General features: G+C 34.3%; 193 protein-coding genes, 5 tRNA genes and 1 pseudogene (2 of these 199 only partly in view). 76 read left to right on the forward strand and 123 right to left on the reverse strand.

Annotated features, from left to right (window positions below):
• The 3 genes in view from WBG07_RS08175 to WBG07_RS08185 are tightly spaced (at most 11 nt apart) and all read left to right on the forward strand, a layout consistent with a single transcriptional unit that may run on beyond the window.
• Window positions 1-48, forward strand: the 3' portion of a protein-coding gene (locus WBG07_RS08175; RefSeq protein ID WP_340200243.1) for a 2TM domain-containing protein. It extends 336 nt beyond the left edge of the window; 48 of the gene's 384 nt are visible here — the last part of the coding sequence; its start codon lies off the left edge, out of view; it ends in the stop codon at window positions 46-48.
• The gene (locus tag WBG07_RS08180) at window positions 49-534 is read left to right on the forward strand and encodes a dihydrofolate reductase (RefSeq protein ID WP_340200245.1); all 486 of its coding nucleotides are present in this window, start codon (window positions 49-51) and stop codon (window positions 532-534) included.
• Window positions 535-545: 11 nt separating this feature from the next.
• Complete coding sequence (locus WBG07_RS08185; protein ID WP_340200247.1) at window positions 546-1,397, forward strand: fructosamine kinase family protein; 852 nt, start codon at window positions 546-548, stop codon at window positions 1,395-1,397.
• Here WBG07_RS08185 and murI read toward each other — a convergent pair whose 3' ends face one another.
• Entirely contained in the window at window positions 1,398-2,189 is a 792-nt protein-coding gene (murI, locus tag WBG07_RS08190) for a glutamate racemase (protein WP_340200249.1), read from the reverse strand.
• Between the two features lie 108 nt (window positions 2,190-2,297).
• Here murI and WBG07_RS19460 point away from each other — a divergent pair, with 108 nt between their 5' ends.
• The 11 genes and pseudogenes from WBG07_RS19460 to WBG07_RS08240 all read left to right on the forward strand — a co-directional run bounded on the left by WBG07_RS19460 (window position 2,298) and on the right by WBG07_RS08240 (window position 14,857).
• Window positions 2,298-2,543, forward strand: a complete 246-nt coding sequence (locus WBG07_RS19460) for a hypothetical protein (protein WP_413788816.1) — start codon at window positions 2,298-2,300, stop codon at window positions 2,541-2,543.
• 97 nt (window positions 2,544-2,640) lie between these two features.
• The gene (locus tag WBG07_RS08195) at window positions 2,641-3,861 is read left to right on the forward strand and encodes a lanthionine synthetase C family protein (protein ID WP_340200251.1); all 1,221 of its coding nucleotides are present in this window, start codon (window positions 2,641-2,643) and stop codon (window positions 3,859-3,861) included.
• A 66-nt stretch (window positions 3,862-3,927) separates the two neighbouring features.
• Window positions 3,928-6,207: a lantibiotic dehydratase family protein gene (locus WBG07_RS08200; protein ID WP_340200252.1), complete on the forward strand. Its 2,280-nt coding sequence runs from the start codon at window positions 3,928-3,930 to the stop codon at window positions 6,205-6,207.
• Complete coding sequence (locus WBG07_RS08205; RefSeq protein WP_340200253.1) at window positions 6,197-7,096, forward strand: thiopeptide-type bacteriocin biosynthesis protein; 900 nt, start codon at window positions 6,197-6,199, stop codon at window positions 7,094-7,096. Before WBG07_RS08200 ends, WBG07_RS08205 begins: the two co-directional genes overlap by 11 nt.
• 4 nt (window positions 7,097-7,100) lie before the next feature.
• Window positions 7,101-7,436 (forward strand): LytR/AlgR family response regulator transcription factor, encoded by a 336-nt coding sequence (locus WBG07_RS08210; protein WP_340200254.1) that lies wholly within the window; start codon window positions 7,101-7,103, stop codon window positions 7,434-7,436.
• Between the two features lie 145 nt (window positions 7,437-7,581).
• Entirely contained in the window at window positions 7,582-7,773 is a 192-nt protein-coding gene (locus WBG07_RS08215) for a hypothetical protein (RefSeq protein ID WP_340200255.1), read from the forward strand.
• A 524-nt stretch (window positions 7,774-8,297) separates the two neighbouring features.
• Window positions 8,298-8,483 (forward strand): hypothetical protein, encoded by a 186-nt coding sequence (locus WBG07_RS08220; protein ID WP_340200256.1) that lies wholly within the window; start codon window positions 8,298-8,300, stop codon window positions 8,481-8,483.
• 514 nt (window positions 8,484-8,997) lie between these two features.
• The gene (locus WBG07_RS08225; RefSeq protein ID WP_340200257.1) at window positions 8,998-9,219 is read left to right on the forward strand and encodes a hypothetical protein; all 222 of its coding nucleotides are present in this window, start codon (window positions 8,998-9,000) and stop codon (window positions 9,217-9,219) included.
• Window positions 9,220-9,557: 338 nt separating this feature from the next.
• Window positions 9,558-9,794 (forward strand): annotated as a pseudogene (locus WBG07_RS08230) (transposase); the annotation flags it as partial.
• A gap of 1,968 nt (window positions 9,795-11,762) precedes the next feature.
• Window positions 11,763-12,803 (forward strand): hypothetical protein, encoded by a 1,041-nt coding sequence (locus WBG07_RS08235; protein WP_340200260.1) that lies wholly within the window; start codon window positions 11,763-11,765, stop codon window positions 12,801-12,803.
• Window positions 12,804-13,114: 311 nt separating this feature from the next.
• Window positions 13,115-14,857 carry a hypothetical protein gene (locus WBG07_RS08240; protein ID WP_340200262.1) on the forward strand — a complete coding sequence of 581 codons (1,743 nt, stop codon included), beginning with the start codon at window positions 13,115-13,117 and terminating at the stop codon, window positions 14,855-14,857.
• Between the two features lie 117 nt (window positions 14,858-14,974).
• Here the strand turns inward: WBG07_RS08240 and WBG07_RS08245 are convergent, their stop codons facing one another.
• The 9 genes from WBG07_RS08245 to WBG07_RS08285 form a co-directional block, all read right to left on the reverse strand.
• On the reverse strand, window positions 14,975-16,318 hold the full coding sequence (locus WBG07_RS08245) for an HlyD family secretion protein (RefSeq protein ID WP_340200263.1): 1,344 nt from the start codon (window positions 16,316-16,318) through the stop codon (window positions 14,975-14,977).
• Window positions 16,319-18,523 (reverse strand): peptidase domain-containing ABC transporter, encoded by a 2,205-nt coding sequence (locus WBG07_RS08250; RefSeq protein ID WP_340200265.1) that lies wholly within the window; start codon window positions 18,521-18,523, stop codon window positions 16,319-16,321.
• A 156-nt stretch (window positions 18,524-18,679) separates the two neighbouring features.
• Window positions 18,680-19,189 carry an OmpH/Skp family outer membrane protein gene (locus WBG07_RS08255; RefSeq protein ID WP_340200266.1) on the reverse strand — a complete coding sequence of 170 codons (510 nt, stop codon included), beginning with the start codon at window positions 19,187-19,189 and terminating at the stop codon, window positions 18,680-18,682.
• Between the two features lie 28 nt (window positions 19,190-19,217).
• The gene (locus tag WBG07_RS08260) at window positions 19,218-20,048 is read right to left on the reverse strand and encodes an OmpH/Skp family outer membrane protein (protein ID WP_340200267.1); all 831 of its coding nucleotides are present in this window, start codon (window positions 20,046-20,048) and stop codon (window positions 19,218-19,220) included.
• Between the two features lie 38 nt (window positions 20,049-20,086).
• Complete coding sequence (bamA, locus tag WBG07_RS08265) at window positions 20,087-22,696, reverse strand: outer membrane protein assembly factor BamA (RefSeq protein WP_413788817.1); 2,610 nt, start codon at window positions 22,694-22,696, stop codon at window positions 20,087-20,089.
• Window positions 22,668-23,408, reverse strand: coding sequence for an isoprenyl transferase (locus WBG07_RS08270; RefSeq protein ID WP_340200269.1), 741 nt, complete (start codon window positions 23,406-23,408; stop codon window positions 22,668-22,670). Before WBG07_RS08270 ends, bamA begins: the two co-directional genes overlap by 29 nt.
• Window positions 23,409-23,417: 9 nt before the next feature.
• A complete protein-coding gene (porG, locus tag WBG07_RS08275) occupies window positions 23,418-24,101 on the reverse strand; it encodes a type IX secretion system protein PorG (protein WP_340200271.1) in 684 nt (227 codons plus the stop codon).
• Between the two features lie 98 nt (window positions 24,102-24,199).
• The gene (locus WBG07_RS08280) at window positions 24,200-25,087 is read right to left on the reverse strand and encodes an NAD kinase (RefSeq protein ID WP_340200273.1); all 888 of its coding nucleotides are present in this window, start codon (window positions 25,085-25,087) and stop codon (window positions 24,200-24,202) included.
• Between the two features lie 9 nt (window positions 25,088-25,096).
• A complete protein-coding gene (locus tag WBG07_RS08285) occupies window positions 25,097-25,756 on the reverse strand; it encodes a CBS domain-containing protein (protein WP_340200274.1) in 660 nt (219 codons plus the stop codon).
• Between the two features lie 95 nt (window positions 25,757-25,851).
• Between WBG07_RS08285 and WBG07_RS08290 the strand changes: the two genes are divergently transcribed.
• The 6 genes from WBG07_RS08290 (at window position 25,852) to clpX (ending at window position 31,187) form a co-directional block, all read left to right on the forward strand.
• On the forward strand, window positions 25,852-26,565 hold the full coding sequence (locus WBG07_RS08290) for a pyridoxine 5'-phosphate synthase (RefSeq protein WP_340200276.1): 714 nt from the start codon (window positions 25,852-25,854) through the stop codon (window positions 26,563-26,565).
• Window positions 26,565-27,338 carry an alpha/beta fold hydrolase gene (locus WBG07_RS08295; RefSeq protein ID WP_340200277.1) on the forward strand — a complete coding sequence of 258 codons (774 nt, stop codon included), beginning with the start codon at window positions 26,565-26,567 and terminating at the stop codon, window positions 27,336-27,338. Before WBG07_RS08290 ends, WBG07_RS08295 begins: the two co-directional genes overlap by 1 nt.
• Before the next feature lie 51 nt (window positions 27,339-27,389).
• Window positions 27,390-27,740 (forward strand): phage holin family protein, encoded by a 351-nt coding sequence (locus tag WBG07_RS08300; RefSeq protein WP_340200278.1) that lies wholly within the window; start codon window positions 27,390-27,392, stop codon window positions 27,738-27,740.
• A gap of 104 nt (window positions 27,741-27,844) precedes the next feature.
• Window positions 27,845-29,170: a trigger factor gene (gene tig, locus WBG07_RS08305; protein ID WP_340200281.1), complete on the forward strand. Its 1,326-nt coding sequence runs from the start codon at window positions 27,845-27,847 to the stop codon at window positions 29,168-29,170.
• Window positions 29,171-29,256: 86 nt separating this feature from the next.
• Complete coding sequence (gene clpP / locus WBG07_RS08310) at window positions 29,257-29,931, forward strand: ATP-dependent Clp endopeptidase proteolytic subunit ClpP (protein WP_340200283.1); 675 nt, start codon at window positions 29,257-29,259, stop codon at window positions 29,929-29,931.
• Window positions 29,932-29,957: 26 nt separating this feature from the next.
• The gene (clpX, locus tag WBG07_RS08315; RefSeq protein ID WP_340200285.1) at window positions 29,958-31,187 is read left to right on the forward strand and encodes an ATP-dependent Clp protease ATP-binding subunit ClpX; all 1,230 of its coding nucleotides are present in this window, start codon (window positions 29,958-29,960) and stop codon (window positions 31,185-31,187) included.
• Between the two features lie 28 nt (window positions 31,188-31,215).
• On the opposite strand, the gene WBG07_RS08320 is transcribed toward clpX, so the two are convergent.
• The gene (locus tag WBG07_RS08320; RefSeq protein ID WP_340200962.1) at window positions 31,216-32,730 is read right to left on the reverse strand and encodes a GH3 auxin-responsive promoter family protein; all 1,515 of its coding nucleotides are present in this window, start codon (window positions 32,728-32,730) and stop codon (window positions 31,216-31,218) included.
• Window positions 32,731-32,773: 43 nt separating this feature from the next.
• Here WBG07_RS08320 and WBG07_RS08325 point away from each other — a divergent pair, with 43 nt between their 5' ends.
• Complete coding sequence (locus WBG07_RS08325; protein WP_340200287.1) at window positions 32,774-33,568, forward strand: DUF2797 domain-containing protein; 795 nt, start codon at window positions 32,774-32,776, stop codon at window positions 33,566-33,568.
• A gap of 338 nt (window positions 33,569-33,906) precedes the next feature.
• On the opposite strand, the gene rpsU is transcribed toward WBG07_RS08325, so the two are convergent.
• The 6 genes from rpsU to sppA all read right to left on the reverse strand — a co-directional run bounded on the left by rpsU (window position 33,907) and on the right by sppA (window position 40,971).
• Window positions 33,907-34,101 carry a 30S ribosomal protein S21 gene (gene rpsU, locus WBG07_RS08330; protein WP_340200289.1) on the reverse strand — a complete coding sequence of 65 codons (195 nt, stop codon included), beginning with the start codon at window positions 34,099-34,101 and terminating at the stop codon, window positions 33,907-33,909.
• A gap of 58 nt (window positions 34,102-34,159) precedes the next feature.
• Window positions 34,160-35,023 carry a sigma-70 family RNA polymerase sigma factor gene (locus tag WBG07_RS08335; protein ID WP_340200291.1) on the reverse strand — a complete coding sequence of 288 codons (864 nt, stop codon included), beginning with the start codon at window positions 35,021-35,023 and terminating at the stop codon, window positions 34,160-34,162.
• A gap of 98 nt (window positions 35,024-35,121) precedes the next feature.
• Window positions 35,122-35,748: a LysE family transporter gene (locus WBG07_RS08340; protein ID WP_340200293.1), complete on the reverse strand. Its 627-nt coding sequence runs from the start codon at window positions 35,746-35,748 to the stop codon at window positions 35,122-35,124.
• A gap of 35 nt (window positions 35,749-35,783) precedes the next feature.
• Window positions 35,784-38,423 carry an AsmA-like C-terminal region-containing protein gene (locus WBG07_RS08345; protein ID WP_340200294.1) on the reverse strand — a complete coding sequence of 880 codons (2,640 nt, stop codon included), beginning with the start codon at window positions 38,421-38,423 and terminating at the stop codon, window positions 35,784-35,786.
• Window positions 38,424-38,490: 67 nt separating this feature from the next.
• Window positions 38,491-39,198, reverse strand: coding sequence for a queuosine precursor transporter (locus WBG07_RS08350; protein WP_340200295.1), 708 nt, complete (start codon window positions 39,196-39,198; stop codon window positions 38,491-38,493).
• 3 nt (window positions 39,199-39,201) lie between these two features.
• Window positions 39,202-40,971 (reverse strand): signal peptide peptidase SppA, encoded by a 1,770-nt coding sequence (gene sppA / locus WBG07_RS08355; RefSeq protein ID WP_340200296.1) that lies wholly within the window; start codon window positions 40,969-40,971, stop codon window positions 39,202-39,204.
• 75 nt (window positions 40,972-41,046) lie between these two features.
• Between sppA and folK the strand changes: the two genes are divergently transcribed.
• Entirely contained in the window at window positions 41,047-42,177 is a 1,131-nt protein-coding gene (gene folK / locus WBG07_RS08360) for a 2-amino-4-hydroxy-6-hydroxymethyldihydropteridine diphosphokinase (protein ID WP_340200297.1), read from the forward strand.
• Window positions 42,178-42,359: 182 nt separating this feature from the next.
• Here folK and WBG07_RS08365 read toward each other — a convergent pair whose 3' ends face one another.
• A complete protein-coding gene (locus tag WBG07_RS08365; RefSeq protein WP_340200298.1) occupies window positions 42,360-42,902 on the reverse strand; it encodes an RNA methyltransferase in 543 nt (180 codons plus the stop codon).
• 143 nt (window positions 42,903-43,045) lie between these two features.
• Here WBG07_RS08365 and mutS point away from each other — a divergent pair, with 143 nt between their 5' ends.
• The 4 genes from mutS to WBG07_RS08385 all read left to right on the forward strand — a co-directional run bounded on the left by mutS (window position 43,046) and on the right by WBG07_RS08385 (window position 47,627).
• Window positions 43,046-45,649, forward strand: coding sequence for a DNA mismatch repair protein MutS (gene mutS / locus WBG07_RS08370; RefSeq protein WP_340200300.1), 2,604 nt, complete (start codon window positions 43,046-43,048; stop codon window positions 45,647-45,649).
• 224 nt (window positions 45,650-45,873) lie between these two features.
• A tRNA-Gly gene (locus WBG07_RS08375) sits at window positions 45,874-45,946 on the forward strand.
• Between the two features lie 95 nt (window positions 45,947-46,041).
• Window positions 46,042-46,127, forward strand: a tRNA-Leu gene (locus WBG07_RS08380).
• Between the two features lie 1,158 nt (window positions 46,128-47,285).
• Complete coding sequence (locus WBG07_RS08385) at window positions 47,286-47,627, forward strand: hypothetical protein (protein WP_340200301.1); 342 nt, start codon at window positions 47,286-47,288, stop codon at window positions 47,625-47,627.
• Window positions 47,628-47,654: 27 nt separating this feature from the next.
• Here WBG07_RS08385 and WBG07_RS08390 read toward each other — a convergent pair whose 3' ends face one another.
• The 4 genes from WBG07_RS08390 to WBG07_RS08405 all read right to left on the reverse strand — a co-directional run bounded on the left by WBG07_RS08390 (window position 47,655) and on the right by WBG07_RS08405 (window position 51,467).
• Window positions 47,655-48,554, reverse strand: a complete 900-nt coding sequence (locus WBG07_RS08390) for a GNAT family N-acetyltransferase (RefSeq protein ID WP_340200302.1) — start codon at window positions 48,552-48,554, stop codon at window positions 47,655-47,657.
• Window positions 48,555-48,860: 306 nt separating this feature from the next.
• Window positions 48,861-49,796 carry a fatty acid desaturase family protein gene (locus WBG07_RS08395; protein ID WP_340200303.1) on the reverse strand — a complete coding sequence of 312 codons (936 nt, stop codon included), beginning with the start codon at window positions 49,794-49,796 and terminating at the stop codon, window positions 48,861-48,863.
• On the reverse strand, window positions 49,765-50,508 hold the full coding sequence (locus WBG07_RS08400) for a lysophospholipid acyltransferase family protein (protein WP_340200305.1): 744 nt from the start codon (window positions 50,506-50,508) through the stop codon (window positions 49,765-49,767). Before WBG07_RS08400 ends, WBG07_RS08395 begins: the two co-directional genes overlap by 32 nt.
• The gene (locus tag WBG07_RS08405; protein WP_340200307.1) at window positions 50,493-51,467 is read right to left on the reverse strand and encodes a class I SAM-dependent methyltransferase; all 975 of its coding nucleotides are present in this window, start codon (window positions 51,465-51,467) and stop codon (window positions 50,493-50,495) included. Before WBG07_RS08405 ends, WBG07_RS08400 begins: the two co-directional genes overlap by 16 nt.
• Window positions 51,468-51,658: 191 nt before the next feature.
• Here WBG07_RS08405 and WBG07_RS08410 point away from each other — a divergent pair, with 191 nt between their 5' ends.
• Window positions 51,659-52,798 carry a hypothetical protein gene (locus tag WBG07_RS08410; protein ID WP_340200309.1) on the forward strand — a complete coding sequence of 380 codons (1,140 nt, stop codon included), beginning with the start codon at window positions 51,659-51,661 and terminating at the stop codon, window positions 52,796-52,798.
• A 124-nt stretch (window positions 52,799-52,922) separates the two neighbouring features.
• Here WBG07_RS08410 and WBG07_RS08415 read toward each other — a convergent pair whose 3' ends face one another.
• The 3 genes from WBG07_RS08415 to WBG07_RS08425 are packed head-to-tail and all read right to left on the reverse strand — an operon-like array spanning window position 52,923 to window position 56,261.
• Entirely contained in the window at window positions 52,923-53,666 is a 744-nt protein-coding gene (locus WBG07_RS08415; RefSeq protein ID WP_340200311.1) for a succinate dehydrogenase/fumarate reductase iron-sulfur subunit, read from the reverse strand.
• Window positions 53,667-53,672: 6 nt separating this feature from the next.
• Window positions 53,673-55,583, reverse strand: coding sequence for a fumarate reductase/succinate dehydrogenase flavoprotein subunit (locus tag WBG07_RS08420; RefSeq protein WP_340200313.1), 1,911 nt, complete (start codon window positions 55,581-55,583; stop codon window positions 53,673-53,675).
• A gap of 9 nt (window positions 55,584-55,592) precedes the next feature.
• The gene (locus WBG07_RS08425) at window positions 55,593-56,261 is read right to left on the reverse strand and encodes a succinate dehydrogenase cytochrome b subunit (protein ID WP_340200315.1); all 669 of its coding nucleotides are present in this window, start codon (window positions 56,259-56,261) and stop codon (window positions 55,593-55,595) included.
• A gap of 243 nt (window positions 56,262-56,504) precedes the next feature.
• On the opposite strand from WBG07_RS08425, the gene WBG07_RS08430 reads away from it, so the two are divergent.
• The 6 genes from WBG07_RS08430 (at window position 56,505) to WBG07_RS08455 (ending at window position 59,887) form a co-directional block, all read left to right on the forward strand.
• Complete coding sequence (locus WBG07_RS08430) at window positions 56,505-56,927, forward strand: hypothetical protein (protein WP_340200317.1); 423 nt, start codon at window positions 56,505-56,507, stop codon at window positions 56,925-56,927.
• A 102-nt stretch (window positions 56,928-57,029) separates the two neighbouring features.
• A complete protein-coding gene (locus WBG07_RS08435; protein WP_340200319.1) occupies window positions 57,030-57,803 on the forward strand; it encodes a TerC family protein in 774 nt (257 codons plus the stop codon).
• Window positions 57,800-57,967, forward strand: a complete 168-nt coding sequence (locus WBG07_RS08440) for a hypothetical protein (protein WP_340200320.1) — start codon at window positions 57,800-57,802, stop codon at window positions 57,965-57,967. Before WBG07_RS08435 ends, WBG07_RS08440 begins: the two co-directional genes overlap by 4 nt.
• Window positions 57,968-57,999: 32 nt before the next feature.
• Entirely contained in the window at window positions 58,000-58,536 is a 537-nt protein-coding gene (locus WBG07_RS08445; protein WP_340200322.1) for an inorganic diphosphatase, read from the forward strand.
• 422 nt (window positions 58,537-58,958) lie between these two features.
• Window positions 58,959-59,405, forward strand: a complete 447-nt coding sequence (gene mscL, locus WBG07_RS08450) for a large conductance mechanosensitive channel protein MscL (RefSeq protein ID WP_340200323.1) — start codon at window positions 58,959-58,961, stop codon at window positions 59,403-59,405.
• A 56-nt stretch (window positions 59,406-59,461) separates the two neighbouring features.
• Entirely contained in the window at window positions 59,462-59,887 is a 426-nt protein-coding gene (locus tag WBG07_RS08455; protein ID WP_340200324.1) for a DUF4174 domain-containing protein, read from the forward strand.
• Window positions 59,888-59,896: 9 nt separating this feature from the next.
• On the opposite strand, the gene WBG07_RS08460 is transcribed toward WBG07_RS08455, so the two are convergent.
• Window positions 59,897-61,435, reverse strand: a complete 1,539-nt coding sequence (locus WBG07_RS08460; RefSeq protein WP_340200325.1) for a TlpA family protein disulfide reductase — start codon at window positions 61,433-61,435, stop codon at window positions 59,897-59,899.
• A gap of 66 nt (window positions 61,436-61,501) precedes the next feature.
• Complete coding sequence (locus WBG07_RS08465; RefSeq protein ID WP_340200326.1) at window positions 61,502-61,744, reverse strand: hypothetical protein; 243 nt, start codon at window positions 61,742-61,744, stop codon at window positions 61,502-61,504.
• Between the two features lie 426 nt (window positions 61,745-62,170).
• Between WBG07_RS08465 and WBG07_RS08470 the strand changes: the two genes are divergently transcribed.
• From WBG07_RS08470 to WBG07_RS08485, 4 genes are all read left to right on the forward strand, one after another.
• Window positions 62,171-63,940, forward strand: coding sequence for a Na/Pi cotransporter family protein (locus tag WBG07_RS08470; RefSeq protein ID WP_340200327.1), 1,770 nt, complete (start codon window positions 62,171-62,173; stop codon window positions 63,938-63,940).
• A 123-nt stretch (window positions 63,941-64,063) separates the two neighbouring features.
• Entirely contained in the window at window positions 64,064-65,956 is a 1,893-nt protein-coding gene (locus tag WBG07_RS08475) for a M61 family metallopeptidase (protein ID WP_340200328.1), read from the forward strand.
• A gap of 80 nt (window positions 65,957-66,036) precedes the next feature.
• Window positions 66,037-66,504, forward strand: a complete 468-nt coding sequence (locus WBG07_RS08480; RefSeq protein ID WP_340200329.1) for a hypothetical protein — start codon at window positions 66,037-66,039, stop codon at window positions 66,502-66,504.
• Window positions 66,505-66,574: 70 nt separating this feature from the next.
• Window positions 66,575-66,901, forward strand: coding sequence for a cupin domain-containing protein (locus WBG07_RS08485; RefSeq protein WP_340200330.1), 327 nt, complete (start codon window positions 66,575-66,577; stop codon window positions 66,899-66,901).
• 143 nt (window positions 66,902-67,044) lie between these two features.
• Here the strand turns inward: WBG07_RS08485 and WBG07_RS08490 are convergent, their stop codons facing one another.
• The 4 genes from WBG07_RS08490 to WBG07_RS08505 all read right to left on the reverse strand — a co-directional run bounded on the left by WBG07_RS08490 (window position 67,045) and on the right by WBG07_RS08505 (window position 70,485).
• The gene (locus tag WBG07_RS08490; protein WP_340200331.1) at window positions 67,045-67,602 is read right to left on the reverse strand and encodes a PsbP-related protein; all 558 of its coding nucleotides are present in this window, start codon (window positions 67,600-67,602) and stop codon (window positions 67,045-67,047) included.
• A gap of 295 nt (window positions 67,603-67,897) precedes the next feature.
• Entirely contained in the window at window positions 67,898-68,476 is a 579-nt protein-coding gene (locus tag WBG07_RS08495; protein WP_340200332.1) for a hypothetical protein, read from the reverse strand.
• A gap of 116 nt (window positions 68,477-68,592) precedes the next feature.
• Entirely contained in the window at window positions 68,593-68,721 is a 129-nt protein-coding gene (locus tag WBG07_RS08500) for a hypothetical protein (protein WP_340200334.1), read from the reverse strand.
• Window positions 68,722-68,970: 249 nt separating this feature from the next.
• Window positions 68,971-70,485, reverse strand: coding sequence for a family 20 glycosylhydrolase (locus tag WBG07_RS08505; RefSeq protein ID WP_340200335.1), 1,515 nt, complete (start codon window positions 70,483-70,485; stop codon window positions 68,971-68,973).
• Between the two features lie 358 nt (window positions 70,486-70,843).
• Between WBG07_RS08505 and WBG07_RS08510 the strand changes: the two genes are divergently transcribed.
• Window positions 70,844-71,977, forward strand: a complete 1,134-nt coding sequence (locus WBG07_RS08510; RefSeq protein ID WP_340200337.1) for a GAF domain-containing protein — start codon at window positions 70,844-70,846, stop codon at window positions 71,975-71,977.
• Window positions 71,978-72,036: 59 nt separating this feature from the next.
• Here WBG07_RS08510 and WBG07_RS08515 read toward each other — a convergent pair whose 3' ends face one another.
• Window positions 72,037-72,915: a Brp/Blh family beta-carotene 15,15'-dioxygenase gene (locus WBG07_RS08515; RefSeq protein WP_340200339.1), complete on the reverse strand. Its 879-nt coding sequence runs from the start codon at window positions 72,913-72,915 to the stop codon at window positions 72,037-72,039.
• A gap of 103 nt (window positions 72,916-73,018) precedes the next feature.
• On the opposite strand from WBG07_RS08515, the gene WBG07_RS08520 reads away from it, so the two are divergent.
• On the forward strand, window positions 73,019-73,753 hold the full coding sequence (locus tag WBG07_RS08520; RefSeq protein ID WP_340200341.1) for a bacteriorhodopsin-like: 735 nt from the start codon (window positions 73,019-73,021) through the stop codon (window positions 73,751-73,753).
• A gap of 493 nt (window positions 73,754-74,246) precedes the next feature.
• On the opposite strand, the gene fabD is transcribed toward WBG07_RS08520, so the two are convergent.
• From fabD to WBG07_RS08540, 4 genes are read right to left on the reverse strand one after another with little or no spacing between them, the layout of a single operon-like run.
• Window positions 74,247-75,128: an ACP S-malonyltransferase gene (gene fabD, locus WBG07_RS08525; RefSeq protein WP_340200344.1), complete on the reverse strand. Its 882-nt coding sequence runs from the start codon at window positions 75,126-75,128 to the stop codon at window positions 74,247-74,249.
• Between the two features lie 43 nt (window positions 75,129-75,171).
• Window positions 75,172-75,690, reverse strand: a complete 519-nt coding sequence (locus tag WBG07_RS08530) for a gamma carbonic anhydrase family protein (RefSeq protein ID WP_340200346.1) — start codon at window positions 75,688-75,690, stop codon at window positions 75,172-75,174.
• A 42-nt stretch (window positions 75,691-75,732) separates the two neighbouring features.
• Window positions 75,733-76,458 (reverse strand): LytR/AlgR family response regulator transcription factor, encoded by a 726-nt coding sequence (locus WBG07_RS08535; RefSeq protein ID WP_340200348.1) that lies wholly within the window; start codon window positions 76,456-76,458, stop codon window positions 75,733-75,735.
• A 12-nt stretch (window positions 76,459-76,470) separates the two neighbouring features.
• A complete protein-coding gene (locus WBG07_RS08540; protein ID WP_340200349.1) occupies window positions 76,471-78,672 on the reverse strand; it encodes a histidine kinase in 2,202 nt (733 codons plus the stop codon).
• Between the two features lie 222 nt (window positions 78,673-78,894).
• Between WBG07_RS08540 and WBG07_RS08545 the strand changes: the two genes are divergently transcribed.
• Entirely contained in the window at window positions 78,895-80,061 is a 1,167-nt protein-coding gene (locus WBG07_RS08545) for a vWA domain-containing protein (protein ID WP_340200351.1), read from the forward strand.
• 72 nt (window positions 80,062-80,133) lie between these two features.
• Here WBG07_RS08545 and WBG07_RS08550 read toward each other — a convergent pair whose 3' ends face one another.
• Together WBG07_RS08550 and WBG07_RS08555 are read right to left on the reverse strand one after the other, a co-directional pair.
• A complete protein-coding gene (locus tag WBG07_RS08550) occupies window positions 80,134-81,126 on the reverse strand; it encodes a PorP/SprF family type IX secretion system membrane protein (protein WP_340200353.1) in 993 nt (330 codons plus the stop codon).
• A gap of 2 nt (window positions 81,127-81,128) precedes the next feature.
• Window positions 81,129-83,495 carry a choice-of-anchor L domain-containing protein gene (locus tag WBG07_RS08555; protein ID WP_340200355.1) on the reverse strand — a complete coding sequence of 789 codons (2,367 nt, stop codon included), beginning with the start codon at window positions 83,493-83,495 and terminating at the stop codon, window positions 81,129-81,131.
• A 78-nt stretch (window positions 83,496-83,573) separates the two neighbouring features.
• On the opposite strand from WBG07_RS08555, the gene WBG07_RS08560 reads away from it, so the two are divergent.
• A complete protein-coding gene (locus WBG07_RS08560; RefSeq protein WP_340200357.1) occupies window positions 83,574-84,500 on the forward strand; it encodes a NifU family protein in 927 nt (308 codons plus the stop codon).
• Window positions 84,501-84,533: 33 nt separating this feature from the next.
• Here WBG07_RS08560 and WBG07_RS08565 read toward each other — a convergent pair whose 3' ends face one another.
• Window positions 84,534-86,783, reverse strand: a complete 2,250-nt coding sequence (locus WBG07_RS08565; RefSeq protein ID WP_340200359.1) for an inorganic phosphate transporter — start codon at window positions 86,781-86,783, stop codon at window positions 84,534-84,536.
• 203 nt (window positions 86,784-86,986) lie between these two features.
• On the opposite strand from WBG07_RS08565, the gene WBG07_RS08570 reads away from it, so the two are divergent.
• Genes WBG07_RS08570 through WBG07_RS08580 form a run of 3 tightly spaced genes read left to right on the forward strand, consistent with a single transcriptional unit; the run spans window position 86,987 to window position 90,130 of the window.
• Complete coding sequence (locus WBG07_RS08570; RefSeq protein WP_340200361.1) at window positions 86,987-87,187, forward strand: dodecin family protein; 201 nt, start codon at window positions 86,987-86,989, stop codon at window positions 87,185-87,187.
• Between the two features lie 49 nt (window positions 87,188-87,236).
• Window positions 87,237-89,282, forward strand: coding sequence for a thioredoxin domain-containing protein (locus tag WBG07_RS08575; protein WP_340200363.1), 2,046 nt, complete (start codon window positions 87,237-87,239; stop codon window positions 89,280-89,282).
• Window positions 89,283-89,323: 41 nt separating this feature from the next.
• Complete coding sequence (locus tag WBG07_RS08580) at window positions 89,324-90,130, forward strand: mechanosensitive ion channel family protein (protein ID WP_340200365.1); 807 nt, start codon at window positions 89,324-89,326, stop codon at window positions 90,128-90,130.
• Window positions 90,131-90,135: 5 nt separating this feature from the next.
• Here WBG07_RS08580 and tsaB read toward each other — a convergent pair whose 3' ends face one another.
• From tsaB to WBG07_RS08715, 27 genes are all read right to left on the reverse strand, one after another.
• Entirely contained in the window at window positions 90,136-90,810 is a 675-nt protein-coding gene (gene tsaB / locus WBG07_RS08585) for a tRNA (adenosine(37)-N6)-threonylcarbamoyltransferase complex dimerization subunit type 1 TsaB (RefSeq protein WP_340200367.1), read from the reverse strand.
• A 15-nt stretch (window positions 90,811-90,825) separates the two neighbouring features.
• The gene (locus tag WBG07_RS08590) at window positions 90,826-92,148 is read right to left on the reverse strand and encodes a TolC family protein (protein ID WP_340200369.1); all 1,323 of its coding nucleotides are present in this window, start codon (window positions 92,146-92,148) and stop codon (window positions 90,826-90,828) included.
• A 35-nt stretch (window positions 92,149-92,183) separates the two neighbouring features.
• On the reverse strand, window positions 92,184-93,305 hold the full coding sequence (locus WBG07_RS08595; RefSeq protein WP_340200370.1) for an efflux RND transporter periplasmic adaptor subunit: 1,122 nt from the start codon (window positions 93,303-93,305) through the stop codon (window positions 92,184-92,186).
• Window positions 93,306-93,339: 34 nt separating this feature from the next.
• Window positions 93,340-94,605, reverse strand: coding sequence for an ABC transporter permease (locus WBG07_RS08600; RefSeq protein WP_340200372.1), 1,266 nt, complete (start codon window positions 94,603-94,605; stop codon window positions 93,340-93,342).
• Between the two features lie 11 nt (window positions 94,606-94,616).
• Window positions 94,617-95,846, reverse strand: coding sequence for an ABC transporter permease (locus tag WBG07_RS08605; RefSeq protein WP_340200373.1), 1,230 nt, complete (start codon window positions 95,844-95,846; stop codon window positions 94,617-94,619).
• Window positions 95,836-96,540: an ABC transporter ATP-binding protein gene (locus WBG07_RS08610; RefSeq protein WP_340200374.1), complete on the reverse strand. Its 705-nt coding sequence runs from the start codon at window positions 96,538-96,540 to the stop codon at window positions 95,836-95,838. Before WBG07_RS08610 ends, WBG07_RS08605 begins: the two co-directional genes overlap by 11 nt.
• Window positions 96,541-96,696: 156 nt before the next feature.
• Complete coding sequence (locus WBG07_RS08615) at window positions 96,697-97,809, reverse strand: efflux RND transporter periplasmic adaptor subunit (RefSeq protein WP_340200375.1); 1,113 nt, start codon at window positions 97,807-97,809, stop codon at window positions 96,697-96,699.
• A 42-nt stretch (window positions 97,810-97,851) separates the two neighbouring features.
• Entirely contained in the window at window positions 97,852-99,108 is a 1,257-nt protein-coding gene (locus WBG07_RS08620) for an ABC transporter permease (RefSeq protein ID WP_340200376.1), read from the reverse strand.
• A 17-nt stretch (window positions 99,109-99,125) separates the two neighbouring features.
• The gene (locus WBG07_RS08625) at window positions 99,126-100,370 is read right to left on the reverse strand and encodes an ABC transporter permease (protein WP_340200378.1); all 1,245 of its coding nucleotides are present in this window, start codon (window positions 100,368-100,370) and stop codon (window positions 99,126-99,128) included.
• A 111-nt stretch (window positions 100,371-100,481) separates the two neighbouring features.
• Window positions 100,482-100,712, reverse strand: coding sequence for a hypothetical protein (locus WBG07_RS08630; protein ID WP_340200380.1), 231 nt, complete (start codon window positions 100,710-100,712; stop codon window positions 100,482-100,484).
• Window positions 100,713-100,719: 7 nt separating this feature from the next.
• Complete coding sequence (locus WBG07_RS08635; RefSeq protein ID WP_340200382.1) at window positions 100,720-101,268, reverse strand: DUF420 domain-containing protein; 549 nt, start codon at window positions 101,266-101,268, stop codon at window positions 100,720-100,722.
• A gap of 1 nt (window position 101,269) precedes the next feature.
• Window positions 101,270-101,896, reverse strand: a complete 627-nt coding sequence (locus tag WBG07_RS08640; RefSeq protein WP_340200384.1) for an SCO family protein — start codon at window positions 101,894-101,896, stop codon at window positions 101,270-101,272.
• A gap of 2 nt (window positions 101,897-101,898) precedes the next feature.
• Window positions 101,899-102,537, reverse strand: a complete 639-nt coding sequence (locus tag WBG07_RS08645; RefSeq protein WP_340200386.1) for a hypothetical protein — start codon at window positions 102,535-102,537, stop codon at window positions 101,899-101,901.
• A gap of 65 nt (window positions 102,538-102,602) precedes the next feature.
• Complete coding sequence (locus tag WBG07_RS08650; protein ID WP_340200387.1) at window positions 102,603-102,986, reverse strand: cytochrome C oxidase subunit IV family protein; 384 nt, start codon at window positions 102,984-102,986, stop codon at window positions 102,603-102,605.
• A 10-nt stretch (window positions 102,987-102,996) separates the two neighbouring features.
• On the reverse strand, window positions 102,997-103,974 hold the full coding sequence (locus WBG07_RS08655; protein ID WP_340200389.1) for a cytochrome c oxidase subunit 3: 978 nt from the start codon (window positions 103,972-103,974) through the stop codon (window positions 102,997-102,999).
• 46 nt (window positions 103,975-104,020) lie between these two features.
• Window positions 104,021-104,602: a cytochrome c oxidase subunit 3 gene (locus WBG07_RS08660; RefSeq protein WP_340200391.1), complete on the reverse strand. Its 582-nt coding sequence runs from the start codon at window positions 104,600-104,602 to the stop codon at window positions 104,021-104,023.
• A complete protein-coding gene (gene cyoE, locus WBG07_RS08665) occupies window positions 104,602-105,510 on the reverse strand; it encodes a heme o synthase (RefSeq protein WP_340200393.1) in 909 nt (302 codons plus the stop codon). The genes WBG07_RS08660 and cyoE overlap by 1 nt, the downstream gene beginning before the upstream one ends.
• A 170-nt stretch (window positions 105,511-105,680) precedes the next feature.
• Window positions 105,681-107,783 carry a gliding motility protein RemB gene (locus WBG07_RS08670; protein WP_340200395.1) on the reverse strand — a complete coding sequence of 701 codons (2,103 nt, stop codon included), beginning with the start codon at window positions 107,781-107,783 and terminating at the stop codon, window positions 105,681-105,683.
• A gap of 111 nt (window positions 107,784-107,894) precedes the next feature.
• A complete protein-coding gene (locus WBG07_RS08675; protein WP_340200396.1) occupies window positions 107,895-108,698 on the reverse strand; it encodes an energy transducer TonB in 804 nt (267 codons plus the stop codon).
• A gap of 105 nt (window positions 108,699-108,803) precedes the next feature.
• Complete coding sequence (locus WBG07_RS08680) at window positions 108,804-109,511, reverse strand: energy transducer TonB (protein ID WP_340200398.1); 708 nt, start codon at window positions 109,509-109,511, stop codon at window positions 108,804-108,806.
• A 52-nt stretch (window positions 109,512-109,563) separates the two neighbouring features.
• Window positions 109,564-109,962 carry a VanZ family protein gene (locus tag WBG07_RS08685; RefSeq protein ID WP_340200401.1) on the reverse strand — a complete coding sequence of 133 codons (399 nt, stop codon included), beginning with the start codon at window positions 109,960-109,962 and terminating at the stop codon, window positions 109,564-109,566.
• Entirely contained in the window at window positions 109,955-110,335 is a 381-nt protein-coding gene (gene gcvH, locus WBG07_RS08690; protein WP_340200404.1) for a glycine cleavage system protein GcvH, read from the reverse strand. Before gcvH ends, WBG07_RS08685 begins: the two co-directional genes overlap by 8 nt.
• 69 nt (window positions 110,336-110,404) lie before the next feature.
• Window positions 110,405-117,562, reverse strand: a complete 7,158-nt coding sequence (gene sov, locus WBG07_RS08695; RefSeq protein WP_413788818.1) for a T9SS outer membrane translocon Sov/SprA — start codon at window positions 117,560-117,562, stop codon at window positions 110,405-110,407.
• Window positions 117,563-117,567: 5 nt separating this feature from the next.
• Window positions 117,568-118,149, reverse strand: a complete 582-nt coding sequence (ruvA, locus tag WBG07_RS08700; RefSeq protein ID WP_340200406.1) for a Holliday junction branch migration protein RuvA — start codon at window positions 118,147-118,149, stop codon at window positions 117,568-117,570.
• Between the two features lie 84 nt (window positions 118,150-118,233).
• Window positions 118,234-120,522: an NADP-dependent malic enzyme gene (locus tag WBG07_RS08705; protein ID WP_340200409.1), complete on the reverse strand. Its 2,289-nt coding sequence runs from the start codon at window positions 120,520-120,522 to the stop codon at window positions 118,234-118,236.
• Window positions 120,523-120,592: 70 nt separating this feature from the next.
• Window positions 120,593-122,455, reverse strand: a complete 1,863-nt coding sequence (locus WBG07_RS08710; RefSeq protein WP_340200411.1) for a trehalase family glycosidase — start codon at window positions 122,453-122,455, stop codon at window positions 120,593-120,595.
• A 288-nt stretch (window positions 122,456-122,743) separates the two neighbouring features.
• Window positions 122,744-124,462 carry a sodium:solute symporter gene (locus WBG07_RS08715; protein WP_340200413.1) on the reverse strand — a complete coding sequence of 573 codons (1,719 nt, stop codon included), beginning with the start codon at window positions 124,460-124,462 and terminating at the stop codon, window positions 122,744-122,746.
• A 231-nt stretch (window positions 124,463-124,693) separates the two neighbouring features.
• Between WBG07_RS08715 and WBG07_RS08720 the strand changes: the two genes are divergently transcribed.
• Complete coding sequence (locus tag WBG07_RS08720; RefSeq protein ID WP_340200415.1) at window positions 124,694-125,719, forward strand: LacI family DNA-binding transcriptional regulator; 1,026 nt, start codon at window positions 124,694-124,696, stop codon at window positions 125,717-125,719.
• Here WBG07_RS08720 and queG read toward each other — a convergent pair whose 3' ends face one another.
• The 10 genes from queG to WBG07_RS08770 form a co-directional block, all read right to left on the reverse strand.
• Window positions 125,720-126,625 (reverse strand): tRNA epoxyqueuosine(34) reductase QueG, encoded by a 906-nt coding sequence (gene queG / locus WBG07_RS08725; protein ID WP_340200417.1) that lies wholly within the window; start codon window positions 126,623-126,625, stop codon window positions 125,720-125,722.
• A gap of 33 nt (window positions 126,626-126,658) precedes the next feature.
• Complete coding sequence (ruvB, locus tag WBG07_RS08730; RefSeq protein WP_340200419.1) at window positions 126,659-127,681, reverse strand: Holliday junction branch migration DNA helicase RuvB; 1,023 nt, start codon at window positions 127,679-127,681, stop codon at window positions 126,659-126,661.
• 120 nt (window positions 127,682-127,801) lie between these two features.
• Entirely contained in the window at window positions 127,802-129,628 is a 1,827-nt protein-coding gene (locus WBG07_RS08735; protein WP_340200422.1) for a cytochrome c oxidase subunit I, read from the reverse strand.
• A gap of 45 nt (window positions 129,629-129,673) precedes the next feature.
• Window positions 129,674-130,753 carry a cytochrome c oxidase subunit II gene (locus tag WBG07_RS08740; protein WP_340200424.1) on the reverse strand — a complete coding sequence of 360 codons (1,080 nt, stop codon included), beginning with the start codon at window positions 130,751-130,753 and terminating at the stop codon, window positions 129,674-129,676.
• A gap of 33 nt (window positions 130,754-130,786) precedes the next feature.
• Window positions 130,787-132,106 carry a quinol:cytochrome C oxidoreductase gene (locus tag WBG07_RS08745; RefSeq protein ID WP_340200425.1) on the reverse strand — a complete coding sequence of 440 codons (1,320 nt, stop codon included), beginning with the start codon at window positions 132,104-132,106 and terminating at the stop codon, window positions 130,787-130,789.
• A gap of 21 nt (window positions 132,107-132,127) precedes the next feature.
• Window positions 132,128-132,685, reverse strand: a complete 558-nt coding sequence (locus WBG07_RS08750; protein ID WP_340200426.1) for a c-type cytochrome — start codon at window positions 132,683-132,685, stop codon at window positions 132,128-132,130.
• Between the two features lie 8 nt (window positions 132,686-132,693).
• Window positions 132,694-133,218, reverse strand: a complete 525-nt coding sequence (locus WBG07_RS08755) for a DUF3341 domain-containing protein (protein WP_340200428.1) — start codon at window positions 133,216-133,218, stop codon at window positions 132,694-132,696.
• Between the two features lie 9 nt (window positions 133,219-133,227).
• Window positions 133,228-134,955, reverse strand: a complete 1,728-nt coding sequence (gene nrfD, locus WBG07_RS08760; protein WP_340200430.1) for an NrfD/PsrC family molybdoenzyme membrane anchor subunit — start codon at window positions 134,953-134,955, stop codon at window positions 133,228-133,230.
• A 31-nt stretch (window positions 134,956-134,986) separates the two neighbouring features.
• Window positions 134,987-138,115: a TAT-variant-translocated molybdopterin oxidoreductase gene (locus tag WBG07_RS08765; protein WP_340200432.1), complete on the reverse strand. Its 3,129-nt coding sequence runs from the start codon at window positions 138,113-138,115 to the stop codon at window positions 134,987-134,989.
• 32 nt (window positions 138,116-138,147) lie between these two features.
• Window positions 138,148-139,482, reverse strand: a complete 1,335-nt coding sequence (locus WBG07_RS08770) for a c-type cytochrome (RefSeq protein ID WP_340200965.1) — start codon at window positions 139,480-139,482, stop codon at window positions 138,148-138,150.
• 218 nt (window positions 139,483-139,700) lie between these two features.
• Between WBG07_RS08770 and WBG07_RS08775 the strand changes: the two genes are divergently transcribed.
• Window positions 139,701-140,081, forward strand: a complete 381-nt coding sequence (locus WBG07_RS08775) for an SPOR domain-containing protein (protein ID WP_340200434.1) — start codon at window positions 139,701-139,703, stop codon at window positions 140,079-140,081.
• Between the two features lie 74 nt (window positions 140,082-140,155).
• On the opposite strand, the gene infB is transcribed toward WBG07_RS08775, so the two are convergent.
• The 3 genes from infB to rimP are packed head-to-tail and all read right to left on the reverse strand — an operon-like array spanning window position 140,156 to window position 144,703.
• Complete coding sequence (gene infB, locus WBG07_RS08780) at window positions 140,156-142,969, reverse strand: translation initiation factor IF-2 (RefSeq protein ID WP_340200437.1); 2,814 nt, start codon at window positions 142,967-142,969, stop codon at window positions 140,156-140,158.
• A 21-nt stretch (window positions 142,970-142,990) separates the two neighbouring features.
• Entirely contained in the window at window positions 142,991-144,223 is a 1,233-nt protein-coding gene (gene nusA, locus WBG07_RS08785) for a transcription termination factor NusA (RefSeq protein WP_340200440.1), read from the reverse strand.
• Window positions 144,224-144,232: 9 nt separating this feature from the next.
• On the reverse strand, window positions 144,233-144,703 hold the full coding sequence (gene rimP / locus WBG07_RS08790; protein ID WP_340200441.1) for a ribosome assembly cofactor RimP: 471 nt from the start codon (window positions 144,701-144,703) through the stop codon (window positions 144,233-144,235).
• Between the two features lie 150 nt (window positions 144,704-144,853).
• Between rimP and WBG07_RS08795 the strand changes: the two genes are divergently transcribed.
• Window positions 144,854-145,681: a universal stress protein gene (locus tag WBG07_RS08795; protein ID WP_340200443.1), complete on the forward strand. Its 828-nt coding sequence runs from the start codon at window positions 144,854-144,856 to the stop codon at window positions 145,679-145,681.
• A 58-nt stretch (window positions 145,682-145,739) separates the two neighbouring features.
• Here WBG07_RS08795 and WBG07_RS08800 read toward each other — a convergent pair.
• Window positions 145,740-145,810: transfer RNA gene (locus WBG07_RS08800), tRNA-Gln, on the reverse strand.
• Between the two features lie 164 nt (window positions 145,811-145,974).
• On the opposite strand from WBG07_RS08800, the gene WBG07_RS08805 reads away from it, so the two are divergent.
• Window positions 145,975-149,223, forward strand: a complete 3,249-nt coding sequence (locus WBG07_RS08805; RefSeq protein WP_340200445.1) for a glycosyltransferase family 117 protein — start codon at window positions 145,975-145,977, stop codon at window positions 149,221-149,223.
• A gap of 17 nt (window positions 149,224-149,240) precedes the next feature.
• On the forward strand, window positions 149,241-149,870 hold the full coding sequence (locus WBG07_RS08810) for a polysaccharide deacetylase family protein (protein WP_340200447.1): 630 nt from the start codon (window positions 149,241-149,243) through the stop codon (window positions 149,868-149,870).
• Window positions 149,871-149,885: 15 nt separating this feature from the next.
• On the opposite strand, the gene WBG07_RS08815 is transcribed toward WBG07_RS08810, so the two are convergent.
• The 3 genes from WBG07_RS08815 to WBG07_RS08825 all read right to left on the reverse strand — a co-directional run bounded on the left by WBG07_RS08815 (window position 149,886) and on the right by WBG07_RS08825 (window position 152,615).
• Complete coding sequence (locus WBG07_RS08815; protein WP_340200448.1) at window positions 149,886-150,182, reverse strand: thioredoxin family protein; 297 nt, start codon at window positions 150,180-150,182, stop codon at window positions 149,886-149,888.
• 83 nt (window positions 150,183-150,265) lie between these two features.
• Window positions 150,266-151,030, reverse strand: a complete 765-nt coding sequence (locus tag WBG07_RS08820; protein WP_340200449.1) for a hypothetical protein — start codon at window positions 151,028-151,030, stop codon at window positions 150,266-150,268.
• Window positions 151,031-151,844: 814 nt separating this feature from the next.
• Complete coding sequence (locus tag WBG07_RS08825) at window positions 151,845-152,615, reverse strand: hypothetical protein (RefSeq protein ID WP_340200451.1); 771 nt, start codon at window positions 152,613-152,615, stop codon at window positions 151,845-151,847.
• A 986-nt stretch (window positions 152,616-153,601) separates the two neighbouring features.
• Here WBG07_RS08825 and WBG07_RS08830 point away from each other — a divergent pair.
• Entirely contained in the window at window positions 153,602-154,669 is a 1,068-nt protein-coding gene (locus WBG07_RS08830) for a 3-oxoacyl-[acyl-carrier-protein] synthase III C-terminal domain-containing protein (protein WP_340200453.1), read from the forward strand.
• 190 nt (window positions 154,670-154,859) lie between these two features.
• Here WBG07_RS08830 and WBG07_RS08835 read toward each other — a convergent pair whose 3' ends face one another.
• Window positions 154,860-156,362 carry an autotransporter outer membrane beta-barrel domain-containing protein gene (locus WBG07_RS08835; RefSeq protein WP_340200455.1) on the reverse strand — a complete coding sequence of 501 codons (1,503 nt, stop codon included), beginning with the start codon at window positions 156,360-156,362 and terminating at the stop codon, window positions 154,860-154,862.
• Between the two features lie 117 nt (window positions 156,363-156,479).
• Window positions 156,480-157,703 (reverse strand): metallophosphoesterase, encoded by a 1,224-nt coding sequence (locus tag WBG07_RS08840; RefSeq protein WP_340200456.1) that lies wholly within the window; start codon window positions 157,701-157,703, stop codon window positions 156,480-156,482.
• Window positions 157,704-157,926: 223 nt separating this feature from the next.
• On the opposite strand from WBG07_RS08840, the gene polA reads away from it, so the two are divergent.
• From polA to asnS, 10 genes are all read left to right on the forward strand, one after another.
• Entirely contained in the window at window positions 157,927-160,746 is a 2,820-nt protein-coding gene (gene polA / locus WBG07_RS08845; protein WP_340200457.1) for a DNA polymerase I, read from the forward strand.
• Between the two features lie 379 nt (window positions 160,747-161,125).
• Window positions 161,126-161,581 carry a 50S ribosomal protein L13 gene (gene rplM / locus WBG07_RS08850; protein ID WP_340200459.1) on the forward strand — a complete coding sequence of 152 codons (456 nt, stop codon included), beginning with the start codon at window positions 161,126-161,128 and terminating at the stop codon, window positions 161,579-161,581.
• Entirely contained in the window at window positions 161,582-161,968 is a 387-nt protein-coding gene (gene rpsI, locus WBG07_RS08855; RefSeq protein WP_340200461.1) for a 30S ribosomal protein S9, read from the forward strand.
• Between the two features lie 167 nt (window positions 161,969-162,135).
• Window positions 162,136-162,990, forward strand: coding sequence for a 30S ribosomal protein S2 (rpsB, locus tag WBG07_RS08860; RefSeq protein WP_340200463.1), 855 nt, complete (start codon window positions 162,136-162,138; stop codon window positions 162,988-162,990).
• 81 nt (window positions 162,991-163,071) lie between these two features.
• The gene (gene tsf / locus WBG07_RS08865) at window positions 163,072-163,896 is read left to right on the forward strand and encodes a translation elongation factor Ts (protein ID WP_340200465.1); all 825 of its coding nucleotides are present in this window, start codon (window positions 163,072-163,074) and stop codon (window positions 163,894-163,896) included.
• 183 nt (window positions 163,897-164,079) lie between these two features.
• Window positions 164,080-164,787 carry a UMP kinase gene (gene pyrH, locus WBG07_RS08870; RefSeq protein ID WP_340200468.1) on the forward strand — a complete coding sequence of 236 codons (708 nt, stop codon included), beginning with the start codon at window positions 164,080-164,082 and terminating at the stop codon, window positions 164,785-164,787.
• Window positions 164,788-164,853: 66 nt separating this feature from the next.
• Complete coding sequence (frr, locus tag WBG07_RS08875) at window positions 164,854-165,408, forward strand: ribosome recycling factor (protein ID WP_340200470.1); 555 nt, start codon at window positions 164,854-164,856, stop codon at window positions 165,406-165,408.
• 87 nt (window positions 165,409-165,495) lie between these two features.
• On the forward strand, window positions 165,496-168,018 hold the full coding sequence (locus WBG07_RS08880; RefSeq protein WP_340200472.1) for a DUF5686 family protein: 2,523 nt from the start codon (window positions 165,496-165,498) through the stop codon (window positions 168,016-168,018).
• Window positions 168,019-168,062: 44 nt separating this feature from the next.
• Entirely contained in the window at window positions 168,063-170,453 is a 2,391-nt protein-coding gene (locus WBG07_RS08885; RefSeq protein ID WP_340200474.1) for an efflux RND transporter permease subunit, read from the forward strand.
• Window positions 170,454-170,741: 288 nt separating this feature from the next.
• Window positions 170,742-172,175 carry an asparagine--tRNA ligase gene (gene asnS, locus WBG07_RS08890; protein WP_340200476.1) on the forward strand — a complete coding sequence of 478 codons (1,434 nt, stop codon included), beginning with the start codon at window positions 170,742-170,744 and terminating at the stop codon, window positions 172,173-172,175.
• Between the two features lie 119 nt (window positions 172,176-172,294).
• On the opposite strand, the gene WBG07_RS08895 is transcribed toward asnS, so the two are convergent.
• Window positions 172,295-172,465 (reverse strand): hypothetical protein, encoded by a 171-nt coding sequence (locus tag WBG07_RS08895; RefSeq protein WP_340200478.1) that lies wholly within the window; start codon window positions 172,463-172,465, stop codon window positions 172,295-172,297.
• 24 nt (window positions 172,466-172,489) lie between these two features.
• On the reverse strand, window positions 172,490-174,145 hold the full coding sequence (locus WBG07_RS08900) for a helix-turn-helix domain-containing protein (RefSeq protein WP_340200480.1): 1,656 nt from the start codon (window positions 174,143-174,145) through the stop codon (window positions 172,490-172,492).
• Window positions 174,146-174,543: 398 nt separating this feature from the next.
• Between WBG07_RS08900 and rpoN the strand changes: the two genes are divergently transcribed.
• Window positions 174,544-176,001: an RNA polymerase factor sigma-54 gene (rpoN, locus tag WBG07_RS08905; RefSeq protein ID WP_340200481.1), complete on the forward strand. Its 1,458-nt coding sequence runs from the start codon at window positions 174,544-174,546 to the stop codon at window positions 175,999-176,001.
• Window positions 176,001-176,606 (forward strand): hypothetical protein, encoded by a 606-nt coding sequence (locus WBG07_RS08910; RefSeq protein ID WP_340200482.1) that lies wholly within the window; start codon window positions 176,001-176,003, stop codon window positions 176,604-176,606. Before rpoN ends, WBG07_RS08910 begins: the two co-directional genes overlap by 1 nt.
• On the opposite strand, the gene WBG07_RS08915 is transcribed toward WBG07_RS08910, so the two are convergent.
• From WBG07_RS08915 to WBG07_RS08955, 9 genes are all read right to left on the reverse strand, one after another.
• On the reverse strand, window positions 176,601-177,254 hold the full coding sequence (locus WBG07_RS08915) for a porin family protein (protein ID WP_340200483.1): 654 nt from the start codon (window positions 177,252-177,254) through the stop codon (window positions 176,601-176,603). The two genes, WBG07_RS08910 and WBG07_RS08915, sit on opposite strands and share 6 nt — an antisense overlap.
• A 132-nt stretch (window positions 177,255-177,386) precedes the next feature.
• Window positions 177,387-177,869, reverse strand: coding sequence for an ExbD/TolR family protein (locus tag WBG07_RS08920; RefSeq protein WP_340200484.1), 483 nt, complete (start codon window positions 177,867-177,869; stop codon window positions 177,387-177,389).
• Window positions 177,870-177,880: 11 nt separating this feature from the next.
• Window positions 177,881-178,495, reverse strand: a complete 615-nt coding sequence (locus WBG07_RS08925; RefSeq protein ID WP_340200485.1) for an ExbD/TolR family protein — start codon at window positions 178,493-178,495, stop codon at window positions 177,881-177,883.
• A 12-nt stretch (window positions 178,496-178,507) separates the two neighbouring features.
• Window positions 178,508-178,951, reverse strand: coding sequence for a hypothetical protein (locus WBG07_RS08930; RefSeq protein WP_340200486.1), 444 nt, complete (start codon window positions 178,949-178,951; stop codon window positions 178,508-178,510).
• Window positions 178,952-178,972: 21 nt separating this feature from the next.
• Complete coding sequence (locus tag WBG07_RS08935) at window positions 178,973-179,773, reverse strand: MotA/TolQ/ExbB proton channel family protein (RefSeq protein ID WP_340200488.1); 801 nt, start codon at window positions 179,771-179,773, stop codon at window positions 178,973-178,975.
• A gap of 77 nt (window positions 179,774-179,850) precedes the next feature.
• A tRNA-Ser gene (locus tag WBG07_RS08940) sits at window positions 179,851-179,938 on the reverse strand.
• A 69-nt stretch (window positions 179,939-180,007) separates the two neighbouring features.
• Window positions 180,008-181,036 (reverse strand): asparaginase, encoded by a 1,029-nt coding sequence (locus WBG07_RS08945; protein WP_340200490.1) that lies wholly within the window; start codon window positions 181,034-181,036, stop codon window positions 180,008-180,010.
• Window positions 181,029-182,159 carry a 1-acyl-sn-glycerol-3-phosphate acyltransferase gene (locus tag WBG07_RS08950; RefSeq protein ID WP_340200492.1) on the reverse strand — a complete coding sequence of 377 codons (1,131 nt, stop codon included), beginning with the start codon at window positions 182,157-182,159 and terminating at the stop codon, window positions 181,029-181,031. Before WBG07_RS08950 ends, WBG07_RS08945 begins: the two co-directional genes overlap by 8 nt.
• 65 nt (window positions 182,160-182,224) lie before the next feature.
• Window positions 182,225-182,992: a TatD family hydrolase gene (locus WBG07_RS08955; RefSeq protein WP_340200494.1), complete on the reverse strand. Its 768-nt coding sequence runs from the start codon at window positions 182,990-182,992 to the stop codon at window positions 182,225-182,227.
• Window positions 182,993-183,039: 47 nt separating this feature from the next.
• Between WBG07_RS08955 and WBG07_RS08960 the strand changes: the two genes are divergently transcribed.
• Entirely contained in the window at window positions 183,040-183,477 is a 438-nt protein-coding gene (locus tag WBG07_RS08960) for a retropepsin-like aspartic protease family protein (RefSeq protein WP_340200495.1), read from the forward strand.
• Window positions 183,478-185,095: 1,618 nt separating this feature from the next.
• Here the strand turns inward: WBG07_RS08960 and odhB are convergent.
• The 6 genes from odhB to WBG07_RS08990 form a co-directional block, all read right to left on the reverse strand.
• A complete protein-coding gene (gene odhB, locus WBG07_RS08965; RefSeq protein WP_340200496.1) occupies window positions 185,096-186,346 on the reverse strand; it encodes a 2-oxoglutarate dehydrogenase complex dihydrolipoyllysine-residue succinyltransferase in 1,251 nt (416 codons plus the stop codon).
• A 48-nt stretch (window positions 186,347-186,394) separates the two neighbouring features.
• Window positions 186,395-189,178, reverse strand: coding sequence for a 2-oxoglutarate dehydrogenase E1 component (locus WBG07_RS08970; RefSeq protein ID WP_340200497.1), 2,784 nt, complete (start codon window positions 189,176-189,178; stop codon window positions 186,395-186,397).
• A gap of 145 nt (window positions 189,179-189,323) precedes the next feature.
• Window positions 189,324-189,677: a hypothetical protein gene (locus tag WBG07_RS08975; protein WP_340200499.1), complete on the reverse strand. Its 354-nt coding sequence runs from the start codon at window positions 189,675-189,677 to the stop codon at window positions 189,324-189,326.
• A gap of 29 nt (window positions 189,678-189,706) precedes the next feature.
• Window positions 189,707-190,987, reverse strand: a complete 1,281-nt coding sequence (locus WBG07_RS08980) for a metal-dependent hydrolase family protein (protein ID WP_340200501.1) — start codon at window positions 190,985-190,987, stop codon at window positions 189,707-189,709.
• 15 nt (window positions 190,988-191,002) lie between these two features.
• Complete coding sequence (galE, locus tag WBG07_RS08985; protein ID WP_340200502.1) at window positions 191,003-192,022, reverse strand: UDP-glucose 4-epimerase GalE; 1,020 nt, start codon at window positions 192,020-192,022, stop codon at window positions 191,003-191,005.
• Complete coding sequence (locus WBG07_RS08990; RefSeq protein ID WP_340200504.1) at window positions 192,019-193,176, reverse strand: DegT/DnrJ/EryC1/StrS family aminotransferase; 1,158 nt, start codon at window positions 193,174-193,176, stop codon at window positions 192,019-192,021. Before WBG07_RS08990 ends, galE begins: the two co-directional genes overlap by 4 nt.
• A gap of 133 nt (window positions 193,177-193,309) precedes the next feature.
• On the opposite strand from WBG07_RS08990, the gene WBG07_RS08995 reads away from it, so the two are divergent.
• From WBG07_RS08995 to WBG07_RS09015, 5 genes are all read left to right on the forward strand, one after another.
• Window positions 193,310-194,533, forward strand: coding sequence for a 3-deoxy-D-manno-octulosonic acid transferase (locus WBG07_RS08995; RefSeq protein ID WP_340200506.1), 1,224 nt, complete (start codon window positions 193,310-193,312; stop codon window positions 194,531-194,533).
• A 2-nt stretch (window positions 194,534-194,535) separates the two neighbouring features.
• Complete coding sequence (locus tag WBG07_RS09000; protein WP_340200507.1) at window positions 194,536-194,877, forward strand: hypothetical protein; 342 nt, start codon at window positions 194,536-194,538, stop codon at window positions 194,875-194,877.
• A gap of 223 nt (window positions 194,878-195,100) precedes the next feature.
• Window positions 195,101-195,550: a hypothetical protein gene (locus WBG07_RS09005; protein ID WP_340200509.1), complete on the forward strand. Its 450-nt coding sequence runs from the start codon at window positions 195,101-195,103 to the stop codon at window positions 195,548-195,550.
• Between the two features lie 188 nt (window positions 195,551-195,738).
• Window positions 195,739-198,600: a sensor histidine kinase gene (locus WBG07_RS09010; protein ID WP_340200511.1), complete on the forward strand. Its 2,862-nt coding sequence runs from the start codon at window positions 195,739-195,741 to the stop codon at window positions 198,598-198,600.
• A gap of 7 nt (window positions 198,601-198,607) precedes the next feature.
• On the forward strand, window positions 198,608-199,237 hold the full coding sequence (locus WBG07_RS09015; RefSeq protein WP_340200513.1) for a response regulator transcription factor: 630 nt from the start codon (window positions 198,608-198,610) through the stop codon (window positions 199,235-199,237).
• A 34-nt stretch (window positions 199,238-199,271) separates the two neighbouring features.
• On the opposite strand, the gene WBG07_RS09020 is transcribed toward WBG07_RS09015, so the two are convergent.
• The 5 genes from WBG07_RS09020 to WBG07_RS09040 all read right to left on the reverse strand — a co-directional run bounded on the left by WBG07_RS09020 (window position 199,272) and on the right by WBG07_RS09040 (window position 202,492).
• Entirely contained in the window at window positions 199,272-199,469 is a 198-nt protein-coding gene (locus WBG07_RS09020; protein ID WP_340200514.1) for a class I lanthipeptide, read from the reverse strand.
• A 269-nt stretch (window positions 199,470-199,738) separates the two neighbouring features.
• Window positions 199,739-200,131, reverse strand: a complete 393-nt coding sequence (locus WBG07_RS09025) for a DUF2752 domain-containing protein (protein ID WP_340200515.1) — start codon at window positions 200,129-200,131, stop codon at window positions 199,739-199,741.
• Window positions 200,121-200,594 carry a CD225/dispanin family protein gene (locus WBG07_RS09030; RefSeq protein ID WP_340200516.1) on the reverse strand — a complete coding sequence of 158 codons (474 nt, stop codon included), beginning with the start codon at window positions 200,592-200,594 and terminating at the stop codon, window positions 200,121-200,123. The genes WBG07_RS09025 and WBG07_RS09030 overlap by 11 nt, the downstream gene beginning before the upstream one ends.
• Before the next feature lie 393 nt (window positions 200,595-200,987).
• Window positions 200,988-201,851 carry a sterol desaturase family protein gene (locus WBG07_RS09035; RefSeq protein ID WP_340200517.1) on the reverse strand — a complete coding sequence of 288 codons (864 nt, stop codon included), beginning with the start codon at window positions 201,849-201,851 and terminating at the stop codon, window positions 200,988-200,990.
• A 47-nt stretch (window positions 201,852-201,898) separates the two neighbouring features.
• On the reverse strand, window positions 201,899-202,492 hold the full coding sequence (locus WBG07_RS09040; RefSeq protein WP_340200518.1) for a class I SAM-dependent methyltransferase: 594 nt from the start codon (window positions 202,490-202,492) through the stop codon (window positions 201,899-201,901).
• Window positions 202,493-202,919: 427 nt separating this feature from the next.
• Here WBG07_RS09040 and WBG07_RS09045 point away from each other — a divergent pair, with 427 nt between their 5' ends.
• The gene (locus WBG07_RS09045) at window positions 202,920-203,480 is read left to right on the forward strand and encodes a hypothetical protein (protein WP_340200520.1); all 561 of its coding nucleotides are present in this window, start codon (window positions 202,920-202,922) and stop codon (window positions 203,478-203,480) included.
• A gap of 349 nt (window positions 203,481-203,829) precedes the next feature.
• Here WBG07_RS09045 and WBG07_RS09050 read toward each other — a convergent pair.
• Window positions 203,830-203,911, reverse strand: a tRNA-Leu gene (locus WBG07_RS09050).
• A 164-nt stretch (window positions 203,912-204,075) separates the two neighbouring features.
• Between WBG07_RS09050 and WBG07_RS09055 the strand changes: the two genes are divergently transcribed.
• The 3 genes from WBG07_RS09055 to WBG07_RS09065 are packed head-to-tail and all read left to right on the forward strand — an operon-like array spanning window position 204,076 to window position 207,260.
• Complete coding sequence (locus WBG07_RS09055; RefSeq protein WP_340200521.1) at window positions 204,076-205,464, forward strand: dipeptidase; 1,389 nt, start codon at window positions 204,076-204,078, stop codon at window positions 205,462-205,464.
• A gap of 15 nt (window positions 205,465-205,479) precedes the next feature.
• Window positions 205,480-206,106 (forward strand): DUF3267 domain-containing protein, encoded by a 627-nt coding sequence (locus tag WBG07_RS09060; protein WP_340200523.1) that lies wholly within the window; start codon window positions 205,480-205,482, stop codon window positions 206,104-206,106.
• Between the two features lie 53 nt (window positions 206,107-206,159).
• Complete coding sequence (locus tag WBG07_RS09065) at window positions 206,160-207,260, forward strand: DUF4407 domain-containing protein (RefSeq protein ID WP_340200525.1); 1,101 nt, start codon at window positions 206,160-206,162, stop codon at window positions 207,258-207,260.
• Window positions 207,261-207,465: 205 nt separating this feature from the next.
• On the opposite strand, the gene WBG07_RS09070 is transcribed toward WBG07_RS09065, so the two are convergent.
• The 3 genes from WBG07_RS09070 to WBG07_RS09080 all read right to left on the reverse strand — a co-directional run bounded on the left by WBG07_RS09070 (window position 207,466) and on the right by WBG07_RS09080 (window position 210,105).
• Window positions 207,466-207,693, reverse strand: coding sequence for a hypothetical protein (locus tag WBG07_RS09070; RefSeq protein ID WP_340200528.1), 228 nt, complete (start codon window positions 207,691-207,693; stop codon window positions 207,466-207,468).
• A gap of 636 nt (window positions 207,694-208,329) precedes the next feature.
• Window positions 208,330-209,142 carry a glycosyltransferase gene (locus WBG07_RS09075; protein WP_340200530.1) on the reverse strand — a complete coding sequence of 271 codons (813 nt, stop codon included), beginning with the start codon at window positions 209,140-209,142 and terminating at the stop codon, window positions 208,330-208,332.
• Window positions 209,143-209,322: 180 nt separating this feature from the next.
• On the reverse strand, window positions 209,323-210,105 hold the full coding sequence (locus WBG07_RS09080) for a glycosyltransferase (RefSeq protein ID WP_340200532.1): 783 nt from the start codon (window positions 210,103-210,105) through the stop codon (window positions 209,323-209,325).
• Window positions 210,106-210,233: 128 nt separating this feature from the next.
• Here WBG07_RS09080 and WBG07_RS09085 point away from each other — a divergent pair, with 128 nt between their 5' ends.
• The 3 genes from WBG07_RS09085 to WBG07_RS09095 are packed head-to-tail and all read left to right on the forward strand — an operon-like array spanning window position 210,234 to window position 216,102.
• Window positions 210,234-213,326: a hypothetical protein gene (locus tag WBG07_RS09085; protein ID WP_340200534.1), complete on the forward strand. Its 3,093-nt coding sequence runs from the start codon at window positions 210,234-210,236 to the stop codon at window positions 213,324-213,326.
• Between the two features lie 5 nt (window positions 213,327-213,331).
• A complete protein-coding gene (locus tag WBG07_RS09090; RefSeq protein WP_340200537.1) occupies window positions 213,332-214,555 on the forward strand; it encodes a hypothetical protein in 1,224 nt (407 codons plus the stop codon).
• Window positions 214,552-216,102 (forward strand): glycoside hydrolase family 2 TIM barrel-domain containing protein, encoded by a 1,551-nt coding sequence (locus WBG07_RS09095; RefSeq protein WP_340200539.1) that lies wholly within the window; start codon window positions 214,552-214,554, stop codon window positions 216,100-216,102. Before WBG07_RS09090 ends, WBG07_RS09095 begins: the two co-directional genes overlap by 4 nt.
• Before the next feature lie 5 nt (window positions 216,103-216,107).
• On the opposite strand, the gene WBG07_RS09100 is transcribed toward WBG07_RS09095, so the two are convergent.
• Complete coding sequence (locus WBG07_RS09100; RefSeq protein ID WP_340200542.1) at window positions 216,108-217,313, reverse strand: glycosyltransferase; 1,206 nt, start codon at window positions 217,311-217,313, stop codon at window positions 216,108-216,110.
• A gap of 109 nt (window positions 217,314-217,422) precedes the next feature.
• Window positions 217,423-218,685, reverse strand: coding sequence for an oligosaccharide flippase family protein (locus WBG07_RS09105; protein WP_340200545.1), 1,263 nt, complete (start codon window positions 218,683-218,685; stop codon window positions 217,423-217,425).
• Between the two features lie 143 nt (window positions 218,686-218,828).
• Here WBG07_RS09105 and WBG07_RS09110 point away from each other — a divergent pair, with 143 nt between their 5' ends.
• Entirely contained in the window at window positions 218,829-220,895 is a 2,067-nt protein-coding gene (locus WBG07_RS09110) for a tetratricopeptide repeat protein (RefSeq protein ID WP_340200547.1), read from the forward strand.
• Window positions 220,896-221,045: 150 nt separating this feature from the next.
• Here WBG07_RS09110 and WBG07_RS09115 read toward each other — a convergent pair whose 3' ends face one another.
• From WBG07_RS09115 to WBG07_RS09160, 10 genes are all read right to left on the reverse strand, one after another.
• Entirely contained in the window at window positions 221,046-221,219 is a 174-nt protein-coding gene (locus WBG07_RS09115; protein WP_340200549.1) for a hypothetical protein, read from the reverse strand.
• A gap of 70 nt (window positions 221,220-221,289) precedes the next feature.
• A complete protein-coding gene (locus WBG07_RS09120; protein ID WP_340200550.1) occupies window positions 221,290-223,722 on the reverse strand; it encodes a DUF4114 domain-containing protein in 2,433 nt (810 codons plus the stop codon).
• Window positions 223,723-223,827: 105 nt separating this feature from the next.
• Complete coding sequence (locus WBG07_RS09125) at window positions 223,828-224,538, reverse strand: LytR/AlgR family response regulator transcription factor (RefSeq protein ID WP_340200552.1); 711 nt, start codon at window positions 224,536-224,538, stop codon at window positions 223,828-223,830.
• 10 nt (window positions 224,539-224,548) lie between these two features.
• A complete protein-coding gene (locus tag WBG07_RS09130; RefSeq protein WP_340200553.1) occupies window positions 224,549-224,875 on the reverse strand; it encodes an Hpt domain-containing protein in 327 nt (108 codons plus the stop codon).
• Complete coding sequence (locus tag WBG07_RS09135) at window positions 224,872-226,041, reverse strand: GAF domain-containing sensor histidine kinase (RefSeq protein ID WP_340200555.1); 1,170 nt, start codon at window positions 226,039-226,041, stop codon at window positions 224,872-224,874. Before WBG07_RS09135 ends, WBG07_RS09130 begins: the two co-directional genes overlap by 4 nt.
• Window positions 226,038-227,141 (reverse strand): FIST signal transduction protein, encoded by a 1,104-nt coding sequence (locus WBG07_RS09140; protein WP_340200556.1) that lies wholly within the window; start codon window positions 227,139-227,141, stop codon window positions 226,038-226,040. Before WBG07_RS09140 ends, WBG07_RS09135 begins: the two co-directional genes overlap by 4 nt.
• 11 nt (window positions 227,142-227,152) lie before the next feature.
• Window positions 227,153-229,246, reverse strand: a complete 2,094-nt coding sequence (locus WBG07_RS09145; protein ID WP_340200558.1) for a PAS domain S-box protein — start codon at window positions 229,244-229,246, stop codon at window positions 227,153-227,155.
• A complete protein-coding gene (locus tag WBG07_RS09150) occupies window positions 229,239-229,781 on the reverse strand; it encodes a heme NO-binding domain-containing protein (protein ID WP_340200560.1) in 543 nt (180 codons plus the stop codon). The genes WBG07_RS09145 and WBG07_RS09150 overlap by 8 nt, the downstream gene beginning before the upstream one ends.
• An 82-nt stretch (window positions 229,782-229,863) precedes the next feature.
• Window positions 229,864-230,271 (reverse strand): response regulator, encoded by a 408-nt coding sequence (locus WBG07_RS09155; protein WP_340200561.1) that lies wholly within the window; start codon window positions 230,269-230,271, stop codon window positions 229,864-229,866.
• A gap of 148 nt (window positions 230,272-230,419) precedes the next feature.
• Window positions 230,420-230,686, reverse strand: the 3' portion of a protein-coding gene (locus WBG07_RS09160) for an NAD(P)/FAD-dependent oxidoreductase (protein ID WP_340200562.1). Its footprint extends 981 nt past the window's final position; 267 of the gene's 1,248 nt are visible here — the last part of the coding sequence; its start codon lies beyond the right edge, outside the window; the stop codon is at window positions 230,420-230,422.

The following is a 230,686-nucleotide window of genomic DNA, read 5'->3' on the forward strand; positions in this document are numbered from 1 at the left end:
GAAATTGAAAAACAAAGAGCCGAGAAACCTTCAAAAGACACTTTATAAATGATTACACTTATAGCGGCAGCAGCAGAGAATGAAGTATTAGGAAAAGATAATGATCTTGTATGGCATCTTCCAGATGACTTTAAAAGATTTAAAACACTAACCACTGGACACCATATCATCATGGGAAGAAAAACATTTGAAACTTTCCCTAAACCATTACCTAACAGAGTTCATGTTATTATCAGTCGTCAAGTTAACTATCAAACCAATGATGGCATTGTAGTAGATTCAATAGAAAAAGCACTTGAAATAGCAAAAGATGATCCTCAACCATTCATAATAGGCGGAGGAGAAATCTATGCATTAGGATTACCTTATGCCCATAAAATAGAACTTACTCGTGTACATAATGATTTTGAAGGCGATGCTTTTTTTCCTGAAATCGATGAGGAGCTCTGGGATTTGGTAGAAAAATCTTTTCATCCAAAAGATGACCGACATAAACATTCTTTTACCTACCTAACCTATATCCGAAAAAAGTAAAATGTGTTTTTTTGTTAGCCAAGACCTTAAATACAAAAATCTCTCAGTCTATTGATGAAGACATCAAAGAAACCTCTTTACTAACCGGAGGTGACATCAACAAAGTTTACAAAATTCAAACATTTGGAAAAAAAACATATGTCTTAAAGCTAAATGATCATTCAAATAGTCTTAAAATATTTGAATCAGAAAAAGAAGGCTTATTAACATTAGGCAACACTAAAACTTTTAAAACTCCAAAAATAATATCCTTGGGAAGGGATAAAGAAACTTCTTTTTTGCTTATGGAGTATATTGAAGAAGGTACTGAATATCCTAGCCATGATGAAGAATTTGGAAGAAATCTGGCAACACTACATCAAGTAACTCAAAATGCATTCGGATTTAAACAAAACAATTTTATAGGAAACTTACCCCAATACAATGAAGCCAGATTAACTGCTTCCAGTTTTTATATTGAAATGAGATTAGAACCACAATTGAGAATGGCCGCGGAACAAGGTTTTAAACTTAAAGTAGAGAAGCCCTTTAGCAATATATCAGACATAATTCCCAAAGAACCTCCTGCCCTTGTTCATGGAGATTTATGGCAAGGCAACACCATAACTGCAAGTAATGGCTTTATTTATATTATTGATCCAGCGGTTCACTATGGGCACAGGGAAACAGATATTGCAATGATGCTGTTATTTGGCGGTTTCTCTATGCAACTATTTGAAAGTTACCACGAGTTATATCCTTTAACTCATTCCTGGAAAGATCGTTTAGACATATGGCAGTTGTATTACCTTTTAGTGCATTTAAATCTATTTGGTAGTTCTTATTATGCCAGAGTTAAGCAAATTATAGACAAATATAAATAACTAGAAATCTTTAAAGCTCACCTCTATATCCAATTCTACATCTTTCAAAAAACTCTTTAGGACAAACGCATCTTTATTAGTATAGAATACATGCTTTGGAGCAATATTCTTTACGTTTTCCAAGCTAAATTTTTCTAAAATAGTCTTAGTTTGCTTTGCCACAGCGGCACCAGAATCTATAATTTTTATGTGATCTGGCAGTATTTTTTTTAGTACTGGTATCAAATAAGGGTAATGTGTACATCCAAGTACCAGATAATCTATCTTACCATCTATCATAGGTTTCATATATTGTGCTAATAAATTGTGCATTATTTTTGAATGCACCTTCCCTTCCTCTATAAGCGGAACCAAACCATCTCCCACTTTTTCAATTATTTTTACTCCATTAGTGTAACGACTCATGGTTTCGTGAAATAAACTACTGCTTAATGTACCACGTGTAGCTAACACCCCTATAACACCAGCAGAAGATTGCAGTGCAGCAGGTTTAATGGCAGGTTCAATACCAATAAATGGAATTTGATATTTAGTACGAAGAAAATCAATAGCATTGGTAGTTGCCGTATTACAAGCCACCACAATAAGTTTGCAATTATTTGCGAGTAACAACTCAGTGTTTTTAATAGATAAATCTATGATTTCCTTTTTAGAACGGGAGCCATAAGGTGCATTCTTACTATCTGCTAGATAGATAGTAGACTCATAGGGCATTAGTTCCTGTACTTCTTTCCAGATTGAAATGCCCCCAACTCCTGAATCAAAAAAACCAATGGAACCTTCTAATTGCATAAACCAAAAATATAAAAATTATCTATTAGAGACACTTTAAAATTGTAAGATTAAACTTATATAAAAATTAATCTTTATCTTCAATCTCTAATAGTAACACTTAGTATTATGAAAAAAAGAAAACTACAGAATTCCTTAAGATTAAACAAGGAACGAATTTCAACATTAAACTCTACTGGTATTAAAGGAGGGTACCTAACTTATTTTTGCCAAACTAACAATTGCGAAACTGATAATTGTAACACCAATGCTTGCGGGACTACTAATTGTGGAACAGGTAATTGTCCTACAGCAGGTCACCCTTTAAGTGATCCGCTTCATTGCAGAACTTGCATGGTAACTTGCTACCAGTAAAATTCAAAAAACTATTTTTCCTACATTGTAAAAAAAGAGCTATATTCATAGCTCTTTTTATTTATATAAATCACAAAAATAATTTTCTACATATAGTATGAATACCAAAAAAATTCTTGAAGAAAAGTTAAAGGAAATTAGCGTTATTCTTAATAAAGAGGCTGCTAATAATCAACAAATTGGAGTGCTTGCTGGTATCTCTGGAATTGCACTTTTTAATTTTTATTATTCCAAATATCTGGATGTTGACACTTATGCAGACAAGGGTGTAGAATTATTAAACGAGTCTGTAAATAGAATTAATGATGGATATCAGTTTCCTACATACTGCACGGGTATAGCTGGTGCTGCTTGGGTATTTGATCATTTGGCGGAAGAAGATTTTATGGAAGCAGAGAATGATGATTTGCTCTCTGAATTAGATGAGTTTTTGTACGCCGTAATGGAAAACGATATGAAAACTGGAAATTATGATTTCCTGCATGCTGCGGTAGGATATGCCTTTTATTTTATTAAACGATTAAGAAACACCAATAGTGAAGACCTTAAAAAACGTTATGAATCTTATTTGCTCAATATGTTGCAGATGTTGGAAGGTGGCGCTACCAAAGATAAAAACGGACTTAAATGGGAATCTACCTTGGATATTGAAACCGGCTTGCGCGGTTATAATTTAAGTTTATCGCACGGTATGTCAAGTATCATTATATTTTTATCAAAACTCATGCATTATGACGTCTTCAAAGAAAAAGCAAAACCTCTATTAGATAACGCCATATCCTTCATGCTTAGTAAAGAAATAATAGAAGACGATAAGAAAGTATTTTTTCCAAGTTGGGTTATGATGGAGGAAGAGAAAAAAAGAGAAAATGGAAGCAGATTAGCATGGTGCTATGGAGATTTAGGACCAGGATTGGCTCTTTTACATGCTTCTTCTGCAACAGAAGACAAAAAACTTAGAGAAAAAGCACTCCAAATATTGAGATACTCTGCTAAAAGAACCACATCAGAAGATACAGGTGTACGTGATGCTGGAGTTTGCCACGGGTCTTATGGTAATGCACAAATATTCAATAGAATATACAAAGAAACTGGAGAAGTACTATTCAAAAATGCAGCAGCTTTTTGGATTGATCATGGTATAAAAAATGCAATTCATGAAGATGGTTATGCTGGGTATATGCAATGGCGTGGAAAGGATCAAGAATGGCTTCCGGAAACTAATTTGTTGGAAGGAGTTGCGGGTATTGGTTTGGCTATTATTGATCATCTTGCAGAATTTGACACAAAATGGGATGAATGCCTTATGATTAGCTGAAGATAAATTGCAACAATAAATTGACCATATTCAAAAGTGAAATTTTGAATTTCTAAGAAAAAATTCATGAAAAAAAATACGAATCCGTACGAAAGCTTTGATCATTTCGTATTGAGAACACCACTTCTTCCACTCAACTTTTTCCAATCACTAACGGCAGACGATACCGTAAGTCAAGATCAAATTAAAAAAGTTTTTAATGATTCTATTGTTAGAGAAGCTATTTTTTTAGCCTCTCCATCATTGTACTTTGAGGCAGTAAAATGGGCAGAAGATCCTGAAAAAAATGATGAAAAGCTGGCCTATTCTATTCTTAAATATATCTCCAGAATGTCATCCCGTTGTACTCCTTTTGGTCTTTTTGCAGGCTGTGCTTTAGGAAGTTTTATAAAAGATGAAGAAAATAATTGTCATGAGTTGACTCTAAAAGCTCCAAAAGAAAACAAAAGGCATACCAGACTTGACATGAATTATCTTGTTGCCTTGTCTCAAGATCTTATTAAGTCTGAAAACATCAGAAAACAACTACTCTTTTATCCCAATTCTAGTATTTACAGAACTGGAGATCAATTGCGATATGTAGAATATAAGTATATCAACTCAAAACGACATCATCATATTGTGGCTGTTGATCACACTGATTATTTGCAGGTAATTCTAGATAAAAGTAAAAATGGAGCGTATTTACATGAACTGGTTGAGACATTAGTGAATGACGAAATTACTGCAGAAGAAGCAAGTGAGTTTATAAACGAATTAGTACTCAGCCAATTACTGATTAGTGAACTGGAGCCTTCCGTATCAGGCCCTGAATTTCTGCAACAAATATTGAAAGTTTTAAAAAAACTAAAAGGGACAGAAGATATCATAAAATTTTTAGAAAAAGCAGATCAAAAGATTGCCACTATTGATCAGAAAATTGGAAACAAGGCGGAAGCATATCTTGAACTAAGTGAAGATCTTAAAAAATTGCAAACCACTTTTGAACTTAAATTTCTTTTCCAGACCGATATGGAATTGAGTCCCCAAAAAGCGGTACTCAACACAAAAGTTATTGACTCCATAAAAAAAGGAATTTCTTTTTTGAATCAGATAAGCATCCCCTCCAAAGAAACCACATTGTCTAAATTCAAAGATGCTTTTTATGAGCGCTATGAAGAAAGGGAAGTCTTGCTTGCCAATGCTTTAGATATTGAAATAGGTGTTGGCTACAGACAAAATCAGGGAAGTGGTGATGTGAATCCACTTGTAGATGACATTATGATTCCTCCCAGACCTAATGAGAGTGGTGTTAGTGTACAGGAAATTAAATGGAATTCTGTTCAGGCTGTAATTCAAAAAAAGCTTATTCAAGCTTTCCGAGATGATGCCTACATTATTAAATTGACTTCCGAAGATTTTAAGAATTTTACGCAGGGTTGGGACGACCTTCCAGACACCATCTCAACTATGATTGAGATTGTCAATGAAAACGGAGAAGAAAAACTAAAATTCTCAGGAGCTGGAGGATCTAGTGCAGCAAATCTCTTAGGTAGGTTCTGTCATGGAGATGAAGCACTTAATGCATACACACAAAAAATAGTACATACAGAAGCAAAAATTAACAAGGATAAACTACTTGCAGAAATTGTACATCTACCAGAATCAAGAGTAGGTAATATATTAATGAGACCCGCTTTTAGAAAATATGAAATCCCATATCTGGCAAAATCGATTTTAAAAGATGAAAATCAACTTACGCTAGACGATTTAATGATCTCTGTCAAACAAAACAGACACATCTATCTAAGGTCAAAAAAGTATGATAAAGAAGTGATACCTCACCTCACCAATGCCCATAATTTTTCTTTCAATTCGTTACCAATCTATCATTTTTTGTGTGATTTACAAACTCAAAATATCAGATCTGGCATTGGATTTAATGCAGGGCCTTTTGAGGGAGATTACGAATTTGTTCCTCGTTTTGAATTTGAAAATTTAATACTTTCTGATGCCACCTGGAACATTCGCAAAAAAAGTATCGAGCCACTTATAAAGGTTATAAAGGAGGACCTAAAATTAAAAGAACTTATAAAAGAATTTACCTCCTCCAGAAAGATCCCTCAGTATGTGATGCTAGCAGATGGCGATAATGAATTGCTAATAAATTTTGGAAATCTTACCTCAGTAAGAATGTTACTTGATACCGTAAAAAAGAGAGAATCCTTCAAAATAACCGAGTTTTTATTTAATGAAGAGAGTGTTGTAAAAAATGAAAACGATTATTACACCAATCAAATCGTTCTTTCATTCTACAATCAAAACAAACTCAACTCACAAAATACCGAGAATACAAATGGAAAATAATACGCAAAGAAGTTTTATTCTGGGAGACCAATGGCTTTACTACAAAATCTATACAGGCCCCAAGACATCAGATAATGTGCTCACGGAAATCATCAAACCCGTTACAGAAAAACTTATAGAAAACAACACTATTGAATCTTGGTTTTTTATTAGATATGCAGATCCAAAACATCATATTAGAGTTCGTTTTAAATATAATAACCCAAACAATATTGGTAGTATTATTAATGAATTATACCCGGGTCTAAAAACCTATATCGCAGAAGATTTGATATGGAAAATTCAAATTGATACGTATCAACGTGAGTTGGAAAGATATGGCACCAATACAATGGAACTTGCAGAATCTTTATTTTATCTAGACAGCAAGATGATGGTAGATTTTTTGAGTATGATAGAAGGAGATGAAGGTGAAGAAATAAGATGGCTTTTTGGATTAAGAGCAATTGATTCTCTTTTGACTGCATTTGACTACGATGACACTCAAAAACTGGAAATTATGGAGGGTTTAAAAACTGGTTTTGGAAATGAATTCGGAATGTCTAGACCTTTAAAAAAACAATTAGACGATAAATACCGAAGAGAACGCGAAAAGATTGATGATTTTATGGTTTTTACGGCAGTAGAGAATCCTGACTATGAACCCGTTCTGGATGTTCTTCAAGAATCTGCTCAAAATACAGTTTCCATTGCCCAAGAAATACTTAAACACAAAACTCATAACACGCTTGCAATGCCATTAAATAATTTAATGAGTAGTTACATCCATATGTTGATGAACAGGCTTTTTAAATCTAATAATAGAATGCATGAAATGGTTTGTTATGATTTTCTTTATAGATATTATCGCTCTATGAATGCGAGAAAGAAAAAAAGAGTAAAAGTTTAATTTTATGATTCGTGATCAAGATAAAGTACTTATACGGACAAAAAAAGGAATCTATGTAAGACCCATGCAGCATATCATGTACATTCTTGCAGAAGGTAGTTATTCTGAGGTACATTTTGAAAACGAAACCACCATGATGATGAGTAAGAACCTATCCCAGGTGAAATTACCAGATAATCGCTTTTATAGAATACATTCTTCTGTTGTGGTTAATATTACTTATATAAAGAGACTTCTCAAAGATAGTGTGATACTAACGAATGATAAAATCTTCCCTATTTCTCAAAGAAGGAGAAAAGAATTTGTAGCATTACTTAACCAATACTTTCATAATTTATAATAAAATTCTTTTACCTATAGAATCATTTATGCTTCAAAATAGTACGTTTAACTCCTAGTATATTGCAATCGTAAAGAAAAAACGTACATCATCAAGAATTAACACATTCGCACTTAATTTTGGTTAAAAATTAAAACGAAGTGTTATGAAAAAGAAAAATTTAAGTACTACGCTCAAGTTAAAAAAGAAAACCATTTCCAATCTTGCTAAAATAGAAGCTATTGGTGGAAGCAGAGGTTGTTCTCAAACCATGTGCGGAAGTTGTTCCTGCCCGGAAGCATGTTTTCCTGGTCCTGCTCCTACAAAAGACGACGCCTCTGCATGTATTTGCTTATAAAAATGTTATGAAAAAGAAAAATCTAAGCACTACGCTCAAGCAAAAAAGAAAACTATTTCTAACCTTGCCAAGGTAGAAGCTATTGGTGGAAGTAGAGGTTGTTCTCAAACCATGTGTGGAAGTTGTTCCTGCCCGGAAGCATGTCTTGGACCCGCTCCATCAGAACATCAAGGCACTCAATGTAAATGTATGTAAGTTAATACAACTCATAAAAAGCCAATCCTAAAGCTGACTTTAATTAGTCAGCTTTTTTATTCCTTTCTTCCAGTAGTTTGCAAGTTATTTCTGGATTGAATATTATTAAAAGTATTACAAAAATTATCTAATTATCCGCTAGTATTTGTTAAAATGAAATAACCTTTTATTTTTTATCTATTGTGAGTTTTTTCTTATATTTAAATAACTTACTTTGGCGTACCTATAGAGAAACTATCCTTTATAAGGAATAAATAAAATGCAAAAAATTATTTCCGACACTTGTAGTTTTTTATCAATTCATGTTTAACCATTAAATTATAACTAAGATGAAAAAAAAGAATCTTAAAAATCTGACGCTTAGAAAGACAATCATTTCAGCGTATAATTCAAAACAAAAAGTAAACGGTGGCGGAAGACCTTCAAGACCAACGGTACAAACACTAGAACTTTCTTATTGCGGTCCAATTGGCACCATTCCTCCTACCTGTTACTCGGTAGATCCGTGTGCATAAATAAAGAACGCATTTTATTTATCTCTAATTATGAATTCTTACTTATTAAAAAGAAAAATTTTAAAATCACTCTTACGCTTAAGAAGTAAGTTATTTCTAATCTTATATAAATGAAGTCTGTTGATGGTAGTCGCGGTACTGGTTTTACAAACATCTGCTCATGCCCATAAGCATGAACAGATGAGGAATTTTCAAAGCATAACATGGCATTCGTATGCGTTTGTCTCCAATTTAGAGAATAATAAAAGAATACAAGAGCCCGTTGTGCATTTTAAATAATATTAGTTTTATAACTCTATAGAAAAGTAAAAAAAATTGTTTTTAGTAGATAAGAAAATTTAAATACATGCTACTAAGAATAGCAGTATATGCATAACTTTTTAAGATTGTTTAGACAACTATTTTTGAAGTTAGGATTCCCTACTATTGGTTAAAAAATTCTCGTTAGAAGAGACACAAGCTGTGAGTGTCTTAAAATGTTCACGGATAAATCAATTTTTAAATTTTTATTATCATGCTAAAAAATCTTTTAAAATCAAATGGAGTTCAAGAATTAAATAGAAACGAACAAAAGAAAGTTTCTGGTGGTCGCATAGGTGTCCCTTGTGGAATTGATGAAAGTACATGCCAAGCTAATTGTTCAGGTGATTGTGTTGAGTTTGCTTGTGGTTCCGGCACTGGTGGTCCTTTTATTGGAGCAACAAGTTTTGTTTGTGTAAATATTGGAGTACAATAGGGATTATAAAGAAGAGGCTGTCTAAATAGGCAGCTTCTTTTTGTTGAATTCGATCAAAAGGAACATAACTTTAACTATGAGCCGAAAAGTAATCTATAAGAAAAATGATCAAGACTAGTTGAGTCTTCTCCCACCCAGTTATGACGATATGGTTCCCAGGAACCATCCTGTGCGTATTGTGAATTCAATTTTAGAGCGAGTAGATTTAGTTAATTGGAAAAAACTTGTAAAGAAGGCGGAACTTCTAGTTACCGTCCCAAATTGCTTCTCAAGATTTTAATTTATGTATACTGCGTAATTTGTATTCTTCTCGTAAGATAACGTAAGCTTTAGAGGATACCCTTTATTTTATGTGGTTTGCAGCAGGCTCACAGTCAGATCACAACACAATCCGTAACTTTCGTTTCAGAAAATTGAAAGGACATTTTAAGAAAATCTTCAATCAAGTAGTCGCGCTGTTGGCTGACCAAGGCTTTTTAAGTTTAAAGGATATTTATTTAGATGGCACCAAGATAGAAGCCAATGGGAACCGCTACCCCTGTTGTTTGGGCAAAGGGCATAAGCACCTTTCCTAAGCGTATCGAGAAACAAAGAACTCTGGAGTTATGTAGAGAAAGTATACCAAGATCAAGAACAGCGCCTTAATATCGCAGACTTTGAAGCGATAGACCCTGAGAAGATATCCCAGACTATGTACCAGATCAACCAAGCTTTAAAAGGTAGGTCGATAAATAAAAAGATAAAATAAAAATTATGCTATACAAAAAAGAACTAGCCCAAGAACTTAGAGAAGTACAAGGAGCAAGGCCAGCAAATGGGTGAAAGGAATAGCATCAGTAAGACCAATCCTGATGCTATATTATGCGCATGAAAGGATACCACATTCAAAACTGTCAACTGAAATCAGGGTATAACCTACAGAAGACTACCAATAAACAGTTCATTGTCAATTATACCTTGGCATAAGCCACAGCCACCGCGGACACCTCCACACACCCATAAATCATGTATATCAAATTATTTTAGTAAAAACTAAAGTTAAAGGCGGAACAGGATTCACAAGAGAAGGATCTTGGTGTATTTGTTTATAACGAACAAAAAGCCAATCCTAAAGCTGACTTTAATTAGTCTGTTTTAGGATTTTTTTCTTCATCTATCTCATAAACCATGTACCGAATGCGTAATAATAAAAGTATTTTACGAAATTTTTTATATGAAAAAAATAAAACTAAAGCCACTTTTATTTAGAAAAACCAAAATTACCAACCTAACGACTTTAGATTTTGTTAAAGGAGGTTTAAATACATTGATAGTTAATTGTTCGCCTGCTACTGAATATTGTTATTATCTAACACAAGTAATTATTACTGGTGTCGCCCAAGGCCCTTGCTATACTGGAAATTATGAGTCTGCGTGTCCATAAATATATAAGTAAAATATTACTTATTATTAAATCTTACTAAAATAAAAAAAAAGAAGGTTACAATACTAAAATTTAGACAAAACTAAAATTGTATCACTAAAAATTGAGCAAACTGTTAAAGGTGGAAGTTATGTTAATACCTGCGCTTTTAACGTCTTTCTTTCATAAGTAGCTAACCCCTATGATTGGAGGTACTGCCCAAGTGAAGGTTATACGCTTTGTGGTGGTTGTTAAAATAAGTCAACCTCTTAAATCACCAAAAAAACAAAGATTAATCCAGATACAATTAAAAAAATATTTTATCAAAATTATCTGTCACCAGAATTAATGGAGGAAAATAGATCTTAACTAAATAACCTTGTATTATTAAAAGAACTCCTGATGGATGTATTATTGTGACGCCTGTAACACCAATGGAGGTGCTGGTGAGCGGTGGTGGAAGACATTTAAGACCAACCCAGCAAACACTAGAACTTTTTTATTTCGCCTCAATTAGCGCTATTGCTTCTAACTGCTATTGGGTTGATTCTTGTGCTTAAACATCGTGAATATTTAATCTTTCATAAAATGGAATTCAATATTGGAATACAAAATAGTTAATTCCCACTTTAAAAAATGGACGAGGAAAAAGTTTCAAATTATTAAATTCGGAAAATTTTACTTAGTTTAGTGCTATATCAAAACTAAACATTATGAATAATTCCATTTTAAAGAAAAAATCACAACTAAGCAAAAAAGTTATTTCTAGATCAATGTCAGAAAGCCTAAGAGGAGGCAGACCATTGTGGGTTCTTAAAATTAAGAAATCAAAATATTAACTATTTGCAGGTAACGTTATAACAAACGAAATCCTATTCCAGAGCTGACTTTAATTAGTCAGCTTTTTTAATTAATTACAGTCACATCCTGAAAATGAGGAAGGTATTCTTCTGCCATGTCCAAAATTTCTATTAACTATATAAGATACGCGGTACAAAAGAAAACTATTGAATGTAACCTCGTTTATTACTATATTTATTATTTAAATATTTTTTATTTAAAATAGATTCAAATATCAAAACAGACTCCTATCAAATAAGTGTTTTGGGGTTTTTATATGTTTTATTAAAATAAAGCACTTATGGAAAACACAAATTTTAATGAGGTACAAAGAAGAGGTATTGAGCAGTTTGGCCTCACTAGAACTCAGGTACAGACACGTAACTTTGGAAGACATACCCTTGAAGCAATTGATCACTTACAATATAGCAATCCTAGTTTAAAGGGTCAAGAAGCTTTTACTCTGGTAGGAGGTTTAAATCGTAATCAAACAGACGGCTTAGTAAACTACGGCTTAACCAGAGAAAAGGTACAAAGACCTTATTATACTGAAAATATGCTTAATTTACTTGACAGTTTAATGCAATCTGACCGAAGTAGATTTTCAAACCCAAGTTTAACTTTTGATGGACCTATTTTCACGAGTATTCGGCTTCTTAATCAATCCAATCCAGAAATAGGAAATCAATCCTTATTTGATATAGTAACGAATCAATTACTTGAACATCAGTCTCGTGGACTTAATCTTGGCTTATTGCCAGAGCAACTTGGCTTTAGTATTCAAGAGAATCAATTGATTCAAATAGATGATGACAATATGGCTTCAGGAAGAGCAGTTGATGTGATTGTCTCTTTAATGCGAACAGAGCAAATGAATGCACAACAAGCTTTTAACGTAGTACAATCTTTAAGTATTGATCAAACCTCAGGAATAACAGATTTTGGCCTAAGCTTAGACCAAGTACAACACCCTTCATTTGATAGGAATGAAATTATCCAAGAAATAGCTAATGCAATTGATAATGATGAAGAACTTGGTGAGCTAGAAATGCCTTTAAATGAAGTACAACAACAATTTGCAAGACAACTCATGGATGAGAAAATAGCATCTGCTCAACAACAGCAGGAGTTATCTGAGCAAGAAGTAGCTTATCCTTCGGTTGCTGCTATGCCTAGCTCCAGTGAAAACAACAGCTCGTCTGATGAGGAAAGAGACTTAAGTGCCCTTACTACCGCCATGCAGATCAAAGAGGGAATAAGCAAACAATCTTCTTCTAAAAACGAAGTTAAGGCAGACAAAAATAGTAGCAAAAAAAAGGGACCCAGACCATCAGGAAATTAATAGGAAAAAGTACTAAAATTACCCCTTCCCAAACGCAATAGAGTATTAATGAGTATTTTCCGTGTATTTACAGAGCATTAAAAAGTCAAGACTGGCTTTTCTATGACGATTTTTTTATCATTCCGCCCTATCAAAAATTTCTCTTAACTGGTAGAATATTCGTTGTAGCACGGTTAACTCCTCCACAACTATTTCTGCGGTTCCTTACATTTCTTGTTTAAAATAGATTCAAATATTAAACAGGTTTTTTTCAAATAAGGGTCTTAGGGGATTTTATATATTCTTCATACTTGTATTAAATAAAGAATATTATGCAAGACATAAATCTAAATGAAATACAAAGAAGAGGTATTGAACAGTTTGAACTCACTTTACCACAAGTACAGACACCTAACTTTGGAGTACACACGCTCAATGCTATTGGCATCCTTAGACAAAATAACCCAGAACAATATTCAAACAATCAAGCAGCTTTTAATGAAGTTCAAGGCTTGAATAGAATTCAAACAGAAGGATTAATAGAATACGACCTCACCCGCCAACAAGTAGAAACAGCTAACTTTGGAGCACATACACTAGAAGCTATTGATACTTTACAAAATAGAAATGAGGATCTTAGCATACAAGAGGCTTTTAATCAAGTACAAAACTTGAATAGAATTCAAATAGATGGGTTATTGCATTATGGACTGAACAGATGGCAGGTAGAAACCCCTAATTTTGGAAGACATTCCCTTAACACTCTTGATCGTTTAAGACAGGCAAATCCTGCCTTATTCATATCTAATGAAAGAACCTTTGATACTATAGCGGGTTTAAATGAACCTCAAATAGATGGTATATTTTATTATAATCTAAGCCGGCAACAGGTAGAAACCCCGAACTTTGGAAGGGATACACTAGATACTATTGATGGTTTAATGCAAACTAATCGAGCTAGGTTTCCAAATCCTCAAGTAGCTTTTAATGAGGTGAATGGTTTGAATGCTATCCAAATTGAAGGAATTACAGATTACGGTCTCACACGTACACAGGTAACAACTCCTAATTTTGGTGAACATACACTCAATGCAATGAACCATTTGATCCCAAACCGAGAAAATGCTCCTCAAAACATAGCTCCTCAAGATGCTCTCAATGCAATACGTGGTTTAAATAACATTCAAATGATAGGAGGACTTCCCAATTTTGAACAAGTTGATTTGCAAATGGGAGATATCCCAATAGCGAGACTACAGCGGGCAGCCTTTAATGTAGTGCGTGGTTTAAATGCCATTCAAACAGAAGGTCTTGTTAACTTTAGACTTAATGCACGCCAAGTACTCGACACCAGACTTAATGAAGCTACTCTCACAAATATTCAGCTTCTTAAACAGCACTATCCAGAGATAAAAAACCGAGACTTATGTGATATCGTAATGAACGAATTACTAGAACATCAAGTACGTGGTCTCATTCTTGGTATATTACCAGAGCAACTTGGCTTTAGTCTCCAAGAGAATCAGTTGATTCATATAGATAGTGATAACATCGCTTCAGGAAGATCAGTTGATGTAATTGCTACTCTAATGCAAACGGAGCAAATGCCTGTACAACAAGCTTTTCAGCTAGTACAATCTTTGAGTAATGATCAAACTTCAGGAATAACAGATATTGGTCTGCGTTTAGACCAAGTACAAAACCCTTTATTTGATAGGAATGAAATTATTGAAGAAATAGCTAATGCAATTGATAATAATGAAGAACTTGGTGAGCTAGAAATGCCTTTAAATAAAGTACAACAACAATATGCAAGAGAACTCATGGATAAGAAAATAGCCTCTGCACTACAACAAGAAGAGTTGGCTAACCAAAAAGTTGCTTATCCTGCGGTAGCTGCTATGCCTAGCTCCAGTGAAAACAACAGTTCGTCTGATGAGGAAAGAGACTTAAGTGCCCTTACTACCGCCATGCAGATCAAAGAGGGAGTAAGCAAACAATCTTCTTCTAAAAAAGAAGTTAAGGCAGACAAAAATAGTAGCAAAAAAAAGGGACCCAGACCATCAGGAAATTAATAGGAAAAAGTACTAAAATTACCCCTTCCCAAACGCAATAGAGTATTAATGAGTATTTTCCGTGTATTTACAGAGCATTAAAAAGTCAAGACTGGCTTTTCTATGACGATTTTTTTATCATTCCGCCCTATCAAAAATTTCTCTTAACTGGTAGAATATTCGTTGTAGCACGGTTAACTCCTCTACAACTATTTCTGCGGTTCCTTGCATTTCCTGCTTAAAATCTATCTCTTTATTATAAGAAGTGGTTAATCCTCCGATATCTACATAAATAGAATAATAAGGCTCCTGTTGTACTTGTTGCTTTGGCACATCCGATATATTCGTAATTGTACCTACTAAACTTCCCCACTCTTGGTTGGGATAATTATCTAATTTGATAATTACCTTTTGGCCTAGCTTTACCTTTCCTGAATTTTGAATTGGCATTGCTACTTTACCTATGAGTTTTTTGTAATCTTGAGGTACAATCGTAAAAAGTACTTCTCCTACATTCACACTTTGGTATTTATTCCATACATCAAAAATGGTGATTTTTCCATCTATTGGACTCTTTAAAATGTATAACTGTTCCCAATTTCGCATTTCATTAATCAAGTTCTGATGGGCCTTTTCCAATTGCTGCCTGTAATTATTAGTAAACTCTTCTCCCTGAATATCGTTTTGGGTAAGCAAATTATTATTACTTGCAATTGAAATTTCAGTATTAGAGATACTTGTTTTCAAGTTCTCAAATCTTTGCCGGTCTGATAAGTAACTGCGGGAAGCAGTTTCAAATTCAGATTTAGATAAAACACCTCTATCATACAGCGTACGATTTCTTTCATAATCATTTTTTGAAAACTCCAACTCTTCACCAAATAAAGAAAGTTGTTCTTTCTGCTTGCTTAATAAATCTCGTTGTTCGCTAATTTGTCTTGCAATAACTACAGATTCCTTCTTATTAGGTTTTAATGAATTGAAAAGAATGTAATTTTGATATTCGGTAATAAAACTTCCATAAGCCAGTTGTATAGGACCTAGCTTTAAAAAGGAAGGATATACTTGTCTTAAAGAATCAGTATTAATTATAGCTGGTTGAAACTCTTCAATTTTTGTCTTTAAATAATATACATCGTTAAAATCGGCTGTGTTTTCAATTTCGGCAAGCACTTCTTCTTCTTTTACGAGTTGATCTGCCTCTACAAAAATATTGGTAAGCCTGCCGCTAGTTTTTGCCTCCAGATAGACTGGTGGATTCTCGCTAGTAATTACAATACGTGCGGGAATAATATCATTATAACTAATGAGCGCTGCTCCCACCAGTAATACAATTACAATAATAAATACAACCGTAATCCCCCATTGAATTACCCAATTTGGAGTTTTACCCAATATCTCTTTAACCTGATCTGATCTTTCATCAAGATCATCAAGCTTATTTCTTTTTTTTACTGCTTCTTCTGCTACTTCCTCTGCCATTTAGTTTCCTAATTCAAGTTGATTCTTTACCAGAGTATAATACGCTCCTCTTAGACTGGTAAGTTCTTTATGCGTCCCTCTTTCTATAATTTTACCTTGGTCTAAAACTATTATTTGATCTGCATTTTTAACCGTACTAAGACGGTGAGCAACCACTACTACCGTTTTTCCTTTATAAAATTCCTGAAGATTTTCCATAATTACCTTCTCATTGTTAGCATCTAGTGCACTAGTAGCTTCATCAAAGAAAATATACTTAGGATTTTTATAAACAGATCGGGCAATTAATACTCGTTGTTTTTGTCCGCCACTTATATTTACTCCACTACCCCCTATCTTAGTATTAAAACCAGATGGAAGTTCTTCAATAAAATTATCAATATTTGCCACATTTACCGCGTGCTCTAATCTAACTTTATCGGTGATTCCTTCAGAGTCTGATTCAGTTATATTTCGCGCAATTGTATCACCAAAGAGAAAACCATCTTGCATTACAGAACCACAAGATTTTCTCCAAGTACCAGTACTTATGTTTACTAATTTAGTTTGACCTATTAAAATATTCCCCTCTGTAGGATCATAAAACTTTAATAATAACTTGATTAAGGTGGTTTTACCGCTTCCGCTGGCTCCTACAATAGCGGTAACTTTTCCTTGAGGAATTGAAAAATCTAAATTTTCAAGCACCCATGGCGAAGAAGCACCGCCATATCTAAAACTTAAATCTTTAATATTAATGGTTTTATCTTCTGGCAACTCCTTTATAAAATCTTCATTTCTATCTTCTTCATCATCTTTTAAATGAATTTCTGCTAACCTTTCTAAACTAATCTTAGCGTCTTGACCTGTTTGAATAAAAGAAATAAAATTATTGATAGGTAAATTTAGCTGTCCAATAATATATTGAATAGAAAGCATCATACCCAAAGTAAGCTCTCCATCAATTACTGCCTTTGCTGCCACAAAGGTGATGAGTATGTTTTTTAATTCATTTAAAAACTGACCTCCAGTATTCTGTGTTTGAGATAATGCGAGTCCCTTTATAGATATTTTAAAAAGTCTTACTTGAATGGCTTCCCATTCCCAACGGCGTCTTCTTTCAGATCCGTTTAACTTTATTTCCTGCATTCCTGAAATAAGCTGGTACAAACTACTCTGATTGTCTGAAGACTGATCAAACCTTTTATAATCTAATTCCGCCCGCTTTTTAAGAAATAGCAATGTCCAACCTACATAAACCACTGAACCCACAAAAAACAAAGTGAAAATGGTTAGATTATAATATGCCAGTACCGCTCCAAAAATCACAAAATTAAATGCGGAAAATAGGGTGTTAAGTGTTGTGGAAGATAGAAAGTTTTGAATTCTGTTATGATCATAGATACGTTGTATGATATCTCCTGTATTTTTTGAATCAAAAAAAGCAATTGGTAATCGCATTAACTTAATAAGGAAATCAGAAATTAAATTGATATTAATTCTACTAGTCATATGAAGTAAAATCCAACCCCGTATAAGTTCTACTGTAGTTTGTGATACAAATAAGGTGAGCTGGGCGATCAATATTAAGTATACAAAATTGATATTTTGGTAGTTAATACCATAATCTACTACTGCCTGTGTTAAGAAAGGAAAAATAAGTTGAAGTAAACTTCCCACCAACAACCCTAACATTAGCTGAAGGATATACTTTTTAAAAGGCCTGAAATACCAGAATAAAAATTTAAAACCGTATTCTTTCTTTTCGTCCGGATCTGCATTAAAAAACTCTGGAGTTGGCTCTAGTAATAGCAAATACCCCTCAGCTTCATCAGGATCGGCATTTTTACCAATCCATCCTTTAATAAAATCAGCTTTACTATACTTAACCAATCCATGCGCAGGATCTGCTACGTAAACAATATCTTTTTTAATTGCATAAACCACCACAAAGTGACGTTGTCTCCAATGTGCAATACAAGGCAGTGGCACTTCGTCTTCTAGAGTTTTAAAATCTATACTTACAGCAAGGGTATGGAGACCCACATCTTCAGCAGCTTCTGCAATACCTCCTAAAGAAACTCCTTCCCTAGTAATATTTGATTTTCTTCTGAGTACATCAATAGGAATTGACCTCCCAAAATGTTTAGCTACCATTCTTAAACAGGTAGGACCACAATCCATCTGATCCAACTGCTTATAAAATGGGAACTTTCTTAACTTCATAGGTTTAATTTAGCTATAAAAATATTACAATTATTTGGAATTTCTAAAATAACACAGATTAATATACAACTCATAAATCAGATCATTTTAGAATACTCCTTAAAATAAAAAATGCCCGCAAATAATGCAGGCATTTATTTATGAATATGGGCAATTTTAGAAACCTAATTCTTTCTTTACATCGGCCATTAAATCTTTGCCATCTGCAAAAATCACACCTTGACCTGCACTTGCATCTAATACATAGTTAAATCCTTGTGCTTTTGCAATTTTTTGAATGGCATCATTCGCTTTTTTGAAAATAGGCTCTAGCAATTCAACCTGTTTTTTCTGAAGTTCCTGACCCGCCATTTGCTCTGCCTGACGAATGTTTACTTCTCTCTGGCGTACATCTTCTGCTCTTTTTTCGTTTTCTTCTTTCGTTTTAGTAGTTGCTTCATTTTGATACTGTGTATACAAGTTTTGCAACTCTTTAGCTGAAGTTTCTAAATCTGCGCGATACGTCTGCTCCAACTTTTTAATCTCAGCTTGTGCTGCCTTTGTTTCAGGCATTTCATTTACAAGCTGCTGAACATTGATATGCGCAATTTTACTTTGTGCATTAGCATAACTTGATGCTCCTAATACAAGTGCTATTGCAATTACAAACGTTTTTAACTGTTTCATGGTACTACTAATTGTTTAAGTGTTATTTTTAATTATTTTCATTTTCATCAGACTCCTCTTCTTTATCCTGATCTTGTTTCTTTTTATCCTTAGCTTCTTGTGCTGCCTTTTTGCGGGCTTCCCGTTCCTCCAGTAATTTTTTACGACGCTCTTCGTACGCTTTTTTAAGCTCTTCCCTTTCTTTCAAACGTTGTAAGCGCTTTTCTTCCTGAGCTTTTGCACGTTCTGCCCTTTGTGCTTCTACCGCTTGCTTTCTTGCTTCTACCTCTGGGTTAGGCGGCGTATCTTCAAATTTTTCCTTTTCACTTTTTTTGCTTCTGTTGTTACGTTCATTTTTCTTTTTTGAACGATTAAGAGATCTCAAAACAAGGTCGCTAATATCGTAACTTTTGTTTGAATAGAGCATTACTACATCAGCAGATTTATCAAAAATAAAATCATATTTACGTTTAGAAGCTATTTCCTGCACCGCATTAAATACTTGATCTTGTACTGGCTGAACTAATAAGCGTTTTTGAATCACCAAATCTCCCTGAGGGCCAAATCTTGCCTGCTGATATTCCAACATCTCCTTTTCCAGTATTTGGATTTCTTCTTCTCGCTCTTCAATTAATTCCTTAGTTAAAAGTACTTTTTCTGCATTTAAGTCTTTCTTCATTTGAGCTACAACATTTTTCTGTTGCTCAACTTCTACTTTCCACTTCTGAACCTTGGCACTCAACTGTGTATTTGCCTCTTTGTATTCATCTACATTTTCCAGTATATATTCCATATCTATATACCCTATCCTAACACCCCGTTGTGCATTCATCATTAGGGTAAAAGTTGCTAATAAAAGAAAAAGAACTTTTGTTTTCATAAGCTTATGTTGTTTGTATAGAAAATATCGTGCCAAAATTAAAATTGTTGACCAATTATGAAGTGAGTTTCCCATCCATTAGCTCCTGTAGAACCCGGAACGTTATCAAATCCATATCCAAAATCAATTCCTAAAAGACCAAAAGCAGGCATAAAAATACGCAATCCAAAACCAGCAGATCTTTTTAAATCAAACGGATCATAGTCTTTAAAATTGTCAAATGCGGAACCCGCTTCTAGAAATGATAGTCCGTAAATGGTTGCAGATGGGTTAAAAGTTATAGGGTATCTAAGCTCAAGAGAGAATTTATTATAGATAGTAGAGCCATCATTATTGGGGATTCCCGTACGTTCATTAATAGTTCTAATGGATTGGTTTGGATACCCTCTAAGTGCAATATTTTCCCTGCCATCCAAGGTAAAATTCCCTAAACCATCACCTCCAAGAAAAAATCTTTCAAACGGAACAATACCACGGTCATTATTATAGGCACCCAGAAAACCAAATTCTCCTTGTGTTTTTAAAATAAGTTGATCTACGATTCTAGTATACCAAGCACCACTAAATTTTACTTTATAAAATTCTAACCATCTAAAACGTTCCTGATCTATTTCTTGTATGGTAATCTGGTCATTATCTTCTAACGCTTGCTCTCTTCGCTCTCTAAGATCTTTGTAATCTGTATTATCAAATAATGAATATGGTAGTGTTAATTTAGCGGTAAGGCTAAATTGAGAACCACCTACTGGAAAGATAGGATTGTTAAAGGTGTTATTTCTACTTAGACCAATGGTATAAGAAACATTATTAGAAAAACCGTCTCCAAAAGTAAACAGCCCTGTATTATAATTTTTCAAATCATAATGCTGAAAAGCCAATGCATGAGAAAGGGTAAAAAAGTTATCGGGCACTTCTAACCTTTTAGCCAGACCAAAAGTAACCCCTGTTATCAAGAAGCGGCGATCACGATCTACTTCTATACGACCACTGGTAGCGAATCTATCGAACAAATATTGCACTGTATGCGATAAAGATGCTGAAAACTGAACTGGTTTCTCTCCTCCTAGCCATGGTTCTACAAAAGAAAAACTATAGGTCTGAAAAGATCTACTGGCCTGAAGACGTAAAGATAAGCTTTGCCCATCACCCATTGGTATAGGCTTGTAAGCATCTTTTTTAAAAATATCCCTAATAGAAAAATTACTAAACGAAAGTCCCAAAGTTCCTATAAAACCTCCGCCTCCAAAACCACCTTGTAATTCAATTTGGCTAGAACCTCTTTCCACTACTTTATACTGAACATCAACTGTTCCGTCATTTGGGTTTGGGTTTTGGATATCTGGAACTACTTGTTCTGGATCAAAAAATCGCAACTGCCCTAATTCACGAATGGTTCTGATAACATTACTTTTACTGTAAAGTTGTCCTGGTCTTATTCTTAACTCCCTGTAGATAACATGGTCATTAGTCTTATCATTTCCAACTACTCTTACATTATTAATGTAAGCGGGTTTTCCTTCAATAATTCGTATTTCAAAATTAATAGTATCATTCTCAGCAGAAACCTCCACAGGATTAATTCTTGAAAAAAGATATCCGTTATTTTGATAAAGATTGGTAATATCTTCTGCATCTGGCTTTGAATTGTCTGCAATTCTTTCCTTTAACAAAACACCATTATAGGTATCACCTTTTTCAATTCCTAATACAGCAGATAACCCTTGATCTGTATAAGCTGTATTTCCAACAAAATCTATCTCACCAAAATAATACTTATTTCCTTCTTCAACATTTACAGTAATATCTAGTGTATTCTTTTTATCATTAAAAACTACGGTATCTGAAATTACTCTGGCATCCCTGTATCCTTTTTCTTTATAAGAATCTACGATGGCACTAAGATCTTCTTTATAATCTGCTTCAATAAATTTAGATTTCTTCCAGAATCTTAAAGGCATTTTCTTTTTGGTATTAGACATTGCCTTTCTGAGCTTCTTATCTTTAAGCTTTTCGTTACCTACAAAATCAATTGAACCAATCTTTACTTTGTCCCCTTTATCAATATCCACTAAAACCTTCAAAGAATTTGTCTGAGTAGTATCGGGCTTAGTCAAAATATTGACCTTTGCATTTAGAAAGCCTTGTTTTTTATACTTATTGAGAATGTAATTTTTAGTATTAGTAAGGAAGCTTTCGGTTACTTTTTTTCCCTTTTTAAGTTCCGTATCATTTACAATATTTTCTGCTTTCTTTTTCTTTATACCAGTAATCTTAGCTTCTGAAAGCGTTGGGAGTTCTTGAATATTTAATTCTAAATAAACGGTTTCTCCTTCTATATTGGTTATATAAATACTTATATCGCTAAAGAGTTCTAGCTTCCAGAGCTTATTTAAAACCTTACTAATTTCTTCTCCTGGAATTGTAATTACCTGTCCGGTCCTTAAACCAGTATATGTAAGAACCGTTTGTTCATTATAGCTTTTAATTCCAGTTACCTCAACGCCACCTAGAATATATTTCTTTCCCTTGTCAAATGGTATTTCTTGAGCACTTGTATATTGTGAGCAAAAAATCAGCATCAATACTAATACACCAAAATATCTTATCCCGTTGATATTCCTATTTAAGTTGTTCACTTGTTTTTCCAAATCTGCGTTCTCTATTTTGATAGTTTAATATGGCTTCATACAAATTTTCCTTGGTAAAATCCGGCCAAAGAACATCTGTGAAATACAACTCAGCATATGCAATTTGCCAAAGCAAAAAATTGCTAATGCGATGTTCTCCACTTGTTCGTATTAACAGGTCTACATCTGGTAAATCATGCGTGTAAAGATGTGCATTTATAATTGATTCATCAATACTTTCTACTGAAATTATGTTATTTTTAACTTTGGAACACAGTGATTTCACAGCATTTTTGATTTCTTCTCTTGAACCATAACTAAGTGCTAAAGTAAGTGTCATGTGATCATTATCCTGTGTTCTCTTTATAACATCTAAAAGTTCTTTTCTAGCTGTTTTTGGGAGCGTTTCAATATTGCCAATACTTGTAAGTTTGATGTTATTTTTTGTGAGAGATTCTAATTCTTTCCTAAGAGAAGTAACTAAAAGTTTCATCAGTGTTTGAACTTCTAATTTTGGTCTATTCCAATTTTCGGTTGAAAAAGCGTATAAAGTTAGGTGTTTCACGCCTAGTTCTGCACAGGCTTCTACTACCTGCTTTACAGATTTACTTCCATTTTCATGACCAAAAACACGTAACTTTCCTTTAAGCTTTGCCCATCGCCCGTTACCATCCATGATAATTGCAATATGCCCCGGTAGGTTATTTTTATTAATTAAGTCTTTTTGGTTCATTTTAATTTTCTACTCAAAACAGTAATAACAGGGCCTCCTTCCAAAGGTATAAGTCAAGGTAATCCCTGAAAAAACATACCAATCATCACTGTAAATATTTCCAAAACTCAAACTGCCATTTGCATTGTTAGGGTTACTGCCGTCCAGATTATCTGTAAAAGTGTATCTAGCACCAATCTCTGCCCCAAGTACAAGATGCTCTCCAATTTTGCCCTTAACTCCAAGGGTCATTGGGATTGCAAATGTATTACGATTTCCATTATCTACCACTAATCCTCCGTTAAAATTAAGTTTTGAATGGCTAAAATAAGATAATCCACCATATATATAGGGGGTCACAGGCTTACTAAAATCATGAAGATTAAATGGAAGAAAGTTAAACTCCATACCAATTGAAAGTTCACGAATGGAATTTTCGAAACTAAAATCTCTCTGTATTCTAGAGTTGATGTCTGCATTTGCGTCATCACCAGAAAGTTTTGTAAATATAAGACTCGCTCGGTAAGAATACCTACTGCTTTTATTCCACTTGTAGATGAAACCAAAAGCGGCTTGATTAGGATTAATATAGTTGGTAGAACCAATATCTCCTATATAATTACTACCTCCTCCAAATATACCAATTTCATGTATTTGTGAAGTGGCTGAATACATTCCTGATAACAGAAAAAACAAAAGCACAATTATCCTCATAAATCTAAAGTTTGCAAATATAACAATTAAGATTACTCAGGGGCAATAAGTAATAGAAACGATACGATTGTTAAACAGGTTTTGAGCTCATTTATTGTCTAATTTCGCTTATCCTCTCCCCATAATAGCTTTTTTCTTAATGTTTTAAGAAAGCTTTCCGAAGCAAGTTCTACCATATTAATATGAAAAGGGGCTTTGTTTATAATAATTTCCGTTTTATTATCTACAGTAGCAATACGAGAATCTAATGAAACTAAATAGCTATTTTCTCTTCCAGAAATCTCTAAACGAATTTTTTTATGATCTGGAATCACCAAAGGTCTTGCGTTTAAATTATGAGGAGCAATAGGGGTGAAAATAAATGCATTTGTATCTGGTGTAATAACAGGACCTCCACAGCTCAAAGAATACCCTGTTGAACCAGTAGGTGTAGAAACAATTAAACCATCTGCCCAATATGAGGTAAGATATTCATCATCTATATAGGTAGCTACCGTAATCATTGATGTAGTATTCTTGCGGCTTACCGCGATTTCATTTAAAGCAAAGTTAATTTCTGCTAAATCATCAACTGCAGGATTGGTTGTGATTTCCAAGAGACTCCTTTTCTCTACATTGTAATTACCTTTAAACAACTCACCAATGGCTGTAATAATATCTTCTTTTTGCAATGTGGCTAAAAACCCAAGTCGTCCAGTATTGATTCCAACTACAGGAATATTGTGATCACGTACTAGGAGAATTGCTCTTAGAATAGTTCCATCACCTCCTACACTAAAGAAAAGATCAAATGAATCATCCAAATCATCATAAGATGAAAAAGTTTGATATGAATGGGTTAATCCTAGAGCTTGTTCTTTAAGTATTTTTAAATAGCCAGATTCTATAAAGACTTCTGCTCCGCGTATATGCAATTCATCTAAAAGACTTTTGACACAACTACCAGAGCCTTCATGATAAAACTGCCCATACACCCCTACTTTCATAATTAGCAATTAAATATTAAGAAATTTCTTGAGATAATTTGACCTTTCTTTAAGACCCTCCATGTACATATCATCTTCATTACCAACAATAATGTTGTAATTATAACGTCTTAATGTTTGAAGAATAGAATTAAGCCCCGTATTCCCTACTTTAAGTGTAATTTGGATTATATCATCTTTAGAATCAGATATAAAAGCACCAAGTAGTTTTCCTTCATTACTTTCCACAATTTGTGAAATTTCACTAAAAGAATAGTCTTTCATTCCTTTTTCAACAATAACGACTCCTCCCGGCTCGTATAAAAACGGCGTGTCGTTAAAAATAGTGATGATATCTATTAACTCATAATATCCAGCATATTCATTTGCATCATCTAAAACAGGAACCAAATTGGCATTATGACGCGCAAACGTCTCTAATACATCCAGCCAATTTGTCTCTTTTCTAACGAAAAAGGTATCTAAAGCATACCGGTAATCACCTACTTTTTTTGAACTGTCAAACGCCTGAATATCATCTTCAGAAATATTGCCGATTAAAAAGTTATTTTCAACTACCGGCAGATGTGTACAGGTAGTGCTGGCAAACTTGATCATAACATCGGCTATTGAAGTCTCTGGGGTGAGTGCCTCAATATCAAAACGTATGTAAGAATTAATCTTAATCATTGCTTTACTAATAAATGGCAAATTAATTAAAATCTATGATAAAAAGCGTGCCCTACTTTGTATTTTTGCCAAATAATAACTTTGACACGTATTTTATGACTAAACTCAGTGTTAATATTAATAAAATAGCCACCTTAAGAAATGCCAGAGGTGGTAACGTCCCGAATCTGCTTAAAGTAGCTAGAGATATTGAAGAATTTGGCGGACAAGGGATCACCATTCATCCAAGACCAGATGAACGCCATATAAAATATGCCGATGCAAGGGCATTGAAAGAACTGGTGACTTCTGAATATAATATAGAAGGGAATCCAATAAAAAAATTCGTAGATCTGGTTTTAGAAGTAAGACCTACACAAGTAACACTGGTTCCAGATGCGGTTGATGCTATTACCTCCAATGCAGGTTGGGACACTGTAAAACACAAAAGTTTTTTACAAGAAGTTATTCAGGAATTTAAAAGAAATCAAATAAGAACTTCCATATTTGTTGATCCTGTTGAAAAAATGATAGAAGGAGCAGCAGAAACTGGGACAGACCGCATTGAGCTCTATACAGAAGCATACGCCGAAGCCTATGAGAAAGGGGATTTATCAGGAATTGAGCCTTACAGTAACGCAGCTCTATTGGCTTCCAAATTACACCTTGGCATCAATGCAGGACACGATTTAAGCCTTGATAACATCAAATTCTTTAAAGAAAATGTTCCAGATTTACTTGAAGTTTCTATAGGCCATGCACTTATTTGTGAATCTCTTTATTTAGGACTAGAGAATGTAATTAATCTTTATTTGCATAAACTTCAATAATGTCTTTACTCCATTCAAAAATTATAGGTAAAGGAAAACCGTTGATTATTCTTCATGGCTTTTTAGGCATGTCTGATAATTGGAAAACCCTTGGTAACTTTTATGCCGAAAGTGGATTTGAAGTACATCTTGTTGATCAAAGAAATCACGGTAGAAGTTTTCACGCAGAATCCTTTTCATATGAACTTATGAGTGCTGATTTGTTGTATTATTTACAATATCATAAAATTGAGCGCTCACAAATCATAGGGCATTCCATGGGAGGAAAAACAGCGATGTTTTTTGCACTTCATAATCCAGAAAATGTCCATAAACTTATTATTGCTGATATTGCTCCAAAATATTATTCGGTGCATCATCAAGAAATTCTGGAAGGACTTCACAGTGTAAATCTTAATGAAATAAGCTCTCGTAAAGAGGCAGAGGAGCAACTTGGACTTTACATTAAAGATTTTGGAATCAGACAATTTTTACTTAAAAATCTTTATCGTAAAACAAGAGATTCTTTTGATTGGCGAATGAATTTACCAGTGCTTTCAGCGCATGTAGAGGAAGTAGGGGCGTCTACGCCAGAAGATAAAGAATTCAAAGGCGAAACTCTTTTTCTTAAAGGGGGTAAATCTAACTATTTAACTATGGATGATATACCTCTAATTACAAAACTATTTCCTAATACTACGATAGAATCTATTGAAAATGCCGGACATTGGCTTCATGCAGAAAATCCAAAGCAATTTATTGAGTTTTCCATGAATTTTTTAGACCCTTCCTAAACATACTACTAACAATTGATTAAATTTAACTTCTAAAACAATTATGAAATCATGAAATTCATATTCAAAATACTTTTATCTGCGCTGGCGGTAATCTTATTAGCAAAGTTGTTACCAGGAGTAGCTGTTGACAGTTATGTAACTGCAATTGTAGTGGCTATTGTACTTAGTTTACTAAAATTTATTGTAAAACCTATTTTAGTTATTTTAACACTACCTATAACTGTTGTCACCCTAGGTCTTTTTTTACTTATTATTAATGCTGTGATTATAATTCTAGCGGATAAACTCGTAGATGGATTTACAGTTAGTGGTTTATGGTGGGCACTGTTATTTAGCCTCTTACTTTCTTTTTTCCAATCAGTTTTGTTCTCATTAATAAAAGAAGATAAGAAAGATTAACATATCCTTTGAACTTCAAGCCCTTAAAAACTTTGTTAGCTAGCAAAAAAATCATAATTTTGCAAGCCGTTTTAGGCGGTTGATTTTAAATTTTATTAGACGTAATGGATATTACCAGAGAGCAAATTGATGATTTAAATGCAATTGTTACAGTTGCAATTTCAAAAGAAGATTACAGTGATAAGGTAAACGAAATCTTAAATGATTATCGTAAAAAAGCAAACATTCCTGGTTTCCGGAAAGGCCATGTTCCTATGGGGCTTGTAAAAAAGCAATATGGAAGAGCTGTTTTGGTAGATGAAGTTAACAAGTTATTGCAAGATTCTCTGAACAAGTATCTTACCGAAGAAAAATTGGATGTATTGGGAAATCCTTTGCCAAAACCAAAAGATGATTTTGATTGGGATTCAGAAAATTTCTCGTTTGAATTTGAATTAGGTCTAACCCCTATTTTTGAAGTAGATCTTAAAGGAAAAAAAGCTATTACGCACTACAAGATTACTGCCGATAAAAAAATGATCGATAGTCAAATTGAAAGCTTTCGTAAACAATATGGCAAACTAATATCAAAGGATACTGTAGAAGAAAATGATGAACTTACTGGTACATTTTCTAATACAGAAGCGGAAATAGATAATAAAACTACTTTTCCCCTCACTAAAGTAAAAGGTAAAAATAACCTTAAGCAACTGAAAGGCGCTAGCAAAGGTGATGTTATAATGTTACCAACCAAAGGTTTATTTGAAGATGATCAAGATCTTATTAAGTTTTTGGGAATTAATCATGATCAAGTTAATGATCTTGATGTTGAAGTAGCTTTTGAATTAGATGAGATCAACACAAGAGAACTTGCCGAAGTTAATCAGGAATTTTTGGATAAGCTTTTTGGCAAAGACGTAGTTGCTTCAGAAAAAGAAATGGCAGACAAGATAAAAGAAGATGCAGAGAAACAATTCCTACAGCAGTCTGACCAAAAATTATTAAATGATGTAACCGAATATTTGGTAGAAAACACCAAATTTGATCTTCCAGCTGCCTTCCTTAAAAAATGGATTCAAGCTACTGGCGAAAAGCCATTAAGTGAAGATGAAGCGAGCGAAGAATATGAAAAGTCTGAAAAAGGACTTCGTTACCAATTGATAGAAGGAAAGCTTATTCAAGAACAAAACCTTCAGGTTACCTTTGAAGAAATTAAAGATTTTGCCAGAAGTTTTATAAAAACACAAATGGCACAATTCGGACAATTAAATCCGTCTGATGAGGATGTAGAAGGCATTGTAGGAAGAGTCTTGTCTAACCAAGATGAGGTTAAGAGAATGTCTGAACAACTTATGAGTCAGAAACTTGTAACTTTTTACAAGGAAAATGCAAATCTCAAAGAGAAAAAAATCACCTATGAAGACTTCGTGAAGGAAGTTTATGGTGCCTAAATTGTAAAAATAATTTTACTTATATTTAAGCGTTAATAAATTAAATGTTAACGCTTTTTTTATAAAAATTAACCGTTTTAGAATATATGGATTACGGAAAAGAATTTGAAAAGTACGCAGTAGGTCATCATGGCATAAGCAGTACTTACTACAATAAAATAGTAAGCAGAGTTACCCCAGTAGGTTTAACTCCAAACATTATTGAAGAGCGCCAGTTAAATGCAGTTGCAATGGATGTTTTTTCAAGATTAATGATGGATAGAATTATTTTTCTGGGAACTGGTATAGATGATCAGGTTGCCAATATTGTACAAGCACAGTTACTTTTTTTAGAAAGTACAGATGCAACAAAAGACATTCAAATTTACATTAATTCTCCTGGAGGAAGTGTATATGCAGGTCTTGGGATTTATGATACAATGCAGTTTATAAAACCTGATGTTGCCACCATATGCACTGGAATGGCAGCTTCTATGGGGGCAGTACTTTTATGTGCCGGAGAAAAAGGTAAAAGAAGTGGTCTTACTCATTCTAGAGTAATGATACATCAGCCCTTAGGCGGAGCTCAAGGTCAAGCGAGTGATATTGAAATTACTGCACGTGAGATCCTTAAGCTAAAAGATGAATTATATCAAATTATAGCTAAACATTCTGAGCAGTCTTTTGAGAAAGTAAGTGAAGATAGCGACAGAGATTACTGGATGAAAGCAGAACAGGCTAAAGCCTATGGGATGATTGATGAAATTCTCGTAAGGGAATAAGTAGGCTTAAACAAAAAGAGAGTATTATGGCAAAAGAAGAACTAGAATGTTCATTTTGCGGTAGAAAAAAACCGGAAACTAACTTGCTTATCGCAGGACTAGATGCACATATTTGTGATAGATGTATTGAACAAGCGCATGGTATCGTAATAGAAGAATCAAGGCAGTCAAAAAATAGTGAATTATCTTCAGAGCTTATTCTTAAAAAACCAAAGGAGATTAAGGATTTTTTAGATCAGTTTATTATTGGGCAGGAAGCTACCAAAAAAGTGATGTCTGTTGCGGTATATAACCATTACAAAAGACTCCTACAACCAGGTGGAGATGATACTGAAATTCAAAAAAGTAACATCATTATGGCGGGTCAAACTGGTACTGGCAAAACACTGATCGCAAAAACAGTGGCGAAAATGCTGAATGTTCCACTTGCTATTGTAGATGCTACGGTTTTAACGGAAGCAGGATATGTAGGTGAAGATGTAGAAAGTATTCTAACCCGTCTTTTACAAGCTGCCGATTACAATTTGGAAAAAGCACAACGCGGAATTGTATTTATAGATGAAATAGATAAAATTGCACGAAAAAGCGATAATCCTTCTATAACCAGAGATGTTTCAGGAGAAGGTGTTCAGCAGGCATTATTAAAATTATTGGAAGGAACGGTTGTAAATGTTCCACCCAAAGGAGGTCGTAAACATCCCGATCAAAAATTTATCGAGGTTAATACAGAAAATATTCTATTTATCGCCGGGGGTGCTTTTGATGGTATTGAAAAGATTATCACTAGAAGAATTAATATGAAAGCGGTTGGTTATAGCGCCTCTATAAAAGAAGATACCGTAGATAAAGAAAATCTACTTCAATATATTATACCAAAAGATCTTAAAGACTTTGGCTTAATTCCTGAAATTATTGGCAGGCTTCCCGTGCTTACACACATGAATCCTCTAGATGCAAATACATTAAGAGCTATTCTTACAGAGCCTAAAAATGCAATCATAAAGCAATATACCAAACTATTTGAAATGGATGAGGTTGAATTCTCCATAGATAATGAAGCATTAAATTATATTGTTGAGAAAGCCATTGAATATAAACTGGGAGCTCGTGGTTTAAGGTCACTCTGCGAAGCAATCCTTACTGATGCTATGTTTGAGCTTCCAAGTTCTGAAGAAAAACAATTACATATTACAAGACCTTATGCAATTGAAAAACTTTCAAAAGCAACGTTCAAGAAACTAAAAGCTGTTTCATAAAAAAGCGGAATCAAAAGATTCCGCTTTTTTATGAATTCATTTTAATCAGCTCTTCCAAATAATCTCTTTTATTAGACAACCTTGGTATTTTATGCTGCCCGCCCAACTTATCTTTCATTTTTAACCAATCATGAAACAAAGAATTGCGGGCTACATGCAGGATGGGCTTTTTAAGCGCCATATTGTTATATCTTTTTGCTTCGTAGTCTGAGTTCAATGTTTTTAGAGCATTGTCTAACAATTCGGAAAAATAGTCTAAATCTTCAGGTTCCTTTCTAAATTCAATTAACCATTCATGTGCGCCCTTCTCTTTACCTTCCATAAAAACAGGTGCTGCCGTATAATCCACTATTTCACTTCCAGTTTTGGCACAGGCATTCTTTAGTGCCTCCTCCGCATTTTCTATTATTAACTCTTCCCCAAAAACATTTATATGGTGTTTAGTTCTTCCAGACACTTTAATGCGGTAAGGTCTAACCGATGTAAAACGTACGGTATCCCCAATTAAATACCTCCATAAACCCGCGTTGGTAGTAATTACCATTGCGTAATTTTTACCAACTTCCACTTCCCATATTGGAAGTACTTTCTCCAAAGGTGTACTATAAACGTCCATAGGAATAAACTCATAAAAAATACCATAATCAAGCATTAGTAATAATTCATCTGAATCATTACGATCCTGTATAGCAAAAAAACCCTCAGAAGCATTATAAATTTCGTAATATTTAAAACCTGAGCTTGGGAGCAATTTTTTATATTGATCTTTATAAGGATTAAAACTTACCCCACCATGAAAATAAACCTCCAGATTTTTCCAAACCTCAAATAAATGTTCTTTGCCCGTAGTTTCAAGCACCTTATTTAGCAACACAAGCATCCAGGAAGGAACACCTGCCATACTTGTAACATTTTCTTGGATCGTTTGCGCCACAATTGCTTCTAATTTTGACTCCCATTCGCTCATTAAAGAAACCTTATTACTTGGAGTACTACTCATTTCGGCCCAAAAAGGGAGGTTTTCAATAATAATAGCTGATAAATCCCCAAAAAAAGTATTATTATCTTGATAAACTTCAGAACTACCGCCTAAGCGTAAGTTTTTACCAGTTAACAAACGAGAACCCTCATTATTGTTGTAATACAAGCAAAGCATATCTTTCCCAGCCTTAATATGGCAATCCTCTAAAGCTTCCGTGCTTACCGGAATAAATTTGCTTTTAGCGTTGGTGGTGCCACTACTTTTAGCAAACCATTTAATAGGTGAAGGCCAAAAAATATTTTGCTCTCCTTTTCGTGTTCTTTCAATAAAGGGTTCTATCTGCTCATACCTATTAATAGGAATACGCTCTTTAAACGTATCATAATTTTTAACAGATATAAAATCGTATAACTTTCCAAATTCTGTGTTCTGAGCATTCGCTAGTAATTGACTGAGTAATTCTACCTGTACCTCTTCTGGATATTTCAAAAAAAGTTCTATTTGATGAATCCGCTTTTTAAGCAACCATGAAGCAATAGAATTGAATAAGGGAATTGGCATATTTGCATTATCTTTAGGCTCTAAAAATAACAAAACTTTTAGCATGTTTGAAGGAGTGTTAACAAAAATGAGTACGGAATACACAGAACCTATTGAATATTATCTGCTTCTTAAAGATGACTTTATAAATGTTAACCAATTACTAGATCATCGTATCAAATTATATTTTATAAAGTATGAGTGTTTAAACTGCCATTTAGACAAGCCCATTTATAGACAGGGATACTGCAAAAGTTGTTTTTTTGAAATTCCACAGGCAGCAGATTGGATTATGCGTCCAGAATTAAGCAAAGCCCATTTGAATGAAGAAGACAGAGATCTTGACTATGAGAAAAAGGTGCAGCTACAACCTCATATTGTGTATCTAGCCAATTCCAGTAACATAAAAGTTGGGGTCACCCGAAAAAATCAGGTTCCCACCCGTTGGATTGATCAAGGTGCGCATGAAGCTATTGAAATTGCAGAAGTTCCAAACAGATATCTTGCAGGAATTACAGAAGTTGCCTTAAAAGGGCATGTAGGCGATAAAACCAACTGGCGTAAAATGTTAAAAAATGATATTGTAGATGAAGACTTAACAGCTTATAGAGAGCAACTAAAGCAATACATTCCCGAAGAAGTGGCACCTTACTTTATTGAAACTAATAAAGAAACCGCACTTACATTTCCAGTATTGCAATATCCAGAAAAACCTAATAGCCTGAATTTACAAAAAACTCCTTCTTACGAAGGGGTCCTTAAAGGCATAAAAGGACAATATCTAATCTTTGAAGACAACACTGTTTTTAACGTTCGTGGTAGTGAAGGCTATTATATTGGCATTGATGTTTTGTCTTAAGCGATACGCATAAACTTTTAATTCTAGAATGATGTCTTCATTTTCCAACTTTGATTTTTCAAAATAATCATCAAAATTTCTACCAAAGTTATAAGTTAGGCTGAGTATTAAATTAGTAGTTCTGTTATTAATTTTGATAAATTGATCAAAAAACACTTCCTTTTGCTCTATAGATATTAATAGTCCCCAAATGTGGTTCGCCTACATTTATTGTGACATATTTATTTGATTATCAACCTAATAGTTGAAATCTATAAAAAAACTACTTAAAATTTAATCAAAAAACGCTACCTTAAAAAGATAGCGTTTTTAATAAAAGTAGATAAGTTCTGAGATATTTATACCTCTTCTTCACTTCTTAGCCTTTGGATGTAAGAAGCCTTTTGTATTTGTTTTCTGCGTTTTACAGATTTTTTTGTGAAATGTTGATTTTCTCTAAGATTCTGTAAAACTTTAGTATCCCTATATTTACGCTTTAATCTTTTAAGAGCTCTATCTATTTTTTCTCCTTCTTTAACGTTAATGATCAGCATATAAATTATTTCTGTTTATGTTATTTCTAAAAATGGAAAGCAAAGATATTAATTTAATTTAGCCTAAGTAAGTTTTAAGTACTTTATTTCTTGAACTTACTCTAAGTCTTCTAATTGCTTTTTCTCTAATTTGCCTTACACGCTCTCTGGTAAGATCAAATGTATGTCCAATTTCTTCTAAACTCATAGGTTGGTGATCACCAATACCAAAATACAATCTTACTACATCACCTTCTCTAGCGGTAAGGGTATCTAAAGCTCTATTAATTTCCATGTTAAGGGAATCGTTCAATAATTCTCTATCAGGTGTTGGAGACTCTCCAGACTTGATTACATCTAGTAAACTTGATGTTTCTCCTTCTTTCAATGGAGCATCCATAGATAAATGTCTACCTGAATTCTTAAGCGATTGCTTTACTTCTGAGATAGTCATATCTAATTCTCTTGCAATTTCTTCTGCAGAAGGCGGTCTTTGATGCGCCTGTTCAAGGTGAGAAATAGCCTTTTTAATCTTATTTATAGATCCTATTTTATTCAATGGTAGTCTAACAATACGAGACTGCTCTGCCAATGCTTGCAAAATTGCCTGCCTAATCCACCATACCGCATAGGAAATAAATTTAAATCCACGTGTCTCATCAAATCTCTTGGCTGCTTTCACCAATCCTACATTTCCTTCATTGATTAGATCAGGTAGGGAAAGTCCTTGATTTTGATATTGTTTTGCCACAGATACTACAAAACGTAAATTTGCAGTTGTTAATTTTTCGAGGGCAATTTGGTCACCTTTCTTTATTCTTTGTGCCAGTTCTACTTCCTCGTCTGCCGTTATCAGGCTTACTTTGCTAATGTCTTGAAGGTATTTGTCTAGGGATTTGGATTCGCGGTTGGTTACCTGCTTGGTAATTTTAAGTTGCCTCATTAAAAGTATTTACGGTTTATATTTACACAATAGTAACCCCATTATAACCTTTTTTTCGAGACTACCAAAAAAGTAACAAAACTTTCACATTTTAATTCTTAGAGAATCAATAATTTAAAAAATTGAATCAAACTAATTACTACTAAAACAATCCCTATAAACTTATTTACATACTTTGTTGCTACAGAAAGTCTAGTCTTTATTAGCATACTAATACTACTATAAAAAAATAAAGAGCCCACTTTTCCTAAGTAAACTCCTATCAAGAATAACGCTAATAATACCAATGAATTTATCATTGCCAAATGTATATCATATTGACTAAGAAACCCTGTGATAAACACCCAATATACTAATACTGGCGGGTTTAGTAGTCCTAAAAGAAACCCATTTAAATATCTGCCATTTTCATTTCCAACAGTTGTATTTGATACAGTAGATTGTTTTTTTAGCAGCAGTAAACACCCCACAGCTAACAATGCAAAACCTACTAAAAACTGAATCCAAATATGGTTTTCAATAAATTTGACTACCATCATACCAAAATTAAGTGTAATTACTGCTAATATAATTTCAGCAACACCGGCACCATAAGCTATTCTCATAGCTTTATTGGTATTTTGTTTGATAGTAGTATTAATTACAGATAGGTTAACGGTTCCTAGCGGTAAGGCTCCTATAAATGTAACCACAAATCCAATGATAAAATAAAATAGAAGTGTCATACCTTTTTGGTCGTTCTATTTGTATATGCATTACATTAATTAGTAACCGAGTCTTTTTTCTTGTTCTTTTTACCAAATAAGCCTTTAATTAAAGTCCCAGCAGTATCTTTTACAGGATCCTTTTTGGTAACAGAATCGTTGGGTATGGTATCTTTCTCAGACCCCAAAAAATCGCCAAGTGCATCTTTAACAGCATCTTTCCCTTTATTTACTAATTGATTTTTTTGTTTTGCGGCTAACTCTTTGGTTAAATTAGTCACTGCTTGTTTTAAATCGGTATTTACTTTAGGATCAGAAAAACTTCCTTTAATGCTTGCGGCTACAGGAACTTTTAATGTCTCTGTGTCTTCATTCTTTAAACTAGCAATTAAAGAAGCAGCTTCTTTTCCAAGGTATTTTGCAGGCACGTCAAATGTAATTCCATAATCCATTGAAGCATCAAAACCATGACCTCCCTCTACTGTTATTCCTATATCTTGATAATTGAATTTAAATGGTTTCACTTTTACCTTCCCGTTTTCAAACACAAGAGAAGTTTTCAGGCTATCTAGGTTTAAATTAGAAAAGTCAATAAAATTTAATTGGTTAGTAACTAACGATAGTACTTTAGAGTTTTCAGGGTTAATCTTTGTCGATAAAAATTCAGCAAGTGTGTTACCGCTAACCGATGCTAAATTAGGTGTGAAATCGTCATTTAAGTTTCCCGAAAGTGACAAAGCAGCATTTAGTTTTCCTTGCATCGCATTTGCTATTGGCGCCAGTGCTTTAAACAATTCCAATTCTTTGAATGAGCTGGCTATATTGAATGCATCAATATTTAAATTCATATCAAATAAAGGGGTTTCTGTTTTTGTTGAAACGCTTCCATTAAGTGCTAAACGCCCATCAAATAGTGAGGATTTTAAATTTACTAAAGTTGCCTTTTCATCAGCTATCAATAAAGTTCCATCCACATCTTTCAAAGTAATATTATCATAAAACACAGTACCTGCTTTTGCATTTATTGTGCAATCAAGAAAAGATGGTATTTTGATTTTTGTGGGTATTTCATTTTGTTTAGTCTGTTGCTTTTCACGAGAATTAGTTTTCTCCTCAACTTCTTTAACCATAAAATCATTTACCGCAAAAACATTGGATGACATATTAAATTGCCCTTTGACATCTTCATTATTAAACAAATATCCTAGCAAATTGGTCATACTACCATTTGCCTGAATATCTGTCTGACCTGTCTTCGCATTCAACGAATTTAGGGTCACCTTTTTCGGGTTAAAAGTTAAAGCAGCTTTATCTATTTTGAATGGCTTTGCCAGTTCTTCAGACTCGTAATTAAATCCACTAAGTACCAGTGTACCTGTATTATGTGTTTTTTCATAGCTTCCATTTTCTACTGTTCTCATATCAAAAGCCGTAGTAACATTTGCGTCTAAAACACCTGAAAGCGGTGTGTTGGTTGTAAGAGGATATGCATTACTCAAATTCTTTAAGTTAAGTCTCCCGTCAATATGAGCATTGATATATGGATTTTCTATAAGATTACTGAATTTGGCATTTGCGTTAAACACATCCTCATCAATTCTAAAAGACAATTGTTGTATCTCTATATAGGTGTCTTTTACCAAACCGGTTTTATTTACTACAAAGGTTTTAATGCTAATATTTTCAACCGCTTTAGGTAGGTTAGGGTATTGAAACATAGCATCATCTGATTGCAAGGAAATGTTGAGTTTTGGAATATGTGTCTCATCTACTACACCTTCAATAAGCCCCTTAATCTCAAAATTACCGGAGGTACGCACATTTTCAATATTTTTGACATACACTTCTGGTAGTACGGCAAGAAAATTTTTAAAGTCTGATGAGGGAGTTTCAAATGATATTTTTACCTCCTGATTGTCTTCATTGATTTTTACAAAACCATCAAAAACTAAGGGTAATTGATTTATCACACCCTCATTTTTTAAAAGGCTATAAGTACTCTCTTTGAGGTCTATCCCTAGAAGTGCTTCAAGTTTTACTGGATTTTTATTGAGGTAATTAACGCTATCCATAGAAAAGGAAATCAACGCATCGGTTTTGGTGCTTAACTTAGAATTCTCCAAAGAAAGATCTCCCTTTCCTGAATGATTAATTTCATTTACTTCAAGAGCTATTCCAGTACTCTCATCCAAATAATGCATATTTGAGTTTGTAATCTCGTAGCTATCTACTGAAAATTCGAAATTAGCCTTAGGTGCATTTTCAGATAAATTGGCACTATTTTTCTCTTTTGTAATATCATAATTGGCTTGTGCTTCTTTATTAATCAGAATATTTAAATGAGCCTTATCTACCTTAAAATTTTTGATGCTAACGGTTTCCGATGCATCTTTAAATAATTCTCCAATTCCTATTTTTAGTACAATTTCATCTGCACTGAATAAAGTATCATTTGCAAATGGTTTACTTGTAATAACAGTTGTACCATTTAACACAACAGTTGCACTAGGAAATCCTCTGAAAATACTCAAATCTGCTTCTTTAAAATCTACTGTTGCATTTAGACTATTATTGAGATTTTGTTTTATGAGTTCTACAATTTTACCTTTAAAAACAAATGGAAATGCCACTAGTATCCCGATAAAAAGGAATATCACAAATGCTGATATCTTCAGCACTTTTTTATATTTTTTCATAATCATTGCTTTTTGAAATAAGTTTACAGAAATTACCTCTAACTTCTTAACTCTTACAGTAAAAATATTAATCCAGTTGTATTTCCTGATTCACACTCAATTTGAAACGTTTCCGCATGAGGTAAACAAATAAGTATAGAAAAGGTGTGTCTATAGCCGCAATAAAGACCTTAAAAAGAAAACCGCTAATTAGAAGGCCAGAGAACATAGACCATGGCAAAACCTTAAATACGCATAGCAACCCAACCACTGTAAAGGTATCTACTAATTGCGAACTAAACGTAGAAAAGTTATTTCTAAGCCAAAGATACTTACCTTTGGTGAGCTTCTTCCAAAAGTGATAAATGGTAATATCAATGTATTGTGCAAATAAGTAGGCCAGCATAGATGCTAATACTGCTATTGGTGACAATGCAAATACGCTGGAAAACGTTTCATTGTCTACTGGAGAATTGGGTAATGCCGGAACTATGTCTGCCATTAAAACAATACCCATGGAAAAAAAGGAAGCAAAAATACCCGCTGTCACAATTTGATTGGCTTTTTTTCTTCCATAGATTTCTGAAATAAGATCGGTAATTAAAAAGGTTATTGGATATGGCAGAATCCCTACAGATACTTCAAAAAGTTTAGCTCCAAAAATTTCAAAGTCTCCAAAAGGATACCAATAAAAGAATTTTTGAAAAATAAGATTAGAAACCACCAATGAAGTGATAAACAAAGCTCCTAAATACAAATAAATTTTATAGGCTAGTTTTTGGTCTTTACCAGACATTCGTTAGCGTATTTTGAATTCAAATGGCATTCTAGCTTGTATACCTTTTTGCTGTGATAATTCTTTGATTCTTTGTAATAATTCGTATGCCTCCGCTCCTATCTCTTCTTTTATCATCGCTTTTCTGCTTTTCACCCCAGGAAGTAAACTAAATTGTTCAAAGATCTCCTCTAGGTCTGTCTTATATTCAGGAAAGGAAACCATACTATATACTTCTATCTCTGCTATTTCTGCTGCAGCTGCGATAGCTTCATCTAATCCGCCTAACTCATCTACCAATCCTATTTCCTTTGCTTCTATTCCGCTCCATACCCTTCCTTGAGCAATACTATCAACCTGAGCTACTGTAAGACCTCTATTGTCTGCTACACGCTTTAAAAAGGTTGCATAAATCTCTTCTATACCTTCTTCTATTTCATGGTATACTTCCTCAGATAAAGGTTCAAAGACAGAGTATCCTGATGCTTGTTTATTGGTGCCTACCTGCTCTGCGTTAATCCCAATACGCCCTGCTAATTCTTGCATATTTGGCAATAATCCAAAAACGCCAATAGAACCTGTAATAGTGGTAGGCTCTGCAAATATTTTTTGCCCTCCCATAGCAATATAATACCCTCCAGAAGCTGCAAGGTCACCCATGGAAACCACTACTGGTTTTACTGCGCGGGTAATTTCAACCTCTCTCCAGATAATCTCAGAAGCCAATGCACTCCCACCGGGGGAATCAACACGTAAAACAACTGCCTTTATAGATTCATCTTCTCTGGCCTCTTTTAAGGCTTTCATCATTATACCCTGTCCAATACTTGTATCTGTCCCTTCGCCATAAATAATTTCGCCTTGTGCAAAAACAACTGCAATTTTTGGTTTTTCAGATGTTACTTTCTTCTTTTTATGGGCATACTCCGCATAGCGCTCCATTTTAATATATTTAAAATCATCAATAGAATCTACTCCTGCCGCAGCTGCAATTCGTTCCCGATATTGGTCATCATAAATAACTCCATCTATTAACTTATTCTCAAGTGCTTTTTCTATGTTGTTTCCTCCTAATTCATCTGCAACTGAGTTTAATTGTGCTACGGAGAGTTTTCTGCTTTCACCAATATCTTTTAGCATTTGATCCCAAATTGAATGCAATAAATCTGAAATTTGCAAGCGATTTGCGTCGCTCATTTCATTTTCCAAATAAGGCTCAACAGCACTTTTAAATTTGCCATGGCGAACCACTTCCATTTTTAAACCTGATTTTTCCTGAAAATCTTTATAAAATAGCAATTCTGCAGCAAGCCCTCTAAAATTAATATTTCCCACAGGATTTAAATAAACAGAGTCTGCAACCGAAGCCAAGTAATAATCTTTCTGAGGATAAAAATCAGCGTATGCATAAACAAATTTACCAGATTCTTTAAAATCTTTTAAGGCATCTCGTATGGCTTTCAACTGTCCCATTCCGGCAATTATCATACCCGTATGTATACTTATTCCATCTATTTTATCATCACTTTTAGCCGTCTTGATAGCATTGACAATATGGTTAAGCCCGTTATAATTAACATAACTATAATCAAATTCTTTAAAGGAATAAGTTCCACCAAAATCTTGAATTGGCTCATCAAAACGCAATTCAATTACAGAATGTTTTTTTACAGGCACCTTAGTTTTTCCACCAGAGCTAGCAATTGCAATAAAAAATAAAAAAAATAAAAAAATAATCATCATAGCCAGAAATACGCCTATGATTGTAGAAAGTACATTTCTTAAAAAATTCATAATAAAAATTTATCAACAATAACATTCAAAGATAATTGTTTGTAAAATTGTTTTAGTTACTTTGTTCCGCTAATTATGAAAAATTTAAGAAGGGCGTACATATCTCTGGGGAGCAATCAGGGGGATAAATGGCATTATTTACGCGAAGCTGCATTCCTTATTGATAAGGATGCAGGTTTAGTGAAAACTACTTCGGCGGTATATGAATCAACTGCCTGGGGTTTTGAAGGCGACGATTTTTTAAATGCCTGTATCGGCATAGACACCATGTATTCACCAGAAATCCTTCTTAGAATATTATTTAAAATAGAGCGTCAATTGGGTCGTATAAGAGATCACTCCAAGGAATATAGGTCTCGCACTATTGATATTGATCTTTTATTTTATGATAATCATATTCAGGAATCAGCTAGTCTTGTGTTACCTCATCCACATATTGAAAAAAGGCGCTTCGTGTTGGCTCCTTTAGCCGACATAGCTCCAGGGAAGGTACATCCACTTTTAAAAAAATCAATTACTCAATTACTTAATGAATGCAAGGATGAAAGTCTTTTAAAAAAAACAGATTATAAGTTTTACTTACATAAAAATGACTTCTCCAGGCTTAATTTTATGGCAATTGAAGGGAATATTGGAGCTGGTAAAACTACGCTGGCTAAAAAGATTGCTGAAGATTTTAGCGGAAAACTTATTTTAGAACGGTTTGCAGACAATCCGTTTCTACCAAAGTTCTATGAAGATAAGAACAGATATGCCTTTCCTTTGGAAATGTCTTTTTTAGCAGATAGATACCAACAATTTACAGACGACACCTCACAACCAGATTTATTTACTGATTTTATGGTTAGTGATTATGATGTTTACAAATCCTTAATTTTTGCAAACGTAACCTTGCAGGAGGAAGAATTTCGCCTTTATCGTAAATTGTTTCATTTGATGTACAAAGATGTGGTAAAGCCAGACCTATATGTATATCTCTATCAAAATACAGGAAGACTGCTAGAAAACATTAAGAAAAGAGGTCGCGATTATGAGCAAAGTATTCCGCCAGATTATCTAGACCGGATTAATCATGGTTATTTTGAATATATGAAAACGCAAGATGACCTCAGAATTTTAGTAATTGATATTTCCGATAAGGATTTTGTTAAAAATAGCGGTGATTACGAGGAAATAATAGACACTATTCACACTTTCATCAATTAACCTTATCCTTTAAAAGTCAAAATACTTCACCTTTTTCCTTTTGGCTTTTTGGGAATTCCATAAAATTAAACTTACCGTAAAAACAAAACCCTTAATAATAGCAGGGTCTTATAGTGGGTGAGCTAAAAATAAGATGGTTAACTTAAAATGGTGTTGAAATTCAAAGTTTTATTTTACCGAGACTATATTGAACGGAAGGTACTTAATTTTGAAAATATATCCCAAATTGCTACACCTGCACTTACTGAGATATTTAGAGAGTGTTTCGTGCCAAATTGTGGGATTTCTATAACCGTATCCGCAGAAGAAACAACTTCCTGGCTTACGCCTTTCACTTCATTACCCAATACCAATGCATACCGTTTTCCAGCCATAGGTTGGTAATTTTGTAACTCTGTAGCGCCAATCGCTTGTTCTAGTGCGAGAATAATTACACCTTCTACTTTTAGACTCTCAACTAATAACTTCGTGTCTTTTGCATACCCCCATGCTACACTATCTGTAGCACCCAATGCTGTTTTGTGAATGTCTTTATGTGGAGGTGTGGCCGTAATGCCACAAAGCCAGATTTTTTCAATAAGAAAAGCATCGGCTGTTCTAAATACAGATCCTATATTATTAAGACTTCTTATATTATCTAAAACGATAATTATTGGGGTTTTGGCGGCTTCTTTAAATGCCTCAGGACTTAGTCTATTTAATTCACTATTTTTTATTTTCCTCATGGATAATGGTAATAAGCAGATGATTATTATAGTAAAAGGCCTGTTTTTATTAAGATTTACTAACAGCTTCTTTTTGATCGATCAAAAAAAAGTAAATTCGCAAGATATACGTTTTTACAAAAATAACTTAATACCAAATATCATTGGCTGCCAAAAGTAAGAAAGAAACACCATTAATGAAGCAATACAACCAGATCAAACATAAGTATCCGGATGCTTTATTGCTTTTTAGAGTGGGCGATTTCTATGAAACCTTTGGTGAAGATGCCGTAAAAGCAGCTGGAATTCTTGGAATTGTTCTCACACATCGTAACAATGGTGGTGACCGTACAGAGTTAGCTGGTTTCCCTCATCATTCTTTAAATACCTATTTGCCAAAATTAGTTCGTGCGGGAGAACGTGTTGCTATCTGCGATCAATTGGAAGATCCAAAACTGACTAAAAAAATTGTAAAACGAGGAGTCACAGAATTAGTTACCCCAGGAGTTGCCTTAAATGATGATATTTTACACGCAAAAAACAACAACTTTTTATGTGCAGTTCATTTTGGCAAAAGAGAACTGGGAATTGCTTTCTTAGATATTTCCACTGGAGAGTTCCTTACTGCTCAAGGTTCTACAGAATATATTGATAAACTTTTACAAAACTTTAATCCTAGTGAAGTTTTGGTTCCAAAAAACTGTAAAAAGCAATTTACAGAAACCTTTCATAAAGATTATCATACTTTTTTTCTGGATGATTGGGTCTTTAAAGAAGATTACGCTTTAGAAACGTTAACTGGGCATTTTCAAACAAATACGCTAAAAGGCTTTGGAGTAGATCATCTTCAGGAAGGCATTATTGCAGCTGGTGCTGCTTTGTATTATTTATCCGAAACCCGCCATACAAGACTAAGCCATATTGCTTCTATCTCTCGGATTACCGAAGAAGATTATGTTTGGATGGATCGTTTCACCATTCGTAATCTTGAATTGTATCAAAGTACGGCAGCAAATGCGGTAACCTTAATTGATGTAATAGACAAGACCATCTCGCCTATGGGAGGCCGTTTACTAAAACGTTGGTTAGCATTGCCTCTTAAAAACCTAGCCCGAATTAATGAGCGGCACGAAGTGGTTGATTATTTTTTAAAAGACACCGCATTATTTGAAAAGATTCAGCACCAAATCAAACAAATAGGCGATATTGAACGATTAATTAGTAAAGTAGCTACTGAAAAAATCAATCCTAGAGAGGTTATTCAATTGAAAAACTCTTTAGAAGCCATTATTCCTATTAAAGCCATGGCAGGAGCTCAGAAAAACAACTCTCTAAAAGCCATTGCAGACAAATTAAATTCATGTGAATTACTTCGCAACAGAATTAAAGAAATGTTATATGAAGAGGCGCCTGTAAATATCTCTAAAGGAAATACTATTGCTTCTGGATATTCTGAAGAATTGGATGAATTGAGAGCGTTGTCTTCCTCTGGAAAGTCTTATCTGGATGCCATGTTGCAACGGGAAACCAAAGCAACAGGCATTAGCTCACTTAAAATTGCATTTAATAATGTATTTGGCTATTACATTGAGGTAAGAAATACCCATAAAGATAAAGTACCGGAATCCTGGACGCGGAAACAAACATTAGTAAACGCAGAAAGGTACATCACAGAAGAACTCAAAGAGTATGAAGCCAAAATCTTAGGTGCCGAAGAAAAAATTGCGCTACTAGAACAAAGATACTATGCAGAATTGGTAAACTGGATGGGAGCGTATATCATTCCGGTTCAACTAAATGCTGCTTTAATTGCTCAATTAGACTGCTTGTGTGGTTTTACCCAATTAGCCAAAGAATATCAATATACCAGACCAGAAATAAATGATTCTTTTGAACTTCACATTAAAGGCGGCAGACATCCCGTAATAGAAAAGCAATTACCTCTAGGTGAGTCTTATATTGCCAATGATGTGCTTTTACAACCAGATACGCAACAGATTATTATGATTACGGGGCCTAACATGAGTGGGAAGTCGGCCATCTTAAGACAAACAGCCCTCATAGTGTTATTGGCTCAAATGGGAAGCTTTGTTCCCGCTGAAGCAGCTTCTATTGGATTAGTAGACAAGATTTTCACGCGTGTTGGCGCTAGTGACAATATTTCCATGGGAGAATCTACGTTTATGGTAGAAATGAATGAAACTGCCTCCATTCTGAATAATATTTCGAAACGTAGTCTGGTACTTTTAGATGAGATTGGCAGGGGAACCAGCACGTATGATGGCATCTCTATTGCCTGGGCAATATCAGAGTATTTGCATGAGCATCCCTCCCATCCTAAAACCCTATTTGCTACCCATTATCACGAGCTTAATGAAATGACGGAAACCTTTACACGCATTAAAAATTTCAATGTGGCCGTAAAAGAACTTAAAGATAATGTCTTGTTTTTGCGTAAGCTGGTTCCTGGTGGCAGTGAACATAGCTTTGGTATTCATGTCGCCCGAATGGCAGGAATGCCTCAACAAGTGCTAAACAGAGCGAATAAAATTCTTAAAAAACTTGAAAAATCACATTCAGGAGAAGAACTTACCAATACCCTTACATCTTCTAAAGATGATTTGCAACTAAGCTTTTTCAACCTTGACGACCCTTTGTTAGAAGAGATTAAAGATGAAATTCTACATATAGATATAGATACGTTAACACCGGTTGAAGCCCTTATGAAACTCAACGAAATCAAGCGTATGCTCGTACGTCAAAAGTAAGCCCTGCTGTAAATGAGAAGGTTACTTATTTTTTATTGGTTTTTATTAAAAAAGCCTTTGCTATTTATAGAAAAATATTAAATTTGCATCCGCAATAATCATATTGCACGTTCTTTAAAAACTTGTTTAGAAAATAGCTTCCCGAAGTATCGTCCCGAAGTATCGGGAGTAGGCGCAAAAATTAACATCAAGTTAATTATACGTTTGGAAGCGGTTTTCAGAATGCGAAAATAGCTCAGTTGGTAGAGCGCAACCTTGCCAAGGTTGAGGTCGCGGGTTCGAATCCCGTTTTTCGCTCATAAATTACTGATCTTTGTATCAGTTTTTTATATCAGTTCAGGCTCGAGTGGTGGCCCCGAAGTATCGGGAGGTAGACACAAAAGAGTAAAAATGCTCGAGTGGTGGAATTGGTAGACACGCTGGACTTAAAATCCAGTGGACAGTAATGTCCGTGCGGGTTCAAGTCCCGCCTCGAGTACGTAGTACGAGAAAGCCTTTGCGAAAGCAAGGGCTTTTTTTATGGAGTGAAACGAAATAAAAATGGCGGGACCCAGTGTTTACTCCCGACACCTCGGGGCCCGCCTCGAGTACGTAGTACGAGAAAGCCTTTGCGAAAGCAAGGGCTTTTTTTATGGAGTGAAACGAAATAAAAATGGCGGGACCCAGTGTTTACTCCCGACACCTCGGGGCCCGCCTCGAGTACGTAGTACGAGAAAGCCTTTGCGAAAGCAAGGGCTTTTTTTATGGAGTGAAACGAAATAAAAATGGCGGGACCCAGTGTTTACTCCCGACACCTCGGGGCCCGCCTCGAGTACGTAGTACGAGAAAGCCTTTGCGAAAGCAAGGGCTTTTTTTATGGAGTGAAACGAAATAAAAATGGCGGGACCCAGTGTTTACTACCGATACTTCGGTACCCGCCTCGAGTATGAAAAGACCGAATTTTACACCTTAAATCTTTTATTTCAGGTACAACATAGGTACAATAAAATGGATTAAAGCAAAAATTGTAGGATTTAATATTTAGACCTAAACACAAAAAGTTATGGATTAATCGTACTAAAACTAGCAACCCATAATACCCTATGAATTTGCTCGTCTAGCGATAGTAACAATAGTAATTAAATTACCATTAATTATGGTTAAGTTGTTTATGAACTCAAATCCCATTTTATAATTCCTCGTTTTTATCGCTTCTTTCTCTTTACATTTTCTTTCTATTATTTCCTTTAGATAATAATTTACCTACATGATAGCTAAAAATATTCATAATATGGTTGTCCTATTCTAATTAGTTGTAACTATTATTATATCTTTCTTAATGTATAAAAATCCAAACAAAGAAATCGCTAAGTATTAAAGCAGCAGCATCTAACCATTTTCTCGTTATGAAACCACCGTATATAATATTATTTATTTTTTCGGCTCTACTTTTACGGAAAAACCACCATCTACTTTCAATAAACCGTTCATCTTTTTGACTTACGGATTGCCATAACTTAAACTGAAAATTCTTGTTATTTTTAAAGTTAGATAAATCAAACAGGATGGATGCCCCCACAGCTTATATTTAAAACATTAATATCTAAACATCACTTTTATGAAATCTATGATCAAGAAATCCTTTTTAACCCTCTGCATGAGCATTTTTCTTTTAACCACAGGCTGTCAATCAGATACTACTGATTTAACCAATAATGACCCACAAGTAACCACACAATCCATCGATGATCAAATTAACAAGGCCATTGCATCCCTTGATAAAAGCAATGTGGTTTTAATCAACCTTACGGGAGTGAGTGTTAATACAGTGATAAAAGACGGTTTTGAATACGGCTTTACTATGGCAGCACCTGGCGATATTGTATGCCGTGGGAGCGGGCTTTCTTTTGCAAAATATGTACGTAATTCGCTTGACGGGGGTATAATGCTGCTTCTTTATGTAGCAGATAATGGCGATTATGTTGCTGCCGAAGCTTAATATTTTTAATTCTAAAATTGATCACTTCTATGCATGTGATAAAATAGGAAACCTTAATTTTTTAGTATCAAACAAACTCCATTTATCATCAAGGATAAAAAGGGTATCACCTTCCTGCTCTAAAACGGTCTCATTAAATGAGGTGGTGTCTTTAGGCATAAAGCCTAAAACAACCTCTTTTATTTCCTTAGTTAATAAATAAGAAATTAGATTATCCATAGGGACATTTTTTTCGCAAAAAATATCGTTTATATGCAAAATATCACTACTGAATTCTGCTATAACAATAGCGTCTAACTTTTTAATATAATACACACTTTTATTCATAAACAATGTGCAATAAAAAAGAATGAGTGACGCATTATCTTTCATTGAAACCTCAGAAAAATGGTATGAGTGATTGACTTTATTAACAAGAAAATCTTTATTTTTTTTATCCAACATATTCAGGTTTATAAAATCAGGGTTAAAGTGTTTTAAGTTTACTTTTTTGGAATATTTGTACTCTTTTGCAGTCTTAAAGCCAAATTTTGGATAAAAATCAAGTACCGTATCATTGGCAAATAGATATATTAAATCGCATTTGCCTCGCCATTCTTCTAACACTTTCTCCATAAGAATTCTGTTTAAGCCTTGGTTTCTATACTCCATATCGGTCATAACGGTACCAATTTGTAGGTATGTCCTTTTTTTTCCGCTCACTAAAAAATCAATAATGCTTACAGATATATTAGAAACAATGTTATTTCCATCAGCTAATGAATAAGGGATATAATTATCGCTCCAATATCCATTTTGATACCAGTCATCAAAGTCAAATCCATAGGTTTTTCTTGTCAAACTATTAAAACTGTTCCTAAGGTTATCGTCATTCTTATAATTGACGATGCACCTATACAGTTTACCATTGATTTTTACATTTTCCATTATCAACAATCCCTTTTTGTAAAACTACTCAACTGCTCCATAAATGTCAACATTCTTCTTGCCCCCAAAGTGCGTTTTTTGTCAACGTTTTCAATATCCTTATATTAAAACTATTTTATTGTAAAAGACATCTGACTCTAATAAGTAATCAAATGTTCTGCGATCATCCGCTTATTTGTAACAAAACTAAAATAACGTAGTCCAAGCGTTATTTTTATTTTCAATGCTTTTAATTTTTGCTTCCCGACGCTTCCCTTAGGTTTGTACTTTATAAAAGTACGATGACCATGAAAATAATCATTTCTATCATAGCATTTTATTTGTTTTTTTGGTGGTGCTAAAAACAAAATTCTCTCCAGACAATAACTTTGCCTTGCATATAAATGTCCAAAAATTTCTTGTATTCTTTTCTTCACATTGCATCTCTGGGAGATAATACGAAGGAACACCTGGGTATGCATGATGTTTCTCATGCATGTTAAAATTAAAAAGCACCCAATTTTCAAAGACGCTGCCAACCCGTATACTCCTGCTATACTTTACTTGATAAGCATGTTTTAATGGCTTTACATCTTTACCATTAGAAACCGGAATATCTATATGAGAGTGTTGACTTAATATGATTAAATCAGACATCATGAGCCCTATCAAAAAGGCAGGTAATACATAGCTCACATAAAAATCTGTAAACAAAATAATCAACAGCGTCCATATAAGGATAATAATCAGCAAATTAAATAAAACCCTTTTACGGTTTGTTTTTGGAGCAAAAGTTTTAATCTTTCTTAGGTTCCAATAATTATCAATTCGATACCCTATGGTAAAAAGAGGAAGAAATAAAAACCAGCTAATATTCACCACTGATTTTAGTACAAATCCATGTTTTGGATTTACCGTACCCACAGTTGTGGGGTCTTTATCTCGCCAGCCTGTCCATTTATGATGTAGATTATGCATATCTACCCAACTTATAAATGGAATGAAACTAATAAAACCAAATAAGTGCCCAAATAGTTTATTTATCTTTTTACTTTTAAATAACGAATAATGCCCAGTTTCATGCAGTAAAATAAAAGCTTGAAAAAAACCAACCCCTAGCATAATTTGACCAATCCACCAATTAAAATAAAGGCTCAAAACAAATCCTGAAGCAGTAAAAAGAAGCCATACCATTATATAAACAATGGCTTTCTTATTATTTTGGGAATGCTTATTCTTTAGTGAGCTCATTTCTTTTTTCATATTCTTTTAAAAAAATTTCTCTAACAGCATTTTTATTTTCTTCTAAATCTTCCAATTTCCAAGATAGTGTACTCACTTCTTTTAGCAAATAAACTTCTATTTTTCCCGATTTAAAATCAAAGCCTTCTAAAGAGTTGGTTTCCTTTGGAATGTGCAAGTATACTGGTTGAATGGGTAGGTGACAATTGGTAGCCAAATGATATACTCCATTGTTAAATGGTGCAATACCGTGCTGGAATAAATGAACCCCTTCTGATGAAACAAAAATGGAATGCTTTCCTTTACGTAATTCTGCTTCCATTCGTTTAAAAAATTTCAATCTTCTTTTTGCATCAGACTTTACAGGGATATAACAAACCCCAATAGCCATTGCTGAAATAGTTAGTGGTAAATATTTCCAAGTATTTTCAGATAAAAAAAATCTGGAGTTAGGAACCGCCATAGCGGTGACAATTAAGATATCTAAATAAGAGTTATGATTAAACGTATACATTAACTGCTTGGCAGGATATTCTTTTACATCTGGTAATTGAAAGCGAACCCCAATAAGTCTCAGTATAAATTTTGAGGTGGGAGCCACAAGGTACTTCCTACCAAAGTTAGTGCTCCTGCCAAAGGTTATCCATTTTAGCAGTAAGGCTATTGAACCGGTAATAAACATCAGCGTAAGCCCTATAACAATTCTGTATACTCCAACTAAAATTTTTTGCATACTACAGTTTGCATTGATAAATTGAGAGATTTATAAAACCATAAGACCGGCGTGAGTAATAATTGACCTAAAAAATAGGGAAAAATAGTATTATTCAAATTCAGACCTTTTCCAAAGAGTTTAAAATACGTTCCTGTAAATAGGTAAAAATAATCTGGGAAAGCTCCATAAGGCAGATACGCTTCTATTTCAAATCCGTTTTGTTGTAGCAAACGAATAAGTGATTTTTTGTCGTACATAGCTGTATGCTGCGGCGCTTGAACTCCAGGCCATTTATTCTTGAATAGCTTAAAAGTAAATGAATCCAACCTAGGTACTTCAATAATAAGTCTTCCATCTTTTTCAAGTACTTTATGCGCTTTTTGTAATGACAGATTTGGATCGTAACAATGTTCCAAAAAATGCCACATCGTGATGAGATCAAAAGAATTCCCTTTAAAATCCTGATCATAGAACAGTCCTTCATGAAAATCTATTTTTTCAAAATCAGGGAAATCAAATCCCCCTTTAAAATCAACACCAGAGATAGCGCACCCATATTCTTTATGAATATGCAATAAAAAGGTGCCTACAGCACATCCTACGTCTAAGGTGTTGGTTTTTGAACTAAGAGGAACAAACTTTTTAACTATTTTACTTTTATCCCTATCATGCTTATTCATAGCCCATTCATACAACGGTGTTAATAAACCCCAATCCTTTTTCTTTCTATGGGCTATATATTCACCATCATAATACTCTTTGATTCCATCAATACCAATTCTTGGATTCTGGTATACCAGACTACAATCTTGACATTTAACATATAGAAATTCCCCTTCTTTTCCTGTTAAATCTTCTTCACCAATTAGAAACTCATCATATTTATGACTGCCACAAACATAACATCTTACTTGTTCAAATCTTAAATGAGCAGGATTATTGAGTTTTTTTATTTTCTCTAAGGAATTATAAGGCATTTATTGTGAATCTAAAATGTAATTCTATATAGACTATTTTCTCTACGGAATTAAACCAGTAAGCAACTAAAAGTACACAAATATTTTATTTCTGGGTTATGTTTTGATTTATAATAGATTTAAAAAAGTCTTTGAAGATTCTTATGGGGGAAATGATGCATTATTTACACTCCTATTTAAAAGTATTCATAATGGAAAATGATAATAACCCCAACCAAGAGGAGAATGCCAACCAAGGTGAAAATGCGAGGCAAGTAAATGCTAATGCTGAACAAGCAGCAAACGCAAACCAAGGTGCAGCGGCCAATCAAAATAACAACGCACCTCAACCGCCAAATCAGAATCTCGGTGTTCCACCACAACCTCAAGCAAACCAAATCCCGGTTGTAAACCAAAATGTAAACGCAAATCAAGTAGCCGCAGTCAACAGAATAGATGAAAGAGTAGTTAATCAAATTCATAATGCTCCGCAATTCCCAGACCTACCTAATCAAAATGATGGTGAAAGGCGTGTAAGACCAAGACTTGCACCAAGAGAAGGATCGGCTGTTGCTGCCTTATTTAGACGTCGTGGCGTACCTCCCCAACAACAAGCAAACCAAATCCCAGTTGCAAACCAAAATGTAAACGCTAATCAAGTAGCCGCAGTCAACAGAATAGACGCAAGAGTAGTTAATCAAATTCATAATGCTCCGCAATTTCCAGAACTACCTAATCAAAATGATGGTGAAAGGCGTGTAAGACCAAGACTTGCACCAAGAGAAGGATCGGCTGTTGCTGCCTTATTTAGACGTCGTGGCGTACCTCCCCAACAACAAGCAAACCAAATCTTAGTTGCAAACCAAAATGCAAACATAAATCAAGGTATTCCATCAAACCAAATTCAAAACCTTAATCAAAATAACAACATTGGAGGTGGAAGAGCGCTGAATCAAAATAATATCGCACCTCAACTACCAGACTTACCCAATCAACTACCTAATCAGAATAACAATCAAAGACTCATTAGTGTGAGACTTCCCCAAAGAATACAACCTCCTGCTGCATTGTCTTTGAGAGATTTTAGTATTCCCTCCCAAGCTCAGGTAGCGAGACGAGATCTTGCGGTAAATGAGAACGCGAGTGCAAATCAGGGCGAAGCAACAAACCAAAGAAATCCAGATCCAATAGCCAATGCGGCGCAACCTGCAGCGGCACAACCCAACGCAGCAGCACAAAGACCAACAAACCAAAATGAGGGCACAGTACAAAGAAGAAGCGCAGAAAGCAGTACTGAGGGCAATACAAGACGAAGAGAAAAAGGGACAAAAAGAAAAAGTCCTGGTAGGTAAAGGTTAGCTATTGGAGATTCAATGATCCAATATTACGTATGATGAATTATGGTGCACTAACCCTTTCTGTATTTTGAGTAAACTTGGTCTATGAGATTACAAGATACACAACAGTTTGTAATACTTAATCCATAATCTTAGCCTTAATAACTCTTGCATTCATTTCGGCGATATTCACAATAGAAATCGCTTCTGGGCATTCTACCTCACAGGCACCAGTGAAGGTACAGCTTCCAAAACCTTCTGCCTCCATTTGAAAGGTCATTTCTTTAACACGCTTGTGCTGTTCTGCTTTTCCTTGTGGTAAACTATTTAAGTGATTTATTTTGGCAGAAGTAAATAAGGCCGCTGATGAATTTTTACAAGTGGCCACACAAGCACCACAACCAATACAGGCAGCAGCATCCATAGCACGGTCTGAAACTTCCTTTGGAATGGGAATTGCGTTTGCTTCTGGTGCAGTTCCGGTTTTAGCACTTATAAAAGCTCCTTTTTCAATGATACGATCAAATGCAGAACGGTCTACAATAAGGTCTTTGATGACAGGGAAAGACGTTGCTCTCCAAGGTTCTACCACAATAGTATCTCCATCTTTAAAACTACGCATATGTAATTGGCAGGTAGTAAGGTGATCATGCGGTCCGTGAGCTCTGCCGTTGATAAAGACTCCGCATTGTCCGCAAATACCTTCTCTACAATCATATTCATAAGCAATTACCTTTTCACCTTTTAGTACCAATAACTCATTAAGATGATCTAGTGCTTCCAGAAAAGACATGTCTTCGGTTAGCCCGTCAACCTCATAATCTTTAATAGTGCCTTTTTTTGTAGAGTCTTCCTGCCTCCATATTTTAAATGTTACTTTCATTTTATCTCATTTATAACTTCTAACCGATGGTTGTACATATTCAAATTCTAATACTTCCTTATGCAATTCAAAATTGCCTTTATCATATTCCCAGGCAGATACATAGGAATAATTTTCATCTACCCGTACAGCTTCTCCCTCTTTAGTTTGATACTCTTCTCTAAAATGTGCTCCGCATGATTCTTCCCGTTGTAGGGCATCGGTGCACATTAAAACACCCAATTCTATAAAATCTGCAAGGCGCAGTGCTTTTTCGAGCTCGGTATTTAACTCATTGCTTTCTCCTGTAACCTTTACATCCTTCCAGAAATCATCTCTAATTTGCTTAATTTGTTCAATCGCATTTTCCAATCCCTTTTTATTTCTACTCATGGCGCACTCTTGCCACATCACTTTGCCTAATTCTCTATGAAAATGGTCTACGGTTCTGGTTCCGTTAATTTTTAGAATCTTATCTATATGTTCTGCTACTTCCTTTTCGGCTTCCTCAAAAGCTGGATGATCTGCAGTAGGGTGATCTTCCCTAAGTGCTCCTGCTAAATAATTGTTAATGGTGTTGGGTAAAACAAAATAGCCATCTATACTTGCCTGCAATAAAGAATTTGCTCCAAGCCTATTAGCACCGTGATCTGAAAAATTGCATTCCCCTATTGCATAAAGTCCTGGAATGGTAGTCATTAATTCATAGTCTACCCATAAGCCACCCATGGAGAAATGGGCTGCTGGTGAAATTTGCATGGGTTCCTTGTAAGCATCAATTCCGGTAATCTTTTTATACATGGTAAACAAATTACCGTATCTGTCTTCTATAGTCTTTAGTCCAAACTGCTTAATTGCATGTTTAAAATCAAGGTAAACTGCGTTTTTGAGTCTACCAACTCCGTAACCTGCATCTATTCTTTCTTTAGCCGCTCTTGACGCTATATCGCGAGGTGCTAAATTTCCAAAACTTGGATATCTCCGTTCTAAATAATAATCGCGTTCTGCTTCCGGTATATCATTCGCTTTTCTAGCATCTTCCTTTTGTTTTGGCACCCAAATACGACCATCATTCCGCAGAGATTCAGACATGAGCGTGAGTTTTGATTGGGCTTCACTAGATTGAGGTAAAGCAGTTGGGTGTATTTGTGTAAAACTAGGAGCACCAAACAGAGCTCCTTTTTTGTGCGCTTTCCAAATCGCACTTCCATTACAACCAATCGCGAGGGTAGACAGTCTAAAAACTCTGGAATAACCACCCGTAGCTAGCACCACAGCATCAGCTGCATATCTTTTTAGTTTTCCAGTGACCAAATCTCTAACAATTATTCCTTTGGCTTTTCCATCAATTAAAACTACATCCAACATTTCGCTTCTTGGAAACATTTGTACTTTTTTTGCCTTTACCATTTTATACAACTGAGCGTAAGCAGCTAACAGTAATTGTTGCCCTGTCTGCCCTCGTGCATAGAAAGTACGCTGAACTTGAACACCCCCAAAACTTCGGTTTACCAGTGTTCCTCCATACTCTCTTGCAAAAGGGACTCCTTGTTGAACATAATGATCTATAAGGGGTGCAGAAAGTTCTGCTAGCCTATAAGTATTAGCTTCCCTAGACCTAAAATCACCTCCTTTAAGGGTATCATAAAACATGCGCCACACGCTATCACCATCGTGTTGATAGTTTTTTGCCGCATTAATACCTCCTTGAGCGGCTACTGAATGCGCACGCCTTGCAGAATCTTGATAACAAAAACACTTTACATCATATCCTAATTCTGCAAGTGTCGCAGCGGCACCAGAACCTGCCAGTCCAGAACCAACAACAATCACATTTAATTTTTTCTTATTCGCAGGATTAACCAATTGTGATTTTACCTGATAATTACGCCATTTATCTTCTAGTTTTCCATCTGGAATTTTTGCATCTAGTCTCATCTTGCTTCCTTATTTAAAATAGACAATAAAAGGTATCACCCCAAAACCAACACCCATAATAACCGCATATATTAATGCTACTTTTGCCAACAAACGAAGTCCTTTTTTATGATAGAATCCTAATGTTTTAAAGGCACTTTTTAAACCGTGATGCAAGTGAAATGCTAGCGGAACTGCCAATACCGTATAAAAAATCACATAGTATATATTGTGAAAAAGGCTGCTGGTTACTTCGTAGACATCTAAGTTACCCTCTATATCCAGTCTCACAGCTTCTCCCATTCCTAACTTTATTCTAGCCCAAAAATTTGCCAGATGTACAACAATAAATAATAATATCAATGTGCCTAACAACCCCATGTTCTGGGACGTCCAGCTACTGTTTTCTTGAAAATGGTTCACTGTATATTTTTGTGGTTTGGCTTTTCTATTATTTATGGTAATAATAAGCGCATAAATTACATGTAGTAATATGGATGCATACAATGCGTAAGCTACTATTTTTATTAACGGACTTTCTCTAAGGGTAGTGGAATACGAATTGTAGAGCGAGCGTGCAGTTTCTTCTGGAAGTAAAAGAATACAGTTGGCAGACAAGTGTACCACTAAAAAAGTACAAAGGAATAATCCGGTGCCTGCGACTATCACTTTTCGAAAAAATAATTGATTTATGGCCATAGCCCTTACTATTTAAGTATTGTAAATTAGTTGGTCTATTGAAACAAAACTCTTCGTGGAATTTTTTATATATTCAATAAATTCATTTAAAATTTTAAGATACTAATTTATATAAAGTAATTACTTTAAAAGTGACTTATATCATAGTTGAAAAACTTTTTAGTTGAAAAAGATAGGCTACAAACTATAAAAAGTAGCACGCAACCTTACTTGAAATAAAGTATCTTATAGAAAAGCAAACCAATGAAAATAACCAAATTAATACTGTTTATTATGATTGTTGGCATTTTAGCGTGTAGTAATGATGATGGTAACTTTAATGGCTGTGATGATGGTGTGATTATTAGCGCTCAGAAATTCGTCAATGCACCTGATGATCAACTCACGATCTCAAATCTTAAAATTACCGAAAACTGTTTGGCAATTACTTTCAATGCAAGCGGGTGCAATGGCGAAAGCTGGAGTCTCAAATTGATTGATGCTGCAGAAGTTTTAGAATCTGCTCCTCCCCAACGAAATGTAAGGCTTTCTTTAAAAAATGAAGAACTTTGCGACGCAATCATTACAAAAACCCTAAGCTTTGATCTAACAAAGTTACAATTAGAAGGAAATGAGGTGATACTAAGAATTGCTAATAATTCATCACAAATAAGTTATACATATTAGTTTTATCATGATTCATTAGAGCTAATTTGGATTTTCTTGTGAAACAAAGCCATTTTCAAACCACTATTTTAAATATCTTCGTGCTGCTAAAATAAATAACAGATGGAAGGTATTTTTACATTAGATAATTTAATTACGCTAGTTCTTCTCACGCTATTACAAGCCGTATTGGGGCTGGATAACCTTTTATATATATCTTTAGAATCTAAAAGAGCTCCAGAAGAAAAGCAAGCCAGAGTAAGAGGTATTGGTATAGGACTCGCCATTATTTTAAGAATTGTGCTGCTGTTTGTGCTCATCAATGTAATTTCTTATTTTCAAAGTCCGTGGTTTAGTATTAAATGGACTAAAATTTTTGAAGGAAATTTTAATCTTCATAGTCTAATTGTTTTAGGTGGTGGAGCATTTATTATGTACACTGCTGTAAAAGAAATATGGCATATGATGCAACTGGAAGATGAATTAAATAAAGAAACCAAACCTAAATCTTTGAACGGTATTATATTTTCAATTGTTTTAATGAATTTGGTATTTTCTTTTGACTCTATTTTAAGTGCCATCGCATTAACCGATGTATTTCCAGTAATGGCAACGGCTATTATTATAGGAGGTGTATTAATGATATGGCTTTCTGGAAGAGTTACTGCCTTTTTAAAGAAAAACAGAATGTATGAAGTATTGGGGCTTTTTATTCTGCTAATTGTAGGTATTATGCTCCTTTCTGAAGGAGGACATTTGGCACATCTTACCCTTTTTGATAATCCGGTTACCCCCATGAGTAAAACTACTTTTTACTTTGTAATTACCGTATTGGTTATTGTAGATGTAATACAATCACGTTATCAAAAGAATCTTTCTGCTACAAAGAATAGATGAAAACTAAAATATGCCACACCTGTAAAAAGACTAAAGAAGTACTTTATCGCATTCAAATTGCAAAAGGTAAAGTTTGGATTTTTGTTTGTGATAATTGTATTGTAGAACATCAATCCAAACCTGCATACAGGTATGGAGGGACCTGGAAAGGAAAAAGACATTAAAAAACATTCTAAAATTACTAAAATTAGCTATTATGAATATTCACCCTTGGCACGATGTAAGTATTGGAACCAACAGCCCAGAAATGGTAACAGGTATTATAGAAATTCCTAAAAATTGCAGAGCTAAATACGAATTAGATAAAGATTCAGGAATGTTAATTTTAGATAGAGTATTGTATTCTTCTATTAACTATCCTGCAAACTATGGTTTTATTCCTCAAACTTACTGTGATGATGGAGATCCTCTTGACATTCTTGTCTTATCACAAATTGAAATTGTTCCCATGTGTCTTGTTGAGGCAAAGGTAATTGGTGTAATGCGAATGCTTGATGGTGGTGAGATGGATGATAAAATTATTGCAATCGCTGCTAATGATATGAGTGTGAATCATATCAATGATATTTCTGAATTACCTAAGCATTCCATTAAAGAACTTCGCAGCTTTTTTGAAGACTATAAAAAATTGGAAAACAAATCTGTAGTAGTAGAAGACTTTCAAGGTAGAAAAATAGCCCATGAGGTTGTAAATCAAAGTATATTAGACTATCATAAAAAATTTAAAAAGTAAAAAAACAGGGGTTTCGTAAAAGTTCATAATTTAATGATATATCTTTTTTCTAGATATGAAGATAACACAACTCTGCTACATAAAATTTTCATAAGGTGATGAAAATATATATATCTGCCATTAAAATAAAAAACCGAAAACAAGAGTCTCCGGTTTTATTTTGTTCGACTAAAAACAAATTTTATCAAATGTATATCCATTGAAGCAAAATGGATAACACACTAATAAGGACTAATTAACACCAATTAAATATACTAAATAAGTAAGAATATTCCTTACGAAAATTATTAATTAACAGTTTTTCAAATACTTAAAACACTAAAAAAAATGATTATCATCACCAAAACCCCAATAAACATAGTACTTTAGAGCTATTAGTATTTGAAGTAAATTTGTAATAATAATTAGTATGTTGTTTTGTTATGAAAAAATTTTGGGAAGAGTTTAAAGAATTTGCCGTTAAAGGTAATATGATAGATATAGCTGTAGGGGTTATTATTGGCGCCTCTTTTAATAATGTGGTAAATGTGTTGGTGAAAGAGGTATTTCTTCCTCCTTTGTCTTATTTAACAGATGGTGTAAGTTGGGCAAACAAAAAAATTATTCTCAGAGAAGCCATTGTAAAAGATGGAGTTACCAGTTCCGAGGAAATAGCTCTTGGATATGGAAAACTTTTTGAGTCTGGTTTTGATTTCCTTATTATTGGTCTTGTTGTATTTATTATTATTAAATTAATGAACAAACTTAAAAACCAATCAGAAGATACCAATGACACTAAAGTAAAGACTCCCAAAGATATTGAGTTACTCACTAAAATGACGACACTGTTGGAAGAGCAGAATCAATTACTCAATAAAAAAGAAGAATAACCTTTACGTATAAAATCAATTTGTTTTATATCTTACTTTAATTAAGAATATAGCTAATGAAACGCTACTATTTGTGTATTATTCTTTTTGTATGTGGTATTACTAAAAACGCCTACACGCAGGAGCTTTCTAAACACCGCTGGAACAACAGACTTGTACTCTTAGTAGTTCAAGATAGCTCAAATCAACTACTACAAAGACAACTTGAAGAGTTTGAAAAGCATAAAAAAGGACTTGAAGAACGGAAAATCTTAGTGTATATGATTGCTCCCAATGGTTTTAAAAAAGAAGATGAGTCATGGAACTATTCCGAAGCACTTTTTAAAAAATATAACCAAAATAAAACTCCTTTTGAGGTGATCCTTCTTGGACTTGACGGAGGCATTAAAGCCAGAAAAAAAGAAATTTTCTATTGCAGAGATCTTTTTGCCATTGTGGATGCGATGCCTATGAGACAAAATGAAATTAGAAAGCAACATTAAATCACTCCCTTACTTTGTTGCTATTAAATCTTCTTTCAAAGCTTTTTCAAAAAGCGCTCGTATCTGTTTGCTTTCAGGACCAGGAGCATTACTATGCATCAATTTACCATTCCTATCATAAATAAGATAACGTGGAATTGTATTTAGACGGAGTGCTTCGTAAAAATTCGCAAAGGGATAGTTAACAGCTAATAAATTCTCATCATACAAGGATAAACCTTCCTTTTGCATCGCTTTTTTCCATCGGCGTATATCTTTATCAATAGAGATATAAACAAAAACTACATCCTTATATTCTTTTTGAAGTTTTTTAGAATCTTTCATTACAGCCCTACAGGGTTTACACCAACTAGCCCAAAAGTCAATATATACTAATTTACCCTTATGCTTATTTAAAACTTCTTTAAAAACACTCTTGTTTTTATTAGGTGTAATTAAATGAACCTCTTCCTGTTCTTGTTTTAATTCTAAAAAGTCTATTAAGTAATTATCTGTGATCTCTTTTTTGAGAATTTCATTATCAACCGTATCAAAATATAATTGTGTGTATTTCTTAACATCGGATTCCGAGAAATAATGAATAATTTCTTTTAGATAATGTGTTAACGCATAAGCTTTAGTTTTGCCATGCAACTGCTCATTTGCTATAAGCGCATCAAAAGCTTTAGGTGCATCCGGCACACTTCCTCCAGAAACATTTATAAGCTTGATTTTCTCAAGCTTTTCTATGCTTTTCTGAACCAGTTCTTGGTAAAAATTAAAACCTACTAAATGATCATTTTCTTTAAAATAGCGCAGAAGTAATTTCAGATCAATATCTTCATATTCAATACGATACATCCATTGGTACGCAGTTAATTGATTTAGATAATAAAGATAAACTTCCTGAGAAAGTTCTTGCTTCTCTAACAACTTTTTGAGGTATGCTTTTTGCAGTTCAGTTTCCTGTAACATTTGCAACCCCACATTTTTTTTGAACTCATTAAACTTTAATGTATACTCTTCCTTTGACATTCCGGGTATGAAGGGAACAAAAGGTAAAGGATATAAAAATTGAATCGTAGACGAATAATTATGATTAGATGGAATTTTTCTAAGATCTCTTGAGATTATAAGATCTCTTGAAGCTATTTGCCTATCATTAAGCAATTCAAATTTTGGAACCTCCTCTTTATAACGAATATAAAGTGTATCTCCATTTTTGAGCAATAAGTTCATTCGTTGATAAGAATCATCATCCAAATTAATTTCTAAATAAGCTTGCTGAGTTTCAATGGTTAGGGTATCTAAAGAGCTGTTTTTTTGGACATTTGAGATGTTTCTCTTGTATACATCATCTGTGTACATTACTAAATCCTTGTAAAATTCAGAAGCTCCATAGATAGGCCCAGGTTTTAATCTTGGTATAGGCGCATTTTCTATAATTAAAGTAATGCTTCCCGCTATTTCTGATACTGGATTTATAGTTGCTACTTTTTCAGAAGTTTTTACATTACAACCTTTGCTTAAAACAAAAAAGCTCAAAAAGATACTTAAAAGGTAGCCCATTTTTTGCATAACTATATTTCTTTAAAAAAGCCAAAACAGTATGGTTACTGTTTTGGCTTAATATTTCTATTCTAAGGTCAATAAATATTGTTTATGATCATCGTTTAACCATGTTGCGCTCCCACAACTATCACAGCACCAATGTCCGCCGGTTGCTGCTGCTCCAGCCTGCGCCTGCGCCATAGAAACTCCAGAGATTCCGGCATAACCGTTTCCTCCCTGAAATGCACATGTTCCACCTCCCAAAATATTTCTTTGTTCCGCTTTACTCAAAATTTGAGTTCCTTTTAAATTTTTAATAGTAATCATAATTAAATTAAAGTTTGGTTTACTAATTCCAGTCACTATTTAAAGACATGCCGGGTTCTGTCTTTTCCTTGCAAGAAATTTTAAATGTTTTAATATTATAGGGGGACATTAACCTTGTAAAAATGTGTTATATGCAAGAATAAATACTGCCTTAACAAACCAAAATAAAGAATCAAAATAATTCCAAATCTGTTTTGAAGCTATTAAAAATGAATGGAATATGCCAGAATTATTTAATTCAAGTATCATTTTTATGGCTAAACCACAAGTATTCAACAGGATTTAAGTATTTATTTGAAAAAACTGCTAATTCCCTCATTTATTTCTAGTTACAAAAACAGCATAATCAGATTGATTCATTTCACTATATTTAATCATATTTTTTTTGTGTCATTTTGGTTAACATTGAATTAGCGACTGCTTTTTATGTATAAAAAATACCTTTTTTTTGTTATTCTCATACTTTTAGGCTGGACATTCCTCATTAATCCTGTAATAAAGGAAGTGGCCGCAGGTATTGCGATCTTACTTTTTGGTATGATTATGCTAGAAGAAGGATTTAATGCCTTTGTAAAGGGTGCACTTCAAAAATTATTAAAGAAGGCTACCAATAAACTTTATAAAAGCCTTGGTCTTGGTTTTTTAACCACTGCCCTTCTTCAATCCAGCTCACTGATAAGCGTGATAACTATTTCGTTTTTAAGTGCAGGACTCATTACACTTACCGCTGGTGTAGGCATCATATTTGGTGCGAATCTAGGCACTACAGCTACGGCTTGGCTAGTAGCTGTTTTTGGGCTTAAAATACAAGTATCTGCACTCGCAATGCCAATGATTGCTTTTGGAATACTATTTGTACTTCAAAAAACCAAAAGTTTTAAAGGTTTTGGATACATTCTTGCCGGTCTTGGTTTTTTCTTTTTGGGAATACACTTTATGAAAAATGGTTTTGATATCTATAAGGATCATATTGATCTTGCAGCCTATGCAATGGAAGGCTTCTGGGGGGTTATAGTATTTAGTATTATTGGAATTTTAATTACGGTGATTTTACAATCCAGTAGTGCGGCAATGACGCTTATTCTTACCGCATTGGCTGTAGGACAAATTACCTACGATAACTCATTAGCGCTTGCCATTGGAGCTAATGTAGGCACCACTATAACTGCTGTTTTAGGTTCATTGAGTGCCAATATATCTGGGAAACGTCTGGCAGGAGCTCACTTTATCTTTAACGTACTTACAGGGATTATCTCCTTAGCTTTTATTAGTAAGCTTGGCCATTTAGTTACTTATATTTCTAACTATTTGGGAATAGCGGCTACTAACTACACCTTTAAACTTGCCATATTTCACACCGTATTTAACCTATTGGGAGTCTTGTTAATGTTACCGTTTATTAAAACTATGGTCAAACTATTACACCGTATTTTCAAAAAAGCTCCAGACAAAAGTATTGAACAACCAGTGTACCTCAACCCTAGCATCCTTTCGTATCCGCAAACAGCATTACTAGCACTTTACAATGAAAGTAAACGTCTGTTTGAAAATGCCGCATTTGAAATTGTAGCACATGGTCTCAATTTACACAGAAATGATATTACCGGACCTGAAAAACTTAAGAAAGTAGTTAAAAAATCTAAAGACGATTTAGTAATAGATGTAGATGAGCTTTACTACCAAAAAGTAAAAACTATATATAGCAAGATCATTGAATATGCAACGCTGGCACAGAGCAAGTTCTCTTTACCCTCAGAACAAATGAGCGCTTTTACCCGAATCAAGATCGCCAATAGAAATATAGTGGCTGCGATTAAAGATATTCGCGGACTCCGAAAAAATGTAAGGGCATATCAATTTTCTGATAACGAAGACATCCAAAGAGAATATGATAAACTTAGACATAGAGTTTCCAAAATACTTAGAGAGATTTATTTAATGAGAAACTCATCTAAACCAGAAGCTCATTTACAATCATTAGAAGATCTTAAAGAAAAAGTGGCACAAAGAGATATATTAACGGATGGCACTCTAGATAAACTAATTCGTAAAAATAAAATTACACCAGAAATGGCTACTTCTCTAGCAAATGATAGCAGCAAGGTTGCCAGCATTGCCAGAAAGCTAATTGATACCGCAGAATTATTATATATAAATAGTGATACCTTATTACATGAAGATTTTGCTAAGATTTGATAAATACATGAAATTGACATAAATTTTAAGCCGTTATTGGTATGATTTAACAATTATTTAAGCTTACAGGAGGTAACACATGAGTAGCTTTGTGGACATATAACTAATTTTAAACCATAAATAATGAAGCACAATTTGCTAATAATAGGAATGAGTATCCTATTGGTGGGTTGCGGAGCAGGAAAATCAAAAATAGATGATACTGCCAAAAACAATCCAATTATTACTTCTATAGATTTGATAAATGTTACAGAAGATAAAGTTCCTGTGACTATTAATCCGGGGCGTTTCACTAAAGATACCGTTATTTATAGACTCCCAAGAGTTATTCAAGGCACCTATTCAGTGAGTGATTTTGGAAAATATATAGACAACTTAGAGGCAATTGATTATCAAGGTAATAAACTAGAAGTGATCAAAGAAGATGTAAATACCTGGTCTATTGCCAATGCTAGACAGTTAGACAAGATAGCATACTATGTAAATGACACCTATGATATGGAAACAGAAGGTGGAATTGGAAAAGACACTCCCTTTTCTCCTGCAGGAACCAATATAGAATCTACTAATTTTGTATTAAATCTACACGGCTTTATTGGATATTTTGATTCATTAAAGAACAATCAATACAGTTTATCTGTTACCGCGCCTGCAGATTTCAAACGCTCCTCAGCTCTGGAAGATAAAGGTATGACCATATCAGAAGATGGTAAGGTAGCCACAAGCAACTATTTTGCTCAACGTTATTTTGAGATTACCGATAATCCAATGATGTACGGTGCATTAGATGTTGAGGAATTTATGGTGGGTGATATTAAAATTGTTTTAAGCGTTTATTCACCAAACAAAAAACACAGTGCAGCCAGCCTTAAAGAAACTACTTTTAAGATGATGGAGGCTCAAAAAGCTTATCTAGGTGCTATTAACAGCACTCCTCGCTATGATATTTACTTATATTTATCAGATAGCTCTGATGGGGCTCCTAAAGGATTTGGTGCATTGGAACATCATACCTCTACCGTAGTAGTATTGCCAGAAGACAATTCTCCTGAAGAATTAGCAGAATCTATTATTGATGTGGTGGCACATGAATTTTTCCATATTTTAACCCCTTTATCTGTGCACTCAGAAGATGTTCATTATTTTGATTACCATGAGCCCACTTTTTCAAAACATTTGTGGATGTATGAAGGCGTTACAGAATACTTCGCACAACATTTTCAAGTGAACCAAGGCTTGGTGGAACCAGCCTCTTTCTATAAAGAAATACAAGATAAGATACGGTTTTCAAGAACTTACTACAATGACACTTTGAGTTTCACACAAATGAGTGAAAAAGTATTAGACCAACCTTACGCCAATAATTATGCAAATGTTTATCAAAAAGGAGCATTAATTGGGATGTGTATAGACATCTTAATGCGTAAAGAAAGTAATGGAACCAGAAGCATGCTGTCTCTTATAAAGGAACTTTCCGCTAAGTATGGAAAAAACAAACCTTTTACAGATGATGAGCTGATAAAAGAAATTACAGAAATAACGTATCCAAGTATAGGAGAGTTTCTAAATACTCATGTAGTTGGCAATACACCCATTAATTATGATAAATTTTTCACTATGACCGGACTCACTAAAAATTATATCAAAGCAAGAGCTACTTACGGTCAGGCAGGAGGAATATTCATTTTTGGTGGAAATAGAGAAACTGGGCAAATCTTTTTTACAGATAAAGCCTTAAATAATACATTCTGGGCAGCACAAGGTGTTCAAGCAAACGATGTGATTAAGTCAGTTGATGGTCAGGAAGTAACCATGGCCACCGCACAACAGGTTCTAGGGAAAATGTTTCAATGGCAAGAAGGACAAGATATTGAAGTAGAACTGCTACGTGATGGAGTTCTTATTCCTATCAAAACCAAAACAACACAACCTTACAGTGATATGGAATATCTTGTGGAAGATGAAAATGCTACCGAAACTCAAAAAGTATTAAGAAACGCTTGGTTAAAAGGGTGAAAAAATTTATCAAATAGTAGGGCTAGTGCTCTATTATTTTTTTTAGTAACTTCATTAAATTTATATTTAAGTATACAACTATGAAATTAAAATGGTATAGTAGACCTTCAAGAATTTTAGTAATTCTTGTATTCCTACTGTCTTCCAGTTGTGCGCTAAAGCCTATTACATCTTCGTATGATTTTGTGCCGATGCCGCCAGAAATAATAGATCTTGAAAATCTTGGTAACGGAATAGTGCTCATCCATAATGGTGCCAATATATTGCATAAAGCAGACAATACTGCGCGTCTAAATGTATGGATTAATGATAAGCCTATGGGGCAGTTAAGAGCTAGTGAATATGTAGTACTTAAACTAGACAAAGGTACTTACTCCATCCGGTTACTACATATAGATCTAGTCAATATGAGAAGTACCCATGAAGTGGCTGTAGATGAAAATACCAAAGTAATTAGAGTTAAACCTACTATCACATCAAATAAGCTTACCCAACCTAATGAACTGCCTAAAAACTTTGAGAAGTTTAGTTATGCTAAAAAAAGGTAAAGGGGAGCGTAAAGACTAAATGAAGGGCTTGCGAAGTTCCTGATTGAATTATAATAAAATTATTTCAAAAATGACCGATCTAAAAAACATAGCTCCTAAAGAAATTATTAAAGGTTTTCACGGGCGCTTTGTACATACCGCTAATAATACATTGGCATGGTGGGAAGTTAAAAAGGGAGCTGTATTGCCTCGGCATTCCCATGTTCATGAGCAAGTAACGCAGGTGTTGGAAGGAAGTTTTCAGCTTACTGTAGAAGATCAAACCTATATTTGTGGACCTGGTAAAATACTTGTTATCCCACCAGATGTAACGCATGAAGGCATTGCACTTACCGATTGCAAAATATTTGACCTATTTGCTCCTTCCAGACCAGAATACACTAACAATAAAGATTGATTTTACTTACCCAAAAAGTACAAGATACAGAAACATCACTCATATTTATAAAACTAACGCTTTACAATTGGGTAAATGCGAAGCATAAATAACCTTTAACATTCATACCATTAAAGAAAGGCATGTCAAACTGTGAACAAGAACTATTCTTTCACTATAGGTGTAAAAGTATTCAACACTGCCTTAATAGTAGCTTCTTGAGAAGATTCTTTTTTATCCAAATAAGTAGCTGTTATTGCATACGCTTGATTACCTATTACCCAATACCTTTGTTCAAATTTGAGATTACCTTCACCTTGATTGATTAAATAAATAAGACGTTGCATATGGTAGCTGCCTACTTTTTTACGTTCATTTACGAGTATTTTTATTGTGGGTATCCGTTTTTTTAATTGCTTTAAAGACGCATCTGTATACCCTTTCAAATCCAGATTAAATCCAGTTATATCCTGTATAAGGATACTGATATTACTATTAAATCTAGTATTTCCCTTGGTTGAGGGTATCCTTAGAAGTAGCTCTATACCATTGTCACCACTGTCATCTGCTATCCAATTATTTGGATAACTTATGGTATACCGTGCTTTTTTGAGTGTCGTAATTTCTAGTTTATCTTCCACAGCTTGTGCATAAGAAAACTTAAATAGAAGTAAAAAGCCCAAAAAAAAGAATCCTGAATTTTTAAAAGTAAATAAACGCATGGAACTAATGGTTTGATTCTTATTATTATGAGGAAGTAAGATACTACTTTTTAAGAAATTGTTTGGTACTGACAACTATTTTTTACCTCATTTTGAGGTCTGGCACCATCTAATTGTAGTTATTTAACAACTTAAATTCCGTACAATATTTCCAAGCATCAAAAACTATTCAAAAGGTTTCGCTTTCACCCTAAAATATATCTCCAAAATTCTGAGTACTCCCCACAAAAAAACATTCACACTTACCTAATTTTCTTATACCAAACTCACATGAATAAAAAAATCCTTGATGAAGCTATTCTGGTATTATAGGTGTAAAAGTATTCAACACATTAACAATCATGGGTTCTTGCGCAGCTGCGTTAGTTTCCAGATAAGTAGCCGTTAGCACGTAAGCCTCTTTACCTATTACCCAATACCGTTGTTCAAACTTAAGATCATACCCCTTTTGTTTTGCCGTAAAAATAAGTTGTTGTACATCATAATCGCCTATTTTCTTACGCTCATTGGAGAGCATTTTTACCTCAGGAAGCATACTCTTTAATTGATTTAAAGACAAATCAGTGAATCCTTGTAAATCCAGCTCATACCCTGTTAAATCCTGAATCAATAAATTAATATTATCTTTAAACGCACCCCCAACCGTAGGGTCTGAAGGTACAAACAAGAGCAGTGCTGTGCCCCTAGCACCACTTTCATCTGCTTTCCAACTTTCTGGATAACTAATAGTAAAACGTTCGTTTTCAAGTGTCCTAAAATTCGCTTCAATAACCGTATTACCTTCTTCTTCTACAGATTGCGCAGTAGAGAAGTTAAGCGAAAGTAAAACGCTTATTAAAAGGAGCCTTGGATTTTTAAAAGTAAATATACACATGATGCTAGATGTTTGATTTTTATTTTTTTGAGGAAGAAATATACTGCTTTTTAAGAAAGTGTATGGTATTTAACCTTGTTTTCTATTATGAAGAAGCCTGTCTTGAGAGGTTTATCTCAATATAATTTATCTTTATTGTCTCTTAACTGACTTTCAAAATCTTTTTTCCGGTCATCCAGAACAAAGTCTAATCCTTTAGAAATATTATAGCTAACAAGATTGGAAGCGGAAGGAACTCCAATCAAAATAATAAAGTTTTAATTAGTTTTTGAGGGAGATACTCAAAAATAAGAAGTTTATAGGAACTTCTATGATTAATTATATGGTATAATAGGTCACAAAATGAGTTGATGGTATTTATAATTAACAAACTTTTGAAGATACCGCCCTATTACTTTTGATGTAATATTCAGCAGAGAGCAGATGTGATGATAAATTAAACTGCTTTAATAAGCTATAGTAAATTACTCATAAAACATTGATCTTTTGATAAGTTAGTAATTCCAGTCTATTAAAGGAGAGCTGTAAAAATTCACCTTTTTACGTTTCAGGAAACGTGCTTGGCGTGCAAGTCGCTCCCTATAATTTTCCCAGTTACGAAGTTCTGGGCGTGTCCAACCTAATTCTGCATACCCTAAAATACGAGGGAAAGCAAGGTATTCTAACTCTTTCAAATTACTAATGGTTTCAGACCATAAAGGGGCTTCTATACCTAAAATATTTTCTAATGGAATGCCTGCATAGGTTTCTGGTTGCCAGATATAAGCGGTATCTATGGGGATATAGCCCGCCCATGTAAGTCCGTATTGAGAATTTTTATCATACTTCATATCTAGATAGGCTTTTTTACCGGGTGAAAGAATTACCTTCATTCCCTTTTCTACTGCTTTCTTTGCATTAACCTCATTATTCCAGAATTGTGCAATAGTAGAAGAATCTACCGCCACACTGGCAACCTCATCCCAGCCAATCATTTGTTTACCATGCTTCTTAACTAGCTGCTCTACCTTACGAACAAAATAACGATAGTCTTTCTCTTTGGTAACATGGCTTTCATCTCCACCAATATGAAAATAGGATCCTGGAGTTATTGCAGAAATCTCTTTAATAACCGTCTCTATAAAATCATATACTGTGTCTTTACGGGTATCAAAGGTGCTAAAGCCTACCTTCATACCTGTATAGGGTTTTACTTTTTTTGCGTTGCCATTCAAAAACGGATAAGCAACAGAAGCAGCATTGGTATGCCCAGGCATATCTACTTCTGGAATAATAGTAATAAAGTGCTTTGTAGCAAATGCAACTATTTCTTGATAGTCTGCTTTGGTATAATAACCACCTTCTCCTCCACCTACTTCGGTTTTACCTCCTATTTCAGAAAGTTTAGGAAAAGTGTCAATAGCAATGCGCCAACCTTGATCATCTGTGAGATGTAAATGTAATTTATTGATTTTATAGGCTGCCAGCAGCCTAATGTATTGCTTAACCTCTACTACGGTAAAAAAATGTCTAGCTACATCTAACATAGCTCCCCGCCATGCAAAGACAGGTGCATCTTTAATAGTACCTAACGGTAACAAAATTGTTTTAATTGAATCTCTTTGTATACTATCTTTGGCTTCAGGTATAAGTTGTAACAGTGTTTGCACACCTCTAAAAATTCCTTCTGGCGAACCTGCAGTAAGGGTTAGTGTATCTGGCGTAATATGTAATTGATATGCTTCCAGAGCATTATTAAGCGTGTCTTTGTTCAACTTTATATGAATGGAATTAGATAGTAACGATGTATTTTTACGAATGGCTGGAAAGTTAATACTTGTTTTAGCATTGATTTCTCTGGTAAGATAATCGGTTATAAAGAACAGTTCTTTATCTAATCCAATATTGGACATACCTGTAGAAGAACTAAGTGCAAAACTTCCCGAATCTGTAACTATTTCAGCTGGCATTGGAATAAAAGGAGCTTCTTCCAAACTAAAAGGTGCAGGCGGGCTTGGTTTGGCTTTCATTGTTGTTGTTTTTAGAGTACAAGAATAGATGCCTATAGTAAGACATACAATTAAAAACCATATACGGCGAAAAAAAGAAGTCATATAAAAATCATAATTTCTCAAGGGAATTACGGCTTTTATTTGGGAAAATGCAAATAAAAATAAGACCTACTTATTTGGTTAATTGCAAAATTAAAATTCCTGATATTATAAACAAATATGAGTACTTAAGGACAAAAAATAAATTAAGAATTTTCCTTATAAAGTGTAACGTATTTATTGAAATTTGTTCAATCTAATATTATACGGTTAAACCACAAATCTTTTTTTTTGAAATTATGTACATTCGTTGAATACATAATTATTGAAAGCCTCAATGACAATACTAGAAAAAACAAATATTAATCCTTTACAAATGGATCGCTTGCAAGAACTTAAAAGTTACCGTATTCTTGATACTCCCGAGGAACAAGAACTGGATGAGCTTACGCAAATCGCATCGTATTTGTTTGAGACCCCTATATCTTTAATTACTTTTATTGATGACAAAAGACAATGGTTTAAATCTAAAGTTGGGGTTGATATTGCTGAGACTCCTAAGCAGATTTCTTTTTGCCAGCATGCATTAAATAGTCCGCATGAAGTCTTAGTAGTTGATGATCCTTTGCATGACGAACGTTTTAAAGACAATCCTTTTGTCATAGATGAACCTTCCATTAGATTTTATGCTGGTGCGCCTTTAACCACTTCTAAAGGAAATGTATTGGGAACTTTATGTGTAATGGATAATAAACCTCGTCAATTTGCCGATTCTAAAATAAAAGCATTAAAGCTATTAGCCAAAAAGGTGATGGGTTATCTTGAAATGCGCAAGCTTTTAATGAGTCAAAGTGACACGATTGCGTTGAGTGCTTCAAGATTAAAAAAACTATCAGATCAAGTACCTGGAGCTATTTACCAAATGGAAATTAGCCCTAAAGGAAAGTTGCATTTTTCTTTTGTTAGTGAGGGACTTACAAACATACATACTAATCTTGATCCAGACGTTCTAAAAAACGCGCCCGAGAAAATTTTAGAAATTATTCATCCAGATGACTTACCGGCAGTAAAGGAAAGCATCCAAGTTTCTTTTGAAAACCTCTCTAACTGGAATGAAGAATACCGCGTAATACAAAATGATGGAAAAATATCTTGGCATGCTAGTAAAGCAAAACCCGAAAGACTGGAGAATGGCAATGTAATCTGGTATGGTACTTTTCAAGATATTACGCAGCGCAAAGAATATATAAGAGTTTTGGAAAAGATATTATTTGATATTTCTCATGTATTACGAAAGCCCGTAGCTACTTTGCTAGGCTTAACTGATGCTATTGAAGAAGATAATTTAGATCAAGCATCTCTCAAAGAATATATTGGGCATATTAAAACAGTCTCTGAAGAAATGGATGCACATATTATTAATTTAAATAAAGCATACTACGAGATTCAGAAAAAAATAAAAATAAACTAGCCAAATAGTGGATAAAAGTTTTTAAACCTATCCTTTTTGTAAATGGACTTTAGAATAATCTACTTTCTTAATTTGCTCATCACTAACACATGTGGAAAAGTAATGGCCGCTAGAAAAGAAAAGAAAACAGATAAAAAAAGCTTTTCTTCACTATTAAATATTAGATAAAGTATCCCTAGTCCTACCAAAGATATTATCCATGTAAAGAGAGAAGACTTTAAATACATCCATATACTTTTTTTGTTAAAGCTTCCGTATAAATAAATTATCTGGTCTATTAATGAAGGTAAAGAATGCCACAGAATAAAATAAATGGAGAACGCCCAAAGTAATGAAGCCGTTTTAAATACTACAAAGAAAACAACAATATAAAAAACCTCTTTAATAAAGATTTTATAATTTTCTTTAACAGATATAAGCGCAAATGAGCAACCACTAAAAATAAGCAAGCAAACCGCAAAACTGTACTCATATACTGTGGCATTCAAATAAATGCCTGTCATATCTTTAATAATTAATGATACTTCATCAGGATTAGCCAAAAATAATAGAAAAAGAATGAGCATTCCATAACTCAAAAAAGCCGAGCCTCGTAAAGGTGATCTTTTTTTAAATATCTTTTCCAAATGCTGTTCTCCAAAATGATACCCACTAAACAAAATAAATACTGCCAAACCAAATACTGGTATAAAATAGAATAAAATTACCCCCACACCTACTATCAGTATATAATAGATTGCGGTTTTAAAAAAACTAATAGATTTTCTTCCTCCGTGCAAACTTTGAACGAGCTTTAGATCATTAGCACCGTGCAGTATTCCAAATGAAAAAATAAGCATATACGCTAAAAAATCCTCTGTTTGTTGCTCAAAAGAAACAGCTAACCAAAGGGCGAAAAAGGTAGTTACAATTGTAAAATTCTTATAATTTGAAGGCATGAACCTTAAATTTTTGTGAAATTAATAAAAAAATATACATAAAATTAGAATTTTATGTTTAAGTTTTCGTAAATTTACTTAAACAAAACTAAATTCATTCATTATGATATCACAATTTTTAACTAACTCAATTTTATTGGTTTCAAAGCTAGCTCCCGACGATTATGTTGGCTTTACCTTCTTTGTAGGTTGTATGGCTATGATGGCCGCTTCTGTATTCTTCTTTTTATCAATGAACGGTTTTGATAAAAAATGGAGAACTTCAATCTTAGTATCAGGATTAATTACTTTTATTGCTGCTGTACATTATTGGTATATGCGAGATTACTGGGCGAGCTTTGGAGAGTCACCTACATTTTTTAGATATGTAGACTGGATATTAACAGTGCCGCTAATGTGCGTTGAATTTTACCTTATCTTAAAAGTAGCTGGTGCGAAGAAGTCTTTAATGTGGCGACTAATCTTCCTATCTGTAGTAATGCTTGTAACTGGCTATCTTGGAGAAGCAGTTTACAGAGATGCTGCTTGGATATGGGGACTTATTTCTGGTATTGCATACTTTATTATTGTATACGATATTTGGATTGGTCAAGCCAAAAAATTGGCAGAATCTGCCGGAGGAGCAGTATTGAAAGCTCACAAAACCTTATGTTGGTTTGTATTAGTAGGGTGGGCTATTTATCCTATAGGATATATGGCTGGAACACCAGGTTGGTATGAAGGTATTTTTGGAGGTTTAGATCTTGATGTGATTTATAATATTGGAGACGCCATTAATAAAATAGGATTTGGATTGGTAGTTTACAGTCTTGCTGCATCTGCTTCTTCAGACAAATAATATTTTTTTTTAAAATTTAATAGTTAACAACTATAGTTTAAGGCTGCCTTTTCAGGCAGCCTTTTTCTTTACTCATACTTTAAAAGTATCTAATTTAAATCAGGAAGATAACAAATGCTATAAGCGCTTATCTAATTCTTAACATATCTACTTAACGTGCGTTCGATATAACCTCCATATAATACAGTTTCAAAATTTTTACACTATTTTAATCTAACATTCTTATTTTTAGATTATTACTTTCATTTTCTTTGGTCGCACAGGGGTGAAAATAAAGAAAACAGCTAGTAGCTGTTTTTAGTGAAGCAGCCAGGCGGCGTGGGGAAAAGAAAAAAATCCATAGAAAAAGTAGTTCTTTTTACATCGAACTTAGGTTTATTAGTTAGAGTGAATTGTTTTAAAGAATCCCGTTTACTCACATAAAAAGCTGTAAACAGAAAAAATCCCCCTTAATAAGAGGGATTTAGTCTGTAGTTATATAATGTGGAATAATTTAAACGGTCGCCATAGCAACTTCTATTTCTGAATCAATTTTCTTTACAAGACCCTGTAATACTGCTCCTGGGCCTATCTCTGTAAAACTTGTTGCCCCGTCAGCTATCATTTGTTGTACACTTTGCATCCATTTTACTGGAGCTGTTAATTGCTGCATTAAATTCTTTTGAATTTCTTTAGGATCTGTTACTGCTGTAGTAGTGACATTCTGATAGATAGGACAGCTAGGTTTTCTGAACTCTACATTTTGAATGGCTACTGCTAATTCTTCTCTTGCAGGTTCCATTAATGAAGAATGAAACGCACCACCTACTTTTAATAACATGGCACGACGCGCTCCTGCCTCTTTTAAAGATTCACAGGCTGTATTCACTGCTTTTAGTTCTCCAGAAATCACTAATTGTCCTGGACAATTATAATTTGCCGGAGTAACCACACCTGGTGTGCTAGCACAAATTTCTTCAACTGTTTTATAAGGCAATCCTAAAACGGCCGCCATAGCTCCGGGATTCATCTCACAGGCTTTTTGCATGGCGCTAGCTCGTTTAGAAACCAACTCTAACCCGTCTTTAAAACTGAGGGTGTCGTTGGCAACTAAGGCTGAAATTTCACCTAAGGAATGACCAGCCACCATATCTGCCTGAAATTTTTTTCCCATCACGGTTCCAAATACTACCGAATGCAAAAAGACTGCAGGTTGGGTTACGCTTGTTTTCTGCAAATCTTCTGCAGTGCCATTAAACATAATATCCGTTATTGAAAATCCAAGAATTTCATTTGCCCGATCAAAAAGTTCTTTTGCGTGAGAATCTTGCTTATAAAGGTCTGCTCCCATGCCTGCAAATTGTGCACCCTGTCCGGGAAATACATATGCTTTCATTAATAAAGAGTTTAATTTCCGGCAAAAGTAAGCATTAATTATTTTATGGTTTTTCTTGAAACCAAGAAGCGTACTTTATGTAATTATCAGCAATTCTGTTTATCTCTCCCAAAACAAGCTCTGGGCTTATATCCTTTACTTTTTTAGCTGGCACACCGGCATAAACCGACCCTGAAGCAACTTTTGTACCTTTGATTACTACTGCACCTGCTGCAATAATACTATTGCTCTCAATAATACAATCATCCATTACAATACTTCCCATACCAATCAAAACATTGTCATGTATGGTGCAACCATGCACAATGGCATTATGACCAATACTTACATTGTTTCCAATGTTAGTAGGAGACTTTTGATAGGTACAATGTATAATAGCCCCATCTTGTACATTCACCTTATTACCTATCTTAATATAATGTACATCACCCCTTAGTACAGCATGAAACCAAATACTGCAATCATTACCAGTAACTACATCCCCTACTACTACCGATGTTTCTGCAAGGAAGCAATTATCTCCAAACACTGGTGTTTTACCATTCACTTCTTTAATAATCATAAATAAAATTGAATTGATTATATATTATTTTGTTTTGATAAATCAAAAAAAGGAAAGTAATTCCTGTTTTCTTGAAGCCGAAACTAACAGTTCCTTGCCATTATTTAATAAAACACTACCACCTTTACCCTTTTTATATTTTACAATACTTCCCACATTTACCAAATAGGATTTATGAATGCGGGCAAACGGAAAATCAGAAAGTGCTTCTTCAAAATATTTTAATGTTTTACTTACCAGAATTTTTTTATTCTCTAAATGTATTTCTGTATAATTATCGTCTGCTTTACAGTACTGAATATTGGCTATTTCAATTACCTCAAAGCCGTCTAACTGTGGGATGGTTATTTTACCATTAATAGTTCTTGTGGAAGTGAGTATTTTATCAGAGAGGCTATCTTCCTTTCTTCTGGTCTCTAATACATAATCTGTTGCTTTAATAAGCTCATCAATTGAAATAGGTTTAGTGAGATAATACGAGGCGTGATGGTTTAATGCATCTTTTGCATAATGGTCATAGGCGGTCACAAAAATAATGTCAAAATCTCGAGTGCCAATTTTTTCTAAAAGATCAAAGGCGTTTCCAAAAGGCATTTCTACATCCAAAAACACTAATTCTGGTTGGTTTTTTTTAATAAGGATCAATGCATCTTCTATGTTTGCTGCTTCACCTGTCACCTCAATACCTGGGCAATATTTTTGAATATAATTACCTAAAATTTCTCTACTGTTGGCTTCATCTTCAACTATAATTGCTTTTAATTGCATAGTTTAGTCTTTTTAATCTTTTTTAAGTGTTAGAATTACACGTGTTCCAAAAGCTTTACTGCTTAAATCTTCAATAGATACATCTATTTTATCCTTATACATATCATTAAGAATGGCAATACGTTTTTTAATATTACCCATTCCTTTTGATTTTTGTTTTTTCTGGTTTTCTGTCTTTAGCTCCTGAGATTTTCTCCTACCAATACCATTATCTTCTATACTTATTTGTACGGTTTCTATATCAGGCTGAACAACGTTTATTTTTAAATGTCCTTTCTCTTTTTTATATCTTAATCCATGCCAAATGGCATTTTCAATGTAAGGTTGTAACAGCATGGGCGGAATCTGAAAATCCGCTACTTTTACTTTAGTATCAATGTTAATTTCATAATCAAACTTTTCTTCAAAACGGGAATGTTCAAGCTTGGTATATAGTTTTAACAATTCAATTTCTTTAGATAACGGAATAAAATCTTCTTCAGAGTTTTCAAGAACTGCTCTCATTAAAGCAGAAAAATCAGTAAGGTATCTATTTGCACTTCGTTCATCACTCCTAGCAATAAATGTATTTACCGAATTCAAAGCATTAAAAATAAAGTGCGGATTCATTTGAGACCGTAAAGATTTTAATGCAAGCAAATTGTTACTAAGCTTTTGTTGTTGGTTGGTTCTGTAGGAAAGAATGGCTACCAAAGCAAGTAAAAACATTCCGAAGATAAGAGAGTAAATAATTATCTTTTGTCGTTTGTTGCTTTCCTTAATGAGTTGTTGGTCTTTTATGGCAAGTTCAAACTTACTTACACTAAGTTCTCGGTCTTTTTCTAGACTACTTATTCTATTTTGTTTGTTAGCTACATCTCTGCTAAAACGACTCGCTCTTGAAATTTCTTGTTCCTTCTTTACGTAGAGGCTGTCTACCAACTTTACATAATTTTGATAGCTCTCTAAAGCTTTGTAATAGTCTCCTACCGTTCTATACACCTCAGATAATCTTCTCGTAGCATCTTTTTGCACAATTAAATCATCTTCTTCATCTGCCTCTGCAATACTTTCTTCCAGATAAGGAATGGCTTCATCATATTTGTCTTGAGCTATAAATGCATTAGCAATTTTGTAATTTATTTTTTGTGTGGTAATACTATCTTCTTCTACAGATGCTTTTTGAGTAGCAGGAGCAGTAGCAGCTCTTTTGAGCTTCCGAGCACTCTCTAAGGTTTCCTTTCGAAGTTTAATCTCCTTATCATATAAATTCTTTTCGTTATAAAAATCTGCTACCCTTTCCTGCTCTTGCAAAGACCTTTTTGGATTTTCCTTTTTAGCAAGTTCTAATGAATTACTATAAAAACCCTCTGCCTCGGCCACATCATTACTAACTGAATAGACCTTTGCAATCTTAGAATTAAGATCTGTAATTTTAGGCTTTATTAGGTTTTTATTTGCTAATCCAAGTCCTTTTTGATAATTTTCAATGGCTGCATTTAGGTTTTTCTTAGTGCGGTATACGTCTCCCAATCCTTCATAGACAACAACCTTTTGGAAGGCAGAAAGCTCAGCTGATTTAATAAGTCCATTGAACTCAGAAAGTGCTGCCTCTGTTTCTGAATTTAACAATAAGTTTTTTGCTAATTGAATACGGGCATCTAGTGTGTTAAAAAGATTTAGAGATGTTTTGTAATTACTTATAGCTAAATCATATTGTTTATAATAGCTATAAATATCGCCAAGTGTCTTAAATGAGAGTGCGCTCTTCTCGTCATCTCCTCTTTTCCCCAAAGATTGTAAAGATTTTTCAATAAATCCAATACTCTTATCAATGTCTTTTCTTTTAAAATAAACAGCAGAGTCTACCCATTTCTTATGAAAATCCTGTCTTGATCTACTTTTGGATTCTTTTTGTACTGAAGAAAACTGATAGCCTTTTACTAATACATCTATATCTTCTTTATTTTTTATGGTGTAGCGTACAGTCTTAAACTCAGGGCTACTAATTACAAGTATATCATTTACATGAACTTTAATAGTGAACTCTCCTAGATAGTTAGTACGGGTTTGTGCTCCTCCCAAAACGTATACATCTACACCACTAATAGGTTCGTAATTATTTTGTCCTTTTACGGAACCTTTGATTTGAAAATATGGCCCCATAGCATTGGGCTGTGCATAAACGCAGAGGGTGCACAACAAGAATACCAATATGCTAATGTAAAAACGCATCTCTTCAGTAATTAGAAGTTAAACTTACATACTTTATATCATAAAATAAAATACGCTTGTTCCCTAAAAGACTCTAAATAGAAAAAAACAAAGTTGCATTTGCTACCTCACTCATTCAAAGGGGGCGTTCACGTATTGATATACCTTTTTGCCTTATTCCTACTTTTAATACAAAAAAGACCTCCATACTTTTATATCATACAAAAGCGAAAAAACAAGACAATGAAAACAGCATTTAAAACCCTCGTATTATTATTGATTGCAGGCGGTACTTTGCAAACGTATGCATGTAAGCACAACAAAGAAAACGGCACTACCCTTATAGCAGAAGCTGTTACTCCAAAACCAGATAAAAAAACAATTCAGGTAGCTTTGTTGTTAGATACTAGCAATAGTATGGATGGGCTTATTAATCAAGCAAAAGCACAATTGTGGGATATTGTAAATGAACTTTCTTATGCAAGATGTGAACATATAGCCCCTGAGTTAGAAATTGCCATATACGAGTATGGTAATGATAGACTTTCTTCTGAAGAAGGATACATTAAACAGGTAATAGGCTTTACAAATGATTTAGATGATATTTCTGAGAAGCTCTTTTCTTTAACTACTAATGGAGGAGAAGAATTTTGCGGACAGGTTATTCAGACCGCTTTAAAACAATTGTCTTGGGGTAAAAACAAAGATGCACTGAGAATGTTGTTTATTGCAGGTAATGAACCTTTTACACAAGGACAAGTTAACTATGCAGATGCAACTACCAATGCTATAGAAAAAGATGTAATTGTAAATACTATTTTTTGTGGCAATTACGAACAGGGAATTCAAGGCAAATGGAAAGATGGTGCTATCCGTACTAAGGGGGAATATATGGCTATTGACCATAATCGTAAAATTGTTCAAATAATCACCCCTTATGACGACGAAATTCTAATTCTTAATAGAAAACTTAACAAAACCTATGTGCCTTATGGTAAAAGGGGAAGTTCTAAAATGAGTATGCAAGCAGAACAAGATGCAAATGCAGCTTCTATAAATCAAGAAGTAAAATTAAAAAGAGCGGTTAGCAAAAGCTCTAGACTCTATAAAAATAGTAGTTGGGATTTAGTGGATGCTGCGGAGAACGAAGACTTTGAAGTTTCTGAATTGAAGGAAGAAGAACTCCCTGCCACCTTGCAAGGGAAAAGTGATGCAGAAATAAAAAGCTATATAAAAACAAAAACAAATGAACGCAAAACAGTACAGACAAGAATACAAGAATTAAGTAAAAAGCGTACAAGTTATATTGCAAATAAAAGTAAAGAAACTGGAAAAAGCGGTCTTGAAAATGCTATGATTAGAGCCATTAAAAAACAAGCAGCCCTTAAAAATTATAATTGGAAAAAATAAAAAAGGTGTTAAAACAGTAGTATTTTAAAAAGTGTAGATAGAAAAAAAGCGTGTAGTACGCTTTTTTTCTATCTAATAATTTACAGCTGGGCACACGCAATCATATGGTTTTTCATCTGAACCTAAGAAATTATATCCTAAGGTAATTTGATGAAAACCTCCACTGTCTATACGTATATCGCCGGTTTGATATGAATATGTATAGGCAAACATGAATTTTTTGTAATTAACTCCTAAAATGGGTGTTATTAGTTGAAGTTTTTGTTCTGATAAACCCCCAACCTCATTAAATGCTGCTCCGTCAAAGCTTGTTCTATAAGATAATCCAGCCCATACTTTACCAAAGGGTACGTCTTTATATACTTTAGCGTTGAAATCTATTGTTTTTTCTTCGGTAAACTCTGTGGCCTGAAATAAAAAGGAGGGTTCAAATTGCCAATCACTTTTTCCAAATACATACCCAGCAGAAAGTAAATATCTTCTTAGGTTATCAAATTCTTGAGCGGTGTATAAATCTCTTCCCGTTCCTAATGCATTTTGAACTGTGAAATGAGCATAGAATTCCAGAAAATTATAAGACATCCCTATGTCTACATTAAAATAGCTTACACTATTATCTGTGCCATTAATTATAGGATCTGGAAAAAAAGAAGCGAATTCTGTTTCATCAAGATTACTTTGAACCAAACCAACGCTCATCCCGAAAGATAATTGATTTAGGTCTACCATATTTCTTGAGAATAACAAGTGGTGGGCATAGGTTAGTTTAATTCCTGTTTGAGAATGATATCCATTTTGGTCGTTAAAAAGTATTGCTCCTACTCCGCTTCTGTCTCCTAAACGCACATGTGCATTTAGCGTTTGAAGACTTGGTGCTTCTTCAACATCAAACCATTGCTTTCTTGCCGTTAGTCTTACCTTGCCACCTTGTCCTACTCCTGCCATTGCAGGATGTATTAGATAATAGTTATCTGATAAATAATCAAAATATACAGGGAGCCCTTCTTGTGAATATGTTGTAAAACTAAGGAGAGATATAATAAATAAGAATAAAGCTTTTTTCATTATCAACGTTTTAAGGCAAAGTGCCCTTTGACCGTTTGTTGAACATTGTTTTCAACAAAACTTGCTTGAAACCAATAGTCGCCAGAGGGAACCATACTTCCATTAAACGTACCATCCCAGCTTCTATTGTTCTGGTTAAGTACTTTCAAAAGTTTTCCGAACCTGTCAAATATATGAATTTCTAATCTTGATAAAGAAGAAAATGATGTGGTATCCCAAAAATCATTTACGCCATCACCATTAGGAGTGAAAAAACGCATATAACCTAAAACGATGATATCTTCTGTAAGAACCCCACAACCATATTCATCAAAAGCAGCAACGGTATAATTACCGGGTGAAACATTTGTAAAAATACCTGAACTTTGGGGTTCACTATTGTTTAATGAATAGTAATAGTTTCCAGATCCGGTAGTGATTGCGGTAATGGTATTATTTCCCGAAAAGGGACTCGACTCTAATGTAACCGTTAATGTTTCCGGTGGCCTAGAAGCTATTACTTGAGTTGTTAAGGTTATCTCGCAATTAGAGACTACACTAGCAATTTTTACCGTGTAAGTACCTTCGGCATCATAGGCATAAGATCCGCCAGTTTCTCCTGTGATTATTTGTGATACATCTTCTACAGCTCCTCGATACCAAGTAAACATAAAGTTAACATCTGAAAGACCTGTATCTATTTTAGATAAAGGTAATTGAGGATTACCAAAAGTATCAAGACATAAAATATAGTTTTCTTGTAATGTTAAAGATGGTAATTGCAAAACACGCAGCACCAAAGGAAATATTACTGAACAGGTATTTCCAAAAGCTTCCGCTCGTACATAGATTTCTTGTTCCAGTATTCTTTCATTCCTGAAAGCGTTGGTATTATTTATTCTTTCCGATACCAGTCCGTCTGCTGCGGCACTTCTATCTCTATAAAAATAGAGATCCACACCTACGGCTCCATTTAATATATTTCCTCTACGAGAATCCAGATCAAATAAAGCGCTCCCATCATTATCATCATCACATTGCTCATAAACAGCAGGATTCAAGTTGATAGCGGGAAATTGATTGATGATTACTTCCAGATCTGTATAGGTCTTACAGCCCAAACTTGACGTAATTTCTACTATTACAGTTTGAGGATTCGTTATATTTTTATAGGAGGTGGGATTTAATATTGGATTATTCGCAGTTACATCTGTTTGTGACTCAAAGTATGCAAAACTAAGGCTGGTATCTCCATTCTGTATTTGCGCCTCTCGTAATGTTAAATTAACTGTTTCTGAGTTATTGCCTTCTGGGCTGCACACTTCAATAGGACTAGGCGCTACAAAAACGGTAGGATTTGCATACTCAATTCTAATTTCATCAGAGCCAATACAACCCCCATTGGCGTTAAACTCAAGACGGTATGTACCTGAATCTGTCACCTCCAAAGTAGCTGCTGTTTCACCTGCCAAAAGGTTGCCATCTTTATACCAAGCATAAGTTGAGGTGCCAAAAATATTAGCATCCAGAACAACAGATGTATTAGGACAAACTGCATTTCCATTGGCAATAGTTCTGTCTTCTCCTAAATCTGCATTCACTTCAAAACTACCCCCGTTAATAAAAACAGCAGAGTCATAGTTACCGTCTTCTGCATCGGCAATAACTAATTTAATGGAGTATTGCTCTCCTGGTGTAACTTCGGAAAAAGCAGTCATTGCTACTGTGTTTCCATTTAAACTTATAGCAGAGTTAATAGGATTATTATATTGATCAAAATAAGCTTCGTTTTTTGCAGGACAACCACTGGTTCCCGCAATCGCTTCGTGAATCTCTGTTACCTTTACAGGTATATTGGTGCCAGGTATTACTGCAAGATTGGTAGACACCCCATTGGAATCTGTTAATATGAATGCAAAAACATCTGAAAATCTACATGGAAAATCTAACAAATATTCTTCAGAAGCAAAGAGAAAATCAAAACTTATAGTATTGGCATACGGTACAAAATCAAACTTAATATAAGATGCATTCTGTGTATTTGTTGTTCCGGTAATTGTTTCTAAATCTGAATCCCCAAACCATGCAGCGCCAATTCCATCACCGGTATGACTGTCTACATTTGGACCTGGTACAGCGCTAGCTTTTCCTGTGCTCAGCACAATACCATTAGCAAAAGGAAAAGAAGTACCAGAATTTTGAAAATATCCTATTCCGTTAATACCTACAGCCGTACCTGTCTTGCTGCTAAAATTAGAAGTGATAGCACAAGGACTATTGACAAGAACATTCTCAACCAACTGTTGTGTAGAAAACGAAGAGTCGTCTACGGTAATTTGACAATATAGGTTGGCCGTGAAAAAAACAAGTATATAACAAAGTTTTTTCATGTTAAATTTGGGGTCTGGGATGTAAATATATTAAAAACTCCCTTTATCTTTTTGTAATTTTGAAAAAAATTTAAATAAATGGAGAAAATTACGCTCAAAATAGAGCCTACAAATAACCCTTCTATCATCAAGTTTGAAGCGAATAAATTTCTTACTGAACAACAAAGTTACGAGTATAAAAATATAGATGAGGCTGGTAATTCTCCCCTTGCACAACAACTTTTTTACCTTCCTTTTGTTAAAACCGTATTTATTTCTGGAAACTTTATAGGGATAGAACGCTACAATATTGTAGAATGGAAAGATGTGCAGGAAGAAGTAGCAGAACAAATAGAAGCCTATTTGAATCAAGGACAACCTGCGGTTGTTGAAACCATAAAAACGGATGTCAAAAAAGTGCCTATTACTGTTTATGCAGAAAGCACTCCTAATCCGGCGGTAATGAAATTTGTAGCAAACAAAATATTAGTACCTGAAATCTTTGAATTTAAGAATATTGACGAAGCAACAGAATCGCCATTAGCAAAAGCTTTGTTTAACTTTCCCTTTATAAAAGAAGTTTTCTTGGATGAGAACTACTTATCTGTAACCAAATATGATGTAGCAGACTGGAATGATATTACTATGGAAATACGGGAGTTTATTACTTCCCACATTGCCCAAGGAGGCAAAGTGGTGACAGGAAATGCAAAAAGTGTTGCTGCCCCTGTAGCAGGACAAGCGAAACAACCTGGAGTTTCTGCTATTCCCCTAGAAGAATTAGATGAGACTTCTCAACAAATTGTAAATATTCTTGAAGAGTATATTAAACCCGCTGTGGCAAGTGATGGGGGAAATATTATGTTTGAGTCTTATGACAGCGAGAACAAAATTGTAAAAGTAATTTTACAAGGAGCGTGCAGCGGTTGTCCATCTTCAACGTTCACGCTGAAAAATGGTATTGAAACAATGCTTAAAAGTATGCTTCAGGATAAAGTAAATGAAGTTGTTGCTCTTAATGGATAAAGCTAAAACAAGGAGCTTTAAAGCTCCTTGTTTCTAGTTTACTACCTTTTTATAATCGTTATGAAATTCCTGAAATAATTGCAGTAGATTCATAGTAGCTGAAATTAAATCTTTTGTTTCTAATAATAAGCCAAAGTATAATTTAGTATTCTTGGGACTGGTTTCCGTAGAGCGAATTCGCTCTATTTGCTTTTGAATAAGTTGAGAAACATGATTAATTAATTGCTGCTTCTCATCTATAATTGCATTTATCTTTTCAAAAGATTCATTATTAAATGTCTCTTCCACCCTATCAAACAATACCTGTAATTCAATATCTATACCTTTAAGGTCTCTAATTTGATTAAACTTTAGCTTTTTGTGATTATTGTTTACATGCCCATAGCTACTTTTTACAATATAGCCAATTGATTGAGACATGTCTTGAAGATAATCTAGAATAAGAATGTAAAATTTACTAGCTTCCACAGAAGAATCATCCAGAGACTTTATAAAATAAAAAATCTCATCTTTCAGTTCATCTACTACAGTTTCCAGTTTTTTAAGACTTTTTTTGTTCTTTTTTAGCTTTCCTAAATCTTGTAGCCCAATATTATCAACTACTTCACTATAGAGCTTATTAATTCTTTTGATAACATTAGATATATTATCGGAACTTTCAGTAATAATCTCATTAATGGTTATAAGATCTGTTCTATCAAACTTACGATTCTCATTCTTTTCTTTTTCTGATTTTTTGTAGACCACAAAGCTGCGAATTAAAAGTACCGCTGCTAATAATAATAAACCAACAACAGCATAAATTCCTCCATAGTAAATTACCGATGCAAAGGTAGCTGCTGCTATAAATGCTACCAAAGCGGTTACAAACCAACCTCCTATTACATTTAAAACTCCTGCCACTCTAAAGACCGCACTTTCCCTCCCCCAAGCCTTATCTGCTAAAGATGAGCCCATAGCTACCATAAAGGTTACATAGGTGGTTGACAAAGGTAATTTAAGTGAAGTACCTATGGATATAAGTATACTGGCAACTACCAGATTAACAGATGCTCTCACGAAATCAAATGCAGGTTCATCTATTTTTTTTCCCTTCTTTTCTATAGTTTTTTGAAAACGGCTATCTAATTTTTTAACAAAACTATTTGGTAAAATAAACTCTACTCCATTGCTTAGGTTTACAGTAGCTCTTACGATAAGTCTAGACAAAAGGTTAGGATTAAATTTTTCTTTACCTTCTCCTTGTCTTGATAAATTAATTCCGGTTTCTACAACAGAACGCGCTTTTTTGGAAAACCATAAAGTTACCACCATAATGCCTCCTGCAATAAACAGCAAATAAGAGGGTGTACGCACAGCACCAGATAATGAACTCATTGACATTTGAGTGTCCATACCAGATTCCAGCCATAAGGTATAAGACTGCCATGCCGCTATTGGAACCCCAATAAAGTTTACCAGATCATTTCCAGCAAATGCCATCGCAAGCGCAAAGGTGCCAATGATAATAATGACCCTTAAAATATTTCCTTTAAAAAGTGATATATAAATTTGAGATAAGACAGTCAGGCATATAAAACTTGTAAGAAGGATGATTAATTTATTAGCGTCTACCCAATCTAAGGTTTCTGGTTTAATAAAAGACACTCCCTTTAAACCCTTAATAAGAATAAAATATGTAATGGCAGTTAAAGATACGCCTCCAAAAATCCCTCCTGTATACTTAAGATTTCTCTCAAACTGAAAAGTAAAGATTAAACGGGATATATATTGAATAATGGATCCTATTCCAAATGCTATTAGCACAGAAAGAAAAATTCCTCTTATGATTTCTATTGCCTGACTAGAATTAATGTAGCGCACCAATTCGGAAACAGATGCATCATCTTGATAAATTTGAATCATTGCAATGGCTACTGAAGCTCCTAAGAGTTCAAATACAATAGAAACGGTAGTTGAAGTAGGCAATCCCATTGAGTTGAAAAGATCTAACAACAAGATATCGGTAATCATAACCGCCATAAAAATGATCATGATTTCTTCAAAAATAAATTCGCCAGGATTAAAGATGCCTTTTCGTGCTACCTCCATCATACCGCTAGAAAAGACCGCTCCTATAGCAATTCCTATACTTGCCACTATCATAATAGTTCTAAGAGATACAGCCTTAGAACCAATGGCTGAATTTAAGAAATTGACAGCATCATTACTTACACCTACTACCAAATCAATAATTGCAAGGGTAAACAATGCAAAAATCATAAACATGTAAACCTGCTCCATAAATGGAATCTAAATTTAAAAAGCAAAAGTCTGTTAACTTAATCAAACAAGGGTTAAATAATTGTTACCAAAACATTATTCACTTATCAACTTCCTATAATTCGCCTTTGTCTTTTCTATTTTCGATGCTAAAATAAACTTTTAAAACTAAAAAAAATACCCTACTTTTAGTCTTGCATATTTAACACTAAAAACCCTATAAAATGGCAGTATTAAAAGTAATTGAAGTATTATCTAACTCAAACGAAAGTTGGGAAGATGCTACCAGAAAAGCAGTCAAACAAGCAGGAAAGTCTATCAATAATATAAAATCCGTATACGTACAAGAGCAAAGTGCAATTGTAGACGGAGATGATGTTACAGAATTTCGTGTGAACGTAAAGATCACCTTTGAAGTTAAATAACAAATTAAAAAATTCCTAAAGCGCCTAAAAAGGCGCTTTTTTTTTGCATATGCCTGAAAAAAAATTTACCAACGCACTCATAAATGAATCCAGCCCTTATCTATTACAGCATGCCCATAATCCTGTGGATTGGTTTCCTTGGAATGAGAAATCATTAACATCAGCAAGAGAACACAATAAATTAGTACTTATAAGTGTTGGATATGCTGCCTGCCACTGGTGCCATGTAATGGAAAAAGAAAGTTTTGAAGATGTAGAAGTTGCCAAAGTAATGAATGCTAATTTTATTAATATTAAAGTAGATCGTGAAGAACGTCCAGATATTGATCAAGTTTACATGGATGCTGTTCAACTTATGACAGGTGCAGGAGGTTGGCCTATGAATGTGATTGCATTACCCGACGGAAGACCTTTTTGGGGTGGAACTTATTTCAAAAAAAATGATTGGATCTCTTATCTAAACCAAATATCAAAGCTATATAAAGAATCTCCTGCCAAAATTGAGGAATATGCGAACAATTTAAGTGCTGGCATCACTCAATTACATCAAATTACTGAAAAAAGCACAAAAGAATTTTCATCTGCTCACTTAAAAAAAGCGGTTACGGAATGGTCTCCCTATTTTGATTTAAAATATGGCGGTCCCACCAGAGCTCCTAAATTTATGATGCCTGTTAATTTTGAGTTTTTACTCAGATATGCTACATATTATAAGGATGAAGAAATATTTTCTTATGTACATACCACACTTACCAAAATGGCATATGGTGGTATCTATGATGCTATTGGAGGTGGATTTTCACGATATTCTGTAGATGCTATTTGGCATGTACCCCATTTTGAAAAAATGCTCTATGATAATGGGCAGCTGGTAAGTCTTTATGCAAATGCCTATAAAACCAAACCAATAGCACTTTATAAAAATGTAATAGAAGAGACCTTGAACTTTATTGAGCGTGAATTGATGACCCCTGATTATGCTTTCTATTCATCATTGGATGCAGATAGTTTAAACGATAAAGATGAAATGGAAGAAGGCGCCTTTTATGTTTGGACAGAAGCTACTCTTAAACAGTTGTTAGGAAAAGATTTCAACCTATTCAAAGACTATTATAACATTAATGAGTACGGGCTATGGGAAGATAATATTTATGTACTGATTAGAAATCATTCAAATGAAGAAATTGCAGCTAAACATCAAATCCCTTTAGAAGACTTGAAAGCATGTATTTCAAGGTGCAAGAAGCTCCTTGCAGAACATAGAGCGAAAAGACCAAGACCACGATTAGATGATAAGATTATAACTTCTTGGAATGCATTAATGCTCAAAGGCTATATAGAGGCATACAAAGCATTGGAAAACAAATATTACCTGGAAATTGCCCTTAAAAATGCCCATTTTATAAAGAAGCATCTATTGTCTAAAAATGGAAAATTATTCCATATTCACAAAAACGGACACAGTAGTATTAATGGTTATTTAGAAGACTATGCATCCTGTGCAGATGCCTTTATAAGCTTATATGAAGTAAGCTCCGATGAATCTTGGATTTTACTTGCTAAAAAACTAGTTGATTATAGTTTAGCGCATTTCTACGATGTGAAAAACGAGTTATTCTATTTTACATCTAATGAAGACGCCCCTATTGTAACTAGAACAATTGAAAAAAATGATAATGTAATACCTGCATCCAATTCTATTATACAAAAGGTATTATTTAAGTTATCTCGATTTTTTGGAGAAGCTAGATATGAAAGTATTGCAAAAGGTATGATGCTGCGTATGTTAGATGAGGCAGTAGAATACCCCTATAGCCATGCAAATTGGCTTCACAATTATATGAATTTCACAAACCCATTTGCAGAAGTGGTTATTACAGGAAAAGAACATCAAAAATTGCTTCAACAATTAAATAAACATTACTTGCCATCTTTAATTATTGCGGGAAGTAATGCTGAAGAAACACAGTTATCTTTATTTGAACAAAGATTACCAACAGATGAAACACTTATTTATATTTGTAAGAATAATACATGTGACCTTCCTGTTAAAACGGCAGAGGCAGCATTAAAAAAACTTCAATCTACTTTATAGGAAGTAGTATACTTAATCAACAACTTAAAAAGAACAAAAAAATGAATGTACAAAAATGGATAGACGCAGGTTTTGAATGGATCACTCAATATGGACCTAAAGTTTTAGGAGCTATTCTTATCTGGATCATAGGATCTTGGGTAGTGAGCAAAATTACCAAAACCCTTAGAAAGGTCATGAATAAAAGGGAATATGATCCCACATTACAAGGCTTTTTAATGAATATGCTTTCTTGGGGACTCAAAATCTTATTAATTCTTGCTGTACTAGGCACAATTGGTGTAGAAACCACTTCATTTGCCGCCATTCTAGCAGCAGCAGGTCTGGCAGTAGGCCTTGCTTTACAAGGCTCTTTATCAAACTTCGCAGGGGGAGTATTGATCATGATTTTTAAACCTTTTAAAGTTGGTCAACTTATTGAAGCTCAAGGCGAGTTGGGGGTTGTAAAGGAAATTCAAATATTTACTACCAAATTAAGTTCGCCTTCTAATAAGGAGATCATTATACCTAATGGAAGTCTGAGTAACGGAAACATTGTTAACTATACAAGCCAAGGTACTTTAAGAATTGACCATACAATAGGAGTTGGGTACGACACCAACATCAAACAGGCAAAAGAAGTTCTAATGAAAGTCTTAACTTCTCAGGAAAAAGTTCTAAAAGATCCTGCACCTACCATTAATGTATCTGAACTCGCAGATAGTTCCATCAATTTTGCAGTTAGACCCTGGGCTAATGTTGATGATTACTGGGATGTTTATTTTGACACTCTGGAGCTTGCTAAAAATGCTCTTGATGAAGCTGGTATAGAGATACCATTTCCACATCAAGTTGAAATTCAGAAATAACCAAATTATTTTTTGGACTTGGTACCCATAAAATCTTTTAGATAATAAGGTTCAAAATAGGCAACGTTTTCAAAGCTGCCTATTTTGAATTTTTTATAGGCTAGCATGGTCATTTGTCTGGCGGACGGAAGTTGTATCTCATCGTGAAAAATAGCATTAGAATGTTTAATTAGTTCTTTGCATTTTGTAGCACCATTTCCTAAAAAATGTACTTCTCCACTTGCTAATTCTTGCTGAAAAGAATCTTTTGTAACTACCTCTGCCCAAACAGGTTTCATTATTTTATAGGCATTATCAAAAACGGCCGTATACACTTCCATCCTTCTGGCATCTAGCATGGGAACTAACCATCCTTTATTTATCTTAAGTTGATGCGCCATAGACTCTAGTGTAGAAACGCTTATCAATGGCTTCTCTAGTGCAAAGCATAAGCCTTTAGCAGCTGAAACACCTATTCTTAACCCGGTATATGATCCTGGCCCCATACTTACCGCTACTGCATCCACTTCTTCCAACAGAAAAGAAGCATCTTTCAATGCTTCTTCTATAAAAAGGTGTAAACTTTCGGCGTGCAAATACTTGTCGTCACTTTTTTCTTTAATGGCAACCAGCTCGCCATCTTTTGAAATACCTACCGAACAGTTTGTTGTGGTTGTTTCTATTTGTAAAATTACAGCCATAAGACTGCAAATATATTATTTAAACTCATCTAACGGAATCCCAAAATAGAATTCAAGGACTTTTAGATTAAAAATATAATCGTATTTAGTACGAATAAGATCTGCCTCTGCATTGTCTAATCTGGACTGCGCCTGACTAAAATCAAAAGAGTTCATTAAACCAACATTAAAACGCTCTTTAGCGTAAAGAAAAGCTTCCTTTCTTGAAATGAGTGCTTTCTCTGCTGCCTCATAGGCTTTTAAAGATCCTCTGGTATCATACCAGGCCTGATTTACTGTATTTTCAAGACCTAACTTGTCCTTAATTAACTGAAGCTCTGTACGTTCTAAAGCTATTTTTTGTCTCCTTACATTGTTTCGTGTAGAAAATCGACTAAATATAGGCACATTTAATTGTACGCCGTAAGCAATTCCATCAAAGGTATAGAACTGCTCAATAAGAGGGTTTGAAATCTGGTCTGTATATCGCGTATTGTAATTGAAAAAACCAGATAAGGTAGGGTAATAAGCACCTTTTGCAATTTCAACATCTTTTTTAGCAAGTTCTACATTTGTTTCTGAAAGTTTAATATCATTTCTAAAACTTACTGCTTTTTCAAAAATTGTTCTTGGTGTATTTTCAGTAATCGTAGTTGGTGGGATCATGAAATCTTCATCAGATACATCAAAATTTTCATAATCTTCTATAATAAGTAACTGTGCTAAAGCAATTTTAGAAAGGCGCAATGCATTTTCTGCATTTACTATTTGTTGTTCTTGAGTAGCTATTGTTGCTTCAATTTCTAACAAATCTCCTCGTGGTACTACTCCAGATTCAACGAGTTCTCTGGTTCTTTTCAAATCTTGATCTGTCACCTCAAACTGAGCCTTTGCAACTGCCAAGTTTTCTCGGTTAAACAGAATTTGCAAATAGTTATTGGCTACATTAAGAGAGATATCATCCTTAATATTATCCAATTGATACTGAGCTGCCAATCTTGACATTTTAGCCCGATTGTATCTTTTAATATTTCGCAATCCATCAAATAATAAAATTCCAGAATTTAAGCCCGCAGAAACAGTACTCTGTGTAGTATTTTCAAGAATTCCCGTAGTTGGATTCTGCGAAAGACCTGTATTGGAAGAAAAGGTGGCACTACCATTTAAATTAGGAAGAAAATTACCTATTGCATCTGATTTATCTATCTCGCTGTTTTCCAGATCCAGTTCAAATTGTTTGATATCAATATTATGTTCTAAAGCATGATCAATGCATTCTTTAAGAGTCCATTTTTTATTCTGTGCATTTGTAAGTGCAACTGTAAAAAGAACAATGATCATTATAAGTTTAGCCTTCATAAGCTTTTCTTTCAAATTTATACTATTAGTTAGCGCTATTCTTTAGTTTCTTCTTCTTTCTTAAGGGGTTCTGTTTTATTCCAGACCTTTACCTTATCATCCATTTCCAATCCAGATAATATTTCTACATTGATCCCGTCTGATATACCCACTTCAATATCTCTTCTTTCAAACTTCTGATCTCCAGTAGAAACTTCAACATAAGGTTCATCGGTTTCCTTATCAAACTGTAATAGGGCCTCTTTAATAGCCTTCACACTATCTCTTTTTTCTAAAACCAAAGAGGCATTTGCACTATATCCAGCTCTAATAAAGAAAGAATCGTCTAAATACACATCACCTTCAATTTTAAACTGTACTGCTCCTGCTTCTTCATTTCCTTTAGGCGCAACAAAGCGTAATTTAGCATCAAATTCTTTCTTTTGAATTGCACCTAGGCTCACTTTTAATGGCATTCCAATTTGAAGTTTTCCAACCTCAGCCTCATCAACTTTGCCTTCAAAAATCATTTTACTTAAGTCTGCTATGGTAGCAATAGTTGTACCATCATTAAAGTTATTACTTTGTATTACCTGATCTCCTTCTTTTACAGGAATTTCAAGAATAGTACCGGATACAGTTGCTCTAATATTGGTATTTGCGATACCAGAACCTCCAGCAGACCCTAATCTAATAATACGATAGTCGTTCTTCGCATTTTCTAACTCCTGTTTTGCTTGCTCATACCGTAGTTGTATGTTTTGATAATCTTGATCTGAAACCACTCCTTTATCAAAAAGCGCTTTATTTCTATCAAATTCTATTATAGAATTTTTAAGTGATATCTCAGCATTACTTACACGACCTCTGGCGCTTACCAAAGACTGTTCATTTGGCACTACTTTTATCTTTGCAATAAGATCTCCGTTTTTAACGGTAGCCCCTTCTTCCACATAAATCTTATCTATAATACCAGATATTTGTGGTTTAATTGCTACTTCATCTTCTGGCACCACCTTACCCGTTGCTACTGTTTTTTGTTCAATACTAGTAGTAAAGGGTGTTTCTGTTTCGTATGTTATGGGTGATTTGCTATTTGACTTTATAAAGTAAGCCGCAGCCACCAAGGCAAGCAAAACAAAAATTACGATAAGTACGATTTTAATTACTTTTTTCATTCTTTTGACTTTTATCTTTTGGTTGTTTAGTTTGTTATTCTTCTCTTAATGCGTCTATAGGTTTGATACTAACCGCTCTTTGTGCAGGAATGAGACCTATAAGTGTTCCAAGGCCTATCATAATTACTACCGCTCCAATAATAAGCGGGATGGGAACCGTAGGGTTTGTATAAGGAAAATCTCCCTTATCTGAAAAAGCTGCATCTAATCCACTAAGCAATAAACCTCCCATCGTAATTCCTAAAATACCTGCCACTACGGTAAGAAAAACGGACTCTAGTATAATTTGACCTCTAACCTCACCTGGAGTTGCTCCTAGTGCTCTTCTAACGCCTAATTCTTTAGTTCTTTCTTTAACTGATATTAAAAGTATATTACCAATCCCAATAACTCCCGCAAGAATAGTGGCAATACCCACTATTAGCGAAAGGAAAGTCATTCCTTTTGAAAAGCCCATAATACGACCAAAAATCTCACCGAGATTAAATGAACCAAAAGCACGCTCGTCTTTTGGCGAAACATTATGTATCTTTTTTAGAACAGCTTTTACATCTTCTTCTACTTTGAGTACATCTACATCTGCATAGGCTGCAATGGAAAACCAATCTACACCTTCACCTGTATTATATAAGGTTCTATAAGTAGTAAAAGGGATAAAAATATCACTATCACTTTCAAAACCACCTCCCTGAATGTATTTATGAACACCTACTACCTGAAAGTAGATACCATCTACACGAATATAACTACCAATAGGGTCTTCGTCTTTTTCATACAATTCTTTTTGGGTTCTTTCTCCAATAACACATATTTTACGTTCATTTTTAATATCGGCATCATTGATGAAACGTCCTCCATCATAGATTTTTTTAGTGGCAATTTTTGTAAATACTGGATAATCACCATAAATATTATAATTACCCGATTTTTGCCCCCTGACTATTTGCGCAGGTGGCCCTCCAAAAACTCCTGTTGCATTTCTAGGAGCTATGTATTGTATTTCTGGGATACGATCTTGTAAGGTTCTTGCATCGTTTAATTTGAGTTGTAATCGCCTTCCTGTTTTAAAACCTCCGTAAGGGATGCTGGTAGATTGTGCCCATGCAAACATACTGTTCATGGCTACATTCTCAAATTGTTTCTCAAAACCATTGTCTAAACCCTTTGCGGCTCCAGATAATGCGATATAAATAAAGATACCCCATAATACCCCGATAATGGTAATGACGGTTCTTAACTTATTTTTTCTAATAGAACCAAATATTTCCTGCCACGTATCTCGTTGAAAAATAAATCTCATGTTTACTTAATTTATTCGTCCCGAAGGGCTACAATTGGTTTAATACGAGCAGCTCTCTTTGCTGGAAAGTAGCCTGCGATTGCACCAAAAATGATTAAAATAATCGTAGCGGCTATCGCTACTCCTGTATCTATATAGGGGTCTTTAATAAAATAATCTTGAAGTGTTTCTCCCAGGGAACTTAAAATTGCAATCCCTGCAAATAGTCCAATATATCCAGCAATAGCAGTAATAAAAATAGATTCCTGCATAATCATGCCAATAACTGATTTAGGCGTAGCGCCCAATGCTTTTCTTATACCCAACTCTTTGGTCCTTTCTTTTACTACAAAGACCATAATATTACTAATACCTATAATTCCTGCAATAAGAGTACCAAGACATACAAAGAACACAATGATTTGGAGTACTCCTGCAAATTGTTGATTTTGTTTTAAATTATCAGCTATATTTCTAATAAAAATCCCTGCCTGATCATCTGGATGAATATTTTTCTTCTTCTTTAGAAATTTATTGAGTTTACCTTCAAAAGTTACTGCTCCAGAATATCCTAATTGTGGTTTAAAAGCGAGTACAATTTGATCAATTTTATCTGTATTTTTTGTCATTAACTGTCTTGTGGTATAAGGTATATACATGAGTCTTTCCTCATTATCACCACCATCATCTTGAAAAACTCCTATCACTTTAAATACACTACCGCCTACATCTATGTATTCTCCAATTGCATTTTTACCTTTAAAAAGATCCTTTTCAATTAAACGACCAATCACTACATTTTTAGTGCGATTCTTGATATCATCTTCATTGAGATATCTCCCCTTCATCATAATGGTCTTTTCATTAAATTGATGTGCGGGACCTACTCCTCTGCCACTATAATTATTGGATTCGTTATTGTATTTTACCAAAGAGCTAAAAAAGATTCTTGGGGTAATATATTCTAGAAAGAAAGGGAAATTGGTTTTAATATCATCAATGTCATCATTTTTGAATTCAATAGCTCTGTTAGATTTAAATCCTTTGTAGGGCATAGAGGTTCTATTGGCAAAAACAAAAAATACATTGGTGGCATCATCCATAAAAAACTCATTGAATTGATTTTTCAATCCATTACCAAAACCATACAAAACCACAAAAATGAGTATTCCTAAAGCTACTGTAAATCCGGAAAGAAAGGTTCTTAGCTTATTTTTACTAATGGTTTGAAATATTTCCTGCCAACGATCTCTACTGAACATATGCTGAAGCTCTTACCTGTTCTACAAATTCATCTTTTTCAATGATTCCATCTTTTAAATGAACAATACGTTTGCACATATGCGCAATATCTTTTTCATGCGTCACCACTAAAATGGTATTCCCTTCATCATTAATCTTTTGAATAAGATCCATCACTTCATAAGATGTTGTACTATCTAGGGCTCCGGTTGGTTCATCTGCTAATAAAACCTTTGGTTCTGCTGCCATGGCTCTCGCTATAGCTACTCTTTGTTTTTGCCCACCAGAAAGCTCACTAGGCAAATGCGTTGCCCATTGTTTTAAGCCTACTCTATCCAAATATTCTATGGCTTTTTGTTGACGCTCTTTTCTAGGAACTCGTTGATAATACAATGGAAGTGCTACATTTTCCCAAGCACTTTTGTAGTTGATAAGGTTAAATGACTGAAAAATAAATCCTAAGAATTTATTTCTATAATTTGCGGCTTTAGTTTCATTGAGGTTTTTGATGGGAACATTATCAAGCATATAATCTCCTGAATCTGCTTCGTCTAGCATGCCAAGTATATTAAGGAGTGTAGATTTGCCGGAGCCCGAAGACCCCATAATAGCTACGAGTTCTCCTTCTTTAACCGAAAAATCAATACCCTTTAATACATGCAATGAGTTACTCCCCATACGGTAAGACTTATGCAAATTCTTAATTTCAATCATGGTTAGTTATTTTTTCTCCACAATGTTAATCAATTGATGTAAAGTATTGTATTAACAATATGTTAAGTTGATGGATTGTTCTTTTTTGAATAAGACTCTTTTATCTAATTATTGTTACAGAATCAAATGCAAAGAAAATGTTAAAAAATAAAATTCTCAATTGTTCCCTCCATTTGCATTGACCAAATTCCAAATCTTAATTCGATCTCCCTCCTGTATACCAGAAGTTACCTGAGTATAAATTCCATCGCTTATCCCCAAAGTTATATCCCTTCTTTCAAACTGCTGATCTCCGGTCTCAATTTCCACAAAAGGAATCTTCGTTTCAGGATCAAACTGCACTAGCGCTTCTTTTATGGCAAGAACGTTTTCAGCTTTCGCCAGGATAATAGATGCATTGGCACTCAATCCTGCTCTAATAAAGGTACTGTCTGATTTTTGCAAAGTGCCTTTGATTTCAAATTGTACGGCACCATTCTCCAAAATTCCCTTTGGGGCAATGTAATCCAATACTGCATTAAAGGTTTTGTTTTCTATAGCACCTACCGTTATTTCCAGCGGAAGATTTTCTTTTATTTTGCCTACCTCTGATTCATCTACCTTTCCCTTAAATATCATTTTATCGGTATCAGCAAGGGTGGCTATAGTAGTACCGTCGTTAAAATTATTACTTTCTATTACCTGATTCCCTAATTCTACTGGCACTTCAAGTACCATCCCAGAAGAAGTAGCCCTAATATTGGTGTTAGCGGCATTTTTCATACCCTTAGTGGTTCCTGTTTTAACAATTTCAAAATTCTCAACGGCAGCCGCATAACTTTGTTTTGCTTGTAAATAAGCTGTTTCTGAGGTTTCATAGTCATTTCTTGAAACCACTCCTTTATAGTGAAGTTCCTTTTGTCTATTGAAAACTCTTTCTTGATTTTGCAGCGCAATTTTGTTGGTTTGTATAGCGTTTTTTGCATTATTCAATGCAGATAAATTAGGCACTACCCTAATTTCTGCGATAAGATCTCCTTCTGTCACCATATCGCCACTTTCAATATAAATTTTCTCAATAATACCAGATATGTTAGGTTTAATTAATACCTCCTGAAGTGGTAAAATACTTCCTACGGCAACTGTTTTTTTAACGATAGTTCGTTTTTCTGGCAGTTCTGTCCTATAAGTTATAGGATCCTCAGAATTCTTGGCGTACAAATAGTAAAGAGCTCCCCCAAATGCGGTAACAATAGCTATAAGTACAACTGCGGTTATTGTTTTTTTCATTATTATTTTCTTAATTCTTTAGTTTAAATTTAGCGCATGCTGTTATTCTGAACGCAATGCGTCTATTGGTTTCACTTTGATAGCATTCTGTGCAGGCAGAAAGCCTGCTAACAAACCAGCGCCTATAAGTATGCTTAGTGCTATAAAAACAACTCCAAGATTTACGCTGGGATTTGCAAACATATCTACAGGTCCATTAAGCTCTAGAATATAGTTCATAATATAAAGTAAAAGCGTAGCAAAAACGATTCCTGCCATACCTGAGATAATGGTAAGCGATACGGACTCTAATAGAATTTGAACTTTAATAGACCAAGGTGATTCACCTAATGCGCGTCTAATTCCTATTTCTTTGGTTCTTTCTTTTATAACAATAAGCATAATGTTGCTTACTCCAATAACTCCACTTAGTAAAACAAGTATCCCAACTACATAAGCTATAAGACGTATGGCTGTAAATAGCCTTTCTATTTTACTAAATTCCTGGTATAAATCAAAATGACCTACAGCCCGGTCATCGTCTGGGCTAAGCTGATGCCTATCTTTAATAATACTAAAAATATTTTCTTTAAGTTGGGTTATAGAAAAATTATCTTTTGCGGTAATTGCCATCCAACTCACCTTATCTGCCATATTAAATGCCTGAGAGAATGTGGTAAAGGGAATGTAAATCTTTTTTTGTTGTCTCTCAAGATCTCCATTGCTACTTTTAAGGCCGTAAATTCCAATTACTAAGAAATTGACTCCTTGAATCTTAATGTATGTGCCAAGAATAGACTCATTTTCTTCAAATAAACTAAGCTTTACTCCTTCTCCAATTACAGCTACTTTGCGGCGCTGATTAAGATCAGTATAATTTAGAAAACGTCCTTCTAAAATATCCATTGTTTCCTGTTGATTAATCTCAGGATAGTCTCCATAGATATCAAAACCTCCAGATTTTGTGCCTTTTATAACATTGTTTTGTCCTGGACCCCCTAATCGGTTTCTTGGAGAGATATATTGTAGCCCCTTTACATTTTGCCTTATAGCTTCTACATCATCTAATTTAAAATTATAGGCTCTACCTTTTGGCAGCCCTTTAAAGGGTTTCGTAGCAGTCTGAGACCACATAAACATTGTATTAGTTGCTATCCCGTCAAAATCTTTCTTAACTCCGTTTTCAAGTCCTTTTCCAACTGCCAAAAGAATAATCAAAATCAAAATACCCCAAAATACTCCAAAAGCAGTCATAATGGTACGAAACATATTGGAGGATAACACCTCCAATATTTCCAACCATCTATCTTTGTTAAACATTTGTATTCTTATTTAGATTATTCATCTTTCAATGCTACAATTGGCTGAATTTTTGCTGCTTTCCAAGCTGGAAAAAATCCTGCTAATGCTCCGGCAAGGATTAAAATAAAGACCGTAGCTAGGGCCACATTAAAATCTACAGAAGGATTTACAAGATAATCTACCTTTAAATTGGGTCCTAAGATTTCTAAAATAGCCATACTAACAATGAGTCCTGAAAACCCTGAAATAGCAGTTACAAAAATAGACTCATGAATTATCATTCCTATAATAGACCATGGTTTAGCTCCTAATGCCTTTCTAATACCAATCTCTTTGGTTCGCTCCTTTACAATAATGAGCATAATATTACTAACCCCTACAACCCCAGCTATAATGGTACAGATACCTACAAACCAGAAAAAAAGCTTTATATTTTCTATAAGCGTGAAATATCTTTTTGCCTCCTTCAATGTATTAAAAGCATTTACTGCGCTTAAATCTTCTGGAGCCACACTGTGTGACTCTTTTAAGTAACTTATCACATTCTGCGTTAATTCTTCCGAGGTTTTTACCGTATTGTCAAAATTATCTTCTGGTTTTACTGTAAAGGTTAAATTAGAAATATGATTACCTCCTCCAAAAACTTTCTGGGCAGTAGTAATTGGTATAAAGAGATTGTCTTCTTCTTCGTCTTTTGCATCTTTATAAACCCCTATTACTTTAAAATTGATTCCTGAAATTTTCAAATATTCTGCAATTGGCTCTTTTGCATTTAAAAACAATTCTCTGGCTATTTTTGTGCTAACCACCACCACTTTCTCTGCATTCTTAACATCTATGTAATTTAGAAACCTTCCTTTACTCATCTGCTGATTCTCAATAAAAAAATTATCTGGATGTACTCCCTGTACAGCATAGCTGCCAGATTGCTTTCCATAAGAAATCAAATTTGCGTTTACTCTAAAAATTGAAGATTGATATTCTATTCTACTAGTTTCCGAAGTCATAAATCCCTGAAAATCTTGATTGGTAAGTTGAATTCTTCTACCAGGATTCAAGCCTTTGTATTCTTTAGTGGTAATATAGGTCCAAACCCAAACTCTATTAGTAGCATCAGACTCGAATTCTGCCTGAATACCATTTCTCATTCCTTGACCCACACCTAACAAAATAACAAGAATAAAAATACCGGAAGCAACAGATAGCCCCGTAAGAAAAGTACGTAATTTATTCTTTCGAATTGTGCTAAAGATTTCTTCCCAACGCTCCAGGTCAAACATTCATGACTTAATTATCTGTTAAAAATTAATTATAAAAAAAATCTTTAAGTTAAGATTTCTAAGTAACTCTAAGCACAGCTAATTCGTTGATCTATAAAAATGAAAAAGCAACTAATTTTTCTTGGGTCTCATTAGCTTGTAAACAACATAACACATACCTCCAACCACCACATACGGTATTACCATTAGATATAGAATTCCATTATTTATACCTTCTGCTGCTTCCTGACTTTCTCCACTTTGCAATACAGCCCTGCACATCGCACACTGTGCCTCTGCACTTGATGAAAAGAGCATTGCGACACTTAGTATAAAAATTACTTTATAAATATTCAAGCTCATAGTTCATTTAATAAGAATAATACGGAGAAATCATCAAGTAGACAATTACTCCGGTTATAGCTACATACAACCAAATTGGAAATGTAATTTTAGCAATTTTACGATGCTTGTCAAATCTTTCAGCTAATGCTCTTACATAGGTTACTAAAACCATAGGGATAACTGCAATAGACAATACTATATGAGAAATTAGAATACTAAAGTAAATGGTTCTTATTGCTCCTTCTCCACCATATGGAGTGGCATCTGAAGTCATGTGATATGCAACGTACATGATCAAGAAAAGTACAGATAAAAATATGCAAAACTTCATAAGGCTTTCATGTAATTTACGATTGCCTTTCTTGATAGCAAGAACCGCAGTTATTAACAAGACAGCTGTAAAACCATTTATGGTAGCATAAATTGGAGGTAAAAATGATAGTGGAGAAACATCGAAACCAAAATCTTTCAATTTAATTCTAAACAATATGGCTACTGCCACTGGAATAACAATAGACAAGATAACAATCCACTTGTTATACTTTTTTGCAACCAGCTCTTCTTTTTGTGCCATTTTATTCTTTTAATAATTTCTTGATATCTGTTTTTAACATATCTAATGCTTTTTCATCTAAGCCATCATAATACACCAGAGGATTTCCATAATCATCTTGTCTACTGCGAATATTGCCTTCTTTATCAATTAATGCAAAGAAACCAGAATGCTCAAAACCTCCATCAACTTCTGTATTTTCGCCAACGTACAAATTAAAGCCTTCGTTTGCCAATTTGTAAATTTCACCAAGATCTCCTGTTAAAAGGTGCCATGAAGAATTAGAGATTTTATATTTATCTGCATATTTTTTTAAAACTTCGGGAGTATCATGAGCTGGATTAATGGTAAAAGAAGCGATTCCAAACTTAGGATTTCCATAAAATTCATTTTGAATTTCTACCATATTAGTATTCATGATTGGACAAATTGTAGGACATGTGGTAAAGAAGAATTCTACCAGATACACTTTCCCTTCATAATCTTTATTGGTAATGGTCTTTCCATTCTGATTTGTGAATTCAAAGTCTTTTACCTTTCCGATAGTTTCCAAATTAGACTTTTGAAATTTATCTACGATCTTTGGAACCACCCAGATTCCAAAAACCAAAATAATAAATGATATTCCTATGTATGAGTAGCCCTTCATCCTCAATTTTGGTATCTATTATTTCTTTTTAAAGCAAGTCTATATTCTGCTAATAAAACTTTCACATCATCTTCCATCTTATTATTAATTTCGGCAACAGACCTTGCATCAAACCCATAAAGTGTTTCATCTCCTTTACGCCCTCTCAAATTTGATTCTTTATCAATAATAAATACTTGATGGCTTCCATAATTCTCATCCAACGTATAATTGGATTGTAAACTTTCAAAGAGGGTTTGTACTTGAGAAGGACTTGCAAATAAAAATTTCCATTTATGTGCATCTGCTAAATTGTTTAGTTCTGATTTTAGGAAAATAAGCTCTTTTTCATTTTCCGGCGTATCTGGAACAACGATTACAAATTGAAAATCATTAAATTCATAAAATCTTTTATATATTTTTTGATTTAGGTTGAATGCATTGCCTCTTTTAAATTCAATATCATTTCCGAAGAATCCAAGAATTGTAATATTACCTTCCAATGAAACTGATTCTCCTGAAAGTGATCTATAATCAGTAACCTCTCCTACTCCTTTTGTAAGCACTGGCAGCTTCATAAAGTTATTTACTCCTGAAGCAAAAAATAGATAAGTGACCAATGGGAGTACAAAAAGAACTCCCAACACAAGGTATTTCTTCATAGTTTTAATAATGTGTAAAATTAAAAAAAGACGGTTAAACCGTCTTTTAATATCTTGTTAAAGTATTAGAAATCCCAACTCACAAAACCATCTCTCATCACATCGTGTATATAGTTTCCTTCTACCAGTAATATGAATGCCAAATATGGAATTAATACTAATAAAGGTAGTACGATGGTCCAGGTAAAAGTGGGGTTCTCATCTCGTAAATGCATAAAGTCCCATGCAATATAGTATGCTTTTACAAGGGTAAGTATTATGAAAATCCAATTAAGTAACTTCATACCTACAACACTTACCATTAAGCCTTCAGGTTTATATATACCTAAAGCAACCTCTACTATAGTTACAAGGGAAAGAAAGATAAGTACTCCCCAAATTTTTTGCTCATTACTTTTAAACTTAAGCAATCCTCTAAAAATTGCTAATTTATGTGTATCGTGTGCCATTTTATTTTTTTTATACCAGATAGAAGAATGTAAAAACGAAAACCCAAACTAAATCGACAAAATGCCAATATAAACCTACTTTTTCAACCATTTCATAGTGACCTCTCTTTTCATAGGTGCCTACTATCACATTAAAGAAAATGATAATATTAATTAATACCCCTGAAAAGACATGAAAACCGTGAAATCCGGTAATGAAAAAGAAGAAATCTGCAAAGAGTCTATTCCCATATTCATTTCTAATAAGATTAGCTCCTTCCACTACCATAACAGCAGATTCAAGCTTCTTCACGGATTCTTCTCTGGAGAGAATTGTTTTTTCTCCATTCTCATTTAACATCTGTGTTCTTACCAGAACATCATTATCTTTCTCAAACGCATTTACTACGTCTGCAACTGTATATGTGGGCAGTGTACTTTCACTTTGAAACCAAAACGCATCTTTACGTTCTAATTCTGATCTTTGTGTAGAAGCTTTGGTGAAATCACCTATAGCGATTTGTTTTCCAGTCTCTGCATTGACAAATTGTAATATCTGTCCTCCTTTAGTTTCCAATGCACCAAAATCTCCTTTAATGAATGTATTCCATTCCCATGCCTGAGAACCTACAAACATGATACCTCCTATAATGGTAAGAAGCATATACCATGTAACTTTAGATTTTTGCATTTTATGACCCGCGTCTACAGCCAGCACCATAGTAACAGAAGACATAATTAAAATAAATGTCATCAATGCTACGTATAGCATAGGGTATGGCTGACCGTGGAGAAACGGAAAGTGAGTAAACACTTCATCAGCAATAGGCCAAGATTCTATAAACTTAAATCTTGAAAATCCATAGGCCACCAAAAATCCTGAAAAAGTCAAGGCATCTGAAACGATGAAGAACCACATCATCATTTTACCATAGCTGGCATTTAATGGTCGGTTACCTCCACCCCATGTTTTACCTTTAGTTTCTGTACTCGTTACAGTAGCTTCCATAAAAAAGTAATCTGTTTTAAAAATTTTTCAAATTTACGTTTTTTTCCTATCTTAAGAAATAGAAAAATAATATCAAATATACCCAAAGAAAATCAAGAAAATGCCAGAAAGTTGCCCCTAGTTCTAGGCCTAGCGTGTTTCCTCCAATATATCTTTCTTTAAAATGATTATAAATTACTACCACTAATACTATAAGACCTGCTATAACATGCCCTATATGAGTGATGGTAATTGCATATAAAAAAGAGGTGGTTACATTACTCTCTGCACCTGTAAAGTAATAACCACTTTCTAAAATTTGTGTATAACCTACAAATTGAAAGACCACAAAAGAAATCCCTAAAAGAAAGGTGAATAAAAGCAATACTTTACCCGTACCATGTTGTTCTTGCTGAATATATATTTTTGCCAAATGCATGGTAAGACTGCTAAGTAGTATAACCAAAGTACTCATATAAAATGCAGTTGGTATCTCAAAGTTGTCTAACCAATCTGGTCTTGATTTACTAACTACGTATGCACTAGTTAGCCCCGCAAAGGTCATGATCATACTCCCCATACCAAACCAAAGCATCATTTTTTTGGCTCGACTGTTCTTGTCTTCTACTGTTCCTGTCGTAAGATCCATTAACTATTAATAAATTTATCTGCTACGTAAATAATTTGCATTAGAGTAATGTATGCAACACTGGCTAACATTAACTGTCTTGCAGATTTATTATCTCTTTTTTGATAGAGTTTAAAGGTAAACATCAACATTCCTACTCCTATTAAGAATATGAGCACTGCCCCCGGTATGGATAAATGCAAACTTCCCGTAAGACCTGTAACCGGAAATACAGATATTACAATCATCCAAATGGTGTACATAATAATCTGAATAGCTGTTGCTTTATCTTTTTTACCGGTAGGTAACATATTGAAACCTCCTTTTTTATAATCATCATATAATACCCAGCCAATAGCCCAAAAATGAGGGAACTGCCAAAAAAACTGGATCATAAATAAAGTTCCCGGTTCAATTCCAAAATCATTAGTAGCAGCAACCCATCCTAACATGAAAGGAATAGCACCTGGAATGGCACCGGCAAAAACGGAAAGCGATGTTTTTGTTTTTAAGGGTGTATAAATACTAGTGTATAAAAATATAGATATTGCACCAAACATTGCGGTCTTAGGGTTCACAATGTAAAGACTTACCACCCCAGCTATTGTAAAAGTGACTGCAATAATAAATGCTGTACTAACGGTCATTCTACCAGAAGGAATGGGTCTATCTTGCGTTCTTTTCATGAGCGCATCCAAATCTCTCTCAATAATCTGGTTATATGCATTGGAAGCACCTACCATGAAATAACCTCCAAAACACAACAAGGTAAGGGTCGTGAAATTAATAGCATCTGCACCTAGTAGATATCCTGCTACAGAGGAAAAAACCACACTTAACGACAAGCCTGCTTTTGTAATTTGCTTAAAATCTTCTATTGCAAGTGCAATAGAATGGTTTTTTGTTGTGGTGCTCAATACCGTTTTCATCAATCTTTTCTAAATCGTGTGCAAAGATATGTCACAATTGATTTTTATGCAATCATTTTAAGATTGTTTTGCACTTCAAAAACCTGATTGTGTTAATAACTGCATAAAAAAGTATGGTTAACGTAAAAATACTGGGGTTTTTAGGATCTGAACAGAAATAATAAGCTGTATTAAAAGTCTGTATACCAATTAAAAAGATCTGTTCTTAACCCCACATTAAACCAAACGGTTGTATTATTAAAAGTAGTAGCACTTTCAAAGGTAGGATCAAAATTACGATACGTAAGATTAATATAGACTTTTAGATTGGTTGAAGGATTGACAAGATAACCACCTTGAATATCACCCACCAAGGTATTCACATTGTTACCCTGCCCAATTTCTATCCCATTGTCTGAAGGACGATTTTCTTCGTTTGTATAAATATCTCCTCCATAAACAAAACTATCTTCTGTTGAATTGAAGTCAAAACCTCGTTTACCATAAATTAACTTTGCAGTACCAAACCATCTGCCATAGTTGTAATTAGCAATTCCCACTATTTCACTAAAATTAGCCCCCCATAGATGTGCTAACGGCTGATTATTATGGCCGTAATTCAAAACAATAGTGTTATGCGAATAGGTATAGGGTCTTACGCGATTATATTCTAATTGAAACATTAGATTTTCAACATTAAAAGGTTGGTAAAATTTAGCTCCTATTTGTATTCCATATTTATTTTTCCAGCTTTGTTCTCCTCCAAAAATATCTTTTACTGAAAGCTCATCAAGTATGAGCTGCCCATAGAGATTGAAGCGGTCATTCCATTTATACTTTCCACTTAATCCAATCAAGGCATTTCCCGCTCTTGAACCAGTTGAAAACTCAATGAATCTATAAAAAATTAGAGGATTTAAGTAATTAAGATCAAATCCACGATCATTTCTGCGATCCCAGATAACAGATTCAAAAAATCCTACATTAAGTTTAGGGCTCACATTCCAACTTAAATAATGACTGGCAACATATTTTGTCAAAAATGCTCCGTCTTCAGTCGCCTCACCTCTAACATCTCTTAAAGACATCCATAAGTTGGTATACTTAATTTTCCAAAAGGAAGTATTCAATTTAATAAACGGATAAGGACTTGCTACATCGCTCAGAAAAAGAGAACGATATCCATCTCCTATAAAATTGCGTCCATGACCTAGCTGAATATTGAAATGCTTCCCCGGAGTGAATGAAAGATACCCCTCTGCTACTGGGTAATCAAAGGCATCTTCATTAAACTCTTTTGCAATACCTCTACCAGGAATAATTGCAGGATTCCCACCGTCTGGACGAATACTTCTGGCATAATTATTATAATAATCAGCAAAGCGACCCTGACTTTCAAAAAGAGATGTTGAAAATGCTAGTTTTTTACCTAATCCTCCTTGAATATAGACTCCTCTAGTATTGTTATAAGTGAAATCTACTTCATCACTATTATCCTTACCTAATTGCAGGTCAGCAATTGGGTCTGCAGTAAACCAATACCCCTTACCAGCAACGCTTATCATATGTTCATTCCACCACTTTTTGCCCCACCAACTCTTTTTACTTTTTGCCAACGATTTATTCCGAGCATTAAGATCATAATAATTAGCCACTTCAGAATACAAATAGGGTTTTGATGCGGTATGATTATTGCTTCCCACTTGATTAAGTGACGCGTCAAAAACTCCATAAACTTGATGTGAAAATGGAATATTCAATTCACTTTCAAATTCATTATTATTGTATTGATTTTCTACAATACTATCCCATTCACCGGAAACTTCTTTCTCAAAGTCTACTGCTGGCGAATTACTTTTTGTTAAAACAGCCTCCTTATCTTCTATATTACTATTGAGTGGGAGATTAAAATTAAAAGAAAATTGCATATAAGTAGGCCTGCTACTATAGGTGGCAGGCACAATCACAGGGAGCTTTAAAAACAAGCTTTCCAACTCTTCTTTTACAGAAGCGTATACCGCATCTGCATACAACAGCTTGAATTTACCTTCTTGAGTTACTTCAAAAAGCAAAGATACTTTGCCTTTATATTGTTCAGCTATAACATCTTCTGGCTCCTTGAAATTCTCATAAAAGAAAATTCTAAATTGCTCTGTAAAACAGCTTTGCAACTGCTCTGCTAGTTGATTTTCACACTCAGAAAAAACAGGATAACGCTTAAAGTTATTGGTTAACTCTTGCGCGTTTAGTACATATAAGTTCAAAAACAAAAAGCAGATAAAAAAGTTTCTCATAAAAGCAACGATCCTTAAATCTCATCAAAAATGATTTGGCAAGATAGTCTTTTTCTTATTTTTAATAAACGACAGCTTTAAAGAAAAATTCCCGCACAAGCGGGAATTTTTTTAATTCACTTTAAAAATGATAGGTTTCGCAAATAATACCTCTACCGGACGGTGACTCTGCTTTCCTGGTTTCAATTGTGGCACCATCCTTATTACTCTTTCGGCTTCCTTCGCTAATGCAGGATGAGGCGCTCTTGTTTTGATATCTGTTATATAGCCCTTTTTGTCAATTTTGAATACTAAATGAATTCGCTGTATGCCCTCCAAACCAAAATCTGAACCTAATGAACCGTTAAAATTTTTACTTATAATTTTATTTAGTTCCGAAGAGAAACAGTCTATCTTTTCTTTATTAGTACTTAGTTGTTCACAACCCGGAAACAGGGGTACCGTTTCTACTGCCATGATACTAAATATTTCCTCTTCATCTTCTGTTGGATATTTAATATCCTTTAAAGACAAATCCGTAGGGTCATTAGCAGGTGTTACCACGACATTCTTAGTTTCCTTTAGGTCGTTTTCACTGTTTTTAATGATTTTAATCTCTTCCCCAACAGTATTAGAATTTTCTGAAAGAGGCTCTGAGAGCGGGTCCGAAATAAGAGGTTTAGGCTCTGGTAATTGAAGCACAAAGGGTTCTTCTACAATAATATCTGGGGTCACTTGAAGCTTCCCCAAATCGGGATTGTCTATAAATGGAAATGTAGCCTCTACCGTAAAGTAGGTAATCATAAGACTTAGAATAAGTCCTATTTGAAAGTGAAGCCATCCGTTTTTTCGTAAATTTACATCTTGCTTACGAATGCGTGGTTGCGGTGATTCATTGCCGTGAATCTGTTGCGACTTTTTAGAGTAACTTTTCATAAATATGGTTTTAATGTTAAAGTTACTTAGAGCACAATAAGCATACCAAAAACAGAAAACCCGAACAAATTGTTCGGGTTTTCTTATATAAAAAGTTCGATTTTTCTATTGTAATTTAAAATTAATTGGAATACTGAAAGGAACACGTACTGCACGACCTCTTTGTTTACCCGGAGTCATTTTAGGTAGCTTTTTAATAATCCGCATTGCTTCTTTTTCTAAATTCTTATCCGGACCTCTCATTCTAACATTCCCAATGCTACCATCTTTTTGAATGGTAAACATCACTGATACTCTTCCTTGAATTCCCAATTCTTGAGCTATCTCTGGATATCTAAAGTTATCTCTAATATGCTCGTTCATTTTACGTTGAAAACAGTCTCTCAATTTAGATTTTGGCTGCCCTTCACATCCAGGAAAAACAGGTACATCTTCAATTACTGCGAAGGGAACGTCTACATCTAAATCCTCTTCTACCTCTTCTATCTCAACTACTTCGATAATTTCTTCTTGATTCGTTTCTGTAGACTCTATAACGGTTTCCTCTACCTCTTCTTCATCTTCCACTACCTCAATAACTTCAGGTGCAGCAGGTGGCGGTGGCGGTGGTGGTGTGTTTAATTGTTCTGTCATTGGGACATCCTCATCAAGATCATCATCCACGTTCATGGTATAATCGAATTTTTCATTCGGATCATACTTCTTGTATTCTAGTGCTCCCCAGGTTACGGCAAGAATAAAAGCCAAACCAATAACAAAAAAGAGACCACTATTTCTAGTAAGATCAGCTTTAGGATTTTTCTTAAGTTCCATGATATACTATTTTATGTTTGCTAATTTAAATATTTATTCACAATTAAAACAATTAATTTATTGTTTTTAACGCCTTATTCCTATCTATTATGCAGCGGATTACCAAAATTGCCAGAAAAACTCCCAAACTATTTGCTAAAACGTCAAACCAATCTGCCGAACGTTTATAAGGCAATACATACTGTAATCCTTCAATAATCATACCATAAATAAAGCTCAAGACACTTGAAACTAGAAGAGTTCTTCTTTTTTTATACTTCTGCCATTCAACAAGCATAAACAAGTAACAAAAAATAGTTAAAAAAGCATAAAAAACTGCATGTACAATCTTATCTCCAAAGCTTAGTTGCACTTCCACTTTAGGTAATTCGCTTAAAGAAAATAAGCTGAGTAGTGTTATGAGCACCAACCAGCCTATTAGTAGTATTTTAAAAATATGTTTTTTAAACACCAATTAACTCTTGGTATTCTTCACTACTCATTAATTGAGCTACTTCTGAAGCATCTGCTATCTTAATTTTTATCATCCACCCTTCTCCATAGGGGTCGCTATTTACCTTTTCAGGTTCTTGTTCAAGCGCCTCATTAAACTCTGTTATCTCACCAGTAAGAGGGAGAAATAAATCTGAAACTGTTTTAACTGCTTCTACCGTTCCAAAAACTTCATCTTTATCTAGCGTCTCATCCACAGTTTCTACTTCTACATAAACAATGTCTCCAAGTTCTCCTTGAGCAAAATCTGTAATCCCAACTATAGCGGTATCTCCCTCAACTTTAACCCATTCATGATCCTTGGTATACTTTAATTCTGATGGTATATTCATTGTAATTATTAAAAAATTATAGTTGACAAATGTACTTTTTTAGCCGAAGCTTACAAAAAAACACATTAATTAATTTCCAAAATTGTAACGCAAGGTGAATCCAGACCTAATTGTAGTTTGAGGAAATGCGGTTGAAATAGCAAACTCTGAGAACGTGTGATCGTAAAAGAATAATGTGGTTAGGTTTTTTGTTAAAGCGTAGTCTGCGGTAAATTTTAATGCCCATATATTTTGCCCAGCAGTAATGCGATTATTATCAATATCTAGATTTCTAATAACAGTAACATTATCACGAAGGGAAAGATCGGCTTTTAAATTTAAATCTCCTTTAAGCGTGGTCTTTTTTCCACCAATATTTGTTTTAAAGCGTAAATCTTTAATACGATAGCCTAAACCAAAAATATACTCTTTACCTGTAATTTCTGTTAGTAGGTTGTTATCAAAACTTAAAGAAAGTGCACGATCTCTTTTTACTTCGGCCTGAACACTTAGTGAATTTTTCATCTCAAAATCCACGCGAATTAACGGATTAAATTGTTCTACCAAAGTAGCGTTGGTATAAATAGTCTCGTTGAGAAAATTTCCGGCTTGATCTGTTTGACTCGTAAATGGAACATTAGGATCGTATTCCAGATTTGTTCTAAATGAATTTAAACTGTAGCTAGAACGGTACCCATGCGAAAGAGAGAACCTACGGAATTTCTTTCGGAACCATTTATTCCTCATAAATCCGGTATATTTTATCACCCAATTAGGAATAGGAACATCTCTAAACGCTCCTAAAGATACTTTTTCTGCATCTTGCCCGGTATAGGCTGCTAAAAATGCAGGAAGCATCACCGCCTGATTTGTTTTTCCAAAACCAATGGGAAAACCATCTTCATCTAATTGCGCAGGGTCATTGATATCAATTCCTTGCTGTATTGCCAATCTATTAGCAATTGAAAGTCTATTTGCTCTAAAGTCATCAAAGGTTTTAGAAGAAAATTCATCACTGCTTGAAAAAGAGGTTGCTATCATTAAAGTGGAGATAGAAAAGTCTCCAAATCTATTACCTAATAAAGTTTCATACTCTAACTCTCCTGCATTCTCATTTACTCTAAAATTTTCTGTGTAGCTCTCTGCATATTGTCGGTCTGCTACTAAATCAATTGTTAAATCTTGAGTGGGAAGTGCATTGGCAGAGATATTCAAGATACGGTTGGTTCTTTCAATATATTGCTGATTAAACTCTGTAAAAGTAGTTAGCCATCCTTTTCTGGCGGCTTCATAACGAATATCTGCCTGACTTCCAAATACAAAACCAAATGAAGGTCTTAGGGTTCCTATAAAACCAATAGATTCTGTATACCCCGGAAGTACTTTACCATTATTTTCGGTATAATTTAAATTAATACGTTTTATGGGGGTTAGAATATCTACTAGCGTATTATGCAGTACAGATGTTTTTTTCAATTTTTCTTCTTCTGGTTTTCCGCTAGCTGGATTTACGGGTCTGCGGGGTATCCCACTTCTTTTTTGCCTTGTCTCGGGTTTCTTCCTTTTTTCCAATCCTAAATATCCATACAACTTATCCATATTAAGTGCTGCATTTATGGTGTGGGTATTAGCATTTTGTATGGTATTCAAATTTTCACCTGCGATTTCATTAAGCACTTCTCCTCCTCTTTGCCAATCAAAGTCGCCCGTATAGGTATAGGTAGTATTTAAGAAACTAAAAGCTGGGATTTTATTTAATGGTAATTCATAATTTAGTTGTAACTGTTGCGTATGCCTGTTGGCTTCTCCTGTATTAAAAAAGTCGTCATAAATACCAATATCTTCACGAATCACCGTATTTCCATCTTCATCTTGATCAAAATAATTACGAACGATATTATAGTTAGCAGCCGTGAAGTTAAATCGTAACGATTTTGTTAAATTATAGTTGATGGTATATTGCCAATCAAATAGGAAATTACGTTGTTGCAATAACGGCAGGCCAAGATCATCTACATCTCCAGTATCAATTCCTAAAACATCTCTAAAACGTTGTTGGTTAAAGGTACGTGTGATATTAGAATTAACAGAAATGCTGGTAGGCAACAAGTTAAAATTTAAGTCTTTCAACCACTGCCAGTACCTACCTGTAAAAAGAGAATCATTCTTTTTAAAAGGAGCTACCTCTACTGGCTTAAAACTATGGTTATAATTAAATCCCGTTCTTACGTTTTGATCTCTTTGTTCTTCAATCTCAAAATCACGATGATTTACTTCATTGTAAGCATAATTAAATGTGAAGTTTTCAATATCAAAAAACTGTTGCTTAGCCTCTGGTGCTCTATTTTTTCTAAGCCCTATTAAGCTTATACTTCTTCTTTTTGTATAATCTTCTGCTTGTTTTCTAGTAACTTCTTTTTCTTGTGGAGTATCTGCCGCTTCAATACGGTCTTCTAAGGTAATATCTTCATAAACCGGATCAAATTCTGGGGTAATTAATTCTTCTGAAATACTATAGTTTAATGGGATTTGAAGTCCCCATTTTTTAGGAAATAGCTGCCCTAAATTTACATTGGTATTTAAACCGTACTGAACAGATTCTTCTCTGCTTCTCTCATTTGGCAGTTGTTCTAATGTGCCAAAACCAATAGTACTTATTTGCCCTGTTGCAGAGATATTTGCAAAATCGGCCAGGTTCGCATCTACAGCTGCAACTGCTGCCCATCCTCCTTTATTATCAAGTTCAGAAAGTCTAAGCTCGTTAAACCAAACTTCTCCACAAACTTCATTAGTTGAAGCATTCTTAACACCCACCATTAAAGCCCTTATGTTACCAAGAGATGGATTTCCTTTAAGACCTAAACGTTTTACTCCATCCTGTCTTGGAGCAAACTCACTAACTACATTGAGGTCTTCATCATAATATGTAACCTGGTTTAATGTACCATCTGCTATGCCTACAGCTTTCATGCGGGAGAGCAATTCTAATGAAATATCAAGGTTGTTTAATTCTGGCCAAATTTCTTCAGGAGTTGAAGCGCCTGGTTGTGTGATTTGTAGCGGTACTTCTATCTGATAGTAATTATCATCAAAATCGGTACCCAATCTGATAAACCCAACCAGTTCATTATTAAAAACTGTATTGTTTTGAAAAGCCTCTGCATGCATAAACATTTGCAATCGTTTATACTGCCTTAAATCTACATTAATGTTCTTAAAGGCTCCTCTTGCATCTTGTGATTGAAGGTCACAAACCGTATAAGCAAGAGATTGTTCATTCTGCCTTACAATTGTATTGTTATTATTGAGCTGCTCGCGCTGTACTCCGGGGGGGAGTCTATAAGGTATAGGCTGACGCTGTTCGTTTTCCTGAATATTTACAGTGCTGATATCTGCAAAGGTTCCATCATCTTCAGGATCATCTTCGTTTTCCTGCAATGAACGGGTATAAAAACGATAGTCACCTCTTACCAGGTCAAGCGTTGCAAAACGAAGTACTACATCTTCGGTAAATCCAGTAAGGTACATTCTCATAAAACTTATGGACCTTAAATCCGTTATTCCGCCAATAGCATCGTTGAATTCACGAATGGGGATTTTAAACTGAATCCATCTTGATCTTACAGTTCCATTATTTGGTACTGGTCTATCTTCTTCCCTAATATCTGTAACATAAGGATCTGTTCGCTGTATATTAGGGCGAATTGGAATGCGATATTCAAAATAACTATTTACCGTATTCTGCGTAAGGTCTCTATCTACATCTTCTACATCGGGCAAAGTAGTAGACCCTCTATTGGTATTGCTTACGGCAACAGGAGAGTTTCCATGTGGGTTATTAAAGTTAAAGTACCTATCCAAAATACTTCCCGTGGCTTCTAAATAATATTGGTAATTATCAAGTGCAGGATCACTACCTAGATTATTGGTATAAATGTTTGCTTCTTCACTATCTGCTAATCCATCAAAGCCTACATCTTGAATTGTTCTATTATCTGCATCTGCATCAAATGCGTATACTAAAGATTGCGTAGAGGGTACAACACCCCATGAGGTCTCTGCGGTTAAATTGGTAGGAGAATTATCATTAATTGGTAAACCATTCTCATATTGTTTACGTCCATCTGTCAAGATATCCTCGGATATATTTCCTAAATTAAAAACTAACTCGCCTCCTGCTCCTGTGGTTCCATCTACATAAGGATCTAAGACCCAAAATTGAATAAACTCAACATTTGCCTGTTCAAAATTAGTACTGCTTATAGAACGCATAATCCCACCCCATTTATCATCTGCAGGTACCGCATTAATTGCTTGCGGGTTGTTATTATAAGGTCCCTTGACCTGCGGATAATAAGCAAGATCTAAAGTGTTTTGTACGGTAGTCTGACCCTGTGGCACATCTACCTGCGGAAAGATCTCGTCTATAAATACTCGTCTTGTTTGATTGGTAGAAATATCATCATCTGAGATTCCGGAAGGTCTTTGAGTGGTATAAAAAATAGGGTCAATTGTGTACCATGCTAATTTTGCTCTTCCGTACCCGTTTAAAAGATTATCAGGATCGTCTGGTGAATTACCAAAGGGTTGCCCGTTATTTAAAAATTCTAATGGCGGACTTGCCAAGGACCATGCTAGCGGACCTCTAATATCAATAAGTGATTGAGCTCCTTCAAAATCATCTAAATATGCGGTAGTTTCTCCTTCAAAATCGGCATTTTTAGGAGACCCTGGAATTAAATATGCTACTTCACCTCTTACCGATAGATTGGAAGGAACATCCGTATCAATATTTGGTAATTTGTTTAACCAGCGTGTTAAAAATGGAAGTTCTGTAGAAAAGTTTCCATTAAAACCAAAAATTGTATTATTAACAGGCTCCACACCAAAGTTTGCTTTTTGGGTTAATGGTCTTTCATTTAGATTAAGAAAGGTAGCGCCAAGCACAAATTTTTCACTAAACTGATGCTCTACATTAATCCCTGCAAACCTTCGGGTTTGTTGTCCAAAAATAGCGTTATTCTCTACAGATACTTCTATTGGCGTATTTGAAGCACGAAGACCTTCATCCAAAATTTGCACTGTTCCTGCCTGGTAGTTTACGGTATAATCAATACCCTCTTGTAACAATCTACCGCCAGCTGTTACTTGAACAGATCCTCTAGGAACATTAAATGCGCCTATTGGAATACCATTAGAACCTTCTGATTTATACCTCCCTTTAAGCTGGAATTTATTTTTATCACTATCCTCTAGTGCAGCAGCTTTGGTTAGTTCATACATATTTCTAAATACGTAACGATCTTGATTGGGGTTATAAGATGTTGGATTGTTATAATCTCCTCCTCCTAATTCTTGATGCAAAAATTCACCAAATGGTTCTGCTTTGGTGAAAATAATATTACCAGACTGGGTATCAATTGTAATTCCGGGTATAAAATCAAAGAAACCATCACCTCCGCTTTGGGGGTCATTGTAAACATTTAAACGATCAAAATTGAAAACATCTAATAAGATACGTTCCTCTAAACCATTTGGAAAAGTGGCTTCATCTACTGGTGACAAATAATTTACAGGTGAAGGATCAAGATACAGAATATTCATTCTAAAGTCTTCTTGACTCAATTGAAATGCGCCAGTAGAATAAATGTTTTTCATCATCAAATCCCAAATTGGATCTGACACATTGGTTATATTACTTTTTAAAAGTTTTAATACAAGACTGTTATTAATAATTGTATTATTATCTGGATCAACTCCCGTAGAGCCAATCCCGTCCGCTGCAAATTCACCTACCTGATACACTTCTCCCGCGTATGTATACTGAAATGAAACGGCTAATACCTCGTCATTACTCAAACGCTGATTTAAAGAAATATAACCCAATTGGGTATTTAATGTATAGTCTCTACCTTGTTCTAGCTTTCTAGCATTTTCCAGTATGGCATAATCAAAGCCTTCGTTTACCACAGAGTTTAAGGATCCAAAACCAGATCTAGTAGTTGGAATTTCTCTAATTGCGCTGGTAAGCACAGAATTTGCAGTTCCAATTGCCTCAGGATTAAAGTCATTTGCATCATTACGAGGCAACTCATTTGGCTGACCTGTATTCACATTAAAAAAACCTGGTGGATCTTGATTATTGATTCCTAATCTAGTCTTATTCTCTTCAAATTCACCTAAATCCTGAATTGCCACAATATTTCTAACATTCTCGGTTCTTTGACCACGATTTGTAACCCATACTTCTATACGGGTAATCTGCACTTGGCTTCTTATAAATGGGTAATTTTCAAGAGCGGTATCGTATTGATCTCTAAAATATTGTGATAAATAAAAATGCCTGTCTTCATCGTAGTCTAAAGCAAAAATTTCAAAATCGTTTAGTGTTCCTCCACCTTGGGCTACTACTGATCTACTTTGCGAACGTTGCTCGGAAAATACGCCTGTTACTCTTGTTCTTCCAAATTGAAGCTCAGTTTTAACCCCAAAAAGACTCTGAGCTCCGGTTATTAAAGAGCTATTCAAGGGCATGCTAACATTACCTACTTCAATTTTTTGAAGAATATCATCTTCTGTAGGCTCATATTCAAGTTTTATTAAGTTTTGAAAATCAAAAGTGGCTTCCGTATCGTAGTTTGCATTAATTGCTAATCTTGTACCCACTTTACCTAATAAACTCAAACTTATTCGTTGATCAAAGTCAAAAGTAAGATTCGTTCGGTTTCTTGGAGATAATGCGGGATTGTCATTTTTTTGAAAACGCACTCCCAAATCCATTGCCACGGATCCCTGTGGTATTACTTCAATGGTGTTACCGCCAAAAACTGTCTCAAAAAATCCCGAATTCACATAGAAACTTGGAAGTAAATTTTTCCGAGCTTCTTTACTTCCTTCTTTTTTTCCATCTACAGCATCTATTTTTTCTTTAAAGTATTCGCGCATGTTTTCCTTTTGCACGAGCTCTCCATACTGCTTAGGTGTTAAAATTACTGGATACTTAATATTGAAATCACCTATAGTTTCATCGTAAAAATACAAATCCAAAGCTGGATCGTAAGTGTATTTTGCCACAATGCTATTAGGGTTTTTAAGAATAATTCTACCAAGAGAAATTCCTGTCTTTACAGAATCTTGAGGTACTGGAATAGTATCCTGCGCATATAAATTTATGCCGGATAACAAAAGTATACTAAAAAAAATTACTCTGGTTAAGTTGAGTGGTACTTTTGGTATGGTCGTTTTCAAATCGTCTATAAATTTTTAAGCGCTCTTTTTATTATCTCTTCAACACTTAAATCAGGGGTTTCTTTAACAGTCTTATCTATAATTTTTTCAGATTGTTTACGGTTAAAGCCCAACACCTCTAAAGCAGATAACGCTTCTTCTTTATTTGTATTGCCTTGCAGACTTGAAACTTCATCCATGTCATAAATCTTAAGAATTTTATCTTTCAAATCTATAATTACACGTTGTGCAGTTTTTGCACCAATTCCTTTTACCGCTTGAATAGCAGCCACATCACTAGATGCAATTGCATCCCTTATCTGAATTGGGTTCATAGAAGACAACATGGTTCTAGCTATACTTGCTCCAATTCCTGAGACGGATAATAGCAATAGAAATATTTCACGCTCTCCTTTTTCTGCAAAACCATAAAGCGTATGAGAATCTTCACGCACTAATAAGTGTGTATATAATTTAAGATGTTCAACGTCTGGAATTTTGGAAAATGTATTTAAAGAAATATTTAAAAAATAGCCTACGCCATTGCATTCAATTACCACATCAGTTGGATTTTTTTCTACCAGCTTCCCGTTAAGATGTGTGATCATAAATGTTATTAAAATGTTAATGCTTCAAATGTAATAAAATTATTTACAAATGAAGCATTCTCTTACTGTTGCAAACGTTAAAGCTTAAGAATGATTTTTAGACCTTCTTTCTTTTTCTTGAGCATCAATCACCGCAATGGCTGTCATATTCACCATTTCATCTACACTTGCTCCTAATTGCAATACATGCACTGGTTTGCGCATCCCAAGCATGATAGGGCCAATGGATTCTGTCTGATTGAGTTCTTTCATTAATTTATAAGTGATATTCGCAGCATCAAGATTAGGAAAAATCAACGTATTTACCTTTTTACGAGCTAGTTTAGAAAAAGGAAATTTCCCTTCTAACATTTCACGATTTAATGCAAAATCTGATTGCAACTCTCCATCTACTGCTATATCGGGATAATGTCTATGCAAATAACTTACAGCATCTTTTACTTTGGTTGCTTTTTCACTCACTGAAGAACCAAAATTTGAATATGAAAGCATCGCAATCACAGGTTCCATAGCAAACATTTTGATTGCTTGTGAGGTCATTTGGGCTATCTTGGCTAGTTCCTTTGCGCTTGGATCTATATTTATTGAGGTATCTGCCAGAAACATAGGGCCTCTTTCTGTAATCATAAGGTTCATAGTAGCTACTTTTGAAACTCCATGTGCCTTACCTACCAATTCTAACATTGGTTTAAGCACTGTTGGATAACTTCTTGAATAACCAGAAATAAGGGCGTCTGCATCTCCTTCATTCACCATCATTGCAGCAAAATAATCACGTTCTCTTATTTTCTTTTCAGCGTCATACAAAGTCACTCCTTTGCGCTTTCTAGATTGCCAATATTTTGTTGCATATTTTTTCTTGATAAGATTGAATTCATCTGTTTTAGGATCAATAATTTCCACTTCTGCATCAAATTCAATTTCCTTTTTAAGTTCAACAATAGTTTCTTTATTCCCTAATAATATGGGTATGGCTATCCCTTCATCATAAACAATTTGCGCAGTTTTTAATACATCTAGCTGATCTGCTTCTGCAAATACTACTTTTTTAGGGTTTGTTTTTGCTCGATTGTGTAAAAGTCTTACCAACTTATTATCATTACCTAATCTTTGAAGGAGTGCTTCTTTATATCCATCCCAGTCTTCTATTGGTTCTGTTGCGACCCCACTTTCTATAGCTGCTTTTGCAACTGCTGGCGGCACTTCTCCAATAAGTCTTGGATCAAATGGTTTAGGTATAATATATTCTTTTCCAAATGCCATACGGGTTTCACCATACGCTATATTTACCTGTTCTGGAACAGGTTCTTTAGCTAATTCTGCAAGTGCTTTTACCGCAGCCATTTTCATTGCTTCATTAATTTTGGTTGCTCTAACATCTAAAGCACCTCTGAAAATAAAAGGAAAACCTAATACATTATTAACTTGATTAGGATGATCTGACCGACCTGTAGCCATTATAATATCTTTGCGGGTGGCTATGGCAAGGTCATAATCTATTTCGGGGTTGGGATTCGCCATTGCAAAAACAATAGGATCAGTAGCCATTGATTTCAACATTTCGGGAGTTACTATATCGGCAATAGATAAACCAATAAACACATCGCAGTCTTTCATTGCTTCTTCTAAAGTATCTATTTTACGATCTGTAGCAAATTCTAATTTTTCTCCGGAAAGATTTTCTCGATCTTTTCTTATTACTCCCTTACTATCAAGCATCACTATATTCTCAGAGCTAGCTCCAAAGGCCTTATAAAGTCGTGTACAAGAAACGGCTGCAGCTCCTGCTCCACTAATTACAATTTTAACTTCTTCAATATCCTTTTCTGCGATTTCCAGCGCATTTAGCAATGCTGCTGAAGAGATGATAGCTGTACCATGTTGATCGTCGTGCATTACTGGAATATCCAGCTCTTCTTTTAATCTTCTTTCAATTTCAAAAGCTTCAGGAGCTTTAATGTCTTCCAGATTAATCCCTCCAAAGGTAGGTGCTATGGTTTTTACAGTTTCAACAAACTTATCTACATCTTTAGTATCTAATTCAATATCAATTCCATCAATATCCGCAAAAATCTTAAAAAGCAAGCCTTTTCCTTCCATCACGGGTTTTGAAGCTTCAGGACCAATATCACCTAAACCTAACACAGCAGTTCCATTGGTAATTACTGCTACAAGATTGCCCTTAACAGTATATTTATAGACATTTTTACGATCTTTTGCTATCTCAAGACAAGGTTCTGCTACTCCAGGTGAATAAGCCAGCGCAAGGTCTCGCTGAGTTGCATATCTTTTGGTTGGTACAATTTTTATTTTTCCAGGTTGTGGTTTGGCATGATAAACCAGTGCTTCTCTCCTTTTACTTTCTTTGCTCATGACATAATTTTATGCGTTTACAAATGTAAAAGTATTCTTTGACTTAACTAAGTCATGTCTCCTTTACTTTTTAAGAATTAAAGAGATTGTCTGGATCTTTTAGTTGATTTAGCTTTTCTAGCAAACTGTCTTTTAGTAAATGAAGTCCTAATTGATAAGAAGCATTCATCCAACCAAAACCACTAGTTGTAATATAATCAAATTGGGTTCCTACATTTCCGTATTCTGCATACACCTTGTGTGTACATTTCACAACATCGTATTTCTCTGGAATAGTACCGTTGTAGTCAACCGCATTTCTAGTGATCATCCATAACCATCTGTAGATTAATTCTTGTGCTTCTTTTTTATACCCATAATTCAATAAGCCTTTCCAAATAAGCATTTGATGAGGTGCCCAGCCATTTGGATAATCCCATTGTCTTGACGCCTTTCCCTTTCCAATTTCTTTTATAGAAGCATGAGTGGTGGCCAAAACCCCACCTTTAGCCTTAAAATCCCTCATCAAATTTTTAACTAAAAGGGCTGCCTGATCTTCTGAACACATTTTGGCCCAAAGCGGATAAAAATTAGTGGCAGATTCAAAATACGTTTGCTTCTGCATTACAAAATTATAATCAAAATAACCCCCATGATTTGCATCCCAGAGCAAACTATCTACTTTTTGTTTTCTAAATTTAGCTTTTTCTTTCCAATAATCGTGAGTGTATATTTTTCCATTAATAGATTGAAACTCTCCGTCAAAATATTTTTTAATGAGGTATCCAAAATCTTCCTCATACTTATAGAGTAGCGAATTTAAATCTACTGTATTAAGGTCTGCACATACATTGTCTAATCGCCAAGAAGTATCATGCCCACTCTCTCGAAGGCTGCGATCATGAATGAAATATTCATCTAATGCTTCACTCTTGATTTCACCAGAAATATATTTTGCTTCAAACTCTTCTTTAGGCATCTCAGCTTTCATTGCAAACTCGCTAAGAATTTCATCAAAATGTCCTTTTTCTGTTTCGGGGGGAATGCCTATACCTTCGGCTAAATATCTGTTTAAGCCATTATCGCAAAGTCTTTTACTTTGCTCCATCCAAACCGTTTCATATTCATGAATAGCTACAGACATCGTTTCTTTTAGCCATTCTAATGAAATACTGTTTCCAGCTTCAAACACTTCTAAAATAAAAGAGCTTAAAAATGGAGGTTGCGTTCTTGTAAGATAATAAGACCTATTGGCATTCAATATTTTACCATAGTGGGTAATCTGATAACAAAAATTATCTACCATTGCTTTTGCCAAATCTTTTCTATCATCTAAAAGGAGCCCTACTCCTTCAAAGTAACTATCCCATCCGTACATCTCATTAAATCTGCCACCGGGCACTACAAAAGGAATTCCTTTATCATTGACTATTTTTAAAGACAGTATTCCCGGTTTATCATTAATTGATTTTACATACGCTGGGGTAATCTTTTCTGGGAGTATTTCCACTATAAGGTTTGGGTATTCACTTGCTAGCCATTCAAAATAATTAACACCTTCTGTATCTGAAGAGGGGACGTAAATTCTTTGCGAAGTATCATCTGCTTTGTCATCACTTAAGATTTTCTTAAGTCCTTCTTTGTCAACAGTTCGCGTAAGATCGTTCCAGAAATAATAGCGGATCATTCTAGAAATTCTGGAGGCTGGAGGTTCTTCTATTTTTCGCAGAGAAACTTTAACTTCTGTATCACCATTAGCTCTTGCCAAAGCAAGCTCTTGTAAAAGATTTGATAAATAGTATGTTCCCTTTACTTCATAAGGAAGCCCATCCACCGTAATTAATTCAAAAGAACGAGGACCCTTGTCTTCTTTGGTGATTTTTTTATCACCATCTGTATCTTCCTGCTCCAATAATTTATGAAGCGTTTTTTCAATATTAAGCTTGAACAGCATCTCTTTCTGTCAATTTTTTAAAATAAAATATGAAACAAGTAAAATAGCCATCGGACTAATGTGTAATAAAATATGTTTTTAAATCTTTTAGCTTTAAACCACCATGCACCAGCTACAGAATCCAAGGTAACATCTCAAAAGAAAAATACAATACTTAAACCTGTCATTGTACTTTGTTTTTTTGTAGCACACTAAACTCTACAGAGTTCAATAGCTGATAAATTAGTATTCATTCCAATTTCTGATATGTACAAAAAATTAAAAAAAACCTCCTTCAACTTAGTTTTTTTACCAAAAATACCCCACTATAATTGATGTTAAAACTAACAGGATCACTGCTAAAATGCGGTAGTTTTTATACCATGGCAATAATCTCATTTCTTCTGTTTCTGCAGTAAAAATTTCTTTTCTATAGGTATACTCTGCCACTTGCTCCGCAGATTGCGGTGGCGTAGCAGCACTCACAAAAACATGTATAATTACACAAACCACAAATAGCCAAGTAGCTTTTGCAAGAAAATGCAATTCATTAATCATTGGTACCCAGTCAAAAACCTGCGATAATATCATAAAGATAGCAGCAAAAAACCCAAACAATAAACTCACAATGGAACCAGTACCATTGGCCCGCTTCCAAAATAGCCCCAGCACAAAAGTTGATACTGCCGGGGGAGATGTATAGGCTATTACCAATTGGAGGTATGTCCATAAGGAATCACTTACTCTTTCAATAAAGGGTACCCATAGAATGGCTAACACCACCAATATTACTGTAGTTATCTGACCCACTCTTACTAACTGTAAACTTGTTAATTTAGGATTAATCTGTCTTACAAAATCCATAGTCACCAGAGTAGATGCAGAGTTAAAGGTTGCAGAAACCGAAGACATCATAGCCGCCATTAATCCTGCTACTACAAGACCTAGAATACCTGTTGGCAATAATTGGAAAAGTAATACGGGATAGGTAAGATTAGGACAATCCCTTAAATCTTTACAAATTTCACCATTGGTAAGTGCATAATTGAGTTCTGAAATATCTAATGTGTTGAAGAGTAGCAATGCGAGTACTCCGGGGACTACCATGATAAAGATTACAGGTAATTTTAGAAAACCTGCAAAGAGTGCACCCCAACGACCGTGATTTAGGTCTTTGGCTCCTAAAACTCTTTGTACCATAAACTGGTTATTGGCCCAAAAATAAAAACCTAGCAAAGGAACTCCTGTAAGCAATCCCCACCATGGCATAAATTCATCATTTGAAGGTCTTACCAAACTAAAAACTTCATCTGCATTTGCAGGAATATATTTACCTTCAGCTACTCTATTTCCAAAATCTACATTTCCACTAGCCAACATATTGTTTAAGCTGTCCATCATAGTACCCCATCCGCCACCTAGTTGCTCAAATGCATAATAAGTAAGTAAACAAGATCCTATAACGAGTAGAATGGCCTGAATAACCTCCGTCTGAATTACGGAATTTAACCCACCTGGTATTGTATAAGCAGCAGCAGCAACCGCCAAAATAACTAAAATTAATGTAGAACTAAGACCAGGAAATAATAAGGTAAGAACAATTTTACCTACATACAATCCTGCAGCAGTATCCACTAAAATATTACCTACTACCGTTATAAAAGAGAAATAATATCTGGAACGATTGTCATAGCGTCTTTGAAGAAACTCTGGCATTGTGTAAACACCAGACTTTAAATAAAATGGAAGAAAGAAAATAGCAAAGAAAATAAGAACTACTACGGCGAACCATTCGTAATTATAAACATTAATATTAGTTTGATACGCATCCGAGGCTAAACCTACTAATGTAGAGCTTGAAATATTTGCCGAAAAAAGGGCAATTCCAACTATTGGCCAAGTCATGGTTCTACCTCCTAAAAAATAATCTTCAGAACTACTCCTTTTTGATTTTGAGATTCCGTAGATGATAATCCCCACAAGATATACAACAATAACACCGATGTCAATGGCAGATAATGAATTCATAAGGTTCTTTTTGTTCTAGTTAAATGTAAAAAATATAGATTTTCACCTAAACTGGTTAGAATGAATTTATTAGCATTAATGTAATATTACTATTCAAATATTAATAATTTAGTATTATTTACCTAATAAGGCTGCCGAATATACATTTTATCGTCTTAAAAAAAAAATATTGTTTAAAATAGCATTACTTTTGAAGTATCCATGAATTAATAGAAGATAATACAGCACATCATGAAAGTTGTGAAACTAAAAGATATTGCAGAAATACTGGGCGTTTCGGTTACCACGGTTTCAAAAGCATTAAAAGATTACCCTGATATAAGCAAGGAAACAAAGCAGCATGTAAAAATATTAGCTGAAAAACTTAACTATAAACCTAGTGCTCTTGCTGTAAATTTCAGGAATAAAGAATCTAGAATTATAGGAGTTATAATTCCAGAAATAGCTCATCATTTTTTCTCTAATGTTATTAATGGAATTATTCATGAAGCTGAAAAAAAAGGATATTTGGTCATTACCCTTCAATCTGGTGATTTCTATTCAATGGAAGAAAAAAATATTGAATTATTGATAGACCAGCGAGTAGATGGTATAATTATGTCTCTTTCAAATGAAACGAATTCTTTTGAGCATATAAGAAAGCTAAAAGATAAAGACATTCCATTCGTACTTATAGATAAGGTGACTGATGAAATAGAATGCAGCAAAGTGGTTATAGATGACAAACATGCGGCTTATACAGCTGTTGACTATCTAATTAAAACTGGTTGTAAAAAAATATTGCATTTAAATGGACCTCTAAGCACTAAAAGCTGTGCTGACCGCTTAGAAGGATATAAAAAGGCTTTAAAAAAACACGGAATCCCATATAACGCTAAACTAGTATATGGGTGCATTAATCATTCACATCAGAAAGGTATTAATTTCACCAATGATGCCTTTAATAAATATCCTGATATAGATGGTGTTTTTGCTACTACAGATCTTATTGCCTCTGGAGCTCTTACTGCTCTTAGAAAGAAAAAAATAAAAGTTCCTGAAGAAGTATCTATTATGGGGTTTAGCAATTGGGAACTTTCAAGTATTGTTAGCCCTACTCTTTCTACTGTGGAACAACCTAATTTTGAAATGGGTAAAAAGGCAATCTCTATTCTTCTTGATGAGATTCAAAAGTCTAAAACCGAAGAGCATATTGAAAAGCAATATATAGAACTTCCCACCGAAGTTATCGTCAGAGAAAGTACCCGAAAATTATAGTCAATCAGATTTATTTAGAAATTTAATATTTCTTATAAGACCTTCAAATTTTGTTCTTTTTACAGCCGATTTTCTAAATAACTCATTAAATACTTCTTTCGTAATTTCCTGCCACTCGGCTCTACTCATATTCAATAAGTCTGGATGCGGATTAAATAGCGGTTCTCTATGGGGCTTAGAAAAACGATTCCAAGGGCAGACATCCTGACAAACATCGCATCCAAACATCCAATTATCAAATTTATCTTGATATGAGGAAGGTATTTCTTCTTTTAGCTCAATGGTAAAATAAGAAATACATTTACTTCCATCCACAACATAAGGCTCTGCAATGGCTTGAGTTGGACACGCATCTATACAAGCGGTGCAAGAGCCGCAATGATCTGTGACTGGGGTATCATATTCAAGATCTAAGTCTACTATAAGTTCTGCGATAAAATAAAAAGATCCTGTTTTTTTTGAAAGCACGTTACTGTGCTTTCCCATCCAGCCTAAACCAGATCTAACCGCCCAGGCTTTATCTAAAACAGGAGCAGAATCTACAAAGGCTCTACCATTTACCTCACCAATTTCGGTGTTTATAAAAGCCAATAAACTTTTAAGCTTGTCTTTAATCACAAAATGGTAATCCATGCCATATGCGTACTTGGATATCTTAGGAGCATCTTCATATTTTTGAAATTCACTTGGATAGTAATTCAATAAAACAGAAATAACAGATTTAGCACCATCCACTAGTAATCTTGGGTCCAAGCGCTTGTCGAAATGATTTTCCATATAGCGCATCTCACCCTGATGATTCTTGTTTAACCAATCTTCCAAACGAGGTGCTTCTTCTTCTAAAAAAGCAGCTTTTGAAATGCCACAAGACAGAAAACCGAGGCGTTTAGCTTCGGTTTTAATCATTTTAGTGTATGTCTCGCTAGGGCTCAATACTTCTTAAAATAGACCTCCTTGAATATTTCCTTTAATTCTTCCCAAATGTGTGTAAGCTTGTTCCGTAACTTCTCTTCCTCTTGGAGTTCTCATGATAAAGCCCTGTTGAATCAAAAAGGGTTCATACACTTCTTCAATGGTTTCAGCACTTTCGGAAACTGCAGTTGCTAGGGTGGTAATCCCTACAGGTCCTCCTTTAAATTTATCAATGAGAGTGGTAAGGATTTTATTATCCATTTCATCAAGACCATGTGCATCTACATTAAGTGCTTTTAAAGAAAATTTTGCAATCTCAATATCTATTTTTCCATTACCCTTAATTTGGGCAAAATCCCTAACTCTTCTTAAAAGCGCATTTGCAATTCTAGGAGTACCTCTACTTCTCCCGGCTATTTCATAAGAAGCTTCTTTTGATATAGGAACTTTTAAAATATATGCACTTCTTTCAATAATAGTAGAAAGCAGTTCAGTATCATAATACTGAAGTCTGCTACTGATGCCAAAACGGGCTCGCATAGGCGCTGTTAAGAGACCAGATCTAGTGGTTGCACCTACCAGCGTAAAAGGATTTAAGTTTATTTGAACAGACCTTGCATTTGGCCCGCTTTCTATCATAATATCAATTTTGTAATCCTCCATAGCAGAATAAAGATATTCTTCCACCACCGGACTCAATCTATGGATTTCATCTATAAAAAGTACATCACGATCCTCTAGATTGGTAAGCAAACCTGCTAAATCTCCAGGTTTATCCAATACTGGCCCTGAAGTAACCTTAATACCCACTCCTAATTCATTTGCGAGAATATGCGCTAAGGTGGTTTTTCCTAACCCTGGTGGTCCATGAAAAAGCGTATGATCTAATGCATCTGTTCTTTGATTGGATGCTTCTACAAAGACCCTTAAATTTTCTAATACCGCTTCCTGTCCTGTAAAGTCGTCAAACTCTAAAGGTCTTAATGCTTTTTCTACATCCCTTTCTTCAGGAGTAAAATGATCGTCTGTGGGGTCTAAATTTGAATTCATACCTCACAAAGATAATAGAAATCAAATGACAAAGAAACTGTGCCTAATGTATTAATTCTGCACTGCCTGTTGAATCATAAATTCGCATAAAAAAACCTCCATTTGGAGGTTTTATATATTTTAATGATTTAACTCTTCTTCATTTTCCTGAAGTGGTATATGTTGTGGGACAAAATCTTGTCCGGGAATTACATATTCTCCATCTTCATTGGTTTTACTATAATCATAAGGCCATCTATGTACTTCTGGAATAGCTCCTGGCCAATTTCCATGAATATGCTCTTGTGGCGCTGTCCATTCTAAGGTAGTAGAATTCCAAGGATTTTGTGATCCTTTTTTACCATAGAACATACTTCTTATAAAATTATAAAGAAATACTATTTGCGCGGCACCTGCAATAAGGGCAAACACCGTAATTACCACATTTACATTTTGAAAATCGTCAAACATAGGAAAAGCCGTGTTCTGATAATAACGTCTTGGCAATCCTGCCATTCCAATAAAATGCATCGGGAAAAATACCCCGTATGCAGCGATGGCTGTTACCCAAAAGTGAACATACCCAAGATTTTTGTTCATCATCTTACCCTCAAACATTTTTGGGAACCAATGATACACACCTGCAAATAAACCATACAACGCAGAAATACCCATTACTAAGTGAAAGTGTGCTACTACAAAATACGTGTCATGTACATTAATATCAAGAGTACTATCCCCTAGAATAATCCCAGTTAAGCCTCCTGTAATAAATGTTGACACCAATCCAATTGAAAATAACATCGCAGGATTCATCTGCAGATTACCTTTCCAGAGAGTAGTGATATAATTAAATGCCTTAACCGCAGAAGGTATTGCAATTAGTAAGGTTGTAAACGTAAATACGGATCCTAAGAATGGATTCATTCCAGATATAAACATATGGTGTCCCCAAACAATGGTAGATAAGAATGCTATTGCAATAATAGATGCTACCATGGCACGGTATCCAAATATTGGCTTTCTGGCGTTCGTTGCAATTACCTCAGATGTAATCCCTAAAGCTGGTAAAAGAACAATATAAACTTCTGGATGTCCTAAGAACCAAAACAAATGTTCAAATAATACTGGTGATCCTCCTTGATAATGCAATACTTCTCCTTGGATATATATATCTGAAAGAAAGAATGAAGTTCCAAAACTTCTGTCCATAATAAGCAAAAGTGCCGCAGAAAAAAGAACTGGAAAGGAAACGATACCTATAATAGCAGTAATGAAAAAAGCCCATATCGTTAAAGGAAGTCTAGTCATAGACATCCCTTTTGTACGTAAATTGAGTACTGTTACTACATAATTCAAAGAACCTAATAGGGAGGATGCAATAAATATTGCCATCGAAACTAACCATAATGTCATACCGGCACCAGAACCACCCTGAGCCATTGGCAATGCACTTAAAGGCGGATAAATAGTCCAACCAGCTGCAGCTGGTCCCGCTTCTACGAATAAAGAAAGGACCATGATTACACTTGATAAGAAAAACATCCAATATGAAACCATATTCAAAAATCCGGAGGCCATATCTCTTGCCCCTATTTGAAGTGGAATTAATAAGTTACTAAAGGTTCCACTCAAACCTGCGGTTAATACAAAAAATACCATGATAGTACCGTGAATAGTAACCAATGCCAAATAAATATTGGGATCCATAACTCCTTCTGGAGCCCACTTACCTAGTAGTACTTCAAAAATCTTGAATGATTCTCCTGGCCATGCCAATTGCATCCTAAAAAGCAATGACATTGCAATCCCTATAAAGCCCATTATAAGGCCCGTAATTAGGTATTGCTTTGAAATCATCTTATGATCTTGACTAAAAATATATTTTGTAACAAATGTTTCTTTGTGATGATGTCCATGATCATCATGTGCATGATCATCTATGTGTGCGTGTGCTGTTGCTGACATAATCTTTTTTAATTAAAACTGTTAATATTTTCTTTTTCTATAGCTTTATTCCGAAGCAATCATTTTTCCAAACGTCTGCTGTTCTTCAATCCAATTATTAAATTCTTCTTCTGATTCTACAATAATTTTCATCTGCATATTGTAGTGAGAAGTACCACAAATCTTATTGCAAAGCAATACGTAGTCAAATTCCCAAGGGTCTAACTGTTCTTCGCCTTTTGCTGCCAACACCTTGCTCCTTTCAGCTCTAATTTTATTAGTTCTTAACACCTTATCCGCAATATCAGGATTCAATCTCATTTCTTCTGTAGTAACGGTAGGTGTAAAAGAAAATTGAGTAATCATACCGGGTACACAATTCATTTGAGCTCTAAAGTGCGGCATATATGCAGAATGTAAAACATCCTGTGAGCGCATTTTAAATATCACTTTTCGATTCACAGGCAAATGTAGTTCTGTGGTACTTACCACGTCATCCATACCATTTGGATCTGAAGCGTCTATACCAACCACATTTTTTCCATCAAAATCTTGAAGAAAACGAACATTGGCATCACCTAAAACATTGTCGTCTCCAGCATAACGAGCCTTCCAATTAAACTGTTGTGCATATAGTTCAATAATAATAGGATCATCTTCATCATTGATATCCATTATTGTTGTCCAAGTATATAAACCATATAATATCAATCCTGCCAATACAATAACGGGGATTATAGTCCAGATAAATTCTAATTTATCATTATCTGCATAAAATAATGCCTTTTTACCTTTTTGACCTCTATACTTAAAAGCAAAATAATGAAGTAGTGCTTGGGTAATGAACTGTACGAAGAAGATCAATGCAAAAGAGATCCACAATAACTGATCATAATCCTGTCCATGCTCAGAAGCAGGATTAGTGAGTACATATTTACCATACTTCCAAAACGAATAAATGGTTAACAAGTAAATGAAAATCAAGAATGCGAACATTAGATATCCATTCATGTTATTATCCTTGTCATTTGCAACTTCTGAATTCTCATCGCTTTTCGGCTGAGAGAGTTCAAAAATTTTAGTCATTTGCCAGATGGCAATAAATACAAGTACGAGAACTATACTAGTTAATAAAACGGTAGTCATTATATCTATCCTGTTTACTTTTTAATACTTCAATTAATAGTGAAAGTGTTTGCTTTCTTCTATGAAAGGATTTCGTTTTGCCAATAATGGTGCTTTGGTAAGCTCTGTAAATACTACAAATATAAACAAGCCTAAAAAGAATAAAACTCCTCCTATTTCTGCTACACCAATATACCACTTATCACCAACAGTTCCTGGCATTACCATATTGAAAACATCAATATAGTGACCTGCTAAAATCACAATTCCTGCCATTACCACAAACCAATTTAATCTTTTAAAATCACTGTTCATAAGGATGAGTAATGGAAAAACAAAGTTCATTACTAACATTCCAAAGAAAGGAACTTTATAATCTTGAAATCTTGCCACATAATAGGTGATTTCTTCAGGAATGTTTGCATACCAAATCAACATAAACTGCGAGAACCATAAATAGGTCCAGAAAATACTAATGGCAAACATAAATTTAGCCAAATCATGTAAATGACTATTATTAACATGTTCTAAATACCCTTTAGATTTCAAATACATAGTAATCATTGCAATTACTGTAATACCTGATACAAACATACTTGCAAAAACATACCATCCAAACAACGTACTGAACCAGTGCGGATCAATACTCATAATCCAATCCCATGACATCATGGACTCTGTCACCAAAAAGAATACTAAAAAAGCTGCTGAAATTCTGAAATTCTTTTTAAAGTTACTATTATCTTCTGCTGTGTCTTGAGCGATAGAGAATTTACGTGAAAAATGTCTATATGCTACCCAACCAGCAATATAAAAAACTGCTCTTACCAAAAAGAAAGGCAAACTGAGATAACCTGCTTTTCCCTGAAGTAATTTATCATTTGCCACCACTTCACTATCCATCCAAACAAAAAGATGATTAAGATGCATTCCGGATAAAATAAAAATCACTACTAACACAAGAGCTCCTGGCAATAAGTAAGCGGTAATACCTTCCATAACTCTAAATAAGACAGGAGACCATCCTGCCTGTGCAGCCCTTTGTATTGCATAGAATGCCAGCACGCCTAGAGCAATCATCATAAAAAAGAAAGCCGCCACATATAATGCAGCCCAAGGCTTATTTTTATAGGAATTAAGTGCATGTTTATAGTGAGCCATCTCGTCTTTCTCGCTATGGGCATCTGCTGTACTTTCATGATGTCCCTCACCATGGGTAGCTTCTCCATGTCCATCTCCATGAGCAGCAGCTTCAAGTGCTTTTACTTCTTCAATCGTAGATGGTGCTGTTAAAAAACCGTATCCTAACCCAAGAACACCTAGTACCATTAATATAAAGGAAGCTGTTCTTAATCTATTTGAAAACGTATACATATCTGGTCGCTATCTATATAATTATTTGATTAAATCTTCTCTTAGTTTCATTACATATTCTGAAACCATCCATCGTTCTTGCTCATTTAATTGAGAAGCATAGGATCCCATGGAGTTCAACCCATAGTATAAAACATGAAATGTGCTTCCCACATTGATATCTCTATCTTTATAACTTGGCACTCCAAGAATTTTTTCGCGCTTCATTAATATACCCTGTCCGTCACCTTTAGTCCCATGGCAAACTGCACAATAGATATCGTATAGTTCTTTTCCCTTGGTCATGGTGGATTCTACCATAGTGGAATCTAGAGGACTACTAAGCGCTGCTCTTGCTAATTCTTTTCCTTCAAGCGTATTCTCATAAGCATATGGCAGCCAACCTCTTTTAACCGTATGGTTTGGCGGTAACAACGCTTCCATACCGTTAGGAAGAAAGTCTGCTTCTGAATATGTTTCGTACCCAACAGACTCATACATATTGGGAAAGTATTGATAATTAGGTCTTGAACTATCCGCACAAGAAGATAACATTACCATTATACTTAAAGCGATTCCTATATTGATAAAGGTTTTCATATTTCTAATTAGTGCTTTTCTGATACTTTAATTTCTACCGCTCCTGTTTGCATCAACAAATCTGTAATTTCTTGTTCGTTATTATTTACAGATATTTCCATAAGAAAGTGATCATCTGTGGTTCTTACATCTGGATTTTCTGCTTCCTTAAATGGCCAAAGTTTACTTCTAAGATAAAATGTAATTACCATTAAGTGGGCTGCAAAAAAAACAGTAAGCTCAAACATTACAGGTACAAAGGCTGGCATATTCTGAAAATAGCTAAAACTTGGTTTCCCACCAATATCTTGAGGCCAATCCTCAATCATAATAAAATTCATCATCCAAATTGCCACCGTGAGACCTAGACATCCATACATAAATGAAGTAATCGCTAATCTGGTAGGTGCCAATCCCATTGCTTTGTCAAGTCCGTGAACTGGGAAAGGACAATAAACCTCTTCGATGTGATGGTGTGCAGCCTTTACTTTCTTGACTGCATTCATCAATATATCGTCATCGTTATAAAATGCTTGTACAACTTTAGTGCTCATATACTGATTCTATTTCTTTAGTTCTTTAGCTTGCCCCGCCCAATCATCTCGTTCCGCTCTTCCAGGGAATGAGCCTGTGATTTCGTCTAACAAATTATACTCTTTTTCAGTCATTTTACTAACCTGATCAAAAGTAAAAATACCTATCTGATTTAGGGTACGTTCCATAACTGGCCCTATACCATTAATTTTCTGAAGGGGATCTGCTGTTTGAGTCGCGCTGTCAAAAGTTCCTATATTCTCAAATAACTCGTTTACCTTTTCTGAATTTGCAACTGTTTCTGTTTTTTCCGTCACAGCCAATGTTCCTCCTGCTACTAAAGCAGTAGCTGCTGGCATTTCATACAATGGTTTGCCTGCTTCACGTAGTTTCTTAAAACGCTCTCCAGATGATTTCAAAATTGTTTTCACCTCCGCCTGAGCAATTACAGGAAACGTCCTGGCATAAAGAAGAAATAAAACAAAGAAAAATCCAATGGTTCCAATAAATATTCCAATATCCACAAAAGTGGGTGAGAACATAGTCCATGAAGATGGTAAATAATCTCTATGAAGTGAAGTAACAATAATTACGAAACGCTCAAACCACATACCTATGTTTACAACAATAGAAATGATAAAGGAGAACATAATACTGGTTCGCAACTTTTTAGACCACATAAACTGAGGTGAAAACACATTACATGTCATCATTGCCCAATAAGCCCACCAGTATGGTCCAGTTGCTCTGTTAAGAAATGCGTATTGCTCGTATTCTACACCTGAGTACCAAGCAATAAATAACTCGGTAATGTATGCACAACCTACAATTGAACCTGTAATCATGATTACAATATTCATGAGTTCAATATGCTGTACAGTAATATAATTTTCTAGGCTCACCACTTTTCTCATAATGATAAGCAAGGTATTTACCATAGCAAATCCAGAGAAAACTGCTCCTGCAACAAAATAAGGAGGAAATATAGTTGTATGCCAACCTGGTATTACCGAGGTAGCAAAGTCAAATGATACAATGGTGTGTACTGATAATACCAGAGGTGTTGCCAAACCAGCCAAGACAAGAGAAACTTCTTCAAAACGTTGCCAGTCTTTTGCTCTACCGCTCCATCCAAAACTAAGAATACTATATATCTTTTTCTGAAATGGTTTTACCGCTCTATCTCTGATCATCGCAAAATCTGGAAGCAACCCTGTCCACCAAAAAACCAATGATACAGAAAGATATGTAGAAATTGCAAATACATCCCATAATAATGGAGAGTTAAAATTCACCCATAAAGATCCGTATTGATTTGGAATTGGAACTACCCAATATGCCAACCAAGGACGTCCCATATGTATAATAGGAAACAAACCTGCTTGGATTACCGAAAAAATGGTCATTGCTTCCGCTGATCGGTTAATAGCCATTCTCCATTTTTGACGGAAAAGTAACAATACTGCTGAAATCAAAGTTCCAGCATGACCAATACCTACCCACCAAACAAAGTTGGTAATATCCCAGGCCCATCCAACAGTTTTGTTAAGACCCCAAGTACCGATTCCTGTTGAAACCGTGTAAATAATACAACCCAATCCCCAAAGGAATGCTGTTAAAGCTATTGAAAATACTATCCACCACTGTTTATTTGCCCTTCCTTCTACTGGGGCAGCAATATCAACAGTTACATCGTGATAGGTTTTATCTCCGGTAACTAAGGGTTTTCGTATAGGTGCTTCGTAATGCGACGCCATAATCCTCTTATAATTGTCTTATTAATTTATTTTAAGCTTCGTTGGTGTTTCTCACTTTTACATGATAAAAAACATTAGGACGTGTTCCCACATGCTCTAACAGGTGATACATTCTATCACTTTCTTTAAGTTCTGCAACCTTGCTTCCCTCCATATTTATATCACCAAAAACGATAGAATTTGATGAACATGCTGCTGAACATGCTGTTTGAAACTCTCCTTCCTTAACTTCTCTACCTTCTCTTTTGGCATCAAGGATAGTTTTTTGTGTTTTCTGAATACACATTGAGCATTTTTCCATCACCCCACGAGAACGAACATTCACATCTGGATTCAAGACCATCTTACCAAGATCATTATTCATATGGAAATCAAACTCATCATTATTATTGTAAAGGAACCAGTTGAAACGACGTACCTTATAAGGACAGTTATTTGCACAATATCTAGTACCTACACATCTATTATATGCCATATGATTTTGACCCTGACGACTATGAGAAGTTGCCGCTACTGGACATACAGTTTCACATGGAGCATGATTACAATGCTGACACATTACCGGCTGAAAAGCTACTTGAGGATTTGCTGATGCAATTTCCATCTCACTAAAAGTAGACAAGGAATCCCCTAAGCCATCAATACCATCTTTTGTTTTATTATCTCCTTCAAAAGTCTCTTCCGATGAATAATAACGATCAATTCTTAACCAGTGCATATCACGAGACTTCCGTACTTCTGCTTTACCTACTACAGGAACATTATTCTCTGCATGACAAGCAATTACACAAGCCCCGCATCCTGTACAAGAATTTAAATCTATAGATAGATTAAAATGATGCCCGATTGAACGATCAAAAGAATCCCATAAATCTACAGATACAGCTTCTACTTCTTCGTGATTAAGAGAAACCTCTGGTTTATGATTCCATTCATGATGCGATTTTGTATTGAAAATCTCTAAGGTAGTTTCCTTTACAATATCACCTCTACCCATTAAGGTATTATGAAGTTGAACACATGCAAATTCATGTTCACCTGAAACAGGTTCTAATGAAACCGATTGCACATTATTAAAATCTTTATACAAAGCGTACGCATTAACCCCAGTCTGCATTTCCTGCTGCATAGCTGCTTTCTTTCCATACCCAAATGCCAAACCAACCGTTCCTTTAGCTTGACCAGGCTGAATGATTACAGGAACTTTTTCAAGAACAGTACCATCTGCTAATTTAACATTCGCATAACTACCATTTAAACCGCCATTTGCAACATTCCAGTTTTTATAAGTATCTCCTGCATCAGCCGCAGACATCGTTAGGTAATTATCCCAAGAAACTCTTGTAATTGGATCTGGAAACTCTTGAAGCCAAGGATTGTTTGCCTGTTGACCATCTCCCATACCCACCTTGGTGTATAGCACTAACTCCATACCAGCAGAAGAAGCATTTCCTAATTTACGAACCGCCGAAGCAACCACAAAACCAGTAGAAACTTGTGGTTCCTCTATTTGAGAAACTTCCTCATCAATTATAGCCGACTCTGATTCAGCCACTACTGATTCTTCCAAAGAAGCAGTAAAAACCCCATCATGCAAAGCTTTATTCCATTGACTTCCTCCAAGAACAGAAGAAGTCCATGTTTCTTTTATATAATCATAATAAGAAGATTCAATACCCGTCCATTTCAGCAATGCTTCCTGAAACTGTCGTGTATCAAACAAAGGACGAATTGTAGGCTGCATAAGACTATAATTCCCTTTCTTAATTTCCAAATCACCCCAAGACTCCAAATAATGCGGCGCTGCCGCCACATAATTGGCCACTAAAGCTGTTTCGTCTTCTTTCATTGTAAAGGAAACAGATACACCCACTTTTTCTAAACCTTCTTTAAACTCTCCTACATTTGGAAAAGTATACAAGGGATTTACACCGCTCATTACCAATACACCAACTTTACCTGATTTCATATCAGCCACTAACTGATTTACCTCAGCAACCGACCCTTGACGAGTCATCTTTGGTGCTTTAACATCTATAACTTTACTATTTATATTTTCATTGATCTGCAATGCAAGTGCTTGGGCATCCACATCCTGAACACCTGTAACAACTACTCCTCTAGAACCTGCTTTCTTAAGCTTTGTCGCCGCTATTTTCACCGCTGCTTCTACTGAATCAGACAACTTCTTGCCAGCAACAGAAACTCCATTTACGTATCCGTACAATTTGGCTAAAACAACTTTTTGCTCTGCAACCGTTAAAGCGACTCTCTTATCTGCATTTGCTCCAGTAAGGGACATATTAGACTCAAACTGTATATGGTATGACATTTTACCATCTTTAGGAACTCTTCCAACAGCATAGCCCTTATCAAAACCACCACCTTGCCAATCAGACAAGAAGTCTGCTCCTATAGAAACGATAGTTTCTGCCTTCGCAAAATCATAATCTGCAAGTGCCCTAGAACCATACTTAAGCTCAAACGCATTTAAAGCAGCATCTTCTGCAACGGCATCGTACTGAATATGTTTAGCATTTGAAAACTTCTCTTTAAAAGTAGCTACAAGCCTATTAGTGGAAGGACTTGCATAAGTCTGTGTAAGAAACACTATTTGTTTCCCACTATTTTGAGCCGTGTTTAAACCAGCCATCACTGCTGTATCCAAATCTGACCAAGAAATATCTTCCCCACCTTTTTTAGGACCTTGTACTCTTTGAGCATCATACATAGTAAGAACGGAAGCCTGCACTCTGGCATTAGCAGATCCACCTACAATTGCATCCTTATTATTTTCAACCTTAATAGGCCTACCCTCTCTTGTCTTGACAAGAATACTAGCAAAATCATATCCGTCAGCGATTGAAGTCGCATAATAATCTGCTACTCCCGGGCGTATTTGCTCTGGCTGTATAATGTAAGGAATTGATTTAACCACGGGTCCGTCACAGGAAGCAAGCGTAGCTGCTGCCGTACTAAAACCTACATATTTAAGAAAGTCTCTTCGGGTAGTTGAAGAAGCCTCTAGAGTCTCTTTATCCCCTAGAAAATCATCTACCGGAATCTGTTCAACAAACTCATTCTGTTTGAGCGTTTCCATGACTGAACTTTCAGGGTTCAGCTCTTCCACACTTTTCCAGTATTTCTTGTTTGACGCCATATTTTATATAATGATATTAGCCTTTACGTTTATTAGTAGTGACATTTTCCACATTCTAAGCCACCCATTTGTGCAGCAGTAAGCTGCTCCACACCATACTTCTCTGATAACTGAGCATGAATTTTTTCATAATATTCATTCCCTTCCATCTGAACATTGGTCTCACGGTGACAGTTAATACACCAACCCATTGTTAATGGAGAATGCTGATACATAATTTCCATCTCTTCAACAGGACCGTGACATTTCTGACATTCTATTTTACCAACTGTTACGTGTTGTGAATGATTAAAGTATGCGAAATCGGGTAAATTATGAATTCTAACCCACTTGATTGGTTGTTGTTCTCCAGTATAACTTTGGGTTTCTTCATCCCAACCAACTGCTGCATACAACTTCTTTATTTCTTTGGTGTAGAATTCCTTGGTATATCCATTCTCCAAGTCTTCTTCTCCATTGTACTCTGCTATATTTTTATGGCAGTTCATACAAACATTCATTGCCGGTATACCAGAATGCTTTGAAACCCTTGCAGAAGAATGACAATATTTACATTCTATCTCGTTGTAACCTGCATGAATCTTGTGTGAATAATGAATTGGCTGCACGGGCATATAACCCTGATCAACACCTATTTGCATTACATAACCATACCCATAATAAGCACTAGCTAGTAAAATAAATATTGTTGAAACAATCACTAAAAATTGATTTTGAGCAAAAGCTTTCCATAACGGAAGTCGCTTTTCACTTTCAGCCTTTACAATCTCTACTCCATTTGCCTCGGCAATTCTTCGAAGTGTTTTATTCACCAAGAATAACATCACCACCAACATACCAAACACCAACACCAATGCACCTAAGATAATCTCACTTGGAACTCCAGATTCTACAACCTGAACATTCCCGGTAGGACCTGCCTCAACAACTGGGGGTGGTGGCGGAGTACTTGTATATGCTAAAATATTATCTATATCTGTGTTTGAAAGCTGCGGAAACGTATTCATTGCCGCCTTATTATACTCTTCCCATATAGCAATTGCCTGAGCATCCCCAGAAGCAATTAATGCCGGACTGTTTTTAATCCACTTATACAACCATTCACGCTCATACTTTTCAGCAACACCAGCTAATGCAGGTCCGGTCATTCTCTTATTGAGCGCATGACACGCAGCACAATTTGCTTTAAAAATTGCCTTTCCTTTTTCAGGATCACCTCCCAAATCGTTAGCAGGTGCTTCTTCTACCAAAGCGGGTGCTGCCGCCTCTGTATCCTGAGCAAAAAGAGAAGTTGAAAATGCCAGCGTAATCGCCAAGCTAATACCTAAAATTCTAGAAATTGAATTGCGGTGTATCACCTTTTTCATATTGGACATATATGTATTGTCTACTTGTATTTGGCACGATATTTTCATTATTTTAAAAAAAATAAGCGTGCCTGTAAATTCGGAAGCAAAAATACGACATAGAGTCGATTTGAGAAATGTTCGAGATACGTTAATATTTAATTTATAATAATTCTAAATAATATTTTTCGTTACCTTATTAACGGAATAAATTACTTTTGTAAAAAATAGTTTTTACCATGAAATTTTTGACTCATAAATACAATATTTTAAGCTTTATTCTCTTTATATCTGTTAATACTGGGGTAAAGGCACAAGACGGAACCATCACTATCAGTCAAGATCCACTGATTGATAAATTGGTTTCACTCAAGAAAGAAGTAAATGCTAATAGTAGCAAAGAGTTTTTTAAAATTCAAATCTATAATGGCAATCTTGCTGGAGCCAAAACTTCTGCTTCAAAGTTTAAATTATACTTTCCTGGATGGGAATGTGATGTATTCTTTGAAACCCCCAATTACAAGGTAAGAGTAGGCAGATTTAGAACTCGTTTAGAAGCAGATAAAAGACTGGTAGAAGTTAAAACAAAATATCCTAGCGCCTTTATCTTAACACCTTAAATTTTAATAAAGGTTTATTAAAAGTAAAAAGCGATCTTAAGATCGCTTTTTACTTTTAATTCCATCTAGAACTACTATTTCAATTTTTTCTTGACTGCCACTTCTTGAAAAGCTTCTATGATATCACCTTCTTTAATATCATTGTAGTTTTTAACTTGTATCCCACAATCATACCCTTTAGAAACTTCTTTGACATCATCTTTAAAACGCTTCAAGGAAGTCAAAGTACCAGTAAATATAACCACACCATCTCGTATTAAACGAATATTAGAATTTCTAAATATCTTACCATCGGTAACCATACATCCGGCAATGGTACCCACTTTTGAGATTTTAAAGGTTTCTCTAATCTCAGCAGTACCTGTAACTTCTTCCTTCATTTCTGGAGAGAGCATCCCTTCCATTGCGTCCTTGAGATCATTTATAGCATCGTAAATAATAGAATACGTTCTGATGTCTATCTCTTCTACATCTGCAATAGAACGTGCATTACCCATAGGCCTCACGTTAAACCCAATGATTATGGCATCGGAAGCAGATGCGAGCAGAACATCAGATTCTGTGATTGCTCCTACTCCTTTATGAATAATATTAATTTGAATTTCTGGAGTAGACAATTTCTGGAATGAGTCTGTTAATGCCTCAACAGATCCATCCACGTCTCCTTTTAGAATTATATTAAGTTCTTTAAAGTCTCCTAAGGCAATTCGTCTTCCAATTTCATCAAGTGTAATATGACGTTGTGTTCTTACAGACTGCTCTCTTTGTAGCTGTGTTCTTTTTGCTGCAATTTGTTTTGCTTCTTTCTCGTCTTCAAAAACATGGAAATTATCACCCGCCTGTGGTGCTCCATCCAAACCAAGAATAGAAATAGGTGTAGATGGCCCAGCAGATTCAATCATCTTACCACGTTCATCAAACATAGCTTTTACTTTACCTATATTCTTACCTGCTAAAACAAAATCTCCTATTCTGAGTGTTCCAGCCTGAACCAATATGGTAGAAACATAACCTCTTCCTTTATCCAGAAAAGCTTCTACCACCGTTCCAACAGCTCTTTTATTAGGATTCGCTTTTAATTCTAAAATTTCAGCTTCCAGTAAAACTTTCTCCAGTAGCTCTTTCACTCCTGTACCTGTTTTGGCAGAGATATCTTGTGATTGAATTTTACCTCCCCAATCTTCTACCAATAAATTCATATTGGCTAAACTTTCTTTAACCTTATCAGGGTTTGCGTTAGGCTTATCTATTTTATTAATTGCAAAAACAATAGGTACACCAGCTGCTTGTGCATGGCTAATTGCTTCCTTTGTTTGAGGCATCACATCGTCATCAGCAGCAATTACAATAATTGCTACATCCGTCAATTGCGCTCCTCTTGCACGCATTGCAGTAAAGGCTTCGTGGCCAGGTGTATCAAGAAATGCTATTTTTTGGCCATTTTCTAATGAAACACCATAAGCACCGATATGCTGTGTAATTCCTCCACTTTCTCCTGCAATCACATTCTCTTCCCTTACATAATCCAACAAAGAGGTTTTACCATGATCTACATGCCCCATTACAGTAACAATGGGAGCTCTTTCCTTTAAATCTTCTGGGCGATCTTCCTCCTCTTGAATTGCTTCTTCAATATCCGCAGTTATGAATTCAACTTCGTAACCAAATTCATCTGCAACTATACTAAGGGTTTCTGCATCCAAGCGCTGATTCATTGTCATCATAATACCTAATGACATACATGCAGAAATAATTTTGGTAGTAGGAACATCCATCATCGTAGCTACTTCAGCCACTGTTACAAATTCAGTAACTTTGAGTGTTTTACTCTCCATTTCCTGCATTGCAAACTCTTCTTCCGATTTCTGTCGATGTGAATCTCTTTTTTCCTTTCTATATTTTGCGCCTTTTGATTTAGAAGATTTACCTTGTAATTTCTCCAGCGTTTCTCTAACTTGTTTTTGTACTTCTTCCTCTGTTGGCTCTACCTTTGCCGCAGCGGCTCCTCTTCTTGAACCTTGACCTGGTTTCTTGTTACGATCATTAAATCTATTTGGACCACCACCACTTCCTGGCTTTGGCGAACCTTCTTTACTAATTCTTCTTCTTTTACGTTTGCGATCTGAAGCTTCTTTAGCTTTAGCGTCTTTTGAAGGTTCTTCTTTCTTCTTCTTGGGTTTCTTAAACTGCGTAAGGTCTATTTTCTCACCAGTCATCTTTGGACCAGAAAGTTTTTGATACTTGGTTTCAATTATGGATGGCTGACTAGTATCTTCTTCTGGCTCAGCCTCTGTTTTAACTTCTACCTTTTTTTCTGGAGTTTTAATTAAAACGGGCGCTACTTTTGGAGTTAACACTTCTTTTTTTACCGGATCTTCCTTTTTCTCTGGAACCGGCTTCTTGGGAGTTTCAACTTTCACTTCCTCTTTTTCAGGCTTCGCAACAACAGCCTTTTCAGCAGGAGTTTCTTTTAAGAGTTCTTCAGCAGGTTTCTTCACTGGTTCCACAGGGGTTTCCTTTGGTTCTTGCTTTTTACCGCCGAGATCTATTTTTCCAACTGTTTTTGGCCCACTTAGGGTAGCTTTCGCTCTAATAACCTCTTGATCTTCCTTAACCACTCTTTTTTGAACCTGCTCCTTTTCAATTTCCTGACGTAACGCTTCTTTTTCTTTACGTTTTTCTTCGCCTACTTCTTTAGAAGCAACCTTTTTATTTTTGTCAGTTTTAAATTCATCCAAAAGAACATTATATACCTCATGGGTGATCTTAGTGGTGGGTCTTGCTTCCACTTCATAACCTTTAGATGCAAGATGCTCCACCGCTCGGTCAAGCGATATATTAAGTTCTCTAAGAACCTTATTAAGCCTCATTGTTGCGTTTGCAGCCATAATTATTATTACCTCAATAAATTAATCTTCAAATTCTTCTTTGAGAATTTTCACTACCTCACTAATCGTTTCCTCTTCGAGGTCTGTTTGTTTTACTAGAAAGTTTATATCTTGATCTAAAACACTTTTTGCAGTATCTAAACCAATTTTCTTGAATTCTTCAATAATCCAAGCATCTATTTCATCTGAAAATTCTGTTAACTCTACATCTTCTTCGATTCCCTCACGGAATACATCTATTTCATACCCTGTTAACTGCCCTGCTAGACGTATATTAAAACCGCCTTTTCCAATTGCTTTTGATACTTCTTCTGGTTTGAGAATTACCTCAGCATGTTTCGTGTCTTCTTTTAATTTTATGGAAGTTACCCGTGCAGGACTTAAAGCCCGAGTAATAAACAATTGAATGTTATTTGTATAGTTAATAACATCAATATTCTCATTACCTAATTCGCGCACAATTCCATGTATTCTAGACCCTTTCATTCCAACACATGCACCAACTGGATCTATTCTATCGTCATAAGAGTCTACGGCTACTTTTGCTTTTTCACCTGGAATTCTTACCACTTTCTTAACAGAAATCAACCCATCAAATACTTCTGGTATTTCTTGTTCAAACAACTTCTCCAGAAAAGCAGGAGAAGTCCTTGACATAATTATCGCTGGTTTGTTTCCTTTCAATTCAACACTTTCAATTACCCCTCTTACATTCTCTCCTTTTCTAAAAAAGTCTGAAGGTATTTGTTTTTCCTTTGGCAATATTATTTCATTTCCTTCATCATCCAATAATATTACCGCTTTATGACGAATATGGTGTACTTCTGCGGTATATATTTCCCCCACCATATCTTTAAATTGCTTGTATATGGTAGTATTATCATGTTCATGAATTTTCGAAATAAGATTTTGTCTCAATGCGAGTATTGCTCTTCTTCCTAGTTGAATCAACTTCACCTCTTCAGACACATCCTCGCCTACTTCAAAATCAGGCTCTATCTTGCGCGCCTCTTGAAGAGATATTTCCTGATTTGGATCTTCCACTTCTCCATCTGCTACAACTATTCTATTTCTCCAAATTTCTAGGTCACCTTTATCTGGATTAATAATAATATCAAAATTATCATCAGAACCATATTTCTTCTTGAGCGCATTTCTAAAAACATCCTCCAAAATGGCCATTAGCGTCACACGATCAATGAGTTTATCATCCTTAAACTCTGAAAATGAATCGATCAATGCAAGATTTTCCATGTCATAATTTTAATTAAATTTTATTTTTACTTTTGATTCCTTCACTTCTGAAAAAGACAACATCTTTTCCAAAGTGACCGTTACTTTACCTTTACCTATTGGCTTTGGCTGCCGTTCTTTCCAAACTAATTGAAATCGTTCATCATTAGCCAGTGATAAAACACCTTCAAATTTAGACCCATCTACTGTTTTTACCTCAAGAGTTCTCCCAATGTTTTTATTATATTGCCTTTTATCAATAAGAGGCTCTGTTGCGCCGGGAGACATTACCTCTAATGAAAAATCAAATTCATCTTCATTTAAAGGATGCTCTATACTCCTACTAATTTCAATACAATCATTAAGAGTTATACCTTTATCTCCATCTATGATAACGTTGATTTTGTTATCTGAGGAAATATTTAATTCTATAATAAAAAGATCTTTCCGCACTTTAAGTGCCTCTTGCAGTAACTCCTCTACTCGTTGCTTTAACGTCATTTTTAGTATAAAAAGAGGGGACTTTCCGGTCCCCTCTATATCCATTTACTACTTTCAATGGTGCAAATATACAATTTTTTTTATACCTATAAAATCTTAATCACTAACTTATTTATTTTCCATATATTGATAAAAACTTTACAAAACATCATGAAAAGAATATTAGTCCCTACCGATTTTTCAGAACTTTCAGAATACGCATTGGAAGTAGCTGCTCAAATAGCTAAAGATTTTGATGCCGAGTTATTTCTTATGCATTCACTAGATCTACCTAATCATCTAGCTACACAAGAACAACACGAAGTTCCGGAAGTACTCTTCTATATGAAAATGGCGCACCAGAGATTTGAGGAATTTATGGACAAACCATATTTGGAAAATTTAAAAACCAACGAAACCATAGAAGATTCAACTACTGCTGATGCTATAAATGAGGCTGCATCTAAACACCAAGTAGATCTTATAGTAATGGGGTCTGGCGGCGCATCTGGCCTTAAGGAATTCATTATTGGGTCAAATACAGAAAAAGTGGTAAGGAGTGCAGAAACACCGGTTCTGGTAATCAAAAAAAAACAGCCTGATTTTAGCGTAGATAGTATTGTTTTCGCCTGTGATTTTTCACCAGAATCTTACGCTACCTTTATTAAAGCTGAAGAATTTGCAAAAAACCTAAAAGCCAAAATACATTTTCTATACGTAAATACGCCTGCCTCTTTTCATACAACACAAGAAATTACACATAAGATGAGTGCCTTTATTGAAAAAGCAAAGCCAAGCAACTTTTCTCTCAATATTTACAATGATAGAAGTGTAGAGAAAGGTGTTATTAATTTTTCAAAATCTATTAATGCAGATCTGATAAGCATCAGTACTCATGGCCGCAAAGGACTGGCTCATTTTTTTAACGGAAGTATTAGTGAAGATTTGGCAAACCATGCCCTTAAACCTGTACTGACTTTTAAAATACCTACACCCTGAAGCCCACTTAAATAACTGGACATAAAAAAACCCGCTTTAAAAGCGGGTTAGCAAGCAGTTGGCCTACAAGGATTCGAACCTTGAACGACTGGACCAAAACCAGTTGTGTTACCGTTACACCATAGGCCAGTACCAAATGCGGATGCAAATTTAAAACAAACTTTTGTTTGAGCAAATATTTTTCGTTTTTATTTAGTGTATTGAAAAAGTAAAACGCTTGTTAAGGTTTTTTCAAAATGCCATATTATCTAGTATTTATTATTAAATTCGCTCAATTAAAGAAATTTAAATAAATGTCTGCAACCAATTTTAGAAAATGGGATACCATCTTAGGATGGATTGTTTTTTTTATAGCTCTTATCACTTATGGCCTCACGGTAGAACCAACTGTTAGTTCATGGGACTGCGGCGAATATATTTCTACTTCAGCTAAATTAGAGGTGGGGCACCCGCCAGGAGCGCCTTTATTTCAAATGTTGGGCGCATTTTTTGCCATGTTTGCTATGGAAGCGGACCAAATTGCCCGAATGGTTAATTATATGTCTGTATTTTCAAGTGCATTCACCATACTCTTTATGTTTTGGACTATTACCAATCTGGCAGGAAAACTACTGAGAAAGAACGAGGATGATGACCATGCCTATATGGCTGTTTTAGGAAGCGGACTTGTGGGTGCTTTAGCTTTTACCTTTTCAGATAGCTTTTGGTTTAATGCGGTGGAAACTGAAGTTTACGCAATGGCTAGTTTTATCATGGCTTTGCTCTTGTGGCTAGGGCTTAAATGGGTTGATAATTTAGATAAACCTAGAAGTGATAGGTGGTTGATTTTAATTGCCTTTATAATTGGGCTAACATTTGGAGTTCAATTTATGGGCTTTCTTGCTATTCCATCCATAGGGTTGCTTTACTTCTTCAAGAAATATAAAGATGTTGATTTGAAAAAATTTATCATTGGTAACATCGTTGTGGTAGCATTATTGATGTTTGTTTATAAATTTTCACTCACTTATACCCTAAAACTTTTTGGGTGGGGTGAGGTCTTTTTTGTAAATTCTATTGGCTTACCATTTAATTCAGGCTCCATTATAGTTGGTCTTGGCTTTATTGGGGTCTTCTATTGGGCTTTGAAATATACCCGCAAAAGACGTCTTTATACAACCAATACAGTCGTACTATGCATACTTTTTATGTTTATAGGGTTCTCTTCTTGGCTAATGTTACCTATAAGAGCAAATGCGCACGTACCAATAAATGAAAATGACCCTTCTGATGCCAGACTTTTATTAGCCTATTATAATAGAGAACAATATCCTGGTGTTGAAAGTCCCATTTATGGTACTATGTATTCAGATCGTTTTGCCGGGTTGCCACCAGATAATAGTCGTAAAGACGATAGCCCGAAGTACGAAAGAGATGAAAAAAACGGTAAATATATAATTGTTAATAAATATAAAGATGCGCTACCAGCTTCACATCCAGATCATGTAGGCATGCTTCCAAGAATGTGGAGTTCAGAACATGCAGAAAACTATATGCGTTATGTAAAACCCTTAGAGTTTTCAATTAAAGCAGAATATGCAGGTCAAGAAGAACTCAAAGAAGCTGTTCAACAATTAAAAGAGGGCATGCGAACGGGCAAAATTGATGAGGACGGCTATGTAAAGTTTCTTAGACAATTTGGAGAATACCTGAATGTGGAAGCACCCTCTCTTAGCGATAACTTAGGCTTTATGATTAATTATCAATTTGGCTATATGTATTGGCGCTATTTTATGTGGAATTTTGCAGGTAGACAAGATGATATTCAGGGTAAATATGACAACCATGGAAATTGGCTTACAGGTATTAATTTTATAGATGAGTTATTTTTAGGTTCTCAGGAAAACTTACCCTCTGACGTCTTAAATAACAAAGCAAGAAACACTTATTATTTATTTCCATTAATACTTGGAATTATTGGACTCGTATTTCAAGCAAGACGAGATGTTAAACAATTTTGGGTGCTTCTCTTCTTCTTTTTACTCACTGGTTTGGCAATTCAATTCTACACCAATATTCGTCCATTTGAACCTAGGGAGCGAGACTACTCTCTTGTAGGCTCTTTCTATATATTTGCTATTTGGATAGGTATTGGTGTGATTTCAATTTATGAAGGACTTAAAAATTATGTGACTCCTAAAATGGCTGGCCCTTTAATTACCGTAGTTTGTCTTCTGGCAGTACCTTCTGTGATGGCCTATGAAAACTGGGATGACCATGATCGTTCAGATAAATATACCGCGAGATCTCTTCCTATGTGCTATTTAGACTCTGTTCAGGAAGATGTTGGCGCTATCATTTTCTCTATTGGTGATAATGACACTTTCGGTTTATGGTATGCACAAGAAATTGAAGAGTACAGAACAGATGTAAGGGTAATTAACAGTAGTCTTTTCCAGACAGATTGGTATATTGATCAAATGAAGCGAAAAGCATATGAAAGCGACCCTATTCCTTCGCAATTAAAACATGCTCAATACGCTTGGGGTGTTAGAGATTATATAAGATTCCAACCCTTATCTGAAGCACGTTGGAATATTAAAGATTTTATGGATTGGATTTCTAGTGATGATCCAAAAACCAAGTACGGATATCTTATTAAACAATATGGGGGAAGCACAGATGGAGTGCCCGAAAGTGAACTAGAAACAGTCTATTACCCAACCAATAAAATTCGCGTACCAGTTAATAAGGAGAATGTTTTGAAGTCTGGACTTGTAAAAGAAAAAGACAGCGCATTGATTGTTGATTACATAGATATTGATTTACCAGAAAGTGCTATTTCTAAAAACAGAATCTTAATGTTAGATCTTCTGGCAAACAATGATTGGAAACGTCCCATTTATTTTACTGGAGGAAGCTTTGATAAAGCAGAATATTTATGGATGAAAGAATATTTGCAACTAGATGGACTTGTCTACAAACTAGTTCCTATTAAAACCAAAAGAAACGCAGAGAACCCTTTTGAAATGGGTCGTATTGATAGTGATCTTATGTATGATATTGTGATGAAATGGAATTGGGGCAACTCTGGTAACACTAAAATTTATCACGACACTGAAACCAGAAGAAATAGTATTACTTTTAGAAGTAATATGGCCAGATTGGTTGAAAAACTCTTGCAAGAAGACAAAAAAGAAAAGGCAAAGAATATTTTAGATCTAGCAATGAAAAATATGCCTGCTGGATATTTTGGTTACTATGTTTTCTTAGAACCCTATATTGAAGGTTACTATAAGGTAGATGAAAAGGAAAAGGCAAGAGTCCTTTACAGCAAGGTTTCTAAAATTTATCAGGAACATTTAGATTATTACAGCAGCCTAGCACTAGATAGTCAATATGAGTATTATGGAGATATTAGAGGTGATCTGGATCGTTTTAGAGGTATTCTTGATATCGTTGTGAAAAATGATGATGAAACTTTTGGCAGAAAGCAGGTAGAGACCTACAACAACTATTTAAAGAAATTTAGCCATTTCTTTAAAGAGATTGAATCTGAATAAACTATTGCTGGTTTGTTATGTTATTCAAGAATGGAATACCTGCAAAAACACCTAAGCTTCTAAAATATTTCTTTAGAAACCGTATCTGGAATTATACTAAAGGAAAACAACAGGTGTTTTTAACCTTTGATGATGGCCCCACTCCTGGAGTAACGGATTGGGTACTTGATGTACTAAATCAATATAATGCGAAAGCCACTTTTTTTTGTATTGGAAAAAATGTTCAGGCGCATAAAGAATTATACAATCGTATTTTAAGTGAAGGGCATACCTTAGGAAACCACACCAATAACCATTTAAATGGATGGAAAACGAAGACCACAGATTATATAAAAAATGTTGATAAAGCTGCAGAAGAGATTGATTCTAATCTATTTAGACCTCCCTACGGAAAAATGGGTTTTAAGCAGGCAGCCTTACTAGCGAAAAAAGGGTATAAAATTATTATGTGGGACGTCTTAGCGATGGATTGGGATAAGAATTTAACTCCGGATACTTGTTATCAAAATGTAATCAACAATACAGAAGATGGAAGCATTATTGTTTTTCACGACAGCCTAAAGGCCAGTAAAAATCTCAAAGCTATTTTACCCGAAATACTTAAAAATTTAAAATTAAAGGGATTCTCTTTTGAAACTATAATCTAAAGCAAAGAAAAAACACTAGACATATTCCTGTAAAATACCAATTAAGGTATTAGCATCTTGTTCTCCACTTTGTCGCCAAACCATTTCTCCATCCTTATAGATCATTAATGTGGGCAAGCCTTTCACTCGTAAAGCTTCTGCCAACTCTTGATTCTTATCTACGTCAATTTTAATCACTTTGGCTTTATCGCCCATGGCAGCAGCTACATCACGCAATACAGCATGCATACTTTTTGCAGCTTCATTCCAGTCTGTATAGAAATCCAGCAACACAGGAATGCTGATGTCTATTAAATCACCAAACTTGGACATATATTTTTGATTTTTACGGGTTTAATCAATCAAATGTAATAAAAAAACCTAAATACACCACATTTAGGTATTTTGATACATTTTTAATTAAGCTTTTCTATCTGAATATTGTTGACAGAAACGCCCGATGTTGGACTTGCAAGCAATCTCAAATCTGTATTGGGAGTAATTTCATCTACCTGAACGGTTATAGCCGCAGGTACCGAAGTAATTTCAATGATTTCTGATAAGTGTACCGTTGTATTTAATACATTCGTCAAATTTGGATTACTTACAATAGCAGCTCCTCCGGAAGCCCGGGAACCATCTACATAGTAACGTATAGCTGCACTACCCGAAGTATTTACAGAGACATATGCATTCAAAGTAATTCTATATCTTCCTGGCTGTGAAACATTGAGCGTGGTACCGCCACTTGTGATTGATGTAAATAAGGTAGTATCATCATTCCAAGAAGGAAAATCAAAAATAGGCATTCTAGAAGCTGAACCGTTACCGGAAATGCTTAAATCTGGGCTTGTAGTGTTTATAGAAGCTACATATTTTAAAGAAGGAGAATTGGTCACTGATTTCCAGATAACATTAGGAGTGACTGCACTACAAAATTGAAATACATTTTCTGTACTGTTAAAAATCATCATACTAACAACCGGAGAAACAATAGCATCTCTCTGGAGACTCGTCAATCTAGGTATTAAAATACCAGACTCTGTAGAATTGACATCTAATACTGCTTCAGGAATAGTGGTGCCAATTCCTACTTGTCCATAAGAAAATACATAACAATTGAATACGACTATAAAGCTTATGAATCTAATAAAACTTGTATTAAGACAAAAATATTTCATAGAGAACCTATTATTTAAACCACTAAGTAAAGATACGGTTTTTCCGTAATTTAGACTTGATAGGTCTGTCAGAAATGAAATAAAAATCTGGATTATCATCCATTTCCCTATCATTACCCCTATTAATTCTCCAATCACTTTCCGGACTGCTTTAAAGAAAGGTTTATTAGAAATGGAATTGTTATTTTTAATTTTGTGCTTTGTAGTTAACAAGAAAGGGAAGGTATGCATTATGCCCAGTTAAAGGCACAAAACCTTCTTTTAAATTATTTATTAAAGTTCTTCCTATAAATGAATAATAAAGTACTAAGGTCCAACCGCTGCCATAAGTAGTAAGATCACAACAACCATCAAATTCGTTTAAACCGTTGTGGCATTCACATCTATGGTATAAACTCTACTAGTTGCACCCAGATTTTCGGCTAAAATTTGCTAGTAATCTCTTGGAGCATCATTCACTACCAGTGTTCTCTACACCGTTTTGGATTCTCCAAACCCAGAAGGGGAATACTAAATCACATAGATACGCTCCTTACAAATTGTATTGTCTACGGTAAGAAAGGTCTATTGACAATCATATGACCGAGGACTATTGGCTAAAACATTCATAATATCTGTTATTATACCAACTTGTACACTTGTTAAGTAATAATTTCTTGATTGTTCCCACCTTTGTAAGATCAACAGATGAAAGATAAAAATATATACTGTATGACTTCTACACTAATTAGTTCCCACTAAAACTCATTCATACACTAGCGACTTAGAAATCAGCAAAAAAATGAAAAATACGTAGTTTTAAATAAATCTCTAACTACTCTAATTTTTCTATACTAATGTTGGTATAGCCAGTTCCCGATAAAAGAACATTGCCAGCACCACTATCTCTATACGCAATAATACTAACAGAATCGCCGGCAGTTATATCATAAATTTCAGAAAAGTTTAATGAACTGTAAACATTTTCATTACTTCCCTGATTCGCGAACAATGCAGTTGAAGCACCAGACCTTAACTCTACTCCATTTACTCTAACTAAAACATATAACGACATCAAATCATTATCCCCATCTGTATCTTCCATATCAATATTTACTGTAAAGCGATACCTTCCAGACTCATTTATTGTAAGAAAACCATTGGCCGTTTTTACATATAAGGACGTATCATCATTCCAGTCTGGCGCTACAAATATTGGCACTACTTGACCACCTGAGTTATTTAGGTTAGGATTAGAAGCACTACTATCATAATGGTATTTAACAGATCTTGGTTGAGATCCTGAATTTTTTACCGAAACCCAGTTAGATAAGAGCGGAGTGCCAAAATTATATTGAAATTCATTTTCATCAATATTATAAATTAACAAACCAGCAGCAGGAGAGCTTATAGCATCTCTTTCTAATGTGGTAAGTCTTGGAAATAAGACACCTGTATCTTTATTAGCTGAGGTAATATCTAAAACAGCAGAAGCATCAGGTGTTGTAGTTCCTATCCCTACCTGAGCGTAGGTTAAATTTAGTGTACATAGAATCGTAAAAGCACATAAGAGTAGGCTTATACGAATGTTTTTATTCGTATTCATTGTTGGAGGGCTAATAAGTTATTTAATTACAAATATAAGGTTTTACCGTAATAAACAAACAAATGTCAGACAAATTGGTTGAAATTTCAGGTGAAATAGTACTTTTAAAAAACACGTAGTCTGATTCTAGTTATTGGATGCTAATACTTTTGAAATCCGCATCTAATTATATAACAGTTTACATATCAATCACCTAGCACTATTTAAATCGGATAACCAAATAAAATAATATCGTTACCTGAGTTCGATATATAAAGAACTACTTTTTCTATGGGGGTATTCTTATCCGCGGTGTAGCAGGCCTTTTCCGTTAAAAATTTTTGAATTCCTTAACGGAAAATAGAAATGACACGAACTAAAAGGGCACCCGACTTACTTCGAGATTCTCTTGTTCTCCCCACGCCGCCTGACTGCTACGCTAAAAACAGCTACTAGCCGTTTTCTTTACGTTTGCCCCTATACGAGTAAAGAAAATGAAAGTAATATACTATAAATAAGATTGTTAGATTAAAATAGTGCGAAAATTTTGAAATTATACTTTATGAAGGTTATATCATAGAAATCACGTTAACATTACTATACTTTCTTGCAATTAATCCCGAACAACATTCTACGCTATTATTTTGAGCTCAAACAAGAGTGGCGTCTAAATACTAGAAATATATTGTTTAATTATTACAGTTAAAAAATTAACATTATTGTAAAATTAAAGAGAAAAATACTTGAGCATATAAAACAAATAATTGAAAATATCAAGATCCTTAAAAATAATATATTATTGAATATCAATTTTTTACATAAAATTATCTTTTTAATAAAAAGGTTTTACCGTAATAATTTAAAGTAATGCCCGTAATAATTTAAAAATTAACATATTTTTTCACCCCAAACCGTTCATCTTTTTTAGATTTAGCATGAACAAAGTAGCCCCTCTTCGATTAAACCCCCAAATTACCCATTTTTTATTAACTTAATCTATGTTTAAAATGAAACAGACAGATGTTTACATTGCTGAGGTGCAGTCTATTTTCCCTAAATCTTATGATGCCGTTTATTTTGCAGATCGAGTTTATCCTAAAGAAATTTACGGAGAACGAACCAACCAACTAGCAAAACGATTGGCAAGCTCCTTTGGAGTGCAAAAAAGACCTAGCGTATTAGACTTTGATGCTTACCCTAATGTACTTCTAAAGCAAGAAAAAGATCATCCTAGAAAATGGGGTGTATCTATCATTGACAAATTAACCAAATATGTTGACAAAGACGAAATTGGAATGTTCAATCTCAGTTATAATGCGACTTATCACACTGATATTCTTCCAAATCTTGCCTGTCAAATTGCATTGGATGCAGAATTGAAAGAATTAGATACTACAGAAGAACTCCCTTATTATGGATGTGCTGCTGGCATCTATTCTTTAAGCGATGCGATTGAATATTGTAAACATTTTGATAGACCAGCGATTGTTTTCGTTTTTGACCAATGTACCGTTAAAATGACCCCATTAGCTGCTGATGATGAGGATTTCAGTAAAACACTAGTTTCCAATCTTTTATTTAATGATGGAGGTATTGGAATACTAGTTATCCCTGAAAGAATGAAGAAGAGATTCAATCATCCGGTAATGAAGGTGGCAGACACTGCAAAATACCATACCCCTGGGGGTCTCATAAAAATGAAAAACGGGAAATTTATGATGGATACCCAATTGAAAGATGTGGTACCTAAGCTCGTTTCAGAAAAACTAATCAAGCCCTTTATGAAAAAAAATAAAGTGGAGATTGCTGATATAGAAGAATGGTCTATCCATCAAGGAGGCACTAAGGTAATTAAACAATTTACACGAGAAGATCACCTTGGGCTACCAGAAACCAAAATCAAACCATCTATAGATGCCTTTTATAAGTATGGCAATACCAGTGCTCCCAGTTGCCTTTATGTACTGGAATCTTTTTTCAATAAAAAAGAGACTGTCTCCATAGGTACTAAAGGTTTATTAATTGGTTTTGGTGCCGGATATTATATGGCTGCATTAAAATATTCTTGGAAGTAGATTTAGCTTTTAAAGTATAAGTTTAAATCTAAAAAATAATAGCTAGTCAAGGTTTTATGTTTTTTTCACAAGCTTTTTACTTGCTTTAAAATTAACTAAGAAGACAAGTTCAGGAATATTTATAATGAATAAAAAAGAGGATATCAACTATTGATATCCTCTTTTGATGTTGTAATCCTATAATTTCTACTTATTGTATACTTAAGTTCAATGAAAAAATAGACAATTGATCCGCATTACCAGAACCTGTTAAACGTTGCCCCCAAATCTCAATGAAATCTCCAGGGTCCATCTCTACAGTTCCTACAATTGCCAAACTATTTACATCTGATGAATTATTAACTCGCATCAATGTATTTGTTTCAACTAATGAGGTGGTTCCATTTTTCACAATTAAAAACGCAAAATACTTACCTACAGAATTGGCATTACCAAGTACAGACAAAGAAGCATTTACTTGAAAAATTCTTCTTTTACTACCTTCATAAGTAATTCTATTTGAGGTGGCAGAAGAAGTTCTAAACATGTTAACCGCAGTAGTGGTGTTTGAACCTCCGATTCCTGTTAGATTAAAAGGAGTTGTATTACTATTTAGAACTGTTTGATTAAATCCCGTAACAATATTACCGTTATAATAAATATTAGCAGAAGCAGAAGCATCTCTTTCTACCGGTATTCCGCTGCAATTAACGGTCCAATCTGTTGTAAAGCTAAACCCTGGATACGTTCCTGTGGTATACCCATTCACGGGCGTACCTGCTCCTGAAAAAGTAACGGTTTCCAAAGATGCACTTTCATTAATAGTAGGGTTAGAACTCAAATCAAACCCTGTTTCTCCGGCATCTACTACTACAAAACCACTGGACTGTGTAATCAGATCAAAAGTACCCGTAAAAGTCTGCATAGTTCCAGAATTGGTAGCTAACCAACCTAAATTATCCAGTAATAAAGAATCAATATCTGTAAATGTTACTCCGTTAGTAAAACCAGCAAACTGAATAATGGACATAAAGACCAAAGTGGCGTCTGAGATAGTTCCTACTGTTCCAGGGCCCGCAAATACACAACTTTGCATAACTAATCTTTCTGTTGCGGTTGCATTCATGGTAAGGTTAAACATGGAATTGCCTCCTGCTGCAGCAGTCAAACTTCGAATAGAACCTCCCGTATTACCTGTAAACAATGCCCCACCCGTTGTATTTACCAACACATCATTTGAAACATCATTTCCTGTTAAATACGCATTATTAAGCTCAATTGGAAAGTCAAAAAGGATGGTTCCATTAAATTCATATAAAGTATTTGCATCTAATACATAAGTGGTGCCGCTTCCAGCAGCCAATTCATCTGCTAAAACAGTAGCCAGAACATCACCACTCTTAATAAGTTTATAATTATCTCTACTTACCGTTCCGTCTATTATTTCTTCCCAAGAAGCACCATCAAAATAGAAGAAAGCATCTAGATCTGTATCAAAAACTATTAACCCTTTGGCTGGAGAAACAATAGCTCCTCTTTGCGTGGTAGTCATTCTAGGAGCTAACAACCCTTGGGTGCTAGAGGTAATATCCAAAACAGCAGAGGCGTCTGGTGTAGTTGTACCAATACCCACTTGGGCATTTACTTGAAAAGTGACCGTTGACATTAACGCCAAAAAAAGCACATACGCGGTTCTTAACTTCTTTACATACATAATTAAGTAGGTTTTAAAGGTTAATTCAGGGGGCTAAACAATATATTCTTGATTTATCTTACAAATTAAATCAAGCACAAAGTAAATACTTTTCTGTAATATACCAAAAAATTAAGCTTACGAAGATTTTTTAAGTTCAATAACCGTTATTTCTGGCCAGATACCAACTCTTCCAGGAAAAGCCAGAAAACCAAACCCTCTATTTACATTTATGTATTGACCCAGTTCCTCGTATATTCCAGCCCAATACTTGTAACGCCATTTTACAGGACTCCATTTAATCCATCCAGGGATTTCAATACCAAACTGCATACCATGTGTATGACCACTGAGGGTTAGGTGGTAATGGTAATCATGATTTATCACCTCATGCTGCCAATGTGAAGGGTCATGACTCATTAGTATTTTAAAGTCATCTTTATCAATATTCTTAGATGCCAGCGTTAAATCACCAGCCTTCTTAAATCCGCCAGCACCCCAATTTTCCACCCCAACTAGGGCAATACGCTGTCCATCTTTCTCCAAAAACCTACTTTCATTTAATAACAGCTCAAAACCAATATCCTTTTGAATTTGTTTAAGTTCCTCTAGGTTTTCTTTTTTTGCTTCTTCTGTATCCCAATCTACGTAATCTCCGTAATCATGATTTCCTAAAACAGAAAACTTTCCGTCTTTTGCTTCAAGTCTACCAAAAGTATCTTTCCATGGTATCATTTCAAATGCATAATTATTCACCATGTCTCCTGTAAAAAGAATCGTGTCACTTGCTTCTTTATTTATAAGGTCAATAGCATATTCAATTTTACTTTTATTATCAAAACTTCCAGAGTGGATATCACTTATTTGGGTAATTTTATAGCCATCAAAAGCTTTTGGCAAATCATCAAATTCCATAGTATATCTCAATACTCTAAAATTATATTTCCCTTTATACATTCCATATAATAATGATGCAAAAGGAATTGCAGCGATTCCTAAGGCAATAACACTCACAAACTTTCTTCTTGAAGGAATATCAAAAGATTCTTCTGCCTTAAAAAACTTATTATAAAAACCAGCTCCTGTTCTATAAATATCTTCACCTAATACAAATGGAAGTATGGAAAGTTTTAGCGTCATCAATGTGATTAAAAAACCAAAAGCATAACTTTTAGCCGGTGTCAAAACTCTTCCTGCATCATTTGAAATAACAAACTGTAAAATAAAATTACCAACTACAATTACAGAAACTGCAATGTATACGTAATGTACCCACTGGTTTTTGGTAAGTGTTTTAACCGCTTGAAAGGCGTACCAATCTATAATGGAATAAATAAAAATGAAGGTGGTCCAACGCAACATGAGACTCTAGCTATTTTTAGTAAAATTAAACATAAAAAACCCGTAAACTAAAGCTTTAGGCATTTATTAACGATTGTGAATCTTTCTAAATTGTAGGAGAAAGCATTATTTAGCAAGGGTCTAGTCTCAAAGTTGTTATTAAATTTTCAGAAGGAGTAGAAACTTTGTAGTTTTGAAATTCTGTTAGTGCCGATAGCTCAATTGTAAACTTTCAAACTATTTCATGTCACAAAAAAGACTTTTTTTACTCGATGCTTATGCTCTGATTTTTAGAGGATATTATGCTTTTATTAAAAATCCCAGAATTAACTCTAAGGGAATGGACACTTCGGCCATTATGGGCTTCATGAATTCTCTTTTGGATGTAATTAAAAGAGAGAGACCAGATCATCTAGCGGTTGCATTTGATAAAGATGGAAGCGAGGCACGCCTGGAAATGTTTGAAGCTTATAAAGCAAACAGAGATGAAACACCCGAAGCTATAAAAATAGCCATACCAATTATTCAAGACATCCTTAAAGCAATGCATATACCCTGTATTGAAAAACCAGGTTATGAAGCGGATGATATTATTGGAACCCTTGCAAAGCAAGCAGAAAAACAAGGATATAAAATCTATATGGTAACTCCAGACAAAGATTTTGCACAGTTGGTTTCTGAAAACATCTTTATGTATCGTCCTGCTAGAATGGGTAACGGAATTGAAATTTGGGGCGTAAAAGAAGTACAACAAAAATTTGAAATAGAACACCCTGAGCAGGTAATTGATTTCTTGGGAATGATGGGAGATTCTGTGGATAATATTCCAGGGCTTCCAGGAGTAGGCGAAAAGACTGCAAAAAAATTTTTGAAAGAATACGGCAGTATGGAAAACCTTTTAGCAAATACAGATCAGCTAAAAGGTAAAATGAAAGAAAAGGTAGAAGCCAACAAAGAGCTAGGGTTACTATCTAAGAAACTGGCGCGCATTATGCTAGATGTTCCTGTTACTTTTCACGAAGAGGATTACGAGTTAAATACGCCAGACCTTGAGAAGGTACAGGAAATTTTTCAAGAGTTAGAGTTTAGAAGACTCTCTGAAAATCTCAAAAAAACGTTTGAAATTGAATCTCCAGAAAATATTTCTGAAAATGGCACAAAAAATAATGCAGGCACTAAAGAAACACAAGGTCAATTTGACCTTTTTGGAGCTCCCCCATCTGAAGCTTCTGCCACTAATGAGACTGGATTAAAAACTATTGAAAACACAGCTCATTTTTATCAATTGGTAAAAACCCCGCTTGCAAGAAAAATATTGATAAAACAGTTATTAACACAAAACAGTGTTTGTTTTGACACAGAAACTACCAGTTTAAAAAGCTTGGAAGCTTCCCTAGTTGGAATTGCTTTTTCATGGCAGGAAGGTAAAGGGTATTATGTGCCATTTTCAGAAAATCAAGAAGAAACTATTGAGGTTTTGAATGAATTCAAACCTTTTTTTCTCTCTGAAAAAATTGAGAAAATAGGACAAAACTTAAAATATGATATTAAAGTTCTTTCTAACTATAATATTCAAGTAAAAGGAAAGTTATTTGACACCATGATTGCCCATTACCTCATCAATCCAGACATGAGGCACAACATGGATATTTTGGCAGAAACCTATCTTTCTTACAGTCCTGTACCTATTGAATCATTAATTGGTAAAAAAGGTAAAAATCAAGCATCTATGAGAACGGTTTCCCAAAAAGATCAATGCGAATACGCTGTGGAAGATGCAGATATTACCTTGCAACTAAAAAGAACCTTTGAAAAAGAATTACCTAAAAGAAATGCAATCAACCTTTTTGAAAAAATTGAAGCTCCTCTGGTGAGCGTGCTGGCAGCAATGGAAATTGAAGGCATTAACCTAAACGTGGAATTCTTAAACTCCTTATCTTCTGAATTAACTTCTGATATTAAAAAATTGGAAGCCGCTGTTTTTGAGCAAGCCGGAGAAGAATTTAACCTTGCTTCACCAAAACAATTGGGCCCAATTCTCTTTGATAAACTTAAACTGGTTGATAAGCCTAAAAAAACCAAAACAGGACAGTATTCCACCGCAGAAGATGTTCTTTCTTATCTAGCTAAAGATCATCAAATAATTGCTGATATTTTACAATGGCGTCAATTAAATAAACTTCAAAACACCTATGTTAATGCCTTACCTAATGAAGTGAACAAAAAAACGGGGCGCATTCATACGGTGTATAGCCAAGCCGTAGCTGCTACTGGAAGATTAAGCAGTAATAATCCCAATCTACAAAACATTCCAATAAGAACTGAGAGAGGCCAACAAGTACGTAAAGCCTTTATTCCCCGAAACAAAGATTATGTTTTACTAGCTGCAGATTACTCTCAGATAGAATTGAGAATTATAGCAGCATTGAGTGAAGAAGAAACCATGATTCAGGCTTTTAAGAATGGTGAAGATATTCACGCATCTACAGCTGCAAAAGTTTTTAATGTGCCACTTGAAGAAGTTACTCGTGAACAAAGAGGTAATGCAAAAACAGTTAATTTTGGTATTATATATGGAGTTTCTGCATTCGGACTTAGTAATCAAACTACCCTATCCAGAAGCGAATCTAAAGACCTTATTGAAACCTATTATAAAACATACCCCAAATTAAGAGCCTACATCAACAACCAAATACATTTTGCACAAGATCATGGCTACGTTGAAACAATTCTTGGACGAAGAAGATACCTTCCAGATATTAATTCACGAAATCAAGTAGTACGAGGTGGCGCCGAAAGAAATGCTGTAAATGCACCTATACAAGGAAGTGCAGCCGATATCATTAAAATAGCAATGATTGATATTCACCAAAAACTTTTGAACGGAAATTTCAAAACAAAAATGCTATTACAAGTGCATGATGAATTGGTTTTTGATGCTTATAAAGAAGAACTTGACACCATTCAGCCAATGATTAAACAAGCTATGGAAAATGCGTATAAATTATCGGTTCCCTTAGATGTTGAAATAGGAATTGGTGAAAACTGGCTGGAAGCACACTAGTCCTTTACTAAAATTAAAAAGTGTAAGGCTATTCGTGGTTTTTAGCAGGAAAATATCTAAAATTCTTGGTGTTACAATTACAAACACCTTTGATCTTTAGCATTTTCATTGGCTTAAAAAATATCTTTTTAAAAAATTAACTGGCACTCTATCTAACTTCTTATTGATGGTATTCTTACCCTTGTTTTCTTTAAAAATTAAACATCAAAGTTTCAAAACTAAAAAAATAATAGTGTAGTAAAAACCAATAATTTAGAGGCATTAAATTATTCTAAAACCCTGTTTGTTATTGTAGATAATAATTGTACATTTGCACCCCGCTATCCGATGGCTCTCCATTGGTAGGGAAAGGAATGTTTAATAATTAAAAAAAGTTAGTGTGGACACATTAAGCTACAAAACGGTTTCTGCGAATAAAGCTACTGTAAATAAACAGTGGGTTTTGGTAGATGCCGAAGGACAGACGTTAGGCCGTCTAGCCACTAGAATAGCAAAGCTACTTAGAGGTAAATACAAGCCTGATTTTACGCCGCACGTTGACTGTGGAGATAACGTAGTTGTTATCAACGCAGAAAAGATTAACCTTACTGGTAACAAATGGGACTCTAAGGAGTACATTCGTCACACAGGTTATCCTGGCGGTCAACGATTTACTACAGTTAAAGACCTTCTTGAAAGAGATGCTTCTAAAATTGTAGAAAAAGCAGTAAAAGGAATGCTTCCAAAAAATAAATTGGGTGCAGAACTTTTTAGAAATTTAAAAGTATATGTTGGTGCTGAGCATAAGCAGGAAGCACAAAAGCCAACAGCTATTAACTTAAACGATCTTAAGTAAATGGAAGTAATTCACAAAATTGGCAGAAGAAAAACTGCAGTTGCAAGAGTATATATGGCTCCTGGAAATGGAAACATTACCATAAACAAAAGAGAGTTGCAAGCATACTTTACTACAGGCACTTTACAGTACAAAGTAAAACAACCTCTAACTCTTACTGATAATGCAGAGAACTATGACATTAAAGTAAATGTTTATGGAGGAGGTATAACAGGACAAGCAGAAGCAATTCGTTTAGCAATTTCAAGAGCTTTATGCGAAATTGACGCAGAGTACAGAATAACGCTTAAACCGGAAGGTTTACTTACAAGAGACCCAAGAATGGTTGAACGTAAGAAATTCGGACAAAAGAAAGCGCGTAAGAAATTCCAATTCTCAAAACGTTAATATTACTAGGTATTTTATACCATGTTCATTTATTATTGAATTTAAAAATCAGTTGTCGTTGTTTCGCTCAGCGAAAACTAGTTTAGCATCCAAATGTTGAAGGCTCCTTATAAATAAGGTACCACTTTAACATTGCTAATCTCAACGGAACGTAAACTATTACAAAAATGGCAAACAATATAGAAGTAAAAGATTTACTTGAAGCAGGTGTACATTTTGGACACCTTACCAGAAAGTGGAATCCTAATATGGCTCCTTACATCTACATGGAGCGCAACGGGATTCACGTTATTAACCTATACAAAACGGCTGCTAAAATAAAAGAAGCCAATGAAGCGCTTAAAAAAATAGCAGGTTCTGGTAGAAAAATTCTTTTCGTTGCAACCAAAAAGCAGGCAAAAGATATCGTTGCAGAAAAAGCTTCCGCAGCAAATATGCCTTACATCACAGAAAGATGGCCTGGTGGTATGCTTACCAATTTTGTCACTATTAGAAAAGCGGTTAAGAAAATGACCTCTATTGACAAAATGAAAAAGGATGGTACTTTTGATACGCTTTCTAAAAAAGAAAAATTACAAGTAGATCGTCTTAGAGCAAAACTTGAGAAGAACTTAGGTTCCATTTCAGACATGACTCGCCTTCCTGGAGCGTTGTTTATTGTAGACACCATGCGGGAACATATTGCAGTTAAAGAAGCACAAAAATTAAACATTCCTATTTTTGCGATGGTTGACACAAATTCAGATCCTAGAGATGTGGATTATGTTATTCCATCAAATGATGATGCTTCTAAATCAATTGAAAGTATACTTACTTATGTTACTGCAGCTGTAACCGAAGGATTAAGCGAAAGAAAAGCAGAAAAAGACAACGACGCAAAACAAAAAGCAGCAGCGGCAGCTGAAAAGAAAGCAGCCGAAGAAGCGCCAAAAGTGGAAGCGACTCCAAAAGCAGAAGAGGCAGCAAAACCTATCGCAGAAGATGCAAAGGCCACTTCAACTGAAGAAAAAGAAACTAAATAGTAACATTTTCCTAAAATTTGTTCCATCAGAAAGCTGGTTGTTAGTTTTCTAAGAACACATTTTATTAAAAACAGACACAAAATGGCAAATATAACCGCCGCAGATGTAAATAAATTAAGAAAATCTACCGGAGCCGGAATGATGGACTGCAAGAAGGCATTAGTAGAAGCAGAAGGTGATTTTGAAAAAGCAATTGAAATTCTTCGTAAGAAGGGTCAAAAAGTAGCTGCAAAAAGAGCAGATCGTGATTCTTCTGAAGGAGCTGTTATCGCAAAAGTAAATGATGCTAGTAACAAAGGGGTTATTATATCACTAAACTGTGAAACAGATTTTGTAGCTAAAAATGAAGATTTTGTTAATTTGGCAAATTCTTTGGCAGATTTAGCTTTAAATTATGAAAGTCTTGACGCTTTTCTTGCAGCCGATTTTAATGGAATTCCTGTTTCTGAAAAGCTTACAGAGCAAACTGGTATTATAGGTGAAAAGATTGAAATTGGAGCCTTTGAAACTTTGGAGGCACCTTTTATAGGTTCTTACATTCACGCTGGTAATAAAATTGCTACCCTAACTGGACTTTCAGCGAAAGTAGATGGTGCAGAAGAAGCCGCAAAAAATGTTTCCATGCAGGCAGCTGCTATGAATCCTGTAGCGCTTAATGAAGATGGAGTTTCACAAGATGTGATTAATAAAGAAATAGAGATTGCAAAAGATCAACTTAGAGCAGAAGGTAAACCTGAGGCTATGTTAGACAACATTTCAAAAGGAAAAATCAAACGCTTTTTCAAAGATAATACTTTGGTAAACCAAGATTATATTAAAGACAGTAAGCAAAGTGTTGCCGCCTACGTTAAATCAGTAGAAGCAAACCTTACGGTTACAGGTTTTAAAAGAGTAGCTCTTGGTTAAATTATAACGAGCATATTTTCTTCAAAGGGGCTATCTTCCAGATAGTCCCTTTTTTTTTGTTAAATGGGTGCTTTCTTTATCCAAACAGATTAATCCTCTAACTATTCAAACACCCATAAATTATTTTCATTAATTTTGCGCCAAATAAAAAAGTTAACAAAACTTAGATTCAAGCCTTTTCAAATGCAATACAAAAGAATACTTCTTAAATTAAGTGGTGAAGCTCTCATGGGAGATCGTCAATATGGTATAGACCCTAAAAGGCTTGCCGAATATGCAAAAGAAATCAAAAAGGTAGTAGATCTTGGAGTGCAAGTTGCTATTGTAATTGGAGGAGGAAATATTTTTAGAGGAGTCGCTGGGGCTAGTAATGGTATGGATCGTGTACAAGGCGACCATATGGGAATGCTTGCTACCATCATCAATGGTCTAGCATTACAAAGTGCCTTGGAAGATGCCGGTATGGAAACACGTTTACAGTCTGCCATCAAAATTAACGAAGTCTCTGAGCCTTTTATCAGACGAAGGGCTATGCGCCATCTTGAAAAAGGAAGAGTAGTGATATTTGGAGGTGGCACTGGTAATCCTTATTTTACAACAGATTCAGCAGCCGTATTAAGAGCAATAGAAATTGGTGCTGATGTAATTTTAAAAGGTACTAGAGTAGATGGTATTTATTCATCCGATCCTGAAAAAGATATTTCAGCAACTAAATTTGATTATATCACTTTTGAAGATGTATTGAAGAAAGGGCTCAAGGTAATGGACACTACTGCTTTTACTTTAAGTCAGGAAAATGAATTACCTATTATTGTTTTTGACATGAATAAAGGAGGAAATCTCACAAAAGTGGTAAAAGGAGAAAAGATAGGTACCAAAGTAAATATTTAACTAAAGAAACTAATATTAATTGGTCTAGTTTTTGATTACTATTATTTTATATTAAAGACATATTCTATGAACGAAGAAATTGAATTTGTATTAGATAGCACAAAAGAATCTATGAATGGTGCTATAAGTCATCTTGAAAAAGCATTTGTAAATATCCGCGCAGGAAAAGCAAATCCCTCCATGTTAGGAAGTGTATATGTAGATTATTATGGGTCTCAAACTCCGCTGGGTCAAGTGGCAAATGTAAATACTCCAGATGCAAGAACCATTTCAGTTCAGCCATGGGAAAAGTCAATGCTTCAAACTATTGAAAAAGCAATCATGGTGGCTAATCTTGGCTTTAACCCAATGAATAATGGAGAAATGATTATCATCAATGTTCCACCACTAACCGAAGAAAGACGTAAAGATCTAGTAAAACAAGCTAAAGGAGAAGCTGAAGACGCCAAGGTAAGTATTAGAAATGCTAGACAAGAAGCTAATAAAGAACTTAAAAAACTAGATATTTCTGAAGATCTTTTAAAAAATGCTGAAGTAGATGTGCAAGAATTAACAGACTTACATAGTAAAAAAGTGGAAGATTTACTTGCACTTAAAGAAAAAGAAATCATGACCATCTAGGTAAACTTTTCAAAACAAAAGCGACTTTTTTAAGGTCGCTTTTGTTTTTTGTGTCATTAGAAGTTGCTCTTCTAGCATCCTTAATTTATGTGTAAAACCTTTATTGCTTTTTTACTTCTTTTGTCTACTTCTACTTATGCCCAGACAAGCATTCAGGGGAAAGTAAAAGATGCCAATACTAAGACACCAATACCTTTTGCAACCATACTTTTATCTTCTAATTCAAGCACCATTACCCATGCCAATGGTAGCTTTCAGATGGTATTAGAAAAACCTTCTAACTTTTTTACGGTTAAATACGCAGGCTATAATTCTATTAAAATCCCTATACTGAAAAATCAAAACTATTACACCATTGAACTAAAGCCCAAAAAAGAAAATTTAGGTTCAAATTTAATAGATAATACAAGCGATTTTGCAAAGGATCTCATTCAAAAAACGATAGCTCTTAAAAAAAAGAATGACCCACTGTTTGCGTTACGTAGTTTTCGCTATAAAATGTATAATAAACTTCATATTACTGCCAATCCAGATTCTATTGTTTCTGCCCCCGATTCCATTTTTATCAGAAAAAAAGGAAAATGGAAACTTGAACGTATTGACTCTTCCAACATCATTTTAAAAAAACAATTGCGTAAATCACATCTTTATTTGAGTGAAAAAGTGTCAGAAGTGCGATTCAATAAATCTAAAGGCTTTCAAGAGTACGTTACTGCCTCTCGTATGTCTGGATTTGAAAAACCCGTAAACGAGCTTTTTACACTACAACTACAATCATTTTCTATATACGCCAACACCTATACAATAATGGGAAATGATTATAAAGCACCCTTGGCAAAAAATGCTTTAAAAACCTACAACTATAAGATTTTAGATACGGTTAAGAACAACAGTAGAGAAGCATACATTATATACTTTTCACCAAAAAAGAAAAAGGTTAAGAAAGCAATTCAAGGACTTATTTATCTGGACAAAGCAAGTTTAGCAGTTCAGAAAGGAGTTATAGAAATCAATTCAACTATAGATGTATCTGCTATTGAAAATTTTAGATATATAGAAGAGGAAAAAATTTGGTTTCCAATAGAAAAAGAGATTAAGGTTCAAAAAGGACCTAATTCTGATCAAATTTCATTGTTTGGAAATACCATTAATCTGGAAAAGAGAAATAAGTCTATGAACGACTCTATTTCTTTAAGTACGAATGAAAAGAAAGTATCAGATTATGCGCAGTTAATTTCTAAAGAAAACTATTTTGATCTAACACTTAACCCAAAAATGAATTTTCGTGGCAAAGGGATTGATATTGTTCTTGATGATCAAATTACTTCACGAAGTGAAGAATTCTGGAATTTATACAGACAAGACAGTATTACCAAAAGAGATAGAGAAACCTATGTCTTTCTTGACAGTCTGAGTAAGTCAAGAAAAGTGGAAAATAAACTAAGCCTGATCCGAAAGCTCACACAGGGTTATTTGGGTACAAAATTCATTGATTTTGATTTAAGATATCTCATTAAATACAATAATTATGAAGGTTTTAAGCCAGGAGTTGGTGCAATTACCAATAATAACTTTTCAAAAAAGTTTAGATTGAGCGCATATGGGTTATACGGATTTAAAGACAAAGATTTTAAATATGGCCTTGGAGCAGAAGTGCGGCTTGACAGATTTAGTGATACATGGGCAGGGTTTATGTTTACAGATGACCTTACAGAAACCGGGAGTGAAGGCTTTATAACAGACGGACGTGCTTTTTATGTTTTTGAACCACGACTTTTTAACATCACCTTATTTCACAAAAATAAAACCCTTAGCCCCTTTATCAAACACGATATTACATCTGCCTTAACTGCTAAAATTCAAGTAAACAAAAGTGACATAGCACCTACATTTGATTACCTTTTTTTCAACAGGGGGCAATTGTTCAATAATTACAAAATCGCTTCGTTACAAATGGCATTGCATTGGACACCTGCTAATAAATTTATCGTGTCTGATGCAGGAAAAAAGATCTTCAAAAAGAGTTATCCTCAATTTACCGTTCAATTCACTAAAGGTTTTCAGAATTTTCTAGATGCTGATTTTAGTTTTTCTAAGCTTAACTTTCGTGGTATCTATGAATTTTCTCCCCTTAACGGAACAAGTACCTCCTTTTTATTTAGAGCAGGAATTGCCTGGGGAGACCTTCCTATTACAGAACTTTATCATGTCTCCCCAAATAATCCAGATGACTCTGCCATCTTAAGAAGATTTGCTGTGGCTGATAGCAATAGTTTTGAGACTATGTTTTTTAATGAATTTTTTTCAGATAAATACCTCTCTTTTCAAGTACGCCATAAGCTAAAACGCTTTCATATCTCTAATAAATTTAAACCCCAATTAGTGATGGTTTCTCGCTTTGCGATTGGAGATGCATCCTCACAAGACAAACATCTGAATTTTAATTTTAACACGTTAGAACAAGGGTATTATGAAAGCGGATTTGAAGTTAACCAATTATTTAAAGGTTTTGGTATTAGTACATTTTATAGATATGGCCCTTATGGGCTTAAGGGCTTTGATCAAAACTTCTCATTTAAGTTTACTTTTAATTTTAGTTTAGGATTTTAGGCTTCCTCATTGGCATTTTCTACCTTTGCGCAGAATTTTTTTAGATGGCAACTTCGTATAGCAGAGACTTTTGGGCAAGCCTCGCACGTCTTATTTTAAGGAATCGTATTATAATACTACTCCTATTGGCAGCAATGACCGTTTTTTTAGGGTCACAATGGAAATACATGCGTTTCACGTATACAGAAGCAAATCTGCTACCGGATGATCATCCTGTAAACCTTGAATACAATAAATTTCTCGATATTTTTGGAGAAGAAGGTAATCTCATCGTATTAGGAATTAGTGATACTGCTTTATTTACGCCTAAGATTTTTGAACGCTGGAATAAGCTTAGTAAGCAACTAAACGCATTTCCAGAGGTAGACCTTGTATTATCTACTGATAATCTTAAATTGTTAGTAAAAGACACCATAAATCAAGAATTTACTATAAGACCATTTCTTTCAGGCAAGCAAAAAGATCAAGAGTATATTGACAAGCTCAAAGACAAGCTTTTTAAAAACCTTCCTATTTACCAAGGCTTGCTTTACAATGAAGAAAACACTACTGTTAGAACTGCTATCTATATTGATAAAGATATCGTTAATACCTCGGTAAGAAAAGATTTTGTTTTTAATGACTTTATTCCATTAATAGAAACATTTGAAAGAGAAACCAACATTGACATTAAAGTGTCTGGCATGCCTTATATCAGAACACTTAATGCACAAAATATTGTAGATGAAATAAGTGTTTTTATAGCTGCTGCGCTTTTAATTACCTCCCTAATTTTTTTCTTCTTCTTTAGATCGTTCAGGGCTACTTTTATTTCAATGATCGTCGTTATTATTGGTGTTATGTGGGCTTTTGGAATACTAGGATGGCTCCATTATGAAATTACAGTGCTCACTGCGCTTATTCCACCGCTTATTATTGTAATTGGAATTCCTAATTGTATTTTCTTAATTAATAAATATCAACAAGAAGTAAAAAAACACGGTAATCAGGCAAAATCTTTACAGCGCGTAATTTCCAAGATAGGAAACGCCACTTTAATGACCAATGTTACCACTGCTGCAGGCTTTGCCACCTTTATTGTCACAGAAAGTAAATTGCTCAAAGAGTTTGGTATTGTGGCATCTTTAAATATTCTAGTGATATTTATATTATCGCTACTCATTATTCCTATTGTTTACAGCTTTATGTCGTTGCCCAAAAACAAACACCTTAAGCATCTAAACAAAAAATGGATTGAAGCTTTTGTAAACTGGATGGAAAATACCGTTAGACACTACCGTATCTCTGTTTACATTATAAGCCTTATTCTTTTGGTAACATGTATTATTGGTATCTATCAGATTAGAATATCGGGAAGCCTAATTGAAGACATGCCCAAAAAAGCAGCTTTTTTTAAAGATATCCGTTTTTTTGAAAAAGAATTTGAAGGCATTCTTCCTCTCGAAATTATGGTAGACACTAAAAGGAGGAATGGTGTCATGAAACTTCCTACACTTAAACGCATGGAAGAAGTAGAAGAGTTAATAAGAGACATCCCAGAATTATCAGACCCAATTTCAGTCACAAGATTAGTAAAGTATTCCAAGCAGGCCTATTATAATGGCAACCCAGACTATTTCCAATTACCTAATAATCTTGAAAAAAACTTTATTCTATCTTATGCTAAAAAATCATCAGATAAAGTAGATCTTCTTAGTAGCTTTGTAGATTCTACTGGTCAAATAGCACGTATCACTACATTTATGAAAGATATAGGCACTGACAGGATGGAACGTATTGAAGAGAGTTTAGAAGATAAAATATCCAAAGTACTGCCACCAGAACGTTATGAAGTGACCATAACTGGAAAAGCATATTTGTTTACAAAAGGAACCAAGTATTTGGTTAAGAATCTGGTAATTTCACTTACACTTGCCATATTCTTAATTTCACTTTTTATGGCTTATATGTTTCGTTCTTTTAGAATGATTATTATTTCTTTAGTACCTAATTTATTTCCACTAATCGTAACAGCTGGGGTAATGGGTTTTGCTGGTATTCCTATTAAACCATCTACCATATTAGTTTTTAGTATTGCCTTTGGTATTTCTGTAGATGACACTATTCATTTTTTAGCAAAATATCGTCAAGAACTGTCTGATAATAAATGGAAAATAAGAAAATCAGTATATGCTGCACTAAGAGAAACTGGAGTTAGTATGTTTTATACCTCTATTGTACTCTTTTTTGGATTCTCTGTTTTTATGACCTCCAGTTTTGGAGGTACTGTTGCATTAGGAGGTTTGGTATCGGCTACTTTAATGTTTGCTATGTTGGCAAATCTTATTTTACTTCCTTCCTTATTATTATCTCTGGAACGAAGTATTGCAAATAAGCAAGTACTCAAAGAACCTAATATTAATATTCTTACAGAGGCAGAATCTGAAGAAAATTAACACAATTGATTTAAATGTTGAAAGGCCTGCCGAAAATATTAATTTTCGTGCAGGCCTTTTTAGGTTCCCCCAAACCTACTGTCATTTATTTCTTTTATTAATAGTATAATCACTCTCTTAACGTAAATTCAAAATTAGGAAATAGGTCTTCTTAAAATAAGGGTTATTTTCCCCTATTTCTATTTTTTAAATAACCAAAGTACACTTTTTAAGATTTTAAAAAATTCATTTTATAGATATCTTAATCATGAAACATTTATCTTTGCACCCTCATAAATGAAACATATAATGAAGGAATTCAGCATTATTGAACTTCTGGAAGAAGGTAAAGTTTTACAAGAAGTAACTTTAAAAGGATGGGTGCGTACATTTAGGAGCAATAGATTTATTGCATTGAATGATGGCTCTACTATTCACAATATGCAATGTGTGATTGATTTTGAAAAGTTTGATGAAGCTTTATTAAAACGAATAACTACCGGTGCAGCTTTAGAAATAAAGGGTACTTTGGTTGAAAGCCAAGGAAGAGGTCAAAATATCGAAATTCAGGTAAGTAGCTTTAATGTATTAGGTGATTCCGATCCTGAGGAATACCCCATACAACCCAAAAAACATTCCTTAGAATTTCTTCGAGAGAAGGCACACCTTCGCATTCGTACGAATACATTTGGTGCCATCATGAGAGTACGTTCTAAACTTTCTTATGCAGTTCATGATTATTTTCATAAAAACGGATTTTTCTATATACATACTCCCATTATCACGGGATCTGATGCCGAAGGAGCTGGAGAAATGTTTAGAGTCACTACATTAGATGCTAAAAACCCTCCCCTTACGAAAGATGGAAATGTGAATTATGAGGAAGATTTTTTCGGTAAAGAAACCAACCTTACCGTTTCCGGTCAGTTAGAGGTAGAAAACTATGCTATGGCCCTTGGTAAAACTTATACCTTTGGACCTACCTTTCGAGCTGAAAACTCCAATACGTCAAGGCATTTAGCCGAGTTTTGGATGATTGAGCCTGAAATTGCATTTACTGATTTAAATGGCAATATGGATCTTGCAGAAGATTTCATCAAACATGTAATTCAATTTGCACTGGAAAATTGTAAAGATGATCTGGAGTTCTTAGAAAAAAGACTATTGGAAGAAGAGAAAACCAAACCTCAGGCAGAACGCAGTGAAATGAAACTAACCGAGAAGCTGCATTTTGTATTAGACAATCATTTTAAAAGAGTAAGCTATACAGAGGCAATTGAGATTTTAAAGAATTCTAAACCCAATAAGAAAAAGAAGTTCAAATATCCTATTGAAGAATGGGGAGCTGATCTACAAAGTGAACATGAAAGGTTTTTGGTAGAGAAACATTTTAAATGTCCAGTTATTCTATTTGACTATCCCGCAAATATTAAAGCTTTCTACATGCGCCTTAACGAAGATGAGAAAACGGTACGTGCTATGGATATTCTTTTTCCTGGAATAGGGGAAATTGCAGGAGGCTCACAAAGAGAAGAGCGTTACGATGTTTTAAAGCAAAAAATAACCGACCTTGGAATAGACGAGCAAGAATTATGGTGGTATCTTGAATTACGCAAGTTTGGCACAGCCGTTCATAGTGGTTTTGGCGTTGGTTTTGAACGCTTGGTTCTTTTTGTAACTGGCATGACAAATATTAGAGATGTAATTCCTTTCCCAAGAACCCCTCAAAATGCAGAGTTTTAAAGCCTATGATACCTTAAGAAATAATTTTAAATATCCAACTCTGAAAAAACCATTATCGTTTTTAAGAATAAAATTACGATTTGAGGCCGACTAACACATGTTTAGTCGGCTTCATTTTTCTATTGTAAATTATCCTCTTCCCCTAAAGAATTGACACAAACTCTAATGATACGAGAAATTTTGTCCTCATCAGTAAAAGTAGCTCCTCCTTTAACATTGCTTTTTACATTTAATTTTGCAATAGTAAACCTATTTAACCTTAACAATTTGTTCTCTTTTTTGTTGCTCATAGTAACAGTTTTTAGTTTAAATAATTATTTGATGTTCTTTTGAAGCTGTTTTATAAAAAAAGAAGGATATATACCTGTTTTTTTATAAAAAGCTTTTGAAAATGATTCGGTATTATTAAAACCAACTTCATCTGCTATTGCTTTAATAGCATAGTTTTTAAATACCCTATCGTTCTGTAATCTTTGCATCGTATAATCTATCCGTAAATCATTGATATACTTACTGAAATTTTTTTGTTCGTAAAAATTGATAAGCTTAGATAGATACTTTGAATTGGTGTTAAATTCTTTGGAAAGAGAACTTAGCGTAATAGAATTCTTTAAATATCCCTCATTTTCTACAAAAGCTTGTAGTTTACTCTGAATTTCATGAACTAACTCTTCTGAAATACCAATCGTTTTTAGATTGGTACTAGCTTGATCTCCAACCGTTCCTGTATCATTTTGGTTTTTTGAAGATTTACTATTCTTGGTTGCACTCGTCTTTAATAATTCTTCAAAACGCTTCTGGTATTCTCTTTGTTTTTTCACATAATAATAGATGGTAAGTGCGGCTACAACCAGAAGTGCAATAAGAACATAAATCCATCTACCAATATTCCTTTTACCTTTATTTAGCGCTACAATTAATTCCTCTTTTTCGGCAAGTAATTGCGGTGTATCGTATTTCTTAACTATATATGTATTCAGGTAACGATAATTGGAGTTTAAAACACTGTCCACCTTTAGCAAACCTTCTATGGTTTTAAGTAGATTACCATCATCCCTATTTTTTCGGTAGTAAGCAATCATACGGTCATAGGCATCTCTGCTTTCTGGTTTTAAATCATTTGTGATTCTGAATAAGGAATCTACTTGTTTGTAATAGGGCATTCCCAAGATCATATTATCAGACTCCTCGTAAGCCCTTCCTATATAGTAATAGGTTACTATAAGATTAGGATTACTCTTTGTTTTTTCAAAATATTTTACTCCTTTAAGCATGCTATCTAAAGCTACTTTAGGGTCTTTTTTTTCTAAATAATTAATCCCTTCGTTAACTATAAAATGCGAAAGACTATTTGAATCTTTAATTATGGAAGCTTCCTTATATCCTAGCTTATTTATGGTAGAGGAAGAGTCAATTGAACCTAATCTACGATATGCATTTGATAATGCATGCAATACAGACAAATAGAAATAATTATAAGGCCCCATACTCTCTTTACCTTCCAAATATTGCTTGCAATTTTTAAAAATTTCTTTTGCCTCTTTGTGTTTTGAAAGACGAACTTTAAGGGTTCCAATAGAATACTGGATGAAATAGGGAAACTCTTCGCTATCTACGGCATTAGAAAGTTGATCTGCCTGAAGATAGGAATCCAGCGCTTTTTTGAAATTTCTATTATCAAAATAAAATCCACCCTTTTTAAAATAGGCGCTTGCCAAAATATTCTTATCACCTATACTTTTTGCCACACCTATAGTACTATCGCAGTACTTAATAGCCATATCATTAGAAACTAAATATGTCATCAAAAGATAACCTACTTGTAGTTCATTCTTATTACTTTCAATTTTAGCCTTTTGAATATACGCCTTTGCATAAGCTAAAGAGCTATCAGGTAAAGAATCAAAAAACGTTGAATAATTTTGCTCGAGAATTTTATAGTCTAAAGAAATCAAGGAATCTATTATCACAGATTTGTCCACGTGCTGCCCACGGCCCAATAAAGAACAAAGTATTGATACGCAGAAAATTGTGTATAGTTGGAAGGGCCGCATTAAGTATTTTAGAGTTTACAGCACTAAGGTACTATTTTTTCTGAATTTAACTTCCTTTCAACTATAATCTACCTATTTTATCGGTGGTTTTTAATTAGTAGTATAAAATTTATCTGTCAAATCATTTAAAAAATTAAATCAACTATAAATATACCCGAAATAGTACCTTAAAAATATTAACTCAGTATTAATAATGGATATCTTGAGAGCAAAAAAAATACTATTGCTTAATAAAGATATTAAAATCATTTAGTTCAAAAGCCTAATCGTAATTTCCTTATTTTTGTTGTTACAAAAAGAAGTCAATAAACCTTATGCTTAAGCAACATTTACAGTTCAAGTTATCACAAAAGCTTTCTCCTCAACAAATTCAGTTGATGAAGCTTATACAACTGCCTACACTGGTATTTGAACAGCGTTTAAAGCAGGAGTTAGAAGAAAATCCGGCATTGGAAAGTGGTAAAGAAGAAGGAGCTGAGTATGAGGAAGATTTTGCAGACACCAAAGATGACGAATATGAAAATGAACGAATAGAAGCAGACGACATCAATGTAGATGAATATTTGAGTGACGATGAAGTGCCAGATTATAGACTTCAAGCTAATAACTATAGTGCAGATGACGATGAAAAATCGGTGCCTTTTGCTTCAGGAACTTCATTCCATCAGTATTTATCCAATCAATTAAATACTTTTCGTTTAACCGATGAAGAACGTGATATTGCTGAATTTTTAATAGGAAGTGTAGATGAAAGTGGCTATATCAGACGTGACATGGCAGATATAGCAGATGATCTTGCATTTACACAAAATATATATGTCGATGAAGCCAGTATTGAAAAAATATTGTATAAAGTTCAAGAGCTAGACCCACCGGGTGTTTGTTCAAGAAATCTCCAAGAATGTCTTCTTATACAACTTAAAAGAAAAACGTTAACTGTAGATATTAAGCTAGCGATTGATATCTTAAAAAATTCTTTTGAGCAATTTACTAAAAAACATTATCAAAAACTCCTTTCAAAATACGATATTATAGATGAAGATTTAAGGGGAGCAATACATGAAATTGAAAAACTAAATCCAAAACCTGGGGGTGCCTACTCTGGCAATAATAGAATTATAGAACATATTATTCCAGATTTTACCATCCGTATAAAAGAAGGTGAATTAGAGTTAACTCTCAATGGTCGTAATGCTCCAGAATTACATATATCAAGAGAATATAACAATATGCTTGAAGGTTATAAAGCCTCCACAGATAAGTCAAAATCACAGAAGGAGGCAGTAATGTTTATTAAGCAAAAATTAGATGCAGCAAAATGGTTTATTGATGCTATCAAGCAAAGGCAACAAACCTTATACGTTACCATGAATGCAATTATGCATTACCAAAAAGATTTTTTTCTTAGTGGTGATGAACGCAAACTAAAACCTATGATTTTAAAAGACATTGCAGATATGATTGGCATGGATGTATCTACGGTTTCAAGAGTTGCTAATAGCAAATATGTAGACACTCCTTATGGAACAAAACTGATAAAAGATTTCTTCTCAGAATCTATGACAAATGAACAAGGTGAAGAAGTATCTACCCACGAAATAAAGAAAATTCTGGAAACATTAATTGGAGAAGAAAGCAAGAAAAAACCACTTACTGATGATAAGCTCGCTACACTCTTAAAAGAAAAAGGCTATCCTATTGCCCGCAGAACTGTAGCCAAATATCGAGAACAATTAGATATACCCGTTGCTAGGCTTAGAAAAGAGATTTAATGAAAAAGTTTTATCACTTTATTGCCTATCTCTATCACCCACTATTTTTTCCGTTAGCTGGCACCATTGCGTACTTTCTTATCTCCCCTAGGTACCATCCAATTGAATTATGGAAACCCATAGTAATCTCAGTTACCATTCTTACCTTATTGATTCCTCTGGCATTTTCCCTTTTACTAAAAAGCATTGGATGGATTGAATCTATAGAATTAAAAAAGGTATCAGAACGGAAAATACCCTTGTATATTTTTATATTTCTAATTGGAGTTATTATTTACAGGGTTATTCCTTTTAGTTTTTCAATTGAGTTGTATTTCTATTTTATAGGCATCCTAGGATCTGCTTTTGCCTGCCTAATCATGGTCTTTTTTGGCATTAAGGCCAGTATTCATATGATGGGGATTTCTGGACTTACCCTATTTATTCTCGGACTTAGCTTTCACTATCAAATTAATATCACCATTGCCCTTACTTTTCTGGTATTTTCAACAGGGTTAGTGGCTTCTGCCAGACTCTTTACCAAAGCACATGATTTCAAAGAAATCACACTTGGCTTTTTTCTGGGCGTAATGCCGCAGCTTATCACTTTTCAATATTGGTTATAGCAAGTAAAAAACAAGGCCTGCCTTGAGTACTTTCATTTCTAATTGTTCACCCGAAATAGTATCTACTTCAGGTTTAAATATTCTATTCAAGCCATAAGAGGCATAAAAATTCCATGTATTATAGCCAAAACTAAAATAGATATCGGTTTGAAACTTTCTTAAATCATCATTACTAAATTTTAACTTACCCCCATCGCCTACAAACTTGGAAGCATTTGCGAAAATGTAGCCCAATTTTACTCCTCCATAAATCCGCCAAAACTTATAATTTGTAGAGGTGGATGTTCTCCAACGCACCTCTAATGGCATTTCTAAAAGATGTGTTTCAATTTTATTACGTTTAAAAGAAACATCATCAGGTATGGCTGCATAACTAATTCCATCTAGAGTTTCAGCTGCCTGAAGATTGGTAAAATAATTATTAAGTGCATACCCTAGCCCGATACCAAACCCAAAGTTACGTGCTTTATTGATAGGAATATCCCTAATATATCCTAGTTGAATTCCATAGGGAAGATTGTTTTGGCTAATCCCAGAAGGCCTCTCAAGAAGAATGTTATAGGTAATTCCCATATAGATATGATCTTCTCGGTAGCTAGTGCTATCTATACTTTCTAAGGTTAATGAATCTTGTGCAATTAAATTCATAAAAGAAAATAGATACAATACAAAAAATAAAAACCTCATCATTATATGTTTAGATAAATATAGTTTTTATAAGGACTCAAACAAAAAAGCCCCATAGAATGGAGCTTTTTCAATACTAAGTTTAAAAAAATATTATTGTAAATTCTTAAATGCGTCCCCTTGACGGGTAGTATAATTAATCTTTAATGCATTTACTTTACGTAATTGTTGTTTAATATCTGAAACAAGACCCATTCCAGTTTCATTATCTACTTTTAAGGCAGTTGTTAATACTCCTTGCAATTCCTGACGCTTTTTAGCTCTTTCTGAAAGAATATAATTTGCAACTTCAGAGACATCAGCAAACTTATCATTAAGTTGAATTTTCGCTTCTGTACCATAAGTAGCCTGATAACGCTGACTAGGCTTCCCTGCATAAATGTAAATAATACGATCTTTTTTATCCAGTTTCTGAATTTGATCTGCATAAGGCAACACATTCTGGATCATTAAAGAACTATCCTTCATTACAGTTACCGTCATAAAGAAAAACAAAAGCATAAAAACAATATCTGGCAATGATGCTGTTGAAACGGGTGGCAAATCACCACTTTTCTTCTTAGTGAATTTAGACATTTTGTTTGTTTTTAATTGTTACTTTTAGGTTCTGCCTCTGATAATTTTTGTGGGTATAACGCTTGGATTTTTTCAATCTTAGGTTTTAACTCACTTTTAACCTCATCGCTAGCACTAGGATCAAGATATTCTCTTTCCATATCAGTGAAATTAACACCATATCTTGCTAAAGCTTCTCTATTACGCAATTCATTATAAGCAGCTACCAACTCATTTTGTACCGCTATATAAGTACTGTAGCTAGTCTTACGGTCATTCTGTAATGAAATTATCGCTTTATCAGGATTATCAGAAGAACTTGGATCTCTTTTACCTTTGCAATAACTACACGCTAGGTCTCCTACTCCACCGCCATTATCTAAGAAAGCAACTGCTGCTGCTCTAAGATTTTTAAGCTCCATTAACTCATCTTCAACCAATAATTGGTTATTTTGATTCACCACAACGGTAAAGATATTTCTTTGCTTTACAATTACATCAGTATCTGGCGGTTCAAGAGGTGGTAATTTCCTATCTAATCCTGCATCTGTTTCGATGGTTGTAGTTACCAGAAAGAAAATAAGTAGGAGAAAGGCAATATCTGCCATGGATCCTGCATTTACTTCTGGTATGCTTCTCTTTGCCATATTCCTTTAATTTTATTTACTTAAAATTTTCTTCACTCCAGAAAGCAGCATTGATGCGATAGCTACTGCTGCAAGAATGTAGAAGGCTATGAGGCCTGCACCCACCATTTTAGAACTAGATTCATCAACGTCGATACCTGCTTCTAAAAATCTATCTAATTTCACATCTGTACCGCTGGAGAGCGCATAACTAATACCTAAAACTATTACAAATCCAACGATAAGGATTAACGATTTCTTCAATTTATCTGGATTTGAAGCCAGATTTTTTAACGTATAAAGAAGTACTGCAACCACTGGAATGGCTAGTAAGATATACGCAATATAAAACATAGCGTTTACATAGGTATTATCCATAGCCTCTGAAGCAGAAACATCTGTACCAGGTAGTAAAACCCAGAAGACAATTCCCAGAACTCCCAGAAGAATTAGTATTATTTTAATTATTTTTTGCATGGTCTGTATGGTTCTTTGAAATTATTTTTTGTGATCTACTAATAAATCTACTAGAGTGATAGAAGCATCTTCCATATCATTTACGATACTATCCATCTTTGCGATGATATAGTTATAGAAAATCTGAAGAATAATTGCAACTACAAGACCAAATACAGTTGTTAAAAGTGCTACTTTAATATCACCTGCAATAAGCGAAGCATCAAGTCCACCCGCTGCACTAATTTTATCGAATGCTTGAATCATACCAATTACTGTACCCATGAAACCTAGCATTGGTGCAATAGCGATAAATAAAGACAACCAAGATATGTTTTTCTCTAACTGACCCATTTGAACACCGCCATATGCAACCACCGCTTTCTCGGCAGAGTCTATACCTTCACCTGCTCTGTCAAGACCTTGATAGAAAATAGAAGCAACAGGCCCCTTAGTATTTCTACAAACTTCTTTAGCTGCTTCAACACCACCAGAAGCTAAAGCATCTTCTACGCTTTTAGAAAGTTTTTTGGTATTGGTAGTAGCAAGGTTTAGAAATATAATTCTTTCAATTGCAACAGCTAAGCCTAAAATAAGACAAAGAAGTACAATACCCATAAAGCCGGCACCACCTTCTATAAATCTTTCCTTAAGTACCTGATGAAATGTTTTGCTTTCATCTGCTGGTGCTTCTTCTGGCTGTACGGCAACCGCAGCAGCATCAATAGAAACAACCATAGCTGAAGAACTTTCTGTAGCAGCCACTGTTGTTGTAGCGTTGGCAGTTGTTGCGTTAAACGCCATTAATCCGGCAATAGCCAAGATAGAGAATAATCTTTTCATTTCTTTTAAACTTAAATTTTGTTAGTTAATAGGGTTAAAGATATAAAAATTTTCAATTATAAAGATATCAGTAGAAGCAGAGAGGAAGGGATTCGAACCCTCGATACGCTTTTGGCGTATACACACTTTCCAGGCGTGCGCCTTCGACCACTCGGCCACCTCTCTGTATTTCGTTGTCTTTATGGGGGCAAATAACGAAAAAAAAATCAGAGAATACAATTTATGACGTTAATTTTAAAGCATTTCACCGCGTAATGAGGTTTCAAAAATTGTTTTAAAAACTTTTTTACTCACATTAGCACCCAAAAGATACATTGTCTTAGCTATAGCAGCTTCTGTTGTGATGTCTTTTCCGCTTATTACACCCATTGCTTTTAAGTGGGCACTTGTCTCATATTGTCCTAACGAAACAGCTCCACCTGAGCATTGAGTAACATTAATAATCAAAATTTCTTTTTTAATCGCATTATTAAGGGCGTTTAAAAACCATTTATCTGTTGGTGCATTCCCAGAACCATAAGATTCTAAAATAACTGCTTTTAAATCAGAGATACTAAACACACTCTCAACTACATTCTTAGCTATACCGGGAAACAACTTAAGCACCATAATACGATTGTCTAAATTTTTATGCACTAATAGCTTCTTTATTTTTGGCTTAGGCAGAAGGTTTTCGTAATTAAGTTTTAAATGCACCCCACTTTCTGCCAAAGGTGAATAATTTAAAGAAGCAAAGGCTTCAAAGTGTTCGGCATTAATTTTTGTGGTTCTATTGGCTCTATAAAGTTTGTACTCAAAATATAGACATACTTCATTAATTGGCGAGACTCCTTCTTCTTTTAAAGAAGCAATTTGTATTGAGGTAATAAGATTCTCTTTAGCATCAGTTCTCAAATCTCCAATAGGTAGTTGAGAACCTGTAAATATTACTGGCTTCAATAGATTTTCTAGCATAAAGCTCATCGCAGAGGCTGTATAACTCATGGTGTCACTACCGTGTAACACTACAAAACCATCAAATTCTATATAATTCTTTTCTATAATAGTAGCCAAAACTTTCCAATATTCAGGATTCATATTTGAAGAATCTATTGGTGTTGAAAAAGTGATGGTCTCTATGGCACAGGATAACTGGGACAACTCCGGCACATTGGCTAAAAGCTTATTAAAATCAAATGCTTTCAATGCACCCGTTTTATAATCCTTCATCATTCCTATAGTACCACCAGTATAAATAAGTAATATCCTGCTTTTACTATTCATTGTGTTTTAAATAATTATTGACCGGATTCGCATACATCGCCAAAAAATTATTCATTGCTGCCTTATGATCTTTATCTACACGTCTTTCTAATCTCCGCTCAAACTGACGTAGCTCTTTTTCTGTGTATTCATTTTTAAACCGATTTGACTCGTTCAAAAGGTCATAAGCTATGTAATTTGGTGGCCATAGCTTATAATTACAATGTATTTGCTTATCTATTTCATCTGCTAATAACTGTAGTTGCCCGTTTGCAGACTCTCCGCTTTCGGCAATTATATCCAGATTTTTATCAAATACCTCGCCAGCAGCAATATGAATTCTCTTTTTTTTACCCAAAGCTCCCTTCAGAATAGAATTGAAATCTTCATTGCTTGTTTTAATATATTCTTGATCATAATGCTTTGCCATTAACTCTGGCATTTTTAAGACATCTGTTGGATCATATTCATAAGACATTGATACCGGAACTATTTTGAGTTTCCTGAAATAGGTCATTAAGTCTTTTTCATCACTAGCCAAAGCCAACATTTTAAGGACTCCTTGTTGCGTTAAGTCGTTACCGTCTTTTGTACGACCTTCTCTTTGTGCTATCCAAACAGACCTATGCCCATGCAGTAAAAGCTGTTTAATGTAATTTGAAACGGTTTTAGAACTTTCCAACATTTTGCGAAGAGACTGCTCTCTCAAAATCAAAAAACTCCTATTGAGTTTAGACAGGGCCAATAAAAAGGGTTTCTGAACCAAATTATCACCAATTGCAGATGCCGTCATTAAGAGGTTATTTTCAAATAAAGCTACATTTAACAATGAAGTATCAAGAATAATATCTCTGTGATTGGAAATAAACAAATAAGGAGTATTTGCATCTAGTTTATCAAACCCACTTGTAGAAAAACCTTCACAGCTTCTATCAAGCACATTTGTTACCGCATAATAAATTACCTGAGTCTGAAAATCTCTTATTGAATGGCAATTATCCAAAATTTCATGTATTTGTGCCTCAGATTTTTCCGGAAAAGCGAAATGTAAAAGCGCTTTTATCATCGGGTGATCTCTTAGCTCTTTCAAAATGGTATTTACCTCAGTATCATGATAAGGCCTTATATGTTCAAAATTATTCAAACCAGGTTAGTTTTTTGTTAGAGCAAATGAACAAAAATTTATCGGGATGTCATACCTTCAATAGCTTAAACTCCAAAAACTTCCTTTGAATTTTCTGTGGTGAGGTGTGCAACCTCTTCTATGCTTATGCCATATATCTCACTAATCTTTTTGGCAACAAGCTTAAGATAACTACTTTCATTTCTTTTGCCTCTAAAAGGAACAGGGGCTAGATACGGTGCATCTGTTTCTAAAACAATATGGTTAATATCAATTTCTTTAAGAAACTGATCTATTTTCCCATTTTTAAATGTCGCTACCCCACCTATCCCTAATTTTAAGTTATAGTTGATGGCTTTTTTTGCTTGTTCCCTATTTCCGGTAAAACAATGAAATATCCCTCTCAATTCGCCCTCTTTTTCCAATTCCAAAACCTCAAAAACCTCATCAAAAGCTTCTCTACAATGAATAATAATAGGTAGATTGTATTGTTTGGCTAAACGTATTTGTCTTTTAAAGGCAATTTGCTGTTCTTTCAAAAAGGTTTTGTCCCAATAAAGGTCAATACCAGTTTCCCCTACCCCATAATAAACACCTTTCTCTAGAAGCTTGCTTATTTTAGAAAGTTCTTCTTCATAGTCTTCCTTCACATGGGTAGGATGTAATCCAGCCATCAGAAAGACATTCTCAGGATAAGTAGCTGCTAAATCCTCCATTCGTTCTTGATATGTGCTATCAATCGCAGGGATAAAGAAACGTTTCACTCCTTCTGAAATAGCTCTTTGAATCATTTCATGACGATCATCATCAAATTGCTCTGTGTATAAATGTGTATGCGTATCTGTCAATATCATGGTGTAAAATTAATAGTTTTGTATTTATAAAAATTAAAATAATATAAATGGTTTCTCTTAAAAAATTCATGACTGAAAAAGGGTATATGCGTATTCCTTTAAAAAGAACCAAAACCAATCATTTTGAGGTGTTTGCTAAAATAAATGGAATACAAGGAAGGTTTATTTTAGATACCGGAGCATCCAGTACTTGTGTTGGTTTTGATAGTGCAGCTCTTTTTAAATTATCACCAGAAGAAACAGAGGTAAAGGCTTCTGGTGCTGGAGCAAGGGGAATGGAAACTCAAATTGCTAAAAAGAATCTTTTTTCACTCAATAACTGGAAAAAGAAAAATATCCCTATTATACTTTTCAATATGGTTCATGTAAATGCAGCTTTAGCCGAATTTAATACTATTCCGGTTAATGGAATTATAGGTGCAGACATACTTAAAAAAGGAAAAGCCATTATTGATTATGATAAAAAATGCCTGTATATGAAATAAAATAATTCAAAAAACGGGTAAAAACACCCCTTTTTATCTGCTTATTATTTCCGAATTTTACCATTCAATATTGTAATCATGGCACTTAAAAAAGAAATTACCAAAAATAATGATCAATTATTATTGATCTTAATTCTTACATTAATCGCTATTTCGTTGATTTTAAATTTTTTTTTGGTGCTATCTTTTTAAAACATAGTAACCGATTTACCGATGCCCCGCATGCGCTATTGCGGGGTTTTTTATTTAATAACGCTACTCAATCTATTCATTTCAAAGTTTTATTGTTCAATTATATTTAAGCTTAAAGCGTCCTTTAACCCATTGGAATTAACAATATGAAATAATTCTAAAAATTTGTCTATTGCCCCCTCTACTCCTTTCGATAAAATTAACACATCCAAAACCAACCCTCAATTCTGACCGTAAGAGGATATGAATACTATTCCATTACAAAACATATGTCATATTTAGAACCTTCAAGAATTCTAATACAACGTGAGTTCAACATAGCCTCCATAAATTATAATTTCAAAATTTTTACACTATTTTAATCTAATAATCTTATTTGCAGATCATTACTTTCATTTTCTTTGTTTGCACCGAGGCGAACGTAAAGAAAACAGCTAGTAGTTGTTGTTAGTGAAGCAGCCAGGCGGCGTGGGGAAAACGAAAAATCCCGAAGGAAGTCGGGAGCGCTTTTAGTTCATGACATTTCTATTTTCCTTGAAGGAATTCATGAATTTACATTTCTTCCCCGAACTATTGGGGCTTCAAAAATTTTTAACGAAAAAGACCTACTACACTTCGGAAAAGAAAAAATCTATAGACAAAGTAATTGTTTTAAATAGAACTCAGATTAATACAAATACGGTTAAAAAATTACAGAAAGTATTTCTATGATTTTAGATAACTATTTAACGTGAGTTCAATATAACCTGCATAAAATATAGTTTCAAAATTTTTAAACTATTTTAATCTAAAAATCTTATTTTTAGATCATTACATTCATTTTCTTTGCTTGTCCAAAGAAAACGAACCAAAAGAAAAGACACTTTTTCCCAAGGTATTTTTGTTCATAAAGTGGACAAAACCACAAGGCTTTCCTAAATTTTCTCCAAGGCTTCGAAAATTTTTAACGGAAAACCTTGTTATACTGTGGAAAAAGACAATTTCGAACTCGATTTTAATTCTTGTTTACGTCGAACTGACGTTATTTAAATAAAACTATAGAGTCTGGTTAAAAAGATCACCAAACTCGTATTCTTCATCAAAGTATTAAAAAATTAGTAAAAAATTACGTATTTCTACGTGTTGACTGGTGTATTATTAATGATGACATTTGTATAGATGCTAATAATGAATCTTAACATTAACACTAATATTATGAATTACAAGAGGAATATACGAAATGAGGCAACTATACCGATCCTTATTTTCACACTTTCATTTGTAGTTTTAGTTTGCAATATCTATTTTCTGTTAACGATATAATAATATATTGGGGGTAATTGTTTAACAATTACGTAATGAAAGAGGGTTCTGTAAAAGGAGCCCTTTTTCTGTTAAAACAAAAATCCGGATTAATCCGGATTTTTGTTTTAAGATTAATCTCTTTTTAAAGCTCAAGCGCTTTTTGGATATTGCCATCCATTAATAATTCTACTGGATTTTCCAACGCTTCTTTTACCGCTACTAGAAATCCTACCGACTCTTTTCCGTCTATAATTCTATGATCATAAGACAGTGCTACAAACATTATTGGTGCTATTACTATTTCTCCATTACGAACAATAGGTCTTTCAACTATGTTATGCATTCCTAAAATACCACTTTGAGGAGGGTTAATAATAGGTGTAGATAACATAGAGCCAAAAACTCCTCCATTAGAGATAGTAAATGTACCCCCAGTCATCTCATCTACTGTTATTTGTCCATCTCTAGCTCTTATTGCCAATCTTTTTATCTCGCTTTCTACGCCTCTAAAACTTAAGTTTTCCGCATTACGCATCACTGGAACCATGAGCCCTTTTGGACCGGAAACTGCCACAGAAATATCACAGAAATCATAACTAATTTTATAATCACCATCAATCATGGAGTTTACATCAGGATATAACTGTAATGCTCTTACTACTGCTTTCGTAAAAAAGCTCATGAACCCTAAACCAACTCCATGCTTTGCTTTAAAAGTTTCTTTATATTCACTTCTAAGCGCAAAAATAGGACTCATATCTACCTCATTGAAAGTAGTAAGCATTGCTGTTTCGTTCTTCGCTGACACTAATCTTTGAGCGACTTTTCTTCGCAGCATTGACAATTTAGAGCGATCTGAACCTCTAGCGCTAACCCCTGGGGTTCCCATGGAAGGAACTGCCTTTACAGCATCATCTTTTGTTATACGTCCATCTTTACCAGTACCTTTAACCTCACTGGTGCTTACTCCTTTTTCATTTAGGATCTTTTTTGCAGCCGGACTAGCACTTCCAGTAGCATATGTCTTTTTATCCTCAGTTGGTGCGGGTGCCTTTTCACTATTGGCTTTAGAACTGGTTTCTTCTTCCTTCTTTGCTAATTCCTTTTCTGCATTCCCACCAGAACCTTCATCTCCAGAAGCTGCTCCGGGCTTTTCTGCGCTTGTATCAATAAGACAAACTACAGCACCTACCTCAACTGCATCGCCTTCTTCTGCTTTCAGTGTAATGATCCCACTTTCTTCGGCCGGTAATTCTAAAGTCGCTTTATCTGAATCTACTTCTGCAATTGCCTGATCTTTTTCAACGTAATCACCATCCGCAACTAACCACTGCGCTATTTCAACTTCGGTAATAGACTCTCCCGGAGAAGGGACTTTCATTTCTAAAATCATACTATAAATACTTTAATTTTATGTTGTTAAAAGCGTTTGTAAAACGTTTTATCTATTAATCATGTTATCTTTAGTCTTATCAAAAACATATTCTATGACAGCTTTTTGCCTTTTTTTATCTCGCGTTGCGCTACCAGCTGCAGGCGAAGCGTAAAATCTTCTGGAAGCAACCCTTAGCTTATGCACATCGTCAAAATGCATAAAGATATGACTCCAGGCACCCATATTTCTTGGTTCTTCTTGAGCCCAAACTACATCATCTGCATTTTTATATTTTTTGATAACAGCTTTCATCTGTTTTGAAGGAAGCGGGAAAAGTTGCTCTACCCGAACTAATGCAACATCATCCCTACCTTTTTCTTGTCTAGCATTCTCTAAATCATAATAAAATTTACCTGTACAAAACACGAGTGTTTTTACCTTATCTACTTTCACTTCTTTGTCGTCTATGACCATTTGAAAACTTCCATTGACTAATTCATCTACAGATGAAACAGCTTTTGGATGTCTAAGTAAACTTTTTGGTGTAAAAACAATTAAGGGTTTACGGTAATTCACCTTCATTTGTCTACGAAGTAAATGAAAGAAATTTGCTGGAGTAGTACAATCTGCTATAAACATATTGTCTTTAGCACATAATTGAAGGTATCTTTCCATACGAGCAGAAGAGTGTTCTGCACCTTGACCTTCATACCCATGAGGTAGCAGCATAACCAAGCCGTTTTGGGTTTTCCATTTATCTTCTGCCGAAGAAATATACTGATCAATCATGATCTGTGCACCGTTACTGAAGTCTCCAAATTGCGCTTCCCAAATGGTTAACGAATTAGGGCTTGCCATAGCATAACCATAATCAAATCCAACAACTCCATATTCAGATAAAAGAGAATTGTATATTGAAAAAGAACCTTGTTTTTCGTTAAGATGATTCAACTGAATTACTTCTTCCTCACTTTCTTCTGCTTTTAAAACTGCATGCCTATGAGAAAACGTTCCTCTTTCTACATCTTGACCCGTAATGCGCACATCAAAACCTTCTGTAAGCAGAGTACCATAGGCAAGTAATTCTCCCATAGCCCAATCCAACTTATCGGTTTTAAAATACATATTATACCTGTCTTTAATCAGTTTCTCTATTTTGCGAAGAAACTTTTTCCCATCTGGTATTTTTGTCATCACCTCAGCAATAGCTTCCAACTCTTTTTTGTTAAAAGAAGTATCTACCTCTTCTAACATAGCATCTTCTTGCACCGGAGCAAATCCTTTCCATTCATCTTCCATGAAAGGAGTAATCACTGTTTTGTCTTCTTTTCTAGAATCTTCAAGCTTTTCTTCTAGAGAAGCTTTGTATTTTTTCTCTAATTCTTTAACATGAGACTCATCTATAATTCCTTCTTGAATGAGTCTTTCCGCATAAATATCTCTTGGGTTCTTATGCTTAGCGATGGCTTTGTAGAGTTTTGGTTGTGTAAAACGAGGCTCATCACCTTCGTTATGGCCGTACTTTCTATAGCCTAATAAATCAATAAAAACATCTCTTTTAAAAGTGGTTCTAAAGTCCAAGGCAAATAACGATGCATGTATTACAGCCTCCACATCATCTGCATTTACATGTAAGACAGGAGAGAGTGTAACTTTGCCCACATCTGTGCAATAAGTAGATGATCTAGCGTCTAAATAATTGGTGGTAAATCCTATTTGGTTATTCACTACTATGTGTATAGTTCCATTGGTACGATAGCCGTCAAGCTGTGCCATTTGAACCATTTCATAGACAATTCCCTGACCAGCAATTGCTGCGTCTCCATGCACTACAATAGGAAGTACCTGAGAGAAATCGTCTTCATAATATTTATCTTGTTTTGCCCTTGCAATACCTTCTACAACAGCTCCCACCGTTTCAAGATGTGAAGGATTAGGGGCGATGTTAATATTTATTTTTTTACCTCCGTCTGTATTTCTATCACTTGTCCACCCAAGGTGGTATTTAACATCTCCATCAAAAACTGCCTGTTCATAATCTTTTCCATCAAACTCACTAAAAATATCTTTAGCAGACTTCCCAAAAATATTCGTTAAAACATTCAAACGCCCTCTATGCGCCATTCCCATCACAAACTGTTTAACCCCTAATTCTGATGCTTTCTCAATTATAGAATCTAAAGCTGGAATTAAGGATTCGCCACCTTCTAAGGAAAACCTCTTCTGACCTACGTATTTTGTGTGAAGAAAAGATTCAAAAGAGACAGCATCATTCAATTTTCTTAAAATATACTTCTTTTGTTCTGGAGAGAATTTAGGATGGTTGTCATTTATATTTAATTTTTGCTGTATCCATTCTATTTCTTCTGGCTTTCGAATATACATATACTCAATTCCAATAGCATCACAATAAATGGCTTCTAAATGTTTGATAATATCGCTCAATGTCGCTTTTCCTATTCCAAGAATATTACCTGCATCAAAGACAACCTTTAAATCACTTGAAGAAAGTCCAAAATTCTCAATCTCAAGAGTTGGTTCATAACGTCTCCTTTCTCGTACAGGATTGGTTTTAGTAAAAAGATGCCCTCTATTTCTGTAACCATCTATCAATCGTATCACCTGAAATTCTTTTTGAAGTCTTTCAGATATGTCTACCGTTTCTTTAGAAGCAGTTATTGAGCTTGTTTCAAAATTATTAGTATCTGAACCACTTTCCATTCCAAAGTCAAAGCCTTGAAAAAATGCTCTCCAACTAGGTTCTATACTATCAGGGTTTTGTAAATACTTATCGTATAAATCTGCAAAAAATGAGGTATGTGCAGCGTTCAAAAAGGAATACTTATCCATGTTTCTTTTCCAATTCTTTTTTAAAGAAATAATTTATCAAAAATACAACATTTAGACTCAATCTTTAACATACCCGTCAATAAATTCATACGCTTGAAGTGGTTTTAAACTATTATTAACAGACTTGTGAAAAAGACAGCTGTTTTTACGAATATTTCTGTCTATACCAAACTTTTTGCCATTCTCTTTTAAGAATAAGAAAGGTAACATGTTTGGCAATTTCCATGATATCATTGCTCTCTAGCTTCTTTACTTGCTTTTCTGAAACATCAATAATATAAAGAAGGTTTAAATAATCATTAAACTTGTTTTGAATTAATGAATAGATAGTATGATAGAGCTCTTCTAATAGCAAAGCAGGATTAATATCTATTTTTAAATCGATCATTACATTTGCATACAAAAAGTCTTTTTGAAGTTGGGCTACTAAATCTTTATATAAATCAAGACTATTTACTTCTGTTAAAAGGGCAGTACTATCAGGATAATTTTGATTCATGAAAATTTATATATACCTAATGTGAAATTTTATTTTTTATAAATCTCACCATTTTTCATTATAAAAATGACATCTTCTAATGTTTTCACATTTTTTAATGGATTGTCCTTTACTGCAATAATATCTGCTAAATAATTGGATTTTAACTTTCCTAACTTATCAGACATTCCTAATAAACTGGCATTTGTAAGGGTTGCAGACTGTAGTGCTTCTATAATGGGCATTCCTGCTTCTGCCATGTAACCAAACTCTTTTGCATTTTGCCCGTGAGGAAAAACGCCAGCGTCTGTACCAAAGGCAATAGGCACACCCTTTTTGTATGCTCTTGCAAATGTTCCTTGTATTTGCGGCCCCACTTCTTTTGCCTTAACCGCTACAACATCTGGATAAAATCCGGTAACCTCTGCTTTGTCTGCAACATATTTACCTGCTGTTATAGTAGGCACCAGGTACGTATTATATTTTTTCATTAATTCCATGGTTTCATCACTCATAAAAGTACCATGTTCTATGGTTTTAATTCCGCCTATTATAGCACGCTTCATACCCTCATCTCCGTGTGCATGTGCAGCGGTAAGCATCCCATAATCATTTGCCGTACTTGTAATTGCTTTAATTTCTTCTAAAGTGAACTGTGGATTACTCCCATTTTTAGCGACACTCAACACACCTCCGGTTGCTGTAATTTTTATAACATCTGATCCGTCTTTGTAACGCTGTCTAACTGCTTTTCTAGCTTCTTCGGGTGAATTTACAACCCCTTCATAAGGTCCAGGATTACCCATGAGCTCCTTTCTTGAACCATTGGTAGGATCTGCATGCCCTCCAGTAGTGGCAATTGCCTTTCCGCTGGTAAAAATTCTTGGCCCTTTTACCAAGCCTTTTTCAATGGCTTTTCGCAAAGAAATATTAACTCCTGTACCCCCTAAGTCTCTTACGGTTGTAAATCCTGCCATCAAAGTTCTTTCTGCATAAACAACCGATTGAAATGCTACGTCAGCATCATTATCTGTAAATCTGGCAAGATATTTTTTGGGATTTGTCTCACTTTCAATATGAACATGTAAATCTATTAAACCAGGAAGTATGGTGGCATCTTTCAGGTTAATTACTTTATCACTTACTAAATCAGGATTTATAAAACCAGAGCGTACCTGTTTTATCTTATTTCCCGAAACGATAATAGTTTGCTCTTTTTGAATTTTACCCGTCTCAACATTCAAGATTGCCCCGCAATGCAAATAAAAGTCTTGAGCCAGTAAAATTGAAATATTTCCCAAAAGAATACATCCTAAAATTATTTTTTTCATAAAAACTTAATTTAGTTATGATCTGCGAATTTTTTGCTCCCATTTCCATGCGGAAGCCATTGCTTCATCTAGTGATTTTTCTGCAAACCACCCTAACTCTTTATTTGCTTTGGAAGTATCTGCAAAAGCTGCCGTAACATCTCCTTCTCTTCTCTTAACAATCTTATAATTTAACTTTTTACCAGAAATTCTTTCAAAACTTTGAATAACTTCCAAGACCGTACTTCCTTTGCCTGTACCTACATTAAAAACTTCATAGTTAGTGTTGTTTTTGCTGTCAATTAACCTTGAAAGTGCTTTTACATGAGCCTTGGCCAGATCTGTTACATCAATATAATCACGAATACAAGTACCATCTTTAGTCTCATAATTATCACCAAATACTGAAAGTTGTTCTCTTACACCAGATGCGGTTTGTGTAATAAAAGGTACTAGATTTTGAGGCACTCCTAAGGGAAGTTCACCAATCTCTGCACTCTGGTGCGCCCCAATGGGGTTAAAATAACGTAAGGAAATTGCTTTAAAAGTTTTTATTACACTACAAGCGTCATGAATAATTTCTTCGCCTATCTGCTTGGTGTTTCCATAAGGAGAAAAAGCAGTTTTAACTGCGGCATCTTCATTTATGGGCAGTGAATCTGCCTGACCATAAACAGTACAGGAAGAACTAAAGATAAATGAAAAATCAACAATATGGGTGCAGTTCTGAAGCATGTATATTAAAGAAACTAGATTATTTTCATAATAATCTACTGGTTTTTGCACACTCTCCCCTACTGCCTTGAAAGCTGCAAAATGGATAGCTCCTTTAAGATCTGGGTGTTTTTGAAAAAAAGCATTAACGTTCTTTTTATCTCTCAGATCAATCTTCTCAAAAATAGGCTTTCTACCTGTAATACGTTCAATCCCTTCTAATACATCAATTGATGAATTTGAAAGATTATCCACTATCACGGGCTCAAATCCCGCTTCTTGAAGCTCAACAACCGTATGCGAACCAATGTATCCGAGACCACCTGTAACCAGTATTTTCATTTTCTGTCTAAAAATTCTAATAATTTAGAAGTTATGAAATCAATTTGTTCATTATCTAACTCCGTATGCATAGGTAGTGAGATTACCTCGTCTGAAAGATTATTGGTAACTAAAAAATCTTCTTCGTTATACCTGTTGTCTTTATATGCTTTTTGTCTATGCAAAGGAATTGGATAATAAACTCCACAGGGAATTCCATTATCATTAAGATGTTTTGCAAGGGCATCGCGGTCTGTGTCTTCAACCTTTAATGTATATTGATGAAATACATGACAATCACAAATATCGCAAATACCTTCACAACCATTGATTGTTTTTGGCACTGTAATTTTTGGATGATGCTGTAATCTCGCATTGTATTTTTTTGCGGCATCTCTTCTTTTTGCATTGTAGCTATCTAACAAAGGTAGTTTTGCTCGTAATACACCCGCTTGAATAGAATCTAACCTAGAATTTACGCCCACAACATCGTGATGATAACGCTTGTACATTCCATGATTTACAATCCCCCTTATTGTATGAGCTAAGTCATCATCATTGGTGAATATTGCACCTCCATCTCCATACGCACCAAGATTTTTGGAAGGGAAAAATGAAGTTGCTCCTACATGACCAATAGTGCCTGCTTTCTTTTTGCTACCATCTGTAAAGGTATAAGTGGCACCTATAGCTTGCGCATTGTCTTCAATAATTTTTAAATCATGTTCTTTTGCAATTTCCATAATGGCATCCATATTAGCACACTGACCAAAAAGGTGTACTGGAACAATTGCTTTTGTTTTGGGAGTAATTGCTTTTTTTACGGCTTCAATATCAATGAGAAATGTTTCTGGGTCTACGTCTACTAAGACAGGGGTAAGTTGTAATAAGGCGATCACTTCAACAGTAGCTGCAAACGTAAAATCAGCTGTAATTACTTCATCTCCCGGTTTTAAACCCAAACCCATCATAGCAATTTGCAGAGCATCCGTTCCATTTGCACATGGAATAACATGTTTAACATCAAGGTATTTTTCTAGCTCTTTTTGAAAGCCGTGAACCTCTGGTCCATTAATGAATGAAGCAGTCTCTATTACTTCTTTAATAGTCTTATCTACAGCCTCTTTTATTCCCTCATATTGACCTTTAAGGTCTACCATTTGAATTTTTCTCATCTAATTATTTGTGGTATTTCATTATAACAATAATACGAAATAAAGCAACGATACCCAATGAATTTTGTACAAACGCTGTATTTTAGCAATCAAAGTTTTTACTGTGCATTTTATTTATAACTTTCTAATTAGTTTGACAACCTTAGTTGTTAGGTTGTTTGCTCTTTTTAATCCGAAATTAAAGCTTTTTATTAATGGTCGTAAAAATGTTTTTGAGATCCTTCAAAAACAACTAGAGCCAACAGATCATGTAATATGGTTTCATGCTGCATCTTTGGGCGAATTTGAGCAAGGACTCCCAGTAATGGAAGGCGTGAAATCAAATTTCCCCAATCACAAGATCTTAGTCACCTTTTTTTCTCCCTCTGGTTATGAAATAAGAAAAAATCATCCGTTACCAGATGTTATTACATATTTGCCATTAGACTCTCTGAAAAACGCTAGAAAATTCATTCAATTAACTAAACCATCCATTGCCGTTTTTATTAAATACGAATTTTGGCCCAATTTTTTACACGTGCTTGCAAAAGAACAAACACCTGTAATTGCCATTGCTTCTATTTTTAGAAAGAATCAAATATTCTTTAAATCTTATGGAGCGTTTATGAGGAAAGCAATAAAAACTGTAGATCATTTTTTCGTTCAAGATTCTGATTCACAGCTTTTACTAGAATCCATAGGAATTAAAGATACAAGCTTATCTGGGGATACCCGTTTTGATAGGGTATCTGAAATAGTAGAAAGAGATAATTCATTGGATTTTATAGCTCAATTCAAACAAGATTTTTTATGTATTGTTGCAGGAAGTACCTGGCCAGAAGATGAGGCAGCCTTAATTGAATACATCAATCAATCAGATGCTAATTTAAAGTTTATCATTGCGCCGCATACAATAAAACCTGAAAAAATTCAAAAATTAGCAGCACAGATCTCAAGACAATCTGTATTGTACTCTCAAATGAACTCTAGTGACGTTAAAAATGCTCAGGTGTATATTGTTGACACTATTGGTTTACTCACTAAAATTTATAGCTACGCAGATATTGCCTATGTTGGAGGTGGGATGGGAAAAACCGGACTGCATAACACTTTAGAACCTGCCGTTTTTGGCATACCTGTACTAATTGGTTCTAATTATCAAAAATTTAAAGAAGCACGTGATCTTGTAGCTTTGGGAGGTATTCTCACTATAAACAATTCAGAAGAGCTCATTAAAGAATTAAAAGAACTGGTGACCAATAAGAAAAAAAGAGACGCTACTGGAAAAATTAATCACGATTATATCACCCAAAACAAAGGTGCTAAAGTCCAGATACTTGATTATATTCGTACATTACTTGAAACTAAAACTATTTAAAGATGAAAAAAATATTTTTTCTATTGTTTACGATCATTTTGATAAATGTATCATTCACTTCTTGTAAAGAGGAAGATCGTGAAAAGACACAGGAAACAATTGAAAATGCTTCAGAAGATGCAGAGGATGCATTAGAAAAAGCGGCGAATGATATTGAAAAGGTAGCGGAAGAGACAGAAGAAACCATAGAAAGTATTGCGGAAGAAGCCGAAAACACCGTAAATAAAGTAAAAGAAGGAGTAGAGGAAACTAAAGATGCCATTAATGACACTAAAGACGCCCTACAAAAAGCTGGCGAAGATGTTAAGAAAACGGGTGACTCTCTCAAAAAGAAAATAGGATAATTCTATACATAATCAATCACGTTAAACCTCTCACAACACTGAGAGGTTTTTTGTTTTCATATACCGGAATTCCCATTTCAATGACTCCTATTTATTTCATTCAAACTATTTCAACTTTCCTTTTACACAAACCTTAAAAAGCAAAATTTTTAGTTAATTATTAGACGAAATGGTTGTGAAACCAAGTTTTATTTGTATCTTAATTTTTAAATTTTTTTATAAAATGAAAAAAATAGCCCTTTATATACTTACATGCGTCGCAATTAGTTTTTCCATAAGTTCATGCAATACGGAAGATCGTCAAAAACTACAAGAAGTTATGAGTAATACTTCAAAAGAAGTTGAGTTAGTAGTTGAAGATGTAGTAAAAGCTCAAGGAGCGATAGAAAAAACATCAAAAGAAGTGAAAGCAACACTTGAGGAAGTTAATATAAACCTAGATGTTGAAGATATCGCAGTAGATACTAAACTAATAGATGAAACATCTGTAGATGTAAAAACAATGGTTGAAATGGCTACAGAAGGCGCGGCAGCTGAGTCTAAAGAATTAGTTGAAAAATTAGCTTTAGAAACTTACAAAAAAGTTCATGAAGAAGGGGTAAAAACCATTGCAAAAACCAAAGTCGCTTACGACAAGACAAAAGATGCGGTTAGAGCAGCTGGAAATAACTAATTTTAAATCCTTCCAAAAAACAATTAGATAACGAATTTATGGGTAATCAGCAGCACTCGGTTTTCACCAGAGACTTTCTATAAATTTTTTCTACAAAAACAGTGTTTTACACCTGTAAAAACAGGAAAAACCACCCCTTTTAATACATTCCCATTTACGAGATTTGAAGTATAAAGTATTTATCGGAAATGGTACTCCCTCAACAATTATATGCAAACTGTATAAATTGGTTCTCACTTCTAATTTTTAGAAAAAAAACAATTTTCTTTTTCATCCTTAAGCCGACCATTTGTGTCATCTTTATTGGTGGTACATTTAGTGCTAAAATTCAAGCACAATACTGGCATACCACTCATTATTCTGTTGAAAATGGACTTCCAGATAATTATATTTATGGTTTTGAAATGCAAAACGACTCCTTATTAATTGCAACAGATGGCGGCATTGCTTCTTTTGATGGTAAAAATTTCACTCCTTGGCATAGAGAACAGTTAAAATCACCCGTAGTTGTTTTTAAACCTAATCTAAAAGACTTAGTTGTTTGTTCGTGGCAAGATGGGCTTTTGATACAAAAAAAAGAAGGTTTTACAAAACTTAGCGACTTAAGAATTAACAAAGTAATAGCTTCTAGCAAAACTCATTTATTTTATAATTCTTATCGGAAAGATTACTTTCTAAATATAAACCCAAATAGGGAGTTAGATACAGTTATCAAGCTTAAAAATGAAGATAGCCATAGACTCGTTGCTTTAGATACAGCCCATATTATTATTTCACATCAAAATGCGCTCCATTTTTATGATTTCAATGGAAAGATTCTTTTTCAAAGACAAGAAAACTTATTAGAAAAATCAGAAATACTTGCAGCCATCAACAACCAACTGTTTTTTGGTGGAAAAGACGGCGTGTTAAGGTGGTATGACAAAGAAGATTTCAAATCTACTTACAGCTATTTAATTGATCCACAAAAAAGTATCACCAAAATTAAAAACTACAGCAAACAACAACTATTGATTCAAACTTCAGACCACAATGAAAATAATAATTTATACGTACTCACTTTCAATACGTCTTTCAAAAAAGTAATTAAAGCAGAAAAGATTTTTAGCGTCAAAAACGGCATCAGTGATCTTTTTGTGGTGAACCAACTAATCTATATTGCTTTATACGGTGATGGGTTTTTCAAAATACAACCCGCATTCATTAAATCGTTTAACAAAGAAGATACAAAACTTCCTATTCCGAAATTTATTTTTGAAAATTCAGACGAACAATTGGTCTTTAGTACCGAAAACACCTTTTATACCTTAAAGGACGACGGAACTTTTAAAACAAAAAATATTCCCGTAAGAATTAGTGCTATTTTCAACAACCAGAACAAACTGTTTTATTCCTCTTTTAATAAACTCTATGATGAACGTTTTACTAAAATTGCCGATGTTAGAGTAACCGATCTGTTGAAAAGCTCATCTGATGAATTGCTTTATTATTCCAAATACTATTTTGGAAGAATTCAAAAAGATAAACGTCCTGAAGAACTTTTTTGTGTAGATCATCAAGATGAGCATAAAAAAATAAACACCGGACTTTATGAAAATGGAAGTGTGTTTTTAGGCACTGAAAATGGCATTGTATTTCTTACTAAAAACAGGAATCACAATTGGCTTGAAACAGCACATATTTTATCTGAAAAATTTAACGGAAAAACGGTTAATAAAATTCTTAAATTTAAAAATGGTTTATTAATTGCTACCCCTTATGAATTATATACGTATTCAAAAAATGAGCTGTCTGTTTTTAAATTTAAAACAGAACCTCTTCAAATTAACACTGTTTTTTTAGATCATGAAAATGACTTGTTTATAGGGACGGATAAGGGTCTTTGGGTATATCTTAAAAATCACTTTTATCAATTTACCAAAGAAAATGGAAGTAATTCAAATTTTATATACCACTTCTTTGAAGACAGTAATCATACGATTTGGATTATTTCTGGCAATGGAATTATGCAACTTTTAAAACGTTGTATAGCTACTAGTAAACCTCCAAAAATTCAATTACATCCTCCAGAAAAAAATGAAAATGAAGTAGCCATCACATTCAAAAGTATTCAACACCTTTATCCAAAAGCAAGCAGATTTGAATATCAATTAAACAAATCAGAATGGAAACCTATTTCAAGTAAAAGAGTTGAGCTTTACAATCTTAAACCGGGTAATTATAAGTTCTCAGTAAGAGGCAAAAGTGTAAATAGTGTTTGGTCTTCAGAAAAGTCTGTTTCATTTGTTATTCTTCCTAAATGGTTTCAGACTTGGTGGTTTCGAATCTCAATTATGATTTTTCTTTTAAGTTTTACCACGTTCCTGTTCCTTAAACAGCTTTCTATTGCCAAAAAAAGGAATCAAACACTTACTAATGAAATGGATCAACGAATTTTACTTGAACAGAAAGTACAAAGACTACAAGAAGAAGTTGCCAGAGATTTTCATGATGAAATTGGCAACAAAATTGCTTCTATGATTGGGCTTTCAAGCTTGCTAAAAGGAAAAAGTAATATTGAAAGCCAAAGAATTGAAAAAATCACTCTTCTGTCAAAAGACATCTATGAGACTGCAAAAGACTTTATCTGGTCTTTAAGTCCAAAAAATAACAATCTTAATAGTTTGTGCAAATATCTTAGAGATTATGGTGAAAATTTCTTTGATCTATTTAGCGATATTGATTTTCTATATTATGAATCTTCACTTGAATCTTTTGACATTTCATACAAAAAAAGTAGACATTTAATTCTTGCCTACAAAGAAATATTATCTAATGTAGTAAGACATGCGCAAGCCACAAAAGTTGTATTAAAAATAGATCAAGACCAAGAATTATTACTAATTACAATTCAAGATAATGGGATTGGCTTTAATGAAAATGATATAAATTTTGGGAACGGGCTTTTGAATATAAAAACAAGAATAAAATTGATGAATGCAAGCCTAACTCTTAATTCTTCACAAGGTGTTACTTATAAAATCAGGCTATCTGTAGACGCTATAAATTAGTAAACATATGAAAACAACTTATGTATCTATTATTGAAGATAATTTAATTTTTAAGGAAAATATAAGCGAATACATCCAGAAACTAGACACTTATTTTTTACTAGGTGCTTATGAAAGTGCCGAAGCAGCTATAGAAGATTTCACGAATACAAATCAACCAGACCTCATTTTAATGGATATTGGGTTGCCAGGTATTAATGGTATTGAAGGAACTAAAATTATCAAAAAAATGTATCCTAAAACAGATCTCATCATAGTAACTGTTTATGAGGACAGTGAAATGGTTTTTGAAGCGTTGAAAGCCGGTGCTTGCGGATATCTAACCAAGAGTATTGGCTTTCAGGAACTCAGCAAAGCACTGGCTATTCTAGCTGCTGGCGGGGCACCTATGAGTCATAAAATTAGTAAAATGGTAGTGGATTCTTTTCAATTAAATCACAATGATAAAACCTTATCTATTCGTGAAAAAGAAGTTCTCACCTTAATTGCTCAAGGCAAAACCTATAGTCATATCGCTCAAGAACTATTTATTTCCAAAACTACCGTTCGTACACATATTAGAAATATCTATCAGAAGTTGCATGTACATTCAAAAGCAGAAGCAATTAAGGCTGCAAATGATAAAAAGATGATATAAAAAACAGCCCATAAATGGGCTGCTCATAAATTGCTTAGGCACATAATGCTTCTGTGCACCAAAAAGTTTCACACCCATCCATAGTGGGCTCATAAATAACACAGTCTTTTCTCCTAGTTATACAATTACAGGTGGCTGTTTCTGGCCCTCTCCCTTTAATTGCGTCTTTGTCAAGATTAGAAATTGTGTTCTTTTTTAAATTAAGTTTGCCATTTAAACTTCTTTTCTTCATAATATCATGTTTTTGATTATGAATCAAAGGTAGAATCTATACAAATAGAGAGACTACTGCAAAATGTATGATTTTTTAATAATTTCTATTACCTCCGAATAAAAAAGTCCGGTTAAAGACTTTTACAAAAAAAAGTAGCTACTCTTGAAAAAACTACTTCAAAGACGTTTAAAGATTTTGGATTGAGTTTATCTGTAAACTCAATCCCACGTAAAAAAAGATTATACAAGTCACTACTTTTAAAATTATCTGCTTGTGATATGGTTCTACTAAGTAGAGTATATTGTATTTCTCCATATCCAAAAACTGACTATTAAAATAAGTATGATGAATATTGCTTTTGTTCCAAACAATAGCTTTCTCCATGCTAGTATTTTACTGTTTGGGTTTTTTATTGAGTCTAAAAAGAATCCTAGGGCAACATAAGGCATTGCTAATACAAGCAGTATATTCTGTTTTATTGCATTGCTAAATTTAAAATTTAGTAGTGCGTGAATTGCCCTTTGAGAACCACAACCAGGGCATTTATAACCTGTTAATTCTTTAAAGGAACATTTTGGAAAATAAGTATATTCAGCTGGATTATAAATTTTATAAATAATAACCAATAGTACTAGGCCTAGGAGCATAGCACCCCAGAATCTTATTTTTTTAAAATCCACTTACTGTTCCTATAATGGCGAGTATCAAATATATAACGCCTATCGCAAGTCCTAACCAAAAACTTACGCTTGTCCATTTTTTGGCATCTCTAGACGATCTATTTGCTCCTTCAATATCACCTGCATAAAAACGTGACTCCACTTTTGCCGCATTTACAATGCCAGCAATTCCAAATGGTAAGCAACAGAACAAGGTTACTAAAATGGATTCCAGCAACCATGTTTTTGGAGGTTTTTGATTATTTACATTTCCCTCTGTACTGCTTATTGAATTAGCGCTAACCACTGGTGGAGGAGATAAAACAAATAGTTCATCCAATTCTGGAACACCGCTAGCAGGCTTCCAATCTCCTAGTCCTTCAAACCATATTAGCGTTTCTCTGGAAATGTTTTTCTCTTTCAATTCTCCCAACGTGAATGGTCCAAATTTATCTGTACCATCTGTGTAAAAATACTTTTTCATATGAGGTATTTATTGTCTTTATAATCATTACCAACTTAGGCAGATTTGTATTAAAGAGATTTCTCTGATGTCCTTGAAGCCAAAACATTTTAGAAACCAATTATATACTCATTTTAAACATGTATCAACTGCTTGTATTATCTCTAACAAACCCAAACCTACTAAAAAAACGCCATTCTTCCATAACCAAACAACGAAATCCTATATGATTGAGTTAATAATTGCTTTCTTAAATATCAATAATTACGCATAAAATAAAAAAGTCTTTTTTATAAGGGTTAAGAAACTCAAAATATCTTCAACTGCTGCTAAATAAATAGATGTGCAAATGCAACATAAGGTCTTTTTAGACAAAACCGAGGCTTAAAAAATTGATTTTTAGGCTAAAGCATCCTAATCTCTAAAACCATAGAACAATTGACCAAAAAATCCTTTTGGAACCTTTTTATCTCCTGGAAAACCGAGTTTAATAGTTCCGCTATCTTCAGGGATATAATTGTAGCCAAACAAATAATCCCATAAGCTAAGGCTTATGCCAAAATTAACTCCGTATGTGCCTTTTGGCAACTTATGAGAATGATGGTATAAATGCATTACTGGATTGTTAAGAACATATTTTAAAGGTCCCCAAGATAATTTTATATTGGCATGGTTTAAATGCCCTATTGTGATTGCAAAAAAATGAACTATATAAGCTTGTTCTGGTTCAAAACCACCTAACAACATAACTCCTGCCGTTTTTAATGGTTTATACAATATATTTTCCATCCAATGATACCGTAAATGAGCAGCAAATCCCATTTCTTTTACACTGTGATGCACTTTATGAAATCGCCACAAAAGAGCATATTTATGAAGCAATATATGGGTACACCACTGCACGAAATCCAGCACTACGAAGAACACTAGCAATTGCACCCAAACAGGCCATTCTGTAAGATCTAACAAAGCAAAGCTTTTGATGGTTATCCCAGCTTTTTCAAATAATGTACCTATAATCTTATAAAACCCGCTGATAACCATAGCAAATAAGAAAAAATTGAAAAACATATAGAAGCCATCTAGCCAGAAATCCTTTCTGAATATTGCTTGATTCTTTCGCCACGGAAACATAATTTCTAAAATCCATACTATTAATGAAATCATCACAAGACCCCAAAAGTAGTTGGAGTACCATGGTACTTCCCAGAGGATGGATTTCCATGTCCACCGTACAGTTCCAGAAAAGCTATTCCAAAAGATTTCGAGATAATCCATTACAAAAATTAAATATTACTGTTTTAACTGAAAAAGATACTACTATTCTACACCTTTTCAAAGACCAATGTAGTCATACAACGCAAATCGTTTACATTGGTAGTTTTAATAGGTTCAATCAAGCTAAGCTTGAAATCGTTACAAATAGTATCTAAAATTTCTTGATTCATTAAAAAACGTTCATCACCATCTCTTAGCGCATAAATGCCATTTTGAATATGCTCAAAAGCATTGTTTGTAGCAAAACTTGAAGCCATGCGCACAAGCAAACTCCCTTTTACTTTTAAAACTCTTTCCAACTCCGATATCATTTTATAAAAATGTGCTTTATCATTAGCAAAATGAAGCACTGCAGAAGTTATAATATGATCAAAAAAATGATTCTTAAATGGCATTTTTTTTATGTCTGATTTTATGAAATTCCCTGCACTTTCAGCATACATGATTTTTGCTTCTAAAATTGCTTCCTCAGAACAATCTACCCCATAAATATCAAATTTATTATGAAAGAACCATTTGAGATTACGACCATATCCGCATCCCGCATCTAATATTTTCTGTCCTTCGCTATAACGCCCTTTAAGTATTTGATCAATTACATAAATATCTGTATTACCAATGAGTTTTGTAATCTCTTCCATGCCAACACTCTCTAAAAGTTCATAAAATTCTTAAGGCAAAGTTATCAAACTTAAAAGTGTGTTTTATAGAAAGGTTGGGTCTTACTTATAAATAGTTCCTATATAAATTGTTCATATTTCTAATGGTTACCAACAACTAAATAATTAAGTGAAGTGAAACTTATAAGCATATATATATTGAACCTTAAAATAGAAAATGTTATAAAAATATCCTCTAAGCATAAAAACGTGCTTTGATTACATGATATTGACCATTTATGAATTTAAAATATAAAATTTCCTACACTTATTCTATATTCGTTACTTGTTCTATTACTAAAGTAATTTATTGCTTTTGATCATACCAAAATAGCGATCAAACTCGTTAATAGAATAACCTGAGAGTCACGCTGAAAATCTCATAAAGAGTAAGCAACAAATAATTTATATGAAAAAAATATTCTGCGCCCTTTTTATTTTAACATCCTTTCTTGGTTTTTCTCAAGAAGATATTCCAGAAGCTGAATTTGTTGGTGAGGCATTTGTAATTCAGCCTGATAATTCTATTGTTAAATTAAAGAAAGAAACGGTTAAAATAAGAACAAGAACAGGGGTAAGTGTTTATCTTACTGGAGTAGGAAAAACAAAAACTAAGATAAGTACAGATGGCTGCTGCTCTGAAGTTGTTATCAAACCTAAAGATGAAATTAAGATTGTAGTTAAAGCAGCTAATAATGACAATGATCCTATATCTGCTATTCAGATATTTAAATTAACACAAAAGAAAAATAAAAGAGTTGCCGAATTAGCTTCTTTTGGAACTTTTAGTGGCAACGATAATAATAAGCTTGATTACCTAAAATTCAATGGAGAAAAGTATGGGGAGAATTCATATTTACTAACTATAAAAGAATTTGAAAGAGGTGCAGAGTATGGTATTATGCTTGCTGTGACCAATGTCTATGTTCAAACTTCCAATACCGTTATATCTACATTTGCTGTTGAATAAAACCTAAAGCTAGTAGACTTTAAAGCATTTAAGTAACTTGTTATTTTAAAAAGCTTGATTTCCATACTTTTAAGATGAATCCTATAAAAAGCTTCTTGTGACAGAGAAGCTTTTGAACTTGTGCGGGCGAAAGGACTCCCTTCGATTTCACTCAGGGTAAACTTCTCGTCCTTCCTATCTATTAATTGATTCCCTACAAAAAAGCCTCTCAATACAGAGAAGCTTTTGAACTTGTGCGGGCGAAAGGACTCCCTGCGATTTCACTCAGGGTAAACTTCTCGTCCTTCCCATTTTTTAAATTATTACCTACAAAAAAAGCCTCTCAATACAGAGAAGCTTTTTGAACTTGTGCGGGCGAAAGGACTCGAACCTTCACACCTCACGGCACTAGATCCTAAGTCTAGCGTGTCTACCAATTTCACCACGCCCGCAAGTGATTGCTAAGTTAATAGCTGGGTAAATTGTGGGTGCAAATATAAGCAAGATTTTGGATAAACAAATTCATTTGTAGAAAAAAATGATGTTTCTAAATACATCTTACAAGTGCTATTTACACTTCATTTTTGTAAATTTGAGCTATAATTAAATATACTCCATGGAAAATATAGATTCCTATATTGAAAATAACAAAACTAGATTTATAGAAGAACTTATTGAACTGCTCAAAATTCCTTCGGTAAGTGCTGATGCAGCCTATTCTCAAGATGTATTAAACACTGCTGATGCAGTAAAGAAAGCATTGGAAACTGCAGGCTGTGATTTGGTGGAAATTTGTGAAACACCTGGATATCCAATTATTTATGCAGAAAAAATAATAAATCCTGAACTACCTACAGTACTAGTATATGGACATTATGATGTACAACCACCAGATCCTATTAATTTATGGGAAAGTGGCCCATTTGAACCCGTTATTAAAGAAACATCAATTCACCCAGATGGCGCTATTTTTGCAAGAGGAGCATGTGATGACAAAGGACAAATGTATATGCATGTAAAGGCAGTAGAATACATGATTCAAACCAATCAACTTCCCTGTAACGTTAAATTTATGATTGAAGGAGAAGAAGAAGTTGGATCTGTGAGCCTTTCTAGTTTCGTAGCACAAAATCAACATAAACTTGCTAACGATGTAATTCTAATTTCAGATACTGGCATGATTGCCCAAGATATACCCTCAATTACAACTGGGCTTCGTGGACTAAGCTATGTTGAAGTAGAAGTTACAGGACCAAATCGTGATTTACATTCCGGATTGTATGGAGGCGCTGTTGCCAATCCAATTAATATACTGGCCAAAATGATTGCATCACTCCACGATGAAAATAACCATATTACCATTCCCGGATTTTATGATAAGGTGGAAGAATTATCAAAAGAAGAAAGAGCTAAGATGGGAGAAGCCCCCTTCTCTTTACAAAATTATAAGAACGCCTTAGATATCAAAGAAGTTTATGGAGAAAATGGATATACTACGAATGAACGTAATTCCATTCGTCCAACGCTAGATGTAAATGGTATTTGGGGAGGATATACAGGTGAAGGTGCTAAAACGGTCATCGCTTCAAAAGCGTATGCAAAAATATCTATGCGTCTGGTTCCTAATCAAGATTGGAAAGAGATTACAGATTTATTTACCCAACATTTTGAGAATATTGCTCCTAATAGTGTAACCGTTAAAGTAACCCCTCATCACGGTGGACAGGGTTATGTAACCCCTATTGATAGCATTGGATATCAGGCAGCATCAAAAGCATACCAGCACACTTTTGGTAAAATTCCTATCCCCCAGAGAAGCGGTGGTAGTATCCCCATTGTATCACTTTTTGAAAAAGAACTTAACAGTAAAACCATTCTTATGGGTTTTGGATTAGATAGTGATGCCATTCATTCGCCAAATGAACATTTTGGAATATTCAATTATTTGAAAGGAATAGAAACGATCCCCTATTTCTATAAATATTTTGCAGAAATGCACTCTTAGAAAGCAATCAATAAAATGAAAGTTCCAGAAAACTGGGAGTTGCTTAAAAAAGTTTCACACAATGAAATTAAGCCCTTTGTCAAAGAATGTTTGGAAATAAATGGTTTTTATAAGCGTTTTTATTTTTTAATTATGCTTATTTCTATAGCAACTCTCACTGCTGTAATTACATTTACCATAGTAACATACTTTACAAAAGGTGATCTTCATGGGGTTGTCCAGTTACTCTCGTCATTTTTATTTAGCTTCACAATACTTGTTCTCATTCATGAGTTAATTCATGCCATAGCATATAAGATAATGGGGGCTAAAAACGTTTATTTTGGAGGAAGTATTAAAAAATTCATATTCTATGCTGCAAGCGATCAAGACATTGTTAACGGCATTGCTTTTAGGTTCATAGCCTTAGCTCCATTTGTTATTGTTTTGGTAATTGTTATCTTACTTTATTTGATTTTTCCGGTATACCATATATTTTTTCTTACCATAGGTACACTCCACACCTTGTTTTGTGGAGGTGATTTTGCAATGGTGAATTACATTAGTCAATATCCCTTAGATTCTGTATTAACCTTTGATTCTAAAATCAATAAAGAAAGCTACTTTTATCTTTGCTCTTCCGAAAATCCAAAAGCCAAGTAACATTTTAAGTTTCCCTGCGTTGTTATAACATACATCAATCAAAACTCCCAGTTATGCTAAAACGTTTCTTTATTATTTGTTCTGGTGCTGACCTTGAATTACTTGACAATTGCTCCAATGGTGAGCAAAACAAATACGCAGGAATTGGCGCTACGGTATTTTTTACCGCAATGATGGCTTTTATTGCAGGATCTTATGCTCTTTATACCGTTTTTGACAATAGCTATATCGCCATATCATTTGGATTGATTTGGGGACTTTTAATCTTCAACCTGGATAGATTTATTGTAAGTACCATCAGAAAAAAAGATTCTTTTAGGAGTGAATTAATTCAGGCTACACCCAGAATTATATTAGCCGTAATAATAGCGGTAGTTATCTCAAAACCCTTAGAACTTAAAATTTTTGAGAAAGAAATTAATCAAGTATTGCTAGAAGAAAAAAATCAGATGACCCTAGAGAACAAAGGGCAAATAGCGGCACAATACACGCCAAGGATCACTAACTTAAAACAGGAAGTTGCTACTTTACAAGGGCAGATTGTTTCAAAAGAAGCAGAAGTAAACACCCTTTATGAAACATTTATTACGGAAGCAGAAGGTACTTCTGGTACTTTTAAACTGGGTAAAGGACCTGTTTACCAAGAAAAGAGGGAAAAACATGATGCTGCACTTGCCGAATTACAAAATTTACGTCTTGAAAATCTACAAAAAATTAAAGCCAAAGAACTAGAACTTGCCTCTATTAATAATACTTTTAATGAGAAGGTACTAAAAACTCAACCTATTATTGATGGTTTTGATGGCTTGATGGCAAGAATTAATGCACTTTCTAAATTGCCATGGTTGCCCTCTTTTTTTATTTTCCTTTTATTTTTAGCTATTGAAACCTCTCCGATTATTGCAAAATTGTTAACAGACCGTGGTGTATACGACATGAAGTTAGAAGATTACGAGAATACAGTAAAAGCCAATGTTACACAAAGAAATAAAGAACGAGCTAGTATGACCGAAGCTGGTTTTGTTATTAATGATAAAATTTACAAGGATATCACAGAAGATTCTGAATTGTACGATTATAAAAAACAAAAATCAAAGGCTGTTCTACAAATGCAGGCAGATGCATTTTACGATAGACAAAAGAATAGCCTCTAAAAGTAAATGCACCTGGCAAAGAATTGGGGGAACTTTGCAGGTGCATTTTAATAAACTTCAAAAGCAGGTTTAGAGTATATTTTAATCTGTGGTTTTATTTCTTATTCAAAAGTAGGTTAAGTAATGTTTTTGTTTGATTTATTTAGACCATTGAGCCATTAGCTAAGATGAATGGTAGTAATAGATAGATTAACATACGAATCTATTACACTGTCTCCATTCGTAGATGTTTGATCATTTTTTGTTGGGCCGCTTTCTGAGCTGCAGATAATGAATTCTTAAGATCTTTTTTTGAAGTAGCAGCAGCTATTGTTCTTCCATGAAAAAACGTGCCCCACCAATAACCTTCTAATTTTTCAATGAACCGAATTTGTAGAAGATATCCATCCTCCGTTTTCGTTTCCTTACTCCACTTATTACCATTCCATTTCATAATTGCGATATTTACAGCTACTTAACTTTATTTCTTATTACAAGGTAAATTTAGATATATGGATAGCCTAATCAGGATGTATTTCGACCAGTAGAGTTTTTGTAAGGTTAAATGGACAATAGAACGAGATAAATAGCTAAAAACAGAATACCCTGACAAGAAAAATGTCAGGGTAAACTGGTCTTCAAAAATGGTTATATGTAATCTTGATTTATTCTAATTTCAGGGTGCCGAAGATACTTGTATTTTCAGTTCATCATTCTCATTTTCGATTAATGGAATTTTTCCTACGATAAGTGGTCATTTTACGTCGATAAATTGTAAATAAAGAGAATTTTATTTCACTTAAATTAACGAATTTTTGTATTTTAAAAAGTGAATAGCTATTAGAAAAGATAAGGCTACTTATAATTATATATCCAACTATTTTTAAGTATAAGAGGACAACAATATACAAACTATTGCAAGTTGTTTGAAAGTTTTAAAAGATAGCTCTATGAGCAGATGTTCATTATAAAAATGGTATTAATTGTTGATCTCAACATTAGTTTAGTAATCTTAAATGTATAAAAAATGCCTGCTCGGATTTGGGGGGGAATCATTACCGGCAGACACTTTTTGGCGTTATATTTTAATTTAAGCTGCGCTTCTAAATACTAAGTTTTCTCGATTTGAATCTAATTTTAATACTTTGACAGTAGGTGTCTTAAATACGTTGATTAAACTATAAGCCAACCAGATATTAATTAGCCTATACGGAATTTGCAGCGCATCTTTCATTCCTAATTTAGAATCATCTGCATGTACCCATCTCAAAAGTGCCTTCTCTTTCATGTAATTCATTACATTTTTTCTACCATATTTAGATTTCATACGTAAAAATATCTCTACATCAAACAGCCATCTGCAAATAAAATCACTCTTAAATATTACTGGTATAATCTCTCTGGTAAACACTTTTGCTCCGCATTGAGTATCCTTAATGGGTAATCTTAAAATACCGTATATAAACGTTTTGATAACTTTTGAAAACAGTCCTCTTAAAGGGTTTCTTTCAATACCATTTACAGAAATACTTCTGGAACCAAAAACTAATGAAAGGTTATGATCGCTCTTTAGTTTATCTACTAATAATTTAAAGTCTTTAAAATCGGTAGAAAGATCTGCATCCAAATATCCCACATAAGAAGCATCTACTCTATTAAATAAATAAGTTGCCCCTGCTTTAACCGCTGCAGCTTTGCCTTTATTTTGTTTTATATCTACCACACTTATTCGTAGTGGAAATTTATTTTTCATTTCATTAAGAACCTTCATAGTATTATCCGTACTACCATCATTCACAAAGCATAAATGGAAGTTTTCCTCTACAGTAATAAAATCTAGAAATGCTTTTGTATTTATTCTTTTCTCTTCGTTATAACAAGGTATGATAATTCCAGTTTTCATAATTCTTTGATTTGAGGTTTATGAGGTAAAAGTACTTGGTAAAGGGAGTTGGCTTAGACTATTTTCGGTTGACAGCCATGAACCATAGACGAATTGTAACTTTAATAAGGTTAAATTCATTCCAAAGAAAAGCCCCTAGATTGAAATCTAGGAGCTTTTAAAAAATACTAAATGTAAATATTAATTCATAGGCTCAAATTGAAGTTGTTTGATATCTGTTTTAAGATCTATACCTCTAAATCTGTAGGCAAAATAGATAGCACTAATGTCTTTAAATGCCAAAACAAAATCTCTTTTACGCAATCTTGATTCACCTACCGCTTGCCAATCTTTTAGCTCGAATTGATGAATTTCTCCTCTAGAGCCTTCTTCTTTAGTTTTATTAATACATCTAATAAAAAGTTCAATATCAAATAACCATTTACTCAAAAAGGGCTTATTAAAAATATAAGGTATGATAGCTGCTTTAAATATTTTAGCACCACATTGCGTGTCTTCAAAAGGAAGTCCAAAAGTAGTACGTATGACATACTTTGCAGTTCCCGAAATCACCTTTCTAACATAAGATTTTACAATTTTGGTATTTTCCCCTCTCGTGCCACATATAAAATCACAGTTAGCAGTGTTTTCTAATTGTTGATTCATCTGATGATATTCATCTAAAGAAGTAGAGAGATCTGCATCCAAAAACCCTAATTGATCTAATTTATGATTTAAGTACAAATGCTTTGTACCTTCAAGAATGGCAAAGGATTTTCCCTTATTTAAAGAAAGATTTAATATACTTATATTTTCAGCTGATTCTTCCTTTAATTGTTTTAAAACCTTTAGTGTATTATCTTTACTTCCATCATTAACAAAACAGAGGTGATAATTTTGGTGCGTTTTAATAAACTCTTTAAAGACTTTCTTTTGTAGGCGTTTTTCCTCGTTAAAACAAGGAATAATAATTCCGTAGTTCATACAATTTTAAGATTTGGGTTCAAGTTAATTTGGGACGTACCAGATATATAATGGGGCTTAACACCTTGTACTTTGTTGAAGGGCATTACAAATATAGTTAAACAAAATTAACATTTGATATTTTTTCGATGAATGGAAATGACAACAGTTATTCGTTTTTTTTTCTTGCTATAGTTGTAGGATTAATTTTTAACGTATCTGCTATCTTCTTTACTCTTGAAACTACCTATGATGCACTTATTCATTTATTCTTTGCAGATCATTACGCAAATAATTGGTTTGAGCCTTGGGAATACAGATGGTATACTGGCTTTACGGTTATGGGGTATCCGCCTTTAGTACATCAACTTATAGCACTATTTTCTTATATGGGTGGTTTGAAGTTTGGGCTCTTCACGGTGGCTGTTATTTGTTGTGTACTTTTTATTACAGGAGTATACCGTTTTGCAAATCTACTCATGGCAAATCAAAAAATTGCAGGGTATACTGCACTTTTGGCCGCATTATCTTCTTCATTTGTAGAAACGCTTCATATTTTCGGACAACTCCCTAGCATCATGGGAATTTCTATTTTGATGCACGCTTTACCAGAAATTTATCAGTGGATTAAAACAGGTCGGTATAGATACCTTCTCACTTCACTCTCCTTAATTGCGGTAACGGTCACTTCACATCATGTGACACCTATTTTTGGAATGGTATTTTTCATTTTTCCTTTAATTGGCATGGTGATAATGGATACAGCCAGAACACAGGTAGAATCCATGCAAGAAGTAACCTTTAAAGTCTTTTTTAAAGCCTTCTTATCTCTTTTTAAACGCATCATTAGCTTTGGGATTTTATCTTTAATTATTATTATCACCTGCATTCTACCCTATTGGATTAACTCCAAAAACAATCCCATAACTCAAGTGCCTATTCCGCATGGTTCAAGGGATAATTTTTTAGAAGTCACTTCTTCTGGGCTGGTATTCTTTTTAATTCCATGGGGAATACTTCTATTCTTATTGCCCTACATTTTTTATAGGTATTACAGCAAACGATTTCTCTTTTTTGGGCTCTCTATTAGCATGCTCACGTTGCTTGGAACCGGTGGAACTACACCACTGCCAAAAATAATGCTTGGAGAAACTGCTTTTAATATTCTAACCTTAGACCGCTTTACCTTATGGGCATCTATTATGTCTTTACCTGTATTTGGTGAATTTGCATACAGATATATTGAAGGAGATCTTAGAGAGTGGATTCGTAAAAAATTTGGATCCTTATATCATCAACTATTAGGTGGTGCATTGGCAGCCGTGTTTTTATTTATGACTGTATTTACCATAAGTCTTGGATATTTTAGACCCTCACAACCACAGAAAATTAAGATGCTACCTATTATCAATTTTTTAAATCAAGATGAACATGATAAATGGCGTTATCTCACCCTAGGTTTTGGAGATCAAATGGCATGGTTATCGGCACAAACTAATGCACTTACAGTAGATGGCAACTATCACTCTGCCAGAAGACTTCCTGAGTTGACTACTAGAGCAATTGAACGTCTTGAGAATTCTAAGTTTAAAGGTATAGAAGGTATTGGTTCTTTGCAGCAGTTTCTAACAGTACCAGAAAAATACAACCTAAAATATATTTTCTCAAACGATAAATTCTATGATCCTTTATTGTATTTCTGTGGGTGGCAAAGGCTAAGACAGCTAGAGAATGGAATTATGGTTTGGGAACGCCTCAATATTCCTCCACTATCCAGTATTTTGCCAAAAGACGAGGTGGCCACTCCATTAAAACTTATGTGGGGAACCATTCCTATACTTACTTTGATTTTAGCTTTTATCATTAATATTCAATGGATATGGCTGCAGAAAATTCAACGAAAAAGCACATGGCAATTAGATTATTTTAGCTTTACAACTAGTTATGACAAGTTTTCTTCAAAACTAGTATGGATTTCCAAAGTATGGGCTGTGTTTATAACTTGTATTGTAGGTTATGGGATTTTTCATTTTTACTTAAAGAACGAGGCATCCTTAACCCCTGAAAATGTTGTAAAAGCTTATTTTGACGCTATTGACTTCAAGGAATTTGAAACTGCATTTACCCTGTTAGATCCTAAAAGCGAGCTATCCATAGAAGAATATATGCTTCGTATCTCAGTGAATGATGGTATTCTGAGTTCTTATGCCAAACTGGAAGCAATTGAAATGGAAACATTAAAAAAACAAAAGAATACAGCTAATGTTAAAGTGCAGACACAATGGATTACTCCTTTGGAGAGGATTGATAAGACCTATCTAATTTCTACGGTAAAAAGAGATGGCAAATGGTATATGCTTCCAGAAGACATCGATACCGATATTCCGCCAGATCAATTCTTTATTCAGAATACTACAGGGTTCTATAACCACGGAAGAAGAAAAATAACTACGCAACAAACGCATCATGAAGATATCTTAAAACAACCTGTATTAGAAGTTCTGGAGGCTCGGCTTATCAGATCTAAAGATCAATATGTTTTAGTGGGTGAAATTCAGAATGTAGACAATATTCCTGCAGATATTTCGCTAAAAGCATCCCTTTATACCAACACTGATAAAAGACTGGCTACCTTTAACGCCAAGTATCATGTTAAGCACAAACTATTACCCAAAGAAATTAGCACTTTCAGAATAAACTTTGAAGGAATAGCCTGGTCTGAAATTAGTGACTCCATTCCTAAAACATTTAATCCTGAAGAGTTTACACCGCTATCATTACAAGGGATTCCTGAAAAATTTGATTTGTTGGTAGCTGCTAACGTAGCCACTTCTGATCTTTATAAAAAGGTGACCTTAAACAATCTAATAGTAGAAAATGGCATGGTGAATGGAGTTTTATTTAATTATGGTTTACAAGAAGTTACCATTGCTCAACTATTAATTTCTTATTTCGACAAAAATAAGAAACTCATAAAAGTAGCACATCATTTTCTTCCAGAAGGTATTCGTCCTCAACGTAAACAATCATTTAAATTTTCCTTAGCAGCCGTTTCTGATTTTAACATCGTATCAGAAGATATGAGCGCCATTTATATCAATGGCCTTCCCAATGATGAAATCTCAAAAAAAGCAGTATCAACAAGAAAAAATCAAAAACATCATTTTTTACAAAAAGTTGATTACAAAGAAGTTAAATACATTAAAATAGAGATCAATAGTTATGTAGGCAATCCTATTTAATATCCATGAAAAATTTATTTAGACATTTGTTTATTCTCATCTCCTTATTCCTGATTTTAGGAATAACCTATGCTATCTCCCTGCAGGAAATTTCAAAGCCGGTTTTACTAAACAAAACGAAGAACTTTAGTGCGGGAGAAAAAATCATCTTAAAATTTTCTACTATTTCTGATGAAAATACCTTTTTATACTGCACTTCTTCTTATGGGTCTGCATTGATTTATCCAGCTACTAAGAATAACATCACGCAATACCTAATTCCCTCATTTTTGTCTGTTAAAAGCGGACAATTGAACTGGTATCTACATCATAAAAAGGAAATACTTTCTGGTAACTTTTATATCATTCCGGATACTATTAATAAAGTAATCTTGGAAACCTACCTGGGTCCACAACAAATTTTGGCTGGAGGTAAAGATTATGCTATGATGACAGCAATTCCTTTAGACCAATATGACAATGCTTTAAAAGACAATACCCCCCTACTTTTTAAGCAACAATTTAAGGATGCCCATAAGCTTGATTCTATTTATACCAAAAACATGATTGCATGGAAAAACATCTATTCTACACCAAAGACCGGTCGTATTCTTACCACGGTAAATCATAAAAAAAAGAGTTCAAAAGAAAGGTCGCTAGAGGTATTTCCTTTTGTTGCAACTGATTTTTCAATTAAAGCATCTCGTACACATGAATATGCAGATGGAAATCAAATAACAGAACTTACAACCTCTATTATTAAAGATACTTATGGAAATATTGTAGCAGATGGTACCATGGTTAACTTTTTAGCCACTAATAAAAAAGGATTTCTAATAAGTGTACCATCAAGTACGCTTCAAGGAGTGGCTACAGGTAAACTATTACACCCAGAAGAGGCAGATACCCTCTCTATAAAAGGATATATAAGAGATCTTGCAGAAAGTAATAAAATTACGATAATCTATCAGCAAGCAATAAAAGATTTTGATGTGACGCTTTCAAATAATGGTTTCAACATTACAGTAGGGCCAATTAATAGTTTTATGAATCAATTAGTTCCCGATGGATTTACCGTGTATTTACAATGCTATGATACAAAAAAAATACTCTTTAGCGATCAAAAAACAACCTCCAGGGGTGAAACGAATTGGGTTTTAAAGCCAGAAGATTTTCCCAACGGGATTTCCAAAGTTGTGATTAAAGTCGCAGGAATAGAAAAAAGCCTCAAACCTAAAATTAATCCATGAAAATAAACATCAATATCTATAGAGCAGGGCTTCTGATTTCTTTTGTAGCAATCAATATTTTAATAGTGGTAGCTATTAGCAATATATTGTCTTATTTGAATACCGGAGCAGAAAGGTCTTCTATGTTGCATACTAGTATTGACAAACAACTAGCATATCAACCAGAAGTAGAATGGCAACCATTAGTTAACGAAGGCAGATCTATGGAGTCTCAAACGCTTCAGCAGATTGAAAAAGATTATTTAAATGCGTGGTACATAAGGAATGTAGCCTATTTATCAAATAAAAAATATGGAATTAAAGATTTTTATACAGATAGTGCTCGAGTTAATCTTTACAAACAAATAGACTATCAGGTTAAGAACAATTTGCATATTGAAGGAACTACAATTGCACATCATCCAGAACTTTTATTTTACAGTGCCGATGGACAAATGGTTGTTATAAAGGATAAGGGAGTACAACGTTATGAGCGCGTTTTAGATCGCAAAAAAGTACTTCTAGAAAACTCTGAAAAAGATGATTTTAAAGCCATTTTATTACTTGAAGATGGATTTTGGCGCATAAGACATTTGGTGAAAGAAAAAAATTCGTATTCAGAAAATACGCTTCAGGAAAAAGATCGTATTGTAGTTAAGAATGGGGCTTTTCTTATTAATGAGCAGCCTTTTCATTTAAAAGGAATTAATTATTATCCCGCAAAAACACCTTGGGATCTTTTTGGTAAAAGATTCGATTCTACTATTCTAAAAAAAGACTTTAAACTTATCAAATCTATTGGCCTAAATAGTATCCGAATATTTATTCCCTATGAAAATTTCGGAAAAGAAAACGTGCACCCTAGAAAGCTAGAGAAATTAAAAATAGTATTGGATTTAGCACAAGAAAACGATATTAAAGTGGTGCTTACACTATTTGATTTTTACGGTGATTATTCTGTACTCAATTGGACTTTAACGCATAGACATGCACAACAAATTGTTGAAACACTAAAGAATCATCCTGCTTTGCTTGCGTGGGATATTAAAAACGAACCAGATCTTGATTTTGAGTCCCGAGGAAAACGTATGGTATTAGCTTGGCTTAAAAATATGATTAAACTTATCAAATCCTACGATAATTCTCATCCAGTTACTATTGGATGGGCGTCTCCTGAAGCAGCCATTGAGCTTAAAGATCATGTTGATTTTGTCTCTTGGCATTTTTACCAAGACATGGGAAAATTAGAGAATGCCTATTCCAAATTAAAAGTTGCTACCTCTGGAAAATTATTAGTCTTACAAGAATTTGGCCTTTCCTCTTATAAAGGATTTTGGAATCCTTTTGGATACACCGAGGAAGAGCAAGCAAATTATCACCAGAAAATGCAACAGTTTATAAAGAAAAAAAAGATTCCTTTTATGTCTTGGACGCTGTATGATTTTGAAACTGTTCCAAAAAACGTTGTGGGTAGATTGCCCTGGCGAAAACAACAACAAAAGCATTTTGGATTTATCACGAGCGATGGCATTCCAAAAGCTTCATTTAAATATATAAGCCATGATTAAAATTATTAGACATGTTCTACTGCTTTTTTAGAAGATGCATCTGATTGTAATCTTTCAAAATGTCCCAAATAAATTTCCACAATGCGTTCCATTGGTAATGAACATGCCGCTTTATAATTTTGCTTTCCAATGGAAATACGTTTACCATCATTCGTTATTACATTTTTAATGGCACTCGCCAAAGAAATAGCATCTTCAGGAATAAAAAATTCACCGGAATAGCCTTCATCACGAATGAGTGTTCCAAGATCTGAAAGATCTGGCAGCACAACAGCTTTCCCATAACTTCCTGCCTGATGTAAAACACCAGAACTACCAGTAGTTGAGGTATACGGAAATACAACTACAGCACTATCTGAAAAAATACGGGGCACGTCTGCTTCTTCCACGTATCCAGTAAATCTAAGATTTGTGAGATGGGGATATTTTTCACTTACACTTTCTAAATATCCGGGAGTATTTGGACTATCTGTTCCTGCAATAACAATTTCAATATTATGTATACCTTGTTGCATCAATAACTCACATGCATCTATAAGAACTTCTACTTTTTTATAGGTTCCAAACTTACCAAAAGCCATTATTTGTTTTGGTCCCTGAGGTAATTTATAATCTGGAGAGGGAGGAGTCTCAAAAGCACCATGAGGAACCAAAACTACTTTTTCAGTTTTATATTTTTCGCTTAATATGGTGACATATTTTTGAATGGTAACTGCTACCAAATCAGAAATCAATAAAAAACGTGTGAGTGTAGCTCCTATGAAGTTATAAATCCATTTTAAAATAGGGTTCTTAGTAAAACCTGCATTTTCCAAGTCTACCCGTTCTAAAATATTATGCAAAAGTACAATAGTAGGTATCCCCCTTAATTTACAGAGTGCTGGAAAAAGTAATCCTAAAGCTGCTGGAATTTTTTTATCTCCAAATTTAAGAAACTGGAGATTAAAAAGCACTCCATCTGGTCTCGTTTGTGAGATTGCCTTCGTCATAGTCAGAAGGTTCTTATGACTATTGAACTTCCAACAATTAACAACCGTAATCTTACAATTACCCTTAAAAATAGGTAGTTCCGTTTCCTCAGGGTCGGTATCCGTTAAAAGAATGAGTTCTTCTACCGTTTCATTAGCAGCAAAATGTTTTACCAAATGATATCCATATTCATTAAGGGTAACCTTGCTGGGGGGTAGGGCAGTTACAAGAGCAAGTTTCATAAGTAGTTGTTTTATATAAAATTTGGGTTTATTAATTAAGATTTATTTTTATTTTCGTTTGAGCCGTCTAAAAGACTAGAGTTTCTTAAATGAGAATCAACATTAGCATTTAAAAAAAAAGAAATCGTTTTTTATCTGTATTCAATTGAAAAAACACTAATTGAAGTATAAATAATATTGCCATCGCTATAATTTGAACATGAACTACTTGTTCAAGGTTTTTGTGAAACATTGCAATTAATACTACTTGTGTTAATCCCATGAGGCCAGATAGTATTACAGGAATATATTTATCTAATGAAAGAAAGTAATAACTAAAAATATTAGAGATTGCAAACAGCGAAGTAGCAATCGCATACATCCATAATAAGTGAGCCATTGAGAGATATTGCTTCCCAAACATTATACTAATTATAAATTCTGGTATCAAGGCACAGGCAACCACTATTAAAAAAGACAATATAGATACCGCCCCTACATATTTAAACAATTCTCCACTATGTGGTTCTCCATCTTTCTGTTTTTGCACCACAGAAGGAAGTAGTTGCATGACAAACATCCAGGCAACAAAATAAACTACACGACCAATTAGGGCTAGAGAAGCGTATAAGCCTGCTTCCAATTGCGAAAAATAATGCTTCACCAATAGGATGTCACTATTATTAATAACAATTTGGGTCATCTCATAAAAAGCAGTAATGAGAACAAACATAGAAATGGTCTTTTGTTCTACTTTGGTCATTTTTCTTTGTAAAATTCCTTTGTTTTTTGGCTTTCTATCCATGGGAAAAAGACCCATTACTAAAGAGCATAAAATTCCAATTGATACTATCACAGCGGTACTATTAGTGAATAACCATAGTAAAATAAGAGTAATAAGTAATCTACTCCACATTTCAGACTGGTAAGTCATGCTTAAAGCAACAAATTCTTGCCTTCCTTGAAAAAAACCACGATTTACACTTAACAGGAAATAAAGAGGAACGCCAAAACCAAATACTACAAACATACTTGTAGTGTCTGTTTGAAAGAGCATCTGTAATTGATTGGAAAAAACAATAAGAAGTAAACCTAAAAATAGTCCAATGAAAATTGCATATAAATACATCCTTCTTCTAAAGTCTATATTAACATTTTCTGGCAAAGTAACAGTAAACTTGGCAGTGGCTAATTGAAAGGTCATTGCTAGAAAAGACAGAATTAATAGAAGGGTAATCATTAAAGCTGCGTCTGCAAATGCTTTAGGACCCAAAATTCTACCCAATAATAGGTTATAAAGATAATTCCCTCCATTAACGACAAATACAGATAGCATAAAAATCTGAGATGAAGTTATTCTAGCGGGAATCGCTTTAAAAATGGTCATTTTCATGATAATTTCAAGGTTTGGGATTTCAAAGATGCAAAACGTGAATGAAAAACCTTTCAAATTTCGATGAGGGGTCGATATCTGTAGACGAATGTTTGCCGGCGAATGCTTAAATTGCGATTTGAAAATTCCTACTTAATTTCACCATGACAAAACAAATTATCTGCTTTCTTTTTTTTGGTTTAGTAATGATTTTAGGTTACGCCCAAAACCCACTTCAAAAAGGTTTCTCTTATTTAGAAAATGGCAACTATGCCAAAGCAGAAGTTTTCTTTAAAGGAATTCTCAAAACAGACCCAGAGAATAAAACAGCCTTACTTTGCTATGGAAGAGCTGTTGGATTAAATGGCAAGCCAGAAGATGCCATTACCATTTTTACTCAATTGCTAGATAGGTATCCTGATGATTTTGAAATACAGCTTAACTATGCAGAGTCTTTATTATGGGGTGAACAATATGATTTAGCAGAAAAATATTATATAGATTTGGTTGCTTTGCAGCCAAATAGTTTTCCAGCTTTGTTAGGCTATGCCAATACCCTGTCTAATCTCAAAAAATACGAATCCGCATTACTCTTGGTGAATAAAGCATTAGCGGTAATTCCTGGAAATAAAAATGCTTTACTTTCTAAGAAGTACATTCGTCTTGGCTATGCAAATCAATTTAGTAGTAATCAGCAATATGATAGAGCATTAGACATTCTTAGTGAGAATCTTATAGATTTTCCAAAAGATAAAGAAACACTCTTAAACATTGCCAATATATACCTGATTACAAAAAACATTGAAAAAGCTAACAGTACCTACAAAGCACTTGCCATTAATCAAACAGATTCTATTATTGCCTTGAATGGAATGGCTCTGGCAGCGCATATTAACAATGAAGATAAAAAAGCATTAGACATCGCAAAAAAAGCATTGGTTCTCTCAAAAAAGATGAAAGAAGGAACGCTCTTAGAACAAACGCAAAATAGATATGCTCAAGCACTTATTTGGAATAGAAACTATTCTAATGCTGAAGACTATATTGAGGTATTAGCCAAAAAATATAAAAATGAAAATTGGCTATTATCTTTAAAGGCCACATTAGATTTGTATAGAAGTAATTTTAAAAAAAGTATTGAATACTACCAAGCAATGCTTGTAAATGACAGTACTTCATTTGATGCTAACCTTGGGGTGGCTAATGCTTATAAGGCTCGTGACAATACAAAAGCCGCCTACAGAGCTGCATCTCAAACGTTGAAAATCTATCCTAATCAAAAAGATGCAGTTAATTTTCTTGAAAAAATCGATTTAAGCTTAACCCCTCTTCTAGATCAAAAGGTTGCGTACACCTTTGATAATGGTAATAACACTGCCATTAGCACTAATACCAACGTACAGTATCCCCTAAGCTATAGGTTGACATTAACGGCTAATTTTGATTATAGAAATACCCAAAATAGCATTACTGATAATGAAGCTTCGGCCTATTCTCTTAATACAGGACTTGCGTGGAAGTTACTTCCTGGATTTGTAATGAATATGAAAGGTGGTTTGTTAAAAGCAACCTCTTTTTCAGGTGATTATACCGCATTTATAGGAGAAACCTTCGTTAATTTAAAATTGTTGAAACTTCAGGATATAGAAATAGGTTATAAAAGAGAGGTGCAAAATTTTAATGCAGACCTATTAAATCGCTCCATTATTTCCAACAATTATTATATCAATCACAACTTGAGTAGTAATTTTAATTTGGGCTGGTTCACACAATATTTTTTTACCTCTCAAAATGATTCAAATGAGCGGAATTTATTTTTCACCTCACTTTATTATACCATTTTGAGGAGTCCCGTATTAAAAACCGGGTTCAATTATCAATACATTGCTTTTAAAAATCAGGTGCCAGAAATATACTTTAGCCCAGAAAGATTCAATGCAGTGGAAATTTTTGCCGATTTTCTTAAAACGGAAGATGCAACACTTTCTAAAGAGTGGTTTTACCAATTAAGTGCAGCAACAGGATTTCAGTTCATCGAAGATCAGAAAAAACAAAGTACCTACAGATTAACTGGAATCGTGGGCTATAAATTCTCAGATAGGCTGCTCACTTCAATATATGGGAAACACAGTAATATTGCTTCGGCTACCGCAGCGGGTTTTACTTTCACAGAAATAGGCCTTCAGTTAAAGCTACTTCTTAACAAAAAACCTATGTTCGCTAGGGATTAAATTAATCAGCAGCTAAATGAATATTTATTTAATGATGTCTTCATATATTTTTTATTGTTTTGAATAAAAAAAGGTCATCCATATGAATAACCTTTTATTTATATAATCTAGAAATACTATTTTTTTTCTAAGTACTAGGTACGCTACTATTTAAGCTACTGACTTAGTCTCCATAACTTCATTTTCAACTTCTTCTGAACTAATATTAGAAAGAATATAATCAGCTGATAATTCACTTTTTTGGGTAGATTTTTTACGGCTTAAGAAGTGTGAACCGATAAAAAAAAGCGCATAGCACGCAAGTGCGATAAGGTAATTTTCCATGATATTAAGATTTTAAGGCGATTGCAATATACAAAAAAAACTGTTTTTATAAACTTTCTAGACAAAAAAATTATTTAACAATAAATTTTCCGGTACACACTTCACCTTTGATGCATCTAATTATATACGTGTAAAAACCAGCGTTCAGATGTTTTGGATTGAAAATAAATGTATTTTTATTTCCTAATTGGTAAAATTTACCCAATACACTCCTGCCGGAAAGGTCAAAAACCTCCATATATATAGTTTCAGATACAAACGGGATTTCTATATGGGTTTGTGTAGAAAAAGGGTTAGGATAATTAGATGCTTTCTTAATTACATCAAGAAAAACCTCTTCTTCAGACGCTACGTTTTGATTCGTAAAAGCCAATTTTGAAACGTTCAGATTGAATTCGCTGAAATTCATATAATCTCCTTGTACCGAAAAAATAACAGTTCTTATTTTTTTAATGGAATTTCCATCAAGTCCGATAAAATCTGTAAATGGAATTGTAATTGATTTCTGATTTTCATTCGGGAGAAGCGCATAGGTAAGTCTGTCTTCCCAATTGGGAGTTTCATCAGTCAACAGAATTACTTCTACTTCCTTATTATTCTGAATTGTAAAAGACAGTTCATCATAGTTTTCTACATTCAACAATTGATCTCCAGGAAGTAATGTTCTAAAAACATTTACAGTACCCATAACCTCCCCGGAAGCACTCATACTTCTCTCCACTTGATATATTCTCTCTGAATCGATAGTGTTTAATTTGCGCTCAGCCATTATTTCAAACTCAGTAATGCGTGTCTCTTCAGCATTGTAATCAATACCCCATGGGCCATCTGCAAGATACATGGCATCATATACACTACTGGTATCTGTAATTAATGCAAAACCAACATCAAATAAGTTACCTGTATTAATCACTACTTCTTCCCTATAACTACCTGTTAACGGAACCGACAATTCCATAGAAATCTCATCAGATAATTCGGTTTCTCTTTTATTCGCATTGAAAAGAACAGAATTTGTAGCTATTCTATTTATTAACTCCAACTTAAGTTGTCCGTTTTCATATTTCCCATTGCTTATAAATACATCTGGGATTTGTTGTGCTACTTGATTACTTTTAATTGTTTTTTCTTTCGCTAATGCAGTTAATATATTGCCTGCAACGGTGCATACCTGCGGCATAGACATACCCCATACCTGAAAATTTCTATAATTGCCGCCAGGATACTTCTCAATATTCCAAAGGCTATACAAATTATAATTAGACCCATCGTCTAGAACAGAGAAAGTTAGCGCGTATTCTGTCTCTCCATTTGCTCTTTTTAATTTAGAATAAATAATCTTATGACCTTTTAACGAAATGGTTCTAACATCTTCTAATTTGGAGCTGTTCAATCTATCACAGATTACCTTTGAATGATCATAAACCGTACTTTCAGTAAGAGTTGCTAAAGCTGCTAAAACGCGATTTTCCTCTTGATAATAGTCTATAGAGAAAACCTCTTTTGCATTGGTAACACCTACCAAGTCTTCAGGACTAGATTTATAAGGTATTTCTGTTCCATAAAACCCCGTTTCAGGAAAATAGTGGTATAAATTACCCTCTGTTTTGGAAGCTCTATAGGTATCTTTTTGAAAAACAGTTTGAAGTTCTATAGCATTCGCAGCTGTTTTATTTTTTACACGCTCAAAATTTCTTTTCGCTATTAAAGTTGCTAAATCTCCATTGCTTTCCAAACCACCATCATTTCCCGAGGTCACCGGAGTATAGTCCGTAATTAAACCTAAATTCTCATTATTAATCGCTCTGTAAGGATTTGCTGATACATAAAACAAAGCGTCATTAAAGTCATTATCACAAGATCCATAATCTCTTCGGATATCTTCAAAACCCAAAATAATTCTTTCATTTTCTGGATCGGCTAATAACACATTGTGATATCTTAAATTAGGATCTGCTTCTGGATTGAAATCAGGGTCTGAAAATAGTTGCCAACGGCCATAACCCACGCTTCCATTAGACCATGCGTCTGCTAGTAAAACCCATCCAATTCCTGTATTCGCTTCAAAACGGCCAATTTTTACTTTATTCCCAACCTGCAAACCACCTCCACTGCCTTGCGCACTTACATTAGGAAAAATTATTGTAATATCTTCAGGAGCGGGAGCCTCCGTAAGCGGGTCATTTATATTATAAGTATAAAAACCCAATACGTTTTTATAGCCAGCCCCCTCACCAACAAATGTCACCCAAACATCTGCTGTCTCAGTAACAATAATATCGGTATCGTACCCCGATGAAATGTATTGCGGATTGTAATCTGGTACTGGAAAACCTTCGGGTAGAGCAAGCGCAACGGCATCCAAAGTTTCTTGATCTACAATATCATCTTCAACAAGGTAAAGAGGTGTACCATCCGAAGTATAATTTCCTAGGAAATTGTAATTCTGCGCATTCAAAGAAACCACTATCAATAAGAAAAATCGTAGGATAAATTTTTTCATCTTTTAAAATTTGGTTTTGTAAAAGTATCAGCTAAATGAAGAGACTTGTGATATTTTTAGACCAATTGATGGTTTTCCTTCGATAAATGGTGTGTAAATTAATCCTTACAAAAGATTCAGGCGCTTTATTAATTCTGGTTTACTAGAACGACTTACGGGAATTACGCTTTTCTCAATAAGCACACTATTGTCTTCAATGTCAATTATCTTCTTGAGGTTGATGATGTAAGAACGATGTACCTTTAAGAAAATACTGTCGGGTAATTTTTCTTCTATTTTCTTCATCGTAGAATGCACTAAATAGTTTTTAACCTCTGTTCTTATATTTATATAATCACCCTTTGCTTCAATAAAGAAAATATCTGGCATATTAATTTTGATGAGTCTCCTATCAATATTTACGTATAAATCGTTCGCAGAGTTATCTTCTTTTTCTGTTTGAGTTCCACCTTCTTGTTTTAATGGTTTAAAATTCTTAGCTCTTTGCACAGATTTTAAAAAGCGCGGGAGTGATAAGGGCTTCACCAGGTAATCAACAATACATTCATATTCAAATGCATCAATTGCGAGATTACGGTCTGAAGTAGTTAAAATTATTCTAGGTGGATTTCTTAGTGATTGAATAAAATCAAACCCTGTAAAATCAGGCATATGAATATCTAAAAATATAAGGTCAACCTCATGTTGATTGAGAAATTTCATAGCCTGTATAGCATTTGGAAATTCTTCCAGTACATTTAAAGATTCAACACCTTTAGCCAGCTGACCCAAAATAGCTCTTGCGGCAGCTTCATCATCAATAATAATACAATTCATTACGTAGGTTTTAGAGCTCTACAATGAAGTCTTCTATACGCTTCAGCAAAGTCTCAAATTCAACTTGTAAATTATTGTCGGGGGTTAAAATCTTTAGACTATTTTCATATTTTTCAGCTATGAAGTAGCCCTTTTCGAGGCCTAAAATACTAATTTTATGCTTAAGTTTATGAACGATTTCAGCAGTTTCTTTTAAATAGTTTTCCTGCCTCATAGAATGGTATAATCTTTTCTCTTCTGGAAATTCTTTTTGAATTACGTTTATTAGTTTCGTTCTGAACTGGTTATCATCTCCTGCGAGTGATTCTATGTATAAAAGATTAGGTAATTCTGTCATATTTCTTTCTTTAAAGTAAAGACTACATTAGTCCCTTTTTCAGGGATCGATTCAATATATACATCCCCATTATAGGTTTTAATTATCTTTTTAACAATAGCCAAACCTATACCGCTGGAAGTACCTGAACTATCCAATTTTTGAAAAATATCAAACACTCGTTTTAAATATTTCTCTCTTATTCCCTGTCCATTATCAGACATTACGAACTTATGATAGGTGCCGGTATCTTTATAATTGATTGTAATACACCCAGATGGTTTGTCTATTGCGTTAATAGCATTGCTAATCAGGTGACTAAAAAGTTGCTCTAAGGCATACTTATGACCCAAAATAACAGGAAGTTCACTGCTAGATTCTATTTTTATGTTAGATGGAATATCTAAGGTTGACAAAACCTCTTTGAGCAAAGCTTGTATTCCTACTTTTTTTTTAGCCTCTTTAATTTTATCAATCTTCGTATAAATAAGAATTCCTTGAATCAAGAGATCCATTTTTTCTAGATTATCACCAATTAGAGATAAATTATTTTGAGCGTCGCTTGGAAGTTCACCTCCATAATCTTCCTTTAACCAATAGGTAAGTGCATTAATATTTCGCAATGGTGATTTTAAATCGTGAGACACCATATGCGCATAATTATTTAGTTCTTGGTTCTGCTTTTCAAGATTTATTAATAAATCTTGTTGTCTCTCGTAGGTACTACATGCTTCTAAAGAAATTGCGAATTTTGCTATTATTGGCTCCAATTGCGCAAGTTCTGATGACGTAAACTCCGTTTTTTCACTGCTATGCAAAAACAATAAACCTTGATTACCCATATAAAAAACAGCAACACATCCTCTTTCTACAGCAGAAGGTGCTATTGAAATAAGTGTTTGATCTATTTTGTAAGAGACGGGTTTTTGTTTACTAAATAGCTCTTTTAAGAAAGCCTTATCTATAACCTTATCTACATTCCTATCTGGTACTGGCAAGGAATATGGAACAATACATTCTCCATTTTGGTCTGCATATATCCAACAAGCACTCAAATTTTTTCTTGCCAATAATTGTTTTAAGAAAAAGTCGCAATTTTCCTTATACGATAATGATTTTCCAATAGCCATTGAAAATTCGTAAAGTTGAAGTACTGTCGCTATATGATTTGTGGCCTCTACTTTCATTCAAATAATCCAATTACAATGGTTTTATTATAAAACTCTAGATAGCCATTGCCTTGAGAAGATATTTCTCCTAAGGTTAAAGCCCCATTAATTTCACTTGGTTCATGTGCTTCTAATAATACTTCTTCTACTTCTGCTAGCTCCTTAAAAAAATTATCTTCCAAAAAAAGTGCCCTAGAAATACAATCTATAATAAAGGCCTGTTTAGGGTTTTCGATTCCATCAGCACTTGATTGTGCAGCTTCTTTTGCCGCTAGAATTAACGTATTTTCTTCACCCCAAAGAATATCTAGAATAGTATTTTCTGGAACTTCACCAACACAAATTAATCCACCCGATTCATCAATACTAATTGGATCACGTACTACATATTCTGCTCCATCCTTTAAAATCCCAAAAGGGTAGGCTTTAGCAACACTAAAAAAATTGTCTTTTTCAACTTTTATATCGCTTTTGTCTTCTAGAGCTGCTTTATAAATCCCAAGTGCATCTTCCCAATTGAGTTGGTTGATTACATTTCGTGAAGTTCTTGTAGCAATAACTGGACCGGCAATCTTTTGCCAACCGTGTTTTACTCCTACGCTCACTTGTTTCTTTAATAGCATACAAACGGCTGCATTTTGAAATATTCCTTCCTTACTAAACACAGAAGGTCTCTGCTTAAGAGATAGACTTCCTGCACCTCCACCAAAATAAAATATTTTACTCCCAAATTGCCGATAGAGCTCAGATAAGTAATGTGAAATATTTGGAGCTAACCCATCTACGAAGGTAAGCATGCAATAGCTTGCATTTTTATCAAGATCTTTTGGGGGTATTGTAAAATTCATAGAATCCATATGCTTTATCATAAAAATTCCATCCTCTACCAATGAATCAAAAAAACTAACCACTATACCCGTATCAAAAACTTGTTTTCCATGAATAACTTTTGGAAAAAAACCACCTGCAAAATTTGTTCCTCTTGCATTGAGCTCATCTATAAGAATTTCAATATTTATATCCGTATGCTCTGCTATACAGATAAGCACAGCATCATCATTTGCCTTATCACTAATGATATTTGCTACTAATTTTGGGTCTGTTACTTCTATATACATAATTGATAAGATTATTTTTTAATGGTCACATAAAAAGTAGTCCCTTTATTTAATTCACTATCAAGCCATATACGTCCATCGTATTGATCAATAATTTTTTTAACTATTGAAAGCCCAATTCCAGTAGAGTCCTTATGGTTTCCTAAGGATTGAAAAACCTTAAATATTTTTTTATGATATTCTTCTGGTATTCCAATACCATTATCCTTAATAGCAAATTCCCAATATTTTTTCTTCTCCTTGCAATACACTTCTACCCTACCATCTTCCTGATTAGCGTAATTAACGGCATTGCTTATAAGGTTTTGAAAGAGTTGTTGCATTCTTATAGGATCTGCCTTAATCACTGGCATTTCATTTACAATTTTCACTTTAACATGGGAGGGAATAAAAATAGTTCTTACAATATCTTTTAAAATTTTATCAATGGCCACTTCTTCTCTAATATGTCTAGAGTTTTGGATACTTGAATATCTTAAAATACCATCGATTAAATGATCCATTTTTTGAATTTTCTCCTGCATCATCTTCAGGTTATTTCTACCATTTTCATCTAATTTTTCTTCGTAGTCTTCATGTATCCAAGAAGCCAAAGCACTTATGCTTCGTAAAGGTGACTTTAAATCGTGCGAGACAATATGTGCAAATTCTTTAAGTTGTTCATTGTTAACCTCCAGTTTTTTGAGCAACTCTACACGCTGTTGTTCTGCTTTTTTACGTAAGTTTAAATTTAGCACATGCCGCAATTTAGCCGCTGCTAAATTGGCAATGCTGATGAGTGTTTCAAGATGTGAATTGGTAAAATAATTTTTAGAAGAATGTTCAGAATCAATAATCCCAATGACTTTCCCTTCTGAGATTATTGGAACTGTTATTTCTGAATAATTCATAATCTCATCTGGAATATAACGGCTATCTTTTGATGTATCTGAAACTATTTCAGGTTTTCCTGTAAGGGCTACCGAGCCCACAACACCCATACCTAACTTTATTCTCATTTGAGGTGAATAGCCTTCTCTTTTTTCTTTTTTTATTCCATAAGCTGTTGGAACTAAATACTCTTTATTATCATCAAATGTATAGATAAGACAATCCTCGAAACCAAAAAGACTCATTGTATTTTCTGCTATAATCCAGGTAATTTCTGTAAGATCTGTTTTACCAAGAATAGAAGACATTATACTATTAAGTACTTTGAGGGTAGATGATTCTTTAATTTGATTAGTGATATCTTCAATCATCCCTACTTGATACTTCTCATTTCCATTATTATCTAGGACAGAATTAACAATTGTGCGTCCTATAAGAAGAGAGCCATCTTTTTTTTGATAGGTTTTTATCTTTGATTTTCCAGCAGATGAATCTCCATGTGTTTTATAAAATTCTTCGGAAATAGCAGGAATCTTAGTTTGCACGGCAAAATCACTAATATTCTTATGCATTAAATCTTTAGATTCATAACCCAACAGTTCTTGAAAAGCATTGTTTGATTTAATGATATAACCATTTATGGTAAGGAAGATACCAACAGGAGAATTATCAATAATAATATCTAATTCGCGTTTTTGCTCTTCAAATATTTCTTTATTAATGGTCTCTTGAGTAACATCTCTAACAATTCCTTGTGCAGCAATTGGTTTTCCTTCTACATTATAAATAATACTACAATTAACATGCACCAATTTGGGTTGTTTGCTTTTGGTAAAAATACGTGCCTTGTAATTTGTGTAAGAACCCTTTTTATATAATTCCTGAAACACTTTTGTGGTATATTCCAGATCATTCTTATGCACCAAAGACAACAAATTAAAAGCCTCTTTATTTACATCATACCCCAGAAGGTCAATTGCGGCATTATTCATTCTTAGCACATTACCAGATATATCTATAACAACATAAGCATCCACAATATTTTCAAAAACTCCTTCTAGTTCTGAGGTTTTCTCACTTAATTTGCTCTCTAATTTTGCGTTTACCTCCTGAAGTTGCAACGTAAGATTATATAATTCCAAAGCTTTATCCTCCAGAATTTTTTCTGCTTTCTTTCTTGACGCTTTTTCTCTTGCTAGCGCCCTCTTATAAATGTCCTCACTTATTTTATTCATTCAAGATTGCTTCAAACTTTACCCGTTTGCCAAATTTGTCTAAGACCTCAAAATTAACAGTAGCATTTTTACCATAATGTTCAAATGTTTTTTCCATAAGTCCTTTGGCAAACATATATAAGCTCCGTTCAGATTGATATATCATAGTTATTTTAGTATCGCTCTTCTCTATAACATCAAAAGAAGGTAATTCTGCGTCTTTATAAATCTTTCTTACATGAACATGGATATGACTTTCAATTGCATTTAGAAGATCTATGGGAGATGTATACATCTCAAAAATATTGGCATGACTTTCCACTAACTTTTTGAAAAAGTAGTGTCCGTAGGCGTAGATAAGATTACCTGCGGCAATATCAGACTTCTCACTTAAATTGTGAATTAACTCAAACATTTCTGCAGCATCGTAGGTACCTACTGCTGTATAGATTGCTTTCGATTTAAGATTAGAATTTTCAATTATAAAATCAAGAGTTTCTAATCCGAATTTTTCTTCGACCATTTCAAGAAACTCCGTAAATACAATACCTTTCATAGCTCAAGTTTTGGGGCTTAAATCTCATTAAAGGAAACTAGTTAAGCAATTTTTCTAAAATTTAATGACTTATAGCAACAAGTTATGCTTTTATAAGTTCATTAGAATCCCAATAATCCAAAATAGTCTTTAACTTTTCAATATAGTGTTCATATTTCAAAGGTTTTAACATATAACCCGCAATACCAATCTCATAGCACTCTTGCAAATCCTGCCGATTACTTGAGGTGGTGAGAATTATACTTGGTATATATTTAAAGACTTTATTTTCCTTTAAAATTCTCAGGAACTCAATGCCATTCATTTTTGGCATGTTTAAATCTAATAAAATTATGTCAGGTATTACATCATTATCTTGAAGAATTTCCAAAGCATCTTCACCATTACCAGCCTCGATAATATTATGTTTAAGACCTAATTTAGCTATTGTGCGATGTAATTTCATTACTTCTATTACATCATCTTCTATGAATAGTATATTGAGCGCCATTGAAAAAAGTTTTTCATCAAGGTTAAAATTCGCATTTAAAAGATTATTATTTCAAAGGCTTCGATTAATCTATAGTTACTATAGGTGAAAGGTTGATTTTAATCGATGAACAGTATTTATAGAAATCTTACACTCAAACAAAAGCTTACTAAGTAAATCTATTAGGACAAAACATTCGTAGATCCATACTAGTTTTTTGTTTATTGATTAATTCGCATACAAGTTTTCCAGTAGCAGGGCCCATACTCCATCCCATCATGGCATGACCTGCTGCAACAACCAAATTTTCAAGAGAAGAAACATAACCAATATAAGGGAGCCCATCTGGTGTTATGGGTCTTAACCCACACTTTGCATTTTTTAATTCTGAATCTATAAGATTAATTTGTGTGTAATAATCACTAACTGCATTAGA

The sequence above is a fragment of the Ascidiimonas meishanensis genome (genome assembly GCF_037782385.1).
In the GTDB taxonomy this organism is placed as follows: Bacteria; Bacteroidota; Bacteroidia; order Flavobacteriales; family Flavobacteriaceae; genus Ascidiimonas; species Ascidiimonas meishanensis.

What these genes read in the sequence shown, in the direction of transcription:
- WBG07_RS08250 (WP_340200265.1), bottom strand. Translation starts at nt 18,523, where the DNA reads ATGAAGTTAAGAAAGTTCCCATTTTATAAGCAGTTGGATCAGATGGAT.
- WBG07_RS08675 (WP_340200396.1), bottom strand. Translation starts at nt 108,698, where the DNA reads ATGAAAAGTTACTCTAAAAAGTCGCAACAGATTCACGGCAATGAATCA.
- WBG07_RS08495 (WP_340200332.1), bottom strand. Translation starts at nt 68,476, where the DNA reads ATGTGTATATTTACTTTTAAAAATCCAAGGCTCCTTTTAATAAGCGTT.
- WBG07_RS08820 (WP_340200449.1), bottom strand. Translation starts at nt 151,030, where the DNA reads ATGAAATATTTTTGTCTTAATACAAGTTTTATTAGATTCATAAGCTTT.
- mscL (WP_340200323.1), top strand. Translation starts at nt 58,959, where the DNA reads ATGAAAAAATTTTGGGAAGAGTTTAAAGAATTTGCCGTTAAAGGTAAT.
- WBG07_RS08435 (WP_340200319.1), top strand. Translation starts at nt 57,030, where the DNA reads ATGGAAGGTATTTTTACATTAGATAATTTAATTACGCTAGTTCTTCTC.
- WBG07_RS08290 (WP_340200276.1), top strand. Translation starts at nt 25,852, where the DNA reads ATGACTAAACTCAGTGTTAATATTAATAAAATAGCCACCTTAAGAAAT.
- WBG07_RS08755 (WP_340200428.1), bottom strand. Translation starts at nt 133,218, where the DNA reads ATGAGCACTAAAGTTGTACAAGCATTTTATAACGATGACGATATATTG.
- WBG07_RS09155 (WP_340200561.1), bottom strand. Translation starts at nt 230,271, where the DNA reads ATGGCGCTCAATATACTATTCATAGAAGATGATGTAATAGAAGTAATG.
- WBG07_RS08620 (WP_340200376.1), bottom strand. Translation starts at nt 99,108, where the DNA reads ATGTTTAACAAAGATAGATGGTTGGAAATATTGGAGGTGTTATCCTCC.
- WBG07_RS08485 (WP_340200330.1), top strand. Translation starts at nt 66,575, where the DNA reads ATGACCGATCTAAAAAACATAGCTCCTAAAGAAATTATTAAAGGTTTT.
- tsaB (WP_340200367.1), bottom strand. Translation starts at nt 90,810, where the DNA reads ATGGCTGTAATTTTACAAATAGAAACAACCACAACAAACTGTTCGGTA.
- WBG07_RS08610 (WP_340200374.1), bottom strand. Translation starts at nt 96,540, where the DNA reads ATGATTGAAATTAAGAATTTGCATAAGTCTTACCGTATGGGGAGTAAC.
- WBG07_RS08255 (WP_340200266.1), bottom strand. Translation starts at nt 19,189, where the DNA reads ATGAAACAGTTAAAAACGTTTGTAATTGCAATAGCACTTGTATTAGGA.
- WBG07_RS08720 (WP_340200415.1), top strand. Translation starts at nt 124,694, where the DNA reads ATGAAAGTTGTGAAACTAAAAGATATTGCAGAAATACTGGGCGTTTCG.
- WBG07_RS08200 (WP_340200252.1), top strand. Translation starts at nt 3,928, where the DNA reads ATGAAAAAAAATACGAATCCGTACGAAAGCTTTGATCATTTCGTATTG.
- WBG07_RS08530 (WP_340200346.1), bottom strand. Translation starts at nt 75,690, where the DNA reads ATGATTATTAAAGAAGTGAATGGTAAAACACCAGTGTTTGGAGATAAT.
- WBG07_RS08415 (WP_340200311.1), bottom strand. Translation starts at nt 53,666, where the DNA reads ATGAAAGTAACATTTAAAATATGGAGGCAGGAAGACTCTACAAAAAAA.
- WBG07_RS08920 (WP_340200484.1), bottom strand. Translation starts at nt 177,869, where the DNA reads ATGTCTAAATTCACTAAGAAGAAAAGTGGTGATTTGCCACCCGTTTCA.
- asnS (WP_340200476.1), top strand. Translation starts at nt 170,742, where the DNA reads ATGAAGGAATTCAGCATTATTGAACTTCTGGAAGAAGGTAAAGTTTTA.
- WBG07_RS08835 (WP_340200455.1), bottom strand. Translation starts at nt 156,362, where the DNA reads ATGTATGTAAAGAAGTTAAGAACCGCGTATGTGCTTTTTTTGGCGTTA.
- WBG07_RS08930 (WP_340200486.1), bottom strand. Translation starts at nt 178,951, where the DNA reads ATGCAAAAAATAATTAAAATAATACTAATTCTTCTGGGAGTTCTGGGA.
- WBG07_RS08625 (WP_340200378.1), bottom strand. Translation starts at nt 100,370, where the DNA reads ATGTTTGACCTGGAGCGTTGGGAAGAAATCTTTAGCACAATTCGAAAG.
- WBG07_RS08935 (WP_340200488.1), bottom strand. Translation starts at nt 179,773, where the DNA reads ATGAAAAGATTATTCTCTATCTTGGCTATTGCCGGATTAATGGCGTTT.
- WBG07_RS08400 (WP_340200305.1), bottom strand. Translation starts at nt 50,508, where the DNA reads ATGCAAAAAATTTTAGTTGGAGTATACAGAATTGTTATAGGGCTTACG.
- nusA (WP_340200440.1), bottom strand. Translation starts at nt 144,223, where the DNA reads ATGGAAAATCTTGCATTGATCGATTCATTTTCAGAGTTTAAGGATGAT.
- WBG07_RS08235 (WP_340200260.1), top strand. Translation starts at nt 11,763, where the DNA reads ATGGAAAACACAAATTTTAATGAGGTACAAAGAAGAGGTATTGAGCAG.
- WBG07_RS08715 (WP_340200413.1), bottom strand. Translation starts at nt 124,462, where the DNA reads ATGAATTCATTATCTGCCATTGACATCGGTGTTATTGTTGTATATCTT.
- WBG07_RS08505 (WP_340200335.1), bottom strand. Translation starts at nt 70,485, where the DNA reads ATGAAAGCCAAACCAAGCCCGCCTGCACCTTTTAGTTTGGAAGAAGCT.
- WBG07_RS09000 (WP_340200507.1), top strand. Translation starts at nt 194,536, where the DNA reads ATGAAAAAAATATTTTTTCTATTGTTTACGATCATTTTGATAAATGTA.
- WBG07_RS09095 (WP_340200539.1), top strand. Translation starts at nt 214,552, where the DNA reads ATGAAAATAAACATCAATATCTATAGAGCAGGGCTTCTGATTTCTTTT.
- WBG07_RS08655 (WP_340200389.1), bottom strand. Translation starts at nt 103,974, where the DNA reads ATGGAAGCTACTGTAACGAGTACAGAAACTAAAGGTAAAACATGGGGT.
- WBG07_RS08340 (WP_340200293.1), bottom strand. Translation starts at nt 35,748, where the DNA reads ATGACACTTCTATTTTATTTTATCATTGGATTTGTGGTTACATTTATA.
- WBG07_RS08635 (WP_340200382.1), bottom strand. Translation starts at nt 101,268, where the DNA reads ATGGCACAAAAAGAAGAGCTGGTTGCAAAAAAGTATAACAAGTGGATT.
- WBG07_RS08640 (WP_340200384.1), bottom strand. Translation starts at nt 101,896, where the DNA reads ATGAAGGGCTACTCATACATAGGAATATCATTTATTATTTTGGTTTTT.
- WBG07_RS09105 (WP_340200545.1), bottom strand. Translation starts at nt 218,685, where the DNA reads ATGAAAATGACCATTTTTAAAGCGATTCCCGCTAGAATAACTTCATCT.
- WBG07_RS08210 (WP_340200254.1), top strand. Translation starts at nt 7,101, where the DNA reads ATGATTCGTGATCAAGATAAAGTACTTATACGGACAAAAAAAGGAATC.
- WBG07_RS08650 (WP_340200387.1), bottom strand. Translation starts at nt 102,986, where the DNA reads ATGGCACACGATACACATAAATTAGCAATTTTTAGAGGATTGCTTAAG.
- WBG07_RS08705 (WP_340200409.1), bottom strand. Translation starts at nt 120,522, where the DNA reads ATGAGCAAAGAAAGTAAAAGGAGAGAAGCACTGGTTTATCATGCCAAA.
- WBG07_RS08425 (WP_340200315.1), bottom strand. Translation starts at nt 56,261, where the DNA reads ATGGCCATAAATCAATTATTTTTTCGAAAAGTGATAGTCGCAGGCACC.
- clpP (WP_340200283.1), top strand. Translation starts at nt 29,257, where the DNA reads ATGGATTACGGAAAAGAATTTGAAAAGTACGCAGTAGGTCATCATGGC.
- fabD (WP_340200344.1), bottom strand. Translation starts at nt 75,128, where the DNA reads ATGAAAGCATATGTATTTCCCGGACAGGGTGCACAATTTGCAGGCATG.
- WBG07_RS09090 (WP_340200537.1), top strand. Translation starts at nt 213,332, where the DNA reads ATGAAAAATTTATTTAGACATTTGTTTATTCTCATCTCCTTATTCCTG.
- WBG07_RS08955 (WP_340200494.1), bottom strand. Translation starts at nt 182,992, where the DNA reads ATGATATTGACAGATACGCATACACATTTATACACAGAGCAATTTGAT.
- WBG07_RS08770 (WP_340200965.1), bottom strand. Translation starts at nt 139,482, where the DNA reads ATGAAAAAGGTGATACACCGCAATTCAATTTCTAGAATTTTAGGTATT.
- WBG07_RS08915 (WP_340200483.1), bottom strand. Translation starts at nt 177,254, where the DNA reads ATGAATTTAATTGCACAAGATTCATTAACCTTAGAAAGTATAGATAGC.
- WBG07_RS08270 (WP_340200269.1), bottom strand. Translation starts at nt 23,408, where the DNA reads ATGAACCAAAAAGACTTAATTAATAAAAATAACCTACCGGGGCATATT.
- pyrH (WP_340200468.1), top strand. Translation starts at nt 164,080, where the DNA reads ATGCAATACAAAAGAATACTTCTTAAATTAAGTGGTGAAGCTCTCATG.
- frr (WP_340200470.1), top strand. Translation starts at nt 164,854, where the DNA reads ATGAACGAAGAAATTGAATTTGTATTAGATAGCACAAAAGAATCTATG.
- WBG07_RS08960 (WP_340200495.1), top strand. Translation starts at nt 183,040, where the DNA reads ATGGTTTCTCTTAAAAAATTCATGACTGAAAAAGGGTATATGCGTATT.
- WBG07_RS09140 (WP_340200556.1), bottom strand. Translation starts at nt 227,141, where the DNA reads ATGTATATAGAAGTAACAGACCCAAAATTAGTAGCAAATATCATTAGT.
- ruvB (WP_340200419.1), bottom strand. Translation starts at nt 127,681, where the DNA reads ATGAATTCAAATTTAGACCCCACAGACGATCATTTTACTCCTGAAGAA.
- WBG07_RS08735 (WP_340200422.1), bottom strand. Translation starts at nt 129,628, where the DNA reads ATGTCAGCAACAGCACACGCACACATAGATGATCATGCACATGATGAT.
- tig (WP_340200281.1), top strand. Translation starts at nt 27,845, where the DNA reads ATGGATATTACCAGAGAGCAAATTGATGATTTAAATGCAATTGTTACA.
- WBG07_RS19460 (WP_413788816.1), top strand. Translation starts at nt 2,298, where the DNA reads ATGAAAAAAAGAAAACTACAGAATTCCTTAAGATTAAACAAGGAACGA.
- WBG07_RS08335 (WP_340200291.1), bottom strand. Translation starts at nt 35,023, where the DNA reads ATGAGGCAACTTAAAATTACCAAGCAGGTAACCAACCGCGAATCCAAA.
- WBG07_RS09145 (WP_340200558.1), bottom strand. Translation starts at nt 229,246, where the DNA reads ATGAATAAAATAAGTGAGGACATTTATAAGAGGGCGCTAGCAAGAGAA.
- WBG07_RS08795 (WP_340200443.1), top strand. Translation starts at nt 144,854, where the DNA reads ATGAAAAGAATATTAGTCCCTACCGATTTTTCAGAACTTTCAGAATAC.
- WBG07_RS08555 (WP_340200355.1), bottom strand. Translation starts at nt 83,495, where the DNA reads ATGAAAAAACTTTGTTATATACTTGTTTTTTTCACGGCCAACCTATAT.
- WBG07_RS08840 (WP_340200456.1), bottom strand. Translation starts at nt 157,703, where the DNA reads ATGTTGCGTTGGACCACCTTCATTTTTATTTATTCCATTATAGATTGG.
- WBG07_RS08830 (WP_340200453.1), top strand. Translation starts at nt 153,602, where the DNA reads ATGAAACAGACAGATGTTTACATTGCTGAGGTGCAGTCTATTTTCCCT.
- rpsU (WP_340200289.1), bottom strand. Translation starts at nt 34,101, where the DNA reads ATGCTGATCATTAACGTTAAAGAAGGAGAAAAAATAGATAGAGCTCTT.
- WBG07_RS08765 (WP_340200432.1), bottom strand. Translation starts at nt 138,115, where the DNA reads ATGGCGTCAAACAAGAAATACTGGAAAAGTGTGGAAGAGCTGAACCCT.
- WBG07_RS08885 (WP_340200474.1), top strand. Translation starts at nt 168,063, where the DNA reads ATGGCAACTTCGTATAGCAGAGACTTTTGGGCAAGCCTCGCACGTCTT.
- WBG07_RS08280 (WP_340200273.1), bottom strand. Translation starts at nt 25,087, where the DNA reads ATGAAAGTAGGGGTGTATGGGCAGTTTTATCATGAAGGCTCTGGTAGT.
- WBG07_RS08215 (WP_340200255.1), top strand. Translation starts at nt 7,582, where the DNA reads ATGAAAAAGAAAAATTTAAGTACTACGCTCAAGTTAAAAAAGAAAACC.
- nrfD (WP_340200430.1), bottom strand. Translation starts at nt 134,955, where the DNA reads ATGGCGTCGCATTACGAAGCACCTATACGAAAACCCTTAGTTACCGGA.
- WBG07_RS08750 (WP_340200426.1), bottom strand. Translation starts at nt 132,685, where the DNA reads ATGAAAACCTTTATCAATATAGGAATCGCTTTAAGTATAATGGTAATG.
- rpoN (WP_340200481.1), top strand. Translation starts at nt 174,544, where the DNA reads ATGCTTAAGCAACATTTACAGTTCAAGTTATCACAAAAGCTTTCTCCT.
- WBG07_RS08970 (WP_340200497.1), bottom strand. Translation starts at nt 189,178, where the DNA reads ATGGATAAGTATTCCTTTTTGAACGCTGCACATACCTCATTTTTTGCA.
- WBG07_RS08470 (WP_340200327.1), top strand. Translation starts at nt 62,171, where the DNA reads ATGTATAAAAAATACCTTTTTTTTGTTATTCTCATACTTTTAGGCTGG.
- WBG07_RS08410 (WP_340200309.1), top strand. Translation starts at nt 51,659, where the DNA reads ATGGAAAATGATAATAACCCCAACCAAGAGGAGAATGCCAACCAAGGT.
- WBG07_RS08945 (WP_340200490.1), bottom strand. Translation starts at nt 181,036, where the DNA reads ATGAATAGTAAAAGCAGGATATTACTTATTTATACTGGTGGTACTATA.
- ruvA (WP_340200406.1), bottom strand. Translation starts at nt 118,149, where the DNA reads ATGATCACACATCTTAACGGGAAGCTGGTAGAAAAAAATCCAACTGAT.
- WBG07_RS08510 (WP_340200337.1), top strand. Translation starts at nt 70,844, where the DNA reads ATGACAATACTAGAAAAAACAAATATTAATCCTTTACAAATGGATCGC.
- clpX (WP_340200285.1), top strand. Translation starts at nt 29,958, where the DNA reads ATGGCAAAAGAAGAACTAGAATGTTCATTTTGCGGTAGAAAAAAACCG.
- WBG07_RS08660 (WP_340200391.1), bottom strand. Translation starts at nt 104,602, where the DNA reads ATGGATCTTACGACAGGAACAGTAGAAGACAAGAACAGTCGAGCCAAA.
- WBG07_RS08515 (WP_340200339.1), bottom strand. Translation starts at nt 72,915, where the DNA reads ATGCCTTCAAATTATAAGAATTTTACAATTGTAACTACCTTTTTCGCC.
- WBG07_RS09085 (WP_340200534.1), top strand. Translation starts at nt 210,234, where the DNA reads ATGAATGGAAATGACAACAGTTATTCGTTTTTTTTTCTTGCTATAGTT.
- WBG07_RS09060 (WP_340200523.1), top strand. Translation starts at nt 205,480, where the DNA reads ATGAAAGTTCCAGAAAACTGGGAGTTGCTTAAAAAAGTTTCACACAAT.
- WBG07_RS08420 (WP_340200313.1), bottom strand. Translation starts at nt 55,583, where the DNA reads ATGAGACTAGATGCAAAAATTCCAGATGGAAAACTAGAAGATAAATGG.
- WBG07_RS09035 (WP_340200517.1), bottom strand. Translation starts at nt 201,851, where the DNA reads ATGGATTATCTCGAAATCTTTTGGAATAGCTTTTCTGGAACTGTACGG.
- WBG07_RS08475 (WP_340200328.1), top strand. Translation starts at nt 64,064, where the DNA reads ATGAAGCACAATTTGCTAATAATAGGAATGAGTATCCTATTGGTGGGT.
- rpsI (WP_340200461.1), top strand. Translation starts at nt 161,582, where the DNA reads ATGGAAGTAATTCACAAAATTGGCAGAAGAAAAACTGCAGTTGCAAGA.
- WBG07_RS09020 (WP_340200514.1), bottom strand. Translation starts at nt 199,469, where the DNA reads ATGAAGAAAAGAAGTTTAAATGGCAAACTTAATTTAAAAAAGAACACA.
- WBG07_RS09135 (WP_340200555.1), bottom strand. Translation starts at nt 226,041, where the DNA reads ATGAAAGTAGAGGCCACAAATCATATAGCGACAGTACTTCAACTTTAC.
- rpsB (WP_340200463.1), top strand. Translation starts at nt 162,136, where the DNA reads ATGGCAAACAATATAGAAGTAAAAGATTTACTTGAAGCAGGTGTACAT.
- WBG07_RS09125 (WP_340200552.1), bottom strand. Translation starts at nt 224,538, where the DNA reads ATGAATTGTATTATTATTGATGATGAAGCTGCCGCAAGAGCTATTTTG.
- WBG07_RS08260 (WP_340200267.1), bottom strand. Translation starts at nt 20,048, where the DNA reads ATGAAAACAAAAGTTCTTTTTCTTTTATTAGCAACTTTTACCCTAATG.
- WBG07_RS08545 (WP_340200351.1), top strand. Translation starts at nt 78,895, where the DNA reads ATGAAAACAGCATTTAAAACCCTCGTATTATTATTGATTGCAGGCGGT.
- cyoE (WP_340200393.1), bottom strand. Translation starts at nt 105,510, where the DNA reads ATGAAAACGGTATTGAGCACCACAACAAAAAACCATTCTATTGCACTT.
- WBG07_RS09115 (WP_340200549.1), bottom strand. Translation starts at nt 221,219, where the DNA reads ATGGAAAATTACCTTATCGCACTTGCGTGCTATGCGCTTTTTTTTATC.
- WBG07_RS09015 (WP_340200513.1), top strand. Translation starts at nt 198,608, where the DNA reads ATGAAAACAACTTATGTATCTATTATTGAAGATAATTTAATTTTTAAG.
- WBG07_RS08480 (WP_340200329.1), top strand. Translation starts at nt 66,037, where the DNA reads ATGAAATTAAAATGGTATAGTAGACCTTCAAGAATTTTAGTAATTCTT.
- WBG07_RS08825 (WP_340200451.1), bottom strand. Translation starts at nt 152,615, where the DNA reads ATGAATACGAATAAAAACATTCGTATAAGCCTACTCTTATGTGCTTTT.
- WBG07_RS09080 (WP_340200532.1), bottom strand. Translation starts at nt 210,105, where the DNA reads ATGAACTACGGAATTATTATTCCTTGTTTTAACGAGGAAAAACGCCTA.
- WBG07_RS08680 (WP_340200398.1), bottom strand. Translation starts at nt 109,511, where the DNA reads ATGGAACTTAAGAAAAATCCTAAAGCTGATCTTACTAGAAATAGTGGT.
- WBG07_RS08220 (WP_340200256.1), top strand. Translation starts at nt 8,298, where the DNA reads ATGAAAAAAAAGAATCTTAAAAATCTGACGCTTAGAAAGACAATCATT.
- WBG07_RS08535 (WP_340200348.1), bottom strand. Translation starts at nt 76,458, where the DNA reads ATGCAATTAAAAGCAATTATAGTTGAAGATGAAGCCAACAGTAGAGAA.
- WBG07_RS08345 (WP_340200294.1), bottom strand. Translation starts at nt 38,423, where the DNA reads ATGAAAAAATATAAAAAAGTGCTGAAGATATCAGCATTTGTGATATTC.
- WBG07_RS08615 (WP_340200375.1), bottom strand. Translation starts at nt 97,809, where the DNA reads ATGAAAAAAACAATAACCGCAGTTGTACTTATAGCTATTGTTACCGCA.
- WBG07_RS08570 (WP_340200361.1), top strand. Translation starts at nt 86,987, where the DNA reads ATGGCAGTATTAAAAGTAATTGAAGTATTATCTAACTCAAACGAAAGT.
- WBG07_RS08630 (WP_340200380.1), bottom strand. Translation starts at nt 100,712, where the DNA reads ATGAGCTTGAATATTTATAAAGTAATTTTTATACTAAGTGTCGCAATG.
- galE (WP_340200502.1), bottom strand. Translation starts at nt 192,022, where the DNA reads ATGAAAATACTGGTTACAGGTGGTCTCGGATACATTGGTTCGCATACG.
- WBG07_RS08455 (WP_340200324.1), top strand. Translation starts at nt 59,462, where the DNA reads ATGAAACGCTACTATTTGTGTATTATTCTTTTTGTATGTGGTATTACT.
- WBG07_RS08390 (WP_340200302.1), bottom strand. Translation starts at nt 48,554, where the DNA reads ATGGAAAATGTAAAAATCAATGGTAAACTGTATAGGTGCATCGTCAAT.
- WBG07_RS08460 (WP_340200325.1), bottom strand. Translation starts at nt 61,435, where the DNA reads ATGGGCTACCTTTTAAGTATCTTTTTGAGCTTTTTTGTTTTAAGCAAA.
- WBG07_RS08910 (WP_340200482.1), top strand. Translation starts at nt 176,001, where the DNA reads ATGAAAAAGTTTTATCACTTTATTGCCTATCTCTATCACCCACTATTT.
- WBG07_RS08560 (WP_340200357.1), top strand. Translation starts at nt 83,574, where the DNA reads ATGGAGAAAATTACGCTCAAAATAGAGCCTACAAATAACCCTTCTATC.
- WBG07_RS08880 (WP_340200472.1), top strand. Translation starts at nt 165,496, where the DNA reads ATGTGTAAAACCTTTATTGCTTTTTTACTTCTTTTGTCTACTTCTACT.
- porG (WP_340200271.1), bottom strand. Translation starts at nt 24,101, where the DNA reads ATGAGGATAATTGTGCTTTTGTTTTTTCTGTTATCAGGAATGTATTCA.
- WBG07_RS08670 (WP_340200395.1), bottom strand. Translation starts at nt 107,783, where the DNA reads ATGAGAAACTTTTTTATCTGCTTTTTGTTTTTGAACTTATATGTACTA.
- WBG07_RS08580 (WP_340200365.1), top strand. Translation starts at nt 89,324, where the DNA reads ATGAATGTACAAAAATGGATAGACGCAGGTTTTGAATGGATCACTCAA.
- WBG07_RS09130 (WP_340200553.1), bottom strand. Translation starts at nt 224,875, where the DNA reads ATGACAGAATTACCTAATCTTTTATACATAGAATCACTCGCAGGAGAT.
- WBG07_RS08980 (WP_340200501.1), bottom strand. Translation starts at nt 190,987, where the DNA reads ATGAAAAAAATAATTTTAGGATGTATTCTTTTGGGAAATATTTCAATT.
- WBG07_RS08605 (WP_340200373.1), bottom strand. Translation starts at nt 95,846, where the DNA reads ATGTTCAGTAGAGATCGTTGGCAGGAAATATTTCAAACCATTAGTAAA.
- WBG07_RS09030 (WP_340200516.1), bottom strand. Translation starts at nt 200,594, where the DNA reads ATGAAAAAGTATTTTTACACAGATGGTACAGATAAATTTGGACCATTC.
- WBG07_RS09065 (WP_340200525.1), top strand. Translation starts at nt 206,160, where the DNA reads ATGCTAAAACGTTTCTTTATTATTTGTTCTGGTGCTGACCTTGAATTA.
- WBG07_RS09070 (WP_340200528.1), bottom strand. Translation starts at nt 207,693, where the DNA reads ATGAAATGGAATGGTAATAAGTGGAGTAAGGAAACGAAAACGGAGGAT.
- WBG07_RS09150 (WP_340200560.1), bottom strand. Translation starts at nt 229,781, where the DNA reads ATGAAAGGTATTGTATTTACGGAGTTTCTTGAAATGGTCGAAGAAAAA.
- WBG07_RS08465 (WP_340200326.1), bottom strand. Translation starts at nt 61,744, where the DNA reads ATGATTACTATTAAAAATTTAAAAGGAACTCAAATTTTGAGTAAAGCG.
- WBG07_RS09110 (WP_340200547.1), top strand. Translation starts at nt 218,829, where the DNA reads ATGACAAAACAAATTATCTGCTTTCTTTTTTTTGGTTTAGTAATGATT.
- WBG07_RS08590 (WP_340200369.1), bottom strand. Translation starts at nt 92,148, where the DNA reads ATGAAGGCTAAACTTATAATGATCATTGTTCTTTTTACAGTTGCACTT.
- tsf (WP_340200465.1), top strand. Translation starts at nt 163,072, where the DNA reads ATGGCAAATATAACCGCCGCAGATGTAAATAAATTAAGAAAATCTACC.
- sppA (WP_340200296.1), bottom strand. Translation starts at nt 40,971, where the DNA reads ATGAATTTTTTAAGAAATGTACTTTCTACAATCATAGGCGTATTTCTG.
- WBG07_RS08300 (WP_340200278.1), top strand. Translation starts at nt 27,390, where the DNA reads ATGAAATTCATATTCAAAATACTTTTATCTGCGCTGGCGGTAATCTTA.
- WBG07_RS08600 (WP_340200372.1), bottom strand. Translation starts at nt 94,605, where the DNA reads ATGAGATTTATTTTTCAACGAGATACGTGGCAGGAAATATTTGGTTCT.
- WBG07_RS08350 (WP_340200295.1), bottom strand. Translation starts at nt 39,198, where the DNA reads ATGTCTGGTAAAGACCAAAAACTAGCCTATAAAATTTATTTGTATTTA.
- WBG07_RS08325 (WP_340200287.1), top strand. Translation starts at nt 32,774, where the DNA reads ATGTTTGAAGGAGTGTTAACAAAAATGAGTACGGAATACACAGAACCT.
- WBG07_RS09075 (WP_340200530.1), bottom strand. Translation starts at nt 209,142, where the DNA reads ATGAAAACTGGAATTATCATACCTTGTTATAACGAAGAGAAAAGAATA.
- WBG07_RS08805 (WP_340200445.1), top strand. Translation starts at nt 145,975, where the DNA reads ATGTCTGCAACCAATTTTAGAAAATGGGATACCATCTTAGGATGGATT.
- folK (WP_340200297.1), top strand. Translation starts at nt 41,047, where the DNA reads ATGAAAAATTTAAGAAGGGCGTACATATCTCTGGGGAGCAATCAGGGG.
- WBG07_RS08440 (WP_340200320.1), top strand. Translation starts at nt 57,800, where the DNA reads ATGAAAACTAAAATATGCCACACCTGTAAAAAGACTAAAGAAGTACTT.
- WBG07_RS08975 (WP_340200499.1), bottom strand. Translation starts at nt 189,677, where the DNA reads ATGAATCAAAATTATCCTGATAGTACTGCCCTTTTAACAGAAGTAAAT.
- rimP (WP_340200441.1), bottom strand. Translation starts at nt 144,703, where the DNA reads ATGACGTTAAAGCAACGAGTAGAGGAGTTACTGCAAGAGGCACTTAAA.
- WBG07_RS08775 (WP_340200434.1), top strand. Translation starts at nt 139,701, where the DNA reads ATGAAATTTTTGACTCATAAATACAATATTTTAAGCTTTATTCTCTTT.
- WBG07_RS08645 (WP_340200386.1), bottom strand. Translation starts at nt 102,537, where the DNA reads ATGAAGAAATACCTTGTGTTGGGAGTTCTTTTTGTACTCCCATTGGTC.
- WBG07_RS09100 (WP_340200542.1), bottom strand. Translation starts at nt 217,313, where the DNA reads ATGAAACTTGCTCTTGTAACTGCCCTACCCCCCAGCAAGGTTACCCTT.
- WBG07_RS08895 (WP_340200478.1), bottom strand. Translation starts at nt 172,465, where the DNA reads ATGAGCAACAAAAAAGAGAACAAATTGTTAAGGTTAAATAGGTTTACT.
- WBG07_RS08320 (WP_340200962.1), bottom strand. Translation starts at nt 32,730, where the DNA reads ATGCCAATTCCCTTATTCAATTCTATTGCTTCATGGTTGCTTAAAAAG.
- WBG07_RS09010 (WP_340200511.1), top strand. Translation starts at nt 195,739, where the DNA reads ATGGTACTCCCTCAACAATTATATGCAAACTGTATAAATTGGTTCTCA.
- WBG07_RS08405 (WP_340200307.1), bottom strand. Translation starts at nt 51,467, where the DNA reads ATGCCTTATAATTCCTTAGAGAAAATAAAAAAACTCAATAATCCTGCT.
- WBG07_RS08430 (WP_340200317.1), top strand. Translation starts at nt 56,505, where the DNA reads ATGAAAATAACCAAATTAATACTGTTTATTATGATTGTTGGCATTTTA.
- WBG07_RS08225 (WP_340200257.1), top strand. Translation starts at nt 8,998, where the DNA reads ATGCTAAAAAATCTTTTAAAATCAAATGGAGTTCAAGAATTAAATAGA.
- WBG07_RS08490 (WP_340200331.1), bottom strand. Translation starts at nt 67,602, where the DNA reads ATGCGTTTATTTACTTTTAAAAATTCAGGATTCTTTTTTTTGGGCTTT.
- WBG07_RS08710 (WP_340200411.1), bottom strand. Translation starts at nt 122,455, where the DNA reads ATGCTGTTCAAGCTTAATATTGAAAAAACGCTTCATAAATTATTGGAG.
- WBG07_RS08740 (WP_340200424.1), bottom strand. Translation starts at nt 130,753, where the DNA reads ATGACTACCGTTTTATTAACTAGTATAGTTCTCGTACTTGTATTTATT.
- WBG07_RS09040 (WP_340200518.1), bottom strand. Translation starts at nt 202,492, where the DNA reads ATGGAAGAGATTACAAAACTCATTGGTAATACAGATATTTATGTAATT.
- WBG07_RS08365 (WP_340200298.1), bottom strand. Translation starts at nt 42,902, where the DNA reads ATGAGGAAAATAAAAAATAGTGAATTAAATAGACTAAGTCCTGAGGCA.
- WBG07_RS08595 (WP_340200370.1), bottom strand. Translation starts at nt 93,305, where the DNA reads ATGAAAAAAGTAATTAAAATCGTACTTATCGTAATTTTTGTTTTGCTT.
- WBG07_RS08520 (WP_340200341.1), top strand. Translation starts at nt 73,019, where the DNA reads ATGATATCACAATTTTTAACTAACTCAATTTTATTGGTTTCAAAGCTA.
- WBG07_RS08925 (WP_340200485.1), bottom strand. Translation starts at nt 178,495, where the DNA reads ATGGCAAAGAGAAGCATACCAGAAGTAAATGCAGGATCCATGGCAGAT.
- WBG07_RS08240 (WP_340200262.1), top strand. Translation starts at nt 13,115, where the DNA reads ATGCAAGACATAAATCTAAATGAAATACAAAGAAGAGGTATTGAACAG.
- WBG07_RS08285 (WP_340200274.1), bottom strand. Translation starts at nt 25,756, where the DNA reads ATGATTAAGATTAATTCTTACATACGTTTTGATATTGAGGCACTCACC.
- queG (WP_340200417.1), bottom strand. Translation starts at nt 126,625, where the DNA reads ATGATTAAAACCGAAGCTAAACGCCTCGGTTTTCTGTCTTGTGGCATT.
- WBG07_RS08295 (WP_340200277.1), top strand. Translation starts at nt 26,565, where the DNA reads ATGTCTTTACTCCATTCAAAAATTATAGGTAAAGGAAAACCGTTGATT.
- WBG07_RS09055 (WP_340200521.1), top strand. Translation starts at nt 204,076, where the DNA reads ATGGAAAATATAGATTCCTATATTGAAAATAACAAAACTAGATTTATA.
- WBG07_RS08550 (WP_340200353.1), bottom strand. Translation starts at nt 81,126, where the DNA reads ATGAAAAAAGCTTTATTCTTATTTATTATATCTCTCCTTAGTTTTACA.
- WBG07_RS08395 (WP_340200303.1), bottom strand. Translation starts at nt 49,796, where the DNA reads ATGAAAAAAGAAATGAGCTCACTAAAGAATAAGCATTCCCAAAATAAT.
- WBG07_RS08445 (WP_340200322.1), top strand. Translation starts at nt 58,000, where the DNA reads ATGAATATTCACCCTTGGCACGATGTAAGTATTGGAACCAACAGCCCA.
- WBG07_RS08575 (WP_340200363.1), top strand. Translation starts at nt 87,237, where the DNA reads ATGCCTGAAAAAAAATTTACCAACGCACTCATAAATGAATCCAGCCCT.
- murI (WP_340200249.1), bottom strand. Translation starts at nt 2,189, where the DNA reads ATGCAATTAGAAGGTTCCATTGGTTTTTTTGATTCAGGAGTTGGGGGC.
- WBG07_RS08565 (WP_340200359.1), bottom strand. Translation starts at nt 86,783, where the DNA reads ATGGAGCAGGTTTACATGTTTATGATTTTTGCATTGTTTACCCTTGCA.
- odhB (WP_340200496.1), bottom strand. Translation starts at nt 186,346, where the DNA reads ATGATTTTAGAAATGAAAGTCCCTTCTCCGGGAGAGTCTATTACCGAA.
- WBG07_RS08385 (WP_340200301.1), top strand. Translation starts at nt 47,286, where the DNA reads ATGAGCATTTTTCTTTTAACCACAGGCTGTCAATCAGATACTACTGAT.
- WBG07_RS08205 (WP_340200253.1), top strand. Translation starts at nt 6,197, where the DNA reads ATGGAAAATAATACGCAAAGAAGTTTTATTCTGGGAGACCAATGGCTT.
- infB (WP_340200437.1), bottom strand. Translation starts at nt 142,969, where the DNA reads ATGGCTGCAAACGCAACAATGAGGCTTAATAAGGTTCTTAGAGAACTT.
- WBG07_RS09120 (WP_340200550.1), bottom strand. Translation starts at nt 223,722, where the DNA reads ATGAAAAAATTTATCCTACGATTTTTCTTATTGATAGTGGTTTCTTTG.
- WBG07_RS08810 (WP_340200447.1), top strand. Translation starts at nt 149,241, where the DNA reads ATGTTATTCAAGAATGGAATACCTGCAAAAACACCTAAGCTTCTAAAA.
- WBG07_RS08815 (WP_340200448.1), bottom strand. Translation starts at nt 150,182, where the DNA reads ATGTCCAAGTTTGGTGATTTAATAGACATCAGCATTCCTGTGTTGCTG.
- WBG07_RS09005 (WP_340200509.1), top strand. Translation starts at nt 195,101, where the DNA reads ATGAAAAAAATAGCCCTTTATATACTTACATGCGTCGCAATTAGTTTT.
- WBG07_RS08745 (WP_340200425.1), bottom strand. Translation starts at nt 132,106, where the DNA reads ATGTATACGTTTTCAAATAGATTAAGAACAGCTTCCTTTATATTAATG.
- WBG07_RS08195 (WP_340200251.1), top strand. Translation starts at nt 2,641, where the DNA reads ATGAATACCAAAAAAATTCTTGAAGAAAAGTTAAAGGAAATTAGCGTT.
- WBG07_RS09045 (WP_340200520.1), top strand. Translation starts at nt 202,920, where the DNA reads ATGAAAAAAATATTCTGCGCCCTTTTTATTTTAACATCCTTTCTTGGT.
- WBG07_RS08990 (WP_340200504.1), bottom strand. Translation starts at nt 193,176, where the DNA reads ATGAGAAAAATTCAAATGGTAGACCTTAAAGGTCAATATGAGGGAATA.
- polA (WP_340200457.1), top strand. Translation starts at nt 157,927, where the DNA reads ATGTCACAAAAAAGACTTTTTTTACTCGATGCTTATGCTCTGATTTTT.
- WBG07_RS08540 (WP_340200349.1), bottom strand. Translation starts at nt 78,672, where the DNA reads ATGCGTTTTTACATTAGCATATTGGTATTCTTGTTGTGCACCCTCTGC.
- gcvH (WP_340200404.1), bottom strand. Translation starts at nt 110,335, where the DNA reads ATGAATATACCATCAGAATTAAAGTATACCAAGGATCATGAATGGGTT.
- WBG07_RS08180 (WP_340200245.1), top strand. Translation starts at nt 49, where the DNA reads ATGATTACACTTATAGCGGCAGCAGCAGAGAATGAAGTATTAGGAAAA.
- WBG07_RS08245 (WP_340200263.1), bottom strand. Translation starts at nt 16,318, where the DNA reads ATGGCAGAGGAAGTAGCAGAAGAAGCAGTAAAAAAAAGAAATAAGCTT.